At 39.6% G+C, this 230,686-nt stretch carries 228 protein-coding genes, 1 pseudogene, 2 riboswitches and 1 other annotated feature (2 of these 232 only partly in view); of the genes and pseudogenes, 201 read left to right on the top strand and 28 right to left on the bottom strand.

Translation table 11 applies throughout. The features are described from left to right. The 51 genes and pseudogenes from ylqF to MUG87_RS05690 all read left to right on the top strand — a co-directional run. A protein-coding gene (gene ylqF, locus MUG87_RS05940) for a ribosome biogenesis GTPase YlqF (RefSeq protein ID WP_247086448.1) crosses the window boundary here: on the top strand, window positions 1–112 show its 3' portion. The gene continues 746 nt to the left of window position 1, outside the view; the window shows 112 of its 858 coding nt (coding positions 747–858); the start codon falls outside the window, past its left edge; its stop codon occupies window positions 110–112. A 41-nt stretch (window positions 113–153) separates the two neighbouring features. After that, entirely contained in the window at window positions 154–918 is a 765-nt protein-coding gene (locus MUG87_RS05935) for a ribonuclease HII (protein ID WP_247086446.1), read from the top strand. A gap of 38 nt (window positions 919–956) precedes the next feature. Beyond that, window positions 957–1,245 (top strand): annotated as a pseudogene (locus tag MUG87_RS05930) (RNA-guided endonuclease TnpB family protein); the annotation flags it as partial. A 30-nt stretch (window positions 1,246–1,275) separates the two neighbouring features. Beyond that, window positions 1,276–1,395 (top strand): SDR family oxidoreductase, encoded by a 120-nt coding sequence (locus MUG87_RS05925; RefSeq protein ID WP_247087534.1) that lies wholly within the window; start codon window positions 1,276–1,278, stop codon window positions 1,393–1,395. Between the two features lie 203 nt (window positions 1,396–1,598). Beyond that, on the top strand, window positions 1,599–2,759 hold the full coding sequence (gene sucC / locus MUG87_RS05920) for an ADP-forming succinate--CoA ligase subunit beta (protein ID WP_247086444.1): 1,161 nt from the start codon (window positions 1,599–1,601) through the stop codon (window positions 2,757–2,759). Window positions 2,760–2,778: 19 nt separating this feature from the next. Beyond that, a complete protein-coding gene (gene sucD, locus MUG87_RS05915; RefSeq protein ID WP_247086442.1) occupies window positions 2,779–3,681 on the top strand; it encodes a succinate--CoA ligase subunit alpha in 903 nt (300 codons plus the stop codon). Between the two features lie 197 nt (window positions 3,682–3,878). After that, window positions 3,879–4,745, top strand: a complete 867-nt coding sequence (gene dprA / locus MUG87_RS05910) for a DNA-processing protein DprA (RefSeq protein WP_247087532.1) — start codon at window positions 3,879–3,881, stop codon at window positions 4,743–4,745. Window positions 4,746–4,897: 152 nt separating this feature from the next. After that, window positions 4,898–6,973 carry a type I DNA topoisomerase gene (gene topA, locus MUG87_RS05905; protein ID WP_247086440.1) on the top strand — a complete coding sequence of 692 codons (2,076 nt, stop codon included), beginning with the start codon at window positions 4,898–4,900 and terminating at the stop codon, window positions 6,971–6,973. Between the two features lie 51 nt (window positions 6,974–7,024). Further along, a complete protein-coding gene (gene trmFO / locus MUG87_RS05900) occupies window positions 7,025–8,320 on the top strand; it encodes an FADH(2)-oxidizing methylenetetrahydrofolate--tRNA-(uracil(54)-C(5))-methyltransferase TrmFO (protein ID WP_290429019.1) in 1,296 nt (431 codons plus the stop codon). Between the two features lie 195 nt (window positions 8,321–8,515). Further along, window positions 8,516–9,406, top strand: coding sequence for a tyrosine recombinase XerC (gene xerC / locus MUG87_RS05895; RefSeq protein ID WP_247086435.1), 891 nt, complete (start codon window positions 8,516–8,518; stop codon window positions 9,404–9,406). Window positions 9,407–9,467: 61 nt separating this feature from the next. Further along, on the top strand, window positions 9,468–10,010 hold the full coding sequence (gene hslV, locus MUG87_RS05890) for an ATP-dependent protease subunit HslV (protein WP_247086433.1): 543 nt from the start codon (window positions 9,468–9,470) through the stop codon (window positions 10,008–10,010). Between the two features lie 15 nt (window positions 10,011–10,025). Further along, on the top strand, window positions 10,026–11,417 hold the full coding sequence (gene hslU, locus MUG87_RS05885) for an ATP-dependent protease ATPase subunit HslU (protein ID WP_247086431.1): 1,392 nt from the start codon (window positions 10,026–10,028) through the stop codon (window positions 11,415–11,417). A gap of 75 nt (window positions 11,418–11,492) precedes the next feature. Further along, a complete protein-coding gene (gene codY / locus MUG87_RS05880; RefSeq protein WP_247086429.1) occupies window positions 11,493–12,272 on the top strand; it encodes a GTP-sensing pleiotropic transcriptional regulator CodY in 780 nt (259 codons plus the stop codon). Window positions 12,273–12,537: 265 nt separating this feature from the next. Continuing rightward, entirely contained in the window at window positions 12,538–13,239 is a 702-nt protein-coding gene (gene rpsB / locus MUG87_RS05875) for a 30S ribosomal protein S2 (RefSeq protein WP_124563660.1), read from the top strand. Window positions 13,240–13,334: 95 nt separating this feature from the next. After that, window positions 13,335–14,222, top strand: a complete 888-nt coding sequence (gene tsf / locus MUG87_RS05870; protein ID WP_247086427.1) for a translation elongation factor Ts — start codon at window positions 13,335–13,337, stop codon at window positions 14,220–14,222. Between the two features lie 60 nt (window positions 14,223–14,282). After that, window positions 14,283–15,002 carry a UMP kinase gene (gene pyrH, locus MUG87_RS05865; RefSeq protein ID WP_124563662.1) on the top strand — a complete coding sequence of 240 codons (720 nt, stop codon included), beginning with the start codon at window positions 14,283–14,285 and terminating at the stop codon, window positions 15,000–15,002. 2 nt (window positions 15,003–15,004) lie between these two features. Next, a complete protein-coding gene (gene frr, locus MUG87_RS05860) occupies window positions 15,005–15,562 on the top strand; it encodes a ribosome recycling factor (protein ID WP_247086425.1) in 558 nt (185 codons plus the stop codon). Between the two features lie 82 nt (window positions 15,563–15,644). Further along, the gene (locus tag MUG87_RS05855; protein ID WP_247086423.1) at window positions 15,645–16,412 is read left to right on the top strand and encodes an undecaprenyl pyrophosphate synthase; all 768 of its coding nucleotides are present in this window, start codon (window positions 15,645–15,647) and stop codon (window positions 16,410–16,412) included. Between the two features lie 18 nt (window positions 16,413–16,430). Continuing rightward, complete coding sequence (locus tag MUG87_RS05850; RefSeq protein WP_247086421.1) at window positions 16,431–17,216, top strand: phosphatidate cytidylyltransferase; 786 nt, start codon at window positions 16,431–16,433, stop codon at window positions 17,214–17,216. Between the two features lie 13 nt (window positions 17,217–17,229). Beyond that, entirely contained in the window at window positions 17,230–18,366 is a 1,137-nt protein-coding gene (dxr, locus tag MUG87_RS05845) for a 1-deoxy-D-xylulose-5-phosphate reductoisomerase (RefSeq protein ID WP_247086419.1), read from the top strand. A gap of 17 nt (window positions 18,367–18,383) precedes the next feature. Further along, on the top strand, window positions 18,384–19,640 hold the full coding sequence (rseP, locus tag MUG87_RS05840; protein WP_247086417.1) for an RIP metalloprotease RseP: 1,257 nt from the start codon (window positions 18,384–18,386) through the stop codon (window positions 19,638–19,640). A 30-nt stretch (window positions 19,641–19,670) separates the two neighbouring features. Next, a complete protein-coding gene (locus MUG87_RS05835; RefSeq protein ID WP_247086415.1) occupies window positions 19,671–21,371 on the top strand; it encodes a proline--tRNA ligase in 1,701 nt (566 codons plus the stop codon). Window positions 21,372–21,427: 56 nt separating this feature from the next. After that, window positions 21,428–25,723, top strand: coding sequence for a PolC-type DNA polymerase III (locus MUG87_RS05830; protein WP_281503680.1), 4,296 nt, complete (start codon window positions 21,428–21,430; stop codon window positions 25,721–25,723). 254 nt (window positions 25,724–25,977) lie between these two features. Further along, a complete protein-coding gene (gene rimP, locus MUG87_RS05825) occupies window positions 25,978–26,445 on the top strand; it encodes a ribosome maturation factor RimP (RefSeq protein WP_124563669.1) in 468 nt (155 codons plus the stop codon). 15 nt (window positions 26,446–26,460) lie between these two features. Then, window positions 26,461–27,549 carry a transcription termination factor NusA gene (gene nusA, locus MUG87_RS05820; RefSeq protein ID WP_247086413.1) on the top strand — a complete coding sequence of 363 codons (1,089 nt, stop codon included), beginning with the start codon at window positions 26,461–26,463 and terminating at the stop codon, window positions 27,547–27,549. Between the two features lie 6 nt (window positions 27,550–27,555). Then, window positions 27,556–27,822, top strand: a complete 267-nt coding sequence (locus tag MUG87_RS05815) for an RNase P modulator RnpM (protein ID WP_247086411.1) — start codon at window positions 27,556–27,558, stop codon at window positions 27,820–27,822. Then, on the top strand, window positions 27,819–28,130 hold the full coding sequence (locus MUG87_RS05810) for a YlxQ family RNA-binding protein (RefSeq protein WP_247086409.1): 312 nt from the start codon (window positions 27,819–27,821) through the stop codon (window positions 28,128–28,130). The genes MUG87_RS05815 and MUG87_RS05810 overlap by 4 nt, the downstream gene beginning before the upstream one ends. Before the next feature lie 4 nt (window positions 28,131–28,134). Next, window positions 28,135–30,231 (top strand): translation initiation factor IF-2, encoded by a 2,097-nt coding sequence (gene infB, locus MUG87_RS05805; RefSeq protein WP_247086407.1) that lies wholly within the window; start codon window positions 28,135–28,137, stop codon window positions 30,229–30,231. After that, complete coding sequence (locus MUG87_RS05800; RefSeq protein ID WP_281503679.1) at window positions 30,228–30,506, top strand: DUF503 domain-containing protein; 279 nt, start codon at window positions 30,228–30,230, stop codon at window positions 30,504–30,506. Before infB ends, MUG87_RS05800 begins: the two co-directional genes overlap by 4 nt. 13 nt (window positions 30,507–30,519) lie before the next feature. Continuing rightward, the gene (gene rbfA / locus MUG87_RS05795) at window positions 30,520–30,876 is read left to right on the top strand and encodes a 30S ribosome-binding factor RbfA (RefSeq protein WP_124563675.1); all 357 of its coding nucleotides are present in this window, start codon (window positions 30,520–30,522) and stop codon (window positions 30,874–30,876) included. Window positions 30,877–30,927: 51 nt separating this feature from the next. Then, window positions 30,928–31,851, top strand: coding sequence for a tRNA pseudouridine(55) synthase TruB (truB, locus tag MUG87_RS05790; protein ID WP_247086405.1), 924 nt, complete (start codon window positions 30,928–30,930; stop codon window positions 31,849–31,851). A gap of 390 nt (window positions 31,852–32,241) precedes the next feature. Further along, a complete protein-coding gene (gene ribF / locus MUG87_RS05785) occupies window positions 32,242–33,198 on the top strand; it encodes a bifunctional riboflavin kinase/FAD synthetase (protein ID WP_247086403.1) in 957 nt (318 codons plus the stop codon). 108 nt (window positions 33,199–33,306) lie between these two features. Beyond that, the gene (gene rpsO, locus MUG87_RS05780; RefSeq protein WP_124563678.1) at window positions 33,307–33,576 is read left to right on the top strand and encodes a 30S ribosomal protein S15; all 270 of its coding nucleotides are present in this window, start codon (window positions 33,307–33,309) and stop codon (window positions 33,574–33,576) included. Window positions 33,577–33,825: 249 nt separating this feature from the next. Next, entirely contained in the window at window positions 33,826–35,949 is a 2,124-nt protein-coding gene (gene pnp / locus MUG87_RS05775) for a polyribonucleotide nucleotidyltransferase (RefSeq protein WP_247086401.1), read from the top strand. A 193-nt stretch (window positions 35,950–36,142) separates the two neighbouring features. Beyond that, window positions 36,143–37,003, top strand: a complete 861-nt coding sequence (locus tag MUG87_RS05770; RefSeq protein WP_247087525.1) for a polysaccharide deacetylase family protein — start codon at window positions 36,143–36,145, stop codon at window positions 37,001–37,003. 133 nt (window positions 37,004–37,136) lie between these two features. After that, entirely contained in the window at window positions 37,137–38,375 is a 1,239-nt protein-coding gene (locus tag MUG87_RS05765) for a M16 family metallopeptidase (protein WP_247086399.1), read from the top strand. Window positions 38,376–38,631: 256 nt separating this feature from the next. Next, window positions 38,632–38,880, top strand: a complete 249-nt coding sequence (locus tag MUG87_RS05760) for a YlmC/YmxH family sporulation protein (RefSeq protein WP_247086397.1) — start codon at window positions 38,632–38,634, stop codon at window positions 38,878–38,880. Window positions 38,881–39,027: 147 nt separating this feature from the next. Next, window positions 39,028–39,927: a dipicolinic acid synthetase subunit A gene (gene dpaA / locus MUG87_RS05755; RefSeq protein ID WP_247086395.1), complete on the top strand. Its 900-nt coding sequence runs from the start codon at window positions 39,028–39,030 to the stop codon at window positions 39,925–39,927. Beyond that, window positions 39,924–40,526, top strand: a complete 603-nt coding sequence (locus MUG87_RS05750; protein WP_247086393.1) for a dipicolinate synthase subunit B — start codon at window positions 39,924–39,926, stop codon at window positions 40,524–40,526. The genes dpaA and MUG87_RS05750 overlap by 4 nt, the downstream gene beginning before the upstream one ends. Before the next feature lie 254 nt (window positions 40,527–40,780). Beyond that, entirely contained in the window at window positions 40,781–41,827 is a 1,047-nt protein-coding gene (gene asd, locus MUG87_RS05745; protein WP_247086391.1) for an aspartate-semialdehyde dehydrogenase, read from the top strand. Window positions 41,828–41,847: 20 nt separating this feature from the next. After that, window positions 41,848–43,074 (top strand): aspartate kinase, encoded by a 1,227-nt coding sequence (gene dapG, locus MUG87_RS05740; RefSeq protein WP_247086389.1) that lies wholly within the window; start codon window positions 41,848–41,850, stop codon window positions 43,072–43,074. After that, window positions 43,071–43,949 carry a 4-hydroxy-tetrahydrodipicolinate synthase gene (gene dapA, locus MUG87_RS05735; protein ID WP_247086387.1) on the top strand — a complete coding sequence of 293 codons (879 nt, stop codon included), beginning with the start codon at window positions 43,071–43,073 and terminating at the stop codon, window positions 43,947–43,949. The genes dapG and dapA overlap by 4 nt, the downstream gene beginning before the upstream one ends. Before the next feature lie 204 nt (window positions 43,950–44,153). Continuing rightward, window positions 44,154–45,824: a ribonuclease J gene (locus MUG87_RS05730; RefSeq protein WP_247086385.1), complete on the top strand. Its 1,671-nt coding sequence runs from the start codon at window positions 44,154–44,156 to the stop codon at window positions 45,822–45,824. Between the two features lie 245 nt (window positions 45,825–46,069). Further along, window positions 46,070–46,786, top strand: coding sequence for a ClpP family protease (locus MUG87_RS05725; RefSeq protein WP_124563689.1), 717 nt, complete (start codon window positions 46,070–46,072; stop codon window positions 46,784–46,786). After that, window positions 46,783–46,989 carry a YlzJ-like family protein gene (locus tag MUG87_RS05720; protein ID WP_247086383.1) on the top strand — a complete coding sequence of 69 codons (207 nt, stop codon included), beginning with the start codon at window positions 46,783–46,785 and terminating at the stop codon, window positions 46,987–46,989. Before MUG87_RS05725 ends, MUG87_RS05720 begins: the two co-directional genes overlap by 4 nt. A gap of 95 nt (window positions 46,990–47,084) precedes the next feature. Next, complete coding sequence (locus MUG87_RS05715; protein WP_247086381.1) at window positions 47,085–49,397, top strand: DNA translocase FtsK; 2,313 nt, start codon at window positions 47,085–47,087, stop codon at window positions 49,395–49,397. A 59-nt stretch (window positions 49,398–49,456) separates the two neighbouring features. Beyond that, a riboswitch (purine riboswitch) is annotated at window positions 49,457–49,558 on the top strand. Window positions 49,559–49,783: 225 nt separating this feature from the next. Continuing rightward, on the top strand, window positions 49,784–50,509 hold the full coding sequence (locus MUG87_RS05710) for a GntR family transcriptional regulator (protein WP_247086379.1): 726 nt from the start codon (window positions 49,784–49,786) through the stop codon (window positions 50,507–50,509). Between the two features lie 96 nt (window positions 50,510–50,605). Continuing rightward, window positions 50,606–51,676, top strand: coding sequence for a BMP family lipoprotein (locus tag MUG87_RS05705; protein ID WP_247086377.1), 1,071 nt, complete (start codon window positions 50,606–50,608; stop codon window positions 51,674–51,676). A 64-nt stretch (window positions 51,677–51,740) separates the two neighbouring features. Further along, window positions 51,741–53,273, top strand: a complete 1,533-nt coding sequence (locus MUG87_RS05700; protein ID WP_247086375.1) for an ABC transporter ATP-binding protein — start codon at window positions 51,741–51,743, stop codon at window positions 53,271–53,273. After that, complete coding sequence (locus MUG87_RS05695) at window positions 53,266–54,324, top strand: ABC transporter permease (RefSeq protein WP_247086373.1); 1,059 nt, start codon at window positions 53,266–53,268, stop codon at window positions 54,322–54,324. The genes MUG87_RS05700 and MUG87_RS05695 overlap by 8 nt, the downstream gene beginning before the upstream one ends. Beyond that, window positions 54,325–55,284: an ABC transporter permease gene (locus MUG87_RS05690; protein WP_247086371.1), complete on the top strand. Its 960-nt coding sequence runs from the start codon at window positions 54,325–54,327 to the stop codon at window positions 55,282–55,284. It begins immediately after the preceding gene. Between the two features lie 134 nt (window positions 55,285–55,418). Here the strand turns inward: MUG87_RS05690 and MUG87_RS05685 are convergent. Beyond that, window positions 55,419–56,779 (bottom strand): IS1182 family transposase gene (locus tag MUG87_RS05685; RefSeq protein ID WP_247081727.1). Its coding sequence is split into 2 segments (ribosomal slippage): window positions 55,419–56,218 and window positions 56,218–56,779, totalling 1,362 coding nucleotides; the frame shifts between segments, so codons are not numbered across the junction. A 224-nt stretch (window positions 56,780–57,003) separates the two neighbouring features. On the opposite strand from MUG87_RS05685, the gene MUG87_RS05680 reads away from it, so the two are divergent. The 27 genes from MUG87_RS05680 to MUG87_RS05550 all read left to right on the top strand — a co-directional run bounded on the left by MUG87_RS05680 (window position 57,004) and on the right by MUG87_RS05550 (window position 90,478). Beyond that, complete coding sequence (locus tag MUG87_RS05680; protein WP_247086369.1) at window positions 57,004–58,266, top strand: EF-P 5-aminopentanol modification-associated protein YfmF; 1,263 nt, start codon at window positions 57,004–57,006, stop codon at window positions 58,264–58,266. 1 nt (window position 58,267) lies between these two features. Then, the gene (locus MUG87_RS05675; protein WP_247086367.1) at window positions 58,268–59,554 is read left to right on the top strand and encodes an EF-P 5-aminopentanol modification-associated protein YfmH; all 1,287 of its coding nucleotides are present in this window, start codon (window positions 58,268–58,270) and stop codon (window positions 59,552–59,554) included. A 40-nt stretch (window positions 59,555–59,594) separates the two neighbouring features. Beyond that, window positions 59,595–60,305, top strand: a complete 711-nt coding sequence (locus MUG87_RS05670) for an elongation factor P 5-aminopentanone reductase (protein WP_247086365.1) — start codon at window positions 59,595–59,597, stop codon at window positions 60,303–60,305. A 65-nt stretch (window positions 60,306–60,370) separates the two neighbouring features. Beyond that, window positions 60,371–60,622 carry a DUF3243 domain-containing protein gene (locus tag MUG87_RS05665; protein ID WP_124563700.1) on the top strand — a complete coding sequence of 84 codons (252 nt, stop codon included), beginning with the start codon at window positions 60,371–60,373 and terminating at the stop codon, window positions 60,620–60,622. Between the two features lie 164 nt (window positions 60,623–60,786). Beyond that, window positions 60,787–61,572: a DUF3388 domain-containing protein gene (locus MUG87_RS05660; RefSeq protein WP_247086363.1), complete on the top strand. Its 786-nt coding sequence runs from the start codon at window positions 60,787–60,789 to the stop codon at window positions 61,570–61,572. Window positions 61,573–61,584: 12 nt separating this feature from the next. Further along, a complete protein-coding gene (locus MUG87_RS05655; protein WP_247086361.1) occupies window positions 61,585–62,469 on the top strand; it encodes a helix-turn-helix domain-containing protein in 885 nt (294 codons plus the stop codon). Window positions 62,470–62,528: 59 nt separating this feature from the next. After that, window positions 62,529–63,116 carry a CDP-diacylglycerol--glycerol-3-phosphate 3-phosphatidyltransferase gene (gene pgsA, locus MUG87_RS05650; protein WP_247086359.1) on the top strand — a complete coding sequence of 196 codons (588 nt, stop codon included), beginning with the start codon at window positions 62,529–62,531 and terminating at the stop codon, window positions 63,114–63,116. Window positions 63,117–63,128: 12 nt separating this feature from the next. Continuing rightward, window positions 63,129–64,355, top strand: a complete 1,227-nt coding sequence (locus tag MUG87_RS05645; protein WP_247086357.1) for a competence/damage-inducible protein A — start codon at window positions 63,129–63,131, stop codon at window positions 64,353–64,355. Between the two features lie 163 nt (window positions 64,356–64,518). Further along, window positions 64,519–65,559 (top strand): recombinase RecA, encoded by a 1,041-nt coding sequence (gene recA / locus MUG87_RS05640; RefSeq protein ID WP_247086355.1) that lies wholly within the window; start codon window positions 64,519–64,521, stop codon window positions 65,557–65,559. Window positions 65,560–65,903: 344 nt separating this feature from the next. Next, a complete protein-coding gene (gene rny, locus MUG87_RS05635; RefSeq protein WP_247086353.1) occupies window positions 65,904–67,466 on the top strand; it encodes a ribonuclease Y in 1,563 nt (520 codons plus the stop codon). A gap of 171 nt (window positions 67,467–67,637) precedes the next feature. After that, window positions 67,638–68,432, top strand: coding sequence for a TIGR00282 family metallophosphoesterase (locus MUG87_RS05630; protein ID WP_247086351.1), 795 nt, complete (start codon window positions 67,638–67,640; stop codon window positions 68,430–68,432). Between the two features lie 138 nt (window positions 68,433–68,570). Continuing rightward, entirely contained in the window at window positions 68,571–68,831 is a 261-nt protein-coding gene (gene spoVS, locus MUG87_RS05625) for a stage V sporulation protein SpoVS (RefSeq protein WP_124563708.1), read from the top strand. 53 nt (window positions 68,832–68,884) lie between these two features. After that, a complete protein-coding gene (locus MUG87_RS05620; protein WP_247086349.1) occupies window positions 68,885–69,805 on the top strand; it encodes a dipeptidase in 921 nt (306 codons plus the stop codon). Window positions 69,806–69,904: 99 nt separating this feature from the next. Then, window positions 69,905–71,659: a 2-oxoacid:acceptor oxidoreductase subunit alpha gene (locus MUG87_RS05615; RefSeq protein WP_247086347.1), complete on the top strand. Its 1,755-nt coding sequence runs from the start codon at window positions 69,905–69,907 to the stop codon at window positions 71,657–71,659. Further along, window positions 71,646–72,512, top strand: a complete 867-nt coding sequence (locus MUG87_RS05610) for a 2-oxoacid:ferredoxin oxidoreductase subunit beta (protein ID WP_124563711.1) — start codon at window positions 71,646–71,648, stop codon at window positions 72,510–72,512. Before MUG87_RS05615 ends, MUG87_RS05610 begins: the two co-directional genes overlap by 14 nt. 338 nt (window positions 72,513–72,850) lie before the next feature. Next, window positions 72,851–75,100 carry a formate C-acetyltransferase gene (gene pflB / locus MUG87_RS05605; protein ID WP_247086345.1) on the top strand — a complete coding sequence of 750 codons (2,250 nt, stop codon included), beginning with the start codon at window positions 72,851–72,853 and terminating at the stop codon, window positions 75,098–75,100. 58 nt (window positions 75,101–75,158) lie between these two features. Then, complete coding sequence (gene pflA, locus MUG87_RS05600; RefSeq protein ID WP_247086343.1) at window positions 75,159–75,887, top strand: pyruvate formate-lyase-activating protein; 729 nt, start codon at window positions 75,159–75,161, stop codon at window positions 75,885–75,887. Between the two features lie 390 nt (window positions 75,888–76,277). Further along, window positions 76,278–77,465, top strand: a complete 1,188-nt coding sequence (locus MUG87_RS05595) for a glycine C-acetyltransferase (protein ID WP_247086341.1) — start codon at window positions 76,278–76,280, stop codon at window positions 77,463–77,465. 33 nt (window positions 77,466–77,498) lie between these two features. Next, window positions 77,499–78,461 (top strand): L-threonine 3-dehydrogenase, encoded by a 963-nt coding sequence (locus MUG87_RS05590; RefSeq protein ID WP_247086339.1) that lies wholly within the window; start codon window positions 77,499–77,501, stop codon window positions 78,459–78,461. A gap of 251 nt (window positions 78,462–78,712) precedes the next feature. Further along, a complete protein-coding gene (gene miaB, locus MUG87_RS05585) occupies window positions 78,713–80,242 on the top strand; it encodes a tRNA (N6-isopentenyl adenosine(37)-C2)-methylthiotransferase MiaB (RefSeq protein ID WP_247086338.1) in 1,530 nt (509 codons plus the stop codon). Window positions 80,243–80,270: 28 nt separating this feature from the next. After that, entirely contained in the window at window positions 80,271–80,675 is a 405-nt protein-coding gene (locus tag MUG87_RS05580; protein ID WP_247087523.1) for a YlbF/YmcA family competence regulator, read from the top strand. Window positions 80,676–80,921: 246 nt separating this feature from the next. Then, window positions 80,922–81,467: an outer spore coat protein CotE gene (locus MUG87_RS05575; protein ID WP_247086336.1), complete on the top strand. Its 546-nt coding sequence runs from the start codon at window positions 80,922–80,924 to the stop codon at window positions 81,465–81,467. 203 nt (window positions 81,468–81,670) lie between these two features. Continuing rightward, the gene (gene mutS, locus MUG87_RS05570) at window positions 81,671–84,259 is read left to right on the top strand and encodes a DNA mismatch repair protein MutS (protein ID WP_247086334.1); all 2,589 of its coding nucleotides are present in this window, start codon (window positions 81,671–81,673) and stop codon (window positions 84,257–84,259) included. Window positions 84,260–84,263: 4 nt separating this feature from the next. After that, a complete protein-coding gene (mutL, locus tag MUG87_RS05565; protein WP_247086332.1) occupies window positions 84,264–86,105 on the top strand; it encodes a DNA mismatch repair endonuclease MutL in 1,842 nt (613 codons plus the stop codon). A 541-nt stretch (window positions 86,106–86,646) separates the two neighbouring features. Beyond that, window positions 86,647–88,119, top strand: a complete 1,473-nt coding sequence (locus tag MUG87_RS05560) for a spore germination protein (protein ID WP_247086330.1) — start codon at window positions 86,647–86,649, stop codon at window positions 88,117–88,119. A gap of 14 nt (window positions 88,120–88,133) precedes the next feature. Continuing rightward, entirely contained in the window at window positions 88,134–89,216 is a 1,083-nt protein-coding gene (locus MUG87_RS05555; RefSeq protein ID WP_247086328.1) for a GerAB/ArcD/ProY family transporter, read from the top strand. A gap of 194 nt (window positions 89,217–89,410) precedes the next feature. Next, the gene (locus tag MUG87_RS05550) at window positions 89,411–90,478 is read left to right on the top strand and encodes a Ger(x)C family spore germination protein (protein WP_247086326.1); all 1,068 of its coding nucleotides are present in this window, start codon (window positions 89,411–89,413) and stop codon (window positions 90,476–90,478) included. A gap of 193 nt (window positions 90,479–90,671) precedes the next feature. Here MUG87_RS05550 and MUG87_RS05545 read toward each other — a convergent pair whose 3' ends face one another. Then, window positions 90,672–90,902: a hypothetical protein gene (locus tag MUG87_RS05545; protein ID WP_247086324.1), complete on the bottom strand. Its 231-nt coding sequence runs from the start codon at window positions 90,900–90,902 to the stop codon at window positions 90,672–90,674. Window positions 90,903–91,192: 290 nt separating this feature from the next. Between MUG87_RS05545 and miaA the strand changes: the two genes are divergently transcribed. After that, window positions 91,193–92,128 carry a tRNA (adenosine(37)-N6)-dimethylallyltransferase MiaA gene (gene miaA / locus MUG87_RS05540; RefSeq protein ID WP_247086322.1) on the top strand — a complete coding sequence of 312 codons (936 nt, stop codon included), beginning with the start codon at window positions 91,193–91,195 and terminating at the stop codon, window positions 92,126–92,128. 39 nt (window positions 92,129–92,167) lie between these two features. Then, window positions 92,168–92,392 carry an RNA chaperone Hfq gene (gene hfq, locus MUG87_RS05535; RefSeq protein ID WP_028399070.1) on the top strand — a complete coding sequence of 75 codons (225 nt, stop codon included), beginning with the start codon at window positions 92,168–92,170 and terminating at the stop codon, window positions 92,390–92,392. 28 nt (window positions 92,393–92,420) lie between these two features. Here hfq and MUG87_RS05530 read toward each other — a convergent pair whose 3' ends face one another. After that, entirely contained in the window at window positions 92,421–93,404 is a 984-nt protein-coding gene (locus MUG87_RS05530; protein ID WP_247086320.1) for a tyrosine-type recombinase/integrase, read from the bottom strand. Window positions 93,405–93,540: 136 nt separating this feature from the next. Between MUG87_RS05530 and spoVK the strand changes: the two genes are divergently transcribed. Both spoVK and MUG87_RS05520 read left to right on the top strand, forming a co-directional pair. Further along, the gene (spoVK, locus tag MUG87_RS05525) at window positions 93,541–94,494 is read left to right on the top strand and encodes a stage V sporulation protein K (protein ID WP_247086318.1); all 954 of its coding nucleotides are present in this window, start codon (window positions 93,541–93,543) and stop codon (window positions 94,492–94,494) included. 41 nt (window positions 94,495–94,535) lie between these two features. Next, window positions 94,536–95,108: a poly-gamma-glutamate hydrolase family protein gene (locus MUG87_RS05520; protein WP_247086316.1), complete on the top strand. Its 573-nt coding sequence runs from the start codon at window positions 94,536–94,538 to the stop codon at window positions 95,106–95,108. A 31-nt stretch (window positions 95,109–95,139) separates the two neighbouring features. Here MUG87_RS05520 and MUG87_RS05515 read toward each other — a convergent pair whose 3' ends face one another. The 3 genes from MUG87_RS05515 to MUG87_RS05505 form a co-directional block, all read right to left on the bottom strand. Next, window positions 95,140–95,280, bottom strand: coding sequence for a hypothetical protein (locus MUG87_RS05515; protein WP_247086313.1), 141 nt, complete (start codon window positions 95,278–95,280; stop codon window positions 95,140–95,142). A 5-nt stretch (window positions 95,281–95,285) separates the two neighbouring features. Continuing rightward, window positions 95,286–95,426, bottom strand: a complete 141-nt coding sequence (locus MUG87_RS05510; RefSeq protein ID WP_247086311.1) for a hypothetical protein — start codon at window positions 95,424–95,426, stop codon at window positions 95,286–95,288. Between the two features lie 65 nt (window positions 95,427–95,491). After that, window positions 95,492–96,115 carry a trimeric intracellular cation channel family protein gene (locus MUG87_RS05505; protein WP_247086309.1) on the bottom strand — a complete coding sequence of 208 codons (624 nt, stop codon included), beginning with the start codon at window positions 96,113–96,115 and terminating at the stop codon, window positions 95,492–95,494. A gap of 140 nt (window positions 96,116–96,255) precedes the next feature. Between MUG87_RS05505 and hflX the strand changes: the two genes are divergently transcribed. From hflX to MUG87_RS05475, 6 genes are all read left to right on the top strand, one after another. Further along, the gene (hflX, locus tag MUG87_RS05500; RefSeq protein WP_247086307.1) at window positions 96,256–97,530 is read left to right on the top strand and encodes a GTPase HflX; all 1,275 of its coding nucleotides are present in this window, start codon (window positions 96,256–96,258) and stop codon (window positions 97,528–97,530) included. Beyond that, window positions 97,523–98,788 carry a methionine gamma-lyase family protein gene (locus MUG87_RS05495; protein ID WP_247087521.1) on the top strand — a complete coding sequence of 422 codons (1,266 nt, stop codon included), beginning with the start codon at window positions 97,523–97,525 and terminating at the stop codon, window positions 98,786–98,788. Before hflX ends, MUG87_RS05495 begins: the two co-directional genes overlap by 8 nt. Window positions 98,789–99,017: 229 nt before the next feature. After that, window positions 99,018–99,362, top strand: a complete 345-nt coding sequence (locus tag MUG87_RS05490) for a MerR family transcriptional regulator (protein ID WP_247087519.1) — start codon at window positions 99,018–99,020, stop codon at window positions 99,360–99,362. Window positions 99,363–99,414: 52 nt separating this feature from the next. Then, window positions 99,415–100,749, top strand: coding sequence for a type I glutamate--ammonia ligase (gene glnA, locus MUG87_RS05485; protein ID WP_124563730.1), 1,335 nt, complete (start codon window positions 99,415–99,417; stop codon window positions 100,747–100,749). 619 nt (window positions 100,750–101,368) lie between these two features. Then, entirely contained in the window at window positions 101,369–101,893 is a 525-nt protein-coding gene (locus tag MUG87_RS05480; protein WP_247086305.1) for a DUF6843 domain-containing protein, read from the top strand. 387 nt (window positions 101,894–102,280) lie between these two features. After that, window positions 102,281–102,484, top strand: a complete 204-nt coding sequence (locus MUG87_RS05475) for a hypothetical protein (RefSeq protein WP_247086303.1) — start codon at window positions 102,281–102,283, stop codon at window positions 102,482–102,484. A gap of 70 nt (window positions 102,485–102,554) precedes the next feature. On the opposite strand, the gene lexA is transcribed toward MUG87_RS05475, so the two are convergent. Further along, a complete protein-coding gene (gene lexA, locus MUG87_RS05470) occupies window positions 102,555–103,169 on the bottom strand; it encodes a transcriptional repressor LexA (protein WP_247086300.1) in 615 nt (204 codons plus the stop codon). 192 nt (window positions 103,170–103,361) lie between these two features. On the opposite strand from lexA, the gene MUG87_RS05465 reads away from it, so the two are divergent. The 9 genes from MUG87_RS05465 (at window position 103,362) to coaA (ending at window position 113,326) form a co-directional block, all read left to right on the top strand. Continuing rightward, window positions 103,362–104,015, top strand: a complete 654-nt coding sequence (locus MUG87_RS05465; protein WP_247086298.1) for a YneB family resolvase-like protein — start codon at window positions 103,362–103,364, stop codon at window positions 104,013–104,015. 39 nt (window positions 104,016–104,054) lie between these two features. Continuing rightward, window positions 104,055–104,294: a DUF896 domain-containing protein gene (locus MUG87_RS05460; protein WP_247086296.1), complete on the top strand. Its 240-nt coding sequence runs from the start codon at window positions 104,055–104,057 to the stop codon at window positions 104,292–104,294. A gap of 170 nt (window positions 104,295–104,464) precedes the next feature. Next, a complete protein-coding gene (locus MUG87_RS05455; RefSeq protein WP_247086294.1) occupies window positions 104,465–104,935 on the top strand; it encodes a CarD family transcriptional regulator in 471 nt (156 codons plus the stop codon). A 361-nt stretch (window positions 104,936–105,296) separates the two neighbouring features. Beyond that, window positions 105,297–107,294, top strand: coding sequence for a transketolase (gene tkt, locus MUG87_RS05450; protein ID WP_247086292.1), 1,998 nt, complete (start codon window positions 105,297–105,299; stop codon window positions 107,292–107,294). Window positions 107,295–107,549: 255 nt separating this feature from the next. After that, on the top strand, window positions 107,550–107,993 hold the full coding sequence (sirA, locus tag MUG87_RS05445; RefSeq protein WP_247086291.1) for a sporulation inhibitor of replication protein SirA: 444 nt from the start codon (window positions 107,550–107,552) through the stop codon (window positions 107,991–107,993). Window positions 107,994–108,077: 84 nt separating this feature from the next. Beyond that, on the top strand, window positions 108,078–108,296 hold the full coding sequence (locus MUG87_RS05440) for a YneF family protein (RefSeq protein ID WP_028399092.1): 219 nt from the start codon (window positions 108,078–108,080) through the stop codon (window positions 108,294–108,296). A 452-nt stretch (window positions 108,297–108,748) separates the two neighbouring features. Then, window positions 108,749–110,494 (top strand): ABC transporter transmembrane domain-containing protein, encoded by a 1,746-nt coding sequence (locus MUG87_RS05435; protein WP_247086289.1) that lies wholly within the window; start codon window positions 108,749–108,751, stop codon window positions 110,492–110,494. Continuing rightward, window positions 110,491–112,239 (top strand): ABC transporter ATP-binding protein, encoded by a 1,749-nt coding sequence (locus MUG87_RS05430; protein WP_247086287.1) that lies wholly within the window; start codon window positions 110,491–110,493, stop codon window positions 112,237–112,239. Before MUG87_RS05435 ends, MUG87_RS05430 begins: the two co-directional genes overlap by 4 nt. A gap of 169 nt (window positions 112,240–112,408) precedes the next feature. Further along, a complete protein-coding gene (gene coaA / locus MUG87_RS05425) occupies window positions 112,409–113,326 on the top strand; it encodes a type I pantothenate kinase (protein ID WP_247086285.1) in 918 nt (305 codons plus the stop codon). A gap of 38 nt (window positions 113,327–113,364) precedes the next feature. Here the strand turns inward: coaA and MUG87_RS05420 are convergent, their stop codons facing one another. After that, entirely contained in the window at window positions 113,365–113,526 is a 162-nt protein-coding gene (locus tag MUG87_RS05420) for a YjcZ family sporulation protein (RefSeq protein ID WP_247086282.1), read from the bottom strand. A gap of 225 nt (window positions 113,527–113,751) precedes the next feature. Between MUG87_RS05420 and MUG87_RS05415 the strand changes: the two genes are divergently transcribed. Further along, a complete protein-coding gene (locus tag MUG87_RS05415) occupies window positions 113,752–114,459 on the top strand; it encodes a cytochrome c biogenesis CcdA family protein (protein ID WP_247086280.1) in 708 nt (235 codons plus the stop codon). A gap of 87 nt (window positions 114,460–114,546) precedes the next feature. Then, window positions 114,547–115,044: a CcdC family protein gene (locus MUG87_RS05410; protein ID WP_247086278.1), complete on the top strand. Its 498-nt coding sequence runs from the start codon at window positions 114,547–114,549 to the stop codon at window positions 115,042–115,044. Between the two features lie 24 nt (window positions 115,045–115,068). Here MUG87_RS05410 and MUG87_RS05405 read toward each other — a convergent pair whose 3' ends face one another. Further along, entirely contained in the window at window positions 115,069–115,497 is a 429-nt protein-coding gene (locus tag MUG87_RS05405) for a DUF2621 domain-containing protein (protein WP_247086276.1), read from the bottom strand. Window positions 115,498–115,744: 247 nt separating this feature from the next. On the opposite strand from MUG87_RS05405, the gene hutP reads away from it, so the two are divergent. The 6 genes from hutP to MUG87_RS05375 all read left to right on the top strand — a co-directional run bounded on the left by hutP (window position 115,745) and on the right by MUG87_RS05375 (window position 122,255). Beyond that, the gene (gene hutP / locus MUG87_RS05400; RefSeq protein WP_247086274.1) at window positions 115,745–116,182 is read left to right on the top strand and encodes a histidine utilization transcription antiterminator HutP; all 438 of its coding nucleotides are present in this window, start codon (window positions 115,745–115,747) and stop codon (window positions 116,180–116,182) included. A gap of 103 nt (window positions 116,183–116,285) precedes the next feature. Further along, entirely contained in the window at window positions 116,286–117,797 is a 1,512-nt protein-coding gene (gene hutH, locus MUG87_RS05395) for a histidine ammonia-lyase (protein ID WP_247086272.1), read from the top strand. A gap of 195 nt (window positions 117,798–117,992) precedes the next feature. Continuing rightward, entirely contained in the window at window positions 117,993–119,648 is a 1,656-nt protein-coding gene (hutU, locus tag MUG87_RS05390; RefSeq protein WP_247086270.1) for a urocanate hydratase, read from the top strand. After that, window positions 119,648–120,901, top strand: coding sequence for an imidazolonepropionase (hutI, locus tag MUG87_RS05385; protein WP_247086268.1), 1,254 nt, complete (start codon window positions 119,648–119,650; stop codon window positions 120,899–120,901). Before hutU ends, hutI begins: the two co-directional genes overlap by 1 nt. Continuing rightward, a complete protein-coding gene (gene hutG / locus MUG87_RS05380; protein WP_247086265.1) occupies window positions 120,868–121,824 on the top strand; it encodes a formimidoylglutamase in 957 nt (318 codons plus the stop codon). The genes hutI and hutG overlap by 34 nt, the downstream gene beginning before the upstream one ends. A gap of 134 nt (window positions 121,825–121,958) precedes the next feature. Continuing rightward, a complete protein-coding gene (locus MUG87_RS05375) occupies window positions 121,959–122,255 on the top strand; it encodes a rhodanese-like domain-containing protein (RefSeq protein WP_247086263.1) in 297 nt (98 codons plus the stop codon). Window positions 122,256–122,284: 29 nt separating this feature from the next. Here MUG87_RS05375 and MUG87_RS05370 read toward each other — a convergent pair whose 3' ends face one another. Continuing rightward, window positions 122,285–123,094 carry a YitT family protein gene (locus MUG87_RS05370; protein WP_247086261.1) on the bottom strand — a complete coding sequence of 270 codons (810 nt, stop codon included), beginning with the start codon at window positions 123,092–123,094 and terminating at the stop codon, window positions 122,285–122,287. Window positions 123,095–123,616: 522 nt separating this feature from the next. On the opposite strand from MUG87_RS05370, the gene MUG87_RS05365 reads away from it, so the two are divergent. From MUG87_RS05365 to MUG87_RS05355, 3 genes are read left to right on the top strand one after another with little or no spacing between them, the layout of a single operon-like run. Beyond that, window positions 123,617–125,230 (top strand): long-chain fatty acid--CoA ligase, encoded by a 1,614-nt coding sequence (locus MUG87_RS05365; RefSeq protein WP_247086259.1) that lies wholly within the window; start codon window positions 123,617–123,619, stop codon window positions 125,228–125,230. Then, complete coding sequence (locus MUG87_RS05360; RefSeq protein WP_247086257.1) at window positions 125,227–126,099, top strand: 3-hydroxyacyl-CoA dehydrogenase family protein; 873 nt, start codon at window positions 125,227–125,229, stop codon at window positions 126,097–126,099. The genes MUG87_RS05365 and MUG87_RS05360 overlap by 4 nt, the downstream gene beginning before the upstream one ends. Then, window positions 126,096–127,244: a thiolase family protein gene (locus MUG87_RS05355; RefSeq protein WP_247086255.1), complete on the top strand. Its 1,149-nt coding sequence runs from the start codon at window positions 126,096–126,098 to the stop codon at window positions 127,242–127,244. Before MUG87_RS05360 ends, MUG87_RS05355 begins: the two co-directional genes overlap by 4 nt. A gap of 36 nt (window positions 127,245–127,280) precedes the next feature. On the opposite strand, the gene MUG87_RS05350 is transcribed toward MUG87_RS05355, so the two are convergent. Continuing rightward, complete coding sequence (locus MUG87_RS05350; RefSeq protein WP_247086253.1) at window positions 127,281–128,465, bottom strand: alanyl-tRNA editing protein; 1,185 nt, start codon at window positions 128,463–128,465, stop codon at window positions 127,281–127,283. Window positions 128,466–128,601: 136 nt separating this feature from the next. Here MUG87_RS05350 and MUG87_RS05345 point away from each other — a divergent pair, with 136 nt between their 5' ends. Further along, entirely contained in the window at window positions 128,602–129,003 is a 402-nt protein-coding gene (locus MUG87_RS05345; protein ID WP_247086251.1) for a hypothetical protein, read from the top strand. Between the two features lie 155 nt (window positions 129,004–129,158). Continuing rightward, entirely contained in the window at window positions 129,159–130,391 is a 1,233-nt protein-coding gene (locus tag MUG87_RS05340) for an MDR family MFS transporter (protein ID WP_281503677.1), read from the top strand. 64 nt (window positions 130,392–130,455) lie between these two features. Here the strand turns inward: MUG87_RS05340 and MUG87_RS05335 are convergent, their stop codons facing one another. Next, a complete protein-coding gene (locus MUG87_RS05335; RefSeq protein WP_247086249.1) occupies window positions 130,456–130,833 on the bottom strand; it encodes an Hsp20 family protein in 378 nt (125 codons plus the stop codon). Window positions 130,834–131,216: 383 nt separating this feature from the next. Then, window positions 131,217–131,357, bottom strand: coding sequence for a small acid-soluble spore protein P (locus tag MUG87_RS05330; protein WP_124563797.1), 141 nt, complete (start codon window positions 131,355–131,357; stop codon window positions 131,217–131,219). Between the two features lie 109 nt (window positions 131,358–131,466). On the opposite strand from MUG87_RS05330, the gene MUG87_RS05325 reads away from it, so the two are divergent. After that, window positions 131,467–131,727, top strand: coding sequence for a hypothetical protein (locus MUG87_RS05325; RefSeq protein WP_247086247.1), 261 nt, complete (start codon window positions 131,467–131,469; stop codon window positions 131,725–131,727). 33 nt (window positions 131,728–131,760) lie between these two features. Here MUG87_RS05325 and sspO read toward each other — a convergent pair whose 3' ends face one another. Together sspO and MUG87_RS05315 are read right to left on the bottom strand one after the other, a co-directional pair. After that, window positions 131,761–131,910 (bottom strand): small acid-soluble spore protein SspO, encoded by a 150-nt coding sequence (gene sspO, locus MUG87_RS05320; RefSeq protein ID WP_124563799.1) that lies wholly within the window; start codon window positions 131,908–131,910, stop codon window positions 131,761–131,763. Between the two features lie 47 nt (window positions 131,911–131,957). Beyond that, a complete protein-coding gene (locus tag MUG87_RS05315; protein ID WP_247086246.1) occupies window positions 131,958–132,341 on the bottom strand; it encodes a hypothetical protein in 384 nt (127 codons plus the stop codon). Window positions 132,342–132,615: 274 nt separating this feature from the next. Here MUG87_RS05315 and acnA point away from each other — a divergent pair, with 274 nt between their 5' ends. Continuing rightward, window positions 132,616–135,333: an aconitate hydratase AcnA gene (acnA, locus tag MUG87_RS05310; RefSeq protein ID WP_247086244.1), complete on the top strand. Its 2,718-nt coding sequence runs from the start codon at window positions 132,616–132,618 to the stop codon at window positions 135,331–135,333. A gap of 89 nt (window positions 135,334–135,422) precedes the next feature. Then, window positions 135,423–135,653, top strand: a binding site (T-box leader). Between the two features lie 97 nt (window positions 135,654–135,750). After that, a complete protein-coding gene (locus MUG87_RS05305) occupies window positions 135,751–137,088 on the top strand; it encodes a sodium-dependent transporter (RefSeq protein WP_247086242.1) in 1,338 nt (445 codons plus the stop codon). Between the two features lie 30 nt (window positions 137,089–137,118). Here MUG87_RS05305 and MUG87_RS05300 read toward each other — a convergent pair whose 3' ends face one another. Next, entirely contained in the window at window positions 137,119–138,354 is a 1,236-nt protein-coding gene (locus tag MUG87_RS05300; protein ID WP_247087517.1) for a murein hydrolase activator EnvC family protein, read from the bottom strand. 565 nt (window positions 138,355–138,919) lie between these two features. On the opposite strand from MUG87_RS05300, the gene gltP reads away from it, so the two are divergent. From gltP to hmpA, 9 genes are all read left to right on the top strand, one after another. After that, window positions 138,920–140,182 (top strand): glutamate/aspartate:proton symporter GltP, encoded by a 1,263-nt coding sequence (gltP, locus tag MUG87_RS05295; RefSeq protein ID WP_247086240.1) that lies wholly within the window; start codon window positions 138,920–138,922, stop codon window positions 140,180–140,182. 311 nt (window positions 140,183–140,493) lie between these two features. After that, window positions 140,494–140,823 (top strand): lmo0954 family membrane protein, encoded by a 330-nt coding sequence (locus tag MUG87_RS05290; RefSeq protein WP_124563821.1) that lies wholly within the window; start codon window positions 140,494–140,496, stop codon window positions 140,821–140,823. A 19-nt stretch (window positions 140,824–140,842) separates the two neighbouring features. Beyond that, complete coding sequence (locus MUG87_RS05285) at window positions 140,843–141,475, top strand: PspA/IM30 family protein (protein WP_247086238.1); 633 nt, start codon at window positions 140,843–140,845, stop codon at window positions 141,473–141,475. Window positions 141,476–141,600: 125 nt separating this feature from the next. After that, complete coding sequence (liaF, locus tag MUG87_RS05280) at window positions 141,601–142,329, top strand: cell wall-active antibiotics response protein LiaF (protein ID WP_247086236.1); 729 nt, start codon at window positions 141,601–141,603, stop codon at window positions 142,327–142,329. After that, window positions 142,326–143,363 (top strand): sensor histidine kinase, encoded by a 1,038-nt coding sequence (locus tag MUG87_RS05275; RefSeq protein WP_247086234.1) that lies wholly within the window; start codon window positions 142,326–142,328, stop codon window positions 143,361–143,363. Before liaF ends, MUG87_RS05275 begins: the two co-directional genes overlap by 4 nt. Then, complete coding sequence (locus tag MUG87_RS05270; RefSeq protein WP_247086232.1) at window positions 143,360–143,992, top strand: response regulator; 633 nt, start codon at window positions 143,360–143,362, stop codon at window positions 143,990–143,992. The genes MUG87_RS05275 and MUG87_RS05270 overlap by 4 nt, the downstream gene beginning before the upstream one ends. Before the next feature lie 117 nt (window positions 143,993–144,109). Further along, window positions 144,110–144,703: a hypothetical protein gene (locus MUG87_RS05265; RefSeq protein ID WP_247086230.1), complete on the top strand. Its 594-nt coding sequence runs from the start codon at window positions 144,110–144,112 to the stop codon at window positions 144,701–144,703. Window positions 144,704–145,138: 435 nt separating this feature from the next. Next, window positions 145,139–145,909 (top strand): YhfM domain-containing protein, encoded by a 771-nt coding sequence (locus tag MUG87_RS05260; RefSeq protein WP_247086228.1) that lies wholly within the window; start codon window positions 145,139–145,141, stop codon window positions 145,907–145,909. Between the two features lie 224 nt (window positions 145,910–146,133). Then, complete coding sequence (hmpA, locus tag MUG87_RS05255; protein WP_247086226.1) at window positions 146,134–147,333, top strand: NO-inducible flavohemoprotein; 1,200 nt, start codon at window positions 146,134–146,136, stop codon at window positions 147,331–147,333. A gap of 20 nt (window positions 147,334–147,353) precedes the next feature. Here the strand turns inward: hmpA and MUG87_RS05250 are convergent, their stop codons facing one another. Then, the gene (locus tag MUG87_RS05250) at window positions 147,354–147,863 is read right to left on the bottom strand and encodes a Crp/Fnr family transcriptional regulator (RefSeq protein ID WP_247086223.1); all 510 of its coding nucleotides are present in this window, start codon (window positions 147,861–147,863) and stop codon (window positions 147,354–147,356) included. A 223-nt stretch (window positions 147,864–148,086) separates the two neighbouring features. Here MUG87_RS05250 and MUG87_RS05245 point away from each other — a divergent pair, with 223 nt between their 5' ends. Further along, entirely contained in the window at window positions 148,087–148,311 is a 225-nt protein-coding gene (locus MUG87_RS05245; RefSeq protein WP_247087515.1) for a hypothetical protein, read from the top strand. Between the two features lie 556 nt (window positions 148,312–148,867). On the opposite strand, the gene MUG87_RS05240 is transcribed toward MUG87_RS05245, so the two are convergent. From MUG87_RS05240 to MUG87_RS05230, 3 genes are all read right to left on the bottom strand, one after another. Continuing rightward, complete coding sequence (locus MUG87_RS05240) at window positions 148,868–149,869, bottom strand: inorganic phosphate transporter (protein ID WP_247086221.1); 1,002 nt, start codon at window positions 149,867–149,869, stop codon at window positions 148,868–148,870. A 19-nt stretch (window positions 149,870–149,888) separates the two neighbouring features. Next, entirely contained in the window at window positions 149,889–150,509 is a 621-nt protein-coding gene (locus MUG87_RS05235) for a DUF47 domain-containing protein (protein ID WP_124563829.1), read from the bottom strand. A gap of 610 nt (window positions 150,510–151,119) precedes the next feature. Next, the gene (locus tag MUG87_RS05230; protein WP_247086219.1) at window positions 151,120–151,557 is read right to left on the bottom strand and encodes a hypothetical protein; all 438 of its coding nucleotides are present in this window, start codon (window positions 151,555–151,557) and stop codon (window positions 151,120–151,122) included. A gap of 255 nt (window positions 151,558–151,812) precedes the next feature. Between MUG87_RS05230 and MUG87_RS05225 the strand changes: the two genes are divergently transcribed. Beyond that, window positions 151,813–152,652 carry a DUF72 domain-containing protein gene (locus MUG87_RS05225; protein WP_247086217.1) on the top strand — a complete coding sequence of 280 codons (840 nt, stop codon included), beginning with the start codon at window positions 151,813–151,815 and terminating at the stop codon, window positions 152,650–152,652. Between the two features lie 186 nt (window positions 152,653–152,838). On the opposite strand, the gene MUG87_RS05220 is transcribed toward MUG87_RS05225, so the two are convergent. The 3 genes from MUG87_RS05220 to deoD form a co-directional block, all read right to left on the bottom strand. Beyond that, window positions 152,839–153,369 carry a tyrosine-type recombinase/integrase gene (locus MUG87_RS05220; protein ID WP_247086215.1) on the bottom strand — a complete coding sequence of 177 codons (531 nt, stop codon included), beginning with the start codon at window positions 153,367–153,369 and terminating at the stop codon, window positions 152,839–152,841. 496 nt (window positions 153,370–153,865) lie between these two features. Further along, on the bottom strand, window positions 153,866–155,680 hold the full coding sequence (locus tag MUG87_RS05215; RefSeq protein WP_247086213.1) for a HAMP domain-containing sensor histidine kinase: 1,815 nt from the start codon (window positions 155,678–155,680) through the stop codon (window positions 153,866–153,868). Between the two features lie 143 nt (window positions 155,681–155,823). Then, window positions 155,824–156,528, bottom strand: coding sequence for a purine-nucleoside phosphorylase (gene deoD, locus MUG87_RS05210; protein ID WP_247086211.1), 705 nt, complete (start codon window positions 156,526–156,528; stop codon window positions 155,824–155,826). Window positions 156,529–156,761: 233 nt separating this feature from the next. Here deoD and MUG87_RS05205 point away from each other — a divergent pair, with 233 nt between their 5' ends. From MUG87_RS05205 to MUG87_RS05115, 19 genes are all read left to right on the top strand, one after another. Beyond that, window positions 156,762–156,938: a hypothetical protein gene (locus tag MUG87_RS05205; RefSeq protein ID WP_247086209.1), complete on the top strand. Its 177-nt coding sequence runs from the start codon at window positions 156,762–156,764 to the stop codon at window positions 156,936–156,938. After that, complete coding sequence (locus MUG87_RS05200) at window positions 156,935–157,081, top strand: hypothetical protein (protein WP_247086207.1); 147 nt, start codon at window positions 156,935–156,937, stop codon at window positions 157,079–157,081. The genes MUG87_RS05205 and MUG87_RS05200 overlap by 4 nt, the downstream gene beginning before the upstream one ends. Window positions 157,082–157,250: 169 nt before the next feature. Further along, the gene (locus tag MUG87_RS05195) at window positions 157,251–157,958 is read left to right on the top strand and encodes an IucA/IucC family C-terminal-domain containing protein (protein WP_247086205.1); all 708 of its coding nucleotides are present in this window, start codon (window positions 157,251–157,253) and stop codon (window positions 157,956–157,958) included. A gap of 72 nt (window positions 157,959–158,030) precedes the next feature. Next, window positions 158,031–158,783, top strand: a complete 753-nt coding sequence (locus tag MUG87_RS05190; RefSeq protein WP_247086203.1) for a hypothetical protein — start codon at window positions 158,031–158,033, stop codon at window positions 158,781–158,783. An 81-nt stretch (window positions 158,784–158,864) separates the two neighbouring features. Beyond that, window positions 158,865–159,242 (top strand): hypothetical protein, encoded by a 378-nt coding sequence (locus tag MUG87_RS05185; RefSeq protein ID WP_247086201.1) that lies wholly within the window; start codon window positions 158,865–158,867, stop codon window positions 159,240–159,242. A 13-nt stretch (window positions 159,243–159,255) separates the two neighbouring features. After that, window positions 159,256–159,747, top strand: a complete 492-nt coding sequence (locus MUG87_RS05180) for a DUF3907 family protein (protein ID WP_247086199.1) — start codon at window positions 159,256–159,258, stop codon at window positions 159,745–159,747. 229 nt (window positions 159,748–159,976) lie between these two features. Beyond that, the gene (locus MUG87_RS05175; protein ID WP_247086197.1) at window positions 159,977–163,384 is read left to right on the top strand and encodes a family 10 glycosylhydrolase; all 3,408 of its coding nucleotides are present in this window, start codon (window positions 159,977–159,979) and stop codon (window positions 163,382–163,384) included. Between the two features lie 144 nt (window positions 163,385–163,528). Then, a complete protein-coding gene (locus MUG87_RS05170) occupies window positions 163,529–164,446 on the top strand; it encodes a superoxide dismutase (RefSeq protein WP_247086195.1) in 918 nt (305 codons plus the stop codon). A 76-nt stretch (window positions 164,447–164,522) separates the two neighbouring features. After that, complete coding sequence (locus tag MUG87_RS05165; protein ID WP_247086193.1) at window positions 164,523–165,647, top strand: D-alanyl-D-alanine carboxypeptidase family protein; 1,125 nt, start codon at window positions 164,523–164,525, stop codon at window positions 165,645–165,647. Beyond that, window positions 165,640–166,239, top strand: coding sequence for a nucleoside recognition domain-containing protein (locus MUG87_RS05160; RefSeq protein ID WP_247086191.1), 600 nt, complete (start codon window positions 165,640–165,642; stop codon window positions 166,237–166,239). The genes MUG87_RS05165 and MUG87_RS05160 overlap by 8 nt, the downstream gene beginning before the upstream one ends. Continuing rightward, entirely contained in the window at window positions 166,236–166,766 is a 531-nt protein-coding gene (locus tag MUG87_RS05155; RefSeq protein ID WP_247086190.1) for a spore maturation protein, read from the top strand. The genes MUG87_RS05160 and MUG87_RS05155 overlap by 4 nt, the downstream gene beginning before the upstream one ends. Window positions 166,767–166,982: 216 nt before the next feature. Then, entirely contained in the window at window positions 166,983–167,708 is a 726-nt protein-coding gene (locus MUG87_RS05150; RefSeq protein ID WP_247086188.1) for a pseudouridine synthase, read from the top strand. 10 nt (window positions 167,709–167,718) lie between these two features. After that, entirely contained in the window at window positions 167,719–168,240 is a 522-nt protein-coding gene (gene resA / locus MUG87_RS05145) for a thiol-disulfide oxidoreductase ResA (RefSeq protein WP_247086186.1), read from the top strand. Between the two features lie 11 nt (window positions 168,241–168,251). Then, window positions 168,252–169,865, top strand: a complete 1,614-nt coding sequence (locus MUG87_RS05140; protein ID WP_247086184.1) for a cytochrome c biogenesis protein ResB — start codon at window positions 168,252–168,254, stop codon at window positions 169,863–169,865. A 14-nt stretch (window positions 169,866–169,879) separates the two neighbouring features. Beyond that, window positions 169,880–171,037, top strand: a complete 1,158-nt coding sequence (gene ccsB / locus MUG87_RS05135) for a c-type cytochrome biogenesis protein CcsB (protein ID WP_247087513.1) — start codon at window positions 169,880–169,882, stop codon at window positions 171,035–171,037. A gap of 196 nt (window positions 171,038–171,233) precedes the next feature. After that, window positions 171,234–171,947, top strand: a complete 714-nt coding sequence (locus MUG87_RS05130; protein ID WP_247086182.1) for a response regulator transcription factor — start codon at window positions 171,234–171,236, stop codon at window positions 171,945–171,947. After that, complete coding sequence (locus tag MUG87_RS05125; RefSeq protein WP_247087511.1) at window positions 171,947–173,683, top strand: ATP-binding protein; 1,737 nt, start codon at window positions 171,947–171,949, stop codon at window positions 173,681–173,683. Before MUG87_RS05130 ends, MUG87_RS05125 begins: the two co-directional genes overlap by 1 nt. Before the next feature lie 101 nt (window positions 173,684–173,784). Further along, entirely contained in the window at window positions 173,785–174,357 is a 573-nt protein-coding gene (locus tag MUG87_RS05120; RefSeq protein ID WP_247086180.1) for a cob(I)yrinic acid a,c-diamide adenosyltransferase, read from the top strand. A gap of 220 nt (window positions 174,358–174,577) precedes the next feature. After that, window positions 174,578–175,177 carry a peptidoglycan DD-metalloendopeptidase family protein gene (locus MUG87_RS05115; protein WP_247086178.1) on the top strand — a complete coding sequence of 200 codons (600 nt, stop codon included), beginning with the start codon at window positions 174,578–174,580 and terminating at the stop codon, window positions 175,175–175,177. Window positions 175,178–175,490: 313 nt separating this feature from the next. On the opposite strand, the gene MUG87_RS05110 is transcribed toward MUG87_RS05115, so the two are convergent. After that, on the bottom strand, window positions 175,491–176,171 hold the full coding sequence (locus MUG87_RS05110; RefSeq protein WP_247086177.1) for a hypothetical protein: 681 nt from the start codon (window positions 176,169–176,171) through the stop codon (window positions 175,491–175,493). Between the two features lie 254 nt (window positions 176,172–176,425). Continuing rightward, window positions 176,426–176,557: riboswitch (FMN riboswitch) on the top strand. A gap of 207 nt (window positions 176,558–176,764) precedes the next feature. Between MUG87_RS05110 and MUG87_RS05105 the strand changes: the two genes are divergently transcribed. After that, a complete protein-coding gene (locus MUG87_RS05105; protein WP_247086175.1) occupies window positions 176,765–177,337 on the top strand; it encodes an ECF transporter S component in 573 nt (190 codons plus the stop codon). Between the two features lie 33 nt (window positions 177,338–177,370). On the opposite strand, the gene MUG87_RS05100 is transcribed toward MUG87_RS05105, so the two are convergent. Continuing rightward, window positions 177,371–177,619, bottom strand: coding sequence for a ferredoxin (locus MUG87_RS05100; protein WP_124563851.1), 249 nt, complete (start codon window positions 177,617–177,619; stop codon window positions 177,371–177,373). Window positions 177,620–177,871: 252 nt separating this feature from the next. Between MUG87_RS05100 and MUG87_RS05095 the strand changes: the two genes are divergently transcribed. The 10 genes from MUG87_RS05095 (at window position 177,872) to MUG87_RS05050 (ending at window position 187,624) form a co-directional block, all read left to right on the top strand. Then, window positions 177,872–178,906: a YpbB family protein gene (locus tag MUG87_RS05095; RefSeq protein ID WP_247086173.1), complete on the top strand. Its 1,035-nt coding sequence runs from the start codon at window positions 177,872–177,874 to the stop codon at window positions 178,904–178,906. Beyond that, window positions 178,896–180,368: a RecQ family ATP-dependent DNA helicase gene (locus MUG87_RS05090; protein WP_247086171.1), complete on the top strand. Its 1,473-nt coding sequence runs from the start codon at window positions 178,896–178,898 to the stop codon at window positions 180,366–180,368. Before MUG87_RS05095 ends, MUG87_RS05090 begins: the two co-directional genes overlap by 11 nt. Next, window positions 180,349–180,954 carry a CPBP family intramembrane glutamic endopeptidase gene (locus MUG87_RS05085; RefSeq protein ID WP_247086169.1) on the top strand — a complete coding sequence of 202 codons (606 nt, stop codon included), beginning with the start codon at window positions 180,349–180,351 and terminating at the stop codon, window positions 180,952–180,954. Before MUG87_RS05090 ends, MUG87_RS05085 begins: the two co-directional genes overlap by 20 nt. Before the next feature lie 498 nt (window positions 180,955–181,452). Beyond that, complete coding sequence (locus tag MUG87_RS05080) at window positions 181,453–182,220, top strand: metallophosphoesterase (protein WP_247086167.1); 768 nt, start codon at window positions 181,453–181,455, stop codon at window positions 182,218–182,220. A gap of 24 nt (window positions 182,221–182,244) precedes the next feature. Then, a complete protein-coding gene (locus MUG87_RS05075) occupies window positions 182,245–183,135 on the top strand; it encodes a MerR family transcriptional regulator (protein ID WP_247086165.1) in 891 nt (296 codons plus the stop codon). A gap of 69 nt (window positions 183,136–183,204) precedes the next feature. After that, window positions 183,205–183,810, top strand: coding sequence for a genetic competence negative regulator (locus MUG87_RS05070; RefSeq protein WP_247086163.1), 606 nt, complete (start codon window positions 183,205–183,207; stop codon window positions 183,808–183,810). 330 nt (window positions 183,811–184,140) lie between these two features. Continuing rightward, a complete protein-coding gene (locus MUG87_RS05065) occupies window positions 184,141–185,418 on the top strand; it encodes a Glu/Leu/Phe/Val family dehydrogenase (protein ID WP_247086161.1) in 1,278 nt (425 codons plus the stop codon). 311 nt (window positions 185,419–185,729) lie between these two features. Beyond that, window positions 185,730–185,933 carry a DUF3961 domain-containing protein gene (locus MUG87_RS05060; RefSeq protein WP_247086160.1) on the top strand — a complete coding sequence of 68 codons (204 nt, stop codon included), beginning with the start codon at window positions 185,730–185,732 and terminating at the stop codon, window positions 185,931–185,933. 85 nt (window positions 185,934–186,018) lie between these two features. Next, window positions 186,019–186,552 (top strand): peptidoglycan recognition protein family protein, encoded by a 534-nt coding sequence (locus MUG87_RS05055; RefSeq protein WP_247086159.1) that lies wholly within the window; start codon window positions 186,019–186,021, stop codon window positions 186,550–186,552. 97 nt (window positions 186,553–186,649) lie between these two features. Further along, entirely contained in the window at window positions 186,650–187,624 is a 975-nt protein-coding gene (locus MUG87_RS05050) for a YpdA family putative bacillithiol disulfide reductase (RefSeq protein WP_247086157.1), read from the top strand. A gap of 79 nt (window positions 187,625–187,703) precedes the next feature. On the opposite strand, the gene MUG87_RS05045 is transcribed toward MUG87_RS05050, so the two are convergent. Beyond that, complete coding sequence (locus tag MUG87_RS05045) at window positions 187,704–188,657, bottom strand: asparaginase (RefSeq protein WP_247086155.1); 954 nt, start codon at window positions 188,655–188,657, stop codon at window positions 187,704–187,706. Window positions 188,658–188,786: 129 nt separating this feature from the next. Between MUG87_RS05045 and MUG87_RS05040 the strand changes: the two genes are divergently transcribed. The 4 genes from MUG87_RS05040 to fni all read left to right on the top strand — a co-directional run bounded on the left by MUG87_RS05040 (window position 188,787) and on the right by fni (window position 192,293). Then, window positions 188,787–188,996: a DUF5359 family protein gene (locus MUG87_RS05040; protein WP_247086153.1), complete on the top strand. Its 210-nt coding sequence runs from the start codon at window positions 188,787–188,789 to the stop codon at window positions 188,994–188,996. 211 nt (window positions 188,997–189,207) lie between these two features. Next, complete coding sequence (cmk, locus tag MUG87_RS05035) at window positions 189,208–189,882, top strand: (d)CMP kinase (protein WP_247086150.1); 675 nt, start codon at window positions 189,208–189,210, stop codon at window positions 189,880–189,882. A gap of 208 nt (window positions 189,883–190,090) precedes the next feature. After that, on the top strand, window positions 190,091–191,233 hold the full coding sequence (gene rpsA / locus MUG87_RS05030) for a 30S ribosomal protein S1 (RefSeq protein ID WP_247086148.1): 1,143 nt from the start codon (window positions 190,091–190,093) through the stop codon (window positions 191,231–191,233). A gap of 13 nt (window positions 191,234–191,246) precedes the next feature. Further along, window positions 191,247–192,293: a type 2 isopentenyl-diphosphate Delta-isomerase gene (gene fni, locus MUG87_RS05025; RefSeq protein ID WP_247086146.1), complete on the top strand. Its 1,047-nt coding sequence runs from the start codon at window positions 191,247–191,249 to the stop codon at window positions 192,291–192,293. A gap of 136 nt (window positions 192,294–192,429) precedes the next feature. On the opposite strand, the gene MUG87_RS05020 is transcribed toward fni, so the two are convergent. Beyond that, the gene (locus tag MUG87_RS05020) at window positions 192,430–192,564 is read right to left on the bottom strand and encodes a YpzI family protein (RefSeq protein ID WP_247086144.1); all 135 of its coding nucleotides are present in this window, start codon (window positions 192,562–192,564) and stop codon (window positions 192,430–192,432) included. A 111-nt stretch (window positions 192,565–192,675) separates the two neighbouring features. Between MUG87_RS05020 and MUG87_RS05015 the strand changes: the two genes are divergently transcribed. The 34 genes from MUG87_RS05015 to MUG87_RS04850 all read left to right on the top strand — a co-directional run bounded on the left by MUG87_RS05015 (window position 192,676) and on the right by MUG87_RS04850 (window position 222,565). After that, window positions 192,676–193,269, top strand: coding sequence for a YphA family membrane protein (locus MUG87_RS05015; protein WP_247086142.1), 594 nt, complete (start codon window positions 192,676–192,678; stop codon window positions 193,267–193,269). Between the two features lie 2 nt (window positions 193,270–193,271). After that, window positions 193,272–194,153 carry a YIEGIA family protein gene (locus MUG87_RS05010; RefSeq protein WP_247086140.1) on the top strand — a complete coding sequence of 294 codons (882 nt, stop codon included), beginning with the start codon at window positions 193,272–193,274 and terminating at the stop codon, window positions 194,151–194,153. Beyond that, window positions 194,150–194,338, top strand: a complete 189-nt coding sequence (locus MUG87_RS05005; protein ID WP_124563870.1) for a capping complex subunit for YIEGIA — start codon at window positions 194,150–194,152, stop codon at window positions 194,336–194,338. Before MUG87_RS05010 ends, MUG87_RS05005 begins: the two co-directional genes overlap by 4 nt. A gap of 109 nt (window positions 194,339–194,447) precedes the next feature. Then, on the top strand, window positions 194,448–195,755 hold the full coding sequence (gene der / locus MUG87_RS05000) for a ribosome biogenesis GTPase Der (protein ID WP_247086138.1): 1,308 nt from the start codon (window positions 194,448–194,450) through the stop codon (window positions 195,753–195,755). Window positions 195,756–195,770: 15 nt separating this feature from the next. After that, window positions 195,771–196,799: an NAD(P)H-dependent glycerol-3-phosphate dehydrogenase gene (locus tag MUG87_RS04995; RefSeq protein ID WP_247086136.1), complete on the top strand. Its 1,029-nt coding sequence runs from the start codon at window positions 195,771–195,773 to the stop codon at window positions 196,797–196,799. Window positions 196,800–196,953: 154 nt separating this feature from the next. Further along, on the top strand, window positions 196,954–197,205 hold the full coding sequence (locus MUG87_RS04990) for a stage VI sporulation protein F (protein ID WP_124563873.1): 252 nt from the start codon (window positions 196,954–196,956) through the stop codon (window positions 197,203–197,205). Between the two features lie 177 nt (window positions 197,206–197,382). Continuing rightward, window positions 197,383–197,580, top strand: a complete 198-nt coding sequence (locus tag MUG87_RS04985) for a DUF2768 domain-containing protein (RefSeq protein WP_247086133.1) — start codon at window positions 197,383–197,385, stop codon at window positions 197,578–197,580. Between the two features lie 17 nt (window positions 197,581–197,597). Next, window positions 197,598–198,311 carry a hypothetical protein gene (locus MUG87_RS04980; protein WP_247086131.1) on the top strand — a complete coding sequence of 238 codons (714 nt, stop codon included), beginning with the start codon at window positions 197,598–197,600 and terminating at the stop codon, window positions 198,309–198,311. A gap of 181 nt (window positions 198,312–198,492) precedes the next feature. After that, window positions 198,493–199,971 (top strand): stage IV sporulation protein A, encoded by a 1,479-nt coding sequence (gene spoIVA / locus MUG87_RS04975; RefSeq protein ID WP_247086129.1) that lies wholly within the window; start codon window positions 198,493–198,495, stop codon window positions 199,969–199,971. 317 nt (window positions 199,972–200,288) lie between these two features. Further along, entirely contained in the window at window positions 200,289–200,564 is a 276-nt protein-coding gene (locus MUG87_RS04970) for an HU family DNA-binding protein (protein ID WP_124563876.1), read from the top strand. 255 nt (window positions 200,565–200,819) lie between these two features. Further along, a complete protein-coding gene (locus tag MUG87_RS04965) occupies window positions 200,820–201,242 on the top strand; it encodes an MCP four helix bundle domain-containing protein (RefSeq protein ID WP_247086127.1) in 423 nt (140 codons plus the stop codon). Continuing rightward, window positions 201,226–202,530, top strand: coding sequence for a methyl-accepting chemotaxis protein (locus tag MUG87_RS04960; protein ID WP_247086124.1), 1,305 nt, complete (start codon window positions 201,226–201,228; stop codon window positions 202,528–202,530). Before MUG87_RS04965 ends, MUG87_RS04960 begins: the two co-directional genes overlap by 17 nt. A gap of 111 nt (window positions 202,531–202,641) precedes the next feature. Continuing rightward, a complete protein-coding gene (gene folE / locus MUG87_RS04955; protein WP_247086122.1) occupies window positions 202,642–203,211 on the top strand; it encodes a GTP cyclohydrolase I FolE in 570 nt (189 codons plus the stop codon). Between the two features lie 234 nt (window positions 203,212–203,445). Next, on the top strand, window positions 203,446–204,144 hold the full coding sequence (locus MUG87_RS04950) for a heptaprenyl diphosphate synthase component 1 (protein WP_247086120.1): 699 nt from the start codon (window positions 203,446–203,448) through the stop codon (window positions 204,142–204,144). 17 nt (window positions 204,145–204,161) lie between these two features. Beyond that, window positions 204,162–204,881, top strand: coding sequence for a demethylmenaquinone methyltransferase (locus MUG87_RS04945; RefSeq protein ID WP_247086118.1), 720 nt, complete (start codon window positions 204,162–204,164; stop codon window positions 204,879–204,881). Window positions 204,882–204,890: 9 nt separating this feature from the next. Then, a complete protein-coding gene (hepT, locus tag MUG87_RS04940; RefSeq protein WP_247086116.1) occupies window positions 204,891–205,853 on the top strand; it encodes a heptaprenyl diphosphate synthase component II in 963 nt (320 codons plus the stop codon). Window positions 205,854–205,970: 117 nt separating this feature from the next. Continuing rightward, window positions 205,971–206,417, top strand: a complete 447-nt coding sequence (ndk, locus tag MUG87_RS04935; RefSeq protein ID WP_247086114.1) for a nucleoside-diphosphate kinase — start codon at window positions 205,971–205,973, stop codon at window positions 206,415–206,417. Window positions 206,418–206,565: 148 nt separating this feature from the next. Beyond that, entirely contained in the window at window positions 206,566–207,732 is a 1,167-nt protein-coding gene (aroC, locus tag MUG87_RS04930; RefSeq protein ID WP_247086112.1) for a chorismate synthase, read from the top strand. Beyond that, window positions 207,726–208,811: a 3-dehydroquinate synthase gene (aroB, locus tag MUG87_RS04925; RefSeq protein ID WP_368042567.1), complete on the top strand. Its 1,086-nt coding sequence runs from the start codon at window positions 207,726–207,728 to the stop codon at window positions 208,809–208,811. The genes aroC and aroB overlap by 7 nt, the downstream gene beginning before the upstream one ends. Window positions 208,812–208,845: 34 nt before the next feature. Continuing rightward, window positions 208,846–209,940, top strand: a complete 1,095-nt coding sequence (gene hisC, locus MUG87_RS04920) for a histidinol-phosphate transaminase (RefSeq protein ID WP_247086110.1) — start codon at window positions 208,846–208,848, stop codon at window positions 209,938–209,940. Between the two features lie 18 nt (window positions 209,941–209,958). Continuing rightward, a complete protein-coding gene (gene aroA, locus MUG87_RS04915; protein ID WP_247086108.1) occupies window positions 209,959–211,242 on the top strand; it encodes a 3-phosphoshikimate 1-carboxyvinyltransferase in 1,284 nt (427 codons plus the stop codon). A 68-nt stretch (window positions 211,243–211,310) separates the two neighbouring features. Continuing rightward, window positions 211,311–212,552 (top strand): tetratricopeptide repeat protein, encoded by a 1,242-nt coding sequence (locus MUG87_RS04910; protein WP_247086106.1) that lies wholly within the window; start codon window positions 211,311–211,313, stop codon window positions 212,550–212,552. 81 nt (window positions 212,553–212,633) lie between these two features. Further along, window positions 212,634–213,170, top strand: a complete 537-nt coding sequence (locus MUG87_RS04905; RefSeq protein ID WP_247086104.1) for a ReoY family proteolytic degradation factor — start codon at window positions 212,634–212,636, stop codon at window positions 213,168–213,170. A gap of 127 nt (window positions 213,171–213,297) precedes the next feature. Continuing rightward, window positions 213,298–213,753, top strand: coding sequence for a DUF2487 family protein (locus MUG87_RS04900; RefSeq protein ID WP_247086102.1), 456 nt, complete (start codon window positions 213,298–213,300; stop codon window positions 213,751–213,753). A 131-nt stretch (window positions 213,754–213,884) separates the two neighbouring features. Next, entirely contained in the window at window positions 213,885–214,397 is a 513-nt protein-coding gene (locus MUG87_RS04895) for a QcrA and Rieske domain-containing protein (RefSeq protein WP_247086100.1), read from the top strand. Then, window positions 214,398–215,072 carry a menaquinol-cytochrome c reductase cytochrome b subunit gene (gene qcrB / locus MUG87_RS04890; RefSeq protein ID WP_124563889.1) on the top strand — a complete coding sequence of 225 codons (675 nt, stop codon included), beginning with the start codon at window positions 214,398–214,400 and terminating at the stop codon, window positions 215,070–215,072. Window positions 215,073–215,105: 33 nt separating this feature from the next. Beyond that, window positions 215,106–215,873, top strand: a complete 768-nt coding sequence (locus MUG87_RS04885) for a menaquinol-cytochrome c reductase cytochrome b/c subunit (protein ID WP_247086098.1) — start codon at window positions 215,106–215,108, stop codon at window positions 215,871–215,873. Between the two features lie 289 nt (window positions 215,874–216,162). Further along, window positions 216,163–217,089: a metal ABC transporter solute-binding protein, Zn/Mn family gene (locus tag MUG87_RS04880; RefSeq protein ID WP_247086095.1), complete on the top strand. Its 927-nt coding sequence runs from the start codon at window positions 216,163–216,165 to the stop codon at window positions 217,087–217,089. 61 nt (window positions 217,090–217,150) lie between these two features. Continuing rightward, window positions 217,151–217,894: a metal ABC transporter ATP-binding protein gene (locus MUG87_RS04875; protein WP_247086093.1), complete on the top strand. Its 744-nt coding sequence runs from the start codon at window positions 217,151–217,153 to the stop codon at window positions 217,892–217,894. Window position 217,895: 1 nt separating this feature from the next. Further along, the gene (locus tag MUG87_RS04870; protein ID WP_247086091.1) at window positions 217,896–219,215 is read left to right on the top strand and encodes a metal ABC transporter permease; all 1,320 of its coding nucleotides are present in this window, start codon (window positions 217,896–217,898) and stop codon (window positions 219,213–219,215) included. After that, a complete protein-coding gene (locus MUG87_RS04865; RefSeq protein WP_247086090.1) occupies window positions 219,212–220,102 on the top strand; it encodes a metal ABC transporter permease in 891 nt (296 codons plus the stop codon). The genes MUG87_RS04870 and MUG87_RS04865 overlap by 4 nt, the downstream gene beginning before the upstream one ends. 84 nt (window positions 220,103–220,186) lie before the next feature. Continuing rightward, entirely contained in the window at window positions 220,187–220,771 is a 585-nt protein-coding gene (locus tag MUG87_RS04860) for a lipoprotein heptaprenylglyceryl N-acetyltransferase LhaT (RefSeq protein ID WP_247086088.1), read from the top strand. A gap of 281 nt (window positions 220,772–221,052) precedes the next feature. Then, window positions 221,053–221,802: a sporulation protein YpjB gene (locus MUG87_RS04855; RefSeq protein WP_247086086.1), complete on the top strand. Its 750-nt coding sequence runs from the start codon at window positions 221,053–221,055 to the stop codon at window positions 221,800–221,802. Window positions 221,803–221,884: 82 nt separating this feature from the next. Next, window positions 221,885–222,565 (top strand): zinc metallopeptidase, encoded by a 681-nt coding sequence (locus MUG87_RS04850; RefSeq protein ID WP_247086084.1) that lies wholly within the window; start codon window positions 221,885–221,887, stop codon window positions 222,563–222,565. A 26-nt stretch (window positions 222,566–222,591) separates the two neighbouring features. On the opposite strand, the gene MUG87_RS04845 is transcribed toward MUG87_RS04850, so the two are convergent. Continuing rightward, a complete protein-coding gene (locus MUG87_RS04845; protein WP_247086082.1) occupies window positions 222,592–223,470 on the bottom strand; it encodes a YitT family protein in 879 nt (292 codons plus the stop codon). Window positions 223,471–223,717: 247 nt separating this feature from the next. On the opposite strand from MUG87_RS04845, the gene MUG87_RS04840 reads away from it, so the two are divergent. From MUG87_RS04840 to panC, 9 genes are all read left to right on the top strand, one after another. After that, a complete protein-coding gene (locus tag MUG87_RS04840; protein WP_247086080.1) occupies window positions 223,718–224,050 on the top strand; it encodes a nucleotide pyrophosphohydrolase in 333 nt (110 codons plus the stop codon). Between the two features lie 2 nt (window positions 224,051–224,052). Continuing rightward, complete coding sequence (gene dapB, locus MUG87_RS04835; RefSeq protein WP_247086078.1) at window positions 224,053–224,853, top strand: 4-hydroxy-tetrahydrodipicolinate reductase; 801 nt, start codon at window positions 224,053–224,055, stop codon at window positions 224,851–224,853. Window positions 224,854–224,872: 19 nt separating this feature from the next. After that, window positions 224,873–225,262 (top strand): methylglyoxal synthase, encoded by a 390-nt coding sequence (gene mgsA, locus MUG87_RS04830; protein WP_247086076.1) that lies wholly within the window; start codon window positions 224,873–224,875, stop codon window positions 225,260–225,262. Window positions 225,263–225,272: 10 nt separating this feature from the next. Beyond that, the gene (bshB1, locus tag MUG87_RS04825) at window positions 225,273–225,959 is read left to right on the top strand and encodes a bacillithiol biosynthesis deacetylase BshB1 (protein ID WP_247086074.1); all 687 of its coding nucleotides are present in this window, start codon (window positions 225,273–225,275) and stop codon (window positions 225,957–225,959) included. Continuing rightward, window positions 225,956–227,098 (top strand): N-acetyl-alpha-D-glucosaminyl L-malate synthase BshA, encoded by a 1,143-nt coding sequence (gene bshA / locus MUG87_RS04820; protein WP_247086072.1) that lies wholly within the window; start codon window positions 225,956–225,958, stop codon window positions 227,096–227,098. The genes bshB1 and bshA overlap by 4 nt, the downstream gene beginning before the upstream one ends. Then, window positions 227,085–228,263 carry a CCA tRNA nucleotidyltransferase gene (locus MUG87_RS04815; RefSeq protein WP_247086070.1) on the top strand — a complete coding sequence of 393 codons (1,179 nt, stop codon included), beginning with the start codon at window positions 227,085–227,087 and terminating at the stop codon, window positions 228,261–228,263. Before bshA ends, MUG87_RS04815 begins: the two co-directional genes overlap by 14 nt. Next, the gene (locus MUG87_RS04810; protein ID WP_247086068.1) at window positions 228,248–229,222 is read left to right on the top strand and encodes a biotin--[acetyl-CoA-carboxylase] ligase; all 975 of its coding nucleotides are present in this window, start codon (window positions 228,248–228,250) and stop codon (window positions 229,220–229,222) included. The genes MUG87_RS04815 and MUG87_RS04810 overlap by 16 nt, the downstream gene beginning before the upstream one ends. 273 nt (window positions 229,223–229,495) lie before the next feature. After that, complete coding sequence (gene panB / locus MUG87_RS04805) at window positions 229,496–230,341, top strand: 3-methyl-2-oxobutanoate hydroxymethyltransferase (protein WP_247086066.1); 846 nt, start codon at window positions 229,496–229,498, stop codon at window positions 230,339–230,341. After that, window positions 230,332–230,686, top strand: partial view of a pantoate--beta-alanine ligase gene (panC, locus tag MUG87_RS04800; protein ID WP_247086064.1) — the 5' portion only. The gene runs 509 nt beyond the window's last position; only the first 355 of its 864 coding nucleotides appear in the window; it begins with the start codon at window positions 230,332–230,334; its stop codon lies off the right edge, out of view. Before panB ends, panC begins: the two co-directional genes overlap by 10 nt.

Genomic DNA, 230,686 nt, shown 5'->3' with positions numbered 1-230,686 from the left:
GGGTGGCGGTATGATTGATTATGATAAAACAGCTGAGCTTGTATTAAGAGAGCTACGTGCGGGAAAAATCGGTCGTTTTACGTTCGAAGATCCAGAGCTATTAGAAGAATAAAGGTACGCATAGGCGTACCTTTTTTATATGAGGTGTGATGTATGAAACAAACAATGAAGGATATTGAAGTGCTGCTTACTGAAATTACAGATGAACAAGATGCTCGTTTTTCAGAGCTGCTTCAAGATGAGCGAAAAGGGGTACAGCGTTTAATTGCAAAATGGCGTAAGCAAAAAGAGCAGACTGAGAGAGAACAGGCTGTATTTAGAGAAATGTCACAATATGAACAAACATTGCGAGCTGCTGGAGTACAATATATTGCTGGCGTAGATGAAGTTGGCAGAGGACCGCTAGCAGGTCCTGTTGTGGCAGCTGCTGTTATATTGCCCCCGGATTTTTATCTGCCAGGCATTAATGATTCAAAAAAGCTAAGTGAGGTAAAGAGAGAAGAGTTTAGCCGTTATATTGAAGAGCATGCGCTTGCCATAGCTGTAGGGATTATAGATGCGGATGTTATTGATACAGTGAATATATATCAAGCAACGAAATTGGCCATGCAAAAAGCAATTAACGAACTTGCCATCCAGCCTGAGCATCTCTTAATTGATGCGATGGAGTTACCGCTCGAGTTGCCGCAAACCTCCATTATCAAGGGAGATGCTAAAAGTATTTCTATTGCAGCTGCCTCTATCATAGCTAAGGTGGCACGAGATAATATGATGAAGGAATTAGGAGAGCAGCATCCGGCTTACGGTTTTCAAAGGCATATGGGATATGGAACAAAAGAGCATTTGGAAGCCATCGTAGCACATGGTATCCTGCCGGTGCACAGAAAATCTTTCGCTCCTATTAAAGATCAGCTCTAACTTTGTGCGGCGCCTTATACTGGAAATATGGAAGTATTATGGCGTTACTTGTATCTGAAATGGTAAAGGAAAAGAAAAGTACAAAGAAATCAAGCAAAGATATTCCCGTCAATTTGCCGAGTGCAGTTAAGAATCAAGCGATTAAAGATGCTAAAAGTGTGTTTCAGAAAGCAAAAAAGTAAGTATTCTATTATTCCTGTTCTTAAGAAACCTGTTTGCGTGTGGAACAACCAAAACTATTCGTTTGGCTTCTTGCATATCTCACTCACTCTCATGGTAGATGGAAAGGCGAAGAAAACACCGATTCGTGCTTTGTTGATTGATAAGGCAAAGGAGCAGATTTTGCAAGGTGTGCCAATGGGACGCCTTGGCGGAGAGGATGATTTAAAGGGAGTGGCTCTTTTCTTTGCCTCTGATGCTTCTAAATATGTAACAGGACAAGTGTTAGAGGTAGATGTCGGTGCTACAGCTCTATAAAAATATGATACTTATAAAATGTTTTTTAAACCCTTTGTATACAACAAAGGGTTTTCTTTGATAGAAAAGACTGTTTTTCTGAATTGAAAAATATTTTTAGAATATTTTCATTCTTGTAACTTTCTTCTAGACAGCCAGTGTCGAATTTTATACAATGAAAACGAAAAGTTTTTATTTTTGCCACAAACGGGGAGGATGGGACCATGAATATCCATGAGTATCAGGGAAAAGAGATCCTTAGAAACTATGGGGTGAGCGTTCCGAATGGAAAGGTTGCATTTACAGTAGAAGAAGCTGTAGAAGCAGCTAAGGAATTGGGAACAGATGTATGTGTCGTAAAAGCGCAAATCCACGCAGGCGGACGCGGTAAAGCCGGCGGTGTTAAAGTAGCAAAAAATTTAGATGAGGTTCGTACATATGCCGGAGAAATTCTTGGCAAAACGCTAATTACTCATCAAACAGGTCCAGAAGGTAAGGAAGTAAAGCGCTTACTTATCGAAGAGGGCTGCGATATTAAAAAGGAATATTACATTGGACTAGTGCTTGATCGTGCAACTTCTCAAGTGGTGCTGATGGCTTCAGAAGAAGGTGGCACGGAGATTGAAGAAGTGGCTGAACAAACACCTGAAAAAATCTTTAAGGAATATATTGATCCTGCTGTTGGATTACAAGGATTCCAAGCGCGTCGTATCGCGTTTAACATCAATATTCCAAAAGAGCTTGTGAACCAGGCTGTTAAATTTATGATGGGTCTATACAGTGCCTTTATTGAAAAAGATTGTTCTATCGCAGAGATCAATCCACTTGTTGTAACAGGTGATGGTAAAGTAATGGCCTTGGATGCAAAGTTAAACTTCGATTCTAACGCTTTATATCGTCATCCTGATGTGTTGGCGTACCGTGACCTTGATGAAGAAGATCCAAAAGAAGTAGAAGCATCTAAATATGATTTGAACTACATCTCCTTAGATGGAAATATTGGCTGCATGGTAAATGGTGCTGGATTAGCAATGGCGACAATGGACATTATTAAACATTACGGCGGAGACCCTGCAAACTTCTTAGATGTTGGTGGCGGCGCGACTGCGGAAAAAGTAACAGAAGCATTTAAAATTATTCTTTCTGACAAGAATGTAAAAGGTATTTTTGTAAATATCTTTGGTGGCATTATGAAATGCGATGTTATTGCAAACGGCGTAGTAGAAGCAACAAAGCAAGTAGGTCTTGAGTTACCTCTTGTTGTGCGTCTAGAAGGAACAAACGTAGAATTAGGAAAGAAAATTTTGAATGAGTCCGGTTTAAACATTACGGCTGCCGAATCTATGGCAGACGGAGCACAAAAAATCGTTTCGCTTGTAGGCTAATAGAAGGCGGGGGAGAAAGATGAGTGTATTTATCAATAAAGATACGAAAGTAATCGTACAAGGTATTACAGGAAAGCAAGGGCTTTTCCATGCGACACAGATGCTCGAGTATGGAACAAAAATTGTTGGCGGTACATCTCCTGGTAAAGGCGGTACAGAGGTAATTGGCGTACCTGTATTCAATACGGTAGAAGAGGCAGTAAAAGCGACAGGTGCAAATGCTTCAGTTATCTACGTTCCACCTGCGTTTGCTGCAGACTCTATCATGGAAGCTGTAGATGCAGAGCTTGACCTAGTAGTATGTATTACAGAAGGTATTCCAGTCCTTGATATGGTAAAAGTGAAAAAATATATGGAGGGTAAAAAGACACGTTTGGTAGGTCCAAACTGCCCAGGTGTTATTACTCCAGAAGAATGTAAAATTGGTATTATGCCAGGATACATCCATATGAAGGGACATGTTGGTATCGTTTCTCGTTCTGGTACGCTAACGTACGAAGCAGTACATCAGTTGACACAAGCTGGAATTGGTCAATCTACTGCTGTTGGTATCGGCGGAGATCCTGTAAATGGTACAAATTTTATCGATGTATTAAAAGCGTTTAATGAAGATGAAGACACGCATGCTGTAATTATGATTGGTGAAATCGGCGGTACGGCTGAAGAAGAAGCAGCTGAATGGGTACGTGCTAATATGACAAAACCAGTTGTTGGCTTTATTGGTGGTCAAACAGCACCTCCAGGAAAGCGTATGGGTCATGCAGGCGCGATTATTTCTGGCGGCAAAGGAACAGCTGCGGAAAAAATCAGAGTAATGGAAGAATGTGGAATTAAGGTTGCTGAAACACCTTCTGTTATGGGCGAGACGTTAATTTCTGTTTTAAAAGAAAAAGGTTTATTTGAAACTTGCAAAGTAAACTAAAAAAGTCGGCTTCCCGTTTTGGGAGGCCTTTTCCTATGTGGGCTTATGTAGGCTCTTCGATTTATAAACAGCCGAGATGTATAGCACTTACGCGGCGGTGCTTTTTAGATTGTAGCTGAAGTTACATATCGTTCGTTCTTCTTTACTATCAAAAAGAATATTGGTTGCTTAATGTTTATATACGTTAACAAGGAGGAATTCTAGTGAAACAAAGATTACTGCATTTACATACGGCTCTGGCTGATCATTGGGGAGCTATTGCTAGGCTTTTACGCTATGATCCTGAGCTTGCTTTCCTCTATAATCTTTCCGCGCAAGAGCTCTCTCGCATTCTTCTTATCTCTCCAAAACTAAGTGCCTTTCTTTTTCAACATCTGCATAGTCCTGCTCTAACAGTTGTCCAAAGTGACTTACAAAGAAACAATGCTTTTTTTCTAACAATATGGGATGATGATTATCCGAATTTACTACGTGAGATCCCTGATCCTCCGTTTGTTTTATATGGCATGGGCAATCGTGAATTGCTACAACATCCTCGTAAAATAGCAGTAGTTGGAACGAGAAAACCGTCATCATATGGTATTAGCGGCATACAATCTATTCTAGCAAAGCTTTTACAAGAAGATTGGCTAGTTGTTAGTGGCATGGCGTACGGTATTGATATGGTCGCACATCTTGCCGCCTTGCAATATGATAGAAGCACAATTGCTGTGTTAGGAGGAGGTTTTAATCATATATATCCGGAAAGTAATTATAAAAAATTAAAAACATGGAACAATGTATTATTATTATCAGAATACCCGCCTTCATGGCAGCCGCAACGTTGGCGTTTTCCAAAACGAAATCGTATTGTGAGCGGTTTATCTAAAGGTGTAATCGTCGCTGAAGCACAAAGTCAAAGCGGCTCCTTAATTACGGCGGATTGTGCACTTGATCAAAATAGGGAAGTGTTTGCGCTGCCAGGTCCTTTATCGCTGAAGACAGCTACAGGGACCAATCATTTGATTCAACAGGGCGCAAAACTAGTGATGAATGCGCATGATATCCTTGAAGAGTTTTATTGAATGTACATGTATATATTTTTCTTTTTTATACAAGAAAGGTTGACAGACATGCTATCTCTCGTGTTATTTTATATTCATTCTGAATTGACAAAAAGAAGGCGAATCAATAATATTAATGAAGACTTGAATTCACCTCTTAAGGAGGAACTGGAATGTCGGATTATTTGGTAATCGTTGAGTCGCCGGCAAAGGCGAAAACGATAGAAAAATATTTAGGAAAAAAATACAAGGTAATAGCGTCTATGGGACACGTGCGAGATCTGCCGAAAAGTCAAATGGGCATTGAAATACAAAATCGTTTTACACCAAAGTACATTACGATTCGTGGAAAAGGTCCTGTTTTAAAAGACTTAAAAACAGCTGCAAAAAAAGCAAAGAAAATTTATTTAGCAGCTGACCCCGATCGTGAAGGGGAGGCGATTGCATGGCACTTAGCGCACACGTTACATGTGGATACAACTTCAGATTGCCGTGTGGTGTTCAATGAAATTACAAAAGACGCAATCAAGGAAGCTTTTAAAAAGCCCAGAGCTATTAACACAGATTTAGTAGATGCACAACAGGCACGTCGCGTATTGGATCGTCTGGTTGGTTATAATATTAGTCCTTTATTATGGAAGAAAGTGAAAAAAGGATTAAGTGCAGGTCGTGTTCAATCAGTGGCTGTGCGTTTAATTATTGAACGTGAAAAAGACATACAAGCATTTGTACCGGAAGAGTTTTGGACAATTAAAGCGGATTTGGTTAAAGGAAAAGACATATTTGAAGCTGCATTTTACGGTATAGATGGTAGCAAAATAGAACTTACGACAGAAGAGCAAGTAAATAGTGTGCTAGCGCGTTTGCAAAACAATGTATTCACCGTGGAGACAATTACTCGTAAAGAACGCAAAAGAAACCCTGCAGTTCCGTTTACGACATCCTCCTTGCAGCAGGAAGCGGCGCGCAAACTAAACATGCGCGCGAAAAAAACCATGATGCTAGCACAGCAGTTATATGAAGGAATTGAGATTGGAAAAGAAGGCACAGTCGGTTTAATTACGTATATGCGTACGGATTCTACTCGTATTTCTGAAACCGCACAAACAGAAGTACGTGGATATATTCAAGATAAGTTTGGAGAAGTCTTTGTTTCCAAAGAAAAACGAAAAGAAGCCAAAGGTAATGCACAAGATGCGCATGAGGCAATTCGTCCTTCCTCAGCACTGCGTAAGCCGGATGATTTAAAAGAGTATTTAAGTCGGGATCAGTACAGGTTGTATAAGCTTATTTGGGAACGTTTTGTAGCTAGTCAAATGGCACCTGCTGTTATGGATACAATGACGGTAACGCTTACAAATAATGGTGTGCAATTTAGGGCACATGGCTCGGTTGTCAAGTTTCCAGGGTTTATGAAGGTATATGTAGAATCCAGTGATGATGGTGCTGAAGAAAAAGATCGCATGCTACCGGAACTAACGGAAGAAGAAACAGTTTTTTCAAAAGATATGGAGCCAAAGCAGCACTTTACACAGCCTCCGCCGCGCTATACTGAAGCTCGTCTAGTGAGAACATTAGAAGAACTGGGTATAGGTCGTCCTTCTACATATGTGCCAACATTGGAGACGATCCAGAAGCGAGGTTACGTATCTCTTGATAATAAGAGGTTTGTACCGACTGAATTAGGTGAAATTGTTATTGAACTGATTTTGGAATTCTTTCCAGAAGTTATCAATATTGAATTTACCGCTAATATGGAAAGTAACCTGGATAAAATTGAAGATGGGCAAGCACAATGGGTCGAAGTAATAGAAGAGTTTTATCAAGGGTTTGAAAAGCATCTAGAAAAAGCTGAGAAAGAAATGCGTGAAGTGGAAATTAAGGATGAGCCGGCAGGAGAAGATTGTGAAGAGTGTGGCAACCCGATGGTATTTAAAATGGGGCGTTATGGTAAGTTTATGGCATGCTCTAATTTTCCAGATTGTAGGAACACAAAAGCTATTGTCAAAGAGATTGGTGTGGAATGCCCGAAGTGTAGTGAGGGTCAAATTATTGAACGTCGTAGCAATAAGAAAAAGCGTATCTTTTATGGATGTAGCGAGTTTCCCGGATGCGATTTTGTTTCTTGGGACAAACCGATTGGACGGAAGTGTCCAAAATGCGAGGGAATGCTTGTCGAGAAGAAGTTAAAAAAAGGTGTGCAAGTACAATGCGTCTCTTGTGACTATGAAGAAGAACAGCAAATGTGAGCCATATTGCTCACATTTTTTACGGAAATGTTGAAGGAAAAGGTGATTAAAATGGAAGTTAATGTAATTGGTGCTGGTTTGGCTGGTAGTGAAGCAGCCTATCAAATTGCCAAACGTGGTGTAAAAGTGAAACTATACGAAATGCGTCCGGTAAAACAAACACCTGCGCATCATACCGATAAATTTGCAGAATTGGTTTGCAGTAATTCTTTGCGTGCCAATAGTTTAACGAATGCAGTTGGTGTTATCAAAGAAGAAATGCGCAGACTTGATTCTGTTATCATTCGAGCGGCAGACGAATGCTCTGTGCCTGCCGGCGGTGCATTGGCAGTGGACCGTCATGAATTTGCTGCAAAGGTAACAGAATATGTGAAAAATCATCCCAATATTACTGTAATTCATGAAGAGTTGACAGAGATTCCTGCCGGTCCGACAGTGATTGCTACCGGGCCCCTTACATCTAAAGCCCTATCAGATCAACTGCAGGCGCTTACGGGCGAAGAGTATTTTTATTTTTACGATGCTGCTGCTCCAATCATCGAAAAAGACAGTATTGATATGGATAAAGTATACTTAAAATCAAGGTACGATAAAGGTGAAGCAGCTTATCTTAACTGTCCAATGACAGAGGAGGAGTTTGATCGCTTTTACGAAGCATTAATTAGTGCTGAAGTTGTACCGTTAAAGGAATTTGAAAAAGAAATTTTCTTTGAAGGATGTATGCCGGTTGAAGTTATGGCAAAGCGAGGCAAGCAAACTCTTTTGTTTGGACCGATGAAACCTGTCGGCCTTGAAGATCCGAAAACAGGAAAAGTACCGCACGCAGTTGTACAGTTAAGACAAGATGATGCGGCTGGTACACTATACAATATTGTGGGTTTCCAAACACATTTAAAGTGGGGACCGCAAAAGGAAGTATTGCAACTTATTCCGGGTTTGGAAAATGCCGAAATTGTTCGTTATGGTGTGATGCATCGCAATACATTTATCAATTCACCAAAACTGCTTCGTCCAACATATCAGTATAAAGGCCGTGATGATTTATTCTTTGCGGGTCAAATGACAGGAGTAGAAGGGTATGTAGAATCTGCTGCTTCCGGCTTGCTGGCTGGTATTAATGCTGCAAGGCTCGTAAAAGGAGAAGAGTTGGTGATATTGCCTCCTGTTACAGCAATGGGGAGTATGGCTCATTATATTACATCAACAAATGCGAAAACGTTCCAGCCAATGAATGCGAATTTTGGTTTGTTTGCACCACTTGAAACAAAAGTGAAGCGAAAAGCAGAGCGCTATGAAGCGTATGCTGGACGCGCTCTAGAAACAATTCAAAATTTTGTAAATATTTAGTTAAGTTTCTTGCAAGGGCTACTGGATTGTGCTACAATTTAGTAGCCTTTCTTGCGGAAAAAGAAAAGTATGACGTTGGAAGTATTTATTTTACTGCTTCACTACAAGTCATTGTGCGTCGATACCTTCATGGAAAGTGGAAAATTCTTACTACGGAAAGAGCGTTTGTCCTTTTCTTATCCGGAGGTGATACACGTGAGTCAAGAACAGCTGTTGCAAACCTTTTTTGAATATTTGCAGATTGAACGAAACTATTCCAGGCATACAATTATTAACTATAGTGAAGATATTAAAGATTTTTTATTATTCATGACAACGGAAGCAATTCCATCGTTGTTAACCGTTACATATCAAGATGTGAGACTGTATTTAACGTTTTTGCACGAGAGAAAGATGTCAAGAAGATCAGTAGCTAGGAAGCTTTCCTGTTTGCGCAGCTTATATCGTTTCTTCATGAGAGAAGGATATTGTGGGCAAAATCCATTCGCCCTTGCGTCTGCCCCAAAGAAAGAGCAGGCAATACCCAAGTTTTTATATGAACAGGAATTGCACCATCTTTTTCAAGTTGCGGATGTAAGTAAACCTCTAGGTCAACGCAATCAAGCGTTGCTAGAGCTCTTGTATGCGACTGGGATACGTGTAAGTGAATGCTGTGGTTTAACACTGGGTGACTTAGATTTTGATATGGAAACGATTCTTGTTACGGGAAAGGGTAATAAACAACGTTACGTACCTTTCGGGACATATGCGCGGGAGAGTTTGCAGCTGTATATTTCTCAAGGAAGGGAAGTATTGAAAAAACATAGCACTGATAAGTTGTTTCTGAACGCTAAAGGTGGTCCTTTAACAGATAGAGGTGTTCGGCATGTACTGAGTGAGATGATAAAAAAAACCTCTTTGACAGTACGTATGAGTCCGCATGTGTTGCGCCATACATTTGCCACACATATGCTCAATGAAGGAGCGGACTTGCGGACGGTCCAAGAGTTGCTCGGACATACAGACTTAGCGGCGACACAAATTTATACACATGTTTCAAAGGAGCGACTTCGTTCTGTATATATGCAACATCATCCAAGAGCGTAAATATAAACGGCGATGTGCTCATATAGTAATATGAGTAAATAAAGTGCAAAGGAGTTTGGAAATGGGAACTTTTCATGCAACTACTATTTTTGCTGTGCAACATAACGGTCGCTGTGCAATGGCCGGTGACGGGCAAGTAACGATGGGAAATGCCGTTGTCATGAAGCACACTGCGCGTAAGGTGCGCAGACTGTTTGGTGGAAAGGTATTGGCGGGATTTGCCGGCTCGGTCGCGGATGCTTTTACGCTGTTTGAAATGTTTGAAAGCAAACTTGAGGAGTACAATGGAAACTTGCAACGTGCAGCTGTTGAAATGGCTAAAAAGTGGCGTGGTGATAAAATGCTTCGCCAGCTTGAAGCGCTTTTAATTGTCATGAACGAACAAACGATGCTTCTTGTGTCAGGTACAGGGGAAGTGATTGAACCTGATGATGGAATTTTAGCAATCGGATCTGGCGGTAATTATGCGCTTTCTGCAGGGAGGGCTCTTAAGCAGTATGCGGGAGAACATTTAACGGCTGCTGACATTGCAAAAGCCAGTCTTGATATTGCTGCTGATATTTGTGTGTATACAAATTCAAATATTATCGTTGAGGAACTGTAAAGGAGGCGTATTCATATGCATTTGCATTTTACCCCGCGTCAAATTGTAGAGAAACTCAATCAATATATCATTGGTCAAGAAAATGCTAAGAAAGCAGTCGCTGTGGCCTTGCGTAATCGATATCGCAGAAGCTTGCTTGATGAAGGAATTCGCGATGAAATTGCGCCTAAAAATATTTTGATGATCGGTCCTACAGGTGTTGGTAAAACAGAAGTGGCTCGTCGCTTGGCGAAATTAATGGGTGCGCCTTTTATTAAAGTTGAAGCAACTAAATTCACTGAGGTAGGATATGTAGGGCGCGATGTCGAATCGATGATTCGAGATTTAGCTGAGACATCAGTCCGCATTATTAAAGAAGAAAAAGTAGCAAGTGTACAGGACAAGGCAAAGGAGCAAGCAAATCAACGTATTTTGGAGATTTTGGTTCCGGGTCCGCAAAAGCAGAATACTTTTAAGAACCCGCTAGAGATGTTATTTGGTGGTCAAAATACGGGTAGCCAGACAGAACCACAGCAAGAGGAAACTACCTTGCTTCAAAAGCGTAAAGAGATGGAAAGAAAGTTAGCGGGAGGGCTTCTTGAAGATACTATCATTACTGTAGAAGTAGAGGAACAACAAAGCTCAATGTTTGATATGCTGCAGGGTACAGGTATGGAACAGATGGGTATGAATTTTCAAGATGCACTGGGTAGCTTTATGCCAAAGCGTACGAAAAAGAGAAAACTTTCCGTAAAAGAAGCGAGAAAAGTATTGACAAATGAAGAAGCACAGCGCTTAATTGATATGGACGAAGTTACACAAGAAGCTGTTTACCGTACAGAACAGCTTGGCATTATCTTTATAGACGAAATTGACAAAATAGCTGGTAAGCAATCCGGTGGTGTTGATGTTTCGCGTGAAGGCGTTCAGCGAGATATTCTTCCAATTGTGGAGGGGTCTACCGTCTCAACAAAGTATGGCCCAATTAAAACAGATCATATCTTATTTATTGCAGCCGGCGCTTTTCATATTTCAAAACCTTCGGATTTGATTCCGGAGTTACAAGGAAGATTTCCAATTCGCGTTGAGTTGACGAAACTTTCTACGGAAGATTTTGTGAAGATCTTAACTGAGCCCGACAATGCTTTGTTAAAGCAATATAAGGCATTATTGGCAACGGAAGGTATAGAAATTGAATTTTCTGACGAAGCTATTCGTAAAATAGCTGAGATTGCCTATCAAGTAAACCAGGATACGGACAATATCGGGGCAAGAAGATTGCACACTATTATGGAAAAGCTTTTGGAAGATTTATCGTTTGAAGCTTCAGAAATTACGATGGAACATATTAAAATTACTCCCCAATACGTAGAAGAGAAGTTGGCGACGATAGCAAGAAACAAAGATGTAAGTCAATTTATTTTGTAACGCATGGTCAAGTTAGTTCGTCCCGGTTTCCAAACACAAGAAAATATCTCGAAATTTTAGGAGGAAAAAGGTATCATGGCTTTATTAGAGAGAACAAGAAAGATTAATGCATTGCTACAACAGGCGGCAGGAAAACCTGTTAATTTCCGTGAAATGGCGGACACTTTATGCGAAGCAATTGAGGCAAATGTTTTTATTGTAAGTCGTCGCGGAAAATTACTTGGTTACCAAGTTCATGAACAAATTGAAAATGATCGTATGAAGAAAATGTTTGCGGAGCGTCAATTCCCAGAAGAATATACAAAAAGCTTATTTAACATCACTGAGACGTCTGCAAACCTTGATGTGGAGAGTCAATACACTGCATTTCCTGTGGAAAACAAGGAATTGTTCAAAACAGGTCTAACAACAATTGTTCCAATTGTCGGCGGTGGTGAAAGACTAGGTACACTAGTCCTTTCGCGTTTGCATGACTCATTTTCAAATGATGATTTAATCTTAGGAGAATATGGCGCAACGGTAGTAGGAATGGAAATTCTGCGTGAAAAAGCAGAAGAAATTGAGGAAGAAGCCCGCAGTAAAGCGGTTGTGCAAATGGCTATCAGCTCTTTGTCCTACAGTGAGCTAGAAGCAATTGAACATATTTTTGACGAATTAAATGGTACTGAAGGGTTGCTTGTTGCAAGTAAAATTGCCGATCGTGTGGGTATCACTCGTTCTGTAATTGTAAACGCGTTACGTAAATTAGAAAGTGCGGGCGTAATTGAGTCTCGTTCTTTAGGTATGAAGGGCACATATATTAAAGTATTAAATGACAAGTTTTTACTAGAACTTGCAAAACTAAAAGCTAACTAATATGAAACCTCTCCGCTACAGGAGAGGTTTTTGGTTTGATGACGCCAAAAAAGGCTATACTGATAGTGAACTGTAACTTAAAAGATAGGTTATTGTAGAATTAACAGATTTTCGACTTGATTGTCGTACCGTGTTATGCTATAGTATTCAATGGTGTGAATACACAACACACGTTCACAGATTTAAGCACTGGTGCTGCGTTTGCGGTTGTGTTTAGAGGTGAAGTGGACGGAGGATAAAAAAACCATTTCAGGAGGAACAAATCATGTCAGTAATTTCTATGAAGCAATTGCTTGAAGCTGGTGTACATTTCGGTCACCAAACTCGTCGTTGGAACCCAAAAATGAAGCGTTATATCTTCACAGAGCGTAACGGCATCTACATCATCGACCTTCAAAAAACAGTTAAAAAGGTTGAAGAAGCTTATAACGTAATGAAAGAATACGCTGCAAACGGTGGTACAATTCTTTTCGTAGGTACAAAAAAACAAGCACAAGATGCTATTAAAGAAGAAGCAATTCGTGCAGGTATGTTCTACGTTAACCAACGTTGGTTGGGTGGTACGTTAACAAACTTCCAAACAATTCAAAAGCGTATTAAGCGTTTGAAAGACATTGAGAGAATGCAAGAAGATGGCACTTTCGATGTGCTTCCTAAAAAAGAAGTTGTTCAGCTTAAAAAAGAATTAGAGCGTCTTGAGAAATTCTTGGGCGGCATCAAGGACATGAAACAAATTCCTGATGCGATCTTCATCGTTGACCCTCGTAAAGAGCGTATTGCAGTTGCAGAAGCTCGTAAATTGAACATCCCTCTAATCGGTATTGTTGATACAAACTGTGATCCGGATGAAATTGATCATGTAATTCCTGCAAACGATGATGCAATTCGCGCTGTAAAACTTCTTACATCTAAAATGGCAGACGCAATCCTTGAAGTGAAACAAGGGGAAGAAACTGTTACTGCGTAAGAAAGCTGAAAGGTGATAAGAGGTAATGCCTTTTATCACCTTTTTTACACGATAACACATACTTTTATATACATAAAATTAGGAGGCTGAAAACTATGGCAGTTACTGCACAAATGGTAAAAGAACTTCGCGAAAAAACAGGCGCGGGTATGATGGATTGTAAAAAAGCGTTGACTGAAACAAACGGAGATATGGAAAAAGCAATTGATTTTCTTCGTGAAAAAGGTATTGCAAAAGCTGCGAAAAAAGCTGATCGTATCGCTGCTGAAGGTTTAACGTATGTTGAAGTAAATGGAAATGAAGCTGTTATCCTTGAGGTTAACTCTGAAACAGATTTCGTTGCGAAAAACGAAGGTTTCCAAACGTTAACAAAAGAACTTGCTTCACATTTGCTAGCTAAAAAACCAGCTACTGTAGAAGAAGCTCTTACACAAACAATGGATAACGGTACAGTAGTAGAAGAGCACATCAACACAGCAATTGCTAAAATTGGTGAAAAGCTAACACTTCGTCGTTTTGAAGTTGTGACAAAAGGTGACAACGATGCATTTGGTGCTTACCTTCATATGGGTGGTCGTATCGGCGTATTGACGCTTCTTGAAGGAACAACTGATGAAGCAGCTGCAAAAGATATTGCTATGCATATCGCGGCTGTAAATCCTAAATATATCGATCGTAGCGCAGTAACAGAGGAAGAAATTGCTCGTGAGCGTGAAGTATTAACACAACAAGCTCTTAACGAAGGTAAACCTGAAAATATCGTTGCGAAAATGGTAGAAGGTCGTCTTGGCAAATTCTTTGAAGATATTTGCTTACTTGATCAATCTTTCATCAAAGACCCAGATATGAAAGTGCGTAAATTTGCTGAGTCTAAGGGCGCAACTGTAAAATCTTTCGTACGCTATGCTGTAGGAGAAGGTATTGAAAAGCGTCAAGACAACTTCGCTGAAGAAGTAATGAACCAAGTAAAAGGTAACAACTAATACAAACGAGGGGACACATGGTGTTCCCTTTTTTAAAATAAAGATGTACGGAGGTTCGTTATGCAAGCGAAATACAATCGTGTCGTGCTCAAATTGAGCGGGGAAGCATTGGCTGGAGAGCACGGCTTTGGAATCAACCCGGCTGTGATTAAGTCTGTAGCACAGCAAGTAAAAGAAGTAGCAGAACTAGGAGTAGAAGTTGCTGTAGTAGTAGGCGGCGGCAATATCTGGCGTGGAAAAACAGGAAGCGAAATGGGCATGGATCGTGCAAATGCGGATTACATGGGGATGCTCGCTACGGTTATGAACTCTTTAGCTCTTCAAGATAGCTTGGAGAATTTAGGTATTCAAACGCGCGTGCAAACGTCTATTGAAATGAGACAAGTAGCAGAACCTTATATTCGCCGCAAAGCAATTCGTCACTTAGAGAAAAAACGTGTTGTAATTTTTGCAGCAGGCACAGGTAATCCTTATTTCTCTACAGATACAACAGCGGCATTGCGTGCTGCGGAAATTGAAGCAGATGTTATCTTAATGGCAAAAAATAATGTTGATGGCGTATATACTGCAGATCCATCTCTAGATGATACTGCTACAAAGTACGATACGTTAACATACTTAGACGTATTAAAAGAAGGATTAGGTGTAATGGATTCTACAGCTTCTTCTTTATGTATGGATAATGATATTCCGTTAATTGTGTTTTCTATTATGGAAGAAGGCAACATTAAACGAGCGGTTCTTGGTGAAAATATTGGCACAATTGTGAGGGGGAAATAATAATGGCACAGCAAGTACTAACGAATGCAAAAGATAAAATGGACAAAGCAATTTCAGCATTCTCAAGAGAACTTGGTACAGTTCGTGCAGGTCGTGCAAGCGCATCTGTTTTAGAAAAGATTACAGTTGACTATTATGGTGCACCAACACCAGTTATTCAGTTGGCAAACATTACGGTACCAGAAGCGCGTTTGTTGGTAATTCAGCCATACGATAAGTCTTCTATCAGTGACATTGAAAAAGCAATTCTAAAATCAGACCTTGGCATTAACCCAACAAACGATGGAACTGTCATTCGTATTGCATTCCCTGCGCTAACAGAAGAGCGTCGTCGTGAATTGGTAAAGGTTGTTAAAAAGTATTCTGAAGATGCAAAAGTTGCGGTCCGCAACGTACGTCGTGATGCAAACGATGAATTAAAGAAACTTGAGAAAAACGGTGAGATTACAGAAGATGAATTGCGTGGACATACAGACACCATTCAAAAAGAAACAGATAAGCACATCGTAAAAATTGACGAAATCTCAAAAACAAAAGAAAAAGAAATTATGGAAGTATAACTCATACTTTTGGCATGACCCTCTGCGTAAGGGGGTCTTTTTACACTTTTAAGGAATACCTGAGCTCGTGGAGGGTTTCAATATGTTAAAGAAGTTTTTCTTTCGAGAGCGAAATCAATCGTTTGAAGAGATGGTGAAGGAAGCTAAGAAAGGGTATGTTCCTGAGCATATCGCTATTATTATGGATGGTAATGGTCGCTGGGCAAAGCGTAAAGCAATGCCGCGTATTGCGGGGCATCATGAAGGAATGAAGGTTGTTCGTAAAATAACAAAATTCGCTAATGAAATGGGTGTAAAGGTGCTTACACTGTATGCGTTTTCTACAGAAAATTGGAAACGTCCTAAACAAGAAGTAGATTTCCTCATGAAGTTACCTCAGGAGTTTTTAGGTACCTTTTTACCGGAACTTGTAGAAGAAAATGTGCAGGTGCGATTAATTGGCCATGAACAAGGTCTCCCTACACATACCCGTGCTGCCATTAAAAAAGCGATGGATGATACAAAGGATAATACCGGTTTAATTTTAAATTTTGCGTTAAACTATGGTAGTCGTGATGAAATGGTTTATGCCATCCGAAATTTGGTTACAGCTAGTAAGGAGGAAAACTTACATCCACAAGAGATTACCGAAGAATTGGTTTCCTCTTACTTAATGACAAAGAATTTGCCAGATCCAGATTTACTTATCCGAACAAGTGGTGAGATTCGCATCAGCAATTTTATGCTTTGGCAAATCGCGTATACAGAGCTTTGGTTTACGGATGTATTCTGGCCTGATTTTACGGAGGAGCATTTGCTTGAAGCAATTTTGAACTTCCAAAAAAGAGGACGCAGGTTCGGAGGGGTATAAGAAAGCGAGGTATCGTTTATGAAGGAGCGAATTATTACAGCGCTCATCGCAATTGCTGTGTTTGTACCAGTTGTATGGTACGGGGGGCTCTTGTTCACCATTGCTATTTATGCACTGGCATCAATCGGTTTATTTGAGCTTATTAGAATGAAAGGACTGTCGTTTGTTTCTCTTCCTACTATGTTAACAGGATTGTTACTATGGCTCATTTTAATTCCAAGCCATGTCGACTTGTTTGGCAGTCTTGAAATCACCAAGGTTGAGATTACATTTATCATTGTGCTATTGTTACTATCATATACAGTCCTATCTAAGAATACATTTACTTTTGATGATGCTTCCTTCTTGTTAACGGCTACTATTTATGTGGCGATGGGCTTTTACTATATGAATGAAACGCGCAGCAGTGGCCTTGAGTATATTTTTTATGCGTTTTTTATCATTTGGGCAACGGATACAGGAGCGTATTTTATAGGTAAAGCAATAGGAAAACGAAAATTGTGGCCAGAGATTAGTCCCAATAAAACGGTAGAAGGGTCAGTAGGCGGTATCCTTTGTGCAGTAGTAATTGCACTTATATATAATGCCTTTGTGCCGATTAGCGATCATATTTTCTTTTTAATCGCTGTTACTGTGGCAGTGTCTGCCTTTGGACAAATTGGCGATCTTGTTGAATCAGCATTTAAGCGCCATTATGGTGTTAAGGATTCCGGTAAAATCTTGCCGGGGCACGGTGGTATTTTAGATCGATTTGACAGCTTGCTGTTTGTATTGCCGCTGCTACACTTTTTGCATTTCATTTGAGGAGCTGTTTGTAATGAAGAAAATCAGTTTATTGGGGGCGAGCGGCTCCATCGGAACGCAAACGATTGATGTTATTCGAGAACATAAGGATGTATTTCAGCTTACAGCCTTTTCTGTCGGGCGTAACGTGGATTTTGCTCAGCAGCTGCTAGCTGAGTTTTCACCAGAACTTGTATCTGTACAAAATAAAGCAGATGCAGAACGGTTGCGTTCCATTGCTGGCAACACTAAAGTTGTTTATGGTGAAGATGGCTTAGTCGAAGTTGCTTTGTACGATGCTGATATACTTGTTAACGCAGTAATGGGTAGTATCGGACTAGTACCAACACTACGTGCTATTGAAACCAAAAAAACAATTGCAATTGCGAATAAAGAAACACTTGTAACCGCAGGACATCTCGTTACAGCTGCCGCACGCCAAGCAAATGTACCCCTCATTCCGGTAGATAGTGAGCATTCTGCTATTTTTCAATGCTTAAACGGTGAAAATTACAATTGCATTGAAAAGCTTATTTTAACAGCATCAGGCGGTAGCTTCCGTGACAAAACGCGTGATGATTTACAGCATGTGACAGTAGAAGATGCACTTAAGCATCCTAATTGGTCCATGGGAGCGAAAATTACCATTGATTCGGCTACTATGATGAATAAAGGTCTTGAGGTAATTGAAGCGCATTGGCTGTTTGATGTAGCTTATGAAAATATTGAGGTGTTATTACATAAGGAAAGTATCATTCATTCCATGGTAGAATTCTCAGATCGAAGCGTGATTGCACAGCTTGGTACACCGGATATGCGAGTACCTATCCAATATGCACTGACTTATCCAAACCGTTTACCACTTTCGGGCCAATCCTTACGATTGTGGGAAGTTGGCGCACTGCATTTTGAGCAGATGAACCTGGAAAGATTTCGTTGCTTGGATTTTGCTTTTCAAGCAGGTAAAACAGGCGGTAGCTTACCTACCGTAATGAATGCTGCGAATGAGGCAGCCGTTGCAGCGTTTTTGGACAAGAAAATCAGTTTTTTACAGATTGAAGATTTAATTGAAGAAGCCATGCAACGACATGTCGTTGTACACAATCCGTCCTTAGAAGAAATTTGTATGATTGATGAAGAGACCAGAAGGTTTGTGTTGGAACAAATTTAGAAAAGGTGGTTATGGAAGTGAATACAGCGATTGCCTTTATCGTAGTTTTTGGTGTACTTGTTTTCTTTCATGAACTCGGTCATTTATATTTTGCAAAGCGTGCAGGCATTCTGTGTCGTGAATTTGCAATCGGTTTTGGGCCTAAGATTTTTTCTTTTATGAAAAACGAGACAGTCTATACCATTCGTCTGTTACCTCTTGGTGGTTATGTACGTATGGCAGGAGAAGATCCTGAGACAATCGAGTTAAAACCTGGGACGAAAGTAGCACTGTTATTGAACAGGGGCGGTGCTGTAGAAAAAATTGTGCTAGATAACATGGAGCGATATCCAAATGCACGCATATTGGAAGTTGAGCATGCAGATCTTGAACACAAACTAACAGTTACTGGCTATGAAGAGTATGAAGATTCACCACAAACCTTTGTGGTAGATGAAAAAGCACGTTATGTGGCTGGGGGAGAAGAAATTCAAATTGCGCCGTACCACCGTCAATTTACATCTAAATCCTTAGGGCAACGTGCACTTACAATCTTTGCTGGGCCTGCCATGAATTTTATTTTAGCGTTTATTTTGTTCATGATTATTGGGCTTGTACAAGGAATCCCTGTAGATAGACCGGAAATTGGAAAATTAGTAGAGAATGGGGTTGCCGATAAAGCGGGTCTACAAGAAGGTGATGAAATCCGTGCAATTAATAAAGTAGAGATGCAATCTTGGAAAGATGTAACAACTCTAATTCGGAAAAACCCTGGCAATGAATTAACAATGGATATCACACGTGATACTGAAAATCTTACTGTAAAGTTGGTACCTGCTGCAGAGCAGGAGGGGAATGAAGATATAGGGCGAATTGGTGTATATCCTCCGGTAGAAAAATCATTGTTGGGTTCTGTTAAGCTAGGCTTTGAACAAACAATTCGCATGACACAGCTCGTGTTTGTTTCTTTAGTACAGCTGATAACAGGACAATTCTCTATTGATGCATTGTCAGGTCCCGTCGGCATTTACAATTTAACAGGTGAGGTTGCCAAATCAGGGCTTGTCAATTTATTAGGTCTGACTGCTGCATTAAGCGTCAATCTTGGCTTGTTTAACTTGCTCCCAATTCCGGCACTTGATGGAGGAAGATTAATGTTTTTCCTTGTAGAAGCATTGCGAGGAAAACCATTAGACAGACAAAAAGAAGGAATGGTCCATTTTGTTGGATTTGCGCTTCTTATGCTTTTGATGTTGGTTGTTACATGGAACGATATTAAAAAATTCTTTTTATAAGTTGAACTTGGATAAAGAGGTGCGAATACAATGAGACAAAGTATGATCTTCAGCCCGACACTTCGCGAAGTGCCGGCTGACGCCGAGGTGAAAAGCCACCAGTTGTTATTGCGAGCAGGATTTATGCGTCAAAACGCATCTGGTATTTATAGCTTCTTGCCTCTTGGTTTAAAGGTATTGCATAATGTGGAAAAAATTATTCGTGAAGAGATGGAACGCGCTGGAGCATTGGAGCTTTTAATGCCTGCCCTTCAGCCTGCAGAATTATGGCAAGAATCCGGCCGTTGGTATTCTTATGGACCAGAACTGATGCGTATGAAGGACAGACATGAGCGCGATTTCGCGCTTGGTGCCACACACGAAGAGGTAATTACCGCACTTGTGCGTGATGAGGTTAAATCCTATAAGCGTTTGCCGGTGACTTTATATCAAATTCAAACAAAGTTCCGTGATGAAAAAAGACCTCGTTTTGGTTTGCTACGCGGGCGCGAATTTTTAATGAAAGATGCGTATTCCTTCCATGCATCGCAGGAAAGTTTAGATGAAGTGTATGATCGCCTCTTCCAAGCATATACAAATATATTTAGTCGTTGCGGCTTGAATTTCCGCGCTGTTATTGCAGATTCCGGTGCAATGGGCGGAAAAGATACGCATGAGTTTATGGTGCTATCTGATATTGGTGAAGATACAATTGCGTACTCTGATACATCTTCTTACGCTGCGAATATTGAAATGGCACCAGTGGTCGCTACATATGAAAAAAGTACAGAAGCTGTACAGGCTGCCAAAAAAGTAGAAACGCCAAATCAAAAATCAATTGCTGATGTATCAAAGTTTTTGCAGCTTGACCCAACCAAATGCTTTAAATCTATGATTTTTAAAGTAGATGATAAGTTCGTTATGGTTCTTGTGCGTGGAGATCATGAAGTAAATGATATTAAAGTAAAGAACTTATACGGCGCTTCTGTGGTTGAACTTGCAAGTGCGGAGGAAGTACAGAAGCTTATGAACTGTACGGTGGGCTCACTTGGACCAATCGGAGCGCCAGAAGACTTAGAAATCATTGCAGACCATGCAGTTGGTGCCATTGTCAATGGATGTTGTGGCGCAAATGAAGAAGGATATCATTACATTAATATTAATGTTGACATTGATTACACGGTTGCGCAGTTTGCAGATCTTCGCTTCATCCAAGAAGGGGACCTATCTCCAGACGGACAAGGTGTTATTCAGTTTGCCCAAGGTATTGAGGTAGGTCATGTATTCAAGCTTGGTAAACGTTATAGTGAAGCAATGGGTGCGACGTATCTTGACGAAAATGGTAAAACGCAATCTATGATTATGGGATGCTACGGCATTGGTGTGTCGCGTACGGTCGCAGCGATTGCTGAACAATATAATGATGAGCATGGTTTAAAATGGCCTGCAGCGGTTGCGCCATTTACTGTACATGTCATTCCTGTTAATGTAAAAGTCGATGTACAACGTGAAAAAGCAGAGAAGATTTACGAAGCTTTGATAGCAGAAGGTTATGATGTACTATTGGATGATCGTCAAGAGCGTGCGGGCGTAAAGTTTGCCGATGCTGATTTATTTGGTTTCCCAATTCGTATTACAGTAGGTAAAAAAGCAGAGGAAGGCATTGTAGAGGTAAAGGTTCGCCAAACGAATGAGTCACAAGAGATGGCAATCGAAGAACTTTCCAGCTACATCAAAAGTATTATAAAATAGACAAGTAAGGTACACTTCTGTACCTTACTTTACTTTTTGTAGAGAGGAGGAGCGATGTGACAGCGCTGACGAAAGAGCAACAAGAGCGGTTTATGATTTTATTACAGCAACTTGGTTTACCCGAAGATTTTGTTACACAATATTTTCGTGACGGCGGAATTGAAAAGCTGCTTGTAGATAAACGGACAAAGAGCTGGTTTTTCCGGTTTATGTTACCACGTGTGCTGCCTGCTAATGTATACGAACTATTTGAAAGTCAATTAGAGAAAACGTTCTCTCATATTGCCAATGTGTCTTTTGCTATTCAAACTTCGACAAAGCAATTTACAGAACAGGATGTGCAATCGTATTGGCCGCTTTGTACAAGGAAAATTCCGTTCTCTCCTATGTTTGCATACTTAAAAGATCAGTTGCCGCAAGTAAATGGCATTAAACTGCAGCTTCAAGTGAACAACGATCTCGAAGCGGCGACAGTTAAAAAGAATATGGCGAAATCGATTGGAGAGCAATATGAACGTTTTGGCTTTCCACAATTTACAGTAGATACAAAGGTAGTTGGAAATGACGCTGAAATTCAAAAGTTTCGCGAGCAAACGCAGCAGGAAGATCGTGAAAAAGTGCTGCAAGCAATGGAAGAGATTGCAAAGAAAGAAGAGATTGTAATTGATGATCAACCGCTTGTTATAGGCTACTTAATTAAACCGGATGAAGAAATTACACCGCTCCGAGATATACGTGAGGAAGAAAAACGAAAAACAATTCAAGGCTACGTATTTCATGTGGAAACAAAAGAACTGCGTAGCGGTCGAACACTTCTGACCTTTAAAGTTACCGACTATACAGATTCCATTATGGTCAAAATGTTTTCACGCGACAAAGAAGATCTTCCTGCCTTTCAAAAAATAAAAAAAGGCATGTGGGTCAAAGTGCGTGGATCGTTCCAAGATGACACGTTTGTTCGAGACTTAATTATGATGGCCAACGATGTTAATGAAATAAAAGGGCCTGTACGTGTAGATCGCGCTCCTGAAGGAGAAAAGCGCGTTGAGCTCCATCTGCATACCCCTATGAGCCAAATGGATGCGGTAACACCGGTATCTAAGCTGGTGGCACAAGCGAAAAAATGGGGACACGAAGCTGTTGCCATTACGGATCATGCAGTCGCGCAATCATTTCCGGAAGCGTACAGCGCAGGTAAAAAAAATGACATTAAGGTCATATACGGTGTAGAAGCCAATCTTGTCAATGATGGTGTTCCTATTGCTTACAACGAAGCGCATCGTTCGCTTGCAGACGAAACATATGTCGTATTTGACGTTGAGACAACTGGATTATCTGCAGTGTACGATACCATTATTGAACTTGCAGCAGTAAAAATTCATAATGGTGAAATTGTAGACCGATTTGAGCGCTTTGCCAATCCGCATCATCCATTATCCGCTACGACAATTGAGCTAACGGGTATTACGGATGATATGGTTCGTGATGCGCCCGATGTAGATGTAGTTCTAAGAGAGTTTGCAGAATGGATGGGTGATTGTACGCTTGTAGCCCACAATGCATCCTTCGATATGGGTTTTTTGAATACAGGTTTTAAAAAGTACGGTATGCCAAAGAGCATCAATCCCGTTATTGATACATTGGAATTGGCTCGTTTTTTATTACCAGAGTTAAAAAACCATCGCTTAAATACGCTTTGTAAAAAGTTTGATATTGAACTTGTCCAGCATCACCGTGCCATTTATGATGCAGAAGCAACCGGATACTTACTTGCAAAGATGCTAAAAGAGGTAATTACCAAAGGGTATACACATCATGATCAGCTCAATGATAGCATGGGGCAAGGCGACTCTTATAAGAGAGGTAGGCCGAGTCATGTCACGCTTTTAGCAACATCTGATGAAGGGTTAAAAAATTTATATAGGCTTGTTTCGTTATCTCATGTGCAATATCATTACCGCGTACCACGTATTCCTCGCTCAGTGTTAAAAAAATATAGAAGCGGTATTCTTGTGGGCACAGCATGTGACAAAGGTGAGGTATTTGAAGCAATGATGCAGAAAGGACCAGAAGAAGCGGAAGAACTCATCCAATTTTACGATTATATTGAAGTTATGCCGCCTTCTGTATTAAAGCATCTGATTGAGTTGGAACTCGTGCAAAATGAAGGTCAGCTTAAAACCATACTAACCAACCTTGTAAACCTTGGGAAAACACTGGAAAAGCCGGTTGTAGCAACCGGAAATGTTCATTATTTAGATCCTGAAGATGCCATTTATCGTAAGATTCTTATCAGCTCGCAAGGGGGAGCAAATCCACTTAACAGACATAACCTTCCTTCTGTTCACTTCCGGACTACGGATGAAATGTTAGATGAATTTGCATTTTTGGGAGAAGATGTTGCGAAGGAAATTGTTGTAACAAATACACAAAAAGTAGCGGCCATGATTGGTGATGTAAAGCCAATTAAGGACGATCTGTATACACCGCGCATTGAAGGGGCAGATGAAGAAACCCGTGATATGAGTTACAGGCGTGCACGCAGTATATATGGCGATAATCTTCCAGAAATCGTAGAAGCGCGTCTGGAAAAAGAGTTGAAAAGTATTATTGGGCACGGATTTGCAGTTATTTATTTAATCTCACATAAGCTTGTAAAGAAATCACTTGATGATGGTTATCTCGTTGGATCACGTGGTTCTGTTGGTTCTTCTTTTGTCGCAACTATGATGGAGATTACCGAGGTAAATCCATTGCCACCGCACTATATTTGTCCAAGCTGTAAACATTCTCACTTCTTTAATGATGGCTCTGTTGGTTCTGGATTTGATTTACCTGATAAAGACTGCCCGAACTGCGGTACACGTTATAAAAAAGACGGACATGATATTCCATTTGAAACGTTTCTTGGTTTTAAAGGAGATAAGGTACCCGATATTGATTTGAATTTCTCCGGAGAATATCAGCCGCGTGCACACAACTATACAAAAGTACTGTTTGGTGAGGATAATGTGTATCGCGCAGGTACAATTGGTACTGTCGCAGATAAAACGGCATTTGGTTATGTAAAGGGATATGCTTCTGATCATAATTTAACGATGCGTGGTGCAGAAGTGGAGCGTTTGGCCATGGGGTGCACCGGTGTAAAGCGAACGACAGGTCAGCATCCAGGTGGTATTATTGTAGTCCCGGATTACATGGATGTATTTGATTTTACTCCTATTCAGTTTCCAGCAGACGATACGTCATCAGAGTGGAAAACAACACATTTTGATTTCCATTCTATTCATGATAACTTGCTGAAGCTTGATATTCTTGGACACGATGATCCAACAGTAATTCGAATGCTGCAAGATTTAAGCGGCATTGATCCGAAAACCATTCCAACCGATGACCCTGAGGTTATGAAAATCTTTTCAGGTACAGCTTCTTTAGGGGTCACAGAAGAACAAATTAACTGTAAAACTGGAACGCTCGGTATTCCGGAGTTTGGAACGAAATTCGTAAGACAAATGCTAGAAGAAACAAAGCCAACAACATTCTCAGAGCTTGTTCAAATTTCAGGCCTTTCTCACGGAACAGATGTATGGCTTGGAAACGCTAATGAGCTTATTTATAGTGGTACATGTACACTAAGTGAGGTAATTGGATGTCGTGACGACATTATGGTCTACTTAATTTATCAAGGGCTTGAGCCTTCTTTAGCGTTTAAAATCATGGAATCGGTTCGTAAAGGAAAAGGCGTGCCACCGGAGTGGGAAGAAGAAATGAGAAAGAACAATGTACCGGAGTGGTACATTGACTCTTGTAAGAAGATTAAGTACATGTTTCCGAAGGCGCACGCAGCTGCGTATGTATTAATGGCGGTGCGTATCGCTTATTTTAAAGTGCATTTCCCGCTGTTGTACTACGCAGCGTACTTTACAGTTCGTGCAGATGATTTTGATGTAGAGGCAATGACAAAGGGATCGGCAGCTATTCGCGCTAATATTGATGAGATTTTACAAAAGGGCTTGGATGCATCGCCAAAAGAAAAGAGTTTGTTGACGGTGCTTGAGATGGCACTTGAAATGTGCGAGCGCGGCTTCTCCTTTAGTAAGGTGGATTTATATCGTTCTAGCGCAACAGACTTTATTATTGATGGTATGTCGTTAATACCGCCATTTAATGCAATTGATGGATTGGGAACGAACGCGGCCATTAATATTGTGAACGCACGTGAACAAGGGGAGTTTCTTTCTAAAGAAGACTTGCAGCAACGAGCAAAAGTATCTAAAACGATTATCAGTTATTTAGATACTCTCGGCTGTTTAGAATCTTTACCGGATCAAAACCAACTTTCTCTGTTCTAAATCAAAACGCTTTGCAAAATATAGCCAAGTATGCTATAGTAATAAACGGGTAATTCAGGACGTGCATATTATTACGGAAAGAGTGGGGAAACCCGCTCTTTCGTGTTATTATCGCCTGATTTTTCGTATAAGGAAGCTGTTGCTTGCTATACATAATTTACTATAAGTGTTGCTGATTTTGGTAATACTAAGGCAAATCACCCTGCTTTCATGCAGGGGCTTTTGTTATCGTACAGTTAGGAAGGAGGCAGCTCATGAGCAAAGTTACAGAAATCGTGGAAGAGCTGGCAAAACCGATTATTGCGGAATTAAACTTAGAACTTGTAGATGTAGAATACGTCAAAGAAGGAAAAGACTGGTTTTTGCGCGTGTTCATTGACTCAGAAGCAGGTGTGGACATAGAGGAATGTGCCACTGTCAGCGAACGCTTAAGCGAGGCGCTCGATGCCGCAGATCCAATTCCGGATTTATATTTCCTTGATGTTTCTTCACCGGGAGCTGAACGCCCGCTGAAAAAAGAGCAGGATTTTCAAAAGGCGATAGGGAAACAAATAGCTATCAAGACATATGCGCCAATTGACGGAGAAAAGCAGTTTGAAGGAAAACTACTTTCTTATGACGGTACAACCGTTACATTAGCCATGATTATAAAAACAAGAAAAAAAGAAATTCAAATTCCAATGGAAAAGGTTGCAAGCGCTAGACTTGCAGTTACGTTTTAAAAGAGGGGGATCTTAATGAGCACTGAACTGTTGGATGCTTTGCTCGTATTAGAAAAAGAAAAGGGCATCAGCAAGGATATTATTATTGAAGCAATTGAGGCAGCGTTGATTTCTGCATACAAACGCAACTTCAACCAAGCACAAAATGTGCGTGTAAGTTTCAATCCAGAAGTTGGGTCTATTAAAGTTTTTGCAAGAAAAGATGTAGTTGAAAGCGTATTTGACCCGCGCCTTGAAATTTCAGAAGAAGAAGCACGTTTGATTCACCCAAATTATCAAGAGGGCGATGTTGTTGAGCTTGAAGTAACACCAAAGGACTTTGGACGTATTGCTGCACAGACAGCTAAACAAGTTGTAACACAACGTGTGCGTGAAGCTGAACGTGGTGTCATTTATTCCGAATTTATTGACCGTGAAGAAGATATTATGGTCGGTATTGTACAGCGTCAAGATGCGCGCTTTATTTATGTAAGCCTTGGAAAAGTGGAAGCATTGTTGCCAATTGGTGAGCAGATGCCAAACGAACAGTATAAACCGCATGATCGCATTCGTGTATTCTTAACAAAAGTAGAAAAAACAACAAAAGGTCCACAAATTTTCGTATCTCGCACACATCCTGGTTTATTAAAACGCTTGTTTGAGCTAGAGGTTCCTGAAATTTATGATGGAACAGTAGAAATTCGCTCTGTGGCACGTGAAGCTGGAGACCGCTCCAAAATTTCCGTGTACTCAGAGAATCCGGATGTGGATCCAGTCGGTTCTTGTGTTGGGCCAAAAGGACAGCGTGTCCAAAGCATTGTCAACGAACTAAAAGGTGAAAAGATTGATATCGTTCGTTGGTCTAACGACCCAGTAGAATATGTGGCGAACGCACTTAGTCCTTCACAAGTGGTAAAGGTATTGGTAAATGAAGATGATAAAGCGACAACAGTTATTGTGCCGGATCATCAATTATCTTTGGCAATTGGAAAAAGAGGACAGAATGCACGTTTGGCAGCTAAGCTGACAGGTTGGAAAATTGACATTAAAAGCGAGTCTGACGCAAAAAAGGCTGGCATCTTAGAGGAATCATACCAATTTGAAGTAGATGCGTTTGAGGAGTGATACGAAGTGAACAATCGTAAAGTTCCCTTAAGAAAATGTGTAGCCACACAAGAAATGAAGCCAAAACGTGAGTTAGTCCGCATTGTTCGCTCAAAAGAGGGCGAAGTGTCTATAGATTTAACGGGGAAAAAATCCGGAAGAGGTGCTTATTTATCTCGTGATAAAGAAGCAATCTTACTGGCGCAGAAAAAAAACATCCTAGAGCATCAGTTGAAAGCAAAAATTGATGGTTCTTTGTATGAGGAATTGCTTGCGCTTGTGGAGCAGCCATGAGTAATTGGAGTACGTTTTTGGGATTGGCAAATCGCGCGCGAAAGATTATATCGGGCGAAGAGCTTGTATTAAAGGAGATTAGAGGCGGCAGAGCAAAGCTAGTTTTGCTGGCTGAAGATGCATCAAACAATACGGCAAAACGCATCAAGGATAAAGCGAACTACTATAAAATCCCGCTCAGAACAGTCGAAACCCGACAACAATTAGGGCATGCAATCGGGAGAGATGAACGGGTGGTTGTGGCTGTACTGGATGAAGGCTTTGCAAAGAAGCTGCAAAGCATGCTCGATACAATTTATCGGGGGTGAAGGTATGAGTAAAATTCGAGTACATGAATACGCAAAACAACAAAATGTATCCAGTAAAGATATTATTACAAAACTAAAAGAAATGAACATAGAGGTTTCCAATCATATGACAATGTTAGATGACGAAGTAGTTGAAAAGTTAAACAATGATTATAATGCAGGTACAGCGAAGCGTTCTATCGTAGAAGAATTTGATGAAGAAGCAAACAAAGAAAAAGAAAACGCTGGTCGCAATAGCAAAAAAAGCAGCAATAAGAAAAAGAAAAAAGATCAAGGTAAGAAAACGGATACGCGTCAAGATCGCTTTGCTGCGGCAAAAAAGAGTGCGCGTCCTGCAAATGAAACAACTGATAAGGTTGTCTTTTCAGGCTCCCTTACAGTAAGCGAATTAGCAAAACAACTTGGCAAAGAGCCTTCTGAGATTATTAAAAAATTGTTCTTGCTTGGTATTATGGCTACTATTAACCAAAGCCTTGATAAAGATACAATTGAACTCATTGCCGCGGAGTATGGTGTAGAGGTTGAAGAAGAAGTTGTTATGGATGAAACAGATTTTGAAACATTTATTGATGAAGGCGATGCAGAGGAACATTTAACTGAGCGTCCTCCAGTTGTAACAATTATGGGTCACGTTGACCATGGTAAAACAACGCTTTTGGATTCCATTCGAAATTCTAAGGTAACTGCGGGGGAAGCGGGTGGAATCACACAGCACATTGGCGCGTATCAAGTTGAAGTAAACGACAAAAAAATTACTTTCCTAGATACACCAGGTCACGCAGCGTTTACAACAATGCGCGCACGTGGTGCACAGGTTACAGATATTACAATTTTAGTTGTGGCAGCGGATGATGGTGTAATGCCGCAAACAGTAGAAGCAATTAATCATGCAAAAGCAGCTGAAGTACCAATTATTGTGGCTGTGAATAAAATGGATAAGCCGACGGCAAATCCTGACCGTGTGATGCAGGAGTTAACAGAGTATGGTCTAGTTTCGGAAGCTTGGGGTGGAGATACGATTTTTGTACCAATCTCTGCATTAACAGGTGAGGGGATTGACCAATTGCTTGAAATGATTCTCCTTGTGAGTGAAGTGGAAGAGTATAAAGCAAATGAAAACCGCCTTGCATTAGGTACGGTAATTGAAGCACAGCTTGATAAAGGAAAAGGACCGATTGCAACCCTTCTTGTACAAAACGGAACAATGCGAATTGGAGATCCAATCGTTGTAGGAACAGCCTTTGGTCGTGTGCGTGCTATGGTAAATGATCAAGGTCGACGTGTAAAAGAAGCAGGTCCTTCTACGCCAGTTGAGATTACAGGTTTGAATGATGTACCGCAAGCAGGGGATCGCTTTATGATCTTTGCTGATGAAAAACGCGCGCGTCAAGTTGGTGAAACGAGAGCGCAACGTATGATTATTGAACAACGTGGTGATAAAGCGAAGCTTAGCCTCGAGGATTTATTCCAACAAATTCAACAAGGTGATGTGAAAGAAATCAACTTGATTGTAAAAGCTGACGTACAAGGTTCTGTAGAAGCATTGGCTGCTTCTTTACAGAAAATTGAAGTGGAAGGCGTTAAAGTGAAAATTATTCATACAGGCGCTGGCGCTATTACAGAATCTGATATTATCTTAGCTTCTGCTTCCAACGCAATTGTAATCGGCTTTAATGTTCGTCCTGACGTAAATGCGAAACGTACAGCAGAAGCAGAAAATGTTGATGTCCGACTACACCGCATTATTTATAACGTAATTGAAGAAATTGAATCCGCAATGAAAGGTATGCTGGATCCTGAGTTTGAGGAAAAAGTCATTGGTCAAGCGGAAGTACGACAAGTATTTAAGGTTTCTAAAGTCGGTACAATTGCTGGTTCTTACGTTATTGATGGTAAAATTACGCGCGATAGCAGTGTTCGTGTAATTCGTGATGGCATTGTGGTGTTTGAAGGTAAGTTGGATACATTGAAGCGTTTTAAAGACGACGTAAAAGAAGTAGCACAAAACTATGAGTGTGGTATAACAGTTGAGAAATTTAACGATATTAAAGAAGGCGACATTATTGAAGCATATATCATGCAGGAAATAGAGCGCAAGTGATTGGTGCACTCATCTGTGAATGCATGATTTATGATGCCGCTTCTTTAAAAGATAAGCGTGCTGTATTGCAACGTATTATAACGCGGCTTCGGCAGCGGTACAATGTCTCTGTTGCTGAAACAAATTATCAAGATGAGTGGCAAAGAACTGAAATAACCATCGTTGCGGTGGCAGAAGAACGGATTGTGTGTGAGCGCGAGGTACAACGAGCGCTCACGCTTATTGATTCGTTTCCGGAAATAGAGCGTACAGTAACGATGTGGGAATGGTACTGAATGAGGTGATTGTATGAAGTTGCGTGCAAATCGTGTGGGTGAGCAAATGAAAAAAGAGCTCGGTGAGATTATTAGTCGTAAGATTAAGGATCCCCGTGTCGGATTTGTAACAGTAACAGATGTGCAAGTAAGCGGAGACCTGCAACTTGCCAAAGTATATATTTCCGTACTTGGTGATGATGAACAAAGACAAAATACATTAAAGGGTTTAGCAAAAGCCAAGGGCTTTATTCGATCAGAAATAGGACAGCGAATTCGCTTGCGAAAAACCCCTGAAATTACGTTTGAATTTGATGAGTCCATTGATTACGGTCATAGAATTGAAACGTTATTGCATGAAATTAACAAAGATGAAAAGCACGAGGAATGATGGATAGACATTGTCTATCCATTTTTTCTATCATGAACATGAGGTGAAGGTATGGAAGGTGTATTACTTTTAAACAAACCAAAAGGAATGACATCTCACGATTGTGTCTTTAAACTGCGAAAACTGCTAAAGGAAAAGCGCATTGGTCATACAGGTACACTTGATCCGGATGTGACAGGTGTGCTACCAATTTGTATTGGAAGAGCAACAAAAATTGCGCAGTTTTTAACGAGCGAAGTGAAAACATACGAGGGTGAAGTAACACTTGGTTGGTCGACTACAACTGAGGATTCATCTGGAGAAATAGTAGAGCAAAGGAATGTGGATCGTGTCATTACACGCGCAGAAATCCAGGCGGTATTGCAGGAGATGACAGGAACAATTGAACAAAGGCCTCCAATGTTTTCAGCGGTAAAGGTAAATGGGAAAAAATTATATGAATACGCAAGACAAGGTATTGAAGTAGAGCGCCCGGTACGCACCATTGCTATTCATTCTTTTGATTTATTGGATGACCGTGACGTGTTTGAGGGAACGTCTCTTTCTTTTCGTTTTCGGGTTACTTGCAGCAAAGGCACGTATGTACGCACACTTGCGGTTATGATAGGCGAAAAACTGGGTTATCCAGCGCATATGTCTGACCTCGTCCGTACTGCATCTGGCAAGTTTACGTTAGCGCAGTGTATAACATTGGAGCAAGTAGAAGAGTATGTAAAACAAGGTAAGGCGCAAGACCTGTTACAATCTATCGATGAGGCATTAGCTACCTTTTCAAAATGGGTTGTAGATGAAGAAACAGCAGAACAGGTGAAAAATGGCGGTTTTTTGCCGGAACCAAGCTTTTCTACAGACAAGTACATTATGATTTTTAATCAAAATGATCAATGCTTAGCCATTTACGAACCCCATCCCACTAAAGCGAGAGTATTAAAGCCGACAAAAGTTCTTGTGAATAATCAAGAATTAAAGCTATAATAAAACAAGTATATAAGTACAACTAGAAAAACCGACATTCTTTTTGGGTGGGAAAGAAGAACGGGCAATGTATGGTGCGGTCAGGACCTAAGAGATACGCGTATCAAGTTAAGAACATATACGCATAGCGAGGCGTTCTAGCGCTGTGATTTTCTTTCCGTTTATCTGTCGAAAAAACTATGTAAACTTATATAGCTATAAGTAGAAAAGATAACATTCTTGAGATGACAAAGAAGAACGATTGATATGCAGTTGCAATGAGAACCTGCGAGGAGTAAACATCTAGCAAGGTTAGTAGTTCTTGCGCGTTCATTTTGTCGTTGTAGTTACGTTAGTAAGGCTTATACGTATTTTATAATAAAAGTTAGTTGTAAGAAGGTGGACTTGAGCGTGAAACTCATTCATTTAACGCATCCTCATCAAGTAAATAGAGATGAAGCGGAGCCGGTTGTTATGGCTTTGGGATATTTTGATGGTGTTCATCTGGGCCATCAAAAGGTTATTCGCACTGCAAAGAACATAGCAAAAGAGAAGAAACTGAAAAGTGCGGTAATGACCTTTCATCCGCATCCGTCAGTGGTTCTTGGAAAGGCTACATCGCATGTGGAATATATTACGCCATTGCAAGAAAAAGCCCGTCTCTTAGCAGCTATGGACATTGATATTTTATATGTGGTGGAGTTTAGTAAGGAATTTGCAGCACTCTTGCCGCAGCAATTTGTGGATGACTATATTATTGGTTTACATGTTAAGCACGCGGTAGCAGGCTTTGACTTTACGTACGGCCGATTAGGGAAAGGTACGATGGAAACCATGCCGTTTCATTCGAGAGGCGAATTTACACAAACAGTTGTGGAAAAGGTAGCCCTACAGGAACAGAAGATCAGCTCTACATTGTTAAGAAGTATGATTCGAGAAGGATGTATGGAAGAAATAGAACCTGTACTTGGGAGAAGATATACGGTAGCCGGGACTGTTGTGCACGGCGATAAGCGAGGGAGACAAATTGGTTTTCCCACTGCTAACGTAGAGGTCAATGATTATATTTTACCAGCTACTGGTGTATATGCGGTAAAATTGTGGATACATGATACATGGTATAACGGCGTATGCAATATAGGGTATAAACCAACTTTTAACGATCAGCGCAAGTTGTCTGTTGAAGTGCACATTTTTGATTTTGCAGCCGAAATTTACGGTGAATCAGTTGTAATTGAATGGCATCGCCGTATTCGAGCGGAACAAAAGTTTAATGGAGTCACAGAACTAGTAGCGCAAATTCAGCGTGATAAAGAGCAGGCGCAACAATATTTTTATGATGGGCAAGGTCAGACTTGCTTTTTATAAGAAACTGTAGTATTCTAATTTACGTACTTTAATTGAACCATTTACTTGGCATGTCGATTCACCAACGCATGCTAGGAAATTGGGGATTGATATTAGGAGGTGAACAGGATGGCTTTAACACAAGAGCGTAAAAACGAAATCATTGCTCAATACAAAACACATGATACGGACACTGGTTCTCCAGAGGTTCAAATCGCTGTCCTAACTGAGCAAATTAACACTTTGAATGATCACTTGCGTACTCACAAGAAAGATCACCATTCACGCCGCGGTCTTTTGAAAATGGTTGGTAAGCGTCGTAACTTACTTACTTATCTTCGTAACAAGGACATTACGCGTTACCGTGAATTAATTAACAAGCTTGGCTTACGTCGATAGTCAAAAAAGCGGGATGATTCCCGCTTTTTTGTTAGGTAAAAATATATACTCATTTATTATAGGTTCTTGCAGTTTCGGAGATACTACATAAAGAATGACATTTAGTATGTATTTTTCATAAATAGTGTATCGGTTTTTCGGATTATAAGCAGGGAAGGCTTTATACAAAACGAATAGTCATATGTATGCTGCTTTGCATGATACCATTTACATAGAATTTTTATATTTAGGAATGAGAGGGGTACTTAAATGACTCAAGAAAAGCAAGTCTTCTCTATAGATTGGGCAGGACGACAGTTAGTCGTTGAAACAGGACAACTAGCAAAACAAGCAAGTGGTGCTGTGTTGATTCGATATGGAGATACAGCTGTACTTTCTACTGCTACAGCCTCTAAAGAAGCAAAAAATGTAGGTTTTTTTCCGTTAACAGTAAATTATGAAGAGCGTTTATATGCAGTCGGAAAAATTCCAGGAGGCTTTATTAAACGTGAAGGACGACCAAGTGAAAAAGCAATTTTGGCGAGTCGCTTGATTGATCGACCAATTCGTCCTTTATTCGCAGATGGCTTCCGAAATGAAGTACAAGTAGTAAGCATTGTAATGAGCGTAGATCAAGATTGTTCTTCTGAAATTGCAGCTATGTTTGGTTCTTCCTTAGCGCTTTGTGTATCCGACATTCCATTTGAAGGTCCAATTGCAGGTGTGGTAGTAGGAAGAATTGATGGACAGTTCATTATTAATCCAACAGTAGCACAAACAGAGCAAAGCGATATCAACCTTGTTGTAGCAGGAACGAAAGATGCGATTAACATGGTTGAAGCTGGTGCACAGGAAGTACCTGAAGAAGTGATGCTTGAGGCAATTATGTTTGGTCATGAAGAGATTAAACGTTTAATTGCATTCCAAGAAGAGATTGTCCAAGCGATTGGCAAAGAAAAGCGTGAAATTTCTTTGTATGAAGTAGATCGTGAGCTTGAAAAGGAAATTCGTGAAATAGCTGAAGTAGATATGAAGAGTGCTATTCAAGTGCATGAAAAGCATGCTCGTGAAGAAGCTATTAGTGCTGTAAAAGCACGTGTAGTAGCACATTATGAAGCACTGGAGTCAGATGCTACAGTAATGGGACAAGTTAATGAAATTTTATACATGATGGTGAAAGAAGAAGTACGTCGCTTAATCACTGTTGAAAAAATTCGTCCGGACGGTCGCCGCATTGATGAAATTCGTCCGCTTGCATCAGAAGTAGGACTTATGCCTCGCACGCATGGCTCCGGTTTGTTCACACGTGGACAAACACAGGCGCTTAGTATTTGTACGCTAGGTGCGCTAGGCGATGTGCAAATTTTGGATGGTCTTGGCATTGAGGAATCTAAGCGCTTTATGCATCACTACAACTTCCCGTTGTTTAGCGTAGGCGAAACAGGTCCAATGCGAGGACCAGGGCGTCGTGAGATTGGGCATGGTGCTCTTGGAGAAAGAGCGTTGGAGCCTGTCATTCCATCTGAAAAAGATTTCCCTTATACTATTCGTTTAGTATCAGAGGTGTTGGAGTCTAATGGTTCTACCTCACAAGCAAGTATTTGCGCAAGCACGCTTGCGATGATGGATGCAGGTGTACCGATTAAGGCACCTGTAGCTGGTATTGCGATGGGGCTTGTAAAATCCGGCGAACATTATACGGTACTAACAGATATTCAGGGTATGGAAGACCATTTGGGGGATATGGATTTCAAAGTAGCGGGTACAGCAAAAGGCGTTACCGCACTTCAAATGGATATTAAGATTGATGGACTGTCTCGTGAAATTTTGGAAGAGGCTTTACAACAAGCTAAAGCAGGTAGAATGCAGATTCTTGAGCATATGCTTTCTGTTATGAATGAACCGCGTGCTGAATTGTCTCCATATGCGCCAAAAATCTTAACAATGACAATCAATCCTGACAAAATTCGCGACGTAATAGGACCGAGTGGTAAACAAATCAATAAAATCATTGAAGAAACCGGCGTTAAAATTGATATTGAACAAGATGGTACAGTATTTATTTCTTCTATTAATCAAGAAATGAACCAAAAAGCTAAGAAAATCATTGAAGACATCGTACGCGAAGTAGAAGTTGGACAAGTATATCTCGGCAAAGTAAAGCGTATTGAGAAATTTGGTGCTTTTGTAGAGTTGTTCAGTGGAAAAGATGGTCTTGTTCATATATCTGAACTGGCGGAAGAGCGTATTCCGAAAGTAGAAGATGTTGTTAAAATTGGTGATGAAATCATGGTTAAAGTTATTGAAATTGATAAGCAAGGCCGTGTAAACTTATCACGTAAAGTATTGTTAAAAGAACAAAAAGAGCAAGCAGAAAAAGAAGTGCAGCAATAAAGAGGCGGTTTCCCGTCTCTTTTTTTTATATAACTCCTTATATCAAGTAATGAAACACGATCATAAAGGGTAAGTTATGCATGTTCTGAAAATAAAAATCGGTACATACTGTTTGATAAGGAGGAGTTATATGAAACGCATTGCTGGTTTTACTATCATAAGTGTGCTGTTACTAATCATACCAAATACATATATGCAGTATGGCAAACCAGTTAGAGCAGCCGCTGCAACAGAAGGTTTATATGAAGAAATTAAGAGCAAGGCAAATCAGTATGAAAAGGCTCCGCAAAACGCAGTCGTCGATAAAATTTGGAAGGCCATGCCTGGTTATAACGGATTGGAAGTAGATATAGAAGCATCGTATCAAAATATGAAAAAACAGCAACGATTTGACCCGAAAAGGCTTGTATATAAAGAAATAGCACCAAGTGTGCATCTACGAGATTTACCTCCTGCTCCTATATACCGTGGCCATCCGGATAAAAAAATGATTGCGTTAACCATTAATGTGGCATGGGGAAATGAATATCTTCCTGTTATGTTAGAAATATTAAAAAAACATAATGTGTGCGCAACTTTTTTTTTAGAGGGGCGCTGGGTAAAGGAACATCCTTCTTTCGCAAAAATGATTGCAGAAGCAGGGCAAGAAGTTGGAAATCACTCCTATACACATCCTGATATGAAGACCTTATCAGCAGCGTCCATTCGCGAACAACTTAGTAAAACCAATGATATGATTGCAGTTACAACAGGGGAAAAAGTAAAGTGGTTTGCGCCGCCAAGCGGAAGCTATCGAGATGAAGTGGTGAAAATTGCTGATGAATTGCAATTGGGTACCATTATGTGGACTGTAGACACAATTGATTGGCAACGACCTGCCCCCTCTGTCTTAATTGAACGAGTAACGAGAAAAGCACATAATGGTGCAATTGTACTCATGCATCCAACTTCATCAACAGCGCAGTCTTTAGATACCCTTATTATGTTACTAAAAAAACAAGGCTATAGGCTCGGTACTGTGTCAGATTTATTGGATGAAAAACGAATTGACTAAAGTGTGATAAATAGCATATAAAACAAGTCATTCTGTGTATAATGATTTGCATGACATGTGTTGTTGAAATTGTTATGATTGAGAAGCACATGTTGTATGTGACATAGGATGACTTGCAATAGGAGGATGGCTTTTGATTACTAAACAAACATGCAAAAATGGAGTAAGAATCGTATTTGAACAAATCCCGACTGTTCGCTCTGTTGCAATCGGGGTATGGATTCATACAGGATCACGTCATGAAAACGCTAGTAATAATGGCATTTCACACTTTTTAGAGCATATGTTTTTTAAAGGAACAAAAACAAGGTCCGCTCGTGAAATTGCTGAATCATTTGACAGCATTGGTGGACAAGTAAATGCATTTACATCAAAGGAGTATACATGCTATTACGCAAAAGTACTGGATGAACATGCAGAATATGCGTTGGAAGTTTTGGCTGATATGTTTTTTAATTCTACATTTGTAGATGAAGAGCTGAAAAAAGAAAAAAATGTTGTTTATGAAGAAATTAAAATGTATGAGGATACACCCGATGATATTGTGCACGACATGCTTACAAAGGCAGTATATGAAACACATCCACTTGGTTATCCTATTTTAGGAACAGAGAATACTCTCGCTACCTTTACTAGTGATACGCTGCGTCAATATATGCAAGAGCGGTATACGCCTGAAAATGTGGTAATCTCCATTGCTGGTAATGTTAGTGAAGCTTTTATGAAAACAGCAGAACAGTATTTTGGGAGCTATGAAGGAAAGACAAAGCGTGAACAAGTACATAATCCGGTATTTCATACAAATAAGGTTGCACGTAAAAAAGAAACAGAGCAGGCGCATCTTTGTTTAGGGTACAAGGGACTGCCTGTGGGAAATGATAAGGTATACAGCTTAATCGTACTAAATAATATATTGGGTGGCAGTATGAGTAGTCGATTGTTCCAGGAGGTTCGGGAGCAGCGCGGTCTTGCATATTCCGTGTTTTCTTATCACTCCTCTTATGAAGATACAGGTATGATGACAATCTATGCAGGTACAGGTAGTCAACAATTGGACACTTTATATGAAACAATTCACCAGGCGCTTGCACAATTAAAGCAAGAAGGTATTACAGAAAAAGAACTTGCCAACAGTAAAGAGCAGCTTAAAGGTAGTTTAATGTTAAGTTTAGAAAGCACAAACAGCCGCATGAGCCGAAACGGAAAAAATGAAATGCTTCTTGGTATTCATCGCTCACTTGATGAAATGATTGAAAGCATTAACGAGGTAAGTAAAGACGAAGTGGACGAATTAATTCATCAAACATTTACAAATGAGTTTGCTGTCTCACTCATTAGTCCAACCGGAGAATTACCGCGCGGATTACAGTAAAAGTCGCCTAAGAGCGGCTTTTTTTATCTTAGCTGTGTTAAAGCCTGAGGTTACGAATTGTCCCTTGTTAATGAGAGTGAGGAGGTGAGACTCCTATTGGAAAAGCGAGTCAAAGGGAGACCTCGCAGGCGCATAGCGCTCGGAAAGCGAACCCCCGTAATGGAAATCAACAACGAGCTGTAACAGAGCCTTTATCTTTTAGGATAAAGTTCTTTTTTAGCATGAGTTGACATACAAGTGAGTAGGGGGGATGAGCATGCGCTTGAGCGAATTAAGTGGCAAAGAGATTGTAGATCTGGAACGGGCAGAACGGATGGGAGTTCTTGGTCATGCAGACCTGGAAATCGATGAGAACGATGGTCGCATTCATACTTTAATTATTCCTACTGGTAAATGGAGTGCTTTTAAGCGATCGCAACAAGAAGTCCGCGTATCGTGGAAGCGAATTAAAAAAGTAGGGCAGGATATGATTATTTTTGATTTTTCTCATCATGATGATGAATAGGTGAAAAAGAACCGTGCAAATGATGCACGGTTTTTTCTTTTCTTAATATAAACTGCTGGGGGATAATCACCCAGTCCTCGTACAATACATATGATGTTTTGTGAAAGATAGGCGTTAGAATACAGACAAAAGAAGGTGAATACGGGGATGTTAACTGACATGCATATAGCGGTGATTGGAGGAGATGCAAGACAGCTTGAAGTGATTCGGAAATTAATTGAGCTGGATGCAAAACTTTCTTTAATCGGGTTTGATCAACTGGACCATGGGTTTACAGGAGCGACAAAAGGACAAATCGAAGAATTAGATTTTGCGTCTTTAGATGCCGTTATATTACCTGTAGCGGGGACAGATTCAGAAGGAAAAGTAGATACTATTTTTTCAAATAAAAAAGTTGTACTTACAAAAGAACAAATTGAACAGACGCCACCGCATTTTACAGTGTATTCGGGTATTAGTAATACGTATTTAAATGAAATTATCGCAGTGTGCAGTCGTAATTTAGTGAAGCTCTTCGAACGTGATGATGTTGCAATATATAATTCAATCCCCACTGTTGAAGGCACGCTAATGATGGTTATTCAGCATACTGACTATACCATTCACGGTTCTAAAGTAATGGTTTTAGGGTTTGGTAGAACGGGAATGAGCGTAGCTAGATCTTTTCAAGCATTAGGTGCACATGTACGAGTTGGAGCAAGGCGTTCAGAGCATTTGGCGCGTATTACAGAAATGACTTTTACACCGTTTCATTTAAAAGACTTAGAGCAGCAAGTCCAAGATGTGGATATTGTCATCAACACAATCCCTCATCCAATTGTTTCAGCGAATGTAATTGCTAAAATGCCCGCACACACCTTAATTATTGATTTAGCATCAAAGCCGGGTGGCACAGATTTTCGATATGCAGAAAAAAGAGGTGTGAAGGCCTTTTTAGCACCGGGGTTGCCTGGCATTGTAGCACCTAAAACAGCTGGGCAAATTTTGGCAAATGTACTCACATCGTTATTAGCAGAGAACAAAGCAAGAAAGGAGAATGGAAGATGAGCTTAAAGGGAAAACGTATTGGATTTGGTTTAACTGGTTCGCATTGCACATATGCAGAGGTAATGCCCTTCTTGCAGCAATTAGTTGACGAGGGAGCTGAGGTGCGTCCAGTAGTATCTTACACACTACAAACAACAAATACACGTTTTGGAGATGGGCAGGACTGGATTAAAAAAATAGAAGAAATTACAGGATTTTCAGTTATTGATAGCATTGTTAAAGCTGAGCCACTTGGCCCTACCATTCCACTTGATTGTATGGTAATTGCACCGCTTACAGGAAGTTCTATGAGCAAACTAGCAAATGCACAAACAGACTCCCCGGTATTAATGGCTGCTAAAGCTACACTTCGCAATTGGAAGCCGGTTATTCTAGCAATTTCCACAAATGACGCATTAGGATTAAATGGGGTAAATTTAATGAGATTAATGGGTTCCCGTAATATGTATTTTGTTCCATTTGGTCAGGATGCACCTGAAAAGAAACCGAGTTCCATGGTAGCGCGAATGGAATTGCTTCGTGATACAGTGGCATCAGCATTGGAAGGAAAACAGCTACAGCCCGTTATTGTAGAAAAATACAAATATATGAATGAATAATAGGAAAGCTAGAACTATTTTTTTATAAAACACTCAATCCCATGCAACAATGTGTTATTATGTTTCTATATAAATTCAGATGAAAGAAATGAAAGTATGAAGACCTTCTTTCTAGATGGGATAGAGTGTCAAGCTCTCGTTTTACCTATTACACCAGTTTGGATAGGGAAGGTTAAAGTGAATTTATATGGCGGAGATGGGGGACAGTGCCCCGTCTTTTTTATAAGTACATTGTGTGAGAGAGGGGCATAGTGATGGAAAAGAAACGATCTTTTCATGTCGCTGTAGTCGGAGCGACAGGTGCAGTTGGACAACAAATTTTAAATACATTGGAAAATAGAAATTTTCCAATCGGAAAATTGTCGTTATTATCTTCGAAACGTTCGGCCGGAACAACGGTGGTGTTCAAAAATGAGAACGTAACTGTACAAGAAGCTACACCGGAAAGCTTTGCAGGTGTGGATATTGCATTGTTTAGCGCAGGAGGCGCGGTTTCTAAAGCATTGGCTCCTGAAGCAGCTGCACGCGGCGCAATCGTTGTAGATAATACGAGCGCATTTCGAATGGCAACAGATGTTCCGCTAGTTGTACCAGAGGTAAACGAGCAGGATTTGCTGGCACATAAGGGGATCATCGCTAATCCAAACTGCTCCACTATTCAAATGGTTGTAGCGCTAGAGCCACTTCGTCAAGCCTATGGCTTAAAAAAAGTGATTGCTTCCACATACCAAGCGGTTTCAGGAGCAGGAGCATCAGCAATCGAAGAGCTTCATATACAAACAAAGACAGCACTTGAAGGTCAGCAGGTAGAGCCAAAGATTTTGCCAGTAAAAAGTGGCGAAAAGCACTATCAAATTGCATTCAATGCTATTCCGCAAATTGATGTATTTACTGAGAACGGCTTTACGTATGAAGAAATGAAAATGATTAATGAAACGAAAAAAATTATGCATATGCCAGAACTTGAGGTAGCTGCAACTTGTGTGCGTCTCCCAGTTGTGGCAGGGCATTCAGAGTCTGTTTATATCGAAGTAGAAAAAGAGGGTGTAACAGCCGAAGAAATTCGTGTATTGCTTTCTGAGGCAGAAGGAGTTATTGTACAGGACAATCCAGCTGAACAATTGTATCCGATGCCATTTTACGCAGCAGGACAAAATGAAGTCTTTGTAGGGCGAATCCGTAAAGATTTAAACAATGACAAAGGATTTCACCTCTGGATTGTGTCTGATAACTTGTTAAAGGGCGCAGCATGGAACTCTGTACAAATTGCTGAAAGATTGATTAAACTAGGATTAGTGTAACTTCTAAAGAGGGTGCAAACATGAAAATCATTGTACAAAAATTTGGTGGTACGTCTGTACGAGATGAGAAAGGTAGACAGCATGCTTTTAAGCACATCTCACAGGCATTACAAGATGGATATAAAGTTGTAGTGGTTGTTTCAGCTATGGGCCGTAAAGGTGAACCGTATGCTACAGATACGCTTCTTAGTTTAGTGGGAGATAAACAGGCGTATCTTTCAAAACGTGAAAAAGATTTGCTGTTATCGTGCGGAGAGCTTATTTCTGCCGTTGTATTTTCAAACATGTTGAATGAGCTTGGCGTAGATGCGACAGCACTTACTGGTGCACAAGCAGGGTTCATAACAAATAATGATTTCACGAATGCGAAAATTATTGAAATGAAGTGTGAGCGTGTATTACAAGAATTAGAAGATCACGATGTGGTTGTAGTAGCTGGATTTCAAGGAAAAACAAAAGACGGTGATACTACAACACTTGGTCGCGGTGGAAGTGATACATCTGCCTCGGCTCTTGGAGTTGCATTGAATGCAGAATACATTGATATCTTCACAGATGTAGAGGGTATCATGACTGCCGATCCACGCATTGTAAAAGATGCAAGACCACTTGATATTGTCACGTATAATGAAATTTGCAATATGGCATATCAGGGAGCGAAGGTCATTCATCCAAGGGCAGTAGAAATTGCTATGCATGCTAAGGTACCTCTCCGTGTAAGATCTACTTACTCAGAAGGAACTGGTACACTTGTTACTGCTTATGAAGGAGCAGTACAAGGGCAAGATGTACAAGAGCGTCCAGTAACTGGTATCGCGCATGTATCCAACGTTACACAGATTAAAGTAATGGCAAAGGACGCGCCGTATGACTTGCAGGCTCAAGTATTTAAGGAGATGGCAAAAGAAAAAATTAGCGTCGACTTAATTAATATTTCGCCGACAGGTGTAGCTTACACTGTAAGTGACGATGTAGCGGATCGAGCAATTGAGGTACTAGGTGAAATAGGCTATGAGCCAATTGTTACAAGACACTGCGCAAAGGTGTCTATTGTAGGAGCTGGTATGACGGGCGTTCCTGGTGTAACGTCACGTATTGTTACAGCTCTTTCAGAAGCCGGCATTCAAATTCTGCAATCTGCGGATAGTCATACGACGATTTGGATGCTTGTAAAAGAAAGTGATTTGGTAAACGCAGTAAATGCGCTACACAGTGCATTTGAATTATCTAAAGAGGTGAAATTATGATTGATTTCGGCACAATTGCAACGGCAATGATTACGCCTTTTGACAACAAAGAAAACATCGATTTTGCCAAAACAACGCAGTTGGTCAATTATTTAATTGAGAACGGTACAACTTCTTTAGTTGTATGTGGAACAACCGGCGAGTCACCTACGTTGACAACACAAGAAAAAGTGGCCTTGTTTCGTCATGTAGTTGAGGTTGTAGCTGGGAGGGTTCCGGTCGTAGCAGGAACAGGTAGCAATAATACGCGTGCATCAATCGAATTAACGGTACTTGCGGAAGAAGCGGGTGTAGATGCAATCATGCTTGTTGCACCATATTATAATAAGCCTAGTCAAGAAGGCTTATATCAGCATTTTAAAGAGATTGCGAACGCAACTAAATTACCTGTTATGTTGTATAACGTTCCAGGGCGTTCGGTAGTAACAATGTCAGTTGAGACAATTGTGCGTTTGTCTCAAATTCCAAACATTGTAGCACTTAAGGACGCCGGCGGTGATGTGTTAGCAATGACAGAGGTCATTGAGCAAACAGGAGACGATTTTGCTGTATATAGTGGAGATGATGGTTTGACGTTGCCGGCGATGGCGATTGGCGCGCGTGGTGTAGTTTCAGTCGCTTCGCACATCATTGGTAATCAAATGCAGGAGATGATTAAAGCTTATGAGAACGGTGATATGAAAACAGCGCAAAGCTTGCATCAGCTTGTTTTACGTGTCACAAAAGCGGTGTTTATGGCGCCGAGTCCAACACCTGTCAAAACGGCATTGCAAATGCTTGGGATGAATGTAGGATCCGTTCGTTTGCCACTTATACCTCTATCTGAAGGAGAAAGACAAACACTACAAGAAGTTATTCAATCTATTCCAAAATAAGAGTAAAGCCGCCCGTTTCAAACAGGCGGCTTTACTCTTTTAATTGTTGGTTCGAATAAATGTCTCTTTTAAAAGAACGTTACTATTTTGTTATGTATAAATATCACTACTAGAAATTAGCTTGTATTCTAATTCTTTTATCAGGTATAATAATTTCAAGTGACTTAGTACGGGATTGTGCAGTAAATTTGGGAGGCAGGATAGGTGGAAATTAAAGAAACAGAATTAGTAAAAGTGTTTGCCCTCGGAGGAGTAGGGGAAATCGGTAAAAACATGTATTGCGTGGAAATTGATTCGGATATTTACATAGTGGATGCCGGGCTGATGTTTCCGGACGAAGAAATGTTTGGAATTGATATTGTCATTCCTGATATTACATATTTAGAAACAAATAAAGAACGAGTAAAAGCATTATTTTTAACGCACGGTCACGAAGATCATATTGGTGGAATTGCATACGTACTAAGAAAACTGCATATTCCTGTATACGGGACAAAGCTTACATTGGGTCTTGTAGAAGCAAAGCTTAGCGAGGCAGGGTTACTCGGAAAGGTTACCCTAAAAACCATTGATGCAAATTCAGTGGTCAATTTCAGAACAACAACGGTTTCATTTTTCCGAACAAATCATAGCATTCCTGACTCTGTAGGAGTTGCATTTCATACATCTCAGGGAGCAATTGTATACACGGGTGATTTCAAATTTGATCAAACACCAGTTGATAAGTACGGGGCAGATATTGGTAAAATGGCAAAGCTTGGTCATGAAGGTGTGCTTTGCTTATTATCAGATAGTACCAATGCAGAAAGACCAGGCTACACAGGATCTGAGAGTGCTGTAGGGGTCGAAATATCAAAAGAGTTTTATAAAGCAGAAGGTCGTATTCTTGTAGCTTCGTTTGCATCCAACGTACATCGGATTCAACAAGTATTTGATGCTGCTTATGAACATGGCCGCAAAGTAGCTGTTGTAGGTCGCAGTATGGTGAAGGTGGTTGATATTGCTCATAACCTAGGATATTTACACATTCCCGATGGTATGATGATTTCCTTACAGGATATTGATAACTACCCGGAGCGTCAAGTAGCTGTTTTAACAACAGGAAGTCAGGGAGAGCCAATGGCAGCTCTTTCACGTATGGCAAAGAATGCACATAAACAGATGTCTATACGAAAAGGTGACACTGTTATTATAGCTGCTTCACCGATTCCAGGGAACGAAACATCTGTTTCTAAAACAATCGATCTGTTATTCCGCGCGGGTGCCAATGTTGTGTATTATGGTGAAAAGAAAGTGCATGTATCCGGTCATGGCAGTCAAGAAGAGTTAAAGCTTATGCTGAATTTAATGAAGCCAAAATATTTCTTACCGGTACATGGAGAATTTAGAATGCAAAAAGCGCATGCGAAGCTGGCTCGAGAAATTGGTATGGATCAAAATGATATTTTTATTGTGGACAAGGGAGATGTTATTTCGTTTAGTAACGGAGAACCCAAAGCAAGTGGCAAAGTGCAAGCCGGAAATGTATTAATTGACGGACTAGGTATTGGAGATGTTGGAAACATTGTCTTGCGCGATCGGAAGCTATTGTCTCAGGATGGTATTCTTGTTGTTGTGGTTACTTTAAAAAAAGAAACAAAGGCAATTGTATCTGGTCCTGAAATCATCTCTCGTGGCTTTGTATATGTAAGAGAATCAGAGAAGCTCATTGATGATTCCGGGAAGATGGTAAAGGAAATTGTAGAAAAAGCTATTCGTGAATCTTCAGTTGAGTGGTCCACGCTCAAGCAAAGTGTGCGCGAGTCGTTAAGTCAATTCTTGTTTGACAAAACAAAACGTCGTCCCATGATTTTACCAATCATCATGGAAGTGTAAGCGAATGAATTGGTTTCTACTAAGTCTTACAACATGTGCCGGGTGCTTTAGCATCCGGCATGTTGTATGTGAAATACATAAACTCATGTAGCTTTCTCCACATATGAGTAGCAAAAAAATAAAAGAAAAAGAATAATTGTATGATTGTGCTCATTCCTAGGGAGACGGTGTTTTTTTTCTTTTCCTACATGAAAACCCAAACATGACAAATACTATTGGTATCATTATGAAAGTGGGGTATGATCATGTCAGAACATTATATAATGAACGAAGAAGGGGAAAAAAAAGACCCAAGAGACTCCCTTGTTGAAAAAATTCAGCAGCTTGGACAGACAAATGTACCGCAAATGAGTGAATCGCGCATTCATTGCTTAACTATTATTGGACAAATTGAAGGACATGTACAGCTTCCACCGCAAAACAAAACAACAAAGTATGAGCATCTGATTCCTCAAATTGTAGCAATTGAGCAAAATCCAAAAATAGAGGGCTTGCTTATTTTATTAAATACAGTAGGTGGAGATGTGGAAGCGGGTTTAGCTATTTCAGAAATGATTGCATCGTTGTCAAAACCTACTGTATCTATTGTACTTGGTGGCGGACATAGCATTGGTGTGCCAATTGCCGTGGCAACAGACTATTCGTATATCGTAGAAACGGCCACTATGACGATTCATCCAATTCGCTTAACAGGACTTGTAATTGGTGTTCCTCAAACTTTTGAGTATCTTGATAAAATGCAGGAACGTGTCATTAAATTTGTGACAAAGCATTCTAAAATTACAGAAGACCGCTTTAAGGAATTGATGTTTGCGAAAGGAAACTTGACCCGCGATATTGGCACAAATGTGGTTGGTGCAGATGCGGTTAAGTATGGGTTGATAGACGAAGTGGGAGGAATTGGAGAAGCCATCCGTAAGCTGAATGAAATGATTGACATGCAAGGGAAGATGGTTCAATGATTTTATATACAATAGTACCGGAGCATTTTATTTATCCTGTTGATGAACAGATATTTCATAAACAACAGATTGTAAGCTGTAATGGGGTAGCAATGATGGTAGAGTCAAATGGAGAACAAGGACATGCTATTGTAAGGGTGTTAAGTAGCAATCCACAAGACTATTTGCGTTATCAACCGGGTCAGCAAATATGGATTCGTTGAAAAAGAAGGAATTTGCTCATGCAATATGGTATACTATAGAAAAAGAATGTAGCAGCCAATTATGGCTGCTTTCTTACGTTTGTAGAGGTGGCAAAATGGCAAAACAAAAGCAGAGAGTACAAAAGAATAAAGAAAGAAAATCCGTACAACCTACGATGTATTATGAGATTGTGGGCTTAACTCTTTTTGCGCTCTCACTCATTACAATATTGCACCTTGGTATGGTGGGGAAGGCACTTGTTTTATTTTTTCGTTTTTTCTTTGGAGAATGGTACATGGCAGGAGTGGGTGCGGCATTTGCACTTTCAATTTATTTTGTGATGAAGCGAAACTGGCCAAATTTATTACATAAACGTTTAGTAGGTATATATTTAATTGTTATTGCGTTATTAATGTTCAGTCATATTGCACTATTTAATATGTTAACGCAAAAAGGGCAGTTCCCAAGTCCTTCAGTTCTAGTGAGTACAAAAGAGCTATTTTTCATGGAAATAAAAGGGAAAGTTGGCTCACAAAAGCTAGGCGGTGGTATGATTGGAGCTGTTGCTTTTGCTTGCTGTTACTTTTTATTTGATGAAGCAGGCGCATACATTGTAGGTATCATTTTTGTACTTCTTGGCTTGCTTTGTGTCACAAATAAACATATTGGTGAAATACTTGCACCAGTGGTGTATCTCGTACGTGAGCAATTGAAGGCGTTCGGCCAAGATTATAAAGAGTGGCGAGAAGGAAGAGCAGCTGTGCAAACTGAAAAAAAGAAGGTACAACGAAGTAAAGTAATGGAGACTGCTGTAGAAGATGAGGTAGAGGATGAGTTTGAAGAAGCAGAGGAAGAGTCAAGCGTTCCGCCAATTATTTCAAATTTTGCTGAGCGTACCATTACAGAGCCCATAGTGACAAAAGAAAAGATTGTCAAAGAACAACGAATAGAAGCGGAAGAGGTTGTAGATCCAGGACCGCCTATGCAGTTTACCAATATTGAGAATAAAGATTATTTGCTGCCCGCTTTGGATTTACTTCGCTTACCCGAAAATGGTCATGTAACTGATGAAAATGAATTAATTTATAAAAATGCAAGAAAGCTGGAGCAAACCTTTAAAAGTTTTGGGGTTAAGGCGAAAGTAACCAAGGTTCACAGAGGGCCGGCTGTCACAAAATACGAAGTGTATCCGGATATGGGAGTTAAAGTTAGCAAAATTGTTAGCTTAAGTGATGATTTAGCGCTCGCATTGGCAGCGAAAGATATTCGGATTGAAGCTCCTATTCCTGGCAAATCTGCAGTTGGTATTGAAGTGCCGAACGCGGAGGTTGCGATGGTTACGTTGCGTGAGGTTTTGGAATCTAAAGGAGCAAGTCGAAACGAAGATCCTCTGTTGATTGGCTTAGGCCGTGACATTACTGGAGAAGCCGTGATGGCACAGCTTAATAAAATGCCCCATTTATTAGTGGCTGGAGCCACAGGAAGTGGAAAAAGCGTTTGCATTAACGGGATTATCACAAGTATTTTAATGCGAGCGAAGCCTCATGAAGTCAAGCTTATGATGATTGACCCGAAAATGGTTGAACTCAATGTATATAATGGTGTACCACACCTTTTGGCACCGGTGGTAACAGATCCGAAAAAAGCATCTATGGCACTAAAGAAAGTCGTAAGTGAGATGGAAAGGCGTTACGAATTGTTTGCACATAGCGGTACGAGAAATATTGAGGGGTATAATGAATATGTGCGCCAATATAACGAACAAGCCGAAGCAAAGCAACCAAGTTTGCCATATATTGTAGTAATTGTGGACGAGCTTGCGGATTTAATGATGGTGGCTTCATCAGATGTTGAAGATGCTATTATGCGGTTGGCACAAATGGCACGCGCAGCCGGTATTCATTTAATATTGGCAACGCAGCGTCCTTCTGTAGATGTTATTACAGGGGTAATTAAAGCGAACATCCCATCACGTATTGCTTTTGCAGTGTCTTCACAGACTGATTCAAGAACAATCTTGGATGCGGGTGGCGCCGAAAAATTATTAGGGCGTGGCGACATGCTCTTCTTACCAACAGGGTCATCTAAGCCTGTTCGAGTACAAGGGGCCTTTTTATCCGATGAGGAAGTAGAAAATGTTGTATCGTTCGTTATTTCCCAGCAAAAAGCACAATATCAAGAGGATATGATTTTACCGATTGCAGATGTTGTACAGGAATCCGGTGACGATTTATATGAAGAAGCAGTCCAATTGGTTATTGATATGCAAACGGCATCTGTGTCTATGCTGCAACGTCGTTTTCGGATCGGTTATGCAAGGGCAGCGCGTTTAATTGATGTGATGGAGGCGAACGGTGTAGTAGGCCCATATGAGGGAAGTAAACCGAGAGAAGTACTTATTAAGGATATAGAAGAGATGAGTTCGTAATATCCGAAGATTTTTGTCGAATGTTGTTGACGATGTACGGATATTATGATATTATTTACCTCAGAATGAATTAGATACCTCATATAATCATGGAGATATGGTCCAGAAGTTTCTACCTAGCAGCCTTAAATTGCTAGACTATGAGGAGAGCGGTGACGCACATCCCCTGTGCTCTAGTTTTCTCATGACGTAGAGATACTGATGCATAGGGGTTTTTTTTATGCATAAATATATAAAAATTTGTGCTAGCAAAATTATTAACATTTATTCGACAAATTACAACTTTTATATTTTGATTTTTATAATTTCATGATATAGTAAGGTTGGAAAAGACGAAAAGATGTCTTACATCAGAGGTCGAATAAGTGGAACACTGGGGGATTAGCATGTCGATCAGGTCAGATAACCGGCATCTTTACTTACGAGTGATAGACCGGATTAAAGATGACATTAAAGAAGGCGTATACAAAGAAAAGCAGAAATTGCCTTCGGAATTTGATTTGGCAAAGGAGCTTGGGGTTTCTCGAGCGACCTTGCGAGAGGCGTTGCGCATTTTAGAAGAAGAAAATGTCGTGCTTCGCCGTCATGGTGTTGGTACTTTTGTAAACGCTACACCGCTCTTCTCATCTGGGATTGAGCAGCTTTACAGCATCACTGATATGATTGCGGATGCCAAAAAAGTACCAGGTACTATCTTTCTATCATCTTCGCTTACAAGTTTGACGGAAGAAGAGAAAGAGAAGTTTCGTTGTACAGAGAATGTGGAAGCGCTTGCAATAGAGCGGGTGAGAACGGCAGATGGGGAACCGGTCGTATATTGTGTTGATAAAATGCCGCATAATATTTTACCGGATTTGTCAGACTATAAAGAAGAGTCATTGCTGAGTATTATTCACAGAAAAACAAACAAACGTGTGACATATGCAGTGGCTCATATTGAACCGCTGGGCTATCATTCGAAGGTGTCACCAATTTTAGAATGTGATCCAGAAACAGCACTACTTGTTTTAAAGCAAATGCATTACGATCAAAATGATGAGCCTATCTTGTATTCTTTAAATTATTTCAGAGCAGATAAGTTTAGCTTCCATGTACTAAGAAAACGGATGTAATGTCCCTCATCCTTTTGAGGAGGTGACACCTTTCAAAAGGGACAGTAGATAAAGAGATACAAAAACTGCAAAAGCATATTATGGAGGGGTTCTAGTATGAAGAAAAAAGCAGGTCTTTTATTATCCTTAACATTGGCAGCAAGTACAGTATTAGGTGCTTGCGGAACAGACAAAGCAGAAGAAAAAGGTGGCGACAAAAAAGCGTCTGACTTTAAAGTAGGTATGGTTACTGATACTGGCGGTGTTAATGACAAATCCTTTAACCAATCAGCTTGGGAAGGGTTAACTAAGTTTGGTAAAGCAAATGGATTGAAAGAAAATGAAGGTTATCGTTACTTGCAATCCGAAAAAGAATCTGACTACTTGAACAACCTAAACAAATTTAGCGAAGCGAAATTTGACATTACTTTTGGTATCGGCTTCCTGATGGCAGATGCAATTGGTAAGGCTGCTGACCAAGCAAAAGACAGCCAGTTTGCAATCGTTGATATGGTAGTAGATAAACCAAACGTGACAAGCATCGTATTTAAAGAGAACGAAGGTTCTTTCCTTGTTGGTGCGGTAGCAGCTATGACGACAAAATCCAATAAAATTGGCTTTATCGGCGGCGTAGAGAGCGATTTGATTAAAAAGTTCCAATATGGCTTCATCGCGGGTGCAAAAGCGGTAAACCCGAACATTGAGGTTGTATCTCAATATGCAGGTGATTTTAACAACATTGCAAAAGGTACACAATTGGCTTCTACAATGTATGGACAAGGCGTGGACGTAATCTACCATGCTGCAGGCGGTACAGGTAACGGCGTGTTCACTGAAGCAAAAAACCGTAAGAAAAAAGGTGAGAAGGTATGGGTAATTGGTGTTGACCGTGACCAACATCAAGAAGGTATGCCTGAAAACGTTACATTAACTTCTATGGTTAAACGTGTAGATGTTGCGGTTGAAGAGGTTGCTAAAGAAGCAAAAGAAGGCACGCTTAAAGGCGGCGCTATTAAAGAGTTTGGCTTGAAAGACAAAGGTATTGATATTGCTGAAACAACTGAAAATGTGAGCAAAGAAGCATTGGCTAAAGTAGAAGAGTTCAAGAAGCAAATCCTTGACGGTCAATTAAAAGTTCCTGCGACTGAAGCAGAATACAAAACATATGAAGCTTCTCTGAAAAAATAAGACACAGAGAAATAGCAAAGGTTAGTTCTTGGAACTAACCTTTGTATGTATAGGGGGTTAATTCATGGAATATGTAATTGAGATGAACCATATTACAAAGGTTTTCCCTGGCATTAAAGCAAACGATGATATTACCTTACAAGTAAAGAAAGGTGAAATCCATGCATTGCTTGGGGAAAATGGTGCCGGAAAATCGACACTAATGAACATCCTTTTCGGTTTATATCAGCCGGAAGAGGGTGAAATCAAAATTAAAGGTCAAGCTGTTAAAATTACAAGTCCTAATATTGCAAACGATTTAGGGATTGGTATGGTGCATCAGCACTTTATGCTTGTACACAATTTTACAGTCGCAGAAAATATTATTCTGGGAAATGAACCTAAAAAGGGCGGTAAAATCAATATTGAAGACGCAGCTGCAGAGATTAAGCAATTATCTGAGCAGTATGGACTGGCAGTAGATCCGTATGCGAAAATTGAGGATATTTCTGTAGGGATGCAACAACGCGTTGAAATTTTGAAAACATTATATCGCGGCGCCGAAATCTTAATTTTCGATGAGCCAACAGCTGTATTGACACCTCAAGAGATTCATGAACTCATGAACATTATGAAGCGCCTGGTACAAGAAGGTAAATCTATTGTCCTCATCACACATAAATTAAAAGAGATTATGGAAGTGTGCGATCGTTGCACAATTATTCGTAAAGGTAAAGGCATTGGAACAGTTGACATTCAGAACTCGAGTGAGCAGGAGCTAGCAGAGTTGATGGTGGGAAGAGAAGTTAACTTCAAGACTGAAAAGTCAGACGCCCAACCACAACAGGATGTATTAAAAATTTCAAATCTGGTTGTACATGATGCCCGCAATTTACCTGCTGTAAAAGGCCTTGACTTAACTGTTCGTGCAGGAGAAATTGTCGGAGTTGCAGGGGTAGATGGTAACGGTCAAAGCGAACTGATTGAAGCAATCACAGGGTTACGAAAAGTTGAGTCAGGTTCTATTACATTAAATCAAAAAGATGTTACGAACTGGCCTACGCGCCGTATTACAGAAGAAGGTGTCGGACATATTCCACAGGACCGCCATAAGCACGGTTTGGTTCTAGACTTTTCTATCGGTGATAATATGGTGTTACAAACCTATTATAAAGCACCTATTTCTAGAAACGGTATATTAAACTTCGGTAAGGTATACGAAAAAGCAAAGTCGTTAATTCAGCAATTTGACGTGCGCACTCCAAGCGAACATACGCCTGCACGCGCCTTATCAGGTGGAAACCAGCAAAAAGCAATTATTGCTCGCGAAGTGGACCGTAATCCGGATTTATTAATTGCAGCACAACCTACACGTGGTCTAGATGTAGGAGCAATTGAGTTTATTCATAAAAAACTTGTTGAGCAACGTGACAACGGAAAAGCAGTTTTACTTTTATCACTTGAATTAGATGAAATTTTAAATGTAAGTGACCGCATTGCTGTTATTTACGAAGGGCGCATTGTAGGTATTGTAAATGCGAAAGAAACAAACGAGCAAGAGTTAGGCCTGTTGATGGCGGGCGGAACGCAAGGGGAGAAGGTGGACAACCATGCATAAAGGATTTTTATCATCACGCACAATTAATATATTGGTTCCTGTATTATCAGCATTATTTGGTCTTTTAATGGGAGCTATTGTTATGCTTGTGAGCGGCTATGACCCGGTTGTTGGATATGCGGCACTTATTGAAGGCATGTTCGGTAACCCACGTGCTGTCGGAGAAACAATTCGTACGATGTTACCGCTTGTGTTAGCTGGTTTGTCTGTGGCATTTGCTTTCCGTACAGGTTTATTTAATATCGGAGTAGAAGGTCAATTGCTCGTTGGTTGGCTTGCTGCTGTGTGGGTTGGATATGCGTTTGACTTACCGAAAGTTATTCATTTACCGTTGTCTATCTTAGTTGCTGCAGTAGCGGGAGGCTTATGGGGGTTTGTTCCTGGTTACTTAAAGGGCAAGTTTAAAGTAAATGAAGTTATTGTAACAATCATGATGAATTACGTAGCATTGTATGTGACGTATGACTTAATTAAGCGTTTTTTACATGCCGGCAATGAAAAAACATATGATGTCAAAGCAACTGCTTCTCTTGCATCTCCATGGTTATCATCTATTACAGATGGTTCGCGCTTACACTGGGGAATTATCATCGTGTTGTTTGCTACCATCGTGATGTGGTTTTTATTAGATCGCACGACTATGGGTTACGAATTAAAAGCAGTAGGATACAATCAACACGCTTCTCATTATGCTGGTATGCAAGTGTCTCGTAACGTTATTCTTTCCATGACAATTGCTGGTGCGTTTGCTGGAATTGCTGGTTCTATGGAAGCTTTAGGTACATTCCAGTACATGACTGCAATGACAGCCTTTACGGGAGTTGGATTTGACGGAATTGCGGTTGCGCTTCTTGGTATGAATAATCCGTTCGGTATTATTTTATCAGCATTATTATTCGGTGGATTAAAGAGTGCAGCGCCGCAAATGAACTTTACAGCAAATGTGCCGTCTGAACTTATCAATGTTATTGTCGCATGTATTATCTTCTTTGTAGCGTGTAGTTACGTCATTCGTTGGGCTTTAAATCGCTTTAGCAAGGAGGGCAAATAAATGAGCTTCTTGGATATTCTCGCTATTATCATACAAGGAACGTTGTATACAGCAGCCCCTCTCATTTTCACAGCTTTAGGCGGTGTGTTTAGTGAAAGATCTGGTGTTGTAAATATTGCACTGGAAGGTTTAATGCTGTTTGGTGCGTTTATTGGGATTGTAACAACATTATTAATGTCTGATACGTGGGGCGCTGCTACACCTTGGATTTCACTTTTAATTGCTGCTGTAGGTTGTGGTTTGTTTGCATTGCTTCATGCGGTTGCTTCTATTACTTTTAAAGCAGATCAAGTTGTCAGTGGTGTGGCAATCAACTTCTTGGCGCTCGGGCTAACAGTATTTGCTATTAAAAAGATATTTGGAAAAGGCCAAACGGATGTAATTCAATATCGTGTTGACAAAATGGATATACCTGTTCTTTCTGATATTCCGGTAATTGGAAAGCTGTTCTTTACGTCGATTCCACTAACATCGTATATTGCAATTGCCATGGTATTTTTAGTATGGTATATCATCTATAAAACGCCATTTGGTTTACGTCTTCGTGCGGTGGGAGAGCATCCAATGGCGGCTGATACAATGGGTATTAACGTATATAAAATGCGTTACACAGCTGTTGTTATTTCTGGTATGTTTGCAGGTCTTGGCGGTGCGGTGTTCGCGACATCTATTTCGAACAACTTCTCAGGTGGGACAATTGCAGGACAAGGCTTTCTTGCATTGGCCGCTATGATTTTTGGAAAATGGCATCCGATTGGTGCGCTCGGGGCAGCATTGTTCTTCGGGTTTGCACAGTCTCTGGGAGTAACAGGTGGAACACTTCCACTGTTACAAAACATTCCACCAGTGATATTAATTATTCTTCCGTATGTGTTAACTATTTTTGCGTTAGTAGGTTTTGTAGGACGCTCTGAAGCTCCTAAAGCACTTGGTACGCCGTACGAAAAAGGAAAACGTTAAAAAGAACTCGCGCTTTGCGCGAGTTTTTTCCAGAGTGTTGAGAAACCTAAAAGGTTTCTTAATACTCTGTCCCTAGTTTCAATTTTTATGGAAACTATGTCTGAAATGAAGTAAAAATAAACAGGAATTGCCCTTCATCTGACCTGTTTGGTCAGATGAAGGGCAATTTTTTTCATGTTTTGACAAGCTGCGGTGAGAAAAGCCTGCATTTGGACAGACTCCCGCCCTCGAAAACGTGCATACCGGTAGCCATGAAGTTCTTTCGCATCGGCAAAACTGCGCTCAATTGTAGAACAACGTAGCTTGTACAGACGCTTACCGGCACTTGTCTTTTTGTTGGCGCGAGCCAAGTCCTTATAATCCTCCCAAATATGTCGAGTAATGGTACGCGTTTTTTGTTGTTTAGAAAAACACTTGGGACGAAGAGGACAAGCCGCACAATCATCTGGATTCGATTTATATTGTCGATTTCCATCACGGTCTGTCGTCACATAAGATAAGATACAACCCATCGGGCAAGCAAAGCGATTTGACTCTTTTACATAATGAAAAGAACGTTTTGGTACCTCTTTATTTGTTTTTCCGAATCTACGATATCCCATGACCATAAAAATGTTTTGTTTCGCTAAATTTTTACAAATATGACCTGTAAAGTATCCCGCATCTAGTGCCACAGCTTCTACCTGAAATCCAAAGGTTTTTATTTGCGCTTTAAGACGTGCCAAATACGGCCCAGAATCGGATACATTCCCGGCCGTAATATATGTGTCTGTGATGATATTGTATTTTGCATCGACAGTGCGATGATCGAGGTAGTGAAACCCATTTGGTTTTCCGTCTCTCATTAGAAATCCACTGTCAGGGTCTGTTGTACTAGAACGGATATAAGTAGGTTGTTTGGCTTCGCCTTCCTTTCGAGGTTTTAGTTCTTTTTTCCGTTTGTTTGCCGATCCTCAGTTACAGCCTTTTCTAATTCTTCTAGATAGATTTTGGGCTGTTCTTTTTTTAGCTTTTGTACATACTTATTTTTATTTGCATTCGCCTTTACGTGCGTAGAATCTGTCATTAGAGCGCGACCGCCCACCATGCGGTGGGATTGAGCTTGTCTGACAATCTCTTGAAAGATGTCTTCAAAAATGGTTGTGTGAACAAAGCGAGTACGTCGGTTCCAACTAATAGTAGAGTGATCAGGAACAGGATCTGATAAAGAAAAGCCTAAAAACCACCGATACGCTAGATTCATTTTAATTTCTTTCTCTAACTGACGTTCGGAACGGATTCCATAAAAGTAACCGATAAAAATCATCTTGAATAAAGTGATGGGATGAATGGAAGGACGCCCATTATCTTCGCAGTAATACGGGCGAAGCTTTTCCTCAATAAAAGCAAAATCTATTGTGGCTTCTACAGCTCGTAAAAAGTGATCTTGTGGAACAAGCTCTTCGATTGAAGTCGTAACACGCTCATCTCGGTGATTTTTCAGTGCACCCATCATATCAAATCTCTCCTTCTCTCCTTTTTAATCAGTTTGCACAGTGGAAAGAAGTCATAAACATAAAAAACGGCTGTGGAGAACACTTTCTCCACAGCCTGAAAAAGAACTCGCGCTTTGCGCGAGTTTTTTCGTTTTTCACATATACTAACAATACGTTAGAAATTTGCCAAGTTCATGCAAGGAAATGTATATTGAAGAAGAATATGTATATAAGGAGGAATAAGATGGAACAGCAAACACAAATAGCTGGTTTACGTGTACATACAGTTGCTACTACAAAATACAAAACGAATACACTTGTACTGCGAATGAAGGCACCCTTATCGGAGGAAACAGTTACACAGCGTGCCTTGTTGCCATATGTATTACAAAGCGGTACAAAAACGTTTCCAACCGTCAAGCTGATTAGGCAGCATCTTGAAGAATTATATGGTGCTTCTTTAGGCGTAGATGTTAGTAAAAAGGGTGAACATCATATTATCTCTTTTTATATGGACGTTGCAAACGAAGTGTATTTACAAGATGCCCCTCTTCTTCTAGAAAAGGCGATCAAAATGCTAGCAGAGTTGATTTTACATCCAATCACAGAAGATGACGTGTTTGTCGCATCAATTGTTGAAAGTGAAAAGCGCTCTTTATTACAACGTTTAGAATCCGTGTATGACGATAAAATGCGTTATGCTAATGATCGGCTGTTAGAGGAAATGTGCCAAGGCGAAGCTTATCGATTCAACGCAAACGGCATAAAAGAAAAAATTACCGAAATCACACCAGCTTCTTTATTTTCGTATTATCAGCAAGTGTTGAGAGAGGATTGCCTGGATTTATATGTGATTGGCGATGTAAATGAATCTGTGGAAGCTTTAATACAAACATATTTCACATTACCAGCACAACGAAAGCAGCATTGTGAAGTGGTGGTATCACCGTCCAAACAAGTATCAGAGCGAGAAGTGATTGAGAAACAGGACTTAAAACAAAGTAAATTGCATATTGGCTATCGCACTCATGTTACATATAAAGATACAGACTATTTTGCGCTACAAGTATTCAATGGTCTATTTGGAGGATTTTCACACTCTAAACTATTTATCAATGTACGGGAGAAAAATAGCCTTGCATATTACGCTGCATCTCGTTATGAAAGTCATAAAGGACTTTTGTTTGTTATGTCAGGCATTGAAGCTAAAAATTATAAAAAAGCTGTTTCCATTATTAATGAGCAACTAGAAGCAATGCAAAATGGAGATTTTACTGAGCAAGAATTACAGCAAACAAAAGCAGTAATCAATAATCAAATTCTTGAAACGATTGATACACCAAGAGGATTAGTTGAAATGCTATACCATAATGTTGTAGCTGATTACGAACGTCCAATTGCCCAATGGGAGGAAGCGATTAATAGTGTAACAAAAGAGGAAGTGGTCGCCGTAGCAAAAAAGATAGAGACTGATACCGTTTACTTGTTGCAAGGGGAGGGTGCTTAAAATGGAAAAAATTTCATTCGAACAACTGAAAGAAGAATTATTTTATGAAAAGCTCCCAAATGGCTTAGATGTGTATATTCTGCCAAAGCAAGGATTTAACAAAACGTTTGCTACATTTACAACAAAATACGGTTCCATCGACAACACGTTTGTTCCACTAGATGGAAAAGCGAAGGTGCAAGTACCGGATGGTATTGCGCATTTTTTAGAGCACAAGCTTTTTGAAAAAGAAGACCATGATGCATTTCAGCTTTTCAGTAAACAAGGTGCTTCATCAAATGCCTTTACATCGTTTACAAGAACAGCCTATTTATTTTCATGTACATCAAATATTGATGTTAACTTAAACACATTGCTGGATTTTGTGCAAGCGCCATACTTTACTGAAGAAACTGTAGAAAAAGAAAAGGGTATTATAGGACAGGAAATTCAAATGTATCAAGACAATGCAGACTGGCGCTTGTACTTTGGACTGATTGATGCTTTGTATCAAAAACATCCTGTTAAAATAGATATAGCAGGCACAATTGACTCTATAAGCAAAATTACAAAAGATTCTTTATATCAATGCTATCAAACATTTTATCACCCAAGTAATATGCTGTTATTTGTTGTTGGACCGGTCGATGTAGAAAATACAATGGAACTGGTACGTCGTAATCAAGCTGCTAAGAAATATAAAGATCAGCCCCCGATTCAACGTTTTTTTGAAAGTGAACCGGAAGAAGTAAATGAAAAGAAAAAAGTCATTCCAATGACTGTACAAACGCCTAAATGTTTGGTAGGTTTAAAAGCGAAGCAGTCAGATAAAACAGGGCGAGCTTTATTAAAACAAGAAATTACATTAACGCTCTTAATGGACTGTTTATTTGGTAAAGGTTCTAATAATTATGAGGACCTTTATAATAACGGCTTAATTGACGATACCTTTTCTTATGATTATACAGAAGAGAGTAACTTTGGTTTTGCTATGGTGGGAGGCGATACAAAGCATCCTGATGAATTGGCTGAAAAGTTATCGTCCATTTTATTGCATACAGATTATAATAGCTTATCGGAACAGACGCTCGAGCGTGCAAAGAAAAAGAAAATTGGTGGTTTTTTACGCTCTTTAAATTCCCCAGAATATATTGCAAACCAATTTACACGCTATGCATTCAACGAATCAAGTTTATTTGATGCGCTAGCTGTTTTGGAGGAAATTTCAAGCGTGGATTTGAAGCAAGCTGCTGAGGAATTTATTGATGAAAAAAGGTTGAGTGTTTGTCAGGTTGTACCGAAGGCATAAGCATCCATTACGGATGCTTTTTACATGTAAGGAGGCAGATATGAAGTACGCACTTATTACAGGAGCAAGTGGAGGAATTGGAGGGGCGGTTGCCAGACAGCTAGCTGCTGAAGGGTATCAATTATATTTACATTACCATACGGGAAAGGAAAAAGCGGAGAGACTCTTACAAGAGCTGGGGCAGGGACATATCTTAATTCACGGGGATTTATCTCATTCAGAAGGGGCAAAGCAAATACAGTTGCAATTGCAGCATCCATTAGATGCTATCATATACGCGGCTGGTAAAAGCGTGTTTGGATTGGTTCAAGATATTTCAAACAATGAATTAGATGCGATGGTGCGCATGCAGGTTACCAGTTTATATCAGTTGGTGACAAGTTTATTACCTGATATGATTTCTAAAAAACAAGGGCAAATTATTGTTATCTCTTCCATTTGGGGGCAGATAGGAGCTTCTTGTGAAGTACTGTATTCCACTGTCAAAGGAGCACAAAATACATTTGTAAAAGCGCTGGCCAAAGAGGTTGCGCTCAGCGGGATACGAGTAAATGCAGTTGCTCCCGGTGCTATAGAAACTGAAATGCTCCATATATTTTCTGAGGATGAAAAAAATGACATTGCTGAGGAAATACCAATGGGCCGTCTAGGACAAGCAGAAGAGGTAGCAAATGTGGTTTCATTTTTATTGTCCCCTAAGGCTTCTTATATCACAGGGCAGATTGTCGCAGTAAATGGTGGATGGTATTAATACATAATAACAAGGAGAAAGGTGCATAGTAGTATTGAATCTATTTGAAAGGTGAGGTGTTACATGTGTCTGTATTAGATAATTTTGACCAATGGAAATCGTTTTTGGGTGAGCGTTTAGACCAAGCTGAAGGTAAAGGATTAGATCATAATTATGTGTCTGAGATGGCTTATCGAATTGGTGACTATTTAGCAAATGAAGTAGAGCCGCGCAACGATGAAGAACGCGTGTTGGCCGAACTTTGGAAAGTGGCGGATGAGCAAGAGCAGCATACTATTGCGAATCTAATGATTAAGCTTGTGCAGCATCAACGTTAGAAGAGGGGGGAAGCCTCCTCTTTTCTTTGTTTTGGGCACAAAATTGATAAGGCTTACATTGATAATGCTTTGTATTTGGAATATTGGATTTGTAATTTCACTTTTCTATTCAGGAAAAATCATATAAGATAGTAGATAGTTAGTAGGCAAGGGGAGTGTTTGAGATGATCGAATGGTACTTTGAGTATGAGATACATAAGAATCGACCCGGCTTGCTTGGCGATATCTCTTCGCTAATCGGGATGCTTGGCATTAATATTGTAACAATTAATGGTGTAGACAACTCTAGACGGGGTTTATTGCTTCGAGGAGAAAACCGTGAGCAAATTGCGCGTCTTGAATCAATTCTGAATACGATGGATAATATAACGGTAACGAAGTACCGCGAGCCGAAACTTAGGGATCGGTTGGCTGTTCGACATGGTAGATATATACAAAGAGATGCTGATGATAAGAAAACGTTTCGATTTGTTCGTGATGAATTAGGATTGCTGGTTGATTTTATGGCTGAGCTAATGAAAAAGGAGGGGCATAAATTAATTGGTATACGTGGCATGCCGCGAGTCGGCAAAACGGAATCTATTGTCGCAGCAAGCGTTTGCGCAAACAAAAGATGGCTTTTCGTATCCTCTACATTAATTAAGCAAACGATTCGAAGTCAACTTATTCAGGACGAATATAGCGAAAACAACATTTTTATTTTAGATGGCATTGTCTCAACAAAACGAGCAAACGAAAGACATTGGCAGCTTGTGCGAGAGATTATGCGTATTCCGGCAACAAAAGTGGTGGAGCATCCAGATATCTTTGTAGCACAGTCTGAATATACATTGGACGATTTTGATTACATTATTGAGTTGCGTAACGACGATGATGAAGAGATTACATATGATTTGGTAGATGATATTGAGCTAAATACAAGGAATAATTTTTCCATGTTCGATTTTTAAGGAAGTATCGAGGTGTTTGTATTGGAACTAGGACAAAAATTACAGGAAGCCAGACAAACAAAGGGTTTGTCATTAGATGAATTACAAGAGATTACGAAGATTCAAAAGCGATATCTCACCAGTATAGAAGAAGGAAAGTTCCATATCTTGCCAGGAGAATTTTATGTAAGGGCGTTTATTAAGCAATATGCAGAAGCTGTTGGACTGGATGCCGAAATGTTGCTAGAAGAGCATAAAAGTGAATTACCGCCTCCCCCTGCTTCACACGATATAACGCAATTGTCACGCGTTCGTAAGTCGCGGGAGGCGGTTTCTACAGCCACTTCAAATAAGTTTATGGATTATATGCCAAAAGTATTTATTACTCTTCTTGTCCTTGCGTTATGTGTAGGTGTTTGGCTTGTGTTTCAAGCTTTAGCGAATAAAGAGGAAAGTGCAGCCATACCTGAGGTAACAAAAGCACAGGTAGAGAAAGTGGAAAATTCACCGCTAGATAAGAAGGAAGAGCCTAAAGAAGAAGTAAAAAAGGAAGAAGCTCCTGTTGCACCTCAACAGCCAGTACAAGAGCTAAAGGTAATTCAAACATCCGGTAAAACGGCTACGATGGAACTTCGCAACAATACGGCAATGATTGTTGAGTTAACAGCTAAAGGACGAGCATACATCGACATAAGAGATGGTTCCGGAAAGCTGATTATAAGCAAAACGTTACAACCTGGAGAAACATTGCAACAAGATTTGTCCGCACAAGATACGGTGCGTTTGAATGTTGGAAGTTCACCGAATACCGATATTAAAATTAACGGTCAGGCGGTTTCGTATCCGCAAGATCCTACAAAATATTATCATCAAATTTTACTGATTAACAATTTGCGGACAGCGCAATCTGCACAATAGTCATCGCATGCGATGACTATTTTCAATGAAATTGTTTTTGAAACGATGGAGGAGTAGTCGTGAATATACCTAATAAAATAACACTATCAAGAATTTTTTTAATCCCTTTATTTATGCTTGTTATGTTAGTGCCGTTTGAATGGTCAAATCGTATCATAGGTCCGAATGATTTAACGTTAAGTCATCTTATTGGAGCGCTAATTTTCATTTTCGCATCAGCTACAGACTGGGTAGACGGCTATTATGCACGAAAATATAATTTGGTGACCAATTTTGGAAAGTTTTTAGATCCGTTAGCCGATAAATTGCTGGTGGCGGCTGCTCTTATTATACTTGTAGAATTGCCGGAGCCGTTTCATGCTCCTTCGTGGATGGTCATTATTATTATAAGTCGTGAGTTTGCTATTACAGGGTTACGCTTAATCTTAGCAGGAACAGGAGAAGTCGTGGCTGCTAACATGCTCGGTAAAATTAAAACATGGACCCAGATTGTAGCTATATCCGCATACCTATTACATGATGTGCCTTTTCATTGGCTGCCATTTTCTGTAGCTACTATATCCATGTGGATCGCTGTTGTCTTTACTGTGATATCTGGATGGGATTATTTTTGGAAGAATCGCGCTGTTTTTGTTAATTCCAAATAGGGGGAATGTGTTGTGCACGCAGAAATTATTGCGGTTGGCACCGAATTATTATTGGGACAAATCTTAAATACAAATGCAAAGTTTCTTTCGCAGAAATTAGCATCTATTGGTGTTAATGTTTATTTCCAAACTGTTGTAGGAGATAATGCTGAACGCCTTTCTTCAGCTATTGCTGTTGCACAGCAACGAGCGGATGTTTTAATTTTTACGGGGGGATTAGGGCCAACAAAAGATGATTTAACAAAAGAAACTATCGCCAATGCTGCAGGAGTCCAACTGGTATATGATAAGCAGGCTATGGATGCAATTACTGCTTATTTCGCGAGAACTGGGCGAACCTTTACAGAAAATAATAAAAAACAAGCACTTGTACTAGAAGGGGCGGTTGTCTTTCCAAATGATTTTGGTATGGCGCCCGGTATGGCATTGGCTACAGCTGGTAAATTATATGTGCTGTTACCCGGACCGCCGAAAGAAATGATTCCTATGTATGAACGATACGTAGAACCATATCTAATGCGATTAGGTTCTAGAGGGAATTTGTACTCACGTGTATTACGTTTTTTTGGAATTGGTGAATCACAGCTAGAAGATGTATTACAAGATATTATTGATGCCCAAACCAATCCCACTATTGCCCCCCTTGCTGCTGAAGGGGAAGTAACGCTTCGATTGACGGCTAAGGCTACAACTGAAATAGAAGCACATGAGCTACTGAATAAAACTGAGGAACAAATTTTAGAAAGAGTAGGGTCTTTTTTCTACGGTTATAATAATGAATCCCTGCATACTAAGGTTATTGATTTGCTAAAGGTAAAAGGATATACGCTTTCGTGTGCAGAAAGTTTAACTGGTGGTATGTTTGCTGCTAAGATAACAGACGTACCAGGTGTTTCCTCTTGCTTTAAAGGCGGCATACAATGCTACGATAGATCTGTAAAGGAACAGTTACTTGGTATTCCATCCAATATGCAAGTAGTAAGTTCACAATGCGCAGGTTTACTTGCTGCAAATGTTCTTACGCTTTTGCAAAGTGATGTGGGAATCAGCTTTACAGGTGTCGCAGGACCAGAACCATTAGAACATCAAACGCCTGGGACTGTTCATATTGGTGTAGCAATTAAAGGAAAGCAACCTGAAACATTTTCACTAAAGCTCGGGGGTAATAGAACCCTTGTAAGAGAAAGAGCTGTCAAATATGGTTTATACTATCTATTAAAACGACTGGAAGAGTGTTGAACTCTTCCTTTTTTCATTATAAAAGTTTTAAATTATATGTATAGCTAAAGTAGAGATATAGAACAGTAAAAACCCAAATACGAATAAGTGTTCGATTTTTGTTGGCTTTTTAGGGAAAAGCGGTTATAATAAAAATAAGGTTAAAACAAAAGGAGGAAATATAATGAGCGATCGCCAAGCAGCACTAGAAATGGCGTTAAAACAAATAGAAAAGCAGTTCGGTAAAGGATCTATCATGAAGCTAGGAGAGCAATCTGAACGTCAGATTTCTACAATTTCCAGTGGGTCTCTAGCATTGGATGTTGCTTTAGGTGTAGGTGGTTACCCACGCGGACGAATTATTGAAACATATGGACCTGAGTCTTCTGGTAAAACTACAGTCGCTCTTCATGCGATTGCAGAAGTACAAGCACGCGGTGGCCAAGCTGCATTTATTGATGCAGAACACGCTCTTGATCCTGTGTATGCACAAAAGCTCGGTGTAAATATAGATGCTTTATTGTTATCACAGCCTGATACAGGTGAGCAAGGGTTGGAAATTGCAGAAGCGTTGGTACGCAGCGGCGCGGTAGATATTATTGTTATTGATTCTGTAGCAGCTCTTGTTCCAAAAGCTGAAATTGAAGGAGAAATGGGAGATTCTCATGTTGGTTTGCAAGCACGCCTTATGTCACAAGCCCTCCGCAAGCTTTCTGGTGCAATTAATAAATCTAAAACCATTGCTATCTTTATCAATCAGATTCGTGAAAAAGTAGGAGTTATGTTTGGTAACCCTGAGACAACACCAGGTGGCCGTGCATTAAAGTTCTATTCAACAGTACGTTTAGAAGTGCGCCGTGCCGAGCAGTTAAAACAAGGTAACGATATGGTTGGTAATAAAACAAAAATTAAGGTGGTAAAAAATAAAGTGGCACCTCCATTCCGTGTAGCGGAAGTCGATATCATGTATGGAGAGGGAATTTCTAAAGAAGGTGAAATTCTTGATATGGCAACAGAACTTGATATTGTACAAAAGAGCGGTGCTTGGTATTCCTATCAAGACGAGCGTCTTGGTCAAGGTCGAGAAAATGCAAAGATCTTTTTGCGTGAAAACCCACACGTTAGAGATGATATTGCTTTAAAAGTACGTGCTCACTATGGAATTGATTCTGACGGACCTCGCACTGTTATTGAAGAAGACGAGCCAACTTTATTAGATGAATAAGATAAAAAACACCCAATCGGGTGTTTTTTTATGTCAATAAAAAAGATAACGCTTATCTTACTTACAACTCAGCAAATAGATACCGCTCTTGACAATGGAAATATCGACCTATAAAATGAGAATGTATATTCTTTTTTTACCATTGTGTCATATATTTCGGTTTGAAAACGTATGACATTCGAAGGGAGCTTTTTGTTCCGGATTCGAAGAATTGTGTAAATAATAAAGCGAATGTAAACATGTCCCATGCACATAGTTCAAAGGGACGAGGGGGGCAGTGGTGTGCATCTCAGATGCACATGCCGACAGTCTTATCTTATTAATAGCAAGAGGAGGTGAAAGTTATGAACTTAGTTGTTGCAATCATCTCCATTTTGCTTGCCACGATCGTCGGTGCCGTTGTTGGCTTTTTTGTTCGAAAATCCATTGCCGAAGCAAAGATTAACGGTGCTACCTATGCTGCTAATCAAATTCTTGAAGATGCGAAGCGCCAGGCGGAAGCATTAAAAAAGGAAGCATTGCTTGAGGCTAAGGACGAAATTCATACACTTCGTACAGAAGCAGAATCAGAAGTTCGTGATCGAAGAAGTGAGTTACAGAAACAAGAAAATCGTTTAATGCAAAAAGAGGAGAATCTTGATCGTAAGAACGAATCTTTGGAAAAGCGTGAATACGCGCTGGAGAAAAAAGAAGATTCTCTTGTTTTAAAACAACAGCAGATTGAAGAGTTGGAAAGCAAAGTAGGAGAACTGGTTCAAAAACAACAGGACGAGCTAGAACGTGTTTCAGGCTTGACACGTGAAGAAGCAAAATCTATCATCCTTTCCAAAATGGAGGGCGAACTTTCACATGAGATCGCGATGATGATTAAAGAGAGCGAAGTTCGTGCGAAAGAAGAGGCTGATAAAAAGGCGAAGGAAATTTTATCTCTAGCAATTCAGCGCTGTGCAGCTGATCATGTTGCAGAAACGACTGTCTCAGTTGTAAATCTTCCAAACGACGAGATGAAAGGCCGAATTATAGGTCGAGAAGGTCGAAACATTCGAACATTAGAAACATTAACTGGTATTGATTTAATTATTGATGATACACCGGAAGCAGTTATTTTGTCAGGGTTTGATCCAATTCGTCGTGAAACAGCTCGTATTGCATTAGATAAACTTGTACAAGATGGACGTATTCATCCGGCTCGTATTGAAGAGATGGTTGAAAAATCCAGACGTGAAGTGGACGAGTATATCAGGGAAGTTGGTGAACAGACTACATTTGAAGTCGGTGTTCATGGCTTACATCCAGATCTCATCAAAATTTTGGGTCGTTTAAAGTTCCGTACAAGTTATGGTCAAAATGTATTAAAACACTCAATGGAAGTATCCTATTTGGCAGGCTTAATGGCTGCTGAACTTGGCGAAGATGAAAAACTAGCGCGCCGAGCAGGATTGTTGCATGATATTGGAAAAGCAATTGATCATGAAGTTGAGGGCAGTCACGTGGAAATCGGTGTGGAACTTGCTACGAAATACAAAGAGCATCCTGTGGTTATTAATGCAATTGCGTCCCACCATGGTGATACAGATCCAACGTCTATTATTTCTGTGCTTGTTGCTGCTGCGGATGCGTTGTCGGCAGCAAGACCGGGAGCAAGAAGTGAAACGTTGGAAAACTACATTCGCCGCTTAGAAAAACTTGAGGAAATTTCTGAGTCCTATGAGGGCGTAGAGAAATCATTTGCAATTCAAGCAGGTCGTGAAGTTCGCATTTTGGTTAAACCTGATGCAATTGATGATTTAGAAGCACATCGTTTAGCGAGAGATATTCGCAAACGTATTGAAAGTGAGCTAGATTACCCAGGACATATCAAAGTTACGGTTATTCGAGAAACACGTGCTGTTGAATATGCAAAATAAAGTGGTCTCTGACCACTTTATTTTTTTATCATACATTGATAGATACTATGCAAGAACGTGAAGAAACTAAGTTGTCAATGGCTTGCTTACTACATGTTTGATGAAAAAATTAAATAATTACCCATTTGGGATTTCTATGAGAATGTAGTAATTAGAAAGGAAGCAAGAGCGATGCGAATTTTATTTATTGGAGATGTTGTCGGAGCACCTGGAAGGGAAATGATTGATGAATATGTGCCAAAATTAAAGAAAAAATACGGTCCAACGCTTACCATCATTAATGGAGAAAATGCAGCGGCAGGCAGGGGAATTACTGAGAAAATTTATCGCCGTTTTTTAGAGGTAGGTGCACAAGCTGTTACGCTTGGCAATCATGCATGGGATAATAAAGATTTATTTTCCTTTATTGATGGTGCTAAATATTTGGTTCGTCCTGGTAATTTTCCTGAAGGTGCACCAGGAACAGGAATGATTTTTGTAAATTGTAACGGAACAGAAGTAGCGATTATTAATTTACAAGGACGCACATTTTTGCCCCCGCTAGAATGTCCTTTTAAGCAAGCAGATGCGTACATAGAAGAAGCCAAAAAGCGTACCAATATAATTTTTATAGACTTTCATGCAGAAGCAACAAGTGAAAAACAGGCGCTTGGATGGTACGTAGATGGAAGAGTCACTGCTGTTGTTGGCACGCATACACATGTTCCTACTGCAGATAAGCGTATTTTGCCTAACGGGACAGCTTACATAACGGATGTTGGTATGACTGGTCCGTACGATGGAATTTTAGGGATGAGTCGTGATGCTGTTCTTAAAAAGTTCTTAACTGGCTTGCCTGTGCGATTTGAAGTAACGGAAGGGCGCAAGCAGCTAAGTGCCGTATATATTGACGTAAATCCTGCTACTGGCAAAGCACATAAAGTGGAACAAATTTTAATCAATGATGATCAATCTATCTTTGAATAAAGTACTTCTGCAATTTGACTATATATTTAAATTTTTATGAAAATTAAGAAATTTAAAGAAGGAATACATGCTTTCCCTCGTGAATATATGTAGAGTGAATTTAATCGCTCATTCAATGAAACGAGGAGGAAACAAGCAATGGAAATATTAAAAGTTAAAGCAACGTCTGTCCCTAACTCTGTAGCAGGCGCACTTGCAGGAGTCATCCGTGAGCGAGGTACCGCGGAAATCCAAGCGATTGGAGCAGGTGCGTTAAACCAAGCTGTTAAGGCAGTTGCGATTGCAAGAGGATTTGTGGCACCAAGTGGCTTGGATTTAATTTGCGTACCGGCGTTTACAGATATAACGATTGATGGAGAAGAGCGAACAGCAATTAAACTGATTGTAGAGCCTCGTTGAAGTTAAACCTGTTTGCGTTGCAAACAGGTTATTTTTGTTTGAAGGGTGATTGTATGAAGATTTTTGATGCACATTGTGACGTGCTTTGGCAATTATGGTCTGATCGAAAGAGGCAGTTTACAAATGATCCGCACCTTCATATTACGATGGAAAATTTATTGCGCAGCAATGCCAAAATTCAGTGTTTCGCTATATATGTGCCAGAGAATGTGCCGCAGGAGCAACGTTTCCTGGTTGCACTAGAAATGGTCGATATATTTTACAAAGAGATAATAGAAAAGCATCCTCATATGAAAGTTCTGTTATCGAGGGAAGATATAGACAATTTGAAGGATGGAGAAGTAGGTGCATTGCTTACATTAGAAGGCTGCGATGCTATTGATCAAAGCCTGGTGAAGCTTGAAACACTATATCGCTTAGGTGTACGCTCTGTGGGGTTAACTTGGAATTACAGCAATGCGGTTGCCGACGGTGTTTTAGAACCGCGCGGTGCCGGTTTAAGTTCATTTGGTCTCGAGGTTGTAGAGCGTCTTAATGTGCATGGTTTATGGACAGATGTGTCTCATTTATCTATAAAGGGCTTTTGGGATGTGATGGAGCATGCAGCGCATCCAATTGCATCTCATTCCAATTGCCGCTCTTTATGCGACCATCCACGTAACCTTACTGACGAGCAAATCCGCGCATTGCTACAAAAAGATGGTGTGATAGGTATTACCTTTGTACCTTCGTTTATAACGGAAGGACCAGCTCGTATTGCTCATATTCTGAAGCATATAGAACATATTTGTATGCTTGGTGGAGAGAAGCAGCTTGGTTTTGGATCTGATTTTGATGGCATCACAGAGACGGTACAGGGACTTTCTTCATATACAGATTATCCAAACTTAATCAATGCACTGCAGAAACATTATTCAGTGCGTCAAGTAGAAGGGTTTTTATACAAGAATTTCACGTCTTATATAAATTTTTGAAATGTACGACCAGAGTTTGTAGTTTCCTAGGATAGAAGATGATAAAATGATAGTGTAAAAAAATGCACTATAATGTATGAGGCCAAAGGGGTGTAGTAAATGATGAATCAACTTTCTTGGAAAGTTGGAGGGCAACAAGGTGAAGGGATTGAAAGTACCGGCGAAATTTTCTGCATGGCTTTAAATAGGCTTGGATATTACCTGTATGGCTATCGCCACTTTTCTTCCCGTATTAAAGGCGGACACACTAATAATAAAATTCGTGTCAGCACAACTGAAGTTCGTTCTGTATCCGATGACTTGGATATTCTTGTTGCGTTTGATCAGGAAACAATTGACTTAAACTTCCATGAGCTTCGAGATGGCGGTATTGTAATTGCGGATGCAAAATTCTCTCCAACAATCCCGGCTAGCACAAGCGTGCAACTATATGCGGTGCCATTTACAGAAATTGCAACAGAACTTGGCACATCTTTAATGAAAAACATGGTGGCTGTAGGTGCGTCTTGTGCAGTACTCGGACTAGATGAATCAGTCTATTTAGAAGTTGTTGAAGAGATATTTGGAAGAAAAGGGAAACAAATTGTAGAAAAGAACATGGAGGCAATTCGCCGCGGTTCACAACACATGAAAGATTTACTTGGTCCGCAAGTAAATATGATGCAGCTTGAACCAGCAAGTGGCCAAAAACGCTTATTTATGATTGGTAACGATGCGATTGCTTTTGGTGCGGTAGCAGGCGGTGCTCGTTTTATGGCGGCTTATCCTATTACACCAGCATCGGAAATCATGGAATATTTGATTAAAAAGTTGCCAAAGGTGGGCGGTACTGTTATTCAAACGGAAGATGAAATTGCTGCGTGTACAATGGCAATTGGCGCTAACTACGGAGGCGTGCGTTCCTTGACTGCATCAGCTGGACCTGGTTTGTCCCTTATGATGGAAGCAATCGGTTTATCAGGTATCACAGAAACACCGCTTGTCATTGTCGATACACAACGTGGGGGCCCAAGTACGGGACTTCCTACAAAGCAAGAACAATCAGATTTAATGGCTATGATATACGGTACACATGGTGAGATTCCTAAGGTTGTTATGGCGCCAAGTACGGTCGAAGAAGCTTTTTATGATACAATTGAGGCGTTTAACATTGCTGAGGAATATCAAGTCCCTGTTATTGTAATGACAGACTTACAGCTTTCACTTGGAAAGCAAACAGTGCCACCGCTGGACTTTAGTAAAGTGGAAGTTCGTCGCGGTAAACTCTTGTTGGATGAGCAACCGCCTATTGAAAATAAGGAGTATTTCCAGCGTTATGCAGTAACAGATGATGGTGTTTCCCCTCGTGTTGTACCTGGCGTAAAAAATGGTATTCATCACGTAACTGGTGTAGAGCACGCAGAAACAGGAAAGCCGTCTGAATCACCTGAAAATCGAATTGCGCAAATGGATAAACGTATGCGCAAGATCGAAGGAATGAAGTTTAATATACCTGTTCATATTGCTGCAAAGCATGAAAATCCAGATGTGCTTCTTGTCGGCTTTAACTCAACAAGAGGAGCGATTGAAGAAGCGATGATTCGTCTAGAAAAAGATGGTTTGAAGGTGAATCATGCACATGTTCGTTTGCTTCATCCATTCCCGACAGCTGTACTGCAGCCGCTCGTGAGGGAAGCAAAGCGCGTTGTAGTGGTAGAAAATAATGCAACGGGACAATTAGCTAACATTATGAAAATGAACGTGGGCTACGGTGAAAAAATTTCCAGCCTGTTGAAATATGATGGCAACCCGTTTTTACCAAAAGAAGTTTACAACGAATGCAAAAAAGGAGTTGTATTAAATGGCAACGTTTAAGGATTTCCGAAATAATGTGAAGCCGAACTGGTGCCCGGGTTGCGGTGATTTCTCCGTACAAGCTGCAATTCAGCGTGCCGCTGCGAATGTTGGTTTAGAGCCGGAAGGAATGGCGGTTGTATCAGGAATCGGCTGTTCTGGACGTATCTCCGGCTATATTAACACATATGGCTTCCATGGAATTCATGGCCGCGCATTGCCAATTGCACAAGGTGTAAAAATGGCAAATCGCGATTTGACAGTTATTGCATCAGGTGGTGACGGAGACGGATTTGCGATTGGTATGGGACATACCATTCATGCAATTCGACGCAATATTGACATTACATACATTGTAATGGATAACCAAATTTACGGGTTAACAAAAGGACAAACGTCACCGCGAAGTGAAGTGGGTTTTAAAACAAAGAGTACGCCACAAGGATCGGTTGAACCGGCATTGTCTGTCATGGAAATGGCATTGACAGCTGGTGCGACATTTGTTGCACAAAGCTTTTCAAGCGACCTTAAAGAGCTTACACAATTGATTGAAGAGGGCATTAAGCATAAAGGTTTTTCTCTTATCAATGTGTTTAGTCCATGTGTAACGTACAATAAAGTGAATACGTATGACTGGTTTAAAGAAAACCTGAAGAAGCTTAGTGAAGTAGAAGGATATGATCCATCTAATCGTATGCAGGCTATGCAAACATTAATTGAAAATAATAGCCTTGTAACAGGCTTAATTTATCAAAATAAACAACAGCCTTCCTATCAGGAGCTGATTAAAGGCTACAGTGACAAGCCGCTTGTACATGCTGATTTGAAAATGGATCAAAGCATGTTTGATGAATTGATGGCAGAATTTATGTAACAGAAGAAGTCCTTTCCATGTGAAAGGGCTTTTTCATTTCTGCTTGTTGCGAGTTGTATGAATGTTTTTCTATGGTTATTGTATATAATATAAATCTTATAGAGAATACCTTCGTTAAACGCTGAATCCGCGTGGTTGCTTGCAATAGTAACCTTTTCTTGCGTACAGTAGTGGAATATATGAAGAAATTTTACATCATGCACATTCAAGTTTGTTCATTGTTTCACAAAGTTTTAACATTTACAGCCTTAACCAAAGTCAAAACAATGTTATTCTTATACCAGAACCTGTTATACAAAATTATCACATCCTGTATTAATAAATGGGGGGATTTCATTATGACGAAAGTTCTGGAAAAGGCAGCATCTGCATGGAAAGGTTTCAAAGGCGAAAAGTGGAGAAATGAAATTGATGTACGAGATTTTATATTAAATAATATCACCGTTTACAGCGGCGATGATTCATTTTTGGCCGGCGCAACCAAAGCAACAAACGAACTTTGGAAACAAGTAATGGAATTGACCAAGCAAGAGCGGGAAAACGGTGGCGTGTTGGATATGGATACAAAAATTGTTTCTACAATTACTTCTCATGGACCAGGATATTTGAATAAAGATTTAGAAAAAGTAGTCGGTTTTCAAACAGACAAACCATTTAAACGTTCTCTGCAGCCATTTGGAGGCATTCGTATGGCTGAACAAGCTTGTGAGTCTTACGGTTTCAACGTAGATACAGAAATCAGTCATATTTTTAGTGAATATCGCAAAACACATAATCAGGGTGTATTTGATGCTTATAATGATGAGATGAAAGCGGCTCGTAAGTCCGGTGTTATTACAGGTCTTCCAGATGCTTATGGACGTGGTCGTATTATTGGTGATTATCGCCGCGTGGCATTATATGGAGTAGATCGTCTTATCGAAGAGAAGAAAAAGGATTTACAGCTAACAAGTAAAACGATGAGTGAAGACGTAATACGTCTTCGTGAAGAATTATCCGAACAAATTCGTTCCTTAATTGAATTGCAGAAAATGGCGTCTGCGCATGGTTTTGACATTTCGCAACCGGCAACAAATGCTAAAGAAGCATTTCAATGGTTATACTTTGGATATCTTGCAGCAATTAAAGAACAAAATGGCGCAGCCATGAGTTTGGGACGAACTTCCACTTTCTTAGATATATACATGGAACGCGATATTGAGGAGGGTGTGTTGACAGAAGAAGAAGCACAAGAACTAGTCGATCATTTTGTGATGAAGCTTCGCCTTGTAAAATTTGCAAGAACACCTGATTATAATGAATTGTTCTCCGGTGACCCAACGTGGGTGACGGAATCTATTGGTGGTATTGCTTTGGACGGACGGCCATTAGTAACAAAAAATTCGTTTCGTTTCCTTCATACACTCGACAACTTAGGGCCGGCTCCAGAACCGAACTTGACAGTTCTTTGGTCGCCGCAGCTCCCAGAAGGGTTTAAGAAGTATTGTGCAAAAATGTCCATCAAAACATCTGCAATTCAATATGAAAACGATGAAATTATGCGTCCGGAATATGGCGACGATTATGGCATCGCATGCTGTGTCTCGGCGATGAAAATTGGCAAGCAAATGCAGTTCTTCGGTGCACGTGCGAATTTAGCTAAGGCGCTCTTGTACGCAATTAACGGTGGCAAAGATGAAAAATCAAAAGCGCAGGTAGGACCGGAATTCGCACCGATTACCGCAGAAGTACTAGATTATAACGAAGTCATGCGTAAGTTTGATATGACAATGGAGTGGCTTGCAGAGCTATATATTAACACGTTGAATGTGATTCATTATATGCATGACAAATATAGCTATGAGCGTATCGAAATGGCACTTCATGATACGGAAATCGTTCGTACAATGGCCACTGGTATAGCGGGGCTTTCTGTAGTTGCCGATTCTTTGAGCGCAATTAAATACGCAAAAGTGAAACCGATTCGTGATGAAAACGGCATCGCAGTGGACTTTGAAATCGAAGGTGATTTCCCAAAATACGGAAATAATGATGATCAAGTAGATGCAATCGCAGTCGAGTTGGTAGAACGTTTTATGAAAAAACTGCGCAAGCATAAAACGTATCGCAATTCTGTGCATACGATGTCCATTTTGACAATTACATCTAACGTGGTATATGGAAAGAAAACAGGAAATACACCGGATGGAAGACGTGCAGGTGAACCGTTCGCACCGGGCGCAAACCCGATGCATGGTCGCGATACAAAAGGAGCGTTGGCATCTATGCTTTCTGTTGCGAAGCTACCGTATGAGTATGCACAAGATGGAATTTCAAATACGTTTTCCATCATTCCAAAGGCACTTGGAAAAGAAGAAGAAACACAAGTCAAAAATTTAGTTGCTTTACTGGATGGTTATGCCATCAAACAAGGACATCATTTAAATATAAATGTGTTCAACCGCGATACACTGATGGATGCCATGGAGCATCCAGAACAGTACCCACAGTTAACGATTCGGGTGTCAGGCTATGCGGTAAACTTCATCAAATTAACTCGTGAACAGCAAATCGATGTAATTAACCGCACCATGCATGCCAATATGTAATCATAAGATAAAGCGATCTCTCTGTGTACAGGTGGATCGTTTGTAAGGGGGAACCGCAATGAAAGGACGTATTCATTCCATAGAATCATGCGGAACAGTGGACGGACCTGGAATCCGCTATATCGTGTTTACACAAGGCTGCTTGTTACGATGTCAGTATTGTCACAATGCTGATACATGGGAAATCAACAAAGGAAAAGAAATGACGGTAGAGGAAATTGTGACCGACATGAGGTCTTACATTCCCTTTATGGAAGCATCCGGAGGCGGTATTACCGTAAGCGGAGGGGAGCCCCTTTTACAACTTGATTTTTTGATTGCTATATTTAGGGAATGTAAAAAAATTGGTGTACACACAGCACTCGACTCGTCTGGAGGGTGTTATACGGCAGATCCTGTATTTCAGGAGAAATTAGGTAAGCTGATGGAATATACAGATTTAGTACTTTTGGATATAAAGCACATCGATTCTAAGCGTCATCGTAAATTAACTGGTAAGCCAAATGAACATATTTTACAATTTGCTCGTTATCTATCCAACAAGAAAAAGCCCGTTTGGATTCGTCATGTTCTTGTACCTGGTCTTACAGATGGAGAAGAAGATTTACGTAACTTGCGAGCATTTATTGATACACTTCAAAATGTAGAAAAAGTAGAAGTGTTGCCATATCACCAGCTTGGTGTATATAAATGGGAAGCATTAGGTCATAAGTATCCTTTAAAGGATATACAACCACCTACAGCTGAAACTATCGCCTTTGCCAATCAAATATTAGTAAGTCATTAATTATATACTTGCATAGTATGCAATAGCTCATAAAAAGAGAAAAAGAAGATGTCCTCGATGTTAGGACATCTTTTTTGTGGTCTGTGCTAAAGTTTTCTGTTGCTTTCCACTCCAATCAACCAATAGTTTAGATAAAATGGGGTTATTTAGAAACGAAAGTATGTTTGTGTGTAATTCAAATGTTTTTTATCCTTTTTCCTGAAAAATATGTTAAGCTAATACGTGAAAAAAGTATAATGATTTACCGGCACTGAAAGCGATAACATAAGAAGAGATTGTATATGCAGAAAAGTAGATCTCAACCCGTTTGCGATACGAGTTTAATAGAGAAAGCGCTTTCGTGGTTAGTGTGGTTGCTGTAGACGCCGGCATGAGGAGGGGCTTAACGATATGTCGAGTAAAGCATTGGAATCATTTTTAACAGAAAATTTAGCGGAATTAAAAGATAAAGGCATGTATAATGTCATCGACCCGCTGGAAAGTCCAAATGGCCCAATTATTACAATTGGTGGCAAGGAATACATTAATCTGTCTTCCAATAACTATCTTGGTTTAGCTACAGATAAGCGCTTAAAAGAAGCGGCAACAAAAGCAATTGAAACATACGGTGTGGGTGCCGGAGCTGTTCGTACGATTAATGGTACGCTTGATGTGCACGTTAAGCTTGAAGAAGCAATTGCGGCATTTAAGCATACGGAAGCGGCTGTTGCATATCAGTCTGGATTTAACTGTAATATGGCGGCTATCTCAGCCATTATGGATAAAAATGATGCGATTTTGTCTGATGAACTAAATCATGCATCCATTATTGATGGTTGTCGTTTATCGAGAGCTAAAATCATTGTCTATAAACACTCTGACATGGAAGATTTACGTCAAAAAGCAAAAGAAGCAACGCAAGGTCAATACGGAAAAGTTATGGTGATTACAGATGGTGTGTTCTCCATGGATGGTGATATCGCAAAGCTACCTGAAATTGTAGAAATTGCAGAAGAGTTTGATTTAATCACGTATGTAGATGATGCGCATGGTTCTGGGGTTCTTGGGAAAGGCGCAGGTACAGTAAAACATTTCGGATTGTCTGATAAGGTAGATTTCCAAATCGGTACATTGTCAAAAGCAATCGGTGTTGTCGGCGGATATGTGGCAGGAAAACAAAATCTCATCGATTGGTTAAAGGTTCGCTCTCGCCCATTCCTATTCTCTACTTCGTTAACACCTGCGGATGTGGCAGCTTGTATTGAATCGTTATCTATTATCACAGAAAGCACAGAGCTTCACGATCGCTTATGGGAAAATGGTCGCTACTTAAAACAAGGATTAAAACAGCTTGGCTTCAATATTGGCGATAGTGAAACCCCAATTACGCCATGTATTATTGGCGACGAGGTCCTAACACAGCAATTTAGCAAACGTTTAAACGAAGAGGGCGTATATGCAAAAGCGATTGTGTTTCCAACTGTTGCAAAAGGTATGGGGCGTGTACGTAATATGCCTACAGCTGCACATACAAAGGAAATGCTAGATGAAGCAATCCGTATTTACGAAAAAGTTGGCAAGGAAATGGGTATCATCTAATACATCATGAGTATGCAATAGGAGTGAGCAAACATGAAAAAAATATTGGTCACAGGTTCTTTAGGACAAATTGGTTCTGAACTTGTCATGATGCTTCGTAATTTATACGGAGCAGAGCAAGTAATTGCTTCGGATATTCGTGCGACTGACAACCCAGCTGTAACATCAGGTCCGTTTGAATTGATTGATGTAACCGATGGTGAACGCTTATATAATGTAGCAAAAGAGCATCAAGTAGATACGATTATTCATTTGGCGGCTTTACTTTCTGCAACTGCAGAAAAAAACCCTGTGTTCGCATGGAATTTGAATATGGGCGGATTGGTAAATGCACTTGAGGCTGCGAAAGAGTTGAATTGTAAATTCTTTACGCCAAGCTCTATTGGCGCGTTTGGTCCTTCTACACCAAAAGACAATACACCGCAGGATACAATTCAAAGACCAACAACAATGTATGGTGTAAACAAGGTGGCAGGTGAATTGCTTTGTGATTATTACTATCATAAGTTTGGTGTAGATACGCGCGGTGTGCGCTTTCCAGGTCTCATCTCCTACGTGGCACCACCGGGCGGCGGCACAACAGATTATGCGGTGGAAATTTACTATAAAGCGATTGAAGAGGGTTCATATACATCGTATATTGCGCCAGGCACGCACATGGATATGATGTATATGCCGGATGCACTTCAGGCTATTGTACAGTTAATGGAAGCAGATCCTGCCAAACTGAAGCATCGCAATGCTTTTAATATTACGGCAATGAGCTTTGAGCCGGAACAAATCGCGGCATCTATTCGTAAACATATTCCTGATTTCACAATCTCCTACGCAGTTGACCCAATTCGACAAGGTATAGCAGATAGCTGGCCAAACTCGATTGATTGCACGGCAGCAGCAGAAGAGTGGGGCTTTAAAGCGCAGTATGACCTTGATAAAATGACAGCTGATATGCTTATGCAACTGCGCATGAAGTTGAAAAAAAAAGTCTATAGCTAATGAGAGTATACGTTCATAAAATCTAAATCTCTTATATTGTTTAATAGGTCTAAACACTTTATACTATATAGGTCTAATATATAAACCGAAGATAAAGGTTTTATGCTTTTGTGCAAGCCATTTCAGCATATTTCGGTGTTTATATAACCGTTGTACAAATACGTATATCGGACATAGTGATTTATATATGATGCATGTTTAAAAGTGTGCGCGCTGTTTAGACTGATAGCTACCTGAAAGGAGATAGAGTTATGAACGAACAACAAAGACTAGAAAGTCAAAAAATACTTTCATCTGAAAAAAAGTCCGAAAAGGATTATAGTCAATACTTTGATAGAACGTATCAGCCACCTTCTTTAAAGGACGCAAAAAAACGCGGCAAAGAAGAGATAAGTATTCAGCGTGATTTTGAGATTCCTGAGGATATGCTTACTATTGGAAACGGTCGTAAGTTCTTCATTCGCACATATGGTTGTCAGATGAATGAGCATGATACGGAAGTCATGGCGGGGATTTTAAGCGCAATGGGCTTTGAACCGACAAATACAGTTGAAGACGCTACAGTTATTCTACTGAATACATGTGCAATACGTGAAAACGCAGAAAATAAGGTGTTCGGTGAGATTGGGCACTTAAAAGCCTTAAAGCGTCGAAATCCTGACGTACTTTTGGGAATTTGCGGATGTATGTCACAGGAAGAATCTGTCGTGAACAAAATCATGAAAACTCATCCGCATATGGATATGATCTTTGGTACGCATAACATTCATCGTTTGCCATTTATTTTAAAAGAAGCTATGTTCTCTAAAGAAATGGTTGTTGAAGTATGGTCAAAGGAAGGTGACGTTATTGAAAACCTTCCACGTGTACGTCGAGGTGATATTAAAGCTTGGGTAAATATCATGTATGGCTGCGATAAATTCTGTACGTATTGCATTGTTCCTTATACACGCGGTAAAGAAAGAAGCCGTCGCCCAGAAGATATTATTCAAGAGGTACGCCAATTGGCAGCACAGGGCTATAAAGAAATTACACTTCTTGGCCAGAACGTAAATGCCTATGGTAAAGACTTTGAAGATATGAAGTACGGTTTAGGTGATTTAATGGATGAGCTGCGTAAAATTGATATTCCACGTATCCGTTTTACAACAAGTCATCCACGTGACTTTGATGATCATTTAATTGAAGTACTGGCAAAGGGTGGCAACCTTGTTGAACATATTCATTTACCGGTTCAATCTGGTAGTACGGATGTATTAAAGATTATGGCTCGCAAATATACACGTGAGCAGTATTTAGAGCTTGTTCGTAAAATGAAGGCTGCTATTCCAAATGCTTCATTTACAACAGATATCATTGTCGGATTCCCTAACGAAACGGAAGAGCAATTTGAAGAGACACTTTCTCTGTATCGCGAAGTGGAGTTTGACAGCGCCTATACATTTATCTATTCACCTCGTGAAGGTACACCGGCGGCAAAAATGCAGGACAATGTACCGATGGAAGTGAAGAAAGATCGTTTACAACGCTTAAATGCCGTCGTCAATGAAATTTCTGCAAAGAAAAACTTGGCTTATCAAGATCAAATTGTGGAAGTACTGGTGGAAGGCGAAAGTAAAAACAATCCGGATGTATTGGCTGGGTATACGCGTAAAAATAAGCTTGTAAACTTTAAAGGGCCAAAATCGGCAATCGGCCAAATTGTCTTGGTTAAAGTTACAGAAGCTAAAACATGGTCATTAAATGGGGTAATGGTAGAAGAACAAATTGAGGTGAAGTGAAGTGACGTACACAAAAGAGGAAATTGTAATGCGAGCAAAGGAATTAGCAAAAATGATTGCTAATACAGAAGAAGTGGATGTATTCAAGCGTGCAGAAGCACAAATTCATAAAAATGAAAATGTGCGAACGCGTATTGATAAAATTAAAGCATTGCAAAAACATGCAGTTAATCTGCAGCATTACGGTAAAGTAGAAGCCTTGAAAAAGGTAGAAGCTCAAATTGACGCATTACAAGCTGAACTGGAAGCTATTCCAGTTGTACAAGAATTTCAATCTTCACAAACATATGTTAACGATTTGTTGCAGTTGGTAGCAAGTACAATCTCCAACACCGTAACGGATGATATTCTCATCTCTACAGGCGGCAATGTATTAAAAGGGGAAACAGGTGCGGAAATCGCAAGCAAAGGCGCTTGCGGCACTTGTATGTAAGAAAAGCGGAATTGACCGCTTAGGCACAAGGCTTAAACTTCAGCAATATACATCTCTTTATAAAAAAGATGCCTGTTTGGGCATCTTTTTCTTTATGGACAAGCACATATCCGAATTTTCGTGCATAAAATGGACTATGCAGATTCTATGCACGCAATCATCTGTAGGCTTTTTTTCATAGGCGATGGCACATTCCGCGATTGTCTCGCATATGATGAATTGAATATTGATTGAGGAGGGTTAGGAATGTCCGAATATAGAGAGATTATTACGAAAGCGGTTGTGGGTAAAGGCCGTCAATATATGAAGTCAACCCATACTGTCGATCCAAATCACACACCGACAAGTATTCTCGGGTGTTGGGTCATCAACCATGCGTATGAAGCAAAAAAATGCGGCAAGTATGTAGAGATTGATGGATATTATGATATTAACACATGGTATTCCTATGATGACAACACAAAAACAGAAGTTGTAACAGAACGCGTACATTACAAAGAAGAAGTGAAGATTCGTTATCGCGACAAAAACTTTACCGGTGATGATTATGAAATCATTGCTCGCGTTATCCAGCATCCAAATTGTTTAGAGGCTATCATTTCTCCAAATGGTAACAAAATTATTGTGACAGTGGAGCGAGAGTTTCTGGTAGAAGTAATCGGCGAAACCAAAGTGTGTGTTCGAGTGAATCCAGAAGGCTGCCGTGACGATGATGACGCATACTGCGAAGTAGATGATGAAGAGTTTGAAGACTTAGATCCAAACTTTATTTTAGATGCAGAAGAAGAGTAAGAATCGCTAGGAAGAATTTCTTCCTAGCTTTTTTGTTATGCTTCTAGCCTGATCGGCATCGATTTTGCTCTCGTGTAAAAAAGAATGTTTTTGTAGGATATACCCAAAATCTGTTTTTTCTTTTAAAGGGTAAATGTACTGCGTAAAAATTCTATCATGTTATAATGGAGTATTATGAGATATTTACGTGTTGGAGGACGACCATGACATATACCCCGATGATGCAGCAATACTTAAAGATAAAAGAAAACTATCAAGACGCTTTTTTGTTTTTCAGATTAGGTGATTTTTATGAAATGTTTTTTAATGATGCTGTTAAAGCAGCACATGAATTGGAGATTACACTAACGAGCCGTGATGCGGGTGGAAGTGAGCGCATTCCAATGTGCGGTGTACCTCACCATGCGGCCAAAGGTTATATTGAACAGCTTGTAGAAAAGGGCTATAAAGTGGCTCTTTGTGAACAGGTCGAGGATCCGAAAACGGCTAAGGGTGTCGTACGACGTGAAGTTGTACAGTTAATTACACCAGGTACGATGATGGAAGGGCGCAACCTTGATGAAAAAGAAAACAATTTTCTTGTAGCACTAACAGAGTTTGAGGGAAGCTATGTGCTTGCGTGCAATGATTTGTCAACAGGCGAGAACACTGTGACGATGCTGAATGGAGCTATGGAGGATGTATTACTTGAAGTACATGCCCTTGGCGCAAGAGAGATAGTTGTTAGCAGTACATTTCCAACAGATGAACTTTACAAATTAACGAGTCAACTCAAGATTACCATTTCTCATGAGGATGAAACAGATATACCGGAAGGACTTCACCGGCTTGTTTCCCATTTACAAGATGAGAAATTAACGATGGCCGTTGGTCGTCTGTTTTGTTATGTGTTGCGCACACAAAAACGATCCCTAGATCATTTACAACCTGTGCGTATGTACTACAGCAATCAATTTATGAAAATAGATGTGCATTCTAAGCGTAATCTAGAGTTGACAGAAACCATTCGTACAAAAGAGAAAACAGGCTCATTGTTGTGGCTACTTGATAAAACAAAAACTGCAATGGGTGGTCGCATGCTGAAACAATGGGTGGAGAGACCGCTTGTGAATGCAATGCAAATTGAAGAGCGGCATGGCATGGTTGAAACATTCATGATGCATTATTTTATAAGAGAAGATCTAAAAGAGAAACTTCGTGATGTCTATGACTTAGAAAGATTGGCTGGAAGGGTTGCCTATGGAAACGTCAATGCAAAGGATTTGTTACAACTTAAACGTTCTGTTCAGCAAATTCCCGCTATTTTAGAGTTAACGAAGCAGTTGGAAAGTCCATACGCAGATGCACTGATTTCTGAGGCAGATTCGTGTGAAAGCTTAGCTGAGCTACTGGAACAAAGTATTTTGGACACCCCTTCTTTATCTATAAAAGAGGGAAATATTATAAAAGATGGCTATAACAGAACACTTGATGAATATCGCTATGTTAGTAAAAATGGAAAAACGTGGATTGCTGAGCTTGAGCAACGTGAACGGCAATTGACTGGCATTAAGTCGTTAAAAATCGGCTATAACCGTATTTTTGGTTACTACATTGAAGTAACCAAAGCAAATCTTGGAGCGTTGCCAGAAGGAAGATATGAGCGTAAGCAAACGCTAGCAAACGCCGAACGCTTTGTAACGCAGGAGCTAAAAGAAAAGGAAGCGCTCATTTTAGGTGCAGAAGAAAAAATTGTGCAACTGGAATACGATTTGTTTGTCGAACTTCGCGAGCAAGTGAAGGCTTATATTCCAAAGCTTCAACATCTTGCAAAAATTGTGAGCGAGCTTGATGTATTACAAAGCTTTGCGACGGTAAGCGAAGAGGAGCAGTTTGTAAAGCCGCAGCTGTCAGCTAAGCGTGAAATTTTTATCAAAGATGGCCGTCATCCTGTCGTGGAAAAGGTGCTTAACACAAAAACATATGTACCAAACGATGTGTGGATGCCACAAGAAACAGATATGTTTTTGATTACAGGTCCGAATATGTCCGGTAAAAGTACGTATATGAGACAGTTAGCGTTACATGCTATAATGGCGCAAATCGGATGTTTCGTACCGGCGAACGAGGCGGTGTTGCCGGTATTCGATCAAATCTTTACCCGCATTGGTGCTGCTGATGATTTAATCTCAGGTCAAAGTACGTTCATGGTAGAGATGCTGGAAGCCAAAAACGCTATCGCAAACGCTACAAAGAATAGCTTAATTTTATTTGATGAAATTGGGCGCGGTACATCAACGTACGATGGTATGGCGCTTGCGCAGGCCATTATTGAACATATTCATCACCATATTGGGGCTAAAACGTTATTTTCAACGCATTATCATGAGCTAACAGCACTTTCCGGTCAGCTAGACAAGTTGAAGAATGTGCATGTAGCTGCAATTGAAGAAAATGGAAAAGTCGTATTTCTTCATAAAGTAAAAGAAGGTGCGGCAGATCAAAGTTATGGAATTCATGTTGCGGAGCTAGCTGAATTGCCAAGCAGCTTAATTAACCGCGCGAAAGAGGTACTTGCGGCACTAGAGGGAACAGAAGTGAAAGAGGTACCAGAGCTTCAAAAGAAAGCATCAACGCTATATGACGATCAGCTTTCTTTCTTTACGGTCACAGAGCCGCCTGTAGAATCAAAACAAACATCACATGAGAAAAAAGCGCTGGAACAAATTAAGAAGCTAGAAATTTTAGATATGACGCCGCTTGAGGCGCTGAACGAGCTGTATCGTTTACAAAAACTGCTGAAGAAAGGATGAGAGAATGGGGAAAATTCGTAAGCTTGACGACCAGCTCTCAAACTTAATCGCAGCGGGAGAGGTGGTTGAGAGACCAGCTTCCGTTGTAAAAGAGCTGATTGAAAACGCAATTGATGCAAACAGTACAAGCATTGAAATTCATTTGGAGGAAGCAGGTCTTTCTAAAATTCGTATCATCGATAATGGAGATGGTATGGAAGAAGATGACTGTCTTGTGGCCTTTGAACGTCATGCCACAAGTAAGATTCAAGATGAAAGAGATTTGTTCCGCATTCGGACGCTTGGTTTTCGGGGGGAGGCTTTGCCTAGTATCGCTTCTGTCAGTGAGCTGACGTTGCTTACGAGCACGGGAGAAGGACCGGGGACAAAAGTAGCCATTAAAGGCGGCGAACTTATTTTACACGAAAAAGCAACGAGTCGAAAAGGTACAGATATTACGGTAGAGCATCTGTTTTTTAATACGCCTGCTCGCTTGAAGTATATGAAAACAATTAATACGGAGCTCGGAAATATTACTGATCTTGTATATCGTATTGCGATGGCACATCCAGACGTATCCATTCGCCTGTTGCATAATGGGAAAAAGCTGCTCCATACATCTGGAAACGGTGATGTACGCCAAGTGTTAGCTGCAATATATGGTGTACCGATTGCGAAAAAGATGATTCCGATTGAAGTACAGTCTCTAGATTTTATCATAAAAGGCTATGTTGCACTTCCAGAGGTAACAAGGGCTTCTAGACATTATATTTCAACGATTGTAAATGGGCGCTATATTCGTAACTATTCGCTTGTTAAAGCCATTCAACAAGGCTATCATACATTGCTGCCAATCGGCAGGTATCCGATTGCTTTTTTCTCTATTGAAATGGATCCGATGTTGGTTGATGTGAATGTGCATCCAGCAAAGCTGGAGGTGCGCTTCAGTAAAGAGAATGAGCTGCTTGAGCTGGTGTCTACCACTTTAAAGGAAGCCTTTCAAAAGGTACAACTCATTCCGTCTGCTGTGGTGAAAAAGCCGGTGCAACAGGACAGCACACAAGAGGCTTTCCGGTTTGAGCACACCATTACACCAGATATTAAGTTGCCGACAGGTATGCTCGAAAAAAAAATTGAAAAGCCTGTTATAATGGAATCACCAATATCAGCTCCTGTCATTGTGTCAGAACCAAAACCGGAGCACCAGGAGATTTTGTACGAGTCGGAAGAGGAGTTGGTGTTAACATTACCTGAGGTAGCTTGTGAGGTGGAGATGAACGGAAATGACTTGCCGCCTCTCTATCCGATTGGACAAATGCACGGCACGTATATTTTGGCGCAAAACGATCAAGGATTATATCTTATTGATCAACATGCGGCGCAGGAGCGTATTAACTACGAATATTTTCGGGAAAAGGTTGGCCGTGTTGCACCTGATGTACAGGAGCTGTTAATTCCGTATCGCATTGATTTATCGCTGCAAGAGTTTCTAAGGGTTGAAGAGCAGTTATCGGAGCTCGAGAAGGTAGGTTTATTTCTCGAACCATTCGGTCAGCAAAGCTTTATCGTACGCTCGCATCCGACATGGTTTCCAAAAGGAGATGAAGTGGAAATCATTGAAGAGATGATGGAGCAGGTGCGTAAAGAGAAGAAGGTCGATATAAGAAAACTTCGCGAAGAAGCTGCGATAATGCTGAGCTGTAAAGCATCTATTAAAGCGAATCAGCACCTAAAGAATGAAGAGATTTTCGCGTTGCTAGAGGATTTGCGTAAAACAACGAATCCGTATACGTGTCCGCACGGCAGACCAATTGTAGTTCATTATTCTACGTATGAGCTGGAAAAGATGTTTAAGCGGGTAATGTAAGTAGCTTTAGAGAAAAGGAAGAAAGTGGAGCTAAAGGATTGTATGAACTGAAAAAGGGCAACCCAGTCTGTAAAAGCTGGTTGCCCTTTTTCAGTTCATACAGAGAGAGTATTAATGACGTGGAAGTCACAGGTGAAAAGGGTAGTAAGTATATCTTACTTTCATAAAAATTTGAACTAGTAACTTCGGTAAAGTAAGTTTTATTGTAAAGCATTTGTGTTTAAGCTTTTGTATAAGCTGCACAAATCTGTTTAAGTGTAGCTTCAGATTCATAATAAAGTACCTTATAAAAAAATAGAAATAGCAAATACTATTTAATATAAATTAGGCTTTGTTAAAGCTTAATGTTAATAATTGATACTTGTTGATAGGAGTGAAGGGGGAGACTCCTGCGGGAAAAGCGAGTCAAAGGGAGACCCCGCAGGCGCATAGCGCTGAGGAGGCTCCCTGACCACCCAGGGAAAGCGAACCCCCGTAACAGAAATCAACAACGAATTTTAACAGAGCCATAAATTAAAAGAAGTAGTGGGGTATAAAGAATATGGGAGCTTCAAACCAGTGGCTAGAAATTCAAGGTATGAAGAAAAAATTAAGCCGATCATATGATTTTGTCCAATATCATAATAAGGAAGCTATTTTACCTTATGCTATTTCTTACTTTTCTTCTTTAATTAATATAGATACACTTCATCGAGAAATATTACCTGCAATGAATCAAAAAGATATTTCATTGATACAAGATTTAAAAGGGGCTATTCCAATTGAAGACAATATTCTGTCAACAGATACAATATTAATTGAAAAAAAACTTCTTAATGGGTATGTTCTGATCGAGTTATTAAACGATAAAACAAATGTTTTATTAATTAAAGCTGCAGTTAGAAAGTCCAGAAGTATTAGTACACCAGAGAATGAATTTACTGTCATGGGGCCGAAAGAAGCCTTAATCGAAGACTTAGATACTAATATTCATTTAATAAGAAAGCGTCTCCCTATCCCGGGGTTCATTACTACAGAAGTAAAAATTGGAACCATGAGCCAAACGAAAGTAGCTATCTTATACATTGAAAATGTTACAGACGATGATAACGTAAGTACAATTTTAAAACGCATTCAAGATATTCAATATGATGCGATTTCTGATGTGGCAGTTTTAAATCAAATGATAGTAGATGATTCACTATCTATATTTCCTCAAACCATTGATACAGAAAGGGTAGATCGGATTGTTGGTGCTTTAAGTGATGGTTATGTAGTCATAATGTGTGATGGCTCTTCTTCTGCTATTATCGCACCAGCTACGTTTGGTATTTTGTTGACTTCATTTGAGGATTATTATCTAAATTGGATACTAGCTTCCTTTTTTAGGATTGTTCGTGTTATCTCAATTTTTTTATCAGTGATTGTCACGCCACTATATGTTGCCATTCTTACGTATCATTATGAAATATTTCCATCTAAATTATTAGGTACATTAATTTCATCCAGAAGTAGTATTCCATTTCCTCCTATTATAGAGGCTCTGTTTTTAGAGATAACGATTGAGCTATTAAGAGAAGCTGGTGCAAGAATGCCATCAAAAATAGGTCAAACGTTGGGGATTGTTGGGGGAATCGTAATTGGTACTGCATCTGTACAAGCTTCACTTACTAGCAATGTGTTATTAATTATAGTGGCATTAGCTGCTCTTGCTTCATTTACCACACCCGTGTATCGAGTAACAAATACAATACGTTTTTTGAGGTATCCATGTTTGCTATTTGCACAACTCCTAGGCTTATTTGGCATTGCTCTGTTTGGTATCTTTGTGCTAACTCATCTAATTAAGTTAACTTCTTTTAATCGACCTTATCTTTCACCCCTGTATCCACCAAGAATACCAGATATGAAAGATTTCTTAATTCGTCTGCCATTTGGCATGCAAAAATACAGACCAACTTTTTTGCGTCCAAAGGATAAGGCGCGCTTTTCTTTCTTTGAGGGATTTCGTTTTAGAGATTTTGATGAAGATTAAAGGGGGAAGATTTATTGCAGTCAAAAATAAAGGAACATATGATGATTTCTGCTTTTTTAGTTATGTTTATTATCCACAGTGCACAAGTAGGAGTAGGAGTACTTGGATTTCAAGCAGCAATCTCAAGATTGGTCGGACAGGATGCATGGATTGCAGTAGTTTTAACAGGGATACTTTTTCATGTTATTGTGTACATGATATATGGCATTTTTAACGGTGATTCAAAGGAATTTGTTCATATTATGCAGAAGAATTTTGGGAGCGTCTTAGCGTTTATATTAAACGTTGGAATTATGGCTTATTTTATTTTATTGGCCATTGTCTTAATACGTACATATATATCCGTTGTACAGCTATGGATGTTTCCTGATTTGGCGACGTGGATTCCAGGGCTCTTATATATATTAATGATATATTATGTCCTTTCTGGAGGGTTTCGAACTGTAACAGGGGTGTGTTTCTTTGGTGTTATTATTCCAATGGCACTCTTTTTAACGTTAGCTATACCTTTAAAATTAGACTTTCACTTTTTTAGAAATTTACTACCTGTTATGGATCATTCTGCTTTTGATTTTATAAAAGCAACTAAAGAACTCACTTTTAGTTATCTTGGGATTGAAACGTTATTAGTTTTCTATCCATTCATTAAAGGTAAGTCACAAAAATGGGCTCATTTAGGTGTGGCAATGACAACTTGTTTATACTTATATGTCATCATTATAACAACGATATTATTTAATGTGAATCAGTTAGATAATACACCTTGGGCTACTTTAACAATCTGGAAATTTGTTGAACTTCCTTTCGTTGAGAGATTTGAATATATAGGTGTTGTTATGTGGAGTCTAGTGATGTTTCCTAATATTTGTCTATATATTTGGTCTGCAACTCGTATTGGAAAACAACTTTTTCATATAAAGCAACAGTCAATTCTAATAAGTATTTTAGTAATCGCTTTCATTGCTGTCTGTATTATACAATTACCCCCACAAATAAAATGGTTGCAAGCAAATGTTAGTCTTGTGGGATTAGGAATAACATATATGTTAATCCCCTTGTTATATATGATAGGTTTATTAAAGAAAAGGCTGTGTTAAAGCCTAATGTTGATTATTTGCACTTGTTGATTGGAGTGAAGGGGTGAGACTCCTGCGGAAAAAGCGAGTCAAAGGGAGGCCTCGCAGACGCATAGCGCTGAGGAGGCTCCCTGACCGCCTGTGGAAAGCGAACCCCGTAACGGAAATCAACAACACACTTTAACAGAGCCAAAGAAAAAGATAGGGTGACATAAGTGAAGGTAAGAATATTTATATTGATACATATATTGTTGCTTACAAGTTGTGTATCACCTAAAGTGATTGATGAGCTTCCGGTAATTTTTGTTGTCGGATATGATTCGGAAGTAAATAAAAAGATGAAAGCAACTGTTGCTTCACAAGTATTTAATAGAGACCAATCAAGCTCAATATATACGTACACAGCTAGTAGTCATACAAGTAAAGGATTACGTAATCAACTCAGTGCAATTCAAAAGCCCATTACAATTGGAAAGATAGCTGTTATTTTATTTAGTGAAGAAATGGCTTTTGAGGGGATCGAGCGCATTTTAGATAGCTATTTGCGGGATGCTACTGTCGGTAGACTAGTTACTATAGCAATTGTTGAGGGAGGAAGTGCCCACGATTTAGTCAAATATGATTATGGGTATCCTGAGGGATTAGGGCCGCATATTAAGAATTTAATTAATAAATCAGTTGAATTTTCTAATTTCCCTCGCACAAATTTACATCTATACGATTATATGTATAGAGGAGAAGGAATGGATCCTTATGTGCCCCTTATAACCAAAAAAGGGGATAAGATACAATTAAGAGGGCTTGCTTTATTTAAAAATGATAAAATGGTTGAGAAGTTAAACCTTGAGGATACATTTGTTTTTAATTTAATGAATGAAAAATCAGATATTGGTGTTCATGAGCTTAAAGTAAATCATAGTGGCTATGCAAGCTTGCAGCAAGTCTCTTCTAATGTTAAATACAGAATTGAAAATCATGAAAGTGTTCCCACGGTTTATATTAATATAAATGTAAAAGGATCTATTAGTGAATATTCTGGTTTGCAAATCAATACTAAAGTGGAACACATGATTCAAAAAGCTCTAGAAAGAAAAATAGAACATAAAGGGAGAAAGTTAATGGAAAGATTTCAGAGCTTAAAAATAGATCCATTATGTATTGGTGATAGAGTCAGAAGTCAAACAAGACAATTTAATGTAACAAAGTGGCACCAAATATATCCCACAGCCAAAATTGTAGTAAAGGCAAATGTTCAGATATCTGGAAGTGGGGTTGTGAGATAATTTGATTAAACTAAAATTATGTTGGAGTAAAATTGAATGTAGTATGCATTAAAATAATTACTACATCTATATAATTGAGATGCTAGAGTGCAAGCAGATTTTTTGCAAGTGTAAAGGTAATGTTTTTAAATAAAACATATTGAACAAGCAGACTAAAAATCGTCTGCTTGTTTTGGGCGCATATAAATGCTTCCTAAAACGGATATACAGCTCGCCCTGTTAACAGATTATATGCAGCATTAAATTTACTTTCAATATAATCCCAGTTTTGCTCTTCAGCTAGTATTCCTTGACATGCGCGCATGAGGCATAGTAATGAAAAGTCGAGCTCTTCTTGTGAAACAGGAAGTGGACTTGTGGAAACGTTTATAATCATTTCATCTAATAAGGCTTGTACACGTTCTTGTCTCAATTCGGTTTTCATACGATTCCTCCTTTTTATCAACCTATGCATCATATAGACAAACTATGTTAAATAAGCTACAATTTTTGTGGCATGTAAAAATCATATTCTTTTTAGATAGGAGACAAGAATCAGCTGTTTGTAGGAGTGGTAAAGACCTACATAGCTTATATTAAAATGTAGAATGTATTCATCTATATTACTAGATGTGCACAAGTTGTTTTGAAATTTCAATTACCATAATGGTTGACTTCTAATAAAGCTGGATATACTGTCTAAATGGATAATTTTATACAAAGAGAGTGAAATTGATGAGTGCAGCAGCAAAACAAAAAGTTATTGTTATTGTGGGGCCAACAGCAGTGGGCAAAACAAAACTGAGTATTGAGCTTGCTAAAATGTTTAATGGTGAGATCATCAGTGGCGATTCTATGCAAGTGTATAAGGGGATGGATATTGGTACAGCAAAAGTAACCAAAGAGGAACAAGAAGGCATCCCGCATTATATGCTTGATATAAAGGAACCTCAGGAATCTTTTTCAGTAGCGGAGTTTCAGACGTTGGTGAGAGAGCATATTGCCGATATTGCAGGACGAGGTAAATTACCGATTATTGTTGGTGGGACAGGATTATACATACAAGCAGCCCTATATGATTATCAATTTACTGAAAATCGGGGCAATCAAGAGTATCGTGAAAAAATGGAGGCATTTGTGGCCAGTGAAGGCGGCAATGCTTTATTTGAAAGATTAAAGCAGGTGGACCCAGAGAGTGCGTCTCGCATCCATCCCAATAATATAAGACGTGTAATCCGAGCTCTTGAAATCTTTGAAACAACTGGAAGGACAATGAGCGAGTCCTTAGAAGCACAGGCTCACGAGCTGTTATATGATGCACTTTTCATTGGCCTTATGATGGAGCGGGAGAAATTGTATAAGCGTATTGATATGCGTGTGGATATGATGATGAAGCAAGGGCTTTTAGAGGAAGTAAGTCATTTGTATGAAACAGGAATTCGAGACTGTCAGTCTATTCAAGCAATTGGCTACAAAGAGCTGTATGCTTATTTAGAAAATAGAATAAGCTTAAAAGAGGCGGTGAATGTGTTAAAAACCAATTCAAGAAGATATGCAAAGCGGCAACTTACATGGTTCCGTAACAAAGAACACGTTATGTGGTTTGACGTGACAGAAGAGCCGAAAATACAAGAAATTTCACATAAAGTGGAAGGATTGCTGAAACTTTAGTAGAATAGAGGTAAATAGAGAAAAAGAGGAGGATTTTACATGAAGCAGTCAATTAATATTCAAGATCAATTTTTAAACCAACTTCGCAAGGATAATACATACGTGACGCTGTATTTGCTAAACGGTTTTCAATTAAGAGGACTTATTAAAGGTTTTGATAATTTTACAGTTCTTTTGGAAACTGATGGCAAGCAACAGCTTATTTATAAACACGCCATCTCCACATTCGTTCCACAAAAAAATGTAAGTATTGAATTAGAATAGTAAAAAACCTCTGTAAAGAGGTTTTTTTTTATTCTTTATTCCTCATATAGTCGTAGTAGCGCTTTAATGAGAGCTTTGTTTTAAATCCCATTTGTTTTACGATTTCTGATTCGCTTACCTTTTCCTGAATGAGACGCAGAATATATGTGTTGCGCAAATGTTGAGCGGATATACCTTTTCGCAGTCCAGCCCTCGCTACCTCTTGCCGAATCATTTTTTGTACAGCTATTTCCGTCAAACTCTTTGGCGCATCGTTATCATACACCCACCGATATGTGTTTCGATTGAAATCAAATGCGACAAATACAGGATCGTTTGTATGGTATTTCGGCCTAACAGCTTCTGGAATTATTTTATAGTAACTATATAATCTTTGTTTATCCTCTAATGTTAGACAAATAGTACGAGCAATTCCTGAAACTGGTGGAATAGTGATGGAGTTGTTTTCAAAGTGGATGTGATGCATGTTCAATGAAACAAGTTCTTGTAAGGATAAACCATAATCCACTAGCAGCATGACAATGCAAAAATTGCGATCCATCAAAAGGGGACGTACTGGTAACTGTTTATCAGATAAACCTTCTAACGACATGATGATGTTCTTTAGACGAAATTCTTCTTGTTCGGAAATAAAATCTTCGTCCCGTAAAGCGCGGTCAGGTTGAATGATGAAATCCATATGCTTGACTGGATTGACTAAAGTGGGATTATCGAGCTGTAAAAAGCGGTACATTCTGTTTAAAACAATAAAAATGCGATGCATTGTTTTTTCAGAATAGTGACGAGTAGCTTTTAAGTCAGAAAAGTAATTTTCATAGTCTTTTGTGGTTAATGTAGACCATATACTAGTAGAAGAAATATCCAGTTGCTTGCGAGTCCAATGAATAAAATCTTCCAAATCATATATATAGCGTTTTATAGTTGATTGTTTTCTTCCCTTGCTGGTTAAATATGCGGCGAATTCCCGTACAGATTCGTGTAAGCTTGTATCTTCATCTTTTTTGACTTGCATACATTCACCACCCATTCATTTTCATAAATTATAACAGAAAATGGTGGTAAGTGTGTATTCATTGGGTAAGAATGTCCGCACTGAGCACAACTCATCAATGCATACACGTATGTGTTCTGCTAATTGGAGGTGGCTTATGGACCAGTCCATACGCAAAAATAATAAAAATCAAATTAACATTGTATTAAATCATAGAAAAAAAGAAAGCGTTCCTCTTCCACCACAGAAAGTATTAACGGAAAACGTGGCTACCAAGCATGACATGCTCAGACAAGTAGAGGAGGAAATGGGGCGCTTGGTCGGTATGGAGGACTTGAAAAAGATTATTAAAGAAATATATGCTTGGATCTATGTGAATAAAAAAAGGCAAGAAATGGGCTTGAAAGCGGAAAAGCAGGTTCTCCACATGCTATTTAAAGGAAATCCTGGTACAGGAAAGACGACTGTTGCACGTATTATCGGCAAATTATTATTTCAAATGAATGTATTATCTAAAGGGCATTTAATTGAGGCGGAACGTGCAGATTTGGTGGGAGAATACATTGGTCATACAGCTCAAAAAACTCGTGATCTGATAAAAAAGGCAATGGGTGGCATTTTATTCGTGGATGAAGCCTATTCGTTGGCTAGGGGTGGAGAAAAAGATTTTGGAAAAGAAGCGATCGACACTTTGGTAAAGCATATGGAAGATAAGCAACACGATTTTGTTTTAATATTGGCTGGATATTCTAGAGAGATGAATCATTTCCTATCTTTAAATCCAGGTCTGCAATCCCGTTTTCCTTTTATTGTTGAGTTTCCGGATTATACGGTCAATCAACTGATTGAAATTGGAAGACGCATGTATGAAGAACGTGAGTATCAACTCTCAAGAGAAGCGGAATGGAAGCTGCGCGACCATTTAAATGCGGTCAAGTACTCTTCAGGCATTACCTCCTTTAGCAACGGGCGCTATGTACGGAATATCGTTGAGAAATCTGTGCGATCACAAGCAATGAGATTGCTGTCGCAGGATTCTTACGATAAATTTGATTTGCTTACAATTTCAGGAAGTGATTTAGAATGTGATGAAGAGCCGCCTATTTTATAAGTTAGGCGGTTTTTTCGCATACTATAAAGGGGAGGTGTGCGATGCATACGTACGAAAATTTTGCAAAGCTGGCGCAGTCCGAGGTGGAGCATATAGATTATCAAATCTTATGTGTAAGCAGAAATACTGAAATAACGGTGCTTGCTATTCACGGTGGAACAATTGAGCCGGGAACTTCAGAGTTAGCCAGTGATATTGCAGAGGCTTTACATGCGAGCTTTTATACATTTCAAGGGTTAAAAAACAACCCCAAACTTCATATTACATCAGCTCGATTTGATGAACCAAGAGCGGTAGCGCTTGTACAAACATCATCATATGTAGTTTCGGTACATGGAGCCTATGGTGACACAGCTGTGACCTATATAGGAGGAAATGATGAAGAGTTGAAACAAGTGGCCACAGCAAACTTGTTAGATGCGGGCTTTTTAGTAAAGGAAGCGCCCCATGAAATCAACGGTGATAGTCCTAAAAATATTGTGAACCGCAGTAAAAAGGGGAGAGGTTTGCAGCTCGAGTTGACCAAAGCGCAGCGCAAATTATTACAAATGAGTATGCAGGCCTATGATGCTTATGTACATGCAATTGTACAAGCAGTAAAAAAAGTAATGTAAGGCACGAAACAATTCGTTCCGTGCCTACCGTTTATATCCTTGTGTTGCTTGTTTTGGCGCGATTTTCAAGCTGGCTTTTTGGACTGTAGTTACCTTCTCCTGGTGTTATACCCTGTGGATTTACACTGTTTGCCGCTTGTCCGCGATTCCGTTGGTTATTACCTTTTGCCATGTTTTTCACTCCTTTTCTTTTGCTCGTTGTATGTGAAGCTGATGATGCTTCTCCATTTTTTTGCTTTTTCCGTACGCAGATTCCGGTGTTTGCCCTGAGTGATCTACTGAGCTTTTTTGCTTGCCTTTGTTTACGTGATTGGTCATATGTTACACCCCCTTTTGTATAGTATGGCTTTTCTACATATAAAAAAACGCCGTATGTGGCGTTTTCAGCTGTCAATAGACTTTGATGAATTTGTCAAGGATTTAATAGGTAAATGCCAGTTGTAATAAATAGATAACATACGACATACGACAATGACGATAAACAGTAGATACATATGAATTGGTGCTGCGACAAGATTTGTTCCAACAGCAAACCCAGCTAAAATCGTCCAGAATGCGTATACTTCCGCACGCAGTACGAGAGGCTTTCTTTTTGCCAGCACATCTCGGATGACACCGCCGCCCGTTCCTGTTAAAACGGCTGCGACAATCGTGGCGCTTAGTGGTAAGTTTAACTTTTGAGCATATAAAGCACCTTGAATAGAAAAGGCGGAAAGACCGATTGCATCCGTGATGTTTTCCCATCTCTTCCAATGTTTCATTAGTTTATGTGGAAATAAAAAGATAATTGTCATTGATAAAAGAGCGATTTGAAACAATACATCTTGTTTCCAAAATGCTTCAACCGGATATCCTATAAGTAAGTTGCGCAAGGCACCGCCGCCAAACGCTGTAGCCATTCCCAGAATGTAAACGCCAAAAATATCGTACTCTTCTTCCATGGCAACAATAGCACCGCTTACAGCGAAGGCAATCGTACCAATAATGCTAAATAACTCCCATGTCATGCTGCAATCTCTCCCGATGAATGATAAGCTTCCACATCAATCATATGATAAGGCTTATAAGGATTGTATGTAGAAGAAAAATGCTTCCTCTGCTATTATAGTAGAAGGTTGAAGTTTCGAAAAGAAAGATGTGAAAATATTTGGAGAAAGAAAAAGCAATTTTAGTGGGCTGTCAGCTACCAACAGATTCAGATGACCGATTTACATATTCAATGGAAGAGTTAGCATCACTTACAAAAACTGCGCAAGCAGAAGTGATTTTAGCAACAACACAAAAGCGGACGAGATTTCATCCTGCTACCTATATCGGAAAAGGAAAACTAGAGGAATTGGCTGCGCTTGTCAAAGAAACAGAGCCAGATGTTGTTATTTTTAATAACGAATTAACACCGAGTCAGATTCGCAACTTGTCAAATGAGCTGGAAGCGCGTGTTATTGATCGCACACAACTAATTTTAGATATTTTTGCGCAGCGTGCGAAATCGCGCGAAGGTAAGCTACAGGTAGAGCTAGCACAGCTAAAATACGCCTTGCCTCGCCTTGTAGGACAGGGAGAAGGGTTATCCCGCCTTGGTGGAGGTATTGGTACGCGTGGTCCGGGTGAAACAAAGCTTGAAACAGACCGTCGTCATATCCGTAGTCGCATCGATGAAATTACAGGACAGCTGGCGGTCATTGTGGAGCACCGCAAGCGCTATCGTGAGCGCCGGAAACAAAACAGCACCTTTCAAATTTCGTTGGTGGGCTACACAAATGCTGGTAAGTCGACACTCTTCAATCGTTTGACAATGGCAGATACGTTTGAAGAAAATTTGTTGTTTGCAACGCTCGACCCAACGACGCGTAAAATGCAGCTACCATGCGGCTATACTGTTTTATTAACAGACACAGTTGGATTTATTCAGGATTTGCCTACAGCATTAATTGCCGCGTTTCGCTCTACACTAGAAGAGGTAAACGAGGCAGATTTTATTTTACATGTGGTAGATTCATCTGACGCGAACTATGCAGGACATGAAAAGACAGTAAAGACTCTGCTGCGTGAAATGGAGGCAGAGCAAATCCCTGCTCTTACCCTATATAATAAAAAAGATAGAACAGGACCGTCTTTTATTCCGTCTCCCCATGGTGAGCACGTTCATGTTAGTGCGTTTAATACAGAAGATTTACAAATGCTCAGAAATTGCATTGAAGCTGAGATGAAAAAGTTAATGAATCCTTATCATATTCAAGTTCCAGCTAAAGAAGGACGCTTACTTACACTTTTGCGGACGGAAACCATCTTAGAAGAAATGACGTTTTGTGAAGATACACATCTGTACGTATGTGTAGGATACGTGTTTGCGAATTCTCCGCTCAACGGACAAATAAACAGATATACAGCACGAAAAGGAGAAGAGAAATTTGATGTTTAACAGATTAAAGCATGGGGAACAGTTGGCCCCGCTTGTACAAGAGACTGAGGCAATGATTGCCGCTGCTCATAAACGAGTAGATGATATTGCGGAAAGTAATCAATTCCGCGTTTTAGAAAGCTTTCGCAAGCATAAAATCAGTGACTCTCATTTTATTCCAACAACAGGATATGGCTATGACGATATTGGCAGAGATACACTTGAAAAAGTATATGCTGATGTATTCGGTGGAGAAGCAGGGCTGGTACGTCCGCAAATCATATCCGGTACACATGCCATTTCTACGGCGCTCTTTGGTGTGTTGCGCCCTGGTGACGAACTTGTTTATATTACAGGTAAACCGTATGATACGCTGGAAGAAATCGTAGGTATTCGCGGCAAAGGCATCGGCTCATTTAGAGAGTATAACATTGGCTATCGCACTGTTGATTTGCTCAATGGCGGGGTGGATTGGGAACGTGTTAAAGAAGCTATTAGCCCGCAAACGAAGATGATTGGCATTCAGCGTTCCAAAGGTTATGCAACAAGACCGTCGTTTACTGTGGCCGAAATTGCGGAAATGATTCGATTTGTAAAAGAAGTTAAGCCGGATGTTGTAGTGTTTGTAGATAATTGTTACGGTGAATTTGCAGAGGAGTTGGAGCCTTGTCATGTGGGAGCAGATTTAATTGCGGGTTCACTTATTAAAAATCCTGGTGGCGGCATTGTCAAAACCGGTGGCTATATTGTCGGCAAAAAGCAATACGTAGAGGCGTGTGCGTATCGCCTCACTTCACCTGGTATCGGAGCGGAGGCTGGGGCGTCTTTATACAGCTTACAGGAAATGTATCAAGGCTTTTTCTTGGCCCCCTACGTAACAGCACAAGCCATAAAAGGAGCTATTTTCACGGCAGCCTTTTTAGAAAAGCTTGGTATGAACACATCCCCTAGATGGGATATGCCGCGAACAGATTTAATTCAATCCGTGCAATTTGATGACCGTGAGCGCATGATTGCCTTTTGTCAGGCCATTCAATATGCATCTCCAATTAACTCGCATTTTACGCCGTATCCGAATTATATGCCCGGTTATGAAGATGATGTCATCATGGCAGCTGGTACATTCATTCAAGGCGCTAGCATTGAATTATCCGCAGACGGTCCCATTCGTCCGCCGTATGTTGCTTATGTACAAGGTGGCCTCACTTATTCACATGTTAAAATTGCAATTTGTTCTGCCATCGATTCGTTACTCGAAAAGGGGCTACTTTCTTTATAAAGTTTCTGTAAAAAGAGCAGGGCTTGGGCATATAAATAAGGTGTACACATAGGATAAAAAGGTCATCTCATTTGGCGTGGAAACGGTTAAAAATAAATGTCATAAAAGCTAACATTTGTTGACACTATACATACCATAATATAAAATAAAGGCATGTTAAGGAGAAGGAGGAATTGAAGTGAGCAATCACGATCGACGCTCTACTCCGCTGTTTCCAATCGGTATTGTTATGAACCTAACGCAGCTATCTGCTCGCCAAATTCGCTACTATGAAGAGCACGGTCTCATCACACCGGTACGAACAGAAGGCAACCGCAGGCATTATTCTTTCAATGATGTCGATAAATTGCTTGAAATTAAAGATTTGCTTGATCAAGGCTTAAACTTGGCTGGTATTAAGCAAGTATTGGAGTTAAAAGCCACAGGTCAGGTGCAGCCGCCTCCAGTGTCTGAGGAGTCAAAACAAATTTCCGACGCAGAGCTCCGCAAGCTGCTTCGCGACGAACTGCATCAAGCGGGTCGTTTTAATCGCACTTCGCTTCGACAGGGCGATATGTCCCGATTTTTTCACTGATATTGGTTTTACATGTTTTCCATATAAAATGTTAATCAGGGGGAATCAGAAAATGGCAAAGTTTACAAAAGAAGACATTTTTCGTTTTGCGCAAGAAGAGAACGTTAAGTACATTCGTTTGCAATTTACCGACCTTTTAGGAATTATTAAAAACGTAGAAATTCCTGTAAGCCAGCTTGAAAAAGCATTGGAGAATAAAATGATGTTCGACGGTTCTTCTATTGAGGGCTTTGTTCGTATTGAGGAATCTGATATGTATCTCTTCCCTGATTTAGATACATGGGTTGTGTTTCCCTGGACTTCCGAGAAGGGGAAAGTAGCTCGCTTAATTTGTGATATTTACAATCCAGATGGCACGCCTTTCGCAGGGGATCCGCGCAATAACCTAAAACGTGTTTTAAAAGAAATGGAAGATCTTGGTTTCACGGATTTTAACTTAGGACCAGAACCAGAGTTTTTCTTGTTTAAGGTAGATGAAAAAGGAAATCCGACGCTTGAACTAAACGACAATGGTGGTTACTTTGATTTAGCACCTACGGACTTAGGTGAAAACTGTCGCCGCGATATTGTGCTTGAGCTAGAGGAGATGGGCTTTGAGATTGAAGCATCTCATCATGAAGTAGCGCCGGGACAACACGAGATCGACTTTAAATATGCAGGCGCATTAAAAGCATGTGATGATATTCAAACATTTAAACTGGTTGTAAAAACAATTGCGCGTAAGCATGGCTTGCATGCAACATTTATGCCAAAACCATTGTTTGGTGTAAACGGATCTGGTATGCACTGTAACCTGTCTCTGTTCCGTGGCAAAGAAAACGCATTTTATGATGAAAATGGTGATCTACAGCTAAGTGAAACAGCACGTCATTTCATTGCGGGTATCTTAAAGCACGCACCAAACTTCACTGCGGTTACAAACCCGACAGTAAACTCTTACAAGCGTCTTGTACCTGGATATGAAGCACCTTGCTACGTGGCGTGGTCCGCTCGCAACCGTAGCCCGCTTATTCGCATTCCAGCATCGCGCGGTCTTAGTACACGTGTAGAAGTGCGCAGTGTAGACCCGGCAGCGAATCCATATTTGGCGCTTTCCGTTCTTCTTGCGGCAGGTCTTGACGGTGTCAAAAACAAACTTGCAGCACCAGCACCAGTAGATCGAAACATCTACGTGATGACGCGTGCTGAGCGCGAAAAAGCGGGTATCGTAGACCTTCCGGCTACACTTGCACAAGCGCTTGAGAACTTAAAAACAGATGAAGTTATCTGCAACGCGCTTGGTGAGCATTTGCTAGAGCACTTTATCGAAGCAAAAGAGATTGAATGGGATATGTTCCGCACACAAGTTCACCCTTGGGAACGCGATCAGTATATGAGCATTTATTAAGCGGAGAAAGCCTTGACACTACTAGTGTTGAGGCTTTTTTCTTGATGTGGGCATAATCTGTTTTATTATAATCTGTATGGATTGCCCACTGACAGGTGCTTTATCAATTCTGTTCAATCTGGAGCTTATACTAAGGTAACATAGGGGGATGTGCCTAGCGATAATGTGTATATTAAGGTTATAGAAACGGCGTTCCAGTAGCAACAATAGCTGGTACTGAGTATATTCATACTAGTAGCAAAATATCTTCGTCTACTAAATCACTTGATGGTTATCTTGCGGCAAATATTTATTATGATATTAAAAGTGCTAAACAGTTACCTGCTGAAACATTTGCTGAAATAAAACCTAAGGGGCAACAAGAACAAATTCCACTCCCTGAGTATGCTAATCCTTTTGTAGAAATGGTAGTAGTTTTGTTTCTGGGGTCACGATCAAACACCTAACCATGAATTTGCTAAGATACTTGAAAATGATTCAGCAATTTATGAGATACTACATGAATCAAAGGTTGCGAGTTTTTATCACTTATTCCCTTTCATGCCTAACGCTGAATTTGCAGGATTTTCTCATAGGTGGGCTGTAAATTGACAGACTGAACTGATTAAGGAGGAGGAAATTGAGTAAAAAACTTGCTATTACTGTACTAACTATTATAGGTCTATTGGTCCTAATGTTTGGATTATGGGTTCGATATATAACAAAACCTGGAACAGATGAAGTATATTTAATTCCTGAAGGGCATACTGGATGTGTATTCGTACTTTATGATATCAAAGATGCGTTGCCTCTAAAGATTAAAAATAAAGTGATTACATACCAAATACCAAAAGATGGTGTTTTGAAAACATCATCTAATGAAACCTTTGGTTGGGCAAGAAAGAGTGGTTCTGGATGGCACGATGTAAAATATTATTATGTAAACGAAAACGGAGCGCGTGTTAAGGAACTGGGAGAAAAAAATATTCATAACCCAGGAAATTCTGGAATAATCTTGGAGGATACAAGTGGTAAAACAGTCAAATTGACTTACAGTGATTTTTTCTTGGGGAGTGAAAAAGATGCGCAAGATCCTTTTCAAGCTTGTTCTAATTTTGCCATGAAAGAAAAGTTATTAAATACCTATATAAAAAGTAACAATTAAATCTAATTTATTAAAAGAAAATAAGCACTATAATATAAACACAGTCTATGACTATTGTTAAAAGATTAATACATTAAAATTAGTAATAATCTAGCTGAAAATGCCATCTATCCAAGTGTCATCGGTTGGAAAAATCGGTTATTTTCTGTCCGTGAATTTAGTGCCAAGTTAATGCGATCAGTATATAAGTATTTATATAAGAAGAGAAAGCTTTGGTATCAATCATACCAAGGCTTTCTCTAATTCAGTAATATTCCATATGTAATCATGAGTAGAGTATAAATACCCAAGCAATTACGCGTGTAACACAACTATTTCTACTAATTCATGAATACGTTTGCAATGTTTTCCGTACATATAAATAACAATAACGGGGAGTTGATGAAGATGCAGCGAAAGATGGTCTATTTAGCATTATGTGATACGTGTGGCACTCCAAAACGTATTACGAAATATGCACTTCGAAATAGTTGGAGAAACAGTGCAGTGACAGAGGAATACTGCCATAATTGCCGACAGCATACTGAAATTCCTGAGCATCTGCGTAAAATTGCGAAAGAGCTGTACTTGTTTCAACATCGTAGTGTGTAAATGGAAGGCTCCCTGCTTTTGAGATGGGGGCTTTTCGGTTGAAATGATAAAAAAGAGCCGGCATGGGCTCTTAGTGAATGTTGCGGTATACACCGACTACTTTTCCGACAATGGAAACCTGCTTTAAGAAGATAGGCGATAGTGTAGCATTTTCCGGTTGTAAGCGGAAATAATCTTTTTCTTTATAGAAGCGCTTCACAGTTGCTTCGTTGTCTTCTGTTAAAGCAACGACAATTTCACCATTATTTGCAGATTGTTGTTGACGAACTACAACCAAATCACCGTCAAGAATGCCTGCTTCAATCATGCTGTCACCTTGTACTGTTAACATGAATACATGATCGGAACTTGAAACGAAGTTGGCAGGGAGCGGGAAATGGTCTTCAATATTTTCAACAGCGGTAATCGGTGAGCCGGCTGTTACTTTACCGACAATTGGGACATGTACGACTGGAAAAGATGCTATATTGTCTTCCTCTAAAATTTCGATCGCACGTGGCTTTGTCGGATCTCGGCGAATATAACCTTTCTCTTCTAAACGAGCAAGGTGACCATGTACAGTAGAGCTGGAAGCGAGACCTACTGCTTGGCCGATTTCTCGTACGGAAGGTGGATAGCCTTTTTCTTGCACCTTTTGTTTAATAAAATTAAAGATGTCCAGCTGTCGTTTTGACAATTTTTCCATAGCATATCACCTCGTTTTGTAAAAAATTATTATAAATAGTATATCATAGCATACTTTGATACACAAACATAAGTTCGAATGTATGTCTTTTTGTGCTATAATATAGAGACTTACATAAAATGATGATCCCTTCCTGCTTAAGAAGGTCTTTTACATGTTCTGCAGGCAAGGTTCAGATTGCGGAGGAGTACAATGAAAGCAGTTATTTATGCCAGGGTGAGCACGAAAAAAGATGTGCAGGAAACATCGCTCACTAGACAGCGTGATGAATTGTTACAAATGGCAGCAAACTACGGTATGCAGGTCGTAAAGGTAATTGAAGAGCAAGCGAGTGGATATGAGATTGAGCGTGAAGGTATTGTAGATATGCTCGATGCGGTAAAAGAGGGAGCGGATGTAGTTTTAATTCAAGACGAGACGCGCCTTGGTAGAGGAAATGCGAAAATTGCCCTTATGCGTTGTTTACAAAAAGAAGGTGTGCGTGTATATACACGTTCTCATAATGGGGAATTACAATTGTCTGATGCAGATTCTATGGTCCTTGATATCATTGCGATTGTGGAAGAGTATCAGCGCAAAATACATAATATGAAGATTAAGCGCGGTATGCAGCGAGCTGTGCAAAATGGTTTTCGCCCCGAGCGCAACTTGAAAAATCAACATATTAATAGCGGACGTGAAAAGAAAGAAGTGCCGATTGAAGAAATTGTTCGTTTACGTAAAAATGAGTTAACCTTTGCTGAAATTGCAGCCACACTTCGCGGTTTTGGGTATGATGTATCAAAAGCGACTGTTCACAGACGTTACCAGGAATACGAACGCGAACAGCTTGATATTGTAAAATAACTGTTGTATGATGTATATCATGAGGAAAGGAGAATGCCCATGTTACCAGCTGAAAAACTAAATCGCATTAATGAACTGGCTCGAAAGGCTAAGGCGCAAGGGCTGACTGAAGAGGAGCAGCAAGAACGTCATGCGCTTCGTCAGGAATACCTAAAAGCGTTTCGGGGCGATATGCTCACTCATTTAAAATCTATGAAAATTGTAGATGAAAAAGGAAACGACGTTACACCGGAAAAGCTCAAGCTGTTAAAAGCGGAAGGCAACGGTTTAGTGAATTAATAAAAGCGGCTTAGGCTGCTTTTTTTTTGTTTGTTTTTAAAAAGAAATATTTCTGAAAAAGATACGATAATATATTGACAACGATAAAAAGTAAATGTTAATATGATATATTTTACTATTTGTTGAAACTCTGTTATACTGATTATAGTAGTATTATGGAGGTGATTCATTTGTTTCAAATAGGTGATAAGATCGTCTACCCTATGCATGGTGCCGGCGTTGTCGAGGCGATTGAAGAAAAGGAAATTTTAGGTGAAACCAGAACATATTATATTATCCACATGCCGATTAATGATATGCAAATTATGATCCCAACCGGGAAAGCTTCTGCGGTAAGATATGTAGTGGACGGTGGTACGCTTGAAGATGTATTGTTTCAATTTGAGCATGGTGAGTCTGATCAATCGGTACCATGGAAACAAAGACACCGCATGAACATGGAAAAAATTAAAACAGGTGCGATATACGAAGGAGCCGAAGTTGTGCGCGATTTAATGCGGCAGCATAAAGGAAAGCCGCTTAATGCAAGCGAAAAGCAGTTATTAGACACGGCTCGTAAAATTTTTGTTAGTGAACTTGCTTTAATTAAAGGGCTGACAGAACGACAAGCTACGGACCTGTTGGAGAGTAAGGTGAGTTAAGAATAGAGTACCTACGCGACAGCGTAGGTATTTTTATTTTTGACTGTGTTTGAGCTTGACGTTACATTAGTAGTCGGCACTTGATGATTGAAATGAGGGTGTTGAGACTAGTGATTTAAAGGGGAGACCGGAGGCACATAGCAGTGAGGGGACTCTCTGAGCGCTTGTGGAAAGCGAATCTCCGTAATCAAAAACAACAACGAATTTGAGCAAAAGCTTTATTTTATTAGGTGTTATTTGTTCACTCTTGTGATTATGAGCAAAAAAGCACATATTTCTGCATACATGTTGTATAATACGATGTGGCAAGCTATCATATATAATGTGCCGCTTGGCAAATTGAATGAAGGGAATGAGTGTTATGTCACATTCAATCGAACAGCTTTCGATTAACACAATTCGTACACTATCTATTGATGCAATTGAAAAAGCAAATTCCGGACATCCGGGCATGCCTATGGGTGCTGCGCCGATGGCCTATACATTATGGACGAAATTTATGAATCATAATCCGGAAAATCCAACTTGGTTTAACCGCGATCGTTTTGTATTATCTGCAGGTCATGGCTCTATGCTGTTATACAGCTTATTACATCTGTGCGGCTATGATATGAGCATGGATGATTTGAAAAACTTCCGTCAATGGGGTAGCAAAACGCCAGGACATCCTGAGTTTGGCCACACACCAGGAGTAGATGCAACAACGGGCCCACTTGGACAAGGTATTGCGACAGCTGTAGGTATGGCAATGGCGGAGCGTCACTTGGCTGCCAAATACAACCGCGATAATTTTAACGTTGTAGATCATTATACATATGTTATCTGCGGAGACGGCGACTTGATGGAAGGTGTATCAGCAGAAGCTTCTTCTTTAGCTGCACACTTACAGCTTGGCCGACTTGTTGTTTTATACGATTCCAATGATATTTCCCTGGATGGCGACTTGCATCGCTCTTTCTCTGAAAGTGTAGAAGATCGTTATAAAGCATATGGCTGGCAAGTTATTCGTGTAGAAGATGGAACAGATGTTGATACGCTTACAAAAGCGTTGGAAGAAGCAAAATCTGATGAAAAACGCCCAACATTAATTGAGGTTAAAACTGTGATTGGCCATGGTTCACCTAATAAATCCGGGAAGTCTGCTTCTCATGGTTCACCGCTTGGCGCAGAAGAAATTAAATTGACTAAAGAAGCTTATCAGTGGACATTTGAGCAAGATTTCCATGTACCTGAAGAAGTATATGCCCACTTCAACCAAACGGTTAAAGAAGCGGGTAAAAAGAAAGAAAGCGAGTGGAAAGCAACATTCGCAGCATATGAGCAAAGCTACCCAGAGCTTGCAAAAGAATTAAAAATGGCGATTGAAGGTAAGCTTCCTGAGGGCTGGGATGCAAATCTGCCTAAATATGAAATGGGTAAATCCATTGCCACACGCGCTTCTTCCGGAGATGCAATTCAAGCCATCGCTGAAAGCGTACCATTCTTCTTTGGTGGTTCTGCAGACCTTGCAGGTTCCAACAATACGTACATGAAGAAAGAAAAAGACTTTACACGCGATGATTACAGCGGCAAGAACATCTGGTATGGTGTGCGTGAATTTGCGATGGGTGCTGCAATGAACGGTATTGCGCTTCATGGAGGTTTAAAAACTTACGGAGGTACATTCTTCGTATTCTCTGATTACCTGCGCCCTGCAATTCGTCTGGCGGCACTTATGCAGCTTCCTGTAACGTATGTATTTACACATGACAGCATCGCAGTAGGAGAAGATGGTCCAACTCACGAACCAGTAGAGCAATTAGCATCGCTTCGTGCAATGCCAGGCATGTCTGTAATTCGTCCTGCAGACGGTAATGAATCTACAGCCGCATGGAAGTTAGCATTAGAGTCTAATAAGCCAACAGCGCTTGTATTAACACGTCAAGCGTTAGCGACATTAGAAGGCGCATTAACAGATACGTATGCCAAAGTGGAAAAAGGTGCATACGTTCTATCACCAAGCAAAAAAGAAACAGCAGATGTATTGCTTTTGGCATCTGGCTCTGAAGTGAACCTAGCTGTAAAGGCTCAGGAAGCTTTAGCTGCAGAAGGCGTGGACGCAGCGGTTATCAGCATGCCTTCCTTCGACCGCTTTGAAGCACAATCTGCTGAATATAAAGAAGCTGTTTTACCAAAAGCAGTAACAAAACGACTTGCAATTGAAATGGGTTCGACTTTCGGTTGGCATCGTTATGTTGGTCTAGACGGAGATGTAATCGGCATTGATACGTTTGGCGCGTCTGCACCAGGTGAAAAAATTATGCAAGAGTACGGCTTTACAGTAGAAAATGTAGTGAAAAAAGCGAAGGCCTTACTATAATGAAAAGAGACTCTCCAACAGGGGAGTCTCTTTTCAAAAGCTGTACTAAAGTTTGATGTACGTGATAAACACATGAGTTTTAACAAGGGCGTTTCAACATACAAGAGTGTAGGTTATAGGTTAAATGTAAACTTTTTCTATGCATAATTTTGATTTTCGACAGAAAAAGTTATTTCTTGCTCCACCTTCAGACAATCCTCTTCTTATTTATCTTTTATAATGAAGAGAAAATAGGTTGTCCAGAGGGGGAGACATGTGAAAACATATCATCTGTACCTAATCCAAGATGACATTGCCAAAACGTATTTTGGGCGTGAATTTTTATTGTTTGACTTATTTTCCCGATTTAGCAATGCCAATTCTTTAACAGAGAAAAAAGTACTATATAAACAAATTCAATTTGTTACAAAACCGATTAAAACAATAAAGCTTCATCATAGAATAGAACAAGCTCTGCAAAGCAGTGTAGCTTATAAAAAAGAAGAAGAATGTCATCTGTTATATGGTGAGCAAGAGGAAAGTTGCACCTTGCGTTTATATCATCGCCATGTTGAGATCCATTCACAAGGAAGCGGAGAATGGGAAACGATATTTTTCGAGGTGCTGCGAAAAAATGAAGCTACATTTTTAGCTATGAACTACCATGAACGCCGTTATGGTTGGTTAAATCCGATTAAGCAAGAAAGGAAGTTCGTGTAAGTAAAAAAATGTCGAATACCTCCTTGTCTTATTGATAAGGTTTTAGTACACTGTAATGTAGACAACATGAAGGAGGAAAAAGGTATGCCAGTTTGGGTAGGTGTTCTAGTAGGTGTGCTTGCTTTAATTGCAGGTGTAGCACTAGGATTTTTTATCGCTCGTCGATATATGATGGATTATTTAAAGAAAAACCCGCCAATTAATGAACAAATGTTGAAAATGATGATGATGCAAATGGGTCAAAAACCATCGCAGAAAAAAATCAATCAAATGCTTCAGGCGATGAACAAACAAATGAAATAAGACAAAGCACTCGAATCTCGAGTGCTTTTTGTTTTTGGCTCTTTTCTAAAAGATTGTTGTTTTTAGATAGGTTTCTTTGTTTCAGGTTGGTTGGAGTGGAAGGTGCGAGACTCCTGCGGGAGCAGCGGGTCAGATGAGACTGTAAGCCGAGGAGGCTCACCGTACGCCACGCGGAAAGCGAGCAACCCCGAGTGGAAAGCAACCACTCCCCACTATTTGTTACATAGCAACAAAGTTTGCGAAAACAGCCTTGTTTCTTTGTGGTTTAAGAGGTAATAATTTCCTCCTTTGCTACCCGGACAGGACTGCTATTTTACAAGGTAAAGGGCTTTGTTGTCTTTGTATGCCATGAGAAATTGAATATATCGCTTGTACTATTTACAATAAATGTTTTAAAAATTATGAAATTTTGTTACACTGAAATCATCGTCTGTAAGACTGGAGGGATATACATGAAAATTTTTTTAGATTTAGCATGGTTTTTTAAACAAGAAAAACGTTCGTACATTACTGGTATTCTTTTATTATTAGCTGTTGCTATTTTAGAGCTTGTACCTCCGAAAGTAATTGGAATTGTAATTGATGAAGTTGGGACAAATACGATCACAAAGGAAAGCTTATTGAAGTGGTGTTTGATTTTAACAATCGCAGGATTGACCATGTACGGCTTACGCTATTTATGGCGCATTATGATATTTGGATCTTCTTTAAAGCTAGCAAGGCAGCTTCGTACACGCTTGTATGAACACTTTACAAGCATGAGTCCTGCATTTTATCAGAAATATCGTACAGGAGACTTAATGGCGCATGCCACAAATGATATTCAAGCCGTTCAGCAGACAGCGGGAGCCGGGGTTTTAACACTTGTCGATTCACTAGCTGTAGGGGGAGCGGTTTTAATCACGATGGCGGCAACGATTAGTTGGAAGTTAACGCTTTTTAGTCTGTTGCCTATGCCTTTTCTTGTACTAAGTACGAATTATTATGGCACATTGCTGCATAAGCGATTTCATAAAGCGCAACAAGCCTTTTCAGAAATCAATGATAAAGTACAAGAAAGCATGAGCGGCATGAAAGTAATCCGTTCTTTAGGACAGGAGAAGGAAGATCTTGAGTCGTTTCGTGAACAATCTGAGGATGTGGTACAAAAAAATGTGCTAGTTGCACGAATTGATTCTCTGTTTGATCCGACAATTTCTTTAATAGTAGGTTTTTCGTTTATGATTGCGGTTGGATACGGCTCGGTTCTTGTTGTCGATAAAGAGCTGACAGTAGGGCAACTTGTGACATTTACAACGTATTTAGGAACATTAATTTGGCCGATGCTCGCATTTGGATGGTTGTTTAATATCGTTGAGAGGGGGCGCGCGTCCTATGATCGCGTAAGCCGACTGTTGGCTGAAAAACCTTCTATTATAGACGGGAGTCTTGATACAGTTCCTAGTGGTGAGATAGAGTACCATATTGAACGATTTTCGTATCGGCAACAAGATGTAACGGATTTACAAGATATCCGCATTGTACTGCCGAAGGGGCAGACATTAGGAATTGTGGGGCGCACAGGTTCTGGAAAAACAACCTTACTTAAGTGTTTAATTCGTGAATATGACCATATAGAAGGAAGTATTATGATTGCTGGTCAAGATATTAGGGACTTTTCTTTACATGGTCTGAGGTCCGCAATTTCTTATGTACCGCAGGATCATTTTTTGTTTTCAGCTACACTTAGTGATAATATTGCTTTTGGTAAGCCTGAGGCAACTCATAAAGAAATTGCTCATGCTGCGACAATTGCATGCATACATAACGATATTTTAACGTTTCCTGATGGATATGAAACAGTGGTTGGAGAGCGGGGGGTCTCTTTATCTGGAGGACAAAAACAACGTATTTCAATTGCGCGCGCCTTATTGACTAATGCCGAAATTTTAATTTTAGATGACTGCTTATCAGCAGTTGATGCAAAAACAGAAGAGCAAATATTAACTGGGCTAAAAGAAGAACGCCGCAATAAAACAACGATTATTACCGCTCATCGCTTAAGTGCTATTCAGCATGCTGATCATATCATTGTAATGGAAAAAGGACGTATTGTACAACGCGGTGTGCATGAGGAACTCATGCAAGAGGATGGATGGTATAAAGAGATGTATGAAAAGCAACAGCTAGAATCTCTTGTGGAAGGAGAGGCGTCATGAGTGATTTAAAACGATTGCTTGGCTATATGAAACCATACAAAAAAACACTTGCACTTGCATTTTTGTTTTTAATTGGAGCGACAGCTGCGGAAATGACAGGACCGTTTCTGATTAAAATCTTTATTGACGAACATTTAGTACCGGGCAGCTTTGAAAAGAAAGCATTGCTTACATTGTTTATCGTATATTTTGTGCTGCACCTGATTAAAGTATGTTTAACCTACTTAAACTTATTATATTTTCAAAATATCGCCTTTAAGATTGTACAGGATATTCGTATGCAAGTGTATGGACACGTACAAAGACTTGCATTAGGTTTTTTCGACCGTACACCTATTGGTACGATTGTGTCGCGTGTTACAAATGATACAGAGGCCATTAAAGATTTCTTTGTAAGCGTTCTTTCTACGTTCGTCAAAAATATTGTATTTTTAATCGGTATTTTAACGGCAATGTTCTTACTGAACCCAAAAATGGCGGCATTTTGCCTGCTGCTCTTGCCGGTCATCATTTCTATTATGATAGCATACAGAAGAAAAAGCTCTGTCTTTTATGCGGAGATTCGTAATCAAGTGAGCCAATTGAATGCAAAGTTAAACGAGTCTATACAAGGAATGGGGATTATCCAAGTTTTCCGTCAAGAGCGTCGTTTACGTAAGGAGTTTGAAGCAGTTAACGGTCTTCATTACGCGGCTTCACGAAAAAACTTAAAATTTGATGCGCTATTTCTACGCCCTGCGACCGATTTGGTACGTGTGTTTGCTGTTATCACAATTTTAGCCTTATTCGGTGTAGATGCAATAAAGAGTCCTGTAGAAGTTGGGGTGTTGTATGCATTTGTCAATTATATTAATCGATTCTTTGATCCGATTAATGAAATGATGATGAAGCTTTCTTTATTTCAGCAAGCCCTTGTTTCTTCATCGCGTGTTTTTGAGCTCATGGACGAAAGGGATGCTGCACCAGTACAAAAAGGGCAGGGAGATCCTCTTATTACAGAAGGCCATATTTTATTTGAACATGTTACGTTTTCTTATGATGGAAAACGCAACGTACTGCATGATGTTTCGTTTGAGGTAAAGCCAGGGGAGACCGTAGCGTTTGTTGGTCACACAGGAAGCGGAAAAAGCACCATTATGAATTTGCTAATGCGCTTTTATAATATCCAGCAAGGCTGTATTAAAATTGATGGTGCAGATTTAACAAGTTTTAAAGAAGAAGAAGTCCGGCAGCATATCGGGCTGGTATTACAGGATGCATTTTTGTTTGCTGGTACAGTAAGGCAAAATATTCGGATGTATAACGAACGTATTACGGATGAAGAGGTGGTGGAGGCAGCACAATTTGTACAGGCAGATCCTTTTATTAGTACATTAGAGAATGGCTATGATACGGAAGTTGTAGAACGGGGAGCTGCCTTTTCAAGTGGACAACGTCAGCTCATCACATTTGCGCGTACCATTGCGACTAATCCAAAAATTTTAGTACTCGATGAAGCAACGGCCAACATTGATACTGAAACAGAAGAATATATTCAAACAGCGCTTCGCCGAATGAGAGAGGGGCGTACAACCATTGCAATTGCTCATCGTCTGTCAACTATTCAAGATGCGGATAAAATTTTTGTTATGCACAATGGCCGAATTGTAGAGCAAGGAACACATCAAGAACTTTTAACCTTAAAGGGTCGCTATTACAGCATGTATTTGCTTCAGAATAAAGGGAATTTGGAAAAAGCATTGTAAGTAAAGTGAGGAAAAAGAATATGCTCGTACTCTGTTGCATTTGAATGGTCTTTATCAGAGTACGAGTATAAGAAGAAATCTTTCAATATACATATGGGCAATGTTTCTTATATAATTTAAACTGTACATAAATGAATAGCCTAAATTAAGAGTAAAGGTGGCACACGTCATGCATGGTAATACATCGTATATAGAATTTAGTCGCGAGCAATGGTCTCAATTGCAGCAGGCGCCATGTGAGTTGACGGAACGCGAACTAATGGAACTACAGGGACTAAATGAAAGCCTTTCCATGGAGGAAGTTACCGACGTGTATCTCCCCTTAACACGTTTACTGAACTTGTATGTAGAAGCGTCTCAGCAGCTGCACCGCAATGTGTCCACGTTTTTGGAGAATCGAACAAAGAAGGTACCATATATCATTGGAATTGCCGGTAGCGTAGCTGTAGGGAAAAGTACAACAGCGCGTTTGCTACAGAAGTTGTTAGCTCGCTTTGAGAGTCATCCCAGAGTTGATTTGGTAACCACAGATGGCTTTCTTTATCCAAACCACATTTTAGAAGAAAGACAAATCATGAATAAAAAAGGCTTTCCTGAAAGCTATGATACAAAAAATCTCATTGATTTTATCAGTGCGATAAAGAACGGGGAAAAAGCGGTAGCACCGGTGTATTCGCATTTGGAGTATGATATTTTACCTGGAGATGGACAGCTGGTTGATCGACCGGATATTTTGATTGTAGAAGGAATTAATGTTTTACAAGTTAGTCCGTCTCATCAAGTTTTTGTCAGTGATTTTTTTGACTTCTCTATTTACGTAGATGCATGTGAACAGAATATTGAAAGATGGTATATTGAACGTTTTTTTATGTTGCAAAAAACAGCCTTTCAAAATTCAAACTCTTATTTTCATCGTTATGTGAATCTATCAAAAGAAGACACTTCACAACTGGCACAGCGTATTTGGAGAGAAATCAATGCCAAAAATCTACATGAGAATATTTTACCAACGAGAAGTCGTGCCCAGTCCATTTTATATAAAGGTGAAAATCATAACATTACAAAAATCAGCTTGCGTAAATTGTAGAAAGGAGCCTTGTCACAAGGCTCCTTTCATAGTTTGTGTTAGCAGTAACCGTAGCCGCCGCCGTAGCCGCCACCGTAGCCGCCGCAACCCCAGCTGCAGCCGATGATGATTAAAAGGATAAATAATACTACTAGTAATGCGAAACCACCGTAAAAACCTCCGTGATCTCTGTCTCCACCTACGCGATCATGATGACCCATGTTGTGTGCCTCCTTCAAAATGTGTGTTAGAGTAAAAGCTGATGGGAAAATCAACTGTACAATTTACAATATGCATCGTATGTTAAATTGCAGGTAGTCCTGTAAAAAAGGGCTCATCCTACAATAGTAAAATTGTTGGCAAGACGGACACAAATTGTCCATATATAATATCATTCATATTGAATGATAAAATTTGCTACAATAAAAATAGAGAGGAGAGGTTGTATGCAAGATATTAATTTATTTTTGGCGTTTGGAGCAGGGTTTCTGTCATTCATCTCCCCATGCTGCTTGCCGTTGTATCCGGCTTTTTTATCATACATAACGGGAATGTCGGTTTCTGAGCTAAGAGAAGAACAAGGTATGTTGCAAAAAAGAAGCATGTTTCATACTTTATTTTTCCTAATTGGCTTTTCCATTGTGTTTGTTGCAATTGGTTTTGGAACAACATTTATTGGAGAACTATTTAATAACTATCAAAACCTCATTCGTCAGTTAGGTGCTATTTTCATTGTGGTATTCGGATTGATGATTATAGGGGTTTGGACACCAAAATTTCTAATGAGTGACCATAAGTTTACATTTAAAAGCAGGCCATCCGGCTACTTTGGTTCAATTATTATTGGCGTAGCCTTTGCTGCAGGCTGGACGCCTTGTACAGGCCCAATTTTAGCTGGTGTAATTGCACTCGCAGCGACCAATCCGGAGTCGGCTATGTGGTATATGGTAGCCTATATTTTAGGATTTGCAATACCGTTCTTTGTAATGTCACTTTTTATCTCTAAGCTCAATTGGATTAAAAAGAATAGTGCACGTTTTGTAAAAGTAGGCGGATATATTATGATCGCAATGGGGATTTTACTTTATTTTGATGGAATGACGAAGATTACCATCTATTTCATGGAGCTGTTTGGCGGGTTTACAGGATTTTAATAATCATATCCTGAAATATTGGAAAAGCCCATAAATACATCATATAATAAAGATAACGGTATACTTCCAAGATAAAGGAATGATGATATGAACTTAATATTAATATCCAGCATTGCAGCTGTTTTCATGATGATTGCTGCCACTTTCATTCGTTTGAAAGCGTCTGCAAGGCCCGTATCCCCTAAAAAAATTATTTTACCACCTTTTTTTATGAGCACGGGTGCATTGATGTATGTTGTACCAATGTTCCGGTTAACATCAACAGAAATACTTGAAGCGGTTGTAGTAGGCTTAATTTTCTCTGTTTTCTTAATTAAAACATCAAAGTTTGAGGTTCGTGATCAACAAATCTATTTGAAGCGCTCGAAGGCATTTGTATTTATTCTGATAGGACTTCTTATTGCGCGGATCGCATTTAAAACATATCTGAGTCAAACCATCTCATTTGGTGAATTAAGTGGCATGTTTTTTTTGCTCGCCTTTTCCATGATTGTTTCTTGGCGTATTGCAATGTATCGTTCTTATAAAAAATTGGCAGCTACTTTGAAAGATGATTATTATGATAAAAATATGAAGCTTACATAAAAAACCTCGGATATCCGAGGTTTTTTATGTAAACAATGAAGTATGTTGTGAATAATCAATTTGTTTCTTATCTAAGGTCTTTATAAGGAATTTATGATCTCGCTTTGGTGTAGCGATAATATACCCTCGAATAATTAAGTCTTGTGTAATGGCGGTCGCCTTTTCCTGCAAGGCAAGCTCACCTATTTTTCCAGCAATTTTTGAACGAGCCACATCGCGGAACAATTCAGGAACAGGACTTACGAGTTCCTCTAAAAGTACTTTTTGTTCATCGTTCCATAAGTGGCGCGTTTTATCGATATAATGCGCTTCCCAATCTAAAATCGACATGCCGTCTTCTTTTGGTAAACGCTTTAAAAACTTCCGGAACATGAAGTAACCGCCGATAGACATAAGTCCTAATAAAATCACAGTCCATCCAACAATAAACCAACTAAACCATCCGTTCAGCACTGTATAGCCCCCTTTAGATTGCTAGGTTCATTATAAGGTGTGAAGAGAAGGGTGTGCAATATATTAATGCATAATTAGTGTGGATATCATAATAATCAAGACACCTAGAAAAAATGAGGTTATTGCCCGTATCCAAGCTTGAAAACATATAAACTATATACAATTAAATTTTTCATGAAAACATTGACTATTTAAAGCGCTTTCATATAGTATGAAATTATAGAATAATAAGAAAAGAGAGTGTGTTATGCTGGAAAAAACGAACCGTATCGGCCGTCTGGCAATGCTGCTGGCACTTGCTGATGAAGGGGAAGTGTCTGTCGAACTTATTCCGCCTGAATGGCATTATTGCATCGGAAAGGTCGGTTCCATGAATTCGCAAAAAGTGGTGGCAGCGATGGAAACTGCAGCGAAAAGTCAGCATATCATTAAAGCAGATGTATACAGAGAAACACATGCATTGTATCATGCAATTATGGAAGCATTCTACGGAGTTACAAGAGGTCAAGTGCAATTAGGAGACGTGCTTCGTACAGTTGGTTTACGCTTTGCCATAGTTCGTGGAAATCCTTACGCATGTGAGAGTGAAGGTGATTGGATTGCCGTCGCTTTGTACGGTACAATCGGAGCGCCTGTAAAGGGGTTAGAGCACGAGGCAATAGGACTTGGAATTAATCACATATAATAAGCCCATAGTGAAGAGAAAATGAGGGGGCCTTGCTTTTTGAGATAATTGTATCTTAAGAGGTAAGGTCTCCTTTTGTCTTTTTAGGGGAAAGGAAGAGTATATGATTACATTAACAGGGCATTCATTATCACTTCATGAGATGAATCGTCTTTTACACAAGAATGAAAAAGTCGTTGCTTGTCAAAGGAGTATGGAAAAAGTAGCCGCTTGCCGTGAGGCGGTAGATAAAATTGTTTCTAATGGGAAAGTAGTATATGGGATTACAACGGGGTTTGGGAAATTTAGTGATATCTTAATTAAACAAGAAGATACAGAGGCGCTGCAGTATAACTTGATTATGTCACACGCTTGTGGAGTAGGGGAGCCTTTTTCGGAAATTGTATCGCGGGCGATGTTAATTTTACGTGCGAATACATTATTAAAAGGCTTTTCAGGTATCAGACCACTTGTTATTAACTTGCTTTTAGAGTTAGTAAACAGACGCATTCATCCAGTCATTCCGCAGCAAGGTTCTTTAGGAGCAAGCGGTGATTTGGCACCGTTGTCTCATCTTGCCCTCGTTTTAATGGGAGAAGGAGAAGTGTTTTATCAAGGAGCACGCGTTCATGCGATGGTAGCTTTAACGAAGGAAGGGTTGTCCCCCATTATACTGCAAGCAAAAGAAGGGTTAGCTTTAATTAATGGCACGCAAGCGATGACCGCAATGGGCATTGTGGGATACTTAGAAGCAGAAAAGCTTGCGTTTCAATCGGAATTAATAGCCGCTATGACGCTAGAGGGACTTCGAGGTATCATAGACGCCTTTGATAGCCGTATACATGAAGCAAGGGGGTATAAAGAGCAAGTAGACGTTGCAGCGCGTATGCGGAATTATTTACAAGACAGTAAGCTTATAACGCGGCAAGGGGATATTCGTGTGCAGGACGCATATTCTTTGAGATGCATCCCGCAGGTGCACGGTGCTACTTGGCAAGCGTTACACTATGTGAAAGAAAAGCTGGAAATTGAAATGAACGCAGCCACAGACAACCCGCTTATTTTTGTAGATGAAACGGTAATTTCAGGAGGGAATTTTCACGGACAGCCCATTGCGTTCTCTATGGACTTCATGAAAATTGCCGTTGCGGAGCTCGCGAACATTTCCGAACGGCGGATCGAGCGGCTTGTGAATCCGCAACTCAGTGATTTGCCTGCATTTTTAAGCCCGGAGCCTGGTTTACAGTCCGGAGCGATGATTATGCAGTATGCGGCAGCCTCGTTGGTGTCAGAAAACAAAACTTTGGCACATCCTGCAAGTGTTGACTCTATTCCTTCTTCCGCCAATCAAGAAGACCACGTTAGTATGGGTACGATCGGCTCGCGTCATGCTTACAGTATTATCCAGAACGTACGCCGTGTATTAGCTATTGAAATGATTTGTGCGATGCAAGCTGCAGAATACAGAGGTGTGGAGAAGATGAGCAGTACGACAAGAGATTTTTATTACCAAGGAAGACAGGTTGTACCATCTATTAAAAAAGATCGTGTATTTTCAATTGATATTGAAATGCTAACGGATTGGTTGCAAAAAACAGATTGGTTACATCAATTTGTATTAAATAGGCTGTGTTAAAGCCTAATGTTGCTAATAGACACTTGTTGATGGGAGTGGAGGGGGTGAGTGTGGAAAAAAGCGAGTCAAAGGGAGACTCCGCAGTCGCGTAGTACTGAGGAGGCTCCCTGACTGTCCGCAGAAAGCGAATCCTCGTAATGGAAATCAAAAACGAACTTTAACAGAGCCATTAAATAAAAAATGAGAGGTGTAAATATGGAACAGATGAAGCTGAGAGCCCCGAGAGGAACAGAATTAAATACAAAAGGGTGGATACAAGAAGCAGCGCTGCGTATGCTTCTAAATAATTTAGATCCGGAAGTGGCGGAAAATCCCGAAGAGCTTGTTGTGTACGGAGGAATTGGTAAGGCGGCACGAAACTGGGATAGCCTACGTGCAATTGTGAAGTCATTAAAGAAACTTCAAGATGATGAGACATTGCTTGTGCAATCAGGCAAGCCTGTGGCGATTTTTAAATCACATCCTGATGCGCCGCGCGTGTTACTTGCAAACTCTAACCTTGTTCCAAAGTGGGCCACATGGGAGCATTTTCGCGAACTTGAGAAAAAAGGTCTCATGATGTATGGTCAAATGACTGCTGGCAGTTGGATTTATATTGGTACACAAGGTATTTTACAAGGCACATATGAGACCTTTGCGGAAGCAGCTCGACAGCATTTTAACGGGTCACTACAAGGAACACTTACGGTAACGGCTGGTCTTGGTGGAATGGGCGGTGCACAGCCACTTGCTGTAACGATGAATGGAGGCGTGGTCATCGTAATTGAGGTTGATCGGCAGCGTATTGAGCGCAGAATCGACACTAAATACTGCGATCGTTTGACAGACTCTCTTGATGAAGCCATTCAACTTGCGCTGGAACATAAAGCGAAGCGGGAGCCGCTTTCTATCGGTTTGCTTGGTAATGCGGCAGAGATTTTACCACAATTATTGCAGCGCGGGATAACACCTGATTTGATTACAGATCAAACTTCAGCACACGATCCGCTTCATGGCTATGTTCCCGCGGGCATGACTGTGGTGGAGGCGGCGGAAATGCGTAAGAATCAGCCGGATGCGTATATGACTTTGGCGAGAAAGAGCATGGCGGATCATGTAAAAGCAATGATTACATTGCAAAAACGAGGCGCTGTGGTGTTTGATTATGGCAACAATATTCGTCAAGTCGCCTATGACGAAGGTGTAGAGAACGCATTTAGCTTCCCTGGGTTTGTTCCGGCTTTTATTCGCCCGCTGTTTTGTGAGGGAAAGGGGCCGTTTCGCTGGGTAGCTTTATCAGGAAATCCTGAAGATATTTATAAAACAGATGAGGTTATTTTACGAGAATTTGCTGATAATACGCATTTATGCAATTGGATTAAAATGGCCCGGGAAAAGGTAGCATTTCAAGGTCTGCCATCTCGCATTTGCTGGTTAGGTTATGGTGAACGGGCAAAATTCGGCAGAATTATTAATGAAATGGTTGCGAAAGGTGAACTATCTGCACCGATTGTAATCGGGCGTGACCATTTGGATTGCGGCTCAGTGGCTTCACCAAACCGAGAAACAGAGAGTATGAAAGACGGTAGCGATGCAGTTGCAGATTGGCCGATTTTAAATGCACTTATTAACAGTGTGAACGGCGCAAGCTGGGTGTCCGTACATCATGGGGGGGGTGTTGGTATGGGCTATTCTCTTCATGCCGGTATGGTAATTGTGGCAGACGGAACAGAAGAAGCGGCAAGAAGAATTGAGCGTGTATTGACATCTGATCCAGGTATGGGCGTTGTACGTCATGTTGATGCAGGATACGACTTAGCAATACAAACAGCAAAGGAAAAAGGCGTGCATATTCCCATGATGGAGGCCTAATGATGGATACATTGCTTATCAATATCGGACAATTACTTACAATGGATCATGAAGATGGTCCATTAAAAGGGAAAAAGATGAGTATACTTCCTATGATTGAAAATGGGGCAGTTGGAATAGACAACGGTAAAATAGTGTTTGTTGGAACAACTGCGGAAGCGATGCAACTACAAGCAAAAGAAAGAATAGACTGTGAAGGAAAGCTTGTTTCACCGGGGCTTATTGATCCCCATACACATCTCGTTTTTGGAGGATCACGAGAGCATGAAGTACCGTTGAAGCTACAAGGTGTTCCTTATTTAGAGATTTTGAAGCATGGTGGAGGTATCCATTCTACTGTTCGCGCAACGAAGCAAGCGACAGCGACGGAATTAAGAGAGAAAGCTCGTTTTCATTTAGATCGGATGCTTTCTTTTGGGGTGACTACTGTAGAAGCAAAAAGCGGATATGGATTAGATCAAGAAACAGAATGTAAGCAGATGGCTGTTCTCAAAGAATTGGAAGATCATCCCGTGGATCTTGTCTCCACTTTTTTGGGGGCACATGCGTTGCCTAAGGAGTATGAGGGACGTGTGGATGAATTTTTGCAGTTGATATTGAGTATGCTTCCGGCTATTCGCAGCTATGCTGAGTTTGTGGATATTTTTTGTGAGACAGGTGTGTTTACGGTAGAGCAATCTAAGCGTTTTCTTCTAAAAGCAAAGGAACTGGGGTTTGGTATCAAAATACACGCAGATGAAATTGATCCTCTTGGCGGGACGGAAGCGGCAGTGGAAATTGGTGCAGTTTCCGCAGATCATCTGTGCGGGGCCTCTAATCGTGGGATTGAGATGCTTACAAACTCTGATACTATAGCAGTTTTATTGCCTGGGACGACATTTTATTTAAACAAAGAGGTATATGCCAGAGCGCGCGATATGATTGACGGAGGCGCAGCGGTTGCCCTCGCAACGGATTTTAATCCCGGTAGCTCACCGACAGAAAACTTACAATTCATTATGACAATTGCCATGCTAAAGCTTAAAATGAAACCCGAAGAAATTTGGAATGCAGTTACGGTTAATGCCGCTTACGCCATTAGGCGCGGTGAAGCGGCAGGGAAGGTTAAAATTGGACGTCAGGCCGATTTAGTTCTGTGGGATGCATACAACTATTTATATGTGCCGTATCACTATGGCGTAAATCATGTCAATACAGTATGGAAGAAGGGAAAAGTCGTATGGAGGAGGGAGCAATCTTGTATCCATATTTAAAGCAGAAAGCGAGGTTTGTAGATCGTGAAGTGACGAAATGGAGCGACATCGTGAAGACCTGGAATGGAATGGATGTAATACAAGGCCCTGCATTAATCGGAGTACCGCTTGCTAAAACGTCCATCAGCCATTCAGGAGCGCACCTTAGTCCAGATGTAATTCGCAGTATGCTTGATGTTTACTCCACATATCATATGGATAGCGAACAGGATATGAAGAAGACAGTTCTACATGATTGTGGCAATGTAGAAATGCATGTGACAGATTTGCATCAATGTCATAAGCGTATAGAGCAAACGATGCATGCACTCATGGTAGCACATCCAAATATGCTTCCCATCATCTTAGGCGGTGATCATTCTATTAGCTTCCCAAGTATTAGCGGCTTTGCGAAACATAAGGGAAAAGTAGGAGTCATTCAATTTGATGCCCATCATGATGTTCGCAATTTGGAGGATGGGGGTCCATCTAACGGGACACCATTTCGAAATTTAATAGAGGGTGGTCACATTCGAGGAGAACATTTGGTGCAAATTGGAATCAGGAATTTTTCTAATGCTAAATCTTATCATACGTATGTAAAACAGCATCATGTCCATGTATATGAGATGAAGAAAGTTGAGAAAATGGGAATTGTAGCAATCCTAACCGAAAGCATTAACAAATTGCGCTCGCAGGTGGATAGTATATATGTATCAGTGGATATGGATGTTCTCGATCAAGCCTTTGCACCAGGTTGTCCCGCTATAGGACCAGGAGGCATGAGCAGCGGAGATCTGCTAGAAGCTGTAGAACTTTTAGCGAAGGAATCACTGGTCGAAGCAATGGATATTGTCGAAATTGACCCGACACTAGATTTTCGTGATATGACGAGCAGATTGGCCGCACATCTTATTATGACATTTATAACGATGAGACAGTGAAGTCTTGCTGTCATTTTTAATTGACTAGCATAATAACCATCTTTTCTGTACAATAAAGTGAAACATATATTTGTATAAAGATGGTACATATTGAAACGCTATATAAGGAATAGTTATGAGAAGGAGTGTCTTATATGTATAAAGAAATTACACCGAATGAAGTAGAACAATTACGTCGTGAGAAAAAATTGAGCATTATTGATGTGCGTGAAGATGAAGAGGTGGCACAAGGAAAAATTCCTAGTGCAACTCATATTCCACTCGGCGAGTTGGAGCAAAGACTTACAGAGATTGATAAGGAGCAGGAGCATATTATGGTGTGCCGCTCTGGTGCAAGAAGCGGCCGTGCCTCGGCATTTTTGACAGAGAAGGGATACAAAGTAAAGAATATGAGTGGCGGTATGCTTGCCTGGGAAGGCGACATAGAATAAAAAGTCGGAGCGGTAATGCTCCGACTTTTTTATCCTCTTCGAAACAGTCCTAATACCTCTACTGTCTCAGTGATATTCACAAACGCCTGCGGATCTGTTTCTGAAATTAATGATTTAATTCCAAATAATTCTTCTTTAGAAATGACAGTCATAAGTACACGCTTTTTTTCGCTGGAGTATGCTCCTTCGCCTTCTAGTAATGTAATCCCTCGAACAACGCTTGTTAATAAGCTTTGCTTCATTTCTTCTGCCTTGTTTGTAACAATCATAAGTGTTAGCTTGCGATGTTTTGTGTGAACTGCATCAATTACTTTTCCTGTTACATAGATGGAAAGCAAGCTGTTTAAAGCGGCATCCCATGTGAAGAAAAAGCCTGAAACAACAATGACAACAGCATTTAATAGAATTAAAAATCCTCCAAGTTGAATATCACGTGTTTTGGAGATAAGCATACCGATAACATCAAATCCTCCTGTAGAGCCAAAACAGTTTAAAACAAGTCCAATCCCCGCGCCCGCAATAACACCGCCAAACAAAGAAGACAAAAGTGCTTCTGAAGCGATAGGCACAACTGGTATATAGTACATACCTACAGAAATGACCAAAACTGACAAAATCGTATTAAAAATAAACCGTTTTCCAAGTCCGATGTACCCAAGTACGAGAATGGGAAGGTTAAGAAGTAAATTTACAATGCCCGCATTAAACGGCGTTAAAATCCCTACAATAATGGCAATACCACTTAAGCCGCTGCTCAGGACTTTGTGGGGAATCAGAAAAATGTTAAAAGAAATTGCTACTAATAATGAACCGATTACTACACCGAACAAATTGCGCATTAAACCCCGTCCTTTACTATAAATCTATACCGATTTCCAAACGTATTAAAAAGATTATAATTTGATTTTTAGCGTTTGTGGAAAAACAGTTTATTTTATAAAATTTAAATAGTCTAAAAATATAAGTTTTACAATCGGTTTTCTGAGGATATGATAAAGCTTGTCAAAAACCAAAATGTTTGTCTGTTTTTGTTGTAGAAGCAACAAAAATGTCGACTTCTTTCTATTGTAATTTATCAGAATATTCCTATAATTATATGGAGAGGCATTAATTTTTGCATGTAATTATCTAAGTTATTTTGAAAGCGTTTTTATAGAAAAGAGAAGTGTATGGATGTTTATTTAGAAATACCAAACCAAAAGGCACCAGGTTAAGAAACTATTCTAAAGTCGTATCGAGGCATTCGCTGCATGCATGAGTAGTAGTGCCGAGGTGGACAAACTGGCTGAGTCACTACAGGAAAGCGGTGTTCGTAAAGGCGATAGAGTATTAATATTTCTAGTCATTGGAGGGAATTACATATGATGAATGTACCATTAAGAATTAGCACCATGATGGAGCACGCGGAGCGCTATTTTCCCAAAAAAGAAATTGTATCTCGTACGAGCAGTGGCATTACGAGACTGACCTATAAGGAGCTGGCAGCACGGACACGCCGTTTGACAAGTGCACTTGTCAAATTGGGTGTACAAAAGGGTGATAGAGTTGGAACTTTTGCTTGGAACCATCATCGTCATTTAGAAAGCTATTTTGCTATTCCAGGCATGGGTGGCGTGCTGCATACAATTAATATTCGCTTAGCGCCAAATCATATCTCCTATATTATTAATCATGCAGAAGATAAAGTATTGCTTATTGATGAAGATTTGTTGCCGCTTATTGAGAGCATAAAAGACGAACTTAACACGGTAGAGGCATTTATTATTATGACGGATAAACATGAACTTCCGCCAACTGCGTTACAGCCAGTATATCATTATGAAGAATTGCTTGCACAAGGAGATCCATCATATCTGTTTTTACAGGATATTGATGAAAATGATCCGGCTGGTATGTGCTATACATCAGCTACAACGGGTAACCCAAAAGGTGTTGTATATACACATCGCAGCACAGTACTTCATTGTATGGCGCTAGGTTTGGCCGATAGCGCGGCCATCTCAGAAAGCGATGTACTGCTTCCAGTTGTGCCAATGTTTCATGTGAATGCTTGGGGGCTACCTTATGCGTCTGTTTGGTTTGGGACAAAACTGGTATTGCCAGGGCCTATGTTTACACCAAAACTTTTGTTGGAACTCATTCAAGAGGAGCGCGTCACATTTACAGCTGGTGTACCGACAATTTGGCTTGGTGTATTAATGGAGCTTGAAAGTGGTTCATACGATACAAGTAGCTTACGAGGCGTTGTATGCGGTGGATCTGCGGCACCGAAAAGTATGATTGCAGCGTTTGAACAGAAGTATAACATTCCATTTTTACATGCATACGGAATGACGGAAACAAGTCCGCTTGTAGCATTGGCAAGATTGAAAAGTCATGAACTGAACCTGGATTCAGAAGCGAAGCTGGATATTCATGCCAAGCAAGGTTATTTTGTTCCTTGTGTAGAAGTAAAAGCGATTGGCAAATCCGGTGAAATTAAATGGGACGGCGAAGAAATTGGGGAGCTGCTTATGCGTGGTCCATGGATTGCGTCTGAATATTATCGAGACGAGCGTACAGCTGATGCGTTTCGTGATGGGTGGTTGTATACAGGAGATGTAGTGACAATTGATGAGGAAGGGCGAATTAAAATTGTCGACCGTGTGAAAGATGTGATTAAGAGCGGCGGTGAGTGGATTTCGTCTGTTGATTTAGAAAATGCATTGATGGCGCATGAAGCTGTATTTGAGGCAGCTGTAGTAGCAGTTCCGCATCCACAATGGCAGGAAAGGCCGATTGCATGCGTCGTGCTGAAGGAGAATATGCCAGTAGATAAGGAGGAGCTTTACGAGTTTTTAAAACCGCAGTTTGCCAAGTGGTGGCTGCCAGATGATATTTTATTCCTCCAAGAAATCCCCAAAACGTCTGTCGGGAAATTTTTAAAGCAAGCACTTCGTGAAAAAGTGAAGGAAACTCTGGAGACACGCGCATGATGAAACGTATTGCAGTGATTGGAGCAGGCATTATGGGAAGCGGTATCGCACAGGCTTTGGCAATGGGAGGAAAGCAGGTTAAGCTGTACGATGTTTCCCAAGAAAGCTTACAAAAAGGATGCACAAGCATTGAAAAAAGCTTGCGGCGTTTTGTGAAAGCAGGGCGTATGTGTGAAGAAGAAGCAATGGATGTGTTTCATTGCATCGCTCCCATGCAAACATTGCAAGAAGCATGTCAAGGAGTAGAGTTAATTATTGAAGCAGTACCAGAGAATTTACAGCTGAAAAAAGAAATGTTTTCAAAACTAGATTTGTACGCGGATGCTGAAACCATTTTGGCGACTAATACTTCAGAGCTAAGTGTGACTGCTATCGCAAGTAGCACAAAGCGTCCAGAAAAAGTAATTGGCATGCATTGGTTTAATCCCGCGCCTGTTATGAAGCTTATTGAAATTGTCCGCGGTGTGTGCACTGCGGATGAAACCATTGTAGCAATTGCACAAGTTTCCAAGGAAATTGGGAAAGAAACAGTGGTGGTAAAGGACAGCCAAGGCTTTGTAACATCCAGGGCTATTGCTGCACACATGTTAGAATGTATGCGGATGTACGAAGAAGGTGTGGCAGGTATGGAGGATATTGATAAAGCAATTCGCCTTGGGCTGAATTATCCGATGGGCCCTTTTGAACTTGCGGATTATGTAGGACTTGATACCATGCTGTTTGCCAGTCATGGTATGACAGAGGCCTTTGGTGAAAGATTTCGTGCGCCGCAAACGCTTATGAAACTTGTAGAGGCTGGTCATTTGGGAAGAAAAACCGGTAAGGGCTTTTATGATTATAATAAAGAAACAACAGGTGCCAGCCGATGAGAGATGTTGTTATTGTAGAAGCAGTACGAACTCCTGTTGGTAAGAGAAACGGTGCGTTTCGCGATGTTCACCCGGTACATTTGGCTGCTGCTGTGTTAAAGGAAGTGACATCGCGTGCGGGAATTGAGAAACGCTTAATTGAAGATATTGTAATGGGGTGTGTAACACCGATTGGTGAGCAAGGTCACAATATTGGTAGATTGGCAGCTTTGGCAGCGGGATATCCGGTCACAGTTCCTGCGGTTACGATAAACCGCATGTGTGGATCCGGACAGCAGGCACTTCATTTCGCTTCTCAGGAAATTAAGGCTGGTGACATGGACATCACGATTGCTGCCGGGGTGGAGCATATGACAAGGGTACCGATGTTAAGTGATGGCAATGAGCATACCATTCCAAAGAGCCTTCATGAAACATACAAATTTGTTCATCAAGGTATTTCTGCTGAGTTAATTGCGAAGGAGTACGCCATTACAAAAGAAGACGCAAATCAGTATGCGTACGAAAGTCATCAACGAGCGCTAACTGCACTTGCAGAGGAGCGATTTGCAAAAGAAATACTGCCTTTGCAAGGAAAGGATGGAGAAGGAAACGAGATATTAGTCACATCAGATGAAGGTCCTCGAGCTGATACATCGCTCGATATTTTAGCAGGACTAAAGCCTGTATTTCAGGCTGAGGGTGTGATTACAGCAGGAAACGCGAGCCAAATGAGCGATGGTGCAGCCGCGATACTGCTGCTGGAGCGGAAGTATGCAGAGCGATTGGGTTTAACAGCGCGTGCTCGTATCGTAGCTCAGACGGTGGTAGGTTCTGATCCCACGATGATGCTGACCGGTGTTATTCCGGCTACAAGAAAGGTGCTGGAAAAAGCAAATATGTCTATCAATGATATAGACGTAGTTGAAATTAATGAAGCGTTCGCACCAGTTGTACTGGCATGGCAAAAAGAAATTGGTGCCGACCTGCAGAAGGTAAATGTAAATGGCGGAGCAATTGCTCTTGGACATCCGCTTGGCGCTACCGGCGTAAAACTGATGACATCTTTGCTTCATGAACTGGAGAGAAGAAACGCACGTTATGGTTTGCTGACAATTTGTATCGGTCACGGCATGGCGACCGCAACAATTATCGAGAGGGTATAAAGGAAAAGGGAGATGTTTGCGTCTCCCTTGTTTTATTTAAGAAGAAACTTTGATTATCAATTGTTCCAAAAGATTTTCAGCGGATATAGGAGCTTCCCCGCCACCTCGTGCGCTTTTTGCGTTGCCCCCACCTTTGCCGTTTATGAGTGGTAAAACACTTTTTAATACCTCATTCATATTTTGCTCAATACTCTGGCCGCACGCGCAGATGCATTGGATTTTATCATCAGTTTGCGTAACCAGTAGGACAATTGCCTCCGAATCTTGTGTCAGCATTGCACTCATCTTTGCTAAATCAGATATTGAATGGTGAGAAATTGCGGCAATCAACTTTCCATTCGGATGTATACGGGCTGTGCGTGACAGTCTGTTTGCTTCATGTGCAAGTAGTTGTTCATGTAATTCACGCAGGCTTTTCTCTAATTCTTTTTGTGTTTCTATAAGGTTTGCAAGTTTACTTGCTACATCACGTTCTTTGCTATTTAACAAACGTACCACATCTTTTACAATGGTTTGTTTTTCCTGCAAAGTACGGATACTACGCCACCCGCACAGAAATGTGAGGCGCACATGTCCTTTATGTCGTTGCCAGTCGACAATTTTAATTGCTCCAACTTCACCTGTACGATTTGGATGCGTTCCGCCACAACCACTATAATCAAAGTTTTTAATCATGACGATACGAATATTTTCGGTTACCTTCGGCTTTTTTCGAAGTGGTAATGCGTTGGCTTCCTCTTCATTCATCCAGCGCACTTCAATTGGTATATTGTTAAATACAATCTCGTTAGCGAGTTCTTCCGCAGCCAACACTGTTTCTTGTGATAGCTCTTCTATTTGTAAATCGATTGTAGAACTGTCTCGACCAAGGTGAAATGAAATGGTTTGTATGCCAAACTTTTCTGCAAAAGCTGCAGATAAGATATGTTGACCAGCATGCTGCTGCATATGATCAAAACGGCGTGGCCAGTTGATTTTTCCGGTAATCGTTCCAGAAACAGCCTCGGCTGTATAATGGCGAATCTCACCCTCTATTTCTTCAACGCGTGTGACTTGCACATGATTTAAAGTTCCTATATCGCAAGGTTGGCCACCTCCTGTGGGATAAAAGGCTGTCTCTTGCAGTACAACAAACGTGCCGTTTTCATCGGTTCCTTGCTTTATAATGTGTGAAGTGAAATGCTGTATGTACGGGTCTTGATAATACAAACGTTCTGTCATGTACAGTCTCCCTCATTTTTTTATTTTCTTTAAATATCTTTTATTTTAGAGGATTTTCAAATAAAAGGCGAATTGTATTAATAATAAGTATGTAGTCTTTATATATAAGTTGTGGAATTGAGAGGAGGCGTTCATATTGAGAGAACTAATTTCCCGTAAAGCTGGCATAGACGCATTGCTTTGTTTGAACACACAAATATCAGAAACGTATCGGGATATACAGCAGCTGGTGGATGCGATGAAAGGTTACAACAAGGAAAGTGTTAAATTTGATGCCTTTTACTTACAAGATTTAATTACAAAGAAACAGGGACTTTCACATATATATCAGCAATTACTCATTCAAATTTGTATTCACAATAGCTGTGATATGAAAAGTTGGCAAAGCGGATGTTATACATATGATCGCGAAGAGATAGCAAGCTGGGTGCATGAATTTAATACAAGGTATGATGTTGATATACCGCTAGAAGAGGTCATTAAGTCTCTTCGTTTTGATTATGATATGAATATCGAGTTGACGCGTACGGAGAGGTAGCTATATGTATTAAGGAGACCAAAGTCTTGGTCTTTTTTGTATGGACTCGGTGAGTGTCATATATCACTAAAAATATTTGTACGATAGAAAGGGTTTTTTAAAAAGATAACGAATGCAATCATCTTATTGTCTTTTTAAGAAGGTGTAAAATGGAAATGAACAATGTAAAGTCAATTCATCCGCTAGCAATCAATGTGATTATCGGCACGCTATTTGCACGATTAGCTACCTCGATGAGTATGCCATTTTTAGCTATTTATTTAACTACCGTCAAGCATGTTTCACCGGTAATCACTGGAGCTATAATAGGAACGAGCATGCTCGTTGGTGTGTTTGCCGGCTTTATTGGAGGTAGCTTATCTGATCGATATGGCCGCCGCAAGATTATGATGAGCTCAATTGTAATTTGGACGTTTGTATTTATTGGGTTTGTGTTTGCGGATACAGTATGGATATTTTTTATTTTGAATGCTTTGAATGGTATTTGTCGGGCATTTTTTGAGCCTGCCTCCCGTGCTTTATTATCCGATTTAACAAAACAAGAAAATCGCTTAATGATCTTCAATTTGCGTTACGCGGCAATTAATGTAGGGGCAGCGATTGGACCGTTTATTGGACTGCAGCTGGGTACAGCTAAATCCACTATTCCATTTCTTGTTGCTGTATTTGTATATACGACATATGCTTTTTCGTTATTGATTCAATTTAATAAATATGAATTACCAGAGAAACCAGTTACAAAAGAAACGGTTACGATAAGTAAAGCCCTCCATGTATTGCGAAAAGATACAATATTGTTACTATTTATTTTAGGAATCATATTTAACAATTCAGGGTACGCTCATTTTTCTTCTACACTGTCACAATATCTAGCAAACGCGCCGGTCTTTGAAAATGGAGTCGAACTATTTTCATATGTCTTGATGCTAAATGCAGTGACTGTACTACTTCTACAATATCCGGTTACACGTGTTGCTAAAAAGTATTCTTCTCTGACTTGTATCATGGTAGGAGGAATTACTGTGAGTTTGGGACTTATCGGTTACGGGTTTGTACAGGAAAGCTGGATGCTTTATGCCTGCACTATTCTGTTTACAATTGGTGAGGTATTCATGTTTTCTATGACGGATGTGTTTCTCGATGAATTGGCCCCTGCACATTTAAAAGGCACTTATTTTGGGGCAATGAGCTTCAGCGGTTTGGGAGGAGTACTGGGACCATGGCTGGGTGGGGCTCTCTTAAGTCACTATGGCTATAATAGTGGAAATATTGTATTTATGTTATTAGCTGGTGTATGTGCACTTGGTTTTCCATTTTTATTATTCGTGCATATTTTACTAAGAAGTCGAGAGAGAACAGGTCAGAAGGACGCTGAGCTCCATGCGTGACCTGGCTGGTATACGAGAAAAACCTTGCATGCGCAAGGTTTTTCTATGTCTGTAACTATTATGGTTAGTCTTCAAATCGAATAATCGGCTCATTCTGTGCTGATTGATTGCGAGAGATATGAATTTCAAGAAATCCGTTTTCGAACGAGGCGACCATTTTTTTATGCATAATATTGATAGGTAATGCAATGTCACGTTTTAATGTATAATCGTTGTTCTTCATAAGAATACACAAGCCATTTTCCGTCTTTTCAATGCATACTTGTTTACGGCAAGAAGTCGGAAGGTCGGCTTCTATAATATATTCCAATTCTGTTTCAAATAAATCTACGCTAATACCATCAGGATAATGCAGTGCAAACGGGTCGGACAAAAATTGATTCATCCATTGCTCGAACCCCTCAATGCGCAAAAAGCAATCCTTTTTTTTCTTTGAGCACATAACGCCAAACCCTCCATAACTTCTAATTAATACAGGGTATTCATTGAAAAGGAAGAGGTGAAAAGAAACAGACAAGCTCTTGGAAAATAAGGAAGACGACCAGGAGATAAAAAAGGTTAGCAATATGCGGAATATCATTAATACCTATGTTAAAACACGCATTGTTATGAATACAGATAGATATGTACAAGTAAAAAAAATTAACATTCTTTTAGATGTAAGAGAAGAACGGGCAATATGTAACGATGGCCAGAAATTATGGAGGATTTGTGCTACGCAAGAGCATAAGTAACAAGTAGTTTTTATGCTCGCGCTTTACTATTGCAGTTACAGAGAAAGCAGCTTGCGTGATTGTACGCAAGCTACTAAAAGGTAAAGTTTATTTATTGATCATGATGTGCATGATGCTTTTGACGCGTATGCTTTTGGTTTTTTACTTTATGAGAACCGCTCATTGGTTCTGGTTGTCCTCCGCCATCTTTTGGAGAGTTTCGGCGAATTGATTTTGCATTGTTTTTTTCCATTGTGCTCACCCCCTGCTACTAGCATGGTTTTTCACTTCCTTGTTTATACGCGTATGTTTTTAATGAAACAGCAAAAGCTAAAGTGAATAGATGAGAAGGAGAGATACGCATGCCATATCATAAAGATAAACAACAAGCGTTTCAAGCAGCACAACAAGGTGTTAAAAAGGCTACTGAAGGTGAGCACAATCTTGTGACAAATGATCCTGAATATGGGCATCATTTAAAAGAGCTTCGCCAAGAAGTAGAGCAAGCATACAAGCAAATTCAAAATGCATTAGAAACAGCTTCAGAAACGCAACGTCAACAATTAGAAAACTACGAACAACAAGTACAAAAAATAATGAACGACATGGATTCATACCAATAAAACAAACCGCGATTTCGCGGTTTGTTTTTAATTTTATTGATTCTTTTTTCGTTTTTTATTATTTTGACGTTGTTCTGGAGTTAATGGTTCATTAGAAAGTTCTTCATTATATCCTGCACCCTGTCCTTGTGCAGAAGCAGCGTTCATTCCAGGAATTACGTGATTAGCTTTTCTTTTTCCCATCAATATCACCTCCTGCTAATAGTATTGCTTTATCAGCCCGACTCCATTCATCTTTGTAGCATGTCTACCCTATATGATTGAGGCGCCTGGAGGCCAACCTGTTCTGCTCCCTTTTCGGTATAAGCAATAAAGGTATGTGCTCGGAGCATACCGTAACCTTTTTGATTATCTGGTTGATGCATATACAAATGTACATCATCTAATCCCTTATCTTCATAATGCTGCATCACTTTTTTCGCAACTTTGTCTAAATCTTGCTCGTTCGCTGCTTCCGTTGTCACATGAACAACGCATTCATTTGTATCGCTAAAAGTTTCTTCTGTAACAATTTTAAAAGAATGCTCTTTTATTTTGGGTTTGTTTATCGTTTTTGTACTACATCCACAACAAAACAATACAAAAAAAAGCATTAAGAACAAATATTTATTCATGCAAACGACCCCTTTGTAATAGAAAATATCCATTTTATTATTTTAGACAAATAAAAAACTATAACATCACATTCACTTTTTCTGTAAATAAAAATTTGATAAGCGTAAAATAGCAGAAAAACCCCCATGTATAAACAAATCTTATTATGCACTATAAGTTTCTTATTATTTACTTATGTTCCAAGTTGTAATAATATATTATCGTAAGGTATAGAAAAGTTTGTATACACTTTATATTCAGATTTTTGTTTACGTTTAACAGGGGGGATTTACAATGGTTAAAGATCCATTTCATGCGCGTTCTTTATTTACGGCAGATGGGAAAACGTATCAATACTATCGTTTGAAAGCGCTTGAAGACGCTGGAATAGGAAATGTTTCACGTTTACCTTATTCTATTAAAGTATTGCTAGAGTCTGTATTACGCCAAGTCGATGGACGTGTGATTAAAGAAGAGCACGTAGAAAACCTTGCAAAATGGGGTACAAACGATGTGAAAGATATCGATGTACCGTTTAAGCCTTCACGTGTTATTCTCCAGGATTTCACAGGTGTTCCAGCTGTTGTAGATTTAGCTTCTTTGCGCAAAGCAATGGCTGATATGGGCGGGGACCCAGACAAAATCAATCCAGAAATTACAGTAGATCTTGTTATTGACCACTCTGTACAGGTTGATAAAGCAGGTACTGCAGATGCTTTGCAATTTAATATGGATTTAGAGTTTAAGCGAAACGAAGAGCGTTATAAATTCTTGAGTTGGGCACAAAAGTCGTTTGACAACTACCGTGCCGTTCCACCTGCAACTGGTATTGTACACCAAGTAAACCTTGAGTATTTGGCACCAGTTGTACATGTACAGCAAGTGGGCGATGAGATGCTTGCTTATCCGGACACATTGGTGGGAACAGACTCTCACACAACAATGATTAACGGTATCGGCGTACTTGGATGGGGTGTTGGTGGTATTGAAGCAGAAGCTGGAATGCTAGGACAGCCTTCTTATTTCCCAGTTCCGGAAGTAATTGGCGTAAAGCTAACAGGAACGTTACCAAGTGGGGTAACTGCAACGGATATTGCATTAAAAGTAACGCAAGTACTACGTCAAAAAGGTGTAGTTGGCAAATTTGTTGAGTTCTTTGGACCGGGACTTGTAAGCATGCCGCTTGCGGACCGCGCAACGATTTCTAACATGGCACCAGAGTACGGCGCAACATGCGGGTTCTTCCCAATCGATGATATTTCTCTTAACTACCTGCGCTTAACAGGTAGAAGTGAAGAGCAAATTCATATTGTAGAGCAATATTGCAAAGCAAATGATCTGTTCTACACACCAGACAGCGAAGATCCAATTTACACGGATTTGGTACACATTGATCTCACAACAATTGAACCAAGTCTTTCCGGTCCGAAACGCCCGCAAGACTTAATTACACTTTCTGATATGCAAGAATCTTTCCGCAAGGCAGTGGTGGCGCCAGTGGGCAACCAAGGCTTTGGATTCTTGGATAAAGAACTAGAAAAGGAAATGAAAGTGACTTTGGATGGAAATGAAGTAACGATGAAAACAGGTGCAATCGCGATTGCTGCGATTACAAGCTGTACGAACACATCCAATCCATATGTTCTTGTAGGCGCAGGTTTGGTTGCGAAAAAAGCAGTGGAAAAAGGCTTGAAAGTACCTAGCTATGTAAAAACATCTTTGGCTCCAGGCTCTAAAGTTGTTACCGAGTATTTAGATAAAGCAGGTCTTACGCCTTATTTGAATGATTTGGGCTTTAATACAGTTGGCTACGGATGTACAACGTGTATCGGTAACTCCGGTCCGTTGGCACCAGAGCTTGAAAAGGCGATTGCAGAAAATGATTTGCTTGTAACGTCTGTATTATCTGGTAATCGTAACTTTGAAGGTCGTATTCACCCGCTTGTAAAAGCAAACTATTTGGCGTCTCCGCCGTTAGTAGTTGCATATGCGATTGCAGGAACAGTTGATATTGACCTTCGTAAAGATGCACTTGGTAAAGATGAGAACGGCAATCCGATCTACTTTAACGATATTTGGCCAACTGCTGATGAGATTCAAGAAGTTGTGTCTTCTGTAGTAACTGCTGAGTTGTTTAAGAAAGAATATGAGCGCGTATTTGATAGCAATGAGCGTTGGAATGAAATTCAAACATCTAACGAAGCGCTTTATACGTGGGATAACACATCCACATATATTCAAAACCCACCGTTCTTTGAGGGGTTATCAAAAGATCCAAAAGAAGTAGAACCTTTGAAGGCACTTCGTGTTGTGGGTAAATTTGGTGATTCTGTAACAACAGACCATATTTCTCCGGCAGGTTCTATTGCTAAGCATACACCAGCAGGTCAGTATTTACTATCTCAAGGTGTACAACCGGTAGATTTTAACTCTTATGGTTCTCGTCGCGGTAATCATGAAGTTATGATGAGAGGAACGTTCGCGAACATTCGCATTAAAAACCAGATTGCTCCTGGAACAGAAGGTGGCTATACAACATACTGGCCAACAGGTGAAGTCATGTCCATTTATGATGCAGCAATGAAATACAAACAAGACGGTACGGGCTTGATGATTATTGCTGGCAAAGATTATGGCATGGGAAGCTCTCGTGACTGGGCTGCAAAAGGAACAAATCTACTTGGTATTAAAACAGTTATTGCCGAAAGCTTTGAGCGCATTCATCGCAGTAACCTTGTATTGATGGGCGTTCTTCCTCTTCAATTTAAAGAAGGCGAAAACGCGGAAACACTAGGTCTAATCGGTAATGAGTCATTCGAAGTACAAGTTGACGAGTACGTAAAGCCTCGTGATATCGTAAAAGTAACTGCAATCGATCCGGAAGGAAATGCAAAGCACTTTGAAGCAATTGCACGTTTTGATTCTGAAGTAGAAATCGATTATTACCGTCACGGGGGTATTCTGCAAATGGTACTTCGTGACAAGTTAAAAGATTCTAAAGTTGTAAACTAAAAACCAGGCTGCGAATGCAGCCTGGTTTTTAAATTCTTATATCTTTACAAACCTATTATACTAGTATATAATTACCTTAATTCAAAGACAGTAAATCAGTGAACAAGAGTAGTATGTATATAAGAAGCGTTCAGAGAGCTGGGGATAGGTGTGAACCTGGTACGATACGATATACAGAATGGACTTGTGAGAGGCTTGTTGAAAGATGAGTAGGCAGCCCGGGTTCCGCCGTTAAAAGGATAGGGTATCATGTGTACCTGAAAAAGTGGGATTTGGAATCCAATTGAGGTGGCACCGCGGTAATACATATCGTCCTCTGCAATATTTGCAGAGGACTTTTTTGCGTGCAAAAGGAGGTGAACAGTATGAAGTGAAGGGAAGTTCCGATACTAATAACAGTGAAAAGGAGAGAAAAGTGTGGAAAAAACACAGCAATGGACATCAAAGTTAGGTTTTATTTTGGCATCAGCTGGCGCTGCTATTGGACTCGGTGCAATATGGAAGTTTCCTTATGTAGCTGGAAGCGGAGGAGGAGGAGCCTTTTTCTTAATCTTTATCCTGTTCACGCTTCTTATAGGCATGCCGTTATTATTGGCTGAATTTGTGATTGGACGCAGTACGCAATCTGAAGCGGTTACTGCTTATAAAAAACTAGTACCAGGTCGTTTGTATCCATGGATTGGCCGCCTAGGGGTCGTGACAAGCTTTTTAGTTCTGTCTTTTTACAGTGTGGTTGGCGGTTGGATTTTATTATATATGTATTATGCTTTGTCGGGTCGATTATGGAGAGAGGTAAGCGGTTTTGAAACATTATTCGGACAAACAATTGCAAATCCGTATAGTGCTGTTATTGCACAAGGTATATTTTTAGCTATTACCATCTTTATTGTCAGCCGAGGTGTGGAAAAAGGAATTGAAAAGGCCAATAAGTATATGATGCCTGCACTATTTATTTTATTTTTACTACTAATTGTACGCTCCTTAACATTAGATGGAGCAATGGAAGGAGTAACATTTATTTTAAAGCCAGATTTTTCAAAATTGACAGCTGAAGGCATATTGTATGCGATGGGACAATCGTTTTTCTCACTGACGGTCGGTGCATCTGTTATGGTCACATACAGTTCGTATCTGCGAAAAGAAGAGAGTCTTGTAAAGTCTGCCACTTCTATTGTGGGACTAACATTATTTATTACTGTATTGGCAGGATTGGCTATTTTCCCGGGTGTGTTTGCGCTTGGAATGAAACCTACTGAAGGCCCAGGCTTACTTTTTATCGTATTGCCTGCTGTGTTTGAACAAATTCCAATGGGATCTATCTTTTTTCTTGCCTTTTTATTATTGTTCTTTTTTGCAACTATCACGTCTGCTGTTTCAATGCTGGAAATTGTAGTAGCAGCTGCTGGAGGGAATCAAGTGGAAAAGCGTCTACGCTTATCTATTACCTTGGGAACTCTCATTTTTATGGTAGGAATTCCATCAGCTTTATCTTTCGGTGTGATGGGGAAAATACAGATATTTAATAAAACGGTGTTTGATATAGTCGATTATGTAGTAAGTAATATATTATTGCCGCTAGGGGTACTAAGTATTTCTCTATTCGTTCCGTCTAAGATGAGGCGCGCTGTGCTTAAAGCAGAGCTAGGTGTTACGAAGCGAGGGCAGGCGCTGTTCAATGTTTGGTTCTACTTGTTAAAATATGTTGTACCGATTACTGTTATCGTCGTGTTTTTACATGCGCTACAAATATTATAAAAAAGCAGGCACCTAAGTGCCCGCTTTTTTTTATCGTAAGTATGGGACTGGATTTACAGCATTGCTTTTTGCTGCATTCCATGCACCTACATGTAGTTCAAAATGCAAGTGTTGACCATAGGATTGTCCAGTGTTTCCCATCACTCCAATTTGCTGACCTTGGGAAACTATTTGTCCTGCGGATACATTCATGGAAGCAAGATGGGCATAAACAGTTGTATATTGCTTGCCACTAATGTTATGTGTCATATAAATAACATTACCGTAACTGCTGGAGTAGTGTGCTTTAATAACAACACCTCCTGCTGCTGCAACAATAGGAACATGACCACCCTGCGCAATATCAACACCATAATGGAATCCAGGTTTTCCGTTAACAACACGAGGACCGAATCCAGATGTAAATGCGCCTGCTGCCGGTTTAATGAAGCCCCCTGTGTTGCTCGCTGGGGGAGCTACTGGTTTGGAAGGTGATGGTGCACTTACAGTTCCATTATTATTTTTGGCAGCTTCTTGTTGTCTAATTGCTTCTTGCTTAGCACGCTCAGCAGCTGCGATATTTGCTTGTACAGCTTGTCTTTGTGCCTCCAATAGAGATACAACTTCTTCTGCACTTTCAATCTCAGAATTTGTTTGTGCTAATTTTGCACTCAACTCGCCTAAAATTCGCTGCTCTTGTTGCTTGTTTATATCCAGCTCTTGTTCTTTAGCGGTGAGTTTTGCTTCATAATCTTTCAAATCACGTTCTTTTGCTTCAACAGCAAGTGTTTCTTTTTCAACGGCTTTTTGATCACGGACTTGCTCTTTTACTATGTCATTATCAGAATTTAAGATAAGGTTAATAGAATACAAGTTTTCTAAAAGCTCTGCCAAGTTTTTTGCATTGATAAGAACTTCAGTAATTAAGTTGGTTCTTGGTTGTTCCTGTACCGTTTGTAAGCGTTGTTTAATAACTTCCTGTCTTTTTTCAATTTGTACTTGCAGATAGGCAATATGTTCTTTCTTCTTGGTAATTTCTTCTTCTGTTTTGCGAATTGCTTCTTGTGTATCGCTCAATTCTTTTTGATTTGTGGTAATCGCAGTGTTTAACTCATCTAACTTTTGCTGTAAATCTTGTATGTCTTGCTCAATTTGTCCTTTTTCTTGCTGTTTGTTTTGCAGCTCCTGTTGATTCCCTTGCAGTTCAGACTGAATACGATTCAATTTGTTTTGATCCGTTTCTGCATGTACAAGCACCGGGGAAGCGAGGAGGGCGCCAGCTGTCATGAGAGTAATAATATTTTTGTTCTTCACAGTGCTTCTGTCTCCTTTCCCTGTCCAACATAATTTATATACCATACCAATAAAGTGGGAATCTAGGAATATAAGAAAATGTAACATGAACTTAATATTATATTGATATTTTTTAAACATTGATAGAAAAATAAATATTAAATTCATTTTTTTGCAAATGATTCAATTTGTTATATCAGGATACTATCATAAAGAAAATTGCGATTAAATCTGGAATGTTATTTCATGATATAAAATTATTTCTCGGATGATTTTCACCTTGGTTTTATGTCTCTCAGTGATCTTATATAGAAGGTTTTTTGAAAAATATAGATAAAATAAGAGAATATACAAATATATTTATGAAAGAAAAATTGCTAACAAATTAGAGTGATTTTTTTGAAATGACATTTACTATGTTGTCATAACAAGGAATTTACTATATGATATTAGTTCGAGGGGCTAAATATTGAATTGTCTAACAATATTTTACAAAAGTAGATTTACGAATACTTTTGTGGGAAAATGGTAGACTAGTAACTTTAAAAGGGGGCTTTGTATGAAAAAGTTAGGATTAGCTTGGCAAATCTTAATTGGTCTCGCAGTTGGTATTGCTGTGGGTGCCATTTTTTATGGTAACGATGCAGTTGCTACGTACCTACAACCAATCGGAACTATTTTTATCCGACTTATTAAAATGATTGTTATTCCAATCGTTGTGGCAAGTATTGTGGTTGGCGTCGCAGGGGTAGGCGATGTTAAAAAGCTTGGTAAATTAGGTGGAAAGACAATTTTATACTTTGAGATTATTACGACTGTAGCTATTGTGTTAGGTCTTTTAATCGCAAACGTATTCCAGCCTGGTGCCGGTGTAGATACAAAAAATCTGCAAGAAACAGATATTTCTTCTTATCTTGGTACAACAGAAGAAGTGAAAAGTCATTCTATGGCGGATACATTTGTCAATATTGTCCCTACAAATATCATTGATGCTTTAGCAAAAGGTGATATGCTTGCCATCATTTTCTTCTCTGTATTGTTCGGATTAGGAATTGCAGCAATTGGAGAGAAGGGTAAGCCGGTTCTTCGCTTTTTTGAAGGTGTATCGGAAGCAATGTTTTACGTAACGAACCAAGTAATGAAATTTGCGCCGTTTGGTGTATTCGCACTGATTGGTGTGACAGTTTCTAAGTTTGGTGTAAGCTCTCTTATTCCACTAGGTAAGCTTGTGCTTGTTGTATACGGCTCTATGATTTTCTTTGTTATTGTTGTTCTTGGTGTTGTAGCAAAAATGGTAGGAGTTAATATTTTTAATTTCTTGAAAATATTAAAAGATGAACTGATTTTGGCTTACTCTACAGCAAGTTCTGAGACAGTGTTACCGAAGATTATGGAAAAGATGGAGCGCTTTGGTTGCCCAAAAGCGGTTACTTCCTTTGTAATTCCAACGGGATACTCATTTAATCTTGACGGTTCTACACTGTACCAAGCCATTGCGGCTATTTTCTTGGCGCAAATGTATGGTATTGACTTGTCGCTTTCTGAACAAATTACCCTTCTTCTTGTGTTGATGGTAACGTCTAAAGGTATTGCTGGTGTTCCGGGTGTATCGTTTGTCGTTTTATTAGCAACATTAGGAACAGTGGGCATTCCAGCAGAAGGTCTTGCATTTATTGCGGGAATTGATCGTATCCTTGATATGGCACGTACTGCAGTTAACGTAGTAGGAAACTCCTTGGCAGCAGTTGTAATGTCTAAATGGGAAGGACAATATGACGCTAAGCAAGGTGAGCAATATTTAAATGAAGTAAAAGCTTCCTAGTTCAAAGACCTCATGCAAATTTGCATGAGGTCTTTTCATGTATAATTTTAATTGTTTTTTCTTTCTGATTTATGGAAATAGGAGAATGCAAATATAGGTATTATACAGTTGTATGGAACACAGGCTGTCCTTACTTAGCATAGTTGCACAAGGTTTGTTTTTTCTCTCTTACCATTCTTACATGTATACAGCACATAAGACTGAGATTGTATAGGTCTAAAGTCCCATTACAAAACACATCATAAGTACGTTATGACTCCTTTTTATTTTCGGTAAGATAGAAATATCAAATTGAAAGGAGGCGGCGAAAAGTGAAAAAGTTTCTAACGATATTAGCAGCAGGTATATTGGTTTTAATTGCATTTGCTAGCCTAGGGCATCTTATTGGCTTTGGAATCGGTGCTGCACTATGTTATTGGAGCTGTAAATCCATGCTTAGAGCAAAAACAGTGCTTAGTAAGCTTGGTTGGGGCATTCTTGGGTTGGTAGGCTTATCAATCTTGTTTGGGAATTTTCCAGCCATCATAGGTATGGGGGCAATAGCACTTTTGTATTACGGTTATAAAAGTAGAAATAAAAAGGAAGAGCATTCGTTTCAAAGTTTTGATGAAGAATGGGAACACATTATGAAAACATATTAAGCATGAAAGGGAGATTAACATGAAAAAAACATTATTGCAGAGAGTGAGAGACGTTGTGTTAGCAGATTTACACAGTGCACTGGAAACGCAGGAAAAGAAAAATCCCATTGCATTGTTGAACCAATACTTACGAGATGGCGTGAAAGAGGTAGAAACAATTGAAAAACTAGTAGATCGTCATCGTATGCTGCAAAAGAATTTCATGCATGAGCTGGAACAAGCTCGCTATATGGTAGCGAAGCGTGCTAAACAAGCAGGTATAGCTAACCAGGCGGGAGAAGTAACGCTTGCAGAGCGTGCAGAACAGGAAAGCGCTTATTACCAAGATCAGGTGGTTCGTCTGGAGAAAATGCATGCAACAACAGGGGAACAGGTGGAGGATTTGCAACTCCGCCTGGAAGAAATGAAAAATAAACTAAAAGAGATGCATGCAAAACGCATGGAGCTTATGGCGCGCGAGAATGTTGCAAATGTACAGCGCCGCATCAATGATACATTATATAAAATCTCAGGCCAAAGCTCCTTTTTACGCTTTGAGGAAATAGAAGAGCAAATTCGTCAAGTCGAGAAACAGGTTGTTTCAGGAGAAGAGCAAGATGGATTTGACTACAAAATTGCGCAACTTGAAAAGCGTTTACAACAATCTGTATAACTAAGTCATTAGAGTATGATATATTGGTAGTACAAGAAAAGGTATTGGTGGCAATGCCTTTTCTTTTGTGGCTACTCAAAAATAACGTAAACAGAGACGTGTATGTAATAGAAAGGAGGGCAGAAATGAAACGAACATTTTACAAAACACAAATCATGGGGGCTCTGCTTATCATATTTGCGCTGGGCATGTTGTTGGATATTATTTTTCATCGCTTCGAGCCTGTAGCACTTGTATTTTCTGTGGCACTTATTTTACTTGGACAATATTTCAGAAAAAAGGAAAAAAAGGTGCGAGGAAATGTGCTTTTTCTAGTGGGTGTGTTTACCTTGATTGTAAATGTATTTTCTTCTGCGGCATTTCAACTTGTATTTGTCACGCTTTTAATTTATGGAGGCTATGAATTGCTTATGAGTAATCAAAGGCGGGTTGTAACTCCCAAGCTAGTAGAAAGCACTCAAGGTAAGCGCATCGTACAAGTACAGCCCTTTTTTAAAAATATGCTAGTCGGAAATTACCATATGATGGGTAGCGTGTATGAATTGCATGATATTAATATTCGCTATGGACTTGGTGATGTGAAAATTGATCTAACAACAGCCATGATTCCTGAAGGAGAAACGGTTCTCGTAATACACGGCTTAGTAGGAAACATTCGGCTATATGTTCCTTATGATATTGAGATATCTTTAAATCACTCAGTTCTTCTTGGAAATATTTCTATGCTTGAGTACAAAGAAAAAGGATTTAACAAAAATATATGTCTCGTTACAGAAGCGTATCAGGCAGCGCCAAGGCGTATTAAAATCATTTCTACATTACTGATTGGTGATACGGAGGTGAGATATGCGTGATGAGTAAAGAGAATGTACTATGGACATATGTTCATTATTCAACACTACTTTGTCTCGGCATATCCATTTTTGCAACGGGAACGTACGCATGGCAAAGTAAGCAAGACTTGTACAGTTTTTTAATTGAGGGGAATGTTGCTTCTATACCTGTTGTCATATTTGTCATTGCCGGGAGTGCCGCTTTTGGTGCAGGTATGGGATATGCAATGGGGCACTACATGAAACGTAGATTAGATGGATTATCGAATGCATTGTTGGATATAGATAGAGGTAATTATCGAAATATAGATTTTCCATTACTACATGAATATGGAGAGGTTGGAGAGCTAGTCATTGCCTTGGGAAAGCGTTTAGAGGAACAGACTGTCGTGTTTCAAAAGTTATCAAGTGAAAAAGTAAGCGGCGGTGAGGAAATACGCCAGAAAGCTATTGCACAAGAACGTCATCGTTTAGCGAGAGAATTGCATGATTCAGTTAGCCAGCAGTTATTTGCAGTGTCTATGATGATGTCTGCTGTAAATGAGAGGCAATTTCCAGATAAAAAGCAGCTTGAGACGATTGAACAGATGATTGTATATGCGCAGTCTGAAATGCGGGCGTTATTACTGCACTTGAGGCCTATACAACTCGAAGGTAAAAAACTCGCGGAGGGGATACAAGAGCTCCTGCAAGAGCTATCGAGTAAACAACAAATCAAAATAGACTGGTTTATCGAGCCGCTTGAATTAGAAAAAGGAATTGAAGATCATTTGTTTCGGATTGTACAGGAGGCGATCTCTAACACGTTACGTCACGCAAAAGCAAAGCGCATGGAGGTCCGTCTGCGTAAAATTGAGCAATACGCCATTTTAAAGCTTTTGGACGATGGAGTAGGATTTAATGTGAATAATCGGAAAGCCGGCTCATATGGTCTTACTTCTATGCAAGAGCGTGTGCAAGAAATTGGTGGTGTATTAAAAATCATTAGTTTTCCAGAAAAAGGAACGCAAATTGAAGTGAAAGTTCCCATTATAGAGAAAGGAGAATCCATATGATTCGTGTATTGCTTGTAGATGACCATGAGATGGTACGGATGGGAGTAGGTGCATATTTAGCGACCCAACCTGACATAGAAGTGGTTGGGGAAGCAGAAAATGGTAGTAAAGGAGTTGAGATGGCACTTTCTTTACGTCCTGATATTATTTTAATGGATTTGGTAATGGACGGAATAGACGGAATTGAAGCAACAAAACGTATTATAGATAGTTGGTCGGAAGCAAAAATTGTTGTTGTGACAAGCTTTTTAGATGATGAAAAGCTATATCCAGCTATTGAAGCAGGAGCAATGAGTTATTTGTTGAAAACCTCCAAAGCAAGTGATATTGCAGCTGCAGTGCGCGCTACATATCAAGGAGAAGCTGTATTAGAACCAAAAGTGACCGGAAAAATGATCACTAAAATGCGTCAAAAGCCGGAACATTATTTGCATGATGAGTTAACAGACCGGGAACGAGAAATTTTATTGCTCATGGCTGAAGGTAAGTCTAATCAAGATATTGCGGACACGTTGTTCATTGCGCTAAAAACTGTCAAAACACATGTAAGTAATATTTTGAATAAATTGGGTGTGAATGATCGTACACAAGCAGTAATTTATGCGTTTAAGCATCAATTAATAAAATGAGCATATACGGTTTTTTATAAAAGGCTTAGGTGAGCCTTTTTTATTTTGTGTGTATGCGAAAGAGGCAAGTTGCGCCGACATACAAATAGGAGTGATACTATGTAAAGGAGGAATGAAATGTATAATCCGTATGGACAAATGTTCCCGTGGTATGCACCGATTCAAAGTGATGGGCGTTTTCCGCCATTTTCACCGTTCCCGCCCGGACAGGGAGGGGGATTTCCACCTTTCCCCCCAGGAGGCGGTTACCCGCCCGGACAGGGAGGGGGATTTCCACCGTTCTCCCCAGGAGGCGGTTACCCGCCCGGACAGGGAGGAGGCTTTCCACCGTTCCCGCCAGGAGGTGGTTACCCGCCCGGACAGGGAGGAGGCTTTCCATCGTTCCCGCCAGGAGGTGGTTACCCGCCCGGACAGGGAGGAGGCTTTCCATCGTTTCCACCCGGACAAGAAAGTGGTCCGCCACCAGGTCCCCCTCCTTCCTATACACCACAAAAACCGCAAGCTTCATTATATGCGGTTGATCCAGGAGGAATTCGGCGTTGCTTGTTTCGCTATACGTATATATGGTTACAGAATGATCGAGGATTCTGGTTTTATCCTGTGTTCGTAGGCCGCACATCCATTGCTGGATATCGATGGAGACCGAGCCAGTTTAGATGGGTGTATACAGGTCTTGATTTAGATAGAATTGACTTTTTTGAATGTTCATGAAGCTTCCGGCTAGCCGGAAGCTTTGTTTTTAATAGTTATAATATTTTGTTTTTTAAAAGAGGAAAAGCCTTTTTGGTGTCGAATATTTTGATATAGTTCCAAAGGACTGAAAATTAAAGAAGAGGTGAACGCCATGCTATTAGCCATTCTGTTCGTATCCGTAAGTATGATAGGAGTTTTAGGGTATTATATGTTTGTTCGTTCCCTTAAGTCGAGCGCACTTGTATTTGATAAAGGTAGTTTTAATAATTCTAGATTTTTGGTTTGTCCAAAATGTGGACAAGCGCATGCAAGAAATGGAGGATACCAAGAGTGTTGCAGAACTAGATTGTAAAAGAGCCAAACTGGCTCTTTTTTTAATCCCTCACCTATGGCGAATTCTTTATTAAGGGTCTATATTCATTTTTAATACTTATTTTGTTGATGGGGTGCGGCATGAATCAAACTCTAAAGCTAAAGCAATCGGATACAGCAGCACTTCGGATTATAGTGATGAAAGAGAAAGGGGATGTAAAAGTGTTTGGGAATGTAAAAGAGCATGAACTAATTGTAAACCTGCTTTCTAAAGCGGAGCGTGTGGAAGCAGATTTACAATTAGCAGCAGCAGATTATACTGTAACAATAGAAAGAGAACATAACAAGGAGTTGTATGAACTTTGGATACATAATGAGGATCGGAGGGGGTGGATTAAAAAAAATAAAGAAAAAGAATTATATGTATTGAGTAAAGAAGACACGGCAGCATTGGTAGAATTCTTTGCATTTCCAGAACAAACGGTAAATGAGATGCCGATGGGAGAAGTTTCAAACAAGGACTTGCAGCTTATAAGGTTCATCATTGTCAGCAATCCACAAGTCATTCAATACAAGGTAACCTATCAAGTTTCTCATGCATTATATAACACTCTTGCCGCGCAGCCCGAATATTATCTAAAACTGACTTTTCCTACAAAAATTCAAAATACCTTAGGTATAAAAGAAGGTACAGTTGTCAAGGGAGAGCAGATGAAAAACGGATATAGGCAGTATGAGATTCAATTTACTGTGCCATGTAATTTGTCAGAAGCACAGCGAAAAGCCATTGAAAGATATTATGAAGGCTATAATTTGTTTATTTTAGACTACCTGCAGCATATAAAAGGAGAGTTTCCTAATATCATTGAAATAGTGAAAGAGCACGGAATGAAAATGGACTTGAAGAGATAATACAGAAAGAAACCCATCGCTTAGCGCTGCGTTTCTTTTTATATATTATGAGCTTTCACTTACTTGAAAAATAGAGCATCATGCCTTTGCTGGCGAATCTAACTAAAAGAAGAATTCCTTTACGTATTTGTCACATAGTTATCATAGTTATGGTGATTATAGTCACAGCAAAGCAAATGGTTATTTTTTATAATAATGATAACAGGAAAAAAGGGGGAATCGCTATGACACCAAATACGGTATTAAGCAAGCATACAATTGACATCATTAAGGCCACTGTTCCTTTGCTGCAAGAGCGAGGGGGGGAAATTACCACTCGATTTTATGAAATTATGTTTACAAAATATCCTGAATTGTTGAACATTTTTAATCATGCAAATCAAAAAAAAGGGCGTCAACCACAAGCTTTAGCAAATGCCGTTTACGCCGCTGCAGTGCATATTGAAAATTTGGAAGCAATCTTGCCTGCAGTGAAACAAATAGCACATAAACATCGCAGTCTTGGCGTGGTGAAAGAACAATATCCGATTGTTGGGTCTTGTTTACTTCAAGCCATTCAAGAAGTCGCGAATGCGCCGCAGGAAGTTTTAGATGCATGGGCAGAGGCCTATGGTGTACTTGCAGATGCTTTTATTAGTGCTGAGGCAGACATGTATAAAGAAGCGAAAGAGAGAGCTTGGGCAGGATTTCGCCATTTTACAGTGGTAAAGAAAATACAAGAAAGTGAAGTGATTACTTCATTCTATTTACAACCAGCAGATGAGAAACCATTGTCTGGATTTAAGCCAGGACAATATGTTACAGTTAAAGTAAGTATTCCAGGAGAGCATTACACGTTAAATCGACAATATAGCCTGTCAGGAGAAAATGGAGCACCCTATTATCGAATTAGTGTAAAACGTGAAAGTACAGAACCTGCCGGACTTGTTTCAAATTATTTGCACGATCATATCGGTGTAGGAGATACATTAGAGCTTAGTGCACCAGCCGGTGATTTCATACTGAACGAACAAAGTACACTACCGGTAATATTGATTAGCGGGGGCGTTGGAATTACTCCTATGTTAAGCATGCTGCATGCACTAAAGTACACAACACGGGAAGTATATTTTATACACGGAGCACGAAACGGACGTATGCACGCATTTGCTGAAGAGGTAAAGAGTGTTAAAACAGATGATATGCATATATACACTTTCTATTCTGCACCGGAAGAGAAAGACCGTCACAATCTTGCGTTTAATCAAGAAGGATTGATTGATGTAGAGTGGCTACGCTCTATCATTCCAACGTGTGAAGCGGAAGTGTACTTCTGCGGTCCAGTACCATTTATGCAACATATTAAGCAGGCTGTCACTGCTTTAGGGATTGCGCCTGAGAATATTCATTATGAATTTTTTGGCCCGAGCGTAGCCCTAGAATAACAGAACAAAAAAGTCGAGAGTTACACACTCGACTTTTTTTGTTCTCTTAAAATTCTATTGACTGTTTCACGTCGCAGACCAAGCAGTTGAGAAATCTCAGTTTGATTAAGTATATCTGTAAGGTGAGCATTTTGTACGTGAGAAGCAAACCAACACTGCAAACGTTCCATGCGTTCTTTTGGAGAGGATGCTGTTAAATGGTCAATTCTTTGTTGCATAATTCTTAATTTCGCTTGTAATTGCAAGGCAACTTCATAATATGCTTTCGAATCATCGTGAAGTCTTTCGTACCAGTCGGACGGTGAGATGAGCTGGACGGTGGTTTTGACGAGTGCGATAGCTGTGCCGTGATACTCTTTTGGTGATAATAAAGAATGATGTGGAATAGTTTCCCCAGATGTAATGATGTTGAACAAAAACATCGATCCGTCTTCATCCAACCGAACAATCTTTAGTAGTCCGCTTTCAACAAAGTATAGCGGTCCTTCTTCTCCTTGCCTGAATAATACATCCCCCTTATGTAAAATCAATTGCAACACCTCGTTATAAAAATTAGTCCTAATCAGAGGAAGAGTTTACTAGCTTACGTATAAGTAACTTTCCTAATATACCAGAAAGAGAGCATTGTCAAAAAGCATGTTGTTTTTCTAACTTGTACATATATAGGTGGTGTACCAGAAGTTTCCCTTTATTTTTAGCGCTCTCTTTGTTAGTATACTGTTTAGTGTATTGCATCGCAAAGGGGGATTTATGATGTTTGAAAGAGATATGATAGATATGAAAATGCCTGAAGGTGCGGTTATTCGTGTAGAAGAGATGAAAGGCGGCGTTGTATTGTCTGTTGAACTGGATGGACAAGTTATTTATACAATGGTATATGATGAAGAAACAGGTAGTTATGGAGAATTGTATGATAGAAATAACAAGCATGCCTGTCAAGTGCATGCTGATTTATTAGGATGGCAGTTGCTTCATTAAAAGATTTTGTGCGTACTTTACATATAATATCCATGCGCCTTGTTTATTTTGTATTGACTATATATAGATTGTACTCGGCGTAGCATTTGTGCCCATGCTGTTAGTGTTTTTAGTTAGAAGTTTTTTGTTTGTCTTTAGATTGTAAATATGCTGTAATTGCTCGTTAACCTGCTTTTCTCTTAAATTGTTTATGATAGAAGAAATGAGGGGGGACAGGGCATGAAACATAAATGGTATTCATCCAACACCACTCTGTTAGTTACTTTGGTGTTAGTGGTTACAGTATTTGGCACTTTTTTATATAGTAATATGCATTAAGCTGCATATCATACTTGCTCAAGGCCAGCAAACCTTGTTTTGGAATAAGTGAAAAGCCCCCTGTTTTATAAGGGGGCTTTTCACTTATTCCACACGCTTATGTGTCAGAGTTCAATGAAGGTGCTATTGGTCCTGCTAAAAGGCCAATTAAGTAGTAACGTTATATATCCATCCTATAAAGCTTCTCTTTTCCTATCCCAATTCTATTGTATAAAAAAACACCTCGGAAGGTGTTTTTTTAGAAGAATAACTCTAGTACAAAGTATGTCAATGCTGCTAATGTGGCAGAAATTGGCAATGTAATAAACCATGTGATTAACATACGCTGGGCGGTACCCCACTGTACCCCTTTTACGCGATGAGCAGATCCAACCCCTAAAATAGAAGATGAAATAACATGCGTTGTACTTACCGGTAAATGAATGTAAGAAGCTCCAAAGATAACAGCAGCGCCTGTCAAATCAGCAGCGACACCGTTAACAGGACGGATTTTCATAATTTTTCCGCCTACAGTTTTAATAATTTTCCATCCACCTACAGAAGTACCAACGCCCATTGCTATCGCACAAGAAAGCTGTACCCAAAACGGAATTACATCTGCTGAATGATGGTAGTTACCAGCAATAAGTGCCATAGTAATAATACCCATCGCTTTCTGCGCATCGTTTGTTCCGTGTGTAAATGCTTGTAGTGCAGCGGTTAAGATTTGAATATAACGGAAACGTTTATTTGTTTTTGTTAAATTTAAGTTTTTAAAGGATATTTTAAAGATTGTATATACAAGATAACCCACAGCAAAAGCCAAAATAGGTGAAATAATTAGCGACTCAAGAATCTTTAAGAATCCCGCATAGTTTAGGGAGCCAAAACCGGCTGCTGCAATTGCGGCACCAGCAATAGAACCAATAATTGCATGAGAAGAACTGCTAGGAATTCCATAATACCATGTAATTAAGTTCCAAGTAATACCTGCTATCAATGCAGCTAAAATAACGACTGAGCCATTTTCCAATTTAAATGGATCGACGATATCTTTTGTAATGGTTTTAGCTACGCCTGTAAATGCCATAGCACCTACAAAATTCATAACAGCGGCTAAAATAATCGCTTGACGCGGCTTTAGAGCTTTTGTAGAAACGGAAGTTGCAATTGCGTTTGCAGTGTCATGGAATCCGTTAATAAAGTCAAAGGCCAGTGCGCCGATAACAACTAGAATTGTTAAAATTAACATTGTGTCCATCGTTCTATATACTCCTTAATTACGCGTTTTTCATGATAATTGTTTCTAGAACGTTTGCCACACCTTGACAGCTATCGGCAATTTCTTCCAAGTTTTCATAAATTTCTTTGTACTGAATGATCTTGATTGGATCTTTTTCAATCGAGAATAAGTTTTTAATTGAGTGACGACGGATTTCATCACAAGTCGACTCGTGGTCTTTAATTTTAATTGCATTAGATCGAATGTCTAACAATTTTTTGTTAGAAAGCAGATTCACGGATTCTGCAATCTCGATAGCGCAAGCGTGAATTTCATTTACAAACTTGACCATATATTGATCAGCAGTTGTAACAGAATACATTTCAAATAGAGCAGCACAATGCTCAAGACCGTCTAAAACATCGTCCATGCTGATAGCGAGTTGTAAAATATCTTCACGTTCAATCGGCGTAATAAACGCTTTGTTCAATTCAACAATGATTTCGTGAATGTACGTATCACCTTTTGTTTCATACTCTTTCATTCGCATAGAGAACTCTTTTAAATCACTGGCGTTTTTAATTTTGTAGTCTGCGAAAAATTGAGCACTTTCTTTTAAGTTTACCGATACATTTGTTAACATTTCGGAAAACTTGTCTTTTTTACTTTTGAAAACCATAGTTTTTAACCCCCACCAAAGAATAATTATGAATAAGATTGGCTAGTCAATCTTAACAGAGTTTTGTCGGAAATTGAAATATTTTCTCTTAATCTTTACAAAAACTTAACATTTAAAACCTTGATAACTTCGTAAATTAATTAATTTTTTACAATTGTAGGGGCTTAGTTGTAAAAGAGGTGATATGTGGAATATGTGAATAAGGGAGTGTTAAAGTCTAATGTTGATAATTAACGCTTGTTGATTGGAGCGAATCACCGTAACGGAAACCAACGAAGAACTTGAACCGAGTTATAATAAAAAAAGCTATCTAAATTGATAGCTGCTTTAGAGTTTGTAAATGAAGGTTTTTCAAGAAGATGTATTATTATGTTTTTTTGATGAGAGGGTTTTATGCTTGCAATTGCACGGTTTTAGAAGCCAAACTTCCTCAGGGTTATTTATATTTTGATGGTTTTGTGGTAGGTTCGACCTTACTTGTTTTGTATACGTTTTTTTTAGATATTTCATGCTCTTCATCCTTTTAGCATATCGTCTGGCATGTTCTATTATATGCACTCTATAGGACGAGGTGCAGAATAAGGAGGTAAATGATTAAAAGACGTCTTTGTTAATTGTGTATCGTAACAACAATGGGTTTATTTGCTTGTAATTCAGATTTTCCACGATTCGTACAAGCAATTTGGAGCATCGCTTTGCTAACAGGCTCATAAGGTAAATCTTCATACAAACCTGTATTTGGATTATGAACAGATAATTGGATATAGTCAATATGTTTGTACTTATAGCGTGCCTGAAGCTCCTTGGCAATTTTAATAAGATCTTCATAGGAAGATGCAGGTGTAATCAACATGCCTTTCACAACTTGTTTTTCGCGCTGTTGTGTTTGAGAAATAGGCATAGATACTGGTTTAGCACCTAGTAATTTATATGATGGAGAGAGGGGACGAGCTGCTTCGGTTTTATCATGGTACTCTAACAGTAGCCAAATACCTGCAAATAAAGCGACTAACGAGGTAATAAAAGCAAAGTTGCGTATCTTTATCATAACTCGACACCTCACTTTTGATGTGTGTTTACAACATAAAGCATACATCAAAAGCATTAAATTTATATGAATATGGCGTAAAGAATCGTAAAATTAAACAATGTTACGAACATACTTTAGTTGTTAACATCTAAATGAGTAGTGTTTTCTGAGCGTGACATACATCAACATTCAAATACGTTGTATAAAACTTTCGGTTTCGACAAAATAATGGCTTTTTGGTAAAATGAAGAAAATAAAAAATGGAGTGCTGCTATGATTTTTATTGGCTTAACAGGATGGGGCGATCACGATTCAATCTACTTAGATAAACATGCAACGAAGCATAAGCTGCATGCATATAGTCGACAGTTTCCTATTGTTGAAGTCGACAGTTCTTTTTATGCTATGCAACCTGCGCGTAATTATAATAAATGGATAGAAGAGACACCGGACAATTTTTCTTTTGTCGTCAAAGCATATCAAGGAATGACAGGGCATATGCGAGGAGAAATACCTTTTAATACGCCGGATGAAATGTTTCATGTTTTTAAAGAATCTATATATCCTATAGTAGAAGCAAAAAAGTTAAAAACAGTGCTATTTCAATATCCACCTTGGTTTGAGTGTACGAAAAAAAGTGTGGATATGTTAATATATACCAAAGAGAAGATGGGGAATCTTCCATGTGCAATTGAATTTCGCCATCCGTCTTGGTTTGAGAGTGAAATGAAAGAAAAAACGCTTCAATTTTTACGTAATGCAAAGTGGATGCATACTGTTTGTGATGAACCACAGACAATAGAAGGGTCTGTCCCAATCGTAACAGAAGCAACGCATAGAGATTTGACACTAATACGCCTGCATGGCAGAAATACATATGGTTGGAAAAGACAAGAAAACTGGCGAGCTGTTCGCTGTTTATACCGTTACAGTGAAAAAGAGCTACAGGAATGGGTAAGCAGGATTAAATTATTGCAACAACATTCTAAGGATATTTGTATTTTGTTTAACAATAATTCAGGCGGAGATGCTGCAGATAATGCAAAAAAATTGATGAGCTTATTGGGGATCAGCTACGGTGAAGATGAGCCGGAGCAATTGCGTCTTTTGTAAAAAAGGCTAAATTTTATCATCCAAGCTTTAACTCAGCTTTGCAAAAAGAAATGACAGAAAATGGCTTTTGTATAATGTATAAAAAGCACCATACAACAGGGGGGAATGGTGCTTTTTATATGGAAAGAAGAAATATAGTTTCCTCACCTTAAATGATAATGGTTATCATTATCGACGTCAAGGCATTTATGAAATTCCTATATATTTTAATGTTTTGGAAGGGGTACTATGGTCGAAAAAATGTTGCAAAAAAGCAATATCCACACCGGATTTATAGCAAATGTATCCCCACGTTTTGCGTAGTGTGTGAGAGCTAATGCCATCAAGACCTACTTCTTTTGCCGCTTTATTTAAAATAAACCATGCGTGTTGTCTTGTAATTGATTTTTTTCCTTTTTGAGATTTCAACAAGTATTCATTTCTATCCCCTAATGTGCGCTCTTTTAGATATTCAGTGAGTGCTTCGTGTAATTCTTTATTCAGTGCAAACCATTTATGCTTTTTTGTTTTTTCATTGCGAAATAGAATAGATTGTCTAATCTGACCTTGGTGGTCAACCACATCACATATTTTTAGTTGTAAAATTTCACTTACCTTAAGACCAGAATTAACAGCAAAAGAAAATAATAGCGCATCTCGCTTAGAAGATTGTAAAAGGAATTGCTTCATCTTACTAAGTAAATTGGGATTTTGAATAGGTTTTCCTGTTATTTTCATATGTACACACGCTCCTTATCAAATATATAATACAAAATTTTTAGAGATATAAATTGCGATGAAAACGAGAGAAGCATTTCTATGGTGCTTATAATTTACTAAGCGCTACTACATGTCGCCGGTTCTTTTCATGCATAAAGAAAATGTTGGTTTTGTTTATGAGTATATCAATGGCAATCATAGATGTAATCTATGGTTTTACTATAGGAGAACTTTGTGTATTTCATGTGAACTCTTGGTGAAATTAAGAAAAATTTATTCTGTTATATCAGCACAAATAAAAAACATACATTTTAGAGAGGAGAGAAGAAGGGGAGATGTGTGGCGAGGAGAAGGGCTTAGAGTCTTTGCGCAGAGTTGAAAAAGCACTTAGCAAGATGTTCCAGCGCTTTTGATTCCTAGTTGCTAATACTACATGGACTTATATAGTCCACCTTAGGGTGAGGCGTATCTTAGTAAGTGGGTGGACACGTTCGATACAAAAAAGACTCCGTATCTACACGGAGTCCTTCTCAAATTTTGATAATGTAAAATAAAATACAACCCCATCTTCTTCATTACGTACACCATAGAGTGCGCCGTGCAGCTCTAATATATTCTTAACAATGGATAACCCTAAACCCGAGCCGCCTGTATGTCTACTACGAGATGCATCTAGTCTATAAAAGCGATCCCATATTTTATCAATGCTATCTTCAGGAATAGGTTCACCAGTGTTTTTGATAGAAACTTGAACGGTGCGTTCTTGTGCGAGTACAGAGACAGTGATTGTTTCACCAGCAGGAGTATACTGAATAGCATTGCTTAGCAAGTTTACAATGACTTGTTCAATACGGTTTCGATTAGCTAATACAAGAATATTGGGTTCCGTAAGCACTTGTACGTGTAAGTGCTTTTCCTGGATACCAAAAGCCATTTTTGTACACACTTGCTGCAGCAAAGAATCAATAGAAAAGGCCTCCATTTGTAACTTATATGTGCCAGATTCTAGTTTGGCAAGTTCTAGCATTTCCACAATTAGTGTATTCATTTTATCTGTTTCTTCTAAAATCACATCTGTATAATAATCGGTATTTTTACTTACGCCATCTTTAATACCTTCTGCAAAGCTACGTATTACGCTTAAAGGTGTCTTGAGCTCGTGTGAAACACCTGAAATAAATTCTTTGCGTGTTCGTTCCAAGCGCCTTTCTCGCTCTACATCCTCTTGCAGTTTCGTATTAGCAACATGTAGCTGTTCAATTCGATCTTTTAAGTTGACAGACAGAGTATTAATGCTTGCGGATAAGCTACCAATTTCGTCTTCTGAAGAATAGGGAAGCTTTTCTGAAAAGTCAAAGTTTGCTAAGCGTTTTGTTGCTTGATTCATTTTGATAAGAGGCTTTGCAATCATCTTAGAATAGTAAAACGAGAGCAATATAATGACTACAAATACAATCATAAAAGCATATACATAATAGTCTTTCAATACCAGCATTGCTTCATTTACTGGTTGTAAAGATGTCATTGCAAATGCAAATTCAACAACCTCACCTTTTTGTAGCACTGGTTTAACAAACATTTGATTTAAGCCCTTTTTTTCATCACCAAATGTATAGCTTGTAAGCACAGATGGATTGGCTTCCCCAAGAAGCACAGATAATTCCCAACGCTGTACACCTTGAATAATTACATCAATGTTGTTTACAATTTGTAAATCCGCTTTAGAGGGGAGGTGTTGCTTTGTGACAGTTCCCTCAAGTAAGGTAATTGGATTGCGATTTGAAGAATCTTTTTGCACATCTTCCCACCGGATACCGTATGTTTTTAAGTCATCTACAATATTGTCGTTTGTCCATACACCATGCGAACTGGAAATAGAGATGGGAATAACAAGATCTTTTTTTCGAATTCCCTTTACGTATATCTGTTCGTTATCCTGGAGACCCAATTTCATGAAAGAAGAGTATTCTTCTCCTGATAGTATGTTATTTAACGGGATGTAGGATAGGCGTTTTTCATTTGTACCTTGTATCTCCATATAGTAATAGTTTTCGTCTTTAATGACACCGTTACGGTCCAGTAAAATAAGCTGTGCGTTTGTTTGATCATAGAAGCGCTGTTTTAAGCGTTTCACTACATCAAAGCTTTGATCGCTTTTGCTGTATTCCTCCACAAATGTTTCAAAAGCCTGCTGTACACTATGTGTTTTTTTCTTAATATAAAACTTTTCTAAAAAAAGTGATTGGCCAATAAAAAATAATAAAAAGGTTATAGTGAACAAGCCTGTTGTCAATAAAAACAACTTTAATACGATACTACGATTTTTCACATACACACCTCTCGCACAAGATTTTTCCTCATTATAACAAATTAGCGACATGTATGGGTGAAAGAGGCACAGAAAACATGTCATAGAGACAGGGAAGTCCAGCAAAAATGTCATAAAAAAACTCGCCATAGGCGAGTTTTACGTTATTGGATTGTAGCATCCAGTGCTACAACAATCATATCATTAAATGTTGTTTGCCTTTCTTCTGCTGTTGTCTCTTCTCCGGTAAAAATATGATCGCTTACAGTAAGTACAGAAAGTGCCCTCGCACCAAATTTAGAAGCTAACGTGTACAGGGCTGTTGTTTCCATTTCTACAGCAAGTACACCATAGTCACCTAATTTTTTGACCATGTCCATGCTTTCTCTGTAGAAAACATCAGCCGTTAAAATATTTCCAACACGCAGGTTTAAACCTTTTGCGACCCCAGCATCATAAGCTTTTTTCAACAAGTTAAAATCGGCGCAAGGTGCAAAATCAAAACCTGGGAAAGTAAGTCGATTCATGTTAGAGTCTGTACAAGAAGTCATTGCTAAAATAACATCGCGTACTTTGACATCTTTTTGAATGGCGCCGCATGTACCTACACGAATTAAATTTTTGACCCGGTAGCTTTGGATCAATTCGTTTACGTAGATAGATATAGAAGGGACGCCCATTCCTGTACCTTGGACAGATACACGTTTTCCTTTATATGTGCCGGTAAATCCAAGCATGCCACGTACATTGTTATAACACGTAGCACCTTCTAAAAAATTCTCAGCAATATATTTTGCGCGTAGCGGATCTCCAGGTAGTAAGATCGTTTCAGCAATCTCTCCTTGTTTTGCTTCAATATGTACGCTCATTTGCAATTCCTCCTGTATATGTTAAATTGTGTACCCTCGACTTATATAACAAAAAAGCATCAAAACATAAAAACAATAGAAAAACACAAGGTAGGATGATGTGTACAAGATTACTTTATTAGATAACACACATCTTTATGGTGTCTAGTTAAATGCAATTATAAACATCAATATATTTTTGCATATAGGGCACACTAGATAAAGTGAAAAAACAAACAATAGGAGTGTCGTGTATGAAAAAGGATCAAAAAATACATAGAAGCGATTGGGCTGATACAAGTCCCACAACAACAATCAGCATTACAGGCGAGGTAGCACCTGGGGCACTGGGGGGGCTATCGTTTGAGGAATTAACGGGACAAGAGCTTTTGAGTGGATACCCAGAAAGAGAGGAAACTGAAGACAAATGAAAAAATCTAATTCAGCAGCACTTGCCCAAATTACAGAAGCACAAAACCAAATATTAAAGAAAGTTGAAATACAGATAGAGCAACAATTAGGAAAGCCTGTAGCCCTCGTGGCATATGAATTACGTCCTGAAGAAAACCTATAAATATTGGTGGCAAGTAAAGCTTAAGTTGTTTCTGCGCTTTTACTTTGCTACGGTTTATATATCAGGAAACATATATCAGCGCATTTGTCCGAAATGTACTTTTTGTTGACAATGATTATCATTATTGATAAACTTAGAATAGAGTACAAAAAGGCGGGGGCATAGAGAAATGTGGAGCACGTATCGTATTTTTAGTACAGATAACTTGCAGAAGGATATAACAGGTAGAGACTTTGTAGAAAATAATCTCAATATGACAGCTTTGCAGCATGCAATGCAAACACCTGATGAAAAAGTTGCCGCTTCTTTGTTTATAAAGCGCTATAATGCGTACATCGGTGTGTTAGAAAGTATGAGCAAACGGCAGGTTGTATTGGATCTGTCTTTAGACAATATGCATTTTGCTGTCGCAAATCGTACTATTGTAACGTATACGCCACTGAAAGAACAAGCAAGAAAAGATACGATGACTTGGCAGGAAGCGTACTTGACTTCTTTATTTCGAGATCATCTGGGTGTCATGATTGAAGCTTTCGCGAAACACACGGGCTTATCTAAAACAATAATGTGGGGACATGTTGCATTTTATGTACATGCTATGTATAGAAAATGGATTGAAACAGAAACAAGTCCGATTGTTAAACAAACATTAGTAAATGATTTTAATTATTTGCAACGTGCCCATTCTAACGTATTTGGTATACAATCTAACCCTCTTTGTTTAACATTTTGTACTATGAATGTAGGGCAAGAAGAGATATTATTACGCCGCACATGTTGTTTAAACTATAAAACGGATGCCAAAAGGCCATGCTACACATGTCCTCGAATTGGTGAAAAACAACGTTTAGAAATATATCAATCTGTAAAAGCATAGATAAGCTATGCTTTTTATTTTTTTCTCTCTTTAATTGTGTTAATATTTAGACAAAAGGACTGGAGGCTGTGGATGACAAGAACTATAAAGCTTTCTTTAATGGTCTGTTTTGTTTTGTTGGTAGGATTTTACATGCAACGACAAGGTCTTTTTGTCTTTAAGGCAACAGGTGTATATGAAGAAGCAGAAATTGTTTGGGGAAACAAAACGAATCATGAAATAGAATTCACTCTTCATAGTAGCGAAAAAAAAACGCTTCGTAGATTAAGTGATCGCGCTCGTAATGAGATGTATGTTTTCATCGTCGATGAGACAGCTGAACACTATGAGCGAGTGAAACCAACGTATTCTGGAAATGGAAAGTTCACTTTTTCCTATGGATTACCTAAAGCAGCTGCAGCCTTTGTTTATATGGAAAATGACAAAAGCACTCAGAATATTGGATATAAGAAGTTAACGTCCTCCCCCGAAAAGAGGGACAATACTTTACTTCCAGATCCTATACTGACCACAAAAATAGGTTCATACGATGTATCGCTCATCTTTAATACACTACAGCCTGAACAACCAGAGTTACTTATGTTTCGATTTGTACAAAAAGGATTGCGTTTTACATCTATAACGGGACGATTATCGCGTATATGGGCGGTTAACGAAGAAACTAACGAGTTTACTACTGCTGTGAGCTCAGAAAAAGAAACAATGGAGTTTTCTTTGCGGTTTCCGCGAGAAGGAACATACAAAATTTGGGGAGAATTCTACATAAACGGAAAGAAGTTCCAAAAAACTTTTGTAGTAAATGTTACAGAGAGAAGACAACAATAAGTCTTTAACCGTAACATATATATTATTTTTCTGCATGTTATGTTATTGCGAACTGTATGATGGTAGAACAGGAGGGATTGCATGCAAGTAAAAGAAATCGGTGGATATGAACTGGTTAAAGCGCAGTCGAATACATCTGAAGATTTTTTTAATCGTTCATTTGTAACGTATGTACATAACGGTGAGGAACGTACATTTTTTGTTTTGTATTTACGTTATTTTGAAGAGCAAATTTTACAGCAAGCAGACTTCTCACATATGCTTACTTTCATTAAACAGTACAATCTTAAGTTAAAAGAAACATTTGCACTTATTTGCTTATTAAAAACACCTATGCTAATGGAAAGAAAACGATTATATATCTCTACGATTGACGAGTTTGTCTCTTATTTAACAGAGGAACCCATAGATAAGGCTATTCGGATTACAGCAGATTTACAAAAAAATATAGAACAGTAAGGGAGAGTTAGTGATGTCAAATGTAATTGTCGAGAATCAAACGAAACAGGTAGAATTGTACTTGCGTGAAGTTATTGACATACTTACGGAGTATGCTAATAATCATACAATCGGGGCGATACACGCTGAAGTACCTCAAGGAGATATTGTATATTATAAGGAACTGCTGGCTACTGTGAGAAGATTGCTTGTTTATTGTGAGGAGGGGTCTGATGCTTGCAAGGTTGTCATTATGAGCATTCCGTTCCGCAAGCAAGCGGCAGAACGTATTTTATATAAAATTTATCATCAAGTAATTGCGGAGTTTTTCTCCCCTAAAAATGATTGTTGGTTTGAAAATAGCCGTTCTGCATATACAGGAAAAAATGCGATTGCCTTTCCAAGGCAAGCACCTCCCTCCATTCAGCTACTTATGAAAAAGCTGGAAGGGAAGTTTCAACATTTACGGGAGGAATTAGACTACTACGAAACAGATTATCAGACAAAGATTACACAGTCTAAATAATGTTCTTTGCATAAATTGCGTATACGCATGTCCTCTTTTAAAAACGGCTCATATATACAGGGGCCGTTTTTTTTCATGTTTGTAAGTTTGCTACCGGAGTTTTTAAGCGTAGCAGAATAATATTCCAATAATGTATAATGTCGTATTTTGTCTAGACACTATACAGGGTTGGTGATATCATTTTTTAATGTGAGCCAAAATATTTACTATTAGGAGGGAAAAGCACACTTTGAATTACACTTACAACAGAATATGGAAAGCGATGCTTGTATTGTGTTTGCTACTATCTACTATTCTTATACCGCTTGTTCCCTATGAAGCAGCGAAAGCAGAAACGCAAAGCGATAGTAAAAGAGAGATGCGAGCTGCCTGGGTATCTACGGTATGGAATCTAGATTGGCCCAAAACCAAAAATGATCAACAAGCGCAAAAAGCTGAGTTTATATCTTTGCTTGATCGTTTAAAAGCGACTGGAATGAACGCGGTAATTGTACAGGTTAGACCAATGGGCGATGCCTTGTATCCTACTAATCTTGCTCCATGGTCGCAGTTTCTAACAGGTGTGCAAGGTAAAGATCCGGGCTATAATCCGTTGGAATTCATGATTACAGAAGCTCACAAACGTAATATGGAATTTCATGCGTGGTTTAATCCGTTTCGCGTTGCAACAGGCAGCACAGATGTAAATAGTTTGGCAGCCTCTAATCCAGCGCGTGTGCACCCAGAGTGGAAAGTAGATTACAATAATGGTATGTACTATAATCCAGGTCTCCCAGAAGTGCGGGACTATATTAAAAGCACAATTTTAGAAGTTGTAAAAAACTATGACGTTGATGCGATTCACCTAGATGATTATTTCTATCCCGATATTAAAAACGATGCAGACTTTAATGATGCTCAAACGTTTGAAAAGTATGCAAACGGTTTTACAAATGTAGGAGATTGGCGCAGAAATAATATCAATCTATTTGTTAACGACCTTAGTAAAGGGATTAAAGCCGTAAAGCCCTATGTAAAGTTCGGTATTAGTCCAAATGGAATATGGAAAAATATCCCTAAGGGAGATGGCACATATACAACGGGCATGGAAAGTTACTACCGCGTATACGCAGATTCTTTGAAATGGGTAAAGCAAAACTGGATCGATTATATTGCGCCGCAAGTCTATTGGAAATTTGGTCATAAAGCGGCTCCGTATGAGGTGGTAACCAACTGGTGGAGTGAGCAAGTAAAGGGTACGAATGTTCATCTTTATATTGGTCATGCAGATTACAAGCTTAATACCTATAATAGTTTGGAAGATTGGCGAACGGCACAAAATGAGATTCCAAATCAAATTATATTTAATCGCCAAAAGAATGTAGCCGGTAGTATGCACTTTAGATCTGAAACATTGCAACAAAATGCGCTTAGTATTGCAAGCAATTTACAAAATGGTGTGTATCAAAATCCTGCTATTATCCCAGCGATGACCCATATAGACAAAACGCCCCCTGGTCAGCCTCAGGGTTTATCTGTTTCGCGAAGTTCTCAAGGTGTGACCATTAGTTGGAAGGTAACAAGCGGGGCAAACTCCTATGCTGTCTATCGCTTTAAACGCGGAGAAGCGCATAATTTGGAAGATGCAACAAAGTTAATTGCAACGATTCATAGCAGTCAGAGCTTATCATTTCTTGATAAAGATGCATCTCCTAAGGAAGAGTATGAGTACGCTGTTACAGCCTTAGATCGTCTTCAAAATGAAAGTGCGCCAACGTTTGCTAAAACATTATCTCCGTTTCAAATGTGGGTGGACCAGCCTTCTGTGAATGCAAGTATAAAAGGCACAGCGAATGTAAGCGGCTGGGCACTTGCAGAAAGCGGTGTTTCTAAGGTTGAGTTGCTCATGGACGGGCACGTAATTGGCCAAGCAAACTATGGTGTGTTGCGTACTGATGTATATAATGTTTATCCACAGTACAACAATCAAAATAGTGGTTTTACGTATAAGTTGAATACACTCTTGTACAAGAGCGGGGCTCATCAATTAGGCGTTCGTATTACAGATTCCAATGGCTTGCAGCATACGCAGCAGGTACCTGTGCAAGTGCTGCGAAATTTACCACTTCGCTATAGTCTCGATAGTCTTTGGGACGGTATTAAAATTAATGGCAATCAAAATATCAGCGGGTGGGCTTTGGCAGAAGATGGTATTGCTGAGGTACAAGTGTTAGTAGATGGTGTACGACAAGGAAATGCAACGCTAGAAGTATCTAGACCGGATGTTTACGCTATCTATCCGCAGTATAAAAATCAAAACAGTGGCTATCGTTATTCCCTTGACACAAGAACTTTAACACAAGGACTGCATACTGTCTCGTTGCTTATTAAAACAAAAGGCGGAGATGTGCAAACTGTTCAAAGTCGTGTTGAAGTTGTGCGAGCACTTCCAATGCGTTCTAGTGTAGATTCTATTCGGTATAATCAAGATATTGCGTCTACACAAAGAATTAGCGGCTGGGCTTTAGCGGAAGAGGGCATTGAAAAAGTAGAAATCTTAGTGGATGGAAAATTGCAAGGGATTGCTAAGTATGGTATTTCAAGACCAGATGTGTATAATGTCTATCCAAAGTATAATAACAAAAACAGCGGCTATGAGTATTTGTTAAATACTAGTGCTTTGTCGGCGGGTAAACATACGGTAACGGTTAGAAGTATTTCTAAAGCCGGAGACGTACAAGCTACAGATACAGTTGTAAATGTCGTCAAATTGCCAATGCAAATGTATTTAGATCAACCCACTCCAAACAAAGCTGTAGGTAAGATGCAAACCGTAAGCGGCTGGGCGTTATCTGAAAATGGTGTTTCCAAAGTAGAAGTATTAGTAGATGGCATGCTAAAAGGTACAGCGCAATATGGCATTTCAAGATCTGATGTAGCGAAGGTGTTTCCTTTATACAACACAAGTAACAGTGGTTTTACGTATACATTAGACACAGCAGGACTAACAAAGGGGACACATACAGTAACCATACGTGTAACCGATCAAAAAGGCATCCAAACATCTACATCATCACCGTTTCTTGTAAGTCCATTACATGGTAAAACGATTGTGTTGGATCCGGGACATGGCGGTATAGATTCTGGCGCTGTTTATGGCACATATTATGAGAAAGATATTGTGCTGAACGTAGCACTTAGATTGCGAGCACTATTACAGTCACACGGTGCAACGGTTGCAATGACAAGAAGTACGGATACGCAATTAGATATGGATAAAGCAACAGATTTAAAAATGCGTGCAGAAGTAGCTAACAATCTTTCTGCTGATGCTTTTGTCAGCATTCATGTTAATTCTTCTGTAGATACGAATATTTCAGGTATTGAGACATACTATCACCCTACAGCGGGGGTGGTAAATGAGAGCACCTTGTTAGCTAATTCTATTCAAAGTGCATTAATTTCAAGTACAAATGCAAGAAATAGATATGTTAAAACAGCTGATTTTAGTGTTCTTCGTAACAATGAAAGACCTGCTGTTTTAGCAGAGTTGGGCTTTATCTCCAACCCGTTGGAAAGAGCGCTTCTCATTTCACCGAAGTATCAACAAACACAAGCGCAAGCTTTATTTAATGGATTATATAACTATGTAGATTAAAAAGACGCGAGACTAAGTGCTCGCGTCTTTTTTACGTGTACAGCGAATATGAAATAGGTTTCTTGGGTTTTCAGAATTGAATATGCAAAAAGGTTATAGTGATTTGCTCGAGTGAATACATTTAATACAGTAGGGAGGTGCCTAATGAACCAGCGTGAGGTATTTAATCATTATTTTGATGAAGTGGAACATTGGTGCGAAAGTGTATTACATGTATTAGATAGTAGAGCAACTGAAATATATGATGTGCATATGCTTGAATATAGGATACAGGTGCTCCTTGATCGCATTAAAGCCAATGAGTTTGATTATGATGTGGAGTTTGTTTATCAAATTAGCGACGATGTGGATAATATTCAAGGGCATTTACAAGAAGTGCTTGTCTCAGGACATTATGACGAGTATGCCATGTATGAGAGGCATCAAGATACGCGGAGTGTTCCGATAGGAGGACATACACTGCCGCCGCTTCCGTATGCCTATAATGCATTAGAGCCGTATATCGCAAAAGAAATTATGAGACTACATCATGATAAACACCATCGTAGCTATGTCGATGGCTTGAATAAGGCTGAAAAAATGATGCAAATGGCCAGAGATACCAACAATTTCGAATTATTAAAACACTGGGAACGAGAAGCTGCATTTCACGGATCCGGTCATTATTTACACACGATATTTTGGGGGAATATGAAGCGAGGTGGCGGAGGACGACCTGGCGGAAAGCTCCTTCGGCAAATTGAATCAGACTTCGGTAACTTTGACAAATTCAAAAAACATTTTACAGAAGCAGCAAACAAGGTAGAGGGCTCGGGTTGGGCTATTCTTGTGTGGGCGCCGAGATCTGGTAGGCTAGAGATTCTACAAAGCACATTACATCAGCTGTTTACGCAATGGGATACGATTCCACTGTTAGTGCTAGATGTATGGGAACATGCGTATTACCTACAGTACCAAAATAGAAAAGAAGAATATGTAAATAATTGGTGGAATGTTGTGAATTGGGGCAATGTGGAGGAGCGTTTTGAAAAAGCACGAAAAATAGAGTGGGAAGCATACTAGACGCGTCACGCGTCTTTTTTATCATATTTAAGTAGGTCAAGCATACACTTGTACAAAAAATGCGTAAATAAAGGAAGTGAAACACATGCAGATTGTTTTAAAATTTAGTTTGATTTTTAGTATTGTGCTATGTCTCCCTGTACATACATATGCTGCGTTTGACAATGTAAGTGCCCGCAACGCGGTCTTAATTGAACAAAGTTCAGGTCGTGTACTGTATGAAAAAATGGCACATCACCCCGAAAAGATTGCCAGTATCACAAAAATTATGACAGCATTGTTGGCAACGGAATCTGGGAAGATGAAGGAAAAGGTGACAATCAGCAGTAACGCGGTTCGTGTAGAAGGGTCATCTATTTATTTGAAGCCCGGAGATAAGGTAGTTCTTGAAGACCTGGTATATGGTCTTATGCTGCGATCGGGCAATGATGCGGCGCATGCGATTGCTGAGTATGTTGGAGGAAGTGTGGAAGGATTTGTCTATATGATGAACGAAAAAGCAACCGAGATTGGCATGAAAAATACACATTTTTCAAATCCCAGCGGTTTAGATGGAGACGGTACGCATTATTCTTCTGCTTATGATATGGCTATGCTCACACGTTATGCAATGAACAATACGGCATTCAAGAAGATATTTGGCACCAAAAGCTATCAATCGGAGTCCTGGGATTATCCATGGAAAAATAAACATAAGTTATTAACCTTTATGTATGAGAGCACTACAGGGGGGAAAACTGGATTTACAAAAAAAGCAGGTCGTACACTCGTCACGACGGCTTCTAAAAATGGGTTAGATTTAATTGTTGTTACATTGCAAGCCTCAAGTGATTGGGATGACCATATGCATTTATTTGAACAAGGCTTTAAACAGTACAAGCTAACAGACATATTGGTCAAAGGGGGGCTACGGGTGGAGGATGGAGCATATCAAAACCATCTTTATATTAAGAATCCCTTGTCCTATCCGCTTTCTAAGGGAGAAGATAGGCTCGTTCAAGTAGATGTGGAACTCGTGAAAAAAGCAAAGCCAAAGGATGGTGAAATTGTTGGAAAAGCGATATTAAGATTTAATGGTAAAGTGGCTGGACAGCGCAATGTTTTTTACAGCAAGAAGAAACAGCTTCAAACAACGGGCCTACTGTGGAGTGATTTTAAAGAAGTGTTTTCATCAATGCTAGGTGTCAAATACGATGGTTAATTTAGTGTGGGTTGCAATGACCATTATCGGTGTTGTATATGCGATGATAAATGGAACGATGGAAGCCGTCAATAAAGCAGTATTTGAAGGAGCAAAAAGTGGAGTCACTATTTGTATCGGTTTGGTCAGTGTATTAATTTTCTGGCTGGGGCTCATGAAGATTGCTGAAGAAGCTGGTCTTTTAAAAAAGCTTGTCACGATTTTTATGCCGCTTGTCAAAAAGCTGTTTCCGGATGTTCCGAAAGATCATCCAGCAATGGGGTTTATCTTGTCGAATATGATGGCAAACTTGTTTGGGCTTGGTAATGCCGCTACACCGCTTGGGATTAAAGCGATGGAGAGGTTAAAAGAGTTGAATGGCGGAAAGGATGAAGCAAGCCGCTCCATGATTACATTTCTGGCATTAAACACATCAGCCATCACATTGATTCCAGCAACGGTGATTTCTATTCGTATGACATATAATTCTGCAAATCCAACAGATATTGTTGGGGTTACATTTATCGCACAGTTATTGTCAATGATGGGAGCTATTTGGATTGACCGTTACTTTTACAACAAACGAATAAAAAGTGGGAGGGGGAAAAAATGAGTATCGTAAACACCATTTCACTTTGGCTTATACCGTGTATGATTGCATTTATTTTGTTATACGGCACATGGAAGCGTGTTCCCACTTACGAAACGTTTGTGGAAGGGGGCAAAGAAGGCATTCAAATCGCTGTTTCTATTTTGCCATTTATGGTAGGGATGCTAGTATCTATTGCTATTTTTCGTGCCTCTGGAGCATTGAATGCGTTTGTAGGCTTGATGAAGCCAGTGCTTGATGCTATCGGTGTACCTGCAGAAATTGTTCCCTTGGCGCTAATTCGTCCTATCTCAGGATCAGCGGGTCTTAGTATCACAACAGATTTGATTGCAACTTACGGGGCTGATTCGTTTATCGGGAAGCTAGCAGCTGTCATGCAAGGAAGTACAGATACAACCTTTTATGTATTGACCGTCTATTTTGGTGCAGTAGGTATTCGTAAAATGGGCGATGCACTTAAGGTTGGACTGTTTGCAGACTTTATCGGTATTGTTTGTTCAATTGTATTTGTGACTCTTATGTTCAGATAACCATCTATGCGATGGTTATTTTCTTTTTGATCAAAATTTTAGTATAATAATGAAATAGTAGCATCGTATTTCATGTAGTGTGTTCATACATAGTATTTATGTCGAAAAAGTGAACAAAATGTTAACGAAATGTTGCGAAAATACGCGCGATAAGAAAGTGTCTGCTTGTATTCGCTTTCTTATGTGAGTAAGATAAATTTGAGGTGAAGAATCGGAATGGAAAGATTACAAAAGGTGATTGCCCAAGCGGGGATTGCATCAAGAAGAAAAGCGGAAGAATTAATTCAACAGGGCAGTGTAAAAGTGAATGGTAAAGTAGTCAAAGAACTCGGAACAAAAGTAACTCGTAATGACCGCATCGAGGTAGAGGGCATTCAAATTGAAAAAGAAGAACCCGTCTATTTTATGCTGTATAAGCCGACTGGGGTCATTTCTAGTGTGAAAGATGAAAAAGGCCGCAAAGCGGTTACCGATTTTTTTCCTATGGTAAAGGAGCGCATTTTCCCAATCGGTCGTCTTGATTATGATACATCAGGTTTGTTATTGCTAACAAATGATGGAGAGTTTGCAAACTTGTTGATGCACCCTCGCAATGAGATTGAAAAAGTGTATATTGCTAAAGTAAAAGGCATTATGGACAATGAAAAGGTTCGTAAATTACAGAGGGGGATAATGCTTGAGGACGGTAAAACTGCGCCGGCAAAGGTTAAAGTACTTGGCAGTGATCGTAAAAAAGAAACTGCACTTGTAGAGATTACCATTCATGAAGGTAGAAATAGACAAGTTCGTAGAATGTTTGAAGCGGTAGGCTGTAAGGTTACCAAGTTAAAACGTGAGCGCTATGCCTTTTTAGGACTTGGCGCATTGCGCCCTGGTGATGGCAGAGCGCTTACCCCGCATGAGGTAAAACAGCTTCGCGCATTTGCATCTGCGACAAAATAGGGGGACAAGCATGAAAAAGAACAGACTGTTATTTCGTACTATCATTCTGTTTACTTTAGTAGGAGCTTTAGGGTTTACGCTGTATCAAAACTTTTTTGCCGACAAAGAGAAGGTGCAAGTTGGGAAAATTGCACCAGATTTTGTGGTGACAGATTTGCAAGGAAATACAGTGCAATTGTCAGAATTACAAGGAAAAGGCATATTTCTAAATTTCTGGGGAACGTGGTGTAAGCCATGTGAAAAAGAAATGCCTTACATGAATGAGCTGCAGGATGTGTACCGAGAAAAAGGGATTGAAATCATTGCGCTGAATGCTGACGAAACGGAAATTGCTGTTAAGAATTTTGTTGAACGCTATAATTTGCAGTTTACGGTTGCTATTGATAAGGGAACGGAAGTTTTAAACACATACGGGGTGGGCCCGTTGCCTACTTCATTTTTGATAGATAAAGACGGCAAGGTGATTCGTAGAATTACAGGTACACAAACCAAAGAGCAGCTTGAGGAGCATCTAAAAGAAATTATGCCGTAAGGGGTGGGGGAATGAAATACGTCAAATGCGAATGCGGACATACAAGCCCTGCAGGTTCCGTATTTTGTGAAAGCTGTGGTAAAGCGTTTGTGCAAGAACAAGGATTATTGGATATGCGTTATGAGGGGAGTGCACGTCGTTCCATTACCAATAAAAAAACAATTATTGATAAAGTATGGGTATTTTTTTCGTCTGTTAAAGTCGGTGTTTGGCTAATTGTTATTACACTGATTGCATCGGCTCTCGGTACAGTATTTCCGCAAGAGATGTATTTACCGCCTGGTGTAACACCAGAGCAATATTACGAAGAACAATATGGTATACTTGGTGCTCTTTATTATCAGTTGGGCTTTAATGATTTGTATAGCTCTTGGTGGTATATGGTCTTGGTTGCTTGTATTGGAATTTCAATTGTAATCGCCAGCTTGGATCGCGGTATTCCGCTCTACAAAGCACTCAAAAAACAAGGTGTAACACGTCATGAGAGTTTTTTAAAACGTCAACGCATTTTTGGCGTCACAAAAGCGACAGAACAAGAGATTGAGAGTGTGAAAGAGAAACTGCAAAAGCGAAAATATACGATTAGAGTAGAGGACGAGAATGTTTTAGCGGAAAAAGGACGATTTTCTCGTTGGGGTCCCTACGTAAACCATACTGGACTTATTATTTTCTTATTTGGTGCCATGCTTCGCTTTGTGCCAGGGATGTATGTGGATGAAGTGCTTTGGCTTCGAGAAGGTGAGACAAAGGAAATTCCGGGTACGAATGGACAGTACTACATTAAGAATGAAAAATTTATTAAGGAATTGTATGATAGTAAGCAAGAAGATGCTGTATATGATGAAGCAATTAATCGTGTTGGTAATAATATGATTCCTAAAAACTATCAAACAAATGCTGTTTTATATAAGGTAAAGGGAGAAACAATTGCGGGGCAAAAACCAAAGCTTGAGAAAGTTAAAACGCATAAAATACGCGTAAACGAGCCTCTTAAAATAGATAACTATGCCTTATATCAAGTAGACTACAAGGAAAACGAACTAAGTAAGATGCTGCTTCATCTCGAGCAAAAAGAAACCGGAACAAAGTGGGGTCCTATCACAGTAGATTTAGCCAACCCACAAGTAAAATATGATTTGGGGGAAGGGAAATCTGTAGAATTACTAGATTATTTTCCTGATTTTTACTTTGATGAGCAAGGTAAACCAAGTACACGAACAAAATTGCCGAATAATCCAGCATTTGTATTTAAGATGTATACACCAGATACACCAAGTGGGGAAGTAAGTTTTGTGGCCATTCGTCAGAATATTGAAGCGGAAGGGAATAACCGTTATAAAATGGCGTTTGCAGGTATTGAGACGAGAAACGCGACAGCGTTGACGGTCCGTAAAGATCTAACGCTTTGGATTTTGGGTATTGGCGGTGCCATTTTTATGATTGGTGTTATGCAAGGGATGTATTGGAACCATCGCCGCATTTGGCTACAGAAAATTAATGGACAGTGGTGGATCGCAGGGCATACGAACAAAAATTGGTATGGCTTTCGAAATGAGATTGGCAAGGTGTTAGAAGGAACAGCTATCACAGTGCCGCAAGACAAGGTAATGGAGAAAAACAAGTAGGGGTGTAAAATGTGATGGCACAAATCAGCAGTAACTTTTTGTTTGTAGCTTTTGTTCTATATTTAATTGCTACCTTATTCTTTGGGGGAGCGATTCGTGAAAAAGGTCATAGATGGGCAAACATCGGTATTGGAATTACCATTCTCGGCTTTTTATCACAACTAGTGTATTTTGTGACGAGATGGATTGCAGCTAAACATGCGCCTGTGAGCAACTTGTTTGAATTTACTACGTTTTTCGGTATGATGTTGGTATTTTCCTTCATTATTATTTATTTTATGTATCGCACAAGTGTGCTTGGTTTGTTTGCCTTACCAGTCGCCATTTTAGTCATTGCGTATGCAAGTATGTTTCCGCGCGAGATTACACCTCTTATCCCGGCATTGAAAAGTAGCTGGCTCTATATCCATGTTACAACTGCAGCTGCCGGAGAAGCGATTTTAGCAATTAGCTTTGTGGCAGGGCTTATCTATCTTGTTAAAAATGTAAATCAAAATGTACGAAGCAAACGTACATTTTGGCTCGAAAGTATTTTATACAGCTTAGTGGTAACGTTAGGGTTTGTCACTGCATCTGTTACATTTTCAGCAATGAACTATGAAGCAAAGTTTGAGTGGGTAAACAAAGAAAAGCAAGTGAAAGAGATGGTGTATACACTGCCAGCACTTGTAACACCACACGAAGGAAAGCTATTAACGGAGGACAAGCTTGCTTCACCGCTTGAAATGCCACCAATCGTCAATGCTAAAAAGCTCAATACAGTGATATGGGCTTTCCTATTTGGTACAGTTATATATGCATTGCTGCGTTTGGTGCTTCGCAAGCGACTCGGAGCAGCATTGCAGCCGTTTGTTCGTAAAGTGAATGACGATTTACTTGATGAAATTGGCTACCGTTCTGTTGCAATCGGTTTTCCGGTATTTACGCTCGGTGCGCTAATCTTTGCCATGATTTGGGCACAAGTGGCCTGGACGCGCTTTTGGGGTTGGGATCCGAAGGAAGTATGGGCGCTGATTACATGGCTATTTTATGCAGCGTTCCTTCACCTTCGTTTATCAAAAGGATGGCAAGGTGAAAAATCCGCTTGGCTGGCAGTTGTGGGATTCGCCATTATCATGTTCAATTTGGTTGCCGTTAACTTAATTATTGCAGGACTACATTCTTACGCATAAGGAGATGACTTTGTCATCTCCTTTAAAATTTGTCAAATTTTCTTCAATTTTATAAAAAGCATGACAAGGGTGTTCTAATTTTTATAAAATATTGTCATAGTAATAATAGCATTTACTTTTAATCAGTACATACTATATTTTCAATACATTTCATGCAAGCAATGTACAATGTTTGTTATGAGGAAAGTAGGAGACTATGCAGGAAACAAAAATTTTAATTGTGGACGATGAAGAAAGAATTAGAAGACTGCTAAAGATGTATTTAGAGCGAGAGAATTATGTGATTGATGAAGCGGATAATGGCGAAACAGCTGTGCTAAAAGCGCTGCAATATGATTATGATTTAATTATATTAGATATTATGATGCCGGATAAAGACGGCATTGAAGCATGTAAAGAGATTCGTGAACAGAAGGCAACTCCAATTATTATGCTGACTGCCAAGGGAGAAGAAGTAAATCGTGTACAAGGATTTGAAGTGGGCACGGATGACTATATTGTAAAGCCATTTAGTCCGCGTGAAGTGGTGTTACGTGTAAAAGCGTTGCTTCGTCGTGCCGCACCTGCGGCTTTCTTCACAACAGAAACAGCAACAAAGGATTTACTGGTGTTTCCACATTTAACAATTGATAATGATGCGCATCGTGTTATGGCAGATGATAAAGAAGTGCACTTAACCCCAAAGGAATACGAGTTGCTCTTATTTTTAGCAAAAGCGCCAGATAAAGTATTTGACCGCGAACAACTGTTAAAAGAGGTGTGGCAGTACGAATTTTTTGGCGATCTTCGTACAGTGGATACACATGTAAAAAGACTGCGGGAAAAGCTGAATAAGCAATCTTCGAATGCTGCAAAAATGATTGTAACTGTGTGGGGCGTAGGTTACAAGTTTGAGGTAGTCAACGATTGATGATTTGGAGAAGTGTAGTAGGTAAGCTCTGGATTACGATCTTATTATTGGTTTCGTTTGTACTTGGATTTGTTGCTATTTTATTACATCAATTTTTTCAGAATTATTATGTTACATTAAGTGAAACAAGGCTTACTAATCAAGCAACTCGTATTGCCGAGATGATTGAAAATGGAATGGATGAAAAAACGGTTGAAATGGCTGCTTATCCATTTGTTGATCCTCTTTCTCGGGTTGCCGTTGTGAAGCAAAATAATATTTCGTATTCTCCTGAACAGCCAGGTCTGGTTGCTTTAACAGTAGGGGATTTAAAGAAAGATTCTGATTTGGAACATGTATTTACAGAACAAAAAACAGTCAAAAAGAGGCTAAGGGTACAAAGTGATAAAAGTAACGCCAACAACTCTATTATGATTGTAGGTGTTCCAATGAAGGCTGGCGAGGCTGTATTTGTGTATCAATCACTCCAAGTGCCAAAGCAGGCAATGGATAAAGCAACTGATTTTATTTTTCTATCTGCGGGAATCGCAATTATTTTAACGACGTTCTTTGCTTTTTTCTTGTCTACACGTATTACAGCGCCCCTTAGAAAAATGCGAGAAGTTGCCTTTGAAGTTGCAAGAGGGAAGTTTGATACAAAAGCAACTGCAGTGTCAAATGATGAAATTGGGGAGTTGGCACTTGCTTTTAATAAGATGGGAAAGCAACTTAAATTTCATATCAACGCACTGCAGCAGGAGAAGGAACAACTTGCCAGTGTATTAAGTAGCATGGCTGATGGTGTTATTACCTTGAATCAAGAAGGAGAGGTAGTGGTGGTGAATCCCCCTGCGGAAAAATTTTTGCAAATGGCTCCTTCAGAAACCAATTTGCCGCCAGAATTAATTGATTTGTTTCAACAAGTGGTGCAAAGTGAACAACAACAAGTAATAGAAATTAATGTTACAAGCAGTAATTATGTTGTTCTTATGACACCTTTGTATAATCAAACACGCATTCGCGGTGCTGTGGCTGTATTGCGTGATATGACAGAAGAAAGGCGCTTGGAGAAAATGCGCAAGGATTTTATAGCAAATGTCTCTCATGAATTGCGCACACCTATGGTAATGTTACAAGGCTACAGCGAAGCAATTCTTGATAATGTTGTAACAACCAAAGAAGAGGTTGATGAATTTGTTCGTATTATTTACGATGAATCGCTTCGTTTAGGGCGGCTGGTAAATGAACTGTTAGATCTTGCTCGTATGGAAAGTGGTCACGTTGAACTGCATCTGGAACAAACAGAGATCGGTCCTTTTGTTGATAAAATTATTCGTAAATTCCAAGGAATTGCTAGGGAAAAAGAAGTGCACTTAAAAGCGCGTGTGTTAACAAAACATAACATATATACATTTGATCCGGATCGTATGGAGCAGGTGTTCACTAATTTAATTGATAACGCAGTTCGACATACAGCAGCTTTAGGGACTGTTGAACTATTGATTCAAGATAGGGAAACCTGCATTTGCTTTGAAGTTAAGGATTCTGGTATTGGCATTCCAGTTGAAGACATTCCATTCGTTTTTGAAAGATTTTATAAGGGAGATAAAGCGAGAACACGAGATAAAGCAGGGGGAACCGGCTTAGGACTCGCTATCGCTAAGAATATTGTAGAAGTCCATGGGGGACAAATTTCTGTAACAAGCCAAGAAAATATTGGTACGACATTTACAATTTGTCTTCCGCAAGAAATGTAAGCTCTCTGTGCTGTACAGAGGGTTTTTCTTAAGAAATCAACAGAAAATTCACAGGAATTTTTAAAAAATTATAGAAGTGAATAAAGAGGAGGATGATACATATGAAACTTTATACAAAAACAGGTGATGCTGGTAAAACAAGTTTGGTAGGAGGACGTGTTGATAAAGATAATTTGCGCGTGGAGGCTTACGGAACAATAGATGAAGCAAATTCTTTGTTAGGCCAAGCAATGACTTTGCTAACTGATAGCGAGTTTGAAAGTATGTATAAAGAGCTTGAGCGTATACAGCATGAGCTGTTTGACTGTGGTGGGGATTTAGCGGTAGTAAAACATAAGATTCCCTATAAAGTGACAGAGGATATGATTACATTTTTAGAGAAACGGATTGATGCATATATCGCAGAAGCCCCTCCGCTTGAACGCTTTATTTTGCCTGGAGGATCCCCAGCGGCCGCAGCATTGCATGTTGTTCGTACAGTGGTTCGGAGAGCGGAGCGATGTATTGTGGCATTGAAGAAGGAAGAAGAAATTAACGAACAAGTATTGAAGTATACAAACCGCTTGTCTGACTATCTATTTGCTTTAGCTCGCGTTGTAAACGCAAAGCTGAATGTAAAAGATGTAGAATACGAACGCAGTGCCATTGTATTCAAAGATAAAAATGAGAAGTAAGTGTTAAAAGACAGACGTACAGTCTGTCTTTTATTATAAAATTGGGCTGTGTTAAAGCCGGATGTTGATAACCAATAGGTAATTGTAATGAAAATTTTTGTGAAATAATGATGGTAATGGGTATCTGATATGGGAGGCATATAGTTTCCTCAAAACAAGACACATATTATCCTATAAATCGGTTTAAGATAATAGGGTGTGAATTTGAGGAGGGTTTGAAATGAAGTGGTTATTATGCTCTATTTTACTTTTAGGTGTTTCATCTACAGTAAAAGCAGAGGAAGAGTGGACTTGGCCTGTGTCAGGTGAAATCAGCGATTACTTTGGCACAAGATCTGGTAAGCATTATGGAATTGATATTGCTGCTTCTACAGGAACGCCAGTGCTAGCAGCAACAGATGGCCAAGTATCTAAATCTTATTATTCAGAAAGCTATGGAAATGTTGTATTCATTCGCCATGCAGATTACGAAACAGTATATGCGCATTTGTCTCAACGTACAGTAAAAGAAGGGGATCGTATTAAAGGCGGTCAAGTAATTGGGTTGGTTGGAAATACAGGACATTCATCTGGTGCTCATTTACACTTTGAAGTACATAAAAAGGAATGGAGTTTTGCAAAAACCAATGCGGTCAATCCTTTGCTTGTACTAGGAGATGTTACGTCGGAGATGACGTCAGCACACTCTTATGTTGTACAAAAAGGAGATACCTTATCAAAAATTGCTCGTAAATTTGGCACAACGGTAGAACAACTGAAGGGGCAAAACGGCTTGCGCAGTGATCGGATTTATTTAGAACAAAAGCTAGTTATTAATTAAAAGACAAGCAAGGCATATCCATTTGTTTTCGGATGTCAGGACCTTAGAATTAAGGAATGGAACGTTCTTGTATAATTTTTTAGATTAAGGCTCTGTTAAAGTTTGTTGTTGATTTCCGTTACGGGGGTTCGCTTTCTGGGGGGTCTCCCTTTGACTCGCTTTTCCCGCAGGAATCTCACCCCCTTCATTTCAATCAACAAGTGCAAATAATCAACACTATGCTTTAACACAGTCTAGATTAAAAAAGCGTGCGAATGCACGCTTTTCGTCACCTCTATATAACGATTTGAACGGTTAATTCATCGGTATTTTATCACCAGAAAATGAATATAGAAATAAACCCGCACGCCATAAAGTAAGTGTAATAATAGATAACTTTGGCTCGTGTTTTATTTTTCGAAAATAAAACAATAGACGGTTCAATCAAACCAATACATAAGCATAAGGTGCTTGCCAACATGGTAAAAATAGAGAAAGCGTAAAGAGCCTTTTCTACCACATAAGGAATTAGTGCTTTAAGAGCGGTCATTAGCAGAATCGTATACAAAAGAGAAGCTACGTACATACTGATAGGCGTTTTAGAACGATATCCAGGAATTTTACGCCATAAAGGTCTTGGAATTTCGGTGATTTCAATAGAAGTATAGGAATCAATAATTGCTTGTGCTTCTTGTCCGTTTTTAAGAAATTGAAAAATTCGGTTTGTTTGCCCTTGAAACACAAATTCGGATTTTTGTAAAAAATGATCTATTTTTACTTGTTTCCAGGTTTTCCATGGATGTCGCTCCAGCAAGCGAATGCGGTTTTCAGCACGTCGATCATACTCGTAAATACTGATACCATCCTTGTCAAATGCTGCATAATATGCATTAGCTGAGACAGTTCCGAAATCCACAGGACAGTATAGTAATAATTCACGCTTCAGATAAAAATACTCTTTACGCAGGCTTTTTTGCATAAATCGATAAATAGATTGCTTTTTTCGCTGTTTCATTGTATTTCCCCCGCAGGTAACATACTGTTTCCATAATAAATCATATTAACATTTTCAGCTGTAAAAAACTATAAAGAAATTGTGTTTAACTCCTCTTGGTTTTCAAAGCAAGAGAGGAGATTCATAATTACAAATAGAGACAATCTGCTTACTGTTCAAACACTTTTGCAACTATTTATAAAAAATGTCTTTCGTTCTTTTTTATATACAAAATAAATATATTATTGTATAATAACCGTGAAAATAAAATATCGATCTATCTTCGGGGCAGGGTGTAATTCCCTACCGGCGGTGATGAGCAATATGCTCTAAGCCCGCGAGCCGTTAAGGCAGGATTCGGTGCGATTCCGAAGCCGACAGTATAGTCTGGATGGGAGAAGATGGAGGTCAGGCGTTTAAAATACAACTTTTTAAACGTTTATTTAGCGCACCTTACAATTTCCCCCTTTCCGATTGGTAAAGGGGTTTTTTGTATGGATATGGCCAAGGTATCCTTCAAGTTAACTGTGGTACTTTTGCATAAATTATTCATAAATAGGTGTGTCAGACTTTCCATTTTTCCAGTGGATCGGTGGAAAAAGGAGAGAAGTATAATGAAGAAAAATGTAACACAATTAGTAACGGTGGCAATGCTGAGCAGTATTTCGTATTTGCTGATGATGTTTGATTTTCCGTTTCCAGGGTTGCCGGCATTTTTGAAAATTGATTTTAGTGATGTACCAGCATTGCTTGCTGCTATCATCTTCGGACCGATGGCTGGTGTAATTGTAGAAGGAATTAAAAACATTTTGCATTACGGTATTCAAGGGAATTTGACAGGGGTGCCAATTGGCGAACTAGCTAATTTCGTTGCCGGTTGCTTATTTATATTGCCAGTATCCTATTTCTTCCGTAAACATCGCACTGTAAAAGGTCTGACTGTAGGGTTGGTTGTGGGAACTACATTGATGACGCTAATTATGAGTGTGTTAAACTATTATATTATTTTCCCTGCATATACATGGTTCTTAGGCTTTCCAGCTCAGTCTAGCGAACAAATTCGCCAAGTTGTTGTAACGGGTATCTTACCATTTAACATAATTAAAGGTGCCATCGTGGCTGTTGTATTTGTGTTGTTGTACTCTCGTTTACGAGTGTGGTTAGAATCAAAAATGCAAAATGCTTAAAAAAAACCTTGCGATTATTCGCAAGGTTTTTTTCTATTCAAATTTTAAAGCATCGCCGTCAAATGGCTCGTCTGCAACTTTGATGGAATCTGTTGGGCAACCTTCGAATGCATCCATCATATCGTCAAGTAATACATCAGGAATTTCTACAATTCCTTGGTTGTCATCAAGTGTTACAAAAGCGATGCCTTCATCGTCGTAGTCATAGATGTCCGGTGCTGCTGCGCCGCATGCGCCGCATGCGATGCAAGTATCTTTGTCAACAATTGTATACTTTGCCATAGTGTAACCTCCTAGTATATTCATTGGCCTTGCCGAATGAAAATTGTATCCTTATTGTAAAACGGTTTGATAAACTTTTCAATATAAAATTATATGATAATGCTTATCAGTTAGATATGTCAACCATTTTGTTGAAATGATAGCAGTAGTTAATGATTCAATTCATATTTACAATTCCGAATGACCACGATCCTCTTCTTTTGATACAATAGAAGAGGAGTATAAAACTTTATACAACAGGAGTTGAGTCAAGTGACTTTTTTACATGTCGTACTGTACGGAATTAAACAAATGAATGGAGAAAGAAGTGCGGCATCTATATATCATTTGCTAAAGGGAAAGCGGTCATCGCAAACTTTGCAAGATGCATCTATATATCAATTGTCTTTCTTATTTGGTATTTACAGAAGATTAGAGCGACATACGTATAATGAGCATATTAAACAAATGATACAACATGATTTTTTAAGAGAAATAGAAGAGGCTCGATATATTTTGACTGAAAAAGGGGAGCAAGAACTACAGGATTTTAAATTCCCAATTCACCTACATGGGCTAAAGTATGGAGAAGCAGGAGAGGTTTTTTGGAAGCGGCTATCTTTGCTCATCCAAACTGTTTCATATCTGCAGCACCGAGTACCGTTTTTGCCAATACAAGCAGAACATGAAGTAACAGCATGGACTAAGCAATTTTTATTAAAACAAGCGTGTTCTCGAGATGAATTTCGTTATAAGCTACACACAGAATGTGAGTTGCTGTTGAAAAATCTGACTGCTGAAGAAGCGACAGTGGTTGTATATCGTCTAAGTGGTTTTAGCCGAGTTGGGTATACACATTTGCAAATTGCACAAATGTTAGGTATGGATCCATCTGCTGTCCATTTATCGTTTTTAGGTGCAATCCATGGGATAGTACGGTTTCTGATGAAAGAAGGGACAGGCTATCCCATTCTTTCTCAATTATTGCCACGTACAAGGCATGTTCTCAGTTTATCTACCCAAAAAACTTACGAACTTTGGAAACAGGGAAAAACTATGGAACAGATTGCTAACATTCGATCATTGAAGTTAAATACAATTGAAGATCATATTGTAGAGATTGCAACACACTTACCGCATTTTCCCATTCACACTTTTCTGTCAGAGGAAACGATTATTAATGTACAGAAAGCCCTACAGCAAACTGATTCAAGAACCTTACGGATATTAAAACAATATTTACCGCATGTAAGTTATTTTCACATTCGACTGGTGATGGCATGTTTGGGAGGAAAGCATGAATCTTGAAGAATTACTATACAGTAAGTTTGGATATAAGCAGTTTCGCGCTGGTCAAAAAGAGATTATTGAAGATGTAATAAAAGGAAACAATGTTGTAGCGATGCTTCCTACAGGTGGAGGGAAATCAATATGCTATCAAATTCCTGGGTATGCCAAAGATGGACTTGTCATTGTTGTGTCACCTTTGCTTGCGCTAATGGAAGATCAAGTTAACCAACTGCGTTTAATTGGTGAAAAACGTGCTGCCGCTTTTAATAGCTTTCGTACGCCAGACGAACGTCAAAGGATTTTACGTCACATACAAAACTATAGATTTCTATTTGTTTCACCGGAAATGCTGCAATTAGCGCATTTCATACGAGTATTGCAACAAGTGCATATCTCTTTATTTGTAGTAGACGAGGCACATTGTATTTCACAATGGGGCTATGATTTCCGTCCAGACTATCAAAAACTTCGTCAAGTAATTTCTAAAATTGGTTCTCCGTCTGTATTGGCACTAACGGCAACAGCAACAAAGAAAGTAGTAGAAGATATTATTGAGAGTCTGGGTCTTTCACATGTTGTGTGTCATTTGCATTCTATAGATCGTCCTAATATAGCACTGCAGGTAGAACGTGTGTCCTCCATTGAGGAAAAGAAGGTTCGAATATTGCAGTATGTCACGAAGCTTCAAGGACCAGGAATCATTTATTGTGGCAGTCGGTTTTGGTCAGAGACACTAGCAACGTATTTGCGTACACAAGGTATACACGGCGTTTCTCATTATCACGGGGGAATGGAACAAGAAGATCGGATGCTGATTCAGCAGCAGTTTTTAAATGATCAATTAAATATCATTTGCTGCACCAGCGCTTTTGGTATGGGGATTAATAAACCCAACATTCGTTATGTCATTCATTTTCAGTATCCGGTAAACTTGGAATCCTATTTGCAGGAAATCGGTCGAGTTGGCCGCGACGGCACAAGTGGTATTGCCGTTTTACTTTGGAGCGACAATGATCACGATTTACCGCTCTCCATTATTCATGATGAATTGCCAAACCCAGATAATGTTAAAAGGCTATTTGCACTTATGCAAGATACGGAACAAACAGATCTCGAATATTTGGTCTGGGCGTCTGGACTATCCGAGCAACATTGGCGCTTTATTCATCACTATTTACAACAAGAAAGTCTGTATCCAGAGGAATATATTCTAGGAAAAATAGAGGAGAGGTTGCAAAGTAAGTATGAAAAGCTAAATGTGATGAAACAGTGGCTATTTACAGATCGTTGCCGCAGACAGTATATTTTACATCTGTTTGATGAACAAATGCAAAAACGCCCTGAAAATTGCTGTGATATTTGTGGCATTAACAGTAAGGAGTATTATAGGAAAGAAAATCAAATTGTGAAAGAAGTATCTGCTTGGCAGAGAGAACTAGCAGAATTATTGGGGATGAATTATGACAGAAAAGAAACGTAGTCGCAATTTCACAGGAAAGGAATTGCGTTTAAATTTATATATTACACAACTGTTAGTTTTATTAATCAGTACTATATTGGCTTGGCTGTTGTTTGATAATCCACAAGATGTGCTGGCTTTATTTGTATGGGACCCGATTCCTATTATGATAATAGGAGGGGGCGCAGCAGCTTGTATCGTTATGCTAGATTATGTAGCCATAAAGTTGTTTCCGGAGAGTTGGTTTGATGATGGTGGAATTAATGAGCGTGTATTTTATGGTATCGGCATCTTTCATTTGGCATGTTTAACATTATTAATTGGCTTTGCTGAAGAATTTTTATTTCGAGGTATTGTTCAAACACAGTTTGGTTTTTGGGTGGCAAGCCTTACATTTGCTGTTTTGCATGTACGTTACATGCGCAAGCCATTCTTGTTTACTTTTGTTTTAGTAATCAGTATGTTTCTTGGTTGCCTCTTTGAATTAACAGGTAATTTATTTATTACGGTGTTTGCGCACTTTTTGACAGATTTCATGATGGGACTACATTTACGGAAGGGAGCAGACAATAAAGAGGATGAATACTGGAGTGACAGGGTCGAATGATATTGAAGCTGTTTTACCCCCTAGAGCAAACCGTAAGAGACGAAAAAAACTTAAACATTGGTTTATACGTGTGCTCGTTATTTTATTTATCATTTTACCTATCATAGTATATAAGTTAACAACATTAAAAGTAAAGGAACCTTCTTATTTTGAAAAGATTGATTTTGCTCCTAATAAACATAGTGAAGGAGTATAATTCCCCATATATAGTTTTGCTCTATCTGTAATCAATACAGGCTGCTTTATATAACGGAAAAGGTTATAAGAATGGAGGAAGAACAAATCGTTTGTACCTTGGTTTGGCCGGGCAGCTGCTTCTTTCTAGACGTGATTATAACTACTCGTTTGGGTCTTTTCTCCTTTTTGCAAAATGTCAGCTTTTCTACTTGTGCATATGTATCAAAAACATCTTTCAATTTATCATTTTTCCAAAAATATGTTATCATTTGTATAGGTTATGTATTGGTTTATGTACAACTTAAATATAAGGGGTATGAAATGACTGTATTAATTGTTATTGCACTAGTTTTGTTTTTATTTGCTTTATATATGTATAAAGAAGCGAATGAAAATAAGGTAATCCAGCAAGATATTGTTTTGCATGATTTACCAAGTAGCTTTAAAGAAGTAAATATATTTTTTATATCTGATATTCACCGACGTAATATATCGCGTTCCATTGTTGATGGGGTGAAAGGGAAAGTTGACTTTGTTATTATTGGAGGAGATATAGGAGAACGCGGTGTTCCGCTTTCTCAAATTGCTTCCAATTTAAAACTACTCAGTGAAATTGGACCAATATACTTTGTTTGGGGAAACAATGATTATGAGCTGGATTATCATGAATTGGATGCCCTACTCTTAGCTAACAAAGTGACAGTGCTCGATAATACAAGAGCAGTTTTAGAATCGAATGCCGGAGAGCGTCTTTTGCTAATTGGTGTGGATGATGTAGGTGTAAGGCGAGACAGGCTTGATTTGGCTCTGCAAGACTGTGAAGAAGAAGGGTTTCGAATACTTGTCAGTCATAATCCGGAGATTGTTCATAAGTTTACAGGTAAAGAGCATATTTCATTAGTGTTAAGTGGTCATACGCATGGTGGTCAAATTCGCTTGTTTCATCACAATAGGTTTTTAAAGGGTGGCATTTATCAATATGATTATACAACGTTATTTGTAAGTAACGGTTACGGTACAACTCTACTACCATTTCGTTTTCGAGCGCCTGCCCAAACACATGTGATTACATTAAAACATTCATTATGATATAAAGTAAGGTGGGAAAAGGATATGGGAACATCAGGGAAGTACAACATAAAAGCAGTTTCTAACATGCTTGGTATTCAAGCGGGAACACTTAGAGCTTGGGAAAGACGATATCAGATTATCGCTCCTAAACGTAATGAGGCAGGACATCGCTTATATACAGAAGAGCATGTGAAAATATTGAGATGGCTTTTATCTAAGGTTAATGAAGGCTTTACGATTGGCCAGGCGGTGAGCTTACTAGAAAGTAATCAACTAAATACGGGCTTGCATGAACGGGAAGATGATCGAACTGAAATGCTAAGTGAAGCTATTTTAGATGCTCTTCTTCAATTTGATGAGGTAAAAGCACATGAGTATTTAAACGAGGCATTTAGTATTTTCTCAGTTGATAAGGTGACTATAGATGTGATGGCTAAGGTGCTGGTCAAAATTGGTGATTTGTGGATGGCAAAAAAGATTACAAGCGCACATGAGCACTATGCGACGTCTTTTTTACGGTCTAGAATTGGCATGATCTATCACAACCTACCTGTTAACACGGTATTACCGAAAGTAATTGCGGTTTGCGGTCCCGGGGAGTCCCATGAACTGGGTTTGTTAATTTTCACTATTTATTTACGCCGTAAGGGCTATCAGGTAATTTATTTAGGAGCGAGCATTGAGGAGAAGGACATCGATGTTGTGATTAAAGAAGTACAGCCCAAATTTTTATTTCTATCAAGTACAATGCCGCACAGTGTTGTTGCGACTGTAAAACTTGCAAATCGGTTGCGAGAGCAATATGATTATCTTTCAGTGGGTTTAGGAGGAATTGCTTTCGCATTTTTACCTGAGCAAGAAAAGCAAGCATTAAAGCCGTATCTCTTAGGTGGGACGAAAGAGGAATGGGACAAGTGGATGGCGAATGCTTAACAAGAACCTTCCACTTAATCTTTCATATACTGGATAGAGGTGCGATGCTTGAGGCAAGGAGGTTAAGAAATGAGGCTTGAACGTTTAAATTACAATAAAATTAAAATCTTCCTTACATTCGATGATTTATTTGAAAGAGGATTGACTAAGGAAGACTTATGGAAAAATGCGCCGAAAGTACAGCAATTGTTCCGTGATATGATGCATGAGGCCAATAAAGAACTTGGGTTTGAAGCAGATGGCCCTATTGCGGTGGAAGTATTTTCTCTCCAAGCTCAAGGTATGGTTGTCATTGTTACAAAAGAACTCCATGATAATGGGGTGGAAGAAGATTTCAGTGATGAGTTTATAGAAATGCAAGTAACATTGGATGAAAGCGATGATATATTGTATGAGTTTGCGTGTTTTGAGGATATAATTGCACTTGCGCAACGCTTATATCCGTTAGGTGTTACAGGTGGAAAATTATATTCTTATGAAAATCGATTTTATTTGCTTCTTGAAGAAGGAAGTGAGATAGCTACTGAATCGTTGATTGCGTTATTAGCTGAGTTTGGAAACAGCGCAACCATTACCATCTATCGCTTAGCTGAATATGGTAAAGAGTTAATGTTTGCCAAAGCAATACAACAACTATATCAATATTTTATAACGGAGAAGACCTCAACCGAATAAAGTTGAGGTTTTTTTATTTTAATATAATTTATGGTTGAGTCAATATGTAGAAGAGAGTACAAGTACAAAGTAATATGTTGTTTAGAAATACATGGGGGTGAATATTCATTACATTGTTGATTTAGAAAGGGGTTACGCTTATTTTATTTAAAAAAGAAAGTAAAGTTTTCTCTTTTGTAAAAAAAGAAAATCTACTATAATTTAATTGTAACCGTTTTCAAAAAAGTGAAGAATATTATACCAATTTTGAATGATTTCTATTTGCATTCCGCTTTCAAGGGTGTATACTAAGCAATGTAAAAGAATTAAGAAAATTACAGGGGGTTTATCATGGTAGCCGATAAGGGAGATCACGCACAACAAAGGGAAGAACACTTAGACGTATTGAAACCCACACAGGTTGTCATCAAAGAAGCGCTAGAAAAACTAGGCTATCCTCAAGAAGTGTACGAATTGCTGAAAGAGCCTGTACGTATGATGACTGTTAAAATTCCAGTGAGAATGGATGATGGAACAGTAAAGATTTTTACTGGTTATCGTGCGCAACACAACGATGCTGTTGGTCCAACAAAAGGTGGTATTCGTTTTCATCCTAATGTAACAGAAAATGAGGTGAAAGCCCTTTCTATATGGATGAGTTTGAAGTGTGGTATCGTAGATTTACCGTATGGAGGAGGTAAGGGCGGTATCGTTTGTGATCCACGCGAAATGTCTTTCCGAGAGCTTGAGCGACTAAGTCGTGGTTACGTACGTGCAATCAGCCAAATCGTAGGACCTACAAAAGATATACCTGCACCAGACGTTTTTACAAATTCACAAATTATGGCATGGATGATGGATGAGTACAGCCGTATTGATGAATTTAATTCACCAGGATTTATTACAGGTAAGCCACTTGTGTTGGGCGGATCGCACGGTCGTGAGACCGCAACAGCAAAAGGTGTAACAATTTGTATTCGTGAAGCAGCAAAACGAAAAGGTATTAATATTGAAGGTGCTCGTGTTGTGGTACAAGGCTTTGGTAATGCAGGAAGCTTTTTGGCCAAATTTATGCACGATGCGGGAGCAAAGGTAATCGGTATTTCCGATGCTTACGGTGCTCTGTATGACCCGGAAGGCTTGGATATTGACTATTTATTGGACCGCCGTGACAGTTTCGGAACAGTAACTAAATTGTTTGAAAACACAATTTCAAATAAAGAATTGCTTGAACTTGAATGTGATATATTGGTCCCTGCTGCGATTGAAAACCAGATTACAGAAGTCAATGCAAGCAATATTAAAGCTAAGATTGTTGTAGAAGCAGCGAACGGACCTACTACGCTAGAAGCTACAAAAATTTTAACAGAACGAGGCATTTTGCTAGTACCTGATGTATTGGCAAGTGCAGGTGGTGTAACAGTTTCTTATTTTGAGTGGGTACAGAATAACCAAGGTTATTACTGGACCGAAGAAGAAGTGGAAGAGCGTTTGGAAAAAGTAATGGTAAAATCTTTTGATGCAATTTACGAAACGTCGCAGGTACGTAAAGTGAATATGCGTTTAGCCGCTTACATGGTAGGGGTTAGAAAGATGGCTGAAGCAAGCCGCTTCAGAGGATGGGTGTAAAAAGCGATGATTATCATCGCTTTTTTTTATGGAATGAATTGTAGATTTTACAAGTGTATATATTACTTATATAAGTACTACAGCTGGTGTGTGATGCAGAGTAATAACAGAATCCTAGAACATGCATTTTTTCGAGAGCAGGTAATGAAATAGCGAAACAGTAGGTTCATGAAAGCTCCGTATAAATGAATTGGTAAAATCCGCAGATTACTTACGGAAAGTTGCGGCAGAAAATAAAAAGAACACTTGTTCGGTTTTGTTGTTTATGCTATACTTTTTGTAGGCAAAGTAAAAACAGAGGGGGCGTTTAAATGAAAGCAATATATGATGCAACATATATTCTGCCAGTGAAAAAAGAAAAAACATCCGAGAGAATGAAAATTGATGTAAATGATTTTTTTGGATTAGAGACAAAACAAGATCAGCTATGGTTTTATGGTTTTTACGCCACTTCGTTTGTCATTCTTACAAGCTTGGTTATCATTTCTGTAGTAATGGATGCGGTTAACTTATAAAATTTACCTGATTGGACATCAGTTCTAGTTTTAAAAATAGATGGAATACATATATAAGGAAGTATGAACGGGGAGCGATGCTTGCATGGTCATGTTTCCAATAGAAAGAGTGTTTATTTCCTACGGTAACTCACGTCCGGGAATTAAGGTGCCAAAAAGAAGGTTCATCGTTTGTCATGATACAGGTAACCCGGGCAGCAATGCGATTGGAAATCGAGATTTCTTTGAAGAAGTACAACCAAAGTCCTCAGCGCATACATTTATTGACGATAAGCGGATTATTGAAATCATCCCACTAGATGAGGTTGCGTATCACGTCCGCTACAGTGTACCTACAGATAACGAAATATACGGTTACAATGCGAATAATGCGGCAATTGGTGTTGAACTTTGTTATGGAGGAGATATTAACTTTTGGGATGCGTATACGAAATTTGTATGGTATCATGCATATCTATGTCAAAGATATGGACTGAATCCGAAAAAAGATATTGTGACGCACAAAATGTTAGATCCAGCTCGGAAAATTGATCCACTTGAAGTGTTAAAGCAACAAGGCATTTCTTTTACGCAATTCTTAGCAGATGTATATCGAATGTATGTTTCCTTTCGTACTTGATCACAAGTGATGCTCATCAAAATAGATGGGCATTTTCTTTTTGGACAGATTTTTTGTTTCGTGACATAATATTGAGGTAAGTAAGGAGTTGAAGCAAATGAAAAACGAACATGTCATTATTGTTGGTGCTGGTCCGTGTGGGCTAGCTGCTGCAATTGCCCTGCAAGATGTCGGTATTGATGCGCTCATTATTGAAAAAGGTAACATTGTAAATGCTATTTATCATTACCCGACACATCAAACCTTTTTTTCTTCGAGTGAAAAGCTGGAGATTGGTGACGTTCCATTCATTACAGAAAATCGCAAGCCGGTCCGAAATCAAGCTTTAGCATATTATCGAGAAGTGGTGAAACGGAAAAAGTTGCGCATTCATTCTTTTGAAAAAGTAGAAGAAGCAACTCGCAGTGCTGACGGATTTATTGTGCGTACCAATAAACAAGGCAAAGAAATCACATACCAGACTAAATATATCATTTTAGCTACTGGCTATTATGATAGTCCTAATTATATGGGTGTACCTGGCGAAGATCTTCCTAAAGTTGCGCACTATTTTAAAGAAGCACATCCGTATTTTGATTTGAATGTCGCGGTAATCGGAGGGAAAAATTCTAGTGTTGATGCGGCACTTGAACTTGTGAAGGCAGGTGCGAAGGTGACGGTCTTATATCGAGGAAATGAATATTCTAAAAGTGTAAAGCCGTGGATATTGCCAGAGTTTGATGCATTAGTACGTGATGGAACAATTAAAATGGTCTTTCGTGCATGTGTGGAGGAGATTGCTGATCAGCATGTAACATATAGTGTGGACAGAGAGCAATTTACGATTGCTAATGACTTTGTATTTGCGATGACGGGGTATCACCCAGACCACAGCTTTCTAAAGCGTATGGGTGTGCAAATCGATTCTGAAACAGGGAGACCTGTATATAATGAATACACAATGGAAACAAATGCTGCGGGTGTATTTATAGCAGGGGTAATTGCTGCTGGAAACAATGCCAATGAAATTTTTATTGAGAATGGGCGTTTTCACGGTGGTTTAATAGCGCAAGAAATCAAAAAACGGCAATAATAAAAGAAGAGGATGTCCTCTTCTTTTATTATTTTAGTCATTCTCTTTTTTAGGAGTATAAATGATTTGTTCAATGTGTTTAATGTTGAAACATTTGTTCAAGATCTTGAGTTGTAGCAGCTACTTCTAGAGCTACTAAAAGTTTGATACGTGCTTTTTGTCCGCTAAGCCCATTGGTGAAAATAACACCCATTTCCTTAAGTTGTTTGCCTCCCCCTTCATAGGAATACACATCTTGTGCAATGCCATTAAAGCAACGCGAGACAAGGACAATAGAGACTCCTTTATTTAACAGCCTTTTAATAACCGGTATAGTGGAAGGTGGTAGGTTTCCTTGACCAAATGCTTCAATTACCAACCCGTCTACAGGGAGTTTTTCGATAATCTCGAGCATTGTACCATCCATGCCTGCATAGGCTTTGAGAAGTAAAGCTTGCTTTGTTATATTATGAATCTTGTAATTATCGCGATGTAGAATGGCTTGATGAAATACCACACCACGCTTTGTTACAAGACCGATAGGACCGTACTGTGGGCTTTGAAAAGTAGCGACATTGCTAGTATGTGTCTTTGTTACATTCGTTGCACAGTGAATTTCATCATTTAATACAACTAAAACTCCTTTTCCTTTGGCTTCTTCGCTACTTGCAACTTTTACAGCAGACAAGAAATTGTACAATCCATCTGATCCTAATTCGTTGCTAGAACGCATGGCCCCTGTCACTACAACAGGTATATTCGCTTGGACGGTTAAATCTAGAAAATAGGCTGTTTCTTCTAAAGTATCTGTCCCGTGTGTAATGACTACACCATCAATATCGTTGCGAGTGTCAATTAATTGCTGCAATTGTAGCATTTCTTTTGGTGTCATATGCGGAGAAGGAAGGTGAAATACGTTTTCTACAATTAAATGAACTTCATTCGAAGGCAATTTAAAACGCAGTAATGGGTTATCGTTTGGTTGTTTGACAAACCCTTGTTCTTCCTCCATGGCAATTGTGCCACCTGTATGCAATACAAGAATATTTTTCATAAGCTGTCCGCCTTTCTTAGCAATACATTATGACGATATCATGAAGAGGGAAAGTTCGACAATGAAAAAATATTAGGTTGCGCATAATTTTTTCTCCAAGCTTCAAACTAACATAGAGGTGACAATAGCGTGGAACAGATTGAGCGTATGTTAATAAAACTGGTTACAGCACAATTCATTTTATTAGTTTTAAGTCAAGTGCTACTTACATACGAACCAATTGCTCGGTATACAAACAAGCTGGTGTTATATGAAGGGGTATGGAAAGAGGTTACCGAGCAGGTGATAAAATGCAGCTTTGTATTACCTGTTGTTAAACTAGAGAAACTTTTCATATAAAAGTGCTATAGGTGATGTACTTCATTGTCTCTGCCAAGACACTCGCTTAACGTAAAGAATGAAGCAAAAGATTGCCTCAATTGAAGTTTTATTTTATGGGTGCATTTATGTCAATTTTTATGATACAATAGCTTGAGAAATTTACGCATAATTAAAAGTGCTAAAGCAGGGAAGCACCCTGCTTTTCATTATGTTTTAATGGGGGCTTACTATGAAACCAATTTCTATTGCAATTGATGGACCTGCAGCGGCAGGAAAAAGTACTGTTGCTAAGATTATTGCTGCTAAATTATCCTACGTGTATATTGATACTGGTGCTATGTATCGTGCGTTAACATTTGCTGGACAACGTACCGGAGTAGATTTGAATAGTGAAAACGAGCTTGTTGAAATTTTACAAAGTATTGACATTTCATTTGAGAATACGGCATCCGGTCAAACTGTTCTTATAAATGGAGAAGATGTAACTGAAATTATTAGAACACCTGAAGTTACAAATGAAGTATCTATCACGGCGAAGCACCGTTTAGTGCGTGAAGAAATGGTGCGCAGACAACAGGAACTAGGCTCTAAAGGTGGCGTGGTAATGGATGGTCGTGATATTGGTACGCATGTATTACCGAATGCGGAGGTTAAGATTTTTCTTTTGGCTTCTGTGGAAGAAAGAGCACAGCGTCGACACGCTGAAAATCTTTCCAAAAACTTTCCTTCAGATTTAATTCAGTTGCAACAAGAAATTGCAAAACGTGATCAGTTGGATTCGGAAAGAGAAGTTTCACCGCTTCGCAAAGCAGCAGATGCGATTGAATTAGATACAACATCGTTATCTATTAATGAAGTTGTGGACAAGATTATGGATATTGCTGTAAAGAAACTAGCACAATAAGGAATGGGTCTTAACCCATTCCTTATTTTTATATGGAGACAAATGACTTGACAAATTCGTCAATTTGTTAGAAGTTAGTAGGGAAAGATATTTTTGAAATAGTCTGCTAAAGTGCGTGTATGAAAGTAAATACAGGGCATGCAAATGAGAATTTCTTCTCATTTCGTATATACATATGCTGAGCCATTTTAATTAGGGAGGTATTTGCATGGTTGAAAAGATGAATGAAGAAGTTACTACATTGCAAGTTGGCGATGTTGTAACAGGTCAAGTTACAAAAGTGGAAGATAAACAAGTGCTTGTGGATGTTGGCTACAAAACAGATGGTGTAATTCCAATCAGTGAACTTGCAAATGTTCATATTGAAACTGCAAGCGATGCTGTACAGGAAGGGCAGACATTACAGCTTAAGGTTATTAAGCTTGAAGAAGATGATCTTGTCCTTTCCAAGCGTGCTGTTGATGCTGAAAAGGCATGGGAATCCCTATATGCAAAGTTTGAAGAAAAAGTAACATTTGAAGTAATTGTTAAAGACATTGTAAATGGTGGTCTTGTGGTTGATTTGGGCGTTCGCGGCTTTATTCCTGCCTCGTTAGTAGAAGCGCATTATGTTGAAGATTTTTCTTCGTATAAAGGAGAGTCGTTAACTGTAAAAATTGTGGAGTTAGATCGTGAGAAAAATCGCGTTATTCTTTCACATAAAGCAGTGGTAGAAGCAGAGATGGAAACCAAAAAGAAAGAAGCAATTTCTTCTTTAAAAGCAGGAGATACAGTAGAAGGCACAGTACAGCGTTTGACTGATTTTGGTGCTTTTGTGAATGTAGGTGGTGTGGACGGATTAGTACACATCTCTCAAATTTCGCACGACCGTGTTGAAAAGCCGTCTGACGTATTGGCTGAAGGACAAGTTGTAAAAGTAAAAGTTCTTTCTGTAGATGCGGATACAGGACGTATTTCTTTATCTATTAAAGGTGCGCAACCAGGTCCTTGGGAAGCGGTAGCTGACAAAGTGAAAGTTGGTGACATTCTTACTGGTACAGTGAGAAGGCTAGTTGCATTTGGTGCTTTTGTTGAAATTATGCCGTCTGTAGAAGGATTGGTTCATGTTTCTCAAATTGCAAATCGTCACATTAAAAATCCAAATGAAGTATTAACAGTAGGAGAAACAGTTCAAGTAAAAGTGTTAGAAGTGAACGTGAAAGAGAAAAGAATTTCTTTGAGTATTAAAGAAACACAAGAGGAAGAGCCTGAAGTAAATGAGGACTTTAGTCAATATCAACCATCTGCGGATACCTCTATGTTCCAATTGGGAGATATTATTGGTGAGCAATTAAAGAAATTAAAAAAGTAATTAGGTGATGACTGTGACAAGGGCACAACGAAAGATTGACCATGTAAATTACGCTCTTTCAACCGGACAATCTCGTGCACATGGATTGGATGATATTAGTTTTGTTCATCAAAGCTTACCAAATACTGCGTGTGCAGCCATTTCATTGCACACAGAAATAGGCGAACTTTCTCTAAGTTCGCCTGTTTTTATCAATGCAATGACCGGTGGTGGTGGTGAAGCAACAGAGCGTATCAATGCAGCATTGGCTGAAGTAGCTAAGCAAACGGGGATTGCGATAGCTGTAGGATCACAGATGGCGGCACTTAAAGATAAGAATGAGGAGCGTTCTTATCGGATTATACGGCAAGTAAATCCAAACGGAGTTGTACTAGCAAACTTAGGAAGTGAAGCGAGTGTAGAGCAAGCGCATCGTGCAATCGAGATGCTTCATGCCAATGCTCTACAAATTCATTTAAATGTGATTCAAGAGTTGACAATGCCTGAGGGTGACCGTGACTTTAGAAATGCATTGGTTCGAATTGAAGAAATTGTAAAGGGTGTTCCAGTTCCTGTTATTGTAAAAGAAGTGGGATTTGGAATGAGCAAAGAGACGGTACAGCGTTTGCGCAGTGTGGGAGTTACTATTGTTGATATTGGCGGATTTGGAGGAACAAATTTCGCCACTATCGAAAATGAGCGACGAGCAAGAATGCTCACTTATTTCAATAGCTGGGGAATCCCAACTGCAGCATCTATTGTAGAAGGTGTAGAAGAAGGAGTATCCATTATTGCTTCAGGTGGCATGCAAACTGCGGTTGATGCAATAAAGGCTATTGCACTAGGGGCAAATGCAGTAGGATATGCTGGCCATTTTCTAAAAGTTTTTATGGAAAAAGAAACAGAAGGCTTAATAGAAGAAATTGAGTGTATGCATGAGGATATGCGTTTTATGATGACAGCACTAGGAGCTACTACAATTGCCGAGCTACAACGCGTTCCACTTGTCATAAAGGGTGATACACACCATTGGTTAACACAAAGGGGTATTCAAACAAAACAATATAGTAGAAGAAAATGACACAGCTTATAGCTGTGTCATTTTTGTTTTTTAAGATAGTATTTTTATTAAGAACATAATATTTCACTGAACGCAATAGTATACAAAATTGGAAACTGGCGCGAAATGAAAATATATTACATAAAGCAAGTGTTTGTTAGTGTTGATTTTGCTTTCGGGCTTGCTCCGGTGTGTCTAAACCCGTTGCGCCTTTATATTGTAATGATTGATCACGATCCGATTCTGTCCGACGTGATTGCTTCATTTTACGTTCTTGACGGTCTTTTCCCATGGAATTCACCTCCTGATACAAGTGTTTGTGATATAGAGAAAAGTATTCAAGTTTTTTTGAGATTATTTTTTATAAAATGTACCTATACTGGTGAACATAGGAGGTGTAGGGGTGGATGGGATTTTATTTTACGCTATTGCCTGGTGTGGATGGATTATAGCGACATTTTTAATGGATAAAAGTGTAGAGCGAACTTGGCGGGCATTATTTATATTGGTACTTATTATCAGTTCTTGTTCGTACATTACCGTTGCATCTTTGCAAATCTCAGCTAGTTGTATACTGTTGTTGGTAGGGGGATTGTGGCAATTATCTAGTAAGGGCTGGTGGTCAGCTTTTTATCATATGTTGTGTGCAGGGAGCTTAGGTATGCTGTATGCAGTATTTCATATTATAGAAATATACGATCCAGTTTGGATTGTAATAGAGCGTACATGGCTACTCACCGTTTTACTGGTATACATAGTTTGTCTGGTTGCGCAGCAAACCGGAACACGAATCTTAGTTTTATGTTTTGGAGGTGTACTAGGGGAACTCCTATTAGGCATCTTCTTATATCCAATTGGTTTTCACCAAGAAATAGGTAGCCCAAAATTTCTTGATATAATAGCATGCGCTTTTGCTAGCATCTGCTGCATACATTGGGTCAAGAAGTACTTCATATATGTCCCGTTATTTAAACAAAAGCAAGTCAAGGAGGGGTAAACTTGAATCAGTATACGTATCCTATTTTACTAGGAGTGGCTGCTGGCATGTTAACAAGGTTGATTATGCTTAGAACAGACTCCAGACAATATCCAACACGGTTGCACGGTAAAATTGTTCATATTGCCATGGGATTTATTGCAGCAGTGCTAGGAGCAGTTGCCATTCCGTCTATTATGAAAAAAGATTTTTCTGCAATTACTTTCCTTACATTGGCAGCCTCTCAATTTCGTGATGTACGTAACATGGAACGAAATACTTTGCAGCAATTAGATGGATATGAATTAGTACCACGGGGACATACATATATTGAAGGAATTGCTTTGGTTTTTGAAAGTCGCAATTATTTGGTAATTTTCACTTCGTTTGTTACGACATTTGCTTATCTTGGTTTTAAATCTTTTTATGCAGGTCTACTTGTGGCAATCATCAGCTTTTTCATATCAAAAAAGCTGATGTCAGGAAATCGTTTGAAAGATTTGGTGCATATTGAACATGTTCCCATTCGATTTGAAGGAGCTGGGCTATATATTGATAATATTTATATTATGAATATTGGTTTACCAACAAGACAACAGGAGATTATGAAATATGGTATGGGCTTTTTACTAACACCAAAGACGTCAGACGCACGTATTACTCTTGCTAATTTAGGACAGAGACAGGCTATCTTGCATGATGTGTCAGTAGGACTTGGGGTGTTTCGTGACTCTGGTACGCCAGCGCTAGTCCCCCTTGCTAAGCTTGACATCAATGACGGTCGGGTGGGTGTATTTGTATTGCCACAGGAGCAAAACGTTGAAAAGGCATTACAGGTAATTGGAAATGCGCCAACTCTAGAAAATGCAATTCGAATGTCATCGGAAGCGGGAGGACGTTCATGATACTTGAAAAGGTGATATTGGCCGTCATTACCACAGATGTTAGTAAATTTGCAGGAGGCGCTCCCTTGTTTTCTTGCGCCACTGTAGAAGAGATGGAATTTGTGGCGAGTAACTTAGAAGCGATTTTGGATGGAATTGCGCATAGGCTACAGGATAATGTTTATATTATTGTGAAACATGCTTGAAATATGCTATAATGGTACATGTTTTGAAGATGATAAAAACTTGCGCATCCCTTCTTAATGCAAAAGAAGGGTTTTTTACATACGCTAACAGATAGGAAGGATGAAATACATGAAACCTGTAGTTGCAATAGTGGGGCGACCGAATGTTGGAAAGTCTACTATTTTTAATCGTATCGTTGGGGAACGTGTCTCCATTGTAGAAGATATTCCGGGTGTAACTCGAGATCGTATTTATAGTGCGGGTGAATGGCTGAACCGTGAGTTTAATATTATTGATACGGGCGGAATTGATATTGGTGATGAGCCATTTATGACACAAATCCGTCAACAAGCGGAAATTGCAATCGATGAAGCGGATGTTATTATTTTTTTAACGAATGGTCGTGAAGGTGTAACAGCTGCAGATGAAGAGGTTGCAAAAATTTTATATAAATCTAAAAAGCCTGTTGTATTAGCTGTAAACAAGATTGATAACCCTGAAATGCGTGAACAAATCTATGATTTTTATGCATTAGGATTTGGTGAACCATATCCTATTTCCGGATCGCACGGTCTTGGATTGGGTGATTTGCTGGATGCAGTAACGCAACATTTTCCTGAGCAAACGGAAGCAGATTATGATGATGAAACTATTAAGTTTTGTTTGATTGGACGGCCGAATGTAGGTAAATCTTCACTTGTGAATGCGTTGCTTGGACAAGAACGTGTTATTGTCAGCAATGTAGCAGGAACAACGCGTGATGCAGTAGATACACCATACTCTAAAGATGGTCAAGATTATGTAATTATTGATACTGCAGGGATGAGAAAAAGAGGAAAAGTGTATGAAAGTACAGAAAAGTATAGTGTATTGCGTGCTTTGCGTGCCATCGAACGAGCTGATGTGGTTTTAGTTGTTTTAGATGGGGAAGAAGGCATTATTGAACAAGATAAGAAAATTGCCGGTTATGCACATGATTCTGGTAAAGCTGTTATCATTGTTGTTAACAAGTGGGATGCGGTAGAAAAAGATGAAAAGACTATGAATGAGTTCGAAGAAAATATCCGTGCTCATTTCCAATTTTTAGATTATGCGCCGATCGTATTCTTATCTGCGAAAACGAAAAAACGTACGCATACATTAGCACCTGTTATTAATATGGTAAGTGAAAATCAGACATTGCGCGTACAAACTAATGTACTAAATGATATTATTATGGATGCTGTGGCAATGAACCCAACTCCGACGCATAAGGGGAAACGATTAAAGATTTATTACACAACACAAGTTGCAATCAAGCCACCAACATTTGTTGTATTTGTTAATGAACCAGAACTCATGCACTTTTCCTACGAACGATTTTTAGAAAATCGCATTCGTGATGCATTTAATTTTGTAGGAACACCTATTAAAATTATTGCAAGGGCTAGAGACTAAGGAGGTTGAAGCTGGATGGGGAAAATTACGGTGGTAGGAGCTGGCAGCTGGGGGACAGCGCTAGCGATGGTACTTGCTGACAATGGTCACGAAGTTCGTTTATGGGGTGCACGTGAAGAACAAATGGATGAGGTAAACCAACGTCGTACAAACCATAAATATCTACCTGGTATTATGCTTCCGAGAGGAATAACTGCTTATGTATCGCTTGAAGAAGCATTGCAAGATACTGAGCATGTGCTTCTGGTGGTTCCGACAAAAGCGATACGTGAAGTATTAGCAAATATGCGCACCGTGTTAAAACATGCAGTAACAGTTACACATGCAAGCAAAGGGATAGAACCAGATACATCAAAACGTATTTCAGAAATGATTGAAGAAGAACTACCTGTACATTTACTCCGTGATGTAGTAGTGTTATCAGGACCTAGTCATGCGGAAGAAGTGGCACTGCGTCAACCGACCACTGTCACTTCTGCTTCCAAAAATATGGAAGCAGCAGAAGCTGTTCAAGACCTGTTTATGAATAACGAATATTTCCGGGTCTACACCAATCCTGATATTATTGGTGTAGAACTTGGAGGAGCACTTAAAAATATAATCGCTTTAGCTGCCGGTATGACAGATGGGCTGGGGTTTGGTGATAATGCCAAAGCGGCCTTGATAACACGAGGTTTAGCGGAGATTGCTCGCTTAGGAAGGGCAATGGGTGCAGATCCATTGACTTTTGCCGGTTTAACAGGTATGGGTGATTTAATTGTTACTTGTACGAGTGTGCATAGCCGAAATTGGCGTGCAGGTAACCTGCTTGGTAAAGGCCATTCCTTGGAGGATGTGCTTGAAAGTATGGGTATGGTTGTAGAAGGCGTGCGAACCACGAAGGCTGCATATCAATTAGCAGATAAGATTGGTGTTGATATGCCGATCACAGCAGCGTTACATGAAGTGCTGTTTCATGGTAAGGATGTGAAAGAAGCTGTGGGTTCTTTAATGGGGCGTGTTCGTAAGCATGAGGTAGAAGCAGTTCCAAATCTATATAAATAAGTTGTGTTGTAACAAGACCTAAGGATTGACTTACATATACAAAAAGAAGCTGTCCCGACTTGGGATAGCTTCTTTTTCGCAACTAGGTATTTTCACCAAATTTAATTGTGTGCATACACTAAAGTGTAGAATACAGGAGAGGGTGGTAGTACCTATGTCAAATAACTTTTTTGATAATGTAGAAAAGCAAACAAAAGTAAATAAGGAGGATATTTTTAAATTAGCTTCCTCTGTTCAAAATGCGAATTTAAAGGATGAGCAAGTATTGCGTCAATTAATTCATCAAGTTGCAGCGATGGCTGGTCGTCAAGTACCTAAGGAAAAAGAGGATCAAATCGTTAAAGCAATTATCAGCAACAACCTTCCTGCAGACCTGAGTACATTAGGAAATATGTTTAAAAAGTAAACAATATATGCAGAAAATGCATATGATACAATGTATGAAAATACATGGGCTAAATAGGGAATTTTGGTCAGCCGAAGCGAAAGGCCCCTTTTCGTTTCGGTGTTTTTTATTTATACTGATTTTTTGAAAATAATTTGCTAGAATAGAAGTTGGATTGATACATAAAGGGGTGCAAATATGGCTTTAATGAAGATGTGGTTTTCGTTTGGGGCGATGGGAATGATGTTTATTGCTATCTTGTTTATTTTAATGAGTCGTCATAAAATACGTAATCCATTTTTGAAAGGGATTACTGCTTTTATAGCGTATTCATTTATGATTGTTTCTGGGTTCATTATTTTTGTGGTCGTGTTTAGTGGACCTGTTAGTAAATAAAAAGGTTGTGAATATTTGTGAAAAAAATAATGATGGTGGTATTTATATTTTGTGTAAACATGTTGTCGGGTTGCATGTACCCGCAAGAGAGACTGCAGCAAAATCAAATACCGTATCCGGATCAATTGCAGATTGTGCAAGGTGCAGTAAATCAGTATAAAGAAGCAAATGGTGGCTTGTTACCAATCAAAACAAAAGAAATAGACACGCCGCTCTATCAAAAGTATCCAATTGAATTTACTAAACTTTCTCCAAGATTTATTCAAGAACCGCCTAGCAATGCCTTTGAAAATGGTGGTATATATCAATATGTACTCATTGACGTGGAAACAAATCCAACTGTAAAATTAATTGATTTACGGATTGCAGAAGAAATTCGTAATCTTAAACTGAAAATTAAGATGTATCGAGACGAACACAAGTATCCGCCCTTTAAAAAAGTGATAGCAAACGGCGTGTATACATTGGATTATCAAAAACTAAAGTATAAAGAGGAGCCATTTGTAGAGAGTCCTTATTCAGGAAAAAATCTCCCATTTGTTATTGATGCACAGGGTGAGGTATATGTAGACTATCGCATCGATTTATACGAGATTCTAAGTAAGAATGTTGTTACAATGCAAGAGGGACAGGATATTCGGTTTCTATTAACCGAAAAATCACCATTTGTCCCAGCGTATTCTCTTCCTTATACAATAAAAGATAACGAGCCGATTTTTTTCGTTCAATAAGTCATGAACCCTTCTGTTTAGGAATAACTTTCTAAAAGAAGGGTTTTTTACTTCGTCCAATGAAGGAAAAAATTTTTCAACAAACAGTCATAATAAATTAGGACAAATTCATATTTATATAGTGTCCTGACTACTAGAATGAAAAATACATTCCCAATAACTCTCAAGGAGGGGATTTCGTTTGGAAAAGATTGATATTTTCAAAGATATCGCTGAACGGACCGGTGGTGATATCTACTTTGGAGTGGTAGGTGCTGTTCGCACCGGTAAGTCGACATTCATTAAAAAGTTTATGGAACTTGTTGTAATTCCTAACATTGGTAACGAGGCAGACCGCCAACGTGCCCAAGATGAATTACCACAAAGTGCCGCTGGTAGAACAATTATGACAACAGAGCCAAAATTTGTACCGAATCAAGCAGTGTCTATTCAAGTAGAAGATGGGTTAGCTGTTAACATTAGGTTGGTTGATTGTGTAGGCTATACGGTACCAGGAGCAAAGGGCTATGAGGACGAGAATGGACCTCGTATGATAAACACACCTTGGTATGAAGAGCCGATTCCGTTTCATGAAGCAGCTGAGATTGGAACGCGCAAGGTAATACAAGAGCATTCTACAATTGGTGTTGTTGTTACTACGGACGGTACTATCGGTGAAATTCCACGTCGTGATTACCTAGAAGCTGAAGAGCGTGTTGTAAATGAATTAAAAGAAGTAGGAAAGCCATTTATTATGGTCATCAACACTGTACAGCCGTATCATCCTGATACAGAGCAATTGCGTCAGCATTTAATTGGGCAATATGACATTCCTGTTCTTGCGATGAGTGTAGAAGGTATGCGAGAAGGTGATGTGTTAAATGTACTTCGTGAAGCGCTTTATGAATTCCCTGTTTTGGAAGTGAATGTGAACCTGCCGAGCTGGGTGATGGTGCTAAATGAAAATCATTGGTTGCGACAAAGCTATCAAGAAGCTGTACAAGAAACAGTAAAAGACATTAAGCGTCTTCGCGATGTAGATCGTGTAGTGTGGCAGTTCAGTCAGTACGAATTTATTGATCGAGCAAGCCTTGCTGGTATTGATATGGGGCAAGGTGTTGCTGAAATTGATTTATATGCACCAGATGAGCTGTATGACCAAATTCTGAAAGAGGTTGTCGGTGTAGAAATTCGCGGTAAAGATCACTTGCTGAAGCTTATGCTAGACTTTGCTCATGCAAAAACAGAATATGATCAAGTAGCAGATGCGCTACGCATGGTGAAGCAAACGGGATATGGCGTTGCTGCTCCTGCACTAGCTGACATGAGTCTAGATGAACCAGAAATTATTCGCCATGGAGCACGTTTTGGTGTAAAGCTAAAGGCTGTAGCCCCATCAATTCATATGATTAAAGTTGATGTGGAATCTACTTTTGAACCTATCATCGGTACCGAAAAGCAAAGTGAAGAGCTAGTTCGATACTTAATGCAGGATTTTGAGGATAATCCGTTATCTATTTGGAAATCTGATATATTCGGTCGTTCACTTAGCTCTATTGTGCGAGAAGGCATTCAAGCGAAGCTGTCATTGATGCCTGAAAATGCAAGGTATAAGTTAAAGGAAACACTTGAACGCATTATCAATGAAGGTTCAGGTGGTTTAATTGCCATCATCTTGTAAGAAACCCTCCTCTGTGGAGGGTTTCTTTATGCTTTTGTTGGGACTTCTCTTGACTCTTTTTTCAGGAGTCTCATTCCTCTTCACTTCAATCAACAAGTCCCATTATATTGTATCTGATAAATGAGTAATTAATGTATAGAAATATTGGTAACATTTTCTTTAAAAAGATTGAATTATACGTAATTATCGTATAAGATAGGGCAAGATAATAAATTATCTGCACCATGGTGGTATAGAATTTCTTTAAATTGCCTACAAATGAAGATAAGACACACTTATCATTCATAGGGTGGTCCTTTTGGGAGGAGGTGAATGGCATGAATAAGACGGATTTAGTAAATGCGGTTGCGGAGGCAAGCGATATCGCAAAAAAAGATGCGACAAAAGCTGTTGATGCTGTTTTTGATGCAATCTTAGAAGCGCTAAAGAATGGTGATAAGGTACAGTTGATCGGATTCGGAAATTTCGAAGTTCGTGAACGTGCTGCTCGCAAGGGACGCAATCCTCAAACTGGCGAAGAAATCGAAATCGCTGCAAGCAAGGTACCTGCGTTCAAACCAGGAAAAGCGTTAAAAGACGCGGTTCAACAATAAACTACACAGCGCTACATAAATGCTGCGTTTCAAAAGACTCCATTTTATATAAAGTGGGGTCTTTTTACTGTTGGGGGAGAAGCTGCTAGTAACAGATTTATCTAGTTCTTTATGTGATAGTTCATTTTTACATATTTTTAAATATTTTTAAATATTTTTAACGAAAACGACATTTTTATATTATAATAACTATATCTAAATATATTATATTTTTAGAAATTTCTAATGCTAACCATGGTAAAGGGGACGTCTTGGATGAACGGACTAAAGAATTTGAAGGTAAGAACGAAGATTTTCTTCATAATTTTCATTAGTACTTTTGCATTATTCGCTGTAGGGGCAACAGGCTTCTATCACATGCGTACCATGAAAGAAAATACGACAGAAATGTATAATGACCGCTTACTTCCGGTTAGATGGGTTAATATTGCCAGATCAAATCTATATATTATAAAAGGGAATGTGCTTGAAACAATGCTAACAAGTGATCCATCCAGGCAGGAAGAGTTAATGAAAGAAATTGATAAGGCAATGAAGGAGAATAATGATTTAATAAAGCTTTATAGTGAGCGAGAACTGAGTGTATTTGAGCAAGAGCGGCTCAAAAAGTATAACACCCTTATATCCATATATAGAGTAGAAAGAGAGAGTTTTAGAAACCTTGTTAACAGGAAATAAAGAAGCCGCTTATTTGCAGTTTCAACAAAAAGCTAATCCGGCCCTGCTAGAAGCAGAAAGAATTATTAGAGAATTGGCGGAGTATAATGCAGATACTGCAGAAAAATTAGACCTTGCAAATACCAACAGTGCTCGTAATGCAGATCGTACTATTTTGTGTATTATTATCGGAGCTATGGTGAGTAGCATTGCAGTTGGGCTGTTTATTTCAAGATTAATTACCCGTCCATTAAAAGAAGTGCAACGTTTAATGGGAATTGCTGAAACAGGGGATTTAACAGCAGTAGGTAGTTATTACTCCAAAGATGAAATTGGTATGTTAATTAAATCGTATAATCAAATGTTGCGAGGGTTTCGTTCAGTTATTATTCAAATCCATGAAACCGCACATATTTTAGCTGCAAATTCAGAAGAGCTTGTTGCCTCGGAAGAACAAGCGCGAACAGCAAGTAATCAAATTACAAATTATATGCAAGCTGTATCCATCGGAGCAGCGCAACAAGTGGAGCAACTGCAACAGGTGACGATTGCAACAGAAGAAATGGTATCTGGTATCCAGCACATTGCAGTAAATACACAAAATGTAGAGCAAGCTTCTCATCATACGAAATCCCAGACGGAAGAGGGGCGGGCATTTGTCGTTACTTCTGTTCAGCAAATGAAGCAAATCTCAGAAGCGGTAAAGGTATCAGCGGAGTTTATACAATATATGCACAAAAGCTCTCAAGATATTGAAAGAATTGTAACCGCTATTACGAATATTTCGGGACAAACAAATTTATTGGCTTTAAATGCCAGTATTGAAGCTGCCCGTGCTGGTGAAAATGGTAGAGGCTTTGCTGTAGTAGCTGACGAGGTTCGTAAGCTGGCAGAACAAACAGCTGTTTCTGCACAGCAAATTAAACAACTTATCCAACAGATTCAGAGTCAGTCTTCACATTGTGTAGAGTCCATGAGCCTTGTTACGGAAGAAGTGGAATCTGGTGTTGTTGGTATGAGTAAAATTGATAACGCCTTTGAAGATATTATGCAAGCGGTTGCGAGAATGTTTGTAGAGGTGCAAGCGGTCGCCTCTATATCCCAACAACTAGCTGTTGGAAGTAAACAAGTAGCTGCATCAGCAGTGCAAATTGCTGATGTATCTCGTGAAGCAACGCATTCTATTCACACTGTTTCTGTTGTATCTCAATCTCAAGAGGCATCTATGGAAGATATTTCGCAAGCAGCTAAGAGTCTTGCTAATCTGGCTGAAGATATGCAACAAACCGTGGGTCGATTTAAATTTTAATGATATATAATTCTATACGTTGTATAGTGCTGATTTTTGCTTTTAAAAACATGTTTATGCTAGAATGTGTTCATATGAATACTAGCTATGAGTGTGGGAGGATTTAAACGGATGGCAAAAGTAAACTTATCACAAATTGAAGAAGCAGTAAGATTAATTTTGGAAGCAATCGGGGATGATCCAAATCGAGAAGGTGTACTAGAAACACCTAAGCGTGTGGCAAAAATGTATGCTGAAGTATTTTCAGGTATGCACGAAGATCCAAAAGAGCATTTACATAAAGTTTTTGGAGAAGAACATGAGGAATTAGTTCTTGTGAAAGATATTCCGTTCTATTCTATGTGTGAACATCATCTTGTTCCATTTTATGGAGTAGCGCATGTTGCATATATTCCAAAAGGCGGTCGTGTAACGGGATTAAGCAAGCTTGCACGTACAGTGGATACGATAGCGCGTAGACCACAGTTGCAAGAGCGTATCACTTCTAGCGTTGTGGATGCTATTATGGAAGTTCTTGAGCCTCATGGCGCAATGGTAGTTGTGGAAGCTGAGCATATGTGTATGACAATGCGTGGTGTGAAAAAACCTGGGGCTAAGACAGTGACATCTGCTGTACGTGGCGTATTGGAAACCGATGCAGCGGCAAGAGCAGAGGTGTTATCTTTTATTAAATCTAACTAAAAAGAAAAGCAGGACACTGCTTTTCTTTTTTTATCATTAACGGGCAGTAAGCTTTTTGGAGGATATAAACGAAGGAAGTGGAAAAGCAACTGTCCGTAAAAGCCTGATTGGTTCAACTAACCTTTAGCGATAAAATCATTCCCTAAAGGAAGTTTCACCTTATAGTCAAACCCATACATGTGATATAATAAGTTTTATTGCACGTAGGATTTTTTAGAAACAAGGGTGATGTAAGTGTATAACAACAACTTCAAGATATTGAAGGAAAGGCTTCAAGTAAAGTTGCAGCATCCCGTTCTTATGCAGCATATTGATATGCCGGATGTGGATGAGGAAAAGTTGCTCTTATTGTATTCGATACTAAAAAGCGCCAAATTGCATACAAAGCATATAGAGCATTATGCTGTGGCAGTGATGCTTGTTCAAATCGCTCTTGATACACATGAAAAAGTGTCCGAAATGAATGTAAAGAAACGCCAGCTTACGGTATTAGCAGGAGATTACTATAGCGGACTGTATTATCATTTATTAGCTGACAATCATGATATTTCTTTTATTAGAACATTGGCTAAAGCGATCGAAGAAGTGAATGAACATAAAATTTATCTTCATCAACATAGGGCAGCTACGGTAACTGAGATGATTCATAGTGTGCAAATGATTGAAGCGTCCCTGATTATGAAAACGTGTCAGCATTTTCAAGTTACTGGCTGGGAAGAGTATGCAGCTCTATTTTTAGGATATGCACGTATTGAGAGAGAATATAAACAGGCTTGCAATGGTGAAAGCTCAGTTATCTTTGCGGCATGGAAAAGCTTATCTGGTGAAGAGTGGGAACAAGAGTATCAAGTGTACAGACAAAACGCTGTGAGGGAGCTGTATGACTCTCCCATATATGAGCAATGGACAGCTATGACTGGGCATCAACTTTAACAGGAGGTAAAGCATCTATGCAACAATCTAAAGAAGAACGTGTACATGATGTGTTTGAAAAAATTTACAAAAAGTACGATGTAATGAATTCTGTCATTAGTTTTCAGCGGCATAAAGCATGGCGCAAATATACAATGAAAGTCATGGATGTAAAGCCTGGTCAAACAGCATTGGATGTTTGTTGCGGTACAGCTGATTGGACAATATCTCTTGCAGAGGCAGTTGGTCCAAACGGTAAAGTATATGGGCTGGACTTTAGTAAAAATATGTTGTCTGTAGGAGAAGAGAAAATAAAAGTAAGACAAATGAAGCAGGTTACGTTACTACATGGGAACGCAATGTCTCTCCCTTTTGAAGATAATACGTTTGACTACGTAACCATTGGATTTGGCTTACGAAATGTACCAGATTATATGCATGTATTAAAAGAGATGTATCGTGTGGTAAAACCTGGGGGACAAGTGGTTTGCTTAGAAACCTCACAACCCACCATGTTTGGCATCAGACATTTGTATCTCGTGTATTTTCGTTATATTATGCCTGCTTTTGGTAAAATATTTGCTAAAAGTTATAACGAATATTCTTGGTTACAGGAATCTGCTCGTACGTTTCCGGGTATAAAGGAATTAACACGTATGTTTAAAGAGGCAGGGTTTGTAAAAGTGCGAACAAAAGCTTTTACGTTCGGTGTAGCCGCAATGCACATCGGCTATAAAGGAGAACATCATTTAGGTTAAGGTGACAATATGAAGCTACAAGTAATGTATTCATTTTTAAAGTCAGATCTTGATAAGGTGGAGCAAGAACTTAAACAAATAGCCGTTTCTAATGACCCGTTGCTCGCTGAAGCGGCTTTAGCACTTATCGAAGCCGGAGGAAAACGTATTAGGCCGGTATTTGTATTGCTTGCTGGAAAATTCGGCGCATATAAATTTGAGACAATTAAACATGTAGCTGTCGCGTTAGAGCTGATACACATGGCATCTCTCGTACATGATGATGTAATAGATAATGCTTATGTTAGACGAGGATGTGCAACGGTCAATGCAAGATGGGGCGATAAGGTGGCTATGTATACCGGTGATTACCTGTTTGCCAAATCGTTAGAATGCATTACAAATTTAGAAATGCCAGAAATACATAAAGTCCTCTCACACACAATGGTGGAGTTATGTAAGGGAGAAATTGAACAAATTCGTGATAAATATAACTTTAACCAAAATTTGCGCACCTACTTAAGACGAATTAAACGTAAAACAGCTTTGCTTATCGCATCAAGCTGTCAGCTTGGTGCAGTAGCTGCCGGCGCAGATGAGCAAACATCCAAGCGTTTATTTTGGTTTGGTTATTTTGTTGGAATGTCCTATCAAATTATTGATGACATTTTAGATTTTATGTCTAACGAAGAAGAATTAGGTAAGCCAGCAGGAGAAGATTTACGTCAAGGAAATATTACATTGCCTGTTCTATATGCAATGGAGACCCCGGCTATTAAAAGAAAACTTGAAACGGTTCATGCAGGCATGGATAGAGCCGATATGCAGTATATGATTCACCTAATTAAAGACGGCGACGCAATCGAACGTTCATTTGAACTAAGTGAAAGGTATTTACAAAAAGCGTTGAAAATCATACAGTCACTACCTAAAAGTCAAGCAAAATCAGCTATGCAAAGTATTGCCAAATATATAGGAAAGAGAAAGTTTTGATTTTTTTAAAACGATTGATCATTTCTCCATTTCTGAACAGTTGCTAAATTTAAAAAGTAATGATAGTATTCTCTATGGGAGAACCCTATACATATTCAAGGAAGTGGAGAGATTTTCATGGAAAAAACATATCTAATGATCAAACCTGACGGCGTACAACGGAATGTAATTGGGGAAATCGTGTCTCGTTTTGAAAAAAAGGGGTTTCAATTGGTAGGCGCGAAATTAATGCAAGTAACAAAAGAAACAGCAGAACTACATTATGCTGAGCATAAAGAAAGACCGTTCTTCGGAGAGTTAGTTGATTTTATTACTTCTGCGCCTGTGTTTGCTATGGTGTGGCAAGGTGAAGGTGTAATTGCAACAGCTCGTCAAATGATGGGCAAAACAAACCCAAAAGAAGCTGCTCCAGGAACGGTTCGCGGTGATTACGGTGTAACGGTAGGTAAAAATATTATTCACGGTTCCGATTCTCCTGAGAGTGCGGAGCGTGAGATTTCTATCTTCTTCAAAGAAGAAGAACTGGTTTCATACACAAAAATAATAGATGAGTGGGTTTATTAATCTTTCAAAGAGAGATTTGTAAACGCTTTAAGACGCAGTGTGATGTCGCACTGCGTCTTTTTCTTGTAACATTCAGAATTAAAAACTTACCAAATGGAAAACGGTATGTTATATTGATACATAAATAATCTGACAGGAGGGAAATACAGTGAGATATTTGACAGCGGGAGAATCACACGGACCACAATTGACAACAATTATTGAAGGTGTTCCGGCAGGATTGCCTTTATTGGTATCCGATATTAATGAAGAGTTGGCAAGGCGACAAAAAGGTCACGGTCGTGGCCGCAGAATGCAAATTGAAAAAGATCAAGCAGAAATTTTGAGTGGAGTTCGTCATGGATATACGTTGGGGGGACCTATTGCTTTAGTTGTTGAAAATAACGATTTTAAACATTGGACCAAAATTATGGGTGCTGCCCCTATTACAGAGGAAGAAGCAAAAGAGGTGAAACGACAAATTACACGCCCCCGTCCCGGCCATGCTGATTTAAACGGTGCCATTAAGTATGGGCATCGTGATATGCGTAACGTCTTAGAACGATCTTCCGCCAGGGAAACAACCATGCGCGTAGCTGCAGGTGCAGTAGCAAAGCGTATTTTAAAGGAGTTAGGTATTCAGGTTGCAGGCCATGTTATTGAGATTGGTGGCGTAAAATCCAGTCATACATATACGTCGATAGAAGAAGTAAAGCGCATTACAGAGGAATCACCTGTACGCTGTTTAGATGCTGAAGCAGGCGCTCGTATGATGCAAGCGATAGATGATGCAAAAGCAAATGGAGATTCAATCGGTGGTATTGTAGAGGTAATTGTGGAAGGTGTGCCTGTAGGAGTAGGAAGCTATACGCATTACGACCATAAGCTTGATGCAAAGCTTGCGGCAGCTATGATGAGTATTAATGCTTTTAAAGGCGTAGAGATTGGTATCGGTTTTGAAGCGGCAAGAAAACCTGGAAGCCAAGTACATGATGAAATTATTTGGACTGAAAAAGGATATGGTCGTAGCACAAATAATGCCGGTGGGTTTGAAGGTGGTATGACAACGGGTATGCCAATTGTAGTGCGCGGTGTGATGAAGCCAATTCCGACCTTGTACAAGCCGCTTCGCAGTGTAGATATTGAAACAAAAGAAGAGTTCCAAGCAAGTATTGAACGTTCTGACAGCTGTGCGGTACCGGCTGCAAGTGTTGTGGCGGAAGCTGTCGTTGCTTGGGAGCTTGCAGCAGCTATTGTTGAGCAATTTGGAAGGGACAGAATGGACTTAATTAAAAACAATATAGATAAGCATAGAGAATATGCGAGGGAATTTTAATGCGCTATATTGAAACAAAATCAAAGTGTTATCCGTTATATTTAGGTGAAGAGGGACTTGCAGCGCTGCGAAGTGTATACCAACAGTTACAACCGACCCCCTCCGCTGTTCTTGTTATTTCAGATTCTTCCATAGCGCCATTGTATATGAAACAGGTAACAGAAGCGCTAACAAGTGCTGATGTGCATACGTATGTAATACCAAGCGGTGAAAAAGAGAAATCTTTTGAAAATTATTATGCCATCCAAACATATGCACTAGAAAAGGGGATGGACAGAAGGTCGGTCATTATAGCGCTTGGTGGAGGAGTGATTGGCGATTTAGCAGGGTTTGTAGCTGCAACTTTTATGCGTGGCATTCGTTTTATACAAATGCCAACAACTCTTTTAGCGCATGACAGTGCAGTAGGTGGAAAAGTGGGCATAAACCATCCGATTGGAAAAAATATGATTGGTGCATTTTATCAGCCAGAAGCTGTTATTTATCATATTCCCTTTTTGTACACGCTACCCCAAGAGGAATGGCGATCTGGCTATGCAGAAGTAATAAAGCATGGTGTCATTGGTGATGCACATCTGTATGATTGGTTACAAAAGGAAATTTTAAGCCTGGAAGATTTACGCGGAGAAAAATTACAGTATGCATTGCAGCAAGCAATTGCTGTAAAAGCAAAGGTTGTAGCTGCTGATGAGACAGAGTCTAGTGTACGTGCCTATTTAAATTTTGGCCATACCCTTGGTCATGCTATTGAGGCGGAGCTGGGGTATGGTCGGCTGACGCATGGTGATGCGGTGGCTATGGGAATGCGCTTTGCGTTGCTATTGAGTGAGCGTATATACGATGTGGACTTGGCAAGTGTAGCGTTTGCAAAATGGTTGTTTGGGTATGGGTATCCAAAACTTCCGATGGAGCTTAATATAGAGCGTTTATTATTGAGAATGAAGCAAGATAAGAAAGCGCAATCGGGCGAGATTCGTATGGTATTGTTAAGAGGAATTGCAGATGTTTGTGTGGAAGAAGTACAGGATAAAGTTGTGTTAGATGCATTGGCACAATTTATTCAAACAGAAAACTTATAAAAACTAAAAATCACAGAAGTCAGGGGGACATACAATGCTGAAAAAGCAGTTGCTAGAATTACATGCCTATTCTCCGGGTAAATCCATTGATGAAGTGAAGCGAGAATACGGTTTGGAGAAGATCGTTAAACTTGCGTCTAATGAGAATCCGTTTGGTTGTTCACCTAAAGTCTCAGAAGCGCTAACGTCACTTGCGGGGCAGTTTGCATTATATCCAGACGGAGGGGCTTATGAACTGCGCAAGCAGGTAGCCGCACACCTGAACGTTGCGCCGGACCAACTTCTATTTGGCAGTGGGCTGGATGAGGTGATTCAAATGTTGAGCCGCAGTATTTTATCTGCCGGCACAAATACGGTTATGGCAAAACCTACTTTTTCGCAATATCGTCATCATGCAGTGATTGAAAACGCGGAAGTAAGAGAGGTACCACTTCAAAATGGGACGCATGATTTGGAGGGTATGCTGTCACAAGTAGACGAGCACACAAGAATTGTTTGGATATGTAATCCGAACAATCCAACAGGTACATATGTGAACACTAAGCAATTACAAGACTTTTTGTCTCGAATTCCCAAAACGGCTCTTGTTGTAATGGATGAAGCGTATTATGAATATGCAACAGCAGACGATTATCCTGATACGCTGTCCTTATTGCCAAATTATGAAAATATGGTTGTATTACGCACGTTTTCTAAAGCGTATGGTTTGGCATCATTCCGCATGGGGTATGCAGTTGGGCATGCGTCCTTCATCAGCCGTTTGCAAGCAGGCAGATTGCCGTTTAATACATCTTCTTTCGCACAAGTTGCAGCTATAGCCGCACTTCAGGATCAGAAATTTATTGAGCAATGTGTAAAGGCGAATGAAAAGGGATTACAACGCTATTATGAATTTTGTAAGAGACATGATATCAACTATTATCCTTCCCAAGCAAACTTCATCTTTATGGAAGTAGGAGACGGAAATGCAGTGTTTCAAGAGCTTCTGCAGGCCGGCTATATTGTACGCTCGGGTGCAGGGTTAGGATTGCCAAACGGTATTCGTATCACCATTGGTAGTGAAGAAGAAAATGAAGAGATTATCGCACTGCTTGAAAAAGTTGTAGCCAAAAAAGAAAACTGCTTGTAAGTAACGGGAGTGAGTAGTATGAAATTGCAGCAAAGAAGCTTAGTAGGAGAACTCCGTATCCCTGGAGATAAATCTATTTCTCATCGTGCCGTGATGTTCGGCTCTATTGCGGAAGGTAAAACAACTGTGTCAGGATTTTTGCCTGGTGAAGATTGTTTAAGTACCATTTCTTGCTTTCGCAAGCTTGGTGTAAGAATTGAACAACAAGGGGAAGAAGTAACCATCTATGGGAAAGGCTTGGAGGGGCTTCAGGAGCCAGCAGAAGTACTTGACGTGGGGAATTCTGGTACAACGATTCGACTTATGATGGGGATTTTGGCTAACGTACCGTTTCACTGTACTTTGATTGGAGATGCTTCTATAGGGAACAGACCGATGAAGAGAGTCACTGATCCTTTACGCTCCATGGGTGTAAAGATTGATGGTAGAGCAGATGGTCAATATACACCGCTTAGCATCCGAGGAGGTAGTACGAAAGCCATTGCTTATCATTCTCCTGTAGCAAGTGCGCAAGTAAAATCTGCTGTGCTACTTGCAGGTCTGCGAGCTGATGGGGTTACTTCAGTTACAGAACCAGAAAAATCAAGAGATCACACAGAGCGAATGCTTGCTGCATTTGGGTGTGAAGTGAAAAGTGAAGGCGTAACAGCGACAATAAGCGGTGGTACGTTACGAGCTACACATGTACAAGTTCCTGGCGATATTTCGTCGGCTGCGTTTTTTCTAGTAGCAGGAGCTATTGTGCCAAATAGTAAGCTCACATTGAAACAAGTTGGTTTAAATCCAACAAGAACAGGTATACTTGAGGTTCTGAAACAAATGGGAGCGAATATTATCATTTCCAATATAAATGAAGAAGCCTTTGAACCATATGGAGACATCACAATTGAAACGTCGGCGCTCCATGGTGTAGAAATTGGTGGAGAACTCATTCCGCGTCTAATTGATGAAATACCTGTTCTGGCGCTCGCGGCAACGCAAGCAGAAGGTATTACGGTTATTAAAGATGCTGCTGAACTTAAGGTGAAAGAAACAAATCGTATTGATACAGTTGTAAAGGAACTAACCAAAATGGGGGCACGAATTGAAGCTACGGATGATGGTATGATTATTTATGGAAAATCATCACTGTGCGGTGCGTCTGTAGATAGTCACGGTGACCATCGTATCGGAATGATGCTTGCAGTTGCTTCCTGTATTGCAAGTGGAGAAACGATTCTTGAGCAGGCAGAAGCCGTTGCGGTGTCCTATCCAAACTTTTTTGAACAATTGAACGAACTAAGTGAAGAATCTCCTCGATAAGAGGGGATTCTTTTGTTTATGGCGTATTTTTAGTACAATAAAAACATAATAGAGAAGGAGAGTATGAAATGATACAAGATGCAATGAAACAGATGGAAAGTGGAAACACAGAGGAGGCGTTTCGCCTTTTAGAAAATATAGCGAAAAAAGGAACGGATGAAGAAAAATATGAAGCAGCTCGCTATTATCATGCAATGGGGTTTTTAGAACAAGCATTAGTGATTGCTGAAGAATTGCATATATTATATCCTGGCGAAAGCGAAATAGCGCTATTTTTAGCTGATGTGTACATTGATTTTGATCGAGAAGATGAAGCGATTGAAGTATTAAATGAAATTGGAGAAGAAGATGAGGTATATGTACAAGCGTTGCTACTTTTAGCAGACTTGTACCAAACGCAAGGTTTGGATGAAGTGGCGGAAACAAAACTGCTCGCAGCTAAGCATCACTTGCCAGATGAACCGATTGTTGATTTTGGGTTAGGTGAATTTTATAGTAGTCGCGGTGATTTTGTAAAAGCTGTCCCTTATTACATGCATATTCTATCGGAAAGAAAAATTGGAGACGTGAATATTTCTCTGCGTTTGGCTGAAGCACTTAGTTCTTTGGGAAATTGGGAAGAAGCCATTTTACATTATGAAGAGGGCTTAAAAGACCAGAAGGACATTCATACATTGTTTGGATATGCATTTACCTTATACCAAGCGATGTATTACGAACGAGCATTGCCTGTGTTTTTGGAATTAAAAGAGCTCGATCCGCAGTATACGGCACTGTATGTATACGCAGCACGCTGCTATGAAGAGCAGGGGATGCTGCAAGAAAGCTATGATTTACTTCGTGAAGGTGTAAAAACAGATGAGTTTTCTGTGGATTTTCATGTGCGCTTGGCAGATGCCGCAGCAAGACTTGGAAACATACAAGAAGCAGAAGGGGCACTACTTGAAGCATTGGCGCTTGACCCAGCACATATGGAAGCGGTGTCGAAGTACATTTACATTTTGCAAGAGCAAGATAAGCACGAGGAAATTGTTGAAGCAGTTAAAATTGCAGTTGAAAATGGTGAAGATGACCCGCAACTTACGTGGGATCGTGCGCGTGCAGAAAAAGAGCTGGAGCTTTATTCAGATGCATTAAAACATTATCGCGATGCATATACTTCTTTTAAGGATAATCTTTCCTTCTTGGAGGAATATGGATTGTTTTTATTGGAAGAAGGGGAGAGAGCAGAAGCGAGAGAGGTTTTTGAGAAGATCCTGCAGTTGGACTCAACTCAAACGCATATTGAAGAGCTGTTATATAATTTGTAACATTTAAAGAACAAAGAAGGAAACGGGACATCTTTTCTTGAATGTATTGATAAAAAAGTGGGCAGAGGAGGGACTGTGCGAATGAATACCCCTGTTTCTGTGAATGAAAAAAAGGATTTTGTTAAATGGTTTTTAAGCAATTACCAACTTAAGCAAAGGGAATGTGTATGGATCTTGAACTATTTAATGAGTCATGATCAATTGATGAGAAAGGTACATTTCGTAGAGCACGCTAAGTATTGTCCGCGCGGTCTTGTGATGTCAACCAGCTGTGTAAAAGAAGCGCCGTTTCACTTCTATAAGCAAAACATTATGACAACAGATGCAGAAAAATCATTTCACGATATTCGTTTGAATCGAGATGAAGACATTTATATCCAGCTCAATTTCACGTCATCTTTTCAAAATGCTAACTACGTAGCGGTTCTCGAAGAAAATCCATATCTTCCAAAAAATATGGAAACGAATGAGAGAGATCGATTGCTGGCAGAGCGCTTTCTTGAAGAAAGTATACAAACATTTAGACGTAGCCGCTTGCTTAAACTAATTGACAATGCTCTAGATACGCAGGATGCCACAGCTTTTGCAGAGCTTACTGCACAGTTGAAGAAATTGTAAAGATAGGTAAAAATGTAAAAATTGTGACAAACAAAAAGAAAAACCCTCTATTACGGAGGGTTTTTCTTTTTGTTTGTAATAGCTATATGTTTTAATAGATTATGGAAGAATTTAAAGGAGGCATAACATGAAGTGGCGTACAAAAGACATTGAAGTATATGAAACAGCGAAAGAATATATTGATACGGCGCTGGTGCCGCTTATACCCTTTGCTCTTGAGGGAGCCTTGCAAGAAGTTGTTAGGCAAGGTGAATTTGTAGACTGTTTAAGTGCTGAAATGGAAAGAGAATATAAAGGGCGCATTGTATTACTTCCTCCGTTCACTTATTTAACGAGTGAAAAAGAAGACGAGCAAGAGCGTTTAAAACGGTGGGAGAGCCGCATCAAAGAAAGTGGTATCAAACATATTGTTTATATTACAAGTGATTATGAATGGAAAGCTTGTCCTGTACAAGAAACTGTGATTTGGTTACCTGCGATTCCTTTGTATCAATTGGAAGAGCATACACGTCGTGATGTATTGCAAGCTAATGTGCGTGATATCCACAAAATTTTGACAGAAAAGTGGGAAAAGACAGAATAAAATAATTGTTTCTATGATTATGAGTAGTATGTTATTGACCTGGAAGATTTGTTATTATATCATGATAGTGTCCTAGTTTTTCAAATTTTTGATTGGTTATCCTAAAGGGTTGATAGAGGGGGGAAATTTTCATGAGCGAGAAAGAACATAGGGTATCACGCCGCCAGTTTTTGAACTACACGCTTACCGGTGTAGGGGGATTTATGGCAGCGGGCATGCTGATGCCAATGACACGCTTTGCGCTTGATCCGGTGCTGCAAAAGGAAGAAAGTTCGGATATGGTAGCAGTTGGATTAGTAAAGGATATTACAGCTGAACCAAAGCGTGTTGACTTTAAAGTCAAGCAGGTTGATGGTTGGTACAAATCTGATGAACCAAAGTCTGCGTGGGTGTACAAAAATGAAAGCGGCGACATCGTAGCACTATCACCAGTATGTAAGCATTTAGGTTGCGTTGTTAACTGGAACAGCGACAAGTCACACCCAAATCAATTCTATTGTCCGTGTCATGGCGGACGATATGAAAAGAGTGGTAAAAACATTGCAGGTACACCACCTCTAGCGCCACTTGATGTGTATGAATCTAAAGTGGCAGACGGTAAATTGTACTTAGGAAAAGCGAAGCCGGCAGGAGGTGCCAAGTAGATGTTGAACAAAATCTATGACTGGGTCGATGAACGCCTTGATATTACGCCGCTTTGGCGTGACATTGCGGATCATGAGGTACCAGAGCACGTAAATCCTGCACATCATTTTTCTGCATTCGTTTACTGCTTTGGCGGACTTACATTCTTCGTCACGGTTATTCAAATTCTTTCAGGTATGTTTTTGACAATGTATTATGTACCTGATATTAAAAATGCTTGGGAATCTGTTTATTATCTTCAAAATGAAGTTGCTTACGGTCAAATTGTTCGTGGTATGCATCACTGGGGGGCAAGTCTTGTAATTGTTATGATGTTTTTACATACATTGCGTGTATTTTTCCAAGGTGCATATAAAAAGCCTCGTGAATTAAACTGGATTGTTGGGGTTTTAATCTTTGGGGTTATGATGGGATTAGGCTTTACTGGCTACTTGCTTCCATGGGATATGAAGGCTTTGTTTGCAACAAAAGTAGGCTTGCAAATTGCAGAGCAAACACCTTTAATTGGCCCATATGTGAAAACGCTTTTAGCAGGTCACTCTGAAATTGTTGGTGCGCAAACATTGACACGCTTTTTTGCAATTCATGTATTCTTTTTACCAGGCGCCTTGCTTGGTTTGATGGGAGCTCACTTTGTTATTATTCGTAAGCAAGGTATTTCAGGACCATTATAAGAGATTTATATGTTTATATGAAGGAGGGAGACTATGCATCGGGGCAAAGGGATGAAGTTTGTTGGTGATTCACGCGTACCGGCAGTTCGAAAACCGAATATTCCAAAGGATTACTCGGAATATCCGGGCAAAACAGAAGCGTTTTGGCCAAACTTCTTATTAAAGGAATGGATGGTTGGTTCAGTATTTTTAATTGGATATTTATGTTTAACGGTTGCGCATCCTTCACCGTTAGAGCGAATGGCAGATCCGACGGATACCGGATACATACCATTACCTGACTGGTATTTCTTATTCTTGTATCAGCTATTAAAATACACATATGCGGCAGGACCGTACACAGTAATCGGTGCTTTCATTATGCCTGGTATTGCAGGGGGCGCATTGCTTCTCGCACCATTTATTGATAAGGGGCCAGAGCGTCGACCATTTAAAAGACCTGTTGCGACTGGGTTTATGCTGCTTGCCATTGCGTCAATCACGTTTTTAACATGGGAATCAGTTGCGCATCATGATTGGGATGCAGCTAAGAAGCAAGGTGCCATCGTAAAGACTGTACAAGTGGACAAAGAAGCAGATGGTTATAAGATTGCCCAAGCAAACACATGTTTGACATGTCATGGTGAAAACCTGCAAGGTGGACCTGCAGCACCAACGCTACAAAATATGAGTCATACGCCTGAGGAAATCGCTAAGATTGCTAAAGAAGGTAAAGGTGCAATGCCAAAGGGTGTATTCAAAGGTACTGATGAGGAACTCAAAAAATTGTCTGAGTACATTGCACAATATAACAAGAAGTAGTTGAAGTCGGCTAATATAGCCGACTTTTTTGTGTGTCAGAAACCAAGTTTTAGGCATACAGTGATAAAGACTTACGTACTGTAGAAGTAAGCTGAAAGAAATTTACTTAAGGCAAAATATATAATATTAATAAAAAAAATTGCCCTAATGCTACTTTTCTAGTAATCTAGAGTTATCGTTAATATTTTTGCCTTAGGTAAAGAAAATTACTTTATGGAACTAGTTTTTTTTTACGTTTATTTTTGCCTTAGGGAAAAATTTATAGCTTGTGCTAAAACAGGAGGGTGTCATGTTAAAGAAGATATGTATACTAGTAACTACTATGATGTTGGTTTGTTTTGGAGTTGCTTGCACTCAAGAAACTGCAAATCAATCAAATGGGAAGTTACAAATTACGACGACAACAGGCCAAATTGCTGACATTACTGAGCAAATCGGTCAAGAAAAAGTTGTAGTAACACCTCTTATGGGAGCTGGGGTAGATCCTCATCTGTATCAAGCTTCACAAGGGGATATCCAAAAACTCAGGAAAGCGGATATTATTTTTTATAACGGCTTACATTTGGAAGGTAAAATGGGTGATGTTTTAGAAAAGATGGAAAAAGATAAGCCAACCGTTGCTGTTACATCATCAATGCCTAAAAACGAACTTATTTCTAGTTCGGGGGATGCTAATGCATATGACCCGCATGTTTGGTTTGATATTTCTCTTTGGCAGCATGCGGTTGCAGTGGTTCGCGATACTTTGATAAAGCAAGATCCAGACAATAAAGTATTTTATGAAGAAAACGCTACAGTTTATTTGAAACAATTAGATGAACTACAAGTATATGCACAGCAACGAATCGCTGAAATCCCTGAAAAAAGCCGTGTGCTTATTACTGCTCATGATGCGTTTCATTATTTCGGAGCAGCTTACAAGATAGAGGTAAAAGGTTTGCAGGGCCTCAGCACGGATTCGGAGTATGGTCTTAAAGATGTGCAAGCTTTGATAGACACCATTGTAGATCGTAATATTAAGGCCGTATTTATTGAAACAAGTATATCCGATAAATCTATTAAAGCAGTGGTTGAAGGAGCTAAAAAGAAAGGTCACACAGTTGTTGTCGGGGGAGAATTATTCTCAGATGCAATGGGTAAAAAAGGAACTAACACAGGCACGTACATTGGTATGTATAAACATAATGTTGACACCATTGTTGAAGCGTTGAAATAAGATTTATAAATATATAATGTGAAATATAATTTGGATTTTAATGGAGTGGGAGGATTAAGAAGTGGAACCCATTAAGGTAGAAAATGTTACAGTCGCGTATCATACTAAGCCTGTGCTTCAAGATATTAACTTCTCAGTACCGGCTGGAAAGCTAATTGGAATTATCGGTCCAAACGGTGCCGGTAAATCCACATTGATTAAAGCAATTTTAGGCTTAATACCACGCGCTTCGGGCGAGGTTGCTGTTTATGGAAAACCATACAAAGAGCAAAGAAAGTTAATTGGTTATGTGCCGCAAAGGGGTTCTGTAGATTGGGATTTTCCAACAAATGCACTTGATGTGGTGTTGATGGGACGATACGGCCATATTGGCTGGTTGAAGCGTCCTAGTAAGGCGGATAAAGAATTTGCTTTAGCCTGTTTGAAAAAGGTAGGAATGGAGCAATATGCGACGAGACAAATTAGTCAGCTTTCAGGGGGACAGCAACAACGCGTATTTTTAGCAAGAGCTCTTGCACAAGATGCCAGCGTGTATTTTATGGATGAACCGTTTGTAGGAGTTGATGCTGCAACAGAAAAGGCTATTATTGCGCTGCTGAACGAATTAAAAATACAGGGTAAGACTGTTCTCGTCGTACATCATGATTTGCAAACCGTTGAAGAATACTTTGATTGGGTGATGTTGTTAAATATGAAAACAATCGCTATTGGGCCAACAGAAGATGTGTTTACAACAGAAAACCTTCAAAAAACGTATGGTGGTCGATTGGCGTTTTTACACACTGCTCCTCCGGGAGGGCAGTAAGATGGGATTTGGAATTTTACTGGATGCCAATACACAATGGGTGCTAATGGGAACCTTACTATTAGGGCTGGCAAGTGGTGTTCTTGGAAGTTTTGCGCTTTTGAAAAAACAAAGTTTAATAGGGGATGCTATGGCTCATGCCGCTCTACCTGGCATTTGTATCGCATTTTTGTTACATGGTTCCAAGTCAATCGGCTGGTTCTTAGTCGGTGCGGCACTAGCAGGGCTAGCAGCAACTTATTGTATCCAAAGTATTATTCGCTACTCACGAATCAAAGAAGATACGGCCATCGGCTTGGTTCTTTCTGTATTTTTTGGATTTGGCATTGTATTGCTGACCTACATCAATCAAGGTCAGGGTGGCAATCAGAGCGGGTTGACGGATTTTATTTTCGGAAAGGCTGCTTCCTTAGTAGGAAGTGACGTAAGGATTATCAGTGGCATTGCATTGTTGCTTTTAGTAGGAAGCATACTTCTCTTTAAAGAAATGAAGATACTAACCTTTGATCCGCAGTTTGCGAAAGGAATCGGGCTACCGGTTGGCGTATTAAATGGTATTTTAATGAGCGGTATTGTAGCTGCAGTTGTGATAGGTTTGCAGGCAGTGGGAGTTATTTTAATGTCAGCTATGCTTATTACACCGGCTATTGCAGCACGGTATTGGACGGAACGCCTTGAATATATGGTTCTCATTTCCGGGGCAATTGGGGCTATTTCCGGTGTATGCGGAACTATTTTAAGCACGTTAGCAAATGGCATGCCAACAGGTCCACTGATTATCGTAGCAGCTACATTGCTGTTTCTATTTTCGCTCATATGTGCACCTAGAAGAGGGTTGCTCAGCAAGTATATACGTGAACGAAAAACAAGACGGCGTGTAGAACGAGAACATGTGCTGGAGGCGATGTATGATATATTGGAACGCCGTGTTTCCAGTGGAAAATATGTGAAAAGCATCAAGTTAGATGAAATTATTGCATGTAAGCCTATGAATACTAATGTGGTTCATCGGGTGTTATCCCAACTTAGAAAAGAAAAGCATGTGTACATCCATCACAGTGCGCTGAGGTTGACGCCAGCGGGACTAGAGGAAGCTTATGATGTTACGCTTCGTAATCGCTTGATGGAAATCTACCTGGCCAACGAGTCTTTGTATGATCATATCAATATCAGAGAAGATGATATATTGCATGTGTCAGAAGATGTTCTTGTGGAACTGATAAAGATGTTAAAATTACATGATAAGGAGCCGCTCATTATTCCCCGAAGTGATAAAAGGCACAAAGCCGGATATAGAGCCGGATGGGAGGGGAACAAATGAGCTATGAAGCCTGGATTTTATTGACAGGTGCACTTGTTGGTATTTGCTGTGGCATGGTCGGCTGCTTTCTTGTTTTGCGTAAAATGGCTATGTTAGCGGATGCCATCAGTCACACTGTTTTGCTTGGGATTGTAGGAGCGTATCTAGTGAGTCAAAGTATGGAAGGTATCTATATGCTAATCGGAGCTGTACTTGTAGGCATGCTCACGGCTTTCTTTGTGCAACTCTTAAACGAAAGCGGTGTGCAAGCGGATGCGGCGATTGGGGTAGTTTTCACGTCCTTGTTCGCGGTTGGAGTCATCTTACTTTCTGTATTTGCAGGTCGCATCCACTTAGATGCGGATCATGCCTTAATGGGAGAAATTACGTTTATTCCTTGGGATGTTCTTGTCATTAACGGTATGGAGCTAGGGCCGAAAGCAGTATGGATTCTAGGGTTTGTTCTTTTGATTAATGTTGTGTTAATTACGTTACTTTATAAAGAAATTAAAATATCATCGTTTGATCCGGAAATGGCTGTAGCCATAGGAATTCCTGTCGTAGTTATTCATTATTTGCTGATGGGAATGTTATCACTGACAACGGTAGCTGCATTTGATAGTGTGGGTGCTATTCTTGTAGTGGCTATGCTGATTGTACCGGCTGCAACGGCATATTTACTCACAGATCGCTTATTTTCGATGTTAATTATTAGTGCGGGTGTAGGCGTACTGTCAGCGATTATCGGTTACTTTGTAGCTTATCAAATCAATGCTTCCATTGCCGGTGCAATGGCCACAGCGTCAGGCTTCTTATTTTGCTTAGCGTTCTTTTTCTCACCAAAGCATGGATTGATTGCTAAATGGCTTTTACGTAAGAAAATAGGAACGACTACACAGAAATCATAAAAAATCCCGGAATGTGCCGGGATTTTTTTATTGTATATATGAAATTTTGCTATAATGAGAAGTGTATAAAAGGGAGGAAAACGCATGGCATTGTTATATTATTTTTTACGTGATCGAACCATATTGAAGCTACTTTTTATTGTAAACGTATTAGGGACTGTTTATGGATATATTTGGTATCAATATCAATTGGTTGAAACAGAGCCACAATTTTTATTATTTGTACCGGATAGTCCAACTGCAAGCTTATTTTTTGTGTTTGTCCTATTGGCCTTTTTACTTCATAAAAATTGGGGGCTGGTGGAAGCGTTTGCTGTTGTAACCCTATTTAAATATGGAATTTGGGCTGTGGTCATGAACCTGTTATTGCTACTTGTAGAGGGAGACTTGCATTGGACAGGTTATATGCTGATGCTCTCGCATGGAGCAATGGCAGTACAGGGCTTGCTGTACGCACCATTTTATCGTATCAAAGGGTGGCATCTGGCGATGGCTGCGATTTGGACACTACATAATGATGTGATTGATTATGTGTTTAGACAAATGCCAAGGTACGGCGTATTGGATATGTATTACCAGCCTATTGGTTATTTTACATTTTGGCTAAGCATCTTGTCGATTTTAATTGCCTATGTATATGGAATGAAAAAGAAGCGAATGAGTCTGTAACTTATATAATATAAGGCGTTGTTACATGTCTCTATTGCTTTCCGTTACACGAATTATTCCTTCAAGTAGCTATATGTCTCCTTGGATTTGCTTTCCTTACAGGAGTCTCATTCAACTTCCATAAACAAATGCCCAGTATCAATATTAAGATTTAATACAAAGCTACTCATATTATTTGAAAGTAAGTGGTGTGTTTTCTATTAATAAAAAGCCTTTCTCGTTTTGTTCTATTCTTGTCCCATTTCTCATACACTCTAGTAGATGTTTTAGGGGGGACAAGAATGAAAAAAATCATAATCTGCCTGATTTGGTTAATAATCTCAATTGTGCCGCTTCGTGCGGCAGCGGAGGATGAAATAAATCATCTGTTGGACGAGTCGTGGCAATTGGTGAAACAGCAGGAGTATGATAAGGCAAGGCAGATATTGCTGTATGCATCTCAGCAGCAAATTCACGCTAAGCTTCCGCAGCACGTGCAAGTTATTTCCACAGCATATAACAAGGCAATTGAAACAATGGGAGATGTGGTAAGTCCGCAGGAGGTCGAAAGTGATATGTTGGCGCTACGTCTTGTAATTGACGCAGAGAGCTCTCATTTCCAACCGTTATGGTTGAGTAGAGAAACAGCTGTCATGAGCGCATTTGATCGAATTGAGCAGGCTAATAAGGATGAAAATGCCGAATCATTTCGCACGGCCATTAACGACTTTTTATATGAAATGAACATCATCTATCCTAGTTTGTTAGTAGATTTACCTAAAGGAGAGGTACAGCGCCTGGATAAACACTTTGTGTATTTAGAACATGCGAAAACGGTAATGGCTAATGAAAGCAGTAAGCAACAATTAAGCGCAATTAAGCATGATGTACAGCAAGTGTTTCAATATCCGAAGGCTGATGTGCTGGCAGGTTCAACAATATGGGTGATGATTACGACCGGGCTTATTATTATTGCAACACTTACTTACGTGGGTTTTCGAAAATATAAAGGCGAGCAAGAAAAAAAGCGCAGAAAATCAAAAAACGGTTAAGATATACGTAAGGCGTTTCATTTGACAACGAAATGGCTGAAAAAATACAATTAATATACAACTACATCATGGGAGGATATCAATGCTGTATTTAATTTATTTTGCCATTATTTTGATTGTGCCGCTTATAGCGCAGGCGAAAGTAAGGAGCGCATACAGTAAGTATTCACAAGTATATTCTACATCTGGTATGACAGGTGCGCAGGTTGCGCGTAAAATTTTGGATGCAAACGGCTTGTATGATGTTGCAGTAGAAGAAACACCGGGTTACTTATCAGATCATTATGACCCTCGTTCTAAAACGGTTCGTTTATCAACGAACAACTACTACGGTCATTCTGTAGCAGGAACAGCAGTAGCTGCACATGAAGTGGGCCACGCAATTCAAGATGCTAAGGACTATGGATTTATGCGTTTCCGTCACGCGCTTGTGCCGGTTGCAAACATCGGTTCCAATATGTCATGGGTATTTATTATGATTGGTATCTTTGCACAATTATCAAACATGTTGTTGCTCGGAATCGTATTAATGGCAGCTGGAGTGCTGTTTCAATTAGTAACACTTCCCGTTGAATTTGATGCATCGAGCCGTGCAATGAAGCAAATAGATGCGCTTGGTATCATTGACCCAGGTGAATCTAGAAGTGCGAAAAAGGTATTGAACGCTGCAGCACTTACATACGTAGCTGCAGCAGCAGTTGCAGTATTTGAGCTACTTCGCTTGGTTTTAATTTACACAGGAATGCAGCGTAGTGACGAATAAAAGCAGGGTGGAATTCCACCCTGCTTTTAATTATGTAAAGGATTTTTATTTTCATCCAAAGTAAATCCTTCGCCGACAACATCATGCACATCGCTAACAGCAACAAAGGCATGAGGGTCTACAGATACGATAATATTTTTTAGTTTCACAATCTCATTTTTCGCAACAACACAATATAGTACATTTCGTTCAATCTTTGTATAAGTACCGATGCCCTTTAAGAAAGTAGCTCCTCTGTCCATCTCTGATAAGATTTTCTGTGCAATTTCTTCGTTTTTGTCTGAGATAATTGTAGCTCCCTTGGCTGCATACGCCCCTTCTTGCATAAAGTCGATGACGCGCGCGCCGACAAACACGGCTACAAGTGTATACATACCTTGTGTGTAGGAAAGATAGGTTAAAATAGATAACGCAATGACTACTGCATCAAATAAAAACATTGTTTTTCCCATGCTCCAGCCAGCATATTTATGTGCCAGTCTCGCGATAATATCTACACCGCCTGTTGTCCCGCCAAAGCGGAAAATAATACCGAGACCTACTCCGATGAAGATACCAGCAAACAAAGCAGCTAAAGTCATATCTTTTTGTAAGTTAAGGTGTAGGTTGAATGCTTCATAACGCTGGAAGATCCATAGAAATACAGATACGCTTATTGTACCGATAAGCGTGTAAATAAAAGTAGTACGACCAAGCAATTTCCACCCTACAAAAAACAACGGAATGTTTAACAGTAAGTTCGTATATGACGGATCGAGTTCAAATAAGAAATACAACAGCAGTGTAATCCCTGTAAAACCACCTTCCGCCAAGTGGTTTTCAATGTTGATATTCACAATTCCAAACGAAAAAATAGCGGAACCGATGAGAATAAATACAATGTTGCGGATATGGATATTAATCATAATATGTGCCCCCTGTTATGTATTACAACAACAACCTATTATAATGTATCCGCTCGAACGTGGCAAATTATGTACAAGGGGCTAAAAAATTTGTCAAACATGGGGGAATTGGCTAACATGAGAGATAGCGGTGCTATAAAAGAAAGAAGATTTTAAAGCAAATGATGTTGCAGTGATAGGGTTTGACAGAATAGATTTGCCGCTTTTTTGTGGTACAGAAATTTTTAGTATGTTTGAGGTGATTAAGATGCAAAGAAAAACAATGCAAGAGATGCAGCAAGAAGTTGATGCTTATATTGGTCAATTTAAAGAAGGGTACTTTAGTCCGCTTGCGATGATGGCAAGATTAACAGAAGAGCTGGGAGAGCTTGCTCGCGAAGTTAATCATTATTACGGCGAAAAGCCCAAAAAAAAGAACGAAGAGGCACGTACGATTGAAGAAGAGCTTGGAGATGTATTGTTTGTGACGATTTGTATGGCCAATAGCTTGAACATTGACTTAGAAGAAGCGCATAATAGGGTGATGCATAAATTCAATACAAGAGATAAAGATCGCTGGACAAGGAAAGAGGAGGAATAAAGATGCAAACAATTCGTGTTATTCTTGCTGGTCCCAGAGGGAGAATGGGAAGAGAAGCTGTATCATTAATGGAAAACACGCCGCATTTTGAATTGGTCGGGGCAGTGGACTATAAGCATGGCGGTACAAAACTGCGTGATATAGAAGGTATGCCGGCGCTTGCTGTACCAGTATACGATACGCTAGAAGCTTGTTTACAAGAAATAAGAGCTGACGTTTTGTTGGATCTAACAAATCCTGAAACAGGAAAGTTACATATACATACCGCGCTCAAGCATAATTTACGATCCGTTATTGGTACAACTGGATTTACAGAGGAAGAAATTGCGAATTTAACTGCAACTGCCGAGGAGAAAAAAGTAGGTACGATTATCGCCCCAAACTTTGCGGTAGGCGCCGTTTTAATGATGAAATTTGCGCGAATGGCTGCTAAATACTTTAATGATGTGGAAATTATTGAACTTCATCATGATCAAAAGCTTGATGCGCCTTCGGGAACAGCCTTAAAAACGGTAGACCTTATTCGCTCTGTTCGCCAGCCGAAGCAACAAGGTCATCCAAGTGAGGTAGAACAGTTACCTGGCGCACGTGGAGCTGAGTTGGACGGTATTCGTGTGCACAGTGTGAGATTGCCCGGTTTAATCGCTCATCAAGAAGTGTTATTTGGAGGAGACGGTCAGATGCTGACAATCAGACATGACTCATTTAACCGGGCTTCTTTTATGTCAGGGGTGCAAGTTGCGATTGAAACAGTAATGGGTATCGAGACTTTGGTATACGGCTTAGAAAATATTATAGACTAAGAGTAAAGGGGAGACGGAGATGAAAATTGCCTTAATTGCTCACGATCAAAAAAAACAAGATATGGTTACCTTTGCCTTTGCATATAAGCCTGTGTTTGAAAAGCATGAATTATTTGCTACGGGAACAACCGGTTTACGGATTATGGAAGCTACAGGATTACATGTAACACGTTTTCAATCAGGACCGCTTGGGGGAGATCAAGAAATTGGTGCAATGATTGCTAAAAACGACATGGACATGGTTATTTTCTTTAGAGATCCTTTGACGGCACAGCCGCATGAACCCGATGTAAATGCACTGCTTCGCCTGTGCGATGTGTACGCTATACCGCTTGCTACCAATATGGCGAGCGCAGAGCTTCTAATGCATGGCTTAAAGCGAGGAGACTTAAATTACAGAGATTTGTAAGGAGAACATTATGTTAGATATATTGGCATTTGGAGCACACGCCGATGATGTAGAAATCGGTATGGCTGCTACAATTCGTAAATATACAGCACTGGGATACAAAGTTGGTATTTGCGATCTCACACAAGCGGAACTTTCTTCTAACGGTAACGTGGAGTTACGAAAACAAGAGGCACAAGATGCTGCTAAGGTGATGGGACTAACAAAGCGAATTAATTTAGCAATGCCTGATCGCGGCTTGCATTGGAGAGAAGAGTATTTGGAACAAATAACAGAAGTCATCCGTACATACAAACCTACATTTGTATTTGCGCCGTATCAGGAAGATCGTCATCCCGATCACGCTTCATGCGCACGTCTTGTGGAGGAAGCAATGTTTTCTGCAGGCATTCGCAAGTATATGCCTCACCTTCCTGCTCATAAAGCAACTGCTTTATATTTTTATATGATTAATGGTTTTCATAAGCCTTCTTTTTGTATTGATGTGAGTGCACATATGGAAGACAAGATTCGCACATTGCAGGCGTATAAGAGTCAGTTTTTAGATGGAGAAGTGTCAACGCCGCTAACAGACGGTTACATTGAATCTGTTATTGCAAGGGATAAGTTGTTTGGCAAAGAGGTAGGGGTTGCCTATGCGGAAGGATTTATGACTAGCAGTGTATTGTTACATGATGTGTTGGGAGGGATACAATGAAACTGAAAATTGGAATCACATGTTATCCGTCTGTAGGCGGCTCGGGTGTTGTGGGTACAGAGCTTGGAAAACTGTTGGCAGAGCAAGGTCATGAGATTCATTTTATTACGTCTAGCATGCCATTTCGTTTGAACAAATTCTATCCAAACATCTATTTTCATGAAGTAGAGGTGAACCAATATTCGGTATTTCAATATCCTCCGTACGATTTAGCGCTTGCAAGCAAAATGGCTGAGGTCGTAGATCGTGAAAAACTAGATATTTTGCATGTACACTATGCTATTCCTCATGCCATCTGCGCCATTTTAGCAAAGCAAATGGCACAGCGCGACGTGAAAATTATGACAACTCTTCATGGAACAGATATTACTATACTCGGTTATGATGACTCTTTAAAAAACTTAATTCGCTTTGGAATTGAACAGTCCGATATTGTAACGGCCGTATCACATTCTTTAGCGCAAGAAACAATGAGTCAAATTGCACCACAGCAAGAAATTCGCACGGTACATAATTTTATTGATGAACGTGTATATAAGCGGCGAGACAGAGATCATTTAAAACAAGAGTATGGTATTAAACCAGAAGAGAAGGTACTTATCCATATCTCTAACTTCCGAAAAGTAAAAAGGGTAGATGATGTTATCCAATCGTTTGCTAAAATAGAACAAGAAATAGCTGCTAAACTTTTGTTGGTTGGTGATGGACCTGAACTTTGCGCGATGACAAAGTTGGTTAAGAAGCTTGAATTGGATGAAAAGGTCCTGTTTTTAGGAAAACAGGAAAATGTGGAAGACCTGCTTTCTATCAGTGATTTGATGCTGCTTTTATCTGAAAAGGAGAGTTTTGGACTTGTGTTATTGGAAGCAATGGCTTGTGGTGTGCCGTGTATCGGAACCGATATTGGGGGGATACCGGAAGTAATTGAAGATGGTGAAACAGGATATATTTGTTCGGTGGGAAACGTGGCCGAAGTTGCTGCTAAAGCGATTGCGCTTTTACAAAATGAACTATTGTATACACAAATGAAGGAAAAGGCGCAACAAGCCGTACTAGAAAAATTTAGTTCCGCGAGTATTTTAGCCCAGTACGAATTCTTGTATCGTGAGCTGCTAGGTGATGGTCATGAAGCAGTTTGAGGAAGCGGGCACAATTATTCGCAAACTAAAGGAAGCGGGTCATGAAGCTTATTTTGTAGGAGGAAGTGTCCGGGACTATATGCTTGGTCGCCCAATCGGGGATATTGATATTGCCACATCCGCTCTTCCTGAAGAAGTGATGCTGTTGTTTCCAAGACATATTCCTGTTGGGCTGCAACACGGCACGGTAATTGTACTGTATCACAACACACCTTATGAAGTTACAACGTACCGTACAGAGTCAGGCTATGAAGATTTCAGAAGGCCGACCGAAGTGACATTTGTTCGATCATTACAAGAAGATTTACAGCGTCGTGACTTTACGATGAACGCGATTGCTATGGCGGAGGACGGGAGAATTGTAGATCCGTTTCAAGGCAAACGGGCGCTTGACCACAAAATCATCACAACAGTGGGAGCGCCGAGCGAAAGGTTTCAAGAGGATGCTCTGCGTATGATGCGTGGCGTTCGATTTGTTAGTACACTGGGTTTTACACTGGAGCAAGAAACGCAGCAAGCTATTTTGCAGCATGCTCCTCTTTTGTCTCATATTTCCATAGAACGTATTGCGGTAGAGTTTGAGAAGTTATTGCTAGGAACATATCCGGAACGAGCTTTATCGCTTCTGGTGGAAACGAATTTGTATCTTTACTTGCCAGGGTTTGAGAAAAAAGAAGCAGAGTTATTGCAAGCGGCGTCCTACACCTGGAAGTATGTACAAAATGATATTGGCGCATGGACCTTGTTATTATATCTAGCAGGTTTGGATGCGGGTGTATTAAAGCAGTGGAAGCTTTCTAATAAAAAAGTAAAAGCGGTGACTGAAGCACTTGTGTTTTTACAACAGCGTCTCATTACAAATTGGAGTGTTGAGATGCTATATGGAGCAGGGAAAGAGACTATTGCTCTAGTGGAAACAATATATGCGGTGTTACATAGACAGGCGCCTGCAATTGAAGACGTGATAGCGACGTATAATGGTTTACCTATACAGAACCGTCAGCAATTGCAAGTATCGGGAAAAGACTTATTAAAATGGACAGGCCAACCAGGTGGGCCATGGACAGCGCAGCTATTGAATGAAATTGAGCATGCTGTGTTACACGCAAACGTTAGCAATATCCGGGAACATATAAAGGAGTGGGTGAGGTGCAAACTTCAATAAGAAAGCAGCTTTTGGAGTTGTTTTCAAAAGCTAATGGGGACTTTCTATCAGGGCAAATGATTAGTGAAAAACTAGGGTGTTCGCGTACGGCTGTGTGGAAGCATATTGAGGATTTGCGAAAAGAAGGATATGAGCTGGAGGCAGTAAGGCGTCTCGGTTATCGCATTGCGCAAAAACCGGACAAAGTGACTGCGAATGAGATTCATCTCGGGCTTGAGACAGAGTATATTGGGCGTCATATTCATTTTCAAGAAACAGTAGATTCTACACAAAGAATCGCCGCACGCCTCGGATATGAAGGTGCACCCGAGGGAACAGTGGTTGTGGCTGAGGAACAGACAGCGGGAAGAGGACGATTAAATCGACAATGGTACTCACCGCCTGGAACGGGGATTTGGATGAGCATACTATTAAGACCCAACATCCCAGTTCATCAAGCACCGCAGCTTACCCTGTTGGCTGCTGTTAGCGTGGCACAGGCAATTGAAGAGATTGGTGTTACCGTAGGGATTAAATGGCCGAATGATATCTTGATTGGCGGTAAAAAAGCAGTAGGAATTTTAACAGAGCTACAAGCTGATCCCGATCGTATTCATGCAGTGATTGTTGGTATTGGTATTAATGTGAATCAACAGTCGTATCATTTTGCGAGTGAGATTGAGAACATTGCAACATCTCTTTGTATTGAAAAAGGAACGCATGTCAACCGGGCCACTCTTATGCAACGAATTTTTGCTAACATGGAAAAGCTGTATAAGGAGTATTTACAAAATGGATTTACGGTGATTAAAGTGTTGTGGGAGAGCTATGCAATTAGTATCGGCAAAGAAATCAAAGCTCGTACCATGCACGAAACCTTGATTGGAACAGCAATAGGTATTACAGACGATGGTGTGCTAATATTGGAGGAAAAGAACGGAAGCATTCATTATATCCATTCTGCCGATATTGAAATTTAGTGGAAAAATGTTGCATCGCTTGTTATAATGAATGCGAACATGGGCAGTATCTTCAAAGAACTGCACCTTACGTAAACAGATACAAGCAGTATTATTTTTAGTCAAGGTGTATTTGTGTCATTCACGTAAACAGGTTTCTGCCTGGATCCAAATGGACTGGGACAGAGGGATGAATGTTGTGTAGAATCCTTCTTTCCGCATGGAAAGAAGTTTTTTTGTAAGAAACGATTTATTTTCCATCCCTCTCCTTATCCGAATTTAAGGAGGAGAATTATGAAGACGACAAAAGACTTTTTGCAAATGAAGGAGCGCGGTGAAGCGATTGTGATGGTAACCGCATATGATTATCCGTCCGCTCGTCTTGCTGAGCAGGCTGATGTAGATTTGATTCTAGTTGGAGATTCGCTTGGCATGGTGGTGCTAGGCTATGAATCAACAGTCCCTGTTACGGTAGATGATATGATTCATCATACGAAAGCAGTAAGACGCGGAGCGAAAAACACGTTTATTGTCACAGATATGCCATTTATGTCTTATCACGTTTCAAAAGAAGACACGATGAAAAATGCGCGCCGGATTATTCAGGAAAGTTATGCAGATGCAGTAAAGGTGGAGGGAGCAGACGAAGTATTAGACACTATCTACTCCCTAACGAAAGCCGGTGTACCTGTTGTTGCACATTTGGGATTAACACCTCAATCTGTTGGCGTTTTGGGTGGCTATAAAGTGCAAGGAAAAGATGCAGAAAGCGCACGTAAATTAATAGAGGATGCAAAGAAGTGTGAAGAAGCAGGGGCAATGGCCCTTGTCCTCGAATGTGTGCCGATGCAGTTGGCGGCTGAAATAGCCGCGATGCTATCAATCCCTACAATTGGAATTGGAGCTGGTAATCAAACCGACGGTCAGGTACTCGTGTATCATGACCTTATCACATACGGTGTAGAGCGCGTTCCGAAATTCGTTAAAGCATACGCTTCTGTACAAGATGCTATTGTGAGTGGGCTTCGTCAATATACACAAGAAGTAAAAACGAGGCAATTTCCTGCTGTAGAACATTCCTTTACAATAAAAGAAGAAGAATTAGCCGCTTTATACGGAGGCAAGCAAACATGGAAATAATTCGAAGCATCAGAAGTATGCAAGACACCGTGCAGGCAGTGCGTGCGGCAGGAAAAACAATCGGTTTTGTGCCCACCATGGGCTATTTACATGAAGGGCACCTGACCTTGCTACAAGAAGCAAGACGGGAAAATGATATTGTGGTACTCAGTGTATTTGTCAATCCGCTTCAATTTGGTCCAAATGAGGATTTTGATAAATACCCACGAGACATCGAAAGAGATGAACAATTGGCGGCTTCATTTGCAGATTATCTCTTTTATCCAGATGTGCAAGAAATGTATCCTGGCAAGCGTACAACACATATTACAGTTACATCGCGTGTTGATGTGCTGTGTGGTGAAA

Source organism: Ectobacillus sp. JY-23 (assembly GCF_023022965.1).
Taxonomy (GTDB): Bacteria; Bacillota; Bacilli; order Bacillales; family Bacillaceae_G; genus Ectobacillus.
This window is presented reverse-complemented; position numbering and strand designations above follow the sequence as displayed.

Coding starts and splice junctions, on each gene's coding strand:
- MUG87_RS05935 (WP_247086446.1), top strand. CDS start 154: ATGAAACAAACAATGAAGGATATTGAAGTGCTGCTTACTGAAATTACA.
- MUG87_RS05925 (WP_247087534.1), top strand. CDS start 1,276: ATGGGACGCCTTGGCGGAGAGGATGATTTAAAGGGAGTGGCTCTTTTC.
- sucC (WP_247086444.1), top strand. CDS start 1,599: ATGAATATCCATGAGTATCAGGGAAAAGAGATCCTTAGAAACTATGGG.
- sucD (WP_247086442.1), top strand. CDS start 2,779: ATGAGTGTATTTATCAATAAAGATACGAAAGTAATCGTACAAGGTATT.
- topA (WP_247086440.1), top strand. CDS start 4,898: ATGTCGGATTATTTGGTAATCGTTGAGTCGCCGGCAAAGGCGAAAACG.
- trmFO (WP_290429019.1), top strand. CDS start 7,025: ATGGAAGTTAATGTAATTGGTGCTGGTTTGGCTGGTAGTGAAGCAGCC.
- hslV (WP_247086433.1), top strand. CDS start 9,468: ATGGGAACTTTTCATGCAACTACTATTTTTGCTGTGCAACATAACGGT.
- hslU (WP_247086431.1), top strand. CDS start 10,026: ATGCATTTGCATTTTACCCCGCGTCAAATTGTAGAGAAACTCAATCAA.
- codY (WP_247086429.1), top strand. CDS start 11,493: ATGGCTTTATTAGAGAGAACAAGAAAGATTAATGCATTGCTACAACAG.
- rpsB (WP_124563660.1), top strand. CDS start 12,538: ATGTCAGTAATTTCTATGAAGCAATTGCTTGAAGCTGGTGTACATTTC.
- tsf (WP_247086427.1), top strand. CDS start 13,335: ATGGCAGTTACTGCACAAATGGTAAAAGAACTTCGCGAAAAAACAGGC.
- pyrH (WP_124563662.1), top strand. CDS start 14,283: ATGCAAGCGAAATACAATCGTGTCGTGCTCAAATTGAGCGGGGAAGCA.
- frr (WP_247086425.1), top strand. CDS start 15,005: ATGGCACAGCAAGTACTAACGAATGCAAAAGATAAAATGGACAAAGCA.
- MUG87_RS05855 (WP_247086423.1), top strand. CDS start 15,645: ATGTTAAAGAAGTTTTTCTTTCGAGAGCGAAATCAATCGTTTGAAGAG.
- MUG87_RS05850 (WP_247086421.1), top strand. CDS start 16,431: ATGAAGGAGCGAATTATTACAGCGCTCATCGCAATTGCTGTGTTTGTA.
- dxr (WP_247086419.1), top strand. CDS start 17,230: ATGAAGAAAATCAGTTTATTGGGGGCGAGCGGCTCCATCGGAACGCAA.
- MUG87_RS05835 (WP_247086415.1), top strand. CDS start 19,671: ATGAGACAAAGTATGATCTTCAGCCCGACACTTCGCGAAGTGCCGGCT.
- rimP (WP_124563669.1), top strand. CDS start 25,978: ATGAGCAAAGTTACAGAAATCGTGGAAGAGCTGGCAAAACCGATTATT.
- nusA (WP_247086413.1), top strand. CDS start 26,461: ATGAGCACTGAACTGTTGGATGCTTTGCTCGTATTAGAAAAAGAAAAG.
- MUG87_RS05810 (WP_247086409.1), top strand. CDS start 27,819: ATGAGTAATTGGAGTACGTTTTTGGGATTGGCAAATCGCGCGCGAAAG.
- infB (WP_247086407.1), top strand. CDS start 28,135: ATGAGTAAAATTCGAGTACATGAATACGCAAAACAACAAAATGTATCC.
- rbfA (WP_124563675.1), top strand. CDS start 30,520: ATGAAGTTGCGTGCAAATCGTGTGGGTGAGCAAATGAAAAAAGAGCTC.
- truB (WP_247086405.1), top strand. CDS start 30,928: ATGGAAGGTGTATTACTTTTAAACAAACCAAAAGGAATGACATCTCAC.
- rpsO (WP_124563678.1), top strand. CDS start 33,307: ATGGCTTTAACACAAGAGCGTAAAAACGAAATCATTGCTCAATACAAA.
- pnp (WP_247086401.1), top strand. CDS start 33,826: ATGACTCAAGAAAAGCAAGTCTTCTCTATAGATTGGGCAGGACGACAG.
- MUG87_RS05770 (WP_247087525.1), top strand. CDS start 36,143: ATGCAGTATGGCAAACCAGTTAGAGCAGCCGCTGCAACAGAAGGTTTA.
- MUG87_RS05760 (WP_247086397.1), top strand. CDS start 38,632: ATGCGCTTGAGCGAATTAAGTGGCAAAGAGATTGTAGATCTGGAACGG.
- dpaA (WP_247086395.1), top strand. CDS start 39,028: ATGTTAACTGACATGCATATAGCGGTGATTGGAGGAGATGCAAGACAG.
- MUG87_RS05750 (WP_247086393.1), top strand. CDS start 39,924: ATGAGCTTAAAGGGAAAACGTATTGGATTTGGTTTAACTGGTTCGCAT.
- asd (WP_247086391.1), top strand. CDS start 40,781: ATGGAAAAGAAACGATCTTTTCATGTCGCTGTAGTCGGAGCGACAGGT.
- dapG (WP_247086389.1), top strand. CDS start 41,848: ATGAAAATCATTGTACAAAAATTTGGTGGTACGTCTGTACGAGATGAG.
- dapA (WP_247086387.1), top strand. CDS start 43,071: ATGATTGATTTCGGCACAATTGCAACGGCAATGATTACGCCTTTTGAC.
- MUG87_RS05725 (WP_124563689.1), top strand. CDS start 46,070: ATGTCAGAACATTATATAATGAACGAAGAAGGGGAAAAAAAAGACCCA.
- MUG87_RS05720 (WP_247086383.1), top strand. CDS start 46,783: ATGATTTTATATACAATAGTACCGGAGCATTTTATTTATCCTGTTGAT.
- MUG87_RS05715 (WP_247086381.1), top strand. CDS start 47,085: ATGGCAAAACAAAAGCAGAGAGTACAAAAGAATAAAGAAAGAAAATCC.
- MUG87_RS05710 (WP_247086379.1), top strand. CDS start 49,784: ATGTCGATCAGGTCAGATAACCGGCATCTTTACTTACGAGTGATAGAC.
- MUG87_RS05705 (WP_247086377.1), top strand. CDS start 50,606: ATGAAGAAAAAAGCAGGTCTTTTATTATCCTTAACATTGGCAGCAAGT.
- MUG87_RS05700 (WP_247086375.1), top strand. CDS start 51,741: ATGGAATATGTAATTGAGATGAACCATATTACAAAGGTTTTCCCTGGC.
- MUG87_RS05695 (WP_247086373.1), top strand. CDS start 53,266: ATGCATAAAGGATTTTTATCATCACGCACAATTAATATATTGGTTCCT.
- MUG87_RS05690 (WP_247086371.1), top strand. CDS start 54,325: ATGAGCTTCTTGGATATTCTCGCTATTATCATACAAGGAACGTTGTAT.
- MUG87_RS05680 (WP_247086369.1), top strand. CDS start 57,004: ATGGAACAGCAAACACAAATAGCTGGTTTACGTGTACATACAGTTGCT.
- MUG87_RS05675 (WP_247086367.1), top strand. CDS start 58,268: ATGGAAAAAATTTCATTCGAACAACTGAAAGAAGAATTATTTTATGAA.
- MUG87_RS05670 (WP_247086365.1), top strand. CDS start 59,595: ATGAAGTACGCACTTATTACAGGAGCAAGTGGAGGAATTGGAGGGGCG.
- MUG87_RS05660 (WP_247086363.1), top strand. CDS start 60,787: ATGATCGAATGGTACTTTGAGTATGAGATACATAAGAATCGACCCGGC.
- recA (WP_247086355.1), top strand. CDS start 64,519: ATGAGCGATCGCCAAGCAGCACTAGAAATGGCGTTAAAACAAATAGAA.
- rny (WP_247086353.1), top strand. CDS start 65,904: ATGAACTTAGTTGTTGCAATCATCTCCATTTTGCTTGCCACGATCGTC.
- MUG87_RS05630 (WP_247086351.1), top strand. CDS start 67,638: ATGCGAATTTTATTTATTGGAGATGTTGTCGGAGCACCTGGAAGGGAA.
- spoVS (WP_124563708.1), top strand. CDS start 68,571: ATGGAAATATTAAAAGTTAAAGCAACGTCTGTCCCTAACTCTGTAGCA.
- MUG87_RS05620 (WP_247086349.1), top strand. CDS start 68,885: ATGAAGATTTTTGATGCACATTGTGACGTGCTTTGGCAATTATGGTCT.
- MUG87_RS05615 (WP_247086347.1), top strand. CDS start 69,905: ATGATGAATCAACTTTCTTGGAAAGTTGGAGGGCAACAAGGTGAAGGG.
- MUG87_RS05610 (WP_124563711.1), top strand. CDS start 71,646: ATGGCAACGTTTAAGGATTTCCGAAATAATGTGAAGCCGAACTGGTGC.
- pflB (WP_247086345.1), top strand. CDS start 72,851: ATGACGAAAGTTCTGGAAAAGGCAGCATCTGCATGGAAAGGTTTCAAA.
- pflA (WP_247086343.1), top strand. CDS start 75,159: ATGAAAGGACGTATTCATTCCATAGAATCATGCGGAACAGTGGACGGA.
- MUG87_RS05595 (WP_247086341.1), top strand. CDS start 76,278: ATGTCGAGTAAAGCATTGGAATCATTTTTAACAGAAAATTTAGCGGAA.
- MUG87_RS05590 (WP_247086339.1), top strand. CDS start 77,499: ATGAAAAAAATATTGGTCACAGGTTCTTTAGGACAAATTGGTTCTGAA.
- miaB (WP_247086338.1), top strand. CDS start 78,713: ATGAACGAACAACAAAGACTAGAAAGTCAAAAAATACTTTCATCTGAA.
- MUG87_RS05580 (WP_247087523.1), top strand. CDS start 80,271: ATGCGAGCAAAGGAATTAGCAAAAATGATTGCTAATACAGAAGAAGTG.
- MUG87_RS05575 (WP_247086336.1), top strand. CDS start 80,922: ATGTCCGAATATAGAGAGATTATTACGAAAGCGGTTGTGGGTAAAGGC.
- mutS (WP_247086334.1), top strand. CDS start 81,671: ATGACATATACCCCGATGATGCAGCAATACTTAAAGATAAAAGAAAAC.
- mutL (WP_247086332.1), top strand. CDS start 84,264: ATGGGGAAAATTCGTAAGCTTGACGACCAGCTCTCAAACTTAATCGCA.
- MUG87_RS05560 (WP_247086330.1), top strand. CDS start 86,647: ATGGGAGCTTCAAACCAGTGGCTAGAAATTCAAGGTATGAAGAAAAAA.
- MUG87_RS05545 (WP_247086324.1), bottom strand. CDS start 90,902: ATGAAAACCGAATTGAGACAAGAACGTGTACAAGCCTTATTAGATGAA.
- miaA (WP_247086322.1), top strand. CDS start 91,193: ATGAGTGCAGCAGCAAAACAAAAAGTTATTGTTATTGTGGGGCCAACA.
- hfq (WP_028399070.1), top strand. CDS start 92,168: ATGAAGCAGTCAATTAATATTCAAGATCAATTTTTAAACCAACTTCGC.
- MUG87_RS05530 (WP_247086320.1), bottom strand. CDS start 93,404: ATGCAAGTCAAAAAAGATGAAGATACAAGCTTACACGAATCTGTACGG.
- spoVK (WP_247086318.1), top strand. CDS start 93,541: ATGGACCAGTCCATACGCAAAAATAATAAAAATCAAATTAACATTGTA.
- MUG87_RS05520 (WP_247086316.1), top strand. CDS start 94,536: ATGCATACGTACGAAAATTTTGCAAAGCTGGCGCAGTCCGAGGTGGAG.
- MUG87_RS05515 (WP_247086313.1), bottom strand. CDS start 95,280: ATGGCAAAAGGTAATAACCAACGGAATCGCGGACAAGCGGCAAACAGT.
- MUG87_RS05510 (WP_247086311.1), bottom strand. CDS start 95,426: ATGACCAATCACGTAAACAAAGGCAAGCAAAAAAGCTCAGTAGATCAC.
- MUG87_RS05505 (WP_247086309.1), bottom strand. CDS start 96,115: ATGACATGGGAGTTATTTAGCATTATTGGTACGATTGCCTTCGCTGTA.
- MUG87_RS05495 (WP_247087521.1), top strand. CDS start 97,523: ATGTTTAACAGATTAAAGCATGGGGAACAGTTGGCCCCGCTTGTACAA.
- MUG87_RS05490 (WP_247087519.1), top strand. CDS start 99,018: ATGAACCTAACGCAGCTATCTGCTCGCCAAATTCGCTACTATGAAGAG.
- glnA (WP_124563730.1), top strand. CDS start 99,415: ATGGCAAAGTTTACAAAAGAAGACATTTTTCGTTTTGCGCAAGAAGAG.
- MUG87_RS05475 (WP_247086303.1), top strand. CDS start 102,281: ATGCAGCGAAAGATGGTCTATTTAGCATTATGTGATACGTGTGGCACT.
- lexA (WP_247086300.1), bottom strand. CDS start 103,169: ATGGAAAAATTGTCAAAACGACAGCTGGACATCTTTAATTTTATTAAA.
- MUG87_RS05465 (WP_247086298.1), top strand. CDS start 103,362: ATGAAAGCAGTTATTTATGCCAGGGTGAGCACGAAAAAAGATGTGCAG.
- MUG87_RS05460 (WP_247086296.1), top strand. CDS start 104,055: ATGTTACCAGCTGAAAAACTAAATCGCATTAATGAACTGGCTCGAAAG.
- tkt (WP_247086292.1), top strand. CDS start 105,297: ATGTCACATTCAATCGAACAGCTTTCGATTAACACAATTCGTACACTA.
- MUG87_RS05440 (WP_028399092.1), top strand. CDS start 108,078: ATGCCAGTTTGGGTAGGTGTTCTAGTAGGTGTGCTTGCTTTAATTGCA.
- MUG87_RS05435 (WP_247086289.1), top strand. CDS start 108,749: ATGAAAATTTTTTTAGATTTAGCATGGTTTTTTAAACAAGAAAAACGT.
- MUG87_RS05430 (WP_247086287.1), top strand. CDS start 110,491: ATGAGTGATTTAAAACGATTGCTTGGCTATATGAAACCATACAAAAAA.
- coaA (WP_247086285.1), top strand. CDS start 112,409: ATGCATGGTAATACATCGTATATAGAATTTAGTCGCGAGCAATGGTCT.
- MUG87_RS05420 (WP_247086282.1), bottom strand. CDS start 113,526: ATGGGTCATCATGATCGCGTAGGTGGAGACAGAGATCACGGAGGTTTT.
- MUG87_RS05415 (WP_247086280.1), top strand. CDS start 113,752: ATGCAAGATATTAATTTATTTTTGGCGTTTGGAGCAGGGTTTCTGTCA.
- MUG87_RS05410 (WP_247086278.1), top strand. CDS start 114,547: ATGAACTTAATATTAATATCCAGCATTGCAGCTGTTTTCATGATGATT.
- hutP (WP_247086274.1), top strand. CDS start 115,745: ATGCTGGAAAAAACGAACCGTATCGGCCGTCTGGCAATGCTGCTGGCA.
- hutH (WP_247086272.1), top strand. CDS start 116,286: ATGATTACATTAACAGGGCATTCATTATCACTTCATGAGATGAATCGT.
- hutU (WP_247086270.1), top strand. CDS start 117,993: ATGGAACAGATGAAGCTGAGAGCCCCGAGAGGAACAGAATTAAATACA.
- hutI (WP_247086268.1), top strand. CDS start 119,648: ATGATGGATACATTGCTTATCAATATCGGACAATTACTTACAATGGAT.
- hutG (WP_247086265.1), top strand. CDS start 120,868: ATGGAGGAGGGAGCAATCTTGTATCCATATTTAAAGCAGAAAGCGAGG.
- MUG87_RS05375 (WP_247086263.1), top strand. CDS start 121,959: ATGTATAAAGAAATTACACCGAATGAAGTAGAACAATTACGTCGTGAG.
- MUG87_RS05370 (WP_247086261.1), bottom strand. CDS start 123,094: ATGCGCAATTTGTTCGGTGTAGTAATCGGTTCATTATTAGTAGCAATT.
- MUG87_RS05365 (WP_247086259.1), top strand. CDS start 123,617: ATGATGAATGTACCATTAAGAATTAGCACCATGATGGAGCACGCGGAG.
- MUG87_RS05360 (WP_247086257.1), top strand. CDS start 125,227: ATGATGAAACGTATTGCAGTGATTGGAGCAGGCATTATGGGAAGCGGT.
- MUG87_RS05355 (WP_247086255.1), top strand. CDS start 126,096: ATGAGAGATGTTGTTATTGTAGAAGCAGTACGAACTCCTGTTGGTAAG.
- MUG87_RS05350 (WP_247086253.1), bottom strand. CDS start 128,465: ATGACAGAACGTTTGTATTATCAAGACCCGTACATACAGCATTTCACT.
- MUG87_RS05340 (WP_281503677.1), top strand. CDS start 129,159: ATGAACAATGTAAAGTCAATTCATCCGCTAGCAATCAATGTGATTATC.
- MUG87_RS05335 (WP_247086249.1), bottom strand. CDS start 130,833: ATGTGCTCAAAGAAAAAAAAGGATTGCTTTTTGCGCATTGAGGGGTTC.
- MUG87_RS05330 (WP_124563797.1), bottom strand. CDS start 131,357: ATGGAAAAAAACAATGCAAAATCAATTCGCCGAAACTCTCCAAAAGAT.
- MUG87_RS05325 (WP_247086247.1), top strand. CDS start 131,467: ATGCCATATCATAAAGATAAACAACAAGCGTTTCAAGCAGCACAACAA.
- sspO (WP_124563799.1), bottom strand. CDS start 131,910: ATGGGAAAAAGAAAAGCTAATCACGTAATTCCTGGAATGAACGCTGCT.
- MUG87_RS05315 (WP_247086246.1), bottom strand. CDS start 132,341: ATGAATAAATATTTGTTCTTAATGCTTTTTTTTGTATTGTTTTGTTGT.
- acnA (WP_247086244.1), top strand. CDS start 132,616: ATGGTTAAAGATCCATTTCATGCGCGTTCTTTATTTACGGCAGATGGG.
- MUG87_RS05300 (WP_247087517.1), bottom strand. CDS start 138,354: ATGACAGCTGGCGCCCTCCTCGCTTCCCCGGTGCTTGTACATGCAGAA.
- gltP (WP_247086240.1), top strand. CDS start 138,920: ATGAAAAAGTTAGGATTAGCTTGGCAAATCTTAATTGGTCTCGCAGTT.
- MUG87_RS05285 (WP_247086238.1), top strand. CDS start 140,843: ATGAAAAAAACATTATTGCAGAGAGTGAGAGACGTTGTGTTAGCAGAT.
- liaF (WP_247086236.1), top strand. CDS start 141,601: ATGAAACGAACATTTTACAAAACACAAATCATGGGGGCTCTGCTTATC.
- MUG87_RS05270 (WP_247086232.1), top strand. CDS start 143,360: ATGATTCGTGTATTGCTTGTAGATGACCATGAGATGGTACGGATGGGA.
- MUG87_RS05265 (WP_247086230.1), top strand. CDS start 144,110: ATGTATAATCCGTATGGACAAATGTTCCCGTGGTATGCACCGATTCAA.
- MUG87_RS05260 (WP_247086228.1), top strand. CDS start 145,139: ATGAATCAAACTCTAAAGCTAAAGCAATCGGATACAGCAGCACTTCGG.
- hmpA (WP_247086226.1), top strand. CDS start 146,134: ATGACACCAAATACGGTATTAAGCAAGCATACAATTGACATCATTAAG.
- MUG87_RS05245 (WP_247087515.1), top strand. CDS start 148,087: ATGTTTGAAAGAGATATGATAGATATGAAAATGCCTGAAGGTGCGGTT.
- MUG87_RS05240 (WP_247086221.1), bottom strand. CDS start 149,869: ATGGACACAATGTTAATTTTAACAATTCTAGTTGTTATCGGCGCACTG.
- MUG87_RS05235 (WP_124563829.1), bottom strand. CDS start 150,509: ATGGTTTTCAAAAGTAAAAAAGACAAGTTTTCCGAAATGTTAACAAAT.
- MUG87_RS05230 (WP_247086219.1), bottom strand. CDS start 151,557: ATGATAAAGATACGCAACTTTGCTTTTATTACCTCGTTAGTCGCTTTA.
- MUG87_RS05225 (WP_247086217.1), top strand. CDS start 151,813: ATGATTTTTATTGGCTTAACAGGATGGGGCGATCACGATTCAATCTAC.
- MUG87_RS05220 (WP_247086215.1), bottom strand. CDS start 153,369: ATGAAAATAACAGGAAAACCTATTCAAAATCCCAATTTACTTAGTAAG.
- deoD (WP_247086211.1), bottom strand. CDS start 156,528: ATGAGCGTACATATTGAAGCAAAACAAGGAGAGATTGCTGAAACGATC.
- MUG87_RS05205 (WP_247086209.1), top strand. CDS start 156,762: ATGAAAAAGGATCAAAAAATACATAGAAGCGATTGGGCTGATACAAGT.
- MUG87_RS05200 (WP_247086207.1), top strand. CDS start 156,935: ATGAAAAAATCTAATTCAGCAGCACTTGCCCAAATTACAGAAGCACAA.
- MUG87_RS05195 (WP_247086205.1), top strand. CDS start 157,251: ATGTGGAGCACGTATCGTATTTTTAGTACAGATAACTTGCAGAAGGAT.
- MUG87_RS05190 (WP_247086203.1), top strand. CDS start 158,031: ATGACAAGAACTATAAAGCTTTCTTTAATGGTCTGTTTTGTTTTGTTG.
- MUG87_RS05185 (WP_247086201.1), top strand. CDS start 158,865: ATGCAAGTAAAAGAAATCGGTGGATATGAACTGGTTAAAGCGCAGTCG.
- MUG87_RS05180 (WP_247086199.1), top strand. CDS start 159,256: ATGTCAAATGTAATTGTCGAGAATCAAACGAAACAGGTAGAATTGTAC.
- MUG87_RS05170 (WP_247086195.1), top strand. CDS start 163,529: ATGAACCAGCGTGAGGTATTTAATCATTATTTTGATGAAGTGGAACAT.
- MUG87_RS05160 (WP_247086191.1), top strand. CDS start 165,640: ATGGTTAATTTAGTGTGGGTTGCAATGACCATTATCGGTGTTGTATAT.
- MUG87_RS05155 (WP_247086190.1), top strand. CDS start 166,236: ATGAGTATCGTAAACACCATTTCACTTTGGCTTATACCGTGTATGATT.
- MUG87_RS05150 (WP_247086188.1), top strand. CDS start 166,983: ATGGAAAGATTACAAAAGGTGATTGCCCAAGCGGGGATTGCATCAAGA.
- resA (WP_247086186.1), top strand. CDS start 167,719: ATGAAAAAGAACAGACTGTTATTTCGTACTATCATTCTGTTTACTTTA.
- MUG87_RS05140 (WP_247086184.1), top strand. CDS start 168,252: ATGAAATACGTCAAATGCGAATGCGGACATACAAGCCCTGCAGGTTCC.
- ccsB (WP_247087513.1), top strand. CDS start 169,880: ATGGCACAAATCAGCAGTAACTTTTTGTTTGTAGCTTTTGTTCTATAT.
- MUG87_RS05130 (WP_247086182.1), top strand. CDS start 171,234: ATGCAGGAAACAAAAATTTTAATTGTGGACGATGAAGAAAGAATTAGA.
- MUG87_RS05125 (WP_247087511.1), top strand. CDS start 171,947: ATGATTTGGAGAAGTGTAGTAGGTAAGCTCTGGATTACGATCTTATTA.
- MUG87_RS05120 (WP_247086180.1), top strand. CDS start 173,785: ATGAAACTTTATACAAAAACAGGTGATGCTGGTAAAACAAGTTTGGTA.
- MUG87_RS05115 (WP_247086178.1), top strand. CDS start 174,578: ATGAAGTGGTTATTATGCTCTATTTTACTTTTAGGTGTTTCATCTACA.
- MUG87_RS05110 (WP_247086177.1), bottom strand. CDS start 176,171: ATGAAACAGCGAAAAAAGCAATCTATTTATCGATTTATGCAAAAAAGC.
- MUG87_RS05105 (WP_247086175.1), top strand. CDS start 176,765: ATGAAGAAAAATGTAACACAATTAGTAACGGTGGCAATGCTGAGCAGT.
- MUG87_RS05100 (WP_124563851.1), bottom strand. CDS start 177,619: ATGGCAAAGTATACAATTGTTGACAAAGATACTTGCATCGCATGCGGC.
- MUG87_RS05090 (WP_247086171.1), top strand. CDS start 178,896: ATGAATCTTGAAGAATTACTATACAGTAAGTTTGGATATAAGCAGTTT.
- MUG87_RS05085 (WP_247086169.1), top strand. CDS start 180,349: ATGACAGAAAAGAAACGTAGTCGCAATTTCACAGGAAAGGAATTGCGT.
- MUG87_RS05080 (WP_247086167.1), top strand. CDS start 181,453: ATGACTGTATTAATTGTTATTGCACTAGTTTTGTTTTTATTTGCTTTA.
- MUG87_RS05075 (WP_247086165.1), top strand. CDS start 182,245: ATGGGAACATCAGGGAAGTACAACATAAAAGCAGTTTCTAACATGCTT.
- MUG87_RS05070 (WP_247086163.1), top strand. CDS start 183,205: ATGAGGCTTGAACGTTTAAATTACAATAAAATTAAAATCTTCCTTACA.
- MUG87_RS05065 (WP_247086161.1), top strand. CDS start 184,141: ATGGTAGCCGATAAGGGAGATCACGCACAACAAAGGGAAGAACACTTA.
- MUG87_RS05060 (WP_247086160.1), top strand. CDS start 185,730: ATGAAAGCAATATATGATGCAACATATATTCTGCCAGTGAAAAAAGAA.
- MUG87_RS05055 (WP_247086159.1), top strand. CDS start 186,019: ATGGTCATGTTTCCAATAGAAAGAGTGTTTATTTCCTACGGTAACTCA.
- MUG87_RS05050 (WP_247086157.1), top strand. CDS start 186,650: ATGAAAAACGAACATGTCATTATTGTTGGTGCTGGTCCGTGTGGGCTA.
- MUG87_RS05045 (WP_247086155.1), bottom strand. CDS start 188,657: ATGAAAAATATTCTTGTATTGCATACAGGTGGCACAATTGCCATGGAG.
- cmk (WP_247086150.1), top strand. CDS start 189,208: ATGAAACCAATTTCTATTGCAATTGATGGACCTGCAGCGGCAGGAAAA.
- rpsA (WP_247086148.1), top strand. CDS start 190,091: ATGGTTGAAAAGATGAATGAAGAAGTTACTACATTGCAAGTTGGCGAT.
- MUG87_RS05020 (WP_247086144.1), bottom strand. CDS start 192,564: ATGGGAAAAGACCGTCAAGAACGTAAAATGAAGCAATCACGTCGGACA.
- MUG87_RS05005 (WP_124563870.1), top strand. CDS start 194,150: ATGATACTTGAAAAGGTGATATTGGCCGTCATTACCACAGATGTTAGT.
- der (WP_247086138.1), top strand. CDS start 194,448: ATGAAACCTGTAGTTGCAATAGTGGGGCGACCGAATGTTGGAAAGTCT.
- MUG87_RS04995 (WP_247086136.1), top strand. CDS start 195,771: ATGGGGAAAATTACGGTGGTAGGAGCTGGCAGCTGGGGGACAGCGCTA.
- MUG87_RS04990 (WP_124563873.1), top strand. CDS start 196,954: ATGTCAAATAACTTTTTTGATAATGTAGAAAAGCAAACAAAAGTAAAT.
- MUG87_RS04985 (WP_247086133.1), top strand. CDS start 197,383: ATGGCTTTAATGAAGATGTGGTTTTCGTTTGGGGCGATGGGAATGATG.
- MUG87_RS04970 (WP_124563876.1), top strand. CDS start 200,289: ATGAATAAGACGGATTTAGTAAATGCGGTTGCGGAGGCAAGCGATATC.
- MUG87_RS04965 (WP_247086127.1), top strand. CDS start 200,820: ATGAACGGACTAAAGAATTTGAAGGTAAGAACGAAGATTTTCTTCATA.
- folE (WP_247086122.1), top strand. CDS start 202,642: ATGGCAAAAGTAAACTTATCACAAATTGAAGAAGCAGTAAGATTAATT.
- MUG87_RS04945 (WP_247086118.1), top strand. CDS start 204,162: ATGCAACAATCTAAAGAAGAACGTGTACATGATGTGTTTGAAAAAATT.
- hepT (WP_247086116.1), top strand. CDS start 204,891: ATGAAGCTACAAGTAATGTATTCATTTTTAAAGTCAGATCTTGATAAG.
- ndk (WP_247086114.1), top strand. CDS start 205,971: ATGGAAAAAACATATCTAATGATCAAACCTGACGGCGTACAACGGAAT.
- hisC (WP_247086110.1), top strand. CDS start 208,846: ATGCTGAAAAAGCAGTTGCTAGAATTACATGCCTATTCTCCGGGTAAA.
- aroA (WP_247086108.1), top strand. CDS start 209,959: ATGAAATTGCAGCAAAGAAGCTTAGTAGGAGAACTCCGTATCCCTGGA.
- MUG87_RS04910 (WP_247086106.1), top strand. CDS start 211,311: ATGATACAAGATGCAATGAAACAGATGGAAAGTGGAAACACAGAGGAG.
- MUG87_RS04905 (WP_247086104.1), top strand. CDS start 212,634: ATGAATACCCCTGTTTCTGTGAATGAAAAAAAGGATTTTGTTAAATGG.
- MUG87_RS04900 (WP_247086102.1), top strand. CDS start 213,298: ATGAAGTGGCGTACAAAAGACATTGAAGTATATGAAACAGCGAAAGAA.
- MUG87_RS04895 (WP_247086100.1), top strand. CDS start 213,885: ATGAGCGAGAAAGAACATAGGGTATCACGCCGCCAGTTTTTGAACTAC.
- qcrB (WP_124563889.1), top strand. CDS start 214,398: ATGTTGAACAAAATCTATGACTGGGTCGATGAACGCCTTGATATTACG.
- MUG87_RS04885 (WP_247086098.1), top strand. CDS start 215,106: ATGCATCGGGGCAAAGGGATGAAGTTTGTTGGTGATTCACGCGTACCG.
- MUG87_RS04880 (WP_247086095.1), top strand. CDS start 216,163: ATGTTAAAGAAGATATGTATACTAGTAACTACTATGATGTTGGTTTGT.
- MUG87_RS04870 (WP_247086091.1), top strand. CDS start 217,896: ATGGGATTTGGAATTTTACTGGATGCCAATACACAATGGGTGCTAATG.
- MUG87_RS04865 (WP_247086090.1), top strand. CDS start 219,212: ATGAGCTATGAAGCCTGGATTTTATTGACAGGTGCACTTGTTGGTATT.
- MUG87_RS04860 (WP_247086088.1), top strand. CDS start 220,187: ATGGCATTGTTATATTATTTTTTACGTGATCGAACCATATTGAAGCTA.
- MUG87_RS04855 (WP_247086086.1), top strand. CDS start 221,053: ATGAAAAAAATCATAATCTGCCTGATTTGGTTAATAATCTCAATTGTG.
- MUG87_RS04850 (WP_247086084.1), top strand. CDS start 221,885: ATGCTGTATTTAATTTATTTTGCCATTATTTTGATTGTGCCGCTTATA.
- MUG87_RS04845 (WP_247086082.1), bottom strand. CDS start 223,470: ATGATTAATATCCATATCCGCAACATTGTATTTATTCTCATCGGTTCC.
- MUG87_RS04840 (WP_247086080.1), top strand. CDS start 223,718: ATGCAAAGAAAAACAATGCAAGAGATGCAGCAAGAAGTTGATGCTTAT.
- dapB (WP_247086078.1), top strand. CDS start 224,053: ATGCAAACAATTCGTGTTATTCTTGCTGGTCCCAGAGGGAGAATGGGA.
- mgsA (WP_247086076.1), top strand. CDS start 224,873: ATGAAAATTGCCTTAATTGCTCACGATCAAAAAAAACAAGATATGGTT.
- bshB1 (WP_247086074.1), top strand. CDS start 225,273: ATGTTAGATATATTGGCATTTGGAGCACACGCCGATGATGTAGAAATC.
- bshA (WP_247086072.1), top strand. CDS start 225,956: ATGAAACTGAAAATTGGAATCACATGTTATCCGTCTGTAGGCGGCTCG.
- MUG87_RS04815 (WP_247086070.1), top strand. CDS start 227,085: ATGAAGCAGTTTGAGGAAGCGGGCACAATTATTCGCAAACTAAAGGAA.
- panB (WP_247086066.1), top strand. CDS start 229,496: ATGAAGACGACAAAAGACTTTTTGCAAATGAAGGAGCGCGGTGAAGCG.